Genomic DNA, 230,686 nt, shown 5'->3' on the forward strand with positions numbered 1-230,686 from the left:
CGCTATCGGACTTACTGCCGGCCTCAGTAGTCGGCCAAATATCCAGACCTCCGCCAGATAAAATTCCGGACTGATCTCTTATTCTACTAGCCTCTTCGTGCGTTGTTCCCCAAAGATCGTTTTTACCAAAGTAAAATTGTTGAGATGTAGTAGATACACCAGCGGCTATAACCCCAATATCTCCATTTCCCATCAATTGACCTTTAGTGTAACCTCCACTGCTTACGTCAGTGATTTTGAGTGGCGTAGTAATCGACCCATAATAGTTGGCCAACATTTTCTGAATTTCTGACCAATCATCTTGTTGTAAATGGTTGATTACCGCTTGAGGTGGTTTATAGCTTGTATCACTTTTGGCATTTACATGATAATTTCCCACCGTAAAACCGGTCAGACTTGCGGCAACTATCGTTGTTGATAATACCTTACGCATTCGTTTAAACGATCTGGATTTCATACGCTTCCCCCTAATTCAATTTTGCATTCACTTTACCTGAATATTATGACTATTCACTTTAAAATTTCATTCCTATGTAATCGACTCTCCTTCCAACATGAATTGAAACCGCTTACTAATAAAATTTTAGCATTATCAAAAATGAATAAATATGATATAAATCTATACTGAAAGCGCTCATTTCTATTATCATTTTCCTTTACAAACATTTTGTGATATAGGCCCCATTACGATAGTCTTGTTTTATTGATAGATTTTACCCTTTATAAAAATACAAAATTACAGGAACAAAAAAAACGATCCATCAACATAATTGATAGACCGTTTAAGTGTCGTCAAAACACTCGTATAAGAATTTCTGCACTTTTTATATTTTGGCTCGGTTAAACTAGCCTGTTGATTTCCGCACCAATCAACAGAGTGGCAAAATCAACAATAATCTTTATATTTTTAATGAGACAGACTCATTACTAGTAAACTGTGGCAGCCAATCTCCGTGTACCTCAATTAAGTCATCACATAATGAGATAATGTTATCAATTGATAGTTCTGCAGCTGTATGCGGATCGAGTAATGCTGCCTGATAGATATATTCCTTCTTATGTGTCACTGCTGCCTCAATCGTAAGTAGCTGTGTATTAATATTTGTTCGATTCAGTGCTGCCAGCTGCTCCGGCAGATCACCAACGTATGTTGGTGTAATTCCGCTTCGATCGGCTATACACGGCACCTCTACACAAGCTTTCTCTGGCAGATTACTAATCAGCCTTCCTGTGTTTAATACATTTCCGCCAAATTTGAAGGGGATATTGGTCTCGATCGCTTCGATTATCCGTGATCCATATTCCTTGGAACGCATATGTACCAAAGATTTGTTATTGACCAAGTCCTCCCTCATCGTTTCCCAATCCTTGATTTGCTTCTCACATCTGCGTGGGTATTCATCCAGTGGAATATTATACTTTTCGACCAGCTCAGGATATCTTGATTTAATAAAATAAGGGTGATATTCGGCATTATGTTCTGATGATTCAGTGACGTAATAGCCGAACTTATCCATAAGCTCAAATCGAACCATATCGTTATGTTTATTTTTTTGCACTTCTCTTGCACGTCTTTTTATTTCGGGATAAAGATCTTCACCATTTCTCTTTACTTCTAACAACCATGCCATATGGTTAATACCGGCTATCTTTTCTTGGATGCCTTCTGGATCCATGCCAAGTGCTTTAAATAAATGATTTGTACACACTTGGACACTGTGACATAAGCCGACTGTTTTGATAGGGGTGAAACGGTTCATGACACCTGTTAGAACCGCCATAGGATTTGTATAGTTTAAGAAAAGTGCATCAGGGCAGACTTCTTCCATATCGCGGGCAAAATCAAGCATTACCGGAATGGTTCTAAGATTCCGAAAAATCCCGCCAATGCCTATCGTATCAGCGATGGTTTGTCGTAACCCATATTTTTTAGGAATCTCAAAATCAAGTACAGTGCTCGGCTTATAACCACCGACTTGAATAGCATTAATTACATATTTTGCGTCTCTTAATGCTTCTTTTCTATTTAAATATGCTTTTATCTCAATGTTTTTGTTTAGACTTTCTTTTAAATTGGTGAGCATTCTCTCCGAATCTCTTAATCGTTGTTCATCAATATCAAATAATGCAAATTCGAAGCCCTCCAGTGCGGGGACAAACATGCAGTCACCAAGAACATTTTTTGCAAAAACGGTACTGCCAGCTCCTAAAAAAGTAATTTTGGGCATTGATTTCCTCCTAAATTTAAGAGAAGCAGTCCAGAAGCATAACACATCGGAACTGCCTCACAATAATATTAATCCTTATCTATTAATATCTTATTTCTTAATATTTTCATTATGCGGGATTATTGACAACGTCTGTCCTTTTTCTAGTGCTAAAGAGATTTCACCGTTCGTAATTTCTCTGTTCTTTTCCAATAAAGTTACCCCGTCTAATCCAACTGCATAAATATCAACCTTTTTGACATCTGACCAGTCTGTCGGGAATTTCCACTTTCTGTTTTCATACCCATCTTTACTGAAAGCAATAATTTCGCGATATTTTTCTTTATTCCACAGAGCCGGAACAAATAGGTCATTGCCATCCCTAATCACATTTTCACCTTGTGTAATTTTAGCCTTTCCATTTTCAATCCAGCTTTTTACATCGTTCTCAAAAGTAACGACGCCATTAATATCAGAAATTCGTTTCAATGAATTTAAATACTGCCATGGTAAGGTTTTCGTTGCGAAATCCGTTTGGAAGCCAGTTAAATTAACAGGATCATTCTTGATTATATTTTCCCCGAGCATACTTTGTCCGTAGCGGGCATCTCCGCCGTCACCACCAACATATAAAGAGGCTGGAATCTTTAACTGATTGATTTTTATCCCGTCTATTCCTTTTTTACCAAAATGCCATGCCATCGGCTGCAGTCCCATCAATGGATCTTTTCTGTAACCCGCATCCACTTCTGATGTAACGTCCACCCCATGGTCACGCCAATATCTAAAGATTTTTTTCTGTGTTTCAATATCTTGATCCATGGTGATGCCATGGTACGGACTAATAGGTTCAACTGCTAAAGTAGGGACATATTGATGGAAGGCATCGATATGGATGGTACCTGCTTTTTCTATTGGAAGCATTGCTAACAACCCATCAATTCTTTTTTGGGCAAATCCTGTTTCCCATTCCCTGGTGTAGCTGATTGGATATCCCCAGCGGTATGGTTTCAAGTTACCATTAATATCTCTGGCAAGAAGGTCATTCTTTAGATAAGTATCCCAAAGTGGGCTCGATTCCCTTATATCTAGCATATTAATGTGTAGGCTGACAGTAGTGTTATACTTATAAGCTTCTTCCATTAACCATTTGAGACTATCAACTGCTTTTTCATCCTGATCTCGCTTTAGATTTGGATTAACAACATCCCAAGCAGGATAGCCTGTGTCATGCCCATTGTATTGCCATCCAACCAAATATATAATCTTTGGGATACCCCTCGTTGCCTTATCCATTTTTTTGATTGCTTCAAGCCCTTGTTCAAATGTCGTAAATACCTTTCCATTGTTATCAGCCAAAAACATCTTCATCGTTAAAGTTTCGTGATATTTATGGATGAACGGACGATCTGGTGCCAAGTTAACCTTAATTGGAACACTGGCTGTTTTCGTTGCACCATCTGTTGTTTCGACTGTTGCTGTAACGGTTGCTTCACCATCCGTAATGGTACCAGCTCGTACAACAGCACCATCTTCTGTTTTTTGTACGGATGCAAGTACCTTTGGATCACTGATAGTGTAGTGAATATCATCTGCTTCCAAATTTGCAGTGGTGCCGTCACTCATGACTCCTTTCAACTTTATTTCCGTCGTTCCATCTAAGTTAATAGATGCTTTTCCGGCAGTTAAACTAAGTGTTTCAAGGGTTTTCAATTCATCTGCTTTTACACTATGATGTGCGGGAAATAATAGTGGGAGCACAAGACCTGCCGATAGTAAACTAGATACCATTTTCTTTTTCAAACGATTCCTCCTCGCTTTCAAATGATAATATTTGTAAACATTGATCCTCTGCAAAAAAACACTAGGAAACGCTTACAAATAAAGTCTATCAAAGAGTTATATATTGACGGGATGACACAAATCTACACTTTCAACGCTCATTTCTACAGATAGTATTTTCTACCTAAAAACAAAGTCCCATTGGCGGAAATGTATCACCAATGGGACTACTGACCTTTATTAGTAAAATTCAAATAACACCCTTTTTAAGAATGATATTTGCATAGAGGGACTTTTCACTAGTTGCAATAATCGCGTAAGCCTTTTTAGCGCGTTCATAGAATGATAACCTTTCCATCATTTCAAAGCCTTGAAAATCTCCATTGTGATTTTCGACAATTGTTTGAAATTCATCCCAGATTACGGGGTTTATAGGATCGCCAGGAACAACCTCCATTAAAGCCGTGGGTTTTTCTTGATATTGATCGAGTGGAAAAAGTTGCAAAATTGCATTGAGTAACTCTGGAATGTTGTGTCCATCGGCTCGTATCAGCCTTTTTGCGCAGTTAGCTGCAGGAAAGTTTCCATCTGCAAGGACAATTTCATCTCCATGGCCCATTTCTAAGAGGATCTTCATTAAATCAGGTGAAATGATTGGCGGAATACCTTTTAACATGCAAATCTCCTTTCATAAAACGGGGTTTAACCTTACTGACAAGGCTAAACCCGGTTGCAAAAAATTTTACTTTTCTTCCACAAAACGATTGGTTAATGCACCTAGTTTCTCGATCTCTACCGTTACCACATCACCAGATTTTAAATACACTTGTTCAGCTTCCGGTAATCCTAAAACGACCCCTTCAGGTGTTCCTGTTAAAATAAGGTCGCCCGGAACCAATGTCATGTGTTGAGAAATATAGCTGACGATTTCAGCACAGGTAAAGATCATATCGGATGTATTGGAGTTTTGTCTTACTTCGCCATTAACGATTGTTTTTAATTGTAAATTCTGAGGATCTCCTACTTCATCTGCTGTAACTAAATAAGGACCAACCGGACTGAAATCATCACATGTTTTTCCAAGCAGCCACTGATGGGTACGAAGTTGTAAGTCTCTAGCAGATAGATCATTTACGGTACAATACCCAAAAACATGATCAAGCGCTTCCTCTTTCGTCACGTATTTTGCCGTCTGGCCAATGACAATCCCTAACTCGACTTCATAATCCAGCTTGTCAGTTACTTTCGGAACGGCAATATCTCGGTTATGAGCAGTGATTGTATTATGAAACTTGTTAAATAGGATCGGCACTTCTGGATACGGAGCATTCGTCTCATCAGCATGTCTGCGGTAATTGAGGCCAACACAAATGATTTTCTTAGGTTCTGTCACACAAGGACCCCATTGTACAGCGTTTTCCTCCATAATATAGGAAGGATTAGTTGGGTCTAGCAGATTTAGGTATGACTCTAATTGGGAAATCGCCGTTGGACCAGCTTTAATTACTTCCGTGATTTCGGTTGGAATGTCTGGGGCCGAAATTACTGATAGTGCTACTGCCAAATCCACAATACCATTATCAACTTTTACCCCTAAAGTTGGTTTTTCATTTTTCATTATCGTTACTAACTTCATAGGTTTCAAACACTCCACTTCTTATAAAATAAAAAATATTCTTCCACGTTCGTTTTTAATTTCAATAAAACTTAACAATTTACTTCTCAGAAATTCTTTAATGTCAATATTTATCTATCAGAATTACTTATGCATTCTTCCCAAATACGACCCCGCCGTCAACATATAGAGGCGACCCCATCATAAACCTAGATTCATCTGACGCTAAAAACAAAGCTGCTGAAGCGACATCGTCCGGTGTTCCAAGTTCACCACTAAGCTGACGGGTTTTAATTTTTCCAATCGCTTCTTCAGGGTTATCATAAGAAGATTTTAAATAGTTTTCAACAAACGGAGTCATGATCGTTCCTGGAAGAAGGGCATTTACACGAATATTATACGGTGCGTAATCTACCTGCATTGCTTTTGTTAAAGCTAAAACTGCCCCTTTTGTGGTCGAGTATGCCGCTCTTTGTGCTAGTCCCATTTCAGCTGCACAGGACGACATATTGATAATCGTTCCGCTTTGTCGCTCCATCATAAATGGAAGGGTATATTTACTAGGAAGATAAACGCCCTTGACATTGACACTCATGATCTTATCCCATGCATCGGGTTCAACCTCATGCAATGCTCCGACATTACTAATTCCAGCATTATTAAAAAGAACATCAATTCTGCCATAGGAACTAATGACGTTCGCTACCATCTGCTGAACCGATTCCGGGTCTGTTACATCTGCCATTACAAAAATCGCTTCTCCGCCTTGATTGTTGATTTCTTGAACGGTCTGCTTTCCATTTTCTTCATTTAAATCATTTACAACTACAACGGCCCCTTCTTTTGCAAAACGTAGGGCCGTGCTTTTGCCGATGCCTGAACCAGAGCCTGTTATTAAGGTAATTTTGTTAGATAATCTCATCTTTTCACATCCTATGTTTGTTTTTGTAGTTATAAACTAATTCCAATTCGGTTAATGCTAAATTCTTCATGTCCAAGAATTTCTGCTTTCGTAAGTTCGCCTGAGGCAACTTTTACAATTTCTTCAAAAATATTCTTTCCCGATTCATCTAACGTCTCTTTCCCTTGAAGGACAGCACTGGTATCAATATCAATATTGTCACTCATCCGTTTAGCTGTGATTTCATTTCCGGTAATCTTGATGACTGGAACAATCGGGTTTCCTGTTGGGGTACCACGCCCTGTTGTGAAGCAGACCAATTGAACTCCTGATGCAGCCATACCAGATACACATTCAATATCATTTCCCGGCGAATCCATGAAATAATACCCTCTTCCCGGGATTGATTCAGCATATTCCACTACTCCTTGAAGTGGAGCAGTCCCCGCTTTACTAATACAACCAAGCGACTTTTCTTCGATGCTTGACAGTCCACCTTCAATATTTCCGGGACTTGGATTACCTCCACGCATATCAACGCCCATTCGTTCAATTTCCTTTTCAAAGCGCTCAACACAAAAGTAGAGTTTGTTACGGACCTGCTCAGATACCGCTTTCTCAGCCACAAGATGCTCCGCACCAATGATCTCGGTTGTCTCACCCATGACAATGCTTCCACCTTGTTGAATGATCAAGTCAGAAGCTTTCCCGAGAGCAGGATTACTGCACAGCCCAGAAGTGGCATCCGATCCGCCGCACTTGACACCAACGATGAGTTCAGATAAAGATACTTCTTCCCTTGGTACTTCCTGGACATCTAAAACTAGGGAATGGGCAACCTCAATTCCTCTTTGAATCGTCTTAACCGAGCCGCCTTCATTTTGAATATCGAGCCACGCAACTGGCTTACCAGTCTCTTCACTGATTTCCTTCATTAATTGTTTTGCATTTATTACCTCGCAACCGAGACTAACAATTAATACTGCTCCTACGTTTGGGTTTTTACCCATTCCAACTAATACTTGATGGGTTCTTACTTTATCTTGTCCGACCTGGCTGCAGCCGTGCTGATGTGGAATAGCTACTGTGCCCGGTACCTGCTGTTGGATTCTGCTGACAACCTGATTGGCACATACAACAGTAGGCATCAATAATACATGATTCCGTATCCCGACTTTTCCATTTGGTCTACGATATCCTTTAATCAACGTCATGATTGCTTCCCTCCCTGTTCCAGCTTTCGATCGCCTCGGCCCCGAATTCCTTCAATATTATGTACATGTACATGCTCTCCGATCGAAATGGCCACGGTTGCTGCCCCAATTGATTCTCCATATTTAATTACATGTTCGCCAAAAGAAATCGGTGAAATAGCAATTTTATGTCCAAATTTAATAGGTTGTTGAACAGTTATTGTTTGGTTGTTCCCCATTACCTGAAATGTTAACTCTTCTCCTGGTGCTGCATCATGTAGTAAGGTTGCTACATTATCTCTCGCATCCATAACTAGGCATGCTACTCCAGCTTCTATTGAATTTTCTGCCATTTATTTACCATCCTCCTATTTTTCTATTGTAAGGAAATTATAAAATAAATAATTTTGGGTAAATTGAATTTGTTCTCTTAATACAGCCCCAGCGCTTCCGCTTTTTGTTCTTAAGATACTACTTTATCCCATTCCGGCTTAGGCCCAGCTGCATATCCGAGTGTGGCCCCTCCGTCTGTGACAATGTTTTCGCCTGTTACGAATGAAGCATCATCGCTGGCAAGGAACAAGACAACTTTGGCAATTTCTTCTGATGTCGCAGTGCGACCGAGCATATGTGACCGGTCTTGCGCTAAACTCGCCTTTTCGGGATCCGCCTGCAGTTGAAGCCAAGTTTCAAATAAAGGTGTTCTGACTCCCGCAGGACTGATAGAATTAATTCTGACTTGAAAAGGCGCATAATCAATCGCGAGTGCTTTTGTCAAAGCAATCACCGCACCTTTGGAAGCGGAATAGGCACTGTTAAATTGCTGACCAACGACCCCCGTCATTGAAGCCATATTAATAATCGAACCTTTGGTTTCCTTTAAATGAGGTATAGCATACTTCGTAGTTAAGTAGATGCTTTTCACATTGATTTGAAAGAGACGATCCCATTCATCTCCTTCAATCAATTCAAGGGTTTTAGGTAAAATAATTCCTGCATTATTAAATAAAATATCCATTTTGCCACACTTTTCAATAGAAGTTTTAATTAATCGGCAAACTTGGGATTCCTTGGAGACATCACATTTTACTCCATATGCCCAAAATCCTTTTTCTATTAATTCATCTACAAAACTCTGTATTTTTTCTTCATTAATATCAGCAATAATGACTTTCGCCCCTGCTTTTGCAAACAATAAGGCTGTGGCTGCCCCAATCCCACTTGCTCCGCCTGTAATAATTGCCACTTTGTTTTCTAATCTCAACGAAATTTCCCCCTTGGTGTCAATTTATAGAATCTCATCGCATTTTCACCAAAAATTTTCTTTACGTCAGATTCTGTCAGGTCATCAGGTAATACATCTACTAATGTTTGATACACTTCATTATAGCTCCCGGCTAAAAGGCACACAGGCCAATCACTTCCGAACATAATAGATTCGGTTCCAAAGACCTTTAGAATGTATTGGACAAACGGCTGCACCTCCGATTTGTTTATCGGTTGCTTCATTTCTGTAATCATTCCTGACAGCTTACACATGACATTTTGATAACTTGCTAGTTCCTCTATATTCTCTCTCCAGAAGTCCGTCATACCTGCCGAAATATTTGGTTTTGCAATATGATCAATAACGGCTCGTAATTGCGGGAATTCCCTCAATAATGTGTTAATGTGCGGTAAATGACGCGGGAGAATAAGAATATCAATCGGGAAATCATCTTTAACTAGTAATTCAATATTCTTCAACACACGTGGACGTAGAATCCATTGATCATCCGGTAAATCTTGAAGCATTGGCCTTATTCCGATAAAGCCTTCAACCTGTTTTAGTCTCTGATACTCTTTTTTAAAGAATTCTTCTTCAAGATCAAGCCAGCCGACAACGCCGGCAATATAATCATATTGTTGATATAGCTGTAAAAGGTATTCCGTCTCTGCTACAGTTGGAGCCGCCTGAACTGCGATGGAACCGTCTAGTTTATACTCGTTTAATTGACCAATGAGATGTTCAGGTAAAAAATCACGGTATAATACCCGTAATTCTGGGCTTAGCCAATCGTAATCTCCTCGATCAATCCTCCAGAAATGTTGGTGGGCATCTACTCTCATTGACTTTACTCCTTGGGTAGAATTTAATATAACTGGAATAGGAGTAGATTGACTCCCATTCCATACCAGCACAAAATTATTTTTCAATTACATGAAGCTTAAATATTCTTGACGTAAAATCGCCTCCATGTTTAATGCCTTCCGCTTCAATTCCTGAGAATTCACCTGTAAGCAGGATTCCTGCATGCATTAACGTACTGCCATAATAAGTACCAGCTGTATTTTCGAGTCGATATTCCAATCCTTCATTTATTCCTTTGAGCAAAAGTCTTGAAAACCCTGGATTTGGCCTAGCTAGGACTTGGTAATAACCGGCTATCGCTTCTTTTTGATCCTCAGAGACCACCATCCATGCTGTGACATTTCCATCGCCTTCAAACGGACTTTTTAACCGATAAAAGGTGCCGTTTTGAATAAGTCTTCTATTCTCTTTGTAAAAAGCAATTTGCTCCTTCACACATTGTTTTTCATCTTCGGTCATTTTTGTCACATCTAGTTCATACCCGAGCATTCCAAAGTAGGCCACGCTGGCTCTTGTTTCTAGGCTTGTGATTCTTTTAACTTGATGGTTGGGTACAGCAGAGACATGCGCCCCCATCGAGCTTAATGGATAAACGAATGAGGTCCCATATTGTATTTTTAACCGTTCCATTGCATCGGTATCATCACTTGTCCATGCTTGCGGTGCGTAATAGAGCAAACCTGGATCAAATCTTGCCCCGCCGCTGGCACAGGATTCAAATAGTACATCGGGAAAATTGGTCGTCAAACGATCGTATAAATCATAGACTCCGAGAATATAACGATGGGAAACTTCCTTTTGCCTGTCAGCAGGAAGGGCAACGGAGCCAATTTCCGTCATATAGCGGTTCATATCCCATTTTACGTAGGAGATCGGCGCTTCTTTTAAAACTGCAGCCATCATTTCGTAAATATGGTCCACCACTTCCTTGCGAGAGAAATCCAAAACAAATTGGTTTCTTCCATGTGACCGATGTCGATCAGGAACATGGATAATCCAGTCCGGATGTTTTTGATAGAGTTCACTTATTTTAGAAACCATTTCCGGTTCAAACCACAGTCCAAATTTAAGGCCTAATTCAGTTATTTTCGTCGCTAATCCACTAATTCCATTAGGTAGCTTCCTTTTATCTGTGAACCAATCACCGAGTGATGTTTTATCATTATCTCTTTTTCCAAACCAGCCATCATCGAGGACGAATAATTCCACACCCAAGTCTTTTGCTGTTTGGGCGATTGTGAGTATTTTTTCTTCGTTAAAATCAAAATAGGTTGCTTCCCAGTTATTGATTAAGACAGGCCGTTCTTTATCACGCCATCTTCCCCGGGCTAACCTAGTCCGGTACAATGTTTGATATGTTTGACTCATCCCATTTAATCCTTGATCGGAGTAAACCATGACTGCCTCTGGTGTTTGGAAGCTTTCTCCCGCTTCAAGCAGCCAATTAAAATCAAAGGGATTAATCCCCATCAGCACCCGCGAAACATTATATTGGTCCACTTCCACTTGTGCTAAGAAATTCCCGCTATACACAAAGTTGAAACCGAACACCTCACCTGCATGCTCATTTGTTTCTTTTCGCTTTAAAGCAATAAAAGGATTTTGCTGAGTGCTGCTTGTTCCTCTTGTACTGGAAATACTCTGTGTCCCAGGCTGTAGAGCTCTAGTAAACACATGTCTTTCTCTCGCCCAGGCACCAGAAAGCTGTACCATTTCATAGTCAGAATCAAAAAAGTCAACGCTTGTACTCATCGCACGGGTGAGGTTAAGTTTTTGCGATCCTTTATTTGTAAATCTGCTGCTTCTCGTAAGGACATTTAAATTCTTAAAGACGGTATAAAGCAACACAATTTCGGTTTCAATAAGTTTGTCATAAAGAGTTATCTCCAGCGTTTGGGCCTCATCTTCCTTTTCCACATATGTAGCTGGCAGCCCATTAAGTTTAGGCTTGCCTTGATAAATCACATGATTTTTGTATTCAAAATTGGTAATTCGGCTTCCGTTTTCTTGTTCGATTTGAAAAGCAGGTTCTCGATAATCACTGGTTCCATATGCCGGATATTCCTGCTTCAGAGTATCAAGCGAAAAAGCAATATCACCTTCGAACACACAGGAAGCAGTCGCCTTTGGTTCGGTTGTATAAAGATGTGAAAACGATGCGCCCTGATGAATTCTTTTACCAAAATATAAGTGACCTAATTGATTATTTTTTAAAATGGTGAAAATATAGCTAAAGTCTTTCCCTTGGATATGAAACTCTTTTTCTTGCTCATTAAAATGAATACCTGATTGTTTCACAGCTTCCTTAACAACGTGCACTTGAGATCACCTCATGATAAAAGTCAAATTTGCTTGCATTTCGGAATTCTGATAAAAACTATTAATCTTTAACTGCCCCTGCAGATAATCCCTTAATGAAGTATCGTTGCAAGAATAGATAAAGAATAGTTAGTGGCAGCATTCCTAGTAATGAACCAGCTGCGACCCAGCCGAGATTATTATTGTATTGAGAGAAGAATTGTGATAAAGCCACCGTAATTGTTAACCTGTCGCTGTCTTGAAGGAAGAATACGGAGAACTGATAATCATTCCAAACCGCGACACCTGTTAAGATTATCGTTGTCACTGTCACTGGCTTTAACAGTGGAAGAATTATTTTGAAAAACAATCCAATTCTAGATGCCCCATCAATCATCGCTGCTTCATCTAATTCACGCGGTATGGTTCCGATAAAACCTGTGTATAAGAAGATGGTGATTGGTAAATTAAACGTTACATTTAAGACAATCATTGCCCAATAAGAATTCAAACCGCCAAGGTCAACGATGAACTGGTACAAAGGGACAAGTATTGTTAATGGCGGGACAATTAGTGCAGAAATAAACACAATATAGACAATTTTATTGAGCTTGGTCTGATATCTTGCAAGCGGATAGGAAGCAAGCGCGCCAATAACGATAACTAGAATGACCGTGATGACAGTAATGACAACGTTATTAAAAAACGCATTTCCAAGATTCGCAAATTCCCAAGCATTTTTAAAATTATCCGTGTACAGATAATCTGGAAGCAGCCATTTTGAACTGGTATCACTTTCGTTTTTGAAGGACGTATTAAAAAGCAAATATAAAGGGACGATGTGAAACAGGCTGATGATAATCGATGCAATAATTATTAGCGGTTTCTTGTTTCTCATCGGACAATCTCCCTTCTTCTTAAGTAGACTAATGCTGCTAAACTAATACAGCTAATGATCACAAACATTAAATTTCCTAATGAAGCAGCATACCCTGCGTCTTGACGGGCGAAGTACGTTTGATACATCATTGTTGATAAGGATTGAGAGGCATACCCCGGTCCTCCGTTTGTCATCGCAATAATCACATCAAACAGCTTCAGACCGCCGATAATATTTAAAACAATGTTAATGGTGATGGACGGTGCCAACATTGGCAAGGTAATATGTCTAAATCTAGCAAAGCTTGATGCTCCATCAAGATCGGCAGCCTCATAGTAATCTTGGGGAATCGATTGAAGACCTGCTAGATAGATCGTCATCGCTATTCCTAAAAATTGAAAAGTATTAACAAAAGTAATCAGCCACACATTTACTTTTGGCATCGAAAGCAGGTTAATCGGTTCATCCCTAAAAAGTAGAATAATATCATTGAGTGCTCCTCCGTTAAATTGGAAGATAAAATACCAGATATAACCCATGATTAATGGACTGATGATAACAGGTAAATAAACAATCGTTCTCGTAATACCTCTTGTTTTAATACTTTGATTCAATAAAAGTGCATAGGCAAGACCAATAATATTCTGTAATAAGGTACTACCTACACCATAAATAAGCGTGTTTTTTACCACCGTAACAATATTTGAATCAGTAAACATCCGTTTATAATTTTCAAGACCGATCCAGCTCGATGTTTGTGAGTACCCATCCCAGTTTGTAAAAGAAATGGCGATTCCTTTAATGAATGGATAAAAAATGAATACACAAAATAGTAAAAGCGCAGGTAAATACAATAAATTAATCCAAAAAACCGAATTAATTCTTTTCTTCCGAACCTTATGTGTAGAAATCGAATGACCAGGAACAGTGGAGATTTTGCTATTCTGGCTTAAATCGTTCTGCATACTTCGTTTCTCCCCTATCTTTTAACAATTTCCCAATTGAATGAACTTCCAGGACTAAATGATTTTGTAAAAAAGGGGAGAAAGCTCTCCCCCCCTGTTTCTTATTTCTTATTCAGACGTTCTACTTCAGCCTTCATTTTGTTAGAATATTCTTCCGGAGTAATGTTTCCAGCAATTAATTCTTGTCCAAGAGTACACATAACATCCCACATCCCATTTGGAAGGAAAACACGGTCAAAGTATGGGAGTACTCTTTCTTCTTTGTATTGATCATAGAAAGGTGCAAATTCTCCGCCAGCAGTTACATCCTTAAATGGTGCTGGTGCAAGGGTTGTATCAGAAATTTTCTTAATATTTTCTGGCTTAGAGACGAATTCTAGTAATTGTTTTGCTTCTTTTGCATGCTTCGTGTCTTTCCAAAGGCCTAATGTGAAGCGCTCGCCACCAACAAATGTTGGCGTATCGCCTGCCTCAATTGAAGGGATTGGGAACACACCCATTTTTGCGTTTGGATTAATCTTCTTAACATCAGCGATTGATGCTGGAGCATGAAGGGCAAACGCCAATTTATTTTCTGCAAACAGTCTAGCCTCGTCCACATATTTCGCAGTTAACATATCCTTATTAATGAGCTTTTTATCATAAAACTTTTTAAAGTTTTCTGGCAGGAAAGTCCACTTAGACCAGTCAAATGAACCATTTGTTAATGCTTCTGCTTGATTATTTTGAGGACTGATTAATAATGGATTGGCAAAGTAATCAAAGTATTGACCGATTGTCCATGAATCTAGAGCTGCAAAGTAAAATGGTGTAACTTCACCTTTACTTTCTTTTACTAACTTTTCAGATGCTGCGACTAACTCATCAAAGGTTTTTGGTACTTCGATGTTGTATTTTTCTAATACTTCTACATTATAAAGGACGCCTTCTTTTGCCTCATTTAGAGGTAATACATATAATTTTCCTTTATCATCGGTAATCACTGGTTTGATAGTGTCGGATAAATTCGCCGCCCATTTTTCACCGCTAAGATCTGCTAAATAGTTGCCATAACGTTTGATCGCCCAGCCATGAGTATCAAATAAATCAGGTAGGTCATTTGAAGCCATTTTCATTTTTAAAATATTTTCATAGTTTGAACCTGGAAATTGTAAATCAACTTTGATAGATGGATTTTCTTTTTCAAATGCCTTTACAACTTCTGTTAATGCGGTCTTCATCCCCTGGTCAGCTGTCGAAGACATAACCGTTAATTTCACTTTGTCACCACTAGCATTTGATTTTTCTGATCCGCCGCTAGAACAACCGAACAAACCGAAGCTTAACAGTAAAATCATGGTAATTATGAGTCTCTTTTTCATTCCTTTTCCCCCTATATTTTTTCAATTTTCAGCATTACGAGTGCTGTTGTATAAAGGATAACACCGTGGAAATCGCTTTCATATGTACCAATTCTACACTGAAAGCGCTTATTTTTAATGTTGACACAACATGTTGCTTCTCTTATTCTTTAAATAGTAAAAGGAGATTACATACATGAGAGCAACTTCGCTGCAATCAAAATTAACCATTTTCTACGCCATTACGATTATAGTTCCAATCCTTATTATCTGTTTTATTATGCCGTTTTATTATCAAAATTTAATAGAAAAAGAAACGCAGACATTAACAGAAACTACCTTAACCTCAACTGCCAGAAACATAGAAACGTATTTGGATGATTTAGAAAGACTTACGATTGTCCCTTATTTTAATGATTCGTTAATGAATGCGCTTAAATTAAAAGCTTCACCTAATTACTCAAAAGCTAATCTTTCTACCAAAATGTTCGTTGAAAAAACACTCTCCACATCATTACCCGCTTATTTCCAAAATTTACGAGAGGATATCGTCGGTACGATTTTACTTACAAAAGATAATTCCGTTTATATTGAAAACAAGTCACTCTCTAGCTCTTACCCAAATTTTCCATATAAAAAGCAGGAATGGTTCAGTAAAACCATAAAAGCTGACGGGAAAGCTGCGTTTATTGGTACCCATGAACAGAGCTATATGGTTTCTCCATCTGCAGACAAAGTTTTTTCAGTAGCCCGCTTGATTAAGGATCCGGAAACGCTTAATCCACTTGCGGTAATCATGGCCGATGCTGATACGGTGATATTAAAAGAAATCCTTAATGATCTCAATTTTAATGTTAAATCATATGCGGCGATACTGAATGAGGATAATGAATTGTTTTATTCAAGCTCCCGGTTTACACCCGAGATAATAAAACAAATAAAGAGTGGTAAAACAACGATAAAAGGAAAAAAAGACACATATGTGTTAGTTTCTAAGGGAATAAAACCAGCCAACTGGAAAATTGTTGTATTGCTTTCTAAATCGGAACTAAGCAGTAAAGTGAAATGGATGTATTTCACCGCGATCCTTTTTGCCGTGGGAGGATTAATTCTTACCTTCTTTGTATTTTTTGTCCTATCCCGTTGGATTGTAAATCCATTTCGTATGATGATGAATGTGATGAAAAAGGTTCAGCAGGGAGATTTACAGGTACGAGTTGAAACGAGTGGCAATGATGAAATCACACAACTCGGACACTCATTTAACAGAATGATTGACCAGATTAATGAATTAATAAATCGGGAATATCGAGCCGTATTAAACCAGCGAAATGCTGAGTTTAGGGCATTGCAATCGCAAATCTCCCCTCATTTTTTATTTAATACACTAAATGGGTTAGTTGCCTTAAATAGAATTGGTGATCGAAATACACTTGAAAAATCGATATTATCCTTAAGTAAGATGCTGAGATACAATTTAGTTCAAGAAGATTGGACAACTGTAAGAGCTGCCTTTGAATTTCTACAAAGTTATTGTGGTTTGCAGCAATTACGTTTTCAGGATCGGCTTGAAGTAGAATATTATTTCGATGAAAAAGTGGCTGACTATATGATACCCAAATTAATTATCCAGCCTCTAGTAGAAAATGCTATTATTCATGGGATTGAACCCGCATCCAAAGCCTGTAGATTAGCCATTAGTGCGAAACTCATTCTTGAAAGTGATAGTAACATTTTAGAGATAAAGATTGCGGATGACGGCGTTGGTTTTAATACGGAGAGAATAATAGAAAGTGAGAGTATTGGGGTAGCAAATGTCCGCGAACGCTTGAAAATGCTATACCAAAATTCACAATTCATTATTGAAAGTACGATTGGTCATGGTACAACTGTAATCATTAAAGTTCCTGAGGAGGAAGTGAAAAAATGAAAATCTTATTGGCAGATGACGAAAAGCTCATTCGAACCAGCTTAAGAAGTATGCTAGAAGAAATTGATTTCACTTTTCATACGATTGAAGAGGCAGCAAATGGAACTGAAATAGTTGGAAAATTAAACACCTTTCAACCCGACATTGCCTTCGTTGATATCCAAATGCCCGGTTTAACAGGGCTTGAAGCAATCAAGATTGGCAAAACACTTTCTCCCACAACACAGTGGATTATATTAACAGGTTTCTCTGAGTTCAAATACGCCAAAGAGGCGATTGAATTGGGTGCAGTTGGTTATTTACTAAAACCGGCCAGCACTGATGAACTACTGGAAACACTTAACAAAACTGTCATTCATTTTCGAGAGATACTAAGGAATTTAAATAGTGAATTTGAAAATGAAATGAATTCTTTTTTTCATGGCTTGAAAACGTTTAGCGAAATTACTCCTATGTTTAAACAATCCTCCTATCACAATTCTGTTTTTTTCATAGATAGTAAACTTGATGAAAAGGAAAAGACGAACCGTTTGACATTATTCTGTAATGACCTCCAAAAGATTATTGATCAATACCAGACACGCGCTACTCGAACAGCTATGTTTGCTTTATCTAATAGAGAATTGGCTTTTATTTCAACATGGGGTTTAGATGAAAATGATGAAGGTGAACAGCCGGTAAATTCATTGATGCAAAAGGTAGAAGCCATACTTCCAAAGTACTGTGATAATCACTTTTCGATTTCATTGATTACTAATTGCCCTTCTAAATTAGGCGAGTTTAAAAATAATATCCTAGAAATAAGAGAGGTCTCTTCTCTTCGGATCGTGTCTGGTGTTAAAAGAAAATTAGACTTATCGCAATTGCAACAGTTAAAAAGGCAAAAACAAGTCTATCAACTTTGCGCCATGCTCTCAAAACTTTCTGAAAATTATAATGTAAAGAACTCGTTAAATTATATGAAAGTGCTCGATGACTTAGAAAAAAGACTCACTTCTCTAAATGCATATAAAGAAACTATTAGAGAGTTTTTGAGTTGTGTCCTCCCCTGCGAGCTGGATCCAAATAGCCCATTCGATGAATGGATAGCTAACTTAAAAACATGTGGTGAAAATTTACTTAAGGATCATAATAAAGAAGAGGATCGCAGCCAGTTTCTTGTTGATCAGGTCCTTGTTTATGTGGATGAGCATTATATGGATGACATCGGAATTGGCCAAATTGCTCAAGAACTTCAAGTTACACCCAATTATTTAAGTACTTTATTTCATAAAAAAATAGGGACAACCTTCATAAAATATTTATCAAAGATTAGAATTCTCAAAGCAAAAGAATTACTAGCAGATCCTCGCAATCAAGTTCAAAAAGTGGCCGAAGCTGTCGGTTATTATAGCACCAGACATTTTACAAAGCTATTTACGGAAATCATCGGATGTTATCCATCCGAATATCAAAAGAAATTCAGAAATGAGAAAACTAAAATTTAATCAAATTCGGCAATAGGAAAGGGACTGACAATTGTGTCAGTCCCTTTTACCATTGTAATTATAGAAGGCCAAAATATCTAACTGTTTGTGTGATTATGAGTGGAACAAGAATCGCGATAACCGTCGGAATCAAGAAAGCAAGAAAGGTCCATTTCTTACTCTTCGTTTCTTTATAAATATTAAGCAAGGTCGTACCGCAAGGATAATGTAGCAGTGAAAACAACATCATATTCAATGCTGTAAGCCACGTCCAGCCATGATCTAGGAAGATTTGCTTTAAATCTACTAAATTATCGACTTCTGTCAATGACCCGGTTGATAAATAACCCATCAAAAGGATTGGAAGAACAATTTCGTTTGCAGGTAATCCTAGAATAAATGCCAACATGATGTAACCGTCAAGACCTAGCATTTTACCAAATGGGTCCAAGAATTCAACCATATACATCAAAATACTTGTATCACCAATATAAATATTTGCGATTACCCAAGTTAAAATCGCTGCAGGTGCAGCAACTTTAACGGCGCGAACTAATACAGACCAAGACTTTGTTAAAGATGAGCGAATCACGGTATCAAATATCTTCGGTTTACGGTAAGGCGGTAGTTCTAATGTGTAATGAGTTGGTACTCCTTTTAAGGCCGTTTTCGACAGAACCCAAGAAACAAAAAAGGTAACCACTATACCAAATAAAACAATACCGACAACGACCCCTGTAGTAATAAGTGATGCTGCCCCACCTGTAAAATTGGCAGCCATGAATAACGATGCTAAAACAATTAAAGTTCCCCATCGGCCATTACATGGAACAAAGTTGTTTGTAAGGATGGCCAACATCCGTTCTCTTGGTGATTCAATAATCCTTGTTGAAATAACCGCTGCCGCATTACAGCCAAATCCCATCGCCATTGTTAATGATTGCTTCCCATGGGCACCTACCCTTTTAAAGAGCCGATCCATGTTAAAGGCTACCCTTGGAAGATAACCATAATTCTCTAATAATGCAAATGTTGGAAAAAAGATCGCCATCGGCGGGAGCATAACACTAATCACCCATGTCGTTCCTCGGTATAAACCGAGAACTAGGACTCCGTGTAACCAATCAGGTGCATGCAGGAAGGTAAAAAATGATGTAATATACCCCTCTAAGAATCCAAAAAACTCAGCTAACATGGAGGATGGGATATTTGCTCCAGCGATTGTTAAATAAAATAGAACTCCTAACATAGTAATCATGATAGGAAAACCAAAAATCGGTGAAGTAAAAACCGCATCCAGTTTTTCGGTTCGAGTATCCCTTTTTGATTGTGTATAGGTAATTCCTTCATGACATAATTTATGACTGCGATCGTAAAGGTTTTGAACAATGTCATCTCTCAGCTTTGGTGTCGACAGCTCCTGAACTTCAGCATAAAGCTTTTGAATACTCATTCTCTAAACCACCTCCTGCAACCAATCGGTTACTAATTTCATTCAGTAATGATTCATCTCCATCTAGCAATCTCAAAGAAACCCAACGAGAGGATAATTGATCTCCAACAAATTCACGTACTTTAGGTTCAATTTTTTTAATCATAGCTTCGATCTCCGCAGGATAGGACACCTGAACCGGGTTGCATTCAATCACCCCTGTCACAATGCGATCAATGGTATCTAAGAGCATAGGGAATCCCTTTTTGTTCCTGGCAGAAATCTTGATGACGGGAACCCCCAACCGATTGGTCAACAATCGCTCATTAATCTGAATTCCTTGTTCTTCCGCAACATCAATTAAATTGATACAAATGATAACATTTGTTGTCATCTCTAATACCTGCAACGCTAGATTTAAATTACGTTCTAATGAAGTCGCATCTAATACCACAACCGTCACATCTGGTTTTTCAAAAACGATATAATTTCGAGCCACTTCTTCATCCGTTGAATTCGAGAAAAGTGAGTAGGTGCCAGGAAGGTCAATAAGATTAAACGTTTTATCTTTATGCTGAACAGTCCCGTGTGCAAGTGAAACGGTTTTTCCTGCCCAATTACCTGTATGTTGTCTGAGGCCGGTTAAGGCATTGAACAAGGTGCTTTTCCCAGTATTCGGATTTCCAGCTAAGGCAATTCGATATTCATTACTCATAAGATACCAGCTCCCCCTCTATTTTCGAGCTTTCCTCTCTTCGTAGTGCGATCGTTGTTTGACTAACACGGAAAGCAATCGGATCTCCCAATGGACTTTTCCGGATCACCTCTACGAGCGCTCCATTCACAAAACCTAAATCTAATAATCTTCTTCTCATGACACCCTCTAGATTTATATCAGTTATTTTTATTAAATTTCCTTTTTGACCATTCACAAGTTTGATAATTTTAGGGTTATCCATCTCTCTTTCCCCACCTTCAAAGTTTTTACCTTGTGCAACTTTTCTTTAATTATATGTAAAAATTCTAAAAATGTCTCCTATTTAGCAAAAATAATTATTATTTCTGTGTTGGAAACTGTGCCTTTATCTAAAAAAAGGAAAAAAAACCATTTTTATTCAAGAATGTAATCAATATCACTTGAATTTTTAACAAAATATGTTAATCTAGAGTTAATTTTTCGTAATATTCAGTTTTTTTAAAATATGGATTGAGGTGAATAAAATGTTTGATTCTTCAGGAGGATCCTACGAGGTGATTAACTCCAATATTTGTCAAAGCTGCGGGAGTGTAACCTTCCAACCGGATGTATCTTCTACTAGAAAAAAGAAAGGATTGACTTATGTAATTTTGGGTTGGTTATTCTTCGCCATATCGCTTGTCTTCATGCCGCTCTTGTTTGGAGTTGGGGCTGTATTTATGGGCATCATGACTTTTTGTGAACGCAGTCAAGTCCACGGTGCGATCCTTACTTTTTTTGCAGCCACAGGATTAATCCTTGGGACACTGTTTAGCTTTATGGTATCTGGAACATTTTTCATTTAAAACCACATCAACCCTTATGGACAGATTCCATAAGGGTTTTCTCTTGGGAATTTTTGTATTTAAGGTGACCCAACCGTAAACTGCTGCCATTCCGGCGGCAGGAGTTGTTGGTATTGATGTTTTAAGAACCGATCATCAATCAACACGATTGTTCCAAGGTCTTCTTCTGAACGAATTAACCTTCCCCCAGCTTGTAGTACCTTGTTCATACCAGGATATACATAGGCATAGTCATAACCATTTTTGTTTTGTTGATTAAAATGATCTTTAATGAGATTCCGTTCAAAACATAGTTGCGGCAAGCCTACACCAATAACCACTACCCCATTTAAGCGATCGCCAATCAAATCAACCCCCTCCGAAAATATCCCTCCAAGGACCGCGAATCCCAGTAATGTTTCCGTTTGATTCGGTTTAAAGGCTTCCAAAAAGGCTTCTCTTTCCGGTTCAGTCATCCCAGCTTCTTGAATGATTGTTTTCGTTTCTTCATCCTGTTGCTTGAATTGCTCATAAACAGCTAATAAATACTGATAGGATGGAAAAAAGATAAAATAATTCCCAGGCCGCTTTTTTATCAATGATTGAATTCCTGCTGCGATCGTTTCCTTCGTCCGCTCTCGATCACGGTAGCGTGTGGACAATGGATGAATATAGACATCGACCTGATCACTTGAAAATGGCGAAGGGATGGATAGCACATAATCATCCTCCTGCCCGCCGAGCAGATCTTGATAAAAGTTTAATGGCGAAAGTGTTGCTGAAAAGAAGATCTTCGCTCGATATCCCTTTCCCATTTGATGAAGCAGCTTAGAAGGATCAATGCAAAAAAGCTTTACTATGAGATCATTTTTCACTTTTTCTACGTAAATGACATAATGTTCATCAAGAAACTCATTGATTTTCAAAAAATTATTGACGATAAAGTACGTTTCCAAAAGAGTTGGTGAAGATTCTAAAGGAAGCACTTGTTCGGTAATTTCTACAAATTGAATAAGGGTATCAAGCAATTCTTCATCCAATTGTTCAAGCGAGAACTCATGCTTATCTGGATTTCCTTTTTTCAGTGAAAGAAACCAGGCATTAAGCTTACTTGCTGCTTCAAATAGGGATTTATTTACACCTTTATATTCCTTTTTCAATTGTAGAAATACCTCTTTGTTTAGACTTGATGAAAACATCTCCCGTCCGCGGTCGACAAGATTGTGGGCCTCGTCAACCAATAGGGCAGTAGACTTCTTTTGCTCTTCCAACAACCGCTTTAAGGAGACACGCGGGTCAAATACATAATTGTAATCGCAGATGATGCCATCGACCACATAAGCAAGGTCAAGCGAAAATTCAAACGGGCAAACTGTGTGTTTTTTGGCGTAAATTTCGATTATTTCTCGAGTCATGCCCGTTTCATTAGATAAGATATCAAGTATCGCATCATTGATTCGGTCATAATAACCATTTGCGAATTCACAATAATCCTTTTGACAATTGGTCTCATCCTTAAAACAAACTTTATCTTTAGCTGTTATCGTAACCGTGCTCATACAAAGACCGCAAGATCGCATGTTCTTAAAAGCCTCTTCGGCCGCTGTACGGGTAATCGTTTTAGCCGTAAGATAGAAAACTTTGTCCAAATGCCCTTCTCCAATGGCTTTTACAGATGGAAAAAGTGTCGAGATTGTTTTTCCTATGCCCGTTGGCGCTTTCGCAAACAGATTTTTCTTATCGAAGATCGACTTATAGACCCCCCCAGCTAATTTCCGTTGCCCCTCACGGTATGATTCAAACGGGAAGGTAAGCTCTTTACAGCTCTCATTTCGCTTTTTTCGGTGATTGGCAAGAAGGTTTGCGTAAGGGGAATAGTCCTTCATTACATATTCCAGAAAGGCTTCAAGTTCTGATATGTGGTATCTTTTTTGGAAGAATATCTTCTCTAGCGTATCAACCTGGACATAGGTAAGTTGAACAGTGATCTTCTGTAAATCATTGTCCTTCGCATACATAAAAGCATACAGTTTCCCTTGTGCCCAGTGCACGGGATAGCCGCCCTGTTGGATCTGCTCCGAAGCTAGCGAAAAGGATTTGATTTCATCGATGACCACCTCTTCATCACGAAACAACAGCCCATCACACCTGCCATCTATAATAAAGGAAAGGTCTCCTGCCTTGACTTCTGCACGGAGGTATACTTCTTTCTTATCAAATTCTCCATACGTTTTCTGAATCATTTGATGAATCCTTGTTCCATCTAGCATCGTTGATGGTGACCGGAAACGAGAATCGATACTACCGCATCTATAAACATGTTCCACAAGCGTTCTTACTGATATTTGAATAGCATCTGCCATTAATTCACCAACTTACTTTAAATGAGAATGTATGTTCGCTTTTATTATACCAGTTTTTCTTCCTCTTTGAATAGTTTCCACCCATCAATAAAAAAAGGTAAGGACGAACCGACATCCTTACCTGTTTTCTATGAGAATCATTATGAGCGAATTTGTCCAGTACCACGGACAATCGCTTTCGTAGTTGTTAACGCACGGAGGCCCATTGGTCCACGGGCATGAAGCTTTTGCGTACTAATACCAATTTCTGCCCCATAGCCAAATTGCTCGCCATCGGTAAATCGGGTGGATGCATTATGATATAATACTGCTGCATCAACTGCCTGAAAGAACAAACGAACATTGTCAACATTTTCACTGATGATGGCCTCGGAATGTTTCGTTCCATATAGATCAATATGATCAATCGCTTCCTTCACATCATTCACCAGTCGTATGGCCAGAACTGGTGCTAAAAATTCATTTTTCCAATCCTCTTCCGCGGCCTGCTTTACAAAGGGATAGGCAGCTGTTAGAACTTCATCCCCACGCAGTTCCACTCCCCGGTCATGAAGTGAATGTAATAATTTTTCAGCATATGGCCATTTTTCGTGAATTAGCACGGTTTCCGCTGCATTACATACTGATGGCCGATGTAATTTTGCATTGATCGCGATGTCGATAGCCATATTTTCTTTAGCGGTTTCATCAATGAATACATGACAATTGCCTACGCCTGTCTCCAAAACCGGAACCGTCGCATTTTGAACGACCGATTGAATTAACCCTGCTCCACCGCGAGGAATAAGAACATCGAGATATTCATTCAATTTAAACATTTCAGCGGCTGTTTCACGGCTCGTGTCCTCCAAGAGCTGAACAGCATCAGCAGGAATGGCCGTTTCAGCAAGTGCCCTCTGCATGACATGAACAAGCGCTTTATTGGAATGGATTGCCGAAGTGCTTCCTCTTAAAAGAACAGCGTTTCCAGCTTTTAAGCACAGACTACCTGCATCAACGGTAACATTAGGGCGCGCTTCATACACCATTCCAATGACCCCAAGCGGAACTCGAATCGTTTCGATTTGTAACCCATTCGGACGCTCCCATGATTCAATCGTTTCGCCAATGGGATCCTTCAAATCTACCAACTGTCGTACTCCATCGACAATCTGTTCAATTCTGTCTTCCGTTAAAAGAAGCCGATCCAAAAGTGATTCTGAGAATCCATTTTCTTTTCCTGCTTTAATATCCTTGGCGTTTTCGGCGATTAACCACTCTTTCTCTGTCAATAAATGATCCGCCATCTTTAATAACGCTGCATTTTTGTCTTCAGTTGACAGCATTCCCAATTGTTTAGAAGCATTTTTTAATTTGCTGGCTTTTACTAATAATTCACTCATTCAATTTCACTCCTTTGGCATGGTAACCCAATTATCACGATGGATCACTTCTGCTTTTTTGTTAATCGAATAATCTTTGGATTGTTCACTTGGCAAGCCTTTTACTTTTTGTAGATTCTTAGAAGAATAGTAGCTTTGTCCTTTCCCGACGATTCTCCCTTTTTGATTGCGGACCACGACCACATCTAAGGCATTAAAGTCTCCTATTACATTCGTCACTCCCACAGGAAGTAGACTTTTCCCTTGAAACAACACTGCATTCACTGCCCCATCATCAATCTCGATTACCCCGCCGACCTGTGAGTGGTAGGCGATCCATTGCTTTCTCATTTGCATTTGCGTTTGGAAAGGGCCGCCAATGTACGTCCCATCGCCTTTACCAGCTAAAATATCAACCAGTTTTTCCTTTCCCTTACCTGTGCCAACAAAGACACTGACACCAAGGGAAAGAGCTTTTTTTGAAGCTAGTAATTTTGACTTCATTCCGCCCGTTCCTACTGCAGAGCCGGCTTCTCCGGCAACTCCAAGGAGGTTTTCAGATATTTCAGGAATAAAATGATATTTCTTAGCTTCCTTAGACGTTTTTGGATTGCCATCATATAAACCATTCACATCAGTTAAGATCATCAGTGCATTGGCATGTAAAAAGCCACTTACGAGAGCAGACAACATATCGTTGTCACCGAAAGTTAATTCTTCAATCGCCACCGAATCATTTTCATTAATAATCGGGATCACACCTTTTTGGAGTAACTCCTGAATCGTATTAAAGAGGTTATGAAACCGGACCTGGCTATAAAAGTCTTCACGTGTTAATAGGATTTGGGCCGGTACGATACTAAACTCGTTAAACAACTGAATATACTGTTGCATCAAAAGTCCTTGACCAACAGCAGCCGCTGCCTGTTTCCCTGAAACAGTTTTGGGACGTGCGGGATAACCAAGTGAGCCAAATCCCGCGGCAACAGCTCCAGATGAAATAAGTAGAACATCATGCCCTTGTTCTTTTAAAAAAGCAAGTGCCTCAACATGGTCACGTATTTTTTCTTCAGAAATTGTCCCTGAGGCATTCGTAAGTGAACTGCTCCCAATTTTTACAACCACCAACTGTTTTTTCATTTCCCTCTAACCCTTCTTTTAAAATAGGCTGTGTTAAACTTGTCTGTTGATTTCCGTTTCAGGCACGAGCGGTTCGCGGGCGAGCCGGGGAGCCTCCTCGTCGCTTTGCTCCTGCGGGGTCTCCCCTGCCCCGTTCTCCCGCAGGAGTCTTCGTGCCTGGAACGAAGGTTAACAGAGTGCCAAAATAAACGTTAACTATTAACACAGCCTTAAAATAAAAAAAACGACTCTTCTGTCCTTATAAAAAGGACGGAAAGTCGTTTCCGCGGTACCACCTTTATTGATGCCATGCACCCACTTTGGACCCGTAACGAGGGTGACGGCTTATGTTTGCATAAGCAGTGTATGTGAGGGCAGGTTCAAACTTTTTTCCGTGAGAAACCTTTCAGCCGGTGGGTTTCACTCTCTAACACGTTCCAAAGATTTACTAATCCCAAACTGTTTTTCGATTTATAATTTCTTTGATTATCCTCAGAAAATGATAAAAAGTCAATAGAATAGTTTAAATTTTTAAAATAAAAAGCTAACCGAATGTTATCCGGATAGCTCAAATGTCAATCTTATTTATTGATTTGTTTATACCAGGTGGCTGCAGCTTCGACTTCACTATAGCTTAATTGGTGTCCATTATGCTCCCAGTGAAGATTAACTTTGGCATTTGCATTTTCCAGCATCTTTTCTAAGTCGCCTGATTCCAGAGGCGAACAAATTGGATCATTAGTTCCTGCGCCAATAAAGACGTTTACCCCAGATAAATCTGGCAATTCAATCCCTCTTAATGGAACCATTGGATGATGGAGAATGGCTCCTTTTAAGGCATCCTGGTAATGGAACAGCAAACTCGCAGCGATATTCGCACCATTGGAATATCCAATTGCGATAACATTTTTTCGATCAAATTCATAAGTTTGTGAGGCTTCGTCTAGGAATTCAAACAATTCTTTTGTACGAAATATAAGATCCTCTTCATCAAAAATCCCTTCAGCTAATCTTCGAAAAAAACGCGGCATCCCATTTTCAAGGACATTTCCACGCACACTTAAAAAAGAAGCATCCTCATCAATTTTACCTGCAAGTGGAATTAAATCTAACTCCGTTCCGCCCGTCCCATGCAGCAATAAAAATGTTGGTTTGGTTGCGTCTTTCCCTTTTTGAAAAATATGCTTCATCATATTTGTCTCCTTTCTTCAAACAAAAAAGTCCCTTATAGTATTGTTAGAAACTTGGTCATTTCCTAATCAAAAAAGTTTATTTAATCTCTTCAATTCAATTATCTCGAATATGAGATAATAGTAATACTATATGAGTTTCTCGTCAACCTTTTTGATTCATAGTATAAAAAACAAAAGCACCCACTGGATGCTTTTCTTTCTATAACACCTATGTTAGGACGGTTTTCAACAAAATCCCAAAGGTAATTCCAAGAAACATAGAAGTTAGTGTTCCCAATAAAAAATATTCTGCCCAGTCCCTGTCATCCATTTGTTTAAACCGGGCAATCGATTTGGCCGCGACAATAAATCCAATCGCTGGATAGGCACTATAAAATGTTAACAATAATACTAGTAATCTCTCAATATAGCCAATTAGTTTCCCTCGTGAAAGATCATGCTTACTGAAAATTGTATAATGGTATTCCTCTGTTAATCCTTTTTTACCCCTACGGATAAATTCAGCTTCATTCCGTTCATTTTTAAACGAATATTTCCCCTCGAAGGTCAATAGTTGATTGGGCAGGGAACCGAGGAGGATCTTGATCATATGTCCGCTTACCGTTGTTGCGAGGATAACAATAATGATAAAAAACAGAACAGAATCAATAAAGCTTAATCCTTCTTTCTGTTGAACGAACCCTTCAATATCAAACTGAAAGCAGCATATACATGTTAAAAGAATCACACCTAGATGCAGGACCTGATCTAAAACAAAGTAGCCGAGCCGTTTCATGTTTTCTTCGTTCGCCATTTTCAATTTTTCAAGCAGGATAATCTTTAACCAATCCACAATAAGGTGTGCTGCCACAATACCAATCAAAGGGATGATCAGGTATATAAAGATGTTCTCAAAATTATAGTTGAGAATCCAGAATCCAATTAAAACAAAACCAGACGTCAAAAGATGGTGGCTTACATGTTGCCATAAATTCTTTCTTTTTTCTATGACCATGTCATCTGTTTGTAAATAAAAATCAGCAATGAAGTGGGCAAGAACTAGACTGAAAAATAACATGGTTTCTCCTCTCTCTATAGGCTGAAACTTAAGTATCAATAAGTGTTTTTAAGATTGTCTGCAAATGAGTCCGGATGCTTGTTGTAAGGTTTTCATTTGAAATTGCTGGATGAATAGCACTTTCCGGATACGCTTTTTCTTGTAATGAATGTAGTATACTAATTACTTTTGAAAATGTATCTAGGATTTCTTCACTATTTCCCTTCTTAAAATGGCTCGAAATCGTCGGGGCTGTTCTGCCAAGAATCTTTGCAATCCCTTTTTGCTGTTTTAAAATAAGGAAGAGGGTACAGACGATTTCCTGAATCTCCGTTTGATTCTGAATGAATTTCAACTGCAAATGTATTAATGCATTAATCAGTGTCTCAAATTCATTTCTGAACTGGTGATACGGTAAAGAATCATTTGATTCATTTGGATAGAATTGATCCAATTCGAACTTAAAGAGCATTCTGTTTTTTTCTTGTTTAATTAAATCATTTGCATACCTTGCTTGTTTGACCAATGGATGGATCCATTTTTCCAGATCCACTTCCTTCACTTCTTTGTCAATATCCCCAAAGGCCAAGCCGAAATAAGGCATATGCTTCTTGTATTTCCACACCCTGCTTACAAAAAAGGCAAGCGTATACGCTGTTGAATATCCAGGGCCTACAAAAATAATTTCATCTCCCGCACGATGCTTTATTTGGATCGGTCCAAGTTCCTCTGTCCAACAAGTAATCCAATCCACCACTTCATCCAGGTAAACAGTAAGTTTCTCCCCCATTTCTGGGGTGGAAGAATTACTTACATCAAGAATAAAAATCGATATCGGAACATTCATTCATTATCCCCTTCAAACAAAATAGTTAGATCATATAATCTAATTTTAATTAAGTTAGATTATATTGTCAAACTACTTTTCTATTAGATCATTTAGCGAAACTTTACCTTGTATTCCTACGAAACGATTACTCCAGTGTTTGGAACTGTCCTAGTAAATACTCACATACTCTCTCCGAATGGAGCCTAACCGCAATATAAGGGGGACGGACTCCTCTTGCAGCCTCTAATGGCAAACCAAGCCATAACAACTGCTCATCTACCATAATAAATGGAAACGGCAAGCTAATATTCAATAACTGATTGGGATGCAGATTTTCCCACGATTCCCCCGCCAAAACTGTTAATTTTACAGTCGGGCTCCTTTTTTTCAGTTGTTCCTTCCATTGTTCAGAAAGGACTGTTTGGTCCGGTAAAGAAAGAATAATTGACTTTTTTGCAAATTGGATATCCCTGAATACTTTCTCTAAATTACGTGCATGCATCCACTTTAATCTTGGCTGCTGATTTTTTATCCATTTGCCAATATCCTTGGTTCCGATTGTTTGCTGCTTACGCCCTTGATGTTCCACTAGCTGCCGAAGTGTTTTACCATTATACACATGTTTTCGAATAAATGATTGATCGCTGACATGAATGAACTTTCCTTTTGTTCGGGTAATGGCCACGTTGATCAATCGTTCACTATCCTTACCAGTTAGAAGCATACCTGCCCGTGTTTGCGGTTCACTGTCCACCGTGTCAAAAATCATGACATCACGTTCACTGCCTTGAAATCTGTGCACGGTCGCAGCAATAATATCAGCGGTTGATCGCTCCTTTTCATATAAATCTGCAAGCAGTAACTCCATTAAATTTGCTTGCGCGCGGTATGGTGTTACATAACCAATCGAACGAGCCCCAGCCACGTACGACTCATGAATTAATTGAAAGGACAATAATACATGCCATATATTCATGCGTGAATTCGATGCCTTTTCTGTCATGCCATATACCCCTGAGTGACTTGTATCAAGAAGAACAGAGGCCATTCCTTGAAAGGGTGTAAGTTCGACGATTGGTTTTCTACTTTTTAGAACACTTTCATGGTCCCCGACAAGCGAGTGGTAAATATACTGATTCGTGAAGGAAGAGATATCCGGATGCATTCTCCGTTGCTCTTTTAATAAAAAAAGGTGGGGATGCAGCATTCCATCGCGAACCCAGTCGACCACACCAGCGCGATGGAAGATATCTTCTTTTAACCACAAGGTAACTAATGGATCACGAGAGGAGGCAATCGGTGGTAACTGTTTAAAATCACCACAAATAATCACTCGCTTTCCGAGCGTCGCAGCAAAAGCAGCTTGAGGGACATATGCCATACTGGCTTCATCCAGGATGACAAGGTCAAATTCTTTTTCATAAATAGCTGCATCACCCGCCGCTTTGGCAAGTGTTGACCCCACGATGTACGCATCCTTAATAAATTCAAGCTCTTTTTGGCGGATTTTTTCAAGAACTCTGGCAATTTTAGTTTCTAGTTCAAGCAACTGATTCGTGTCTCTTTTACTAAAAGAATGGGCGATATCTTGCTTTAAATTACGTCTTTCCGTTAGTAACAGTTCCTTCTCTTCTACTAGCCGAGGATCTTCTTTCTGAAGGAGTTGACTAGTGGTCACTGCTTCATGATTGGCAAACTGTTCGCCTGCATTGAAGCCATATCGGAGCACATCTCCCTCACGAAAACGGCCTTTCTTTTGAATAAAGGCTGATATCTCATGAATGAGGACATCAACCGCTTGATTACTATGTGATAAAATTAACACTTTCTTTTCCTGGAAATACTTATTTGCGGCTACTCGGGCCAAAGTATAGGTTTTCCCTGTTCCAGGAGGACCCCAAACGAAGGTAACAGGGTTATACTTGGAACGCAAAACGAGTTCATGGACATTGCTTTTACTTTTTTCAACCGGATGTTTAGCAGGCATGGAGGGGTCCATCAATCTTTTCACTCGGATTCGTTTTTGCTTATTTTTTTTCATTTCGTCCAGCCGTTCAATGAGCTGTTCAAGTAATTCCCATGGATCATGAAAAAGCTGTGCTTCGTGAATTAAATCTCCAAATGATTGTTCCATGGCAAGCATAACTCCCTTCCCTTCAGAAGAAAGTACTCGACCGCTCTGTTTCATACTCCCCCACTCTAGTCGACCCTGAGAACCAATAGGAATTCGGATAGATATTGCCGTATCAAAATAATAAGTATAGGAACCTTCAGTGGAAAGCAGCCTTCCATTGGAAACTAGAAATTTATTGCTGCCATATTTTTTTAAATGGACGATTTCATTCTGTAACGCTTTCTGCCATTCTTTAATAAAATTTATAACCTTCATTAGAATAATCCCTTCTAGATGCATATCCTTAATAAAAAGGGCTGTGTTTAAGATTTATGTTGATTTTAGTGCTCTGTTGATTGGAGGGGAAGGCACGAAGACTCCTGCGGGAGTACGGGGCAGGGGAGACCCCGCAGGAGCATAGCGACGAGGAGGCTCCCCGGCACGCCCGCGGAAAGCAAGTGCCTGGAACGGAAATCAACAGACAAGTTTAACACAGCCAATAAAAAAGGAAAATTTGTGCTGATTCCAAATATTATACATTAATCTGATATGGAGGGATATTTCTAATGAGTAATTTAGATTTCTTAGAAATAAGCCGGAATTTTAAGAGTTATTATCAAGCCTTACGGGATGCCCATTATTTTTTAAGGAATGATCCTGATTTAAGCCAAGAAGAATTACAAGCAGTTACAAAAGTATTGAGTAAATTAATTTATGGATTTATTCGGATTAGAGGGGTTTCTTTCCGAGATATGAACCGCGAGCAATTCAAACAAGAATTTAATCTGTTTCATCAGGATTTTCTAAATGTCATTCAAAACAGCGGAGAAAATAATGTAGAATTCGAGCAATTCGCTGCTCTAATGGATGAAATAATTAGTATTGCAGTAATGAGAACAATTGCTCTTGGAAAAATAGAGAAAGTAAAACAACAATCTTTATTTGAAAATGTTGAAATTGATGAAGTAACTGATGAAATAGAATTAGATGAATTAACTGATGATATTGAATTGGATTTAAGTAGTGAAGATGAAAATAATGATGCTGGTGAGGAAATGGTTGAAGATATGGTTGAAGAAATTGAGGTAATTGATGAAACACAAGAGCCAGTAGCAGAAGTTAGACCAATAAATAATACTTTGAGAACTTTTAGTACTGATTTAGGGGCTCTAAATAATGAATTTCAAGATGAATCTATTACTAATGCAGGTAGAACTTTTAGTACTGATGTTGAAGAAACTCTAAATAATGAATTTCAAGATGAACCTATTACTAATGCAGGTAGAACTTTTAGTACTGATGTTGAAGAAACTCTAAATAATGAAGTTGAAGTTATCTTATATGAAATTGTAAATGCTGAGGAAGATCAACCAGAACCAATTAATGAAGTGATGGTTGCAGAGGCGGTAAATGAGGCTGAGGAAGCCAATGATACCCCCCAAAAAGTGAAATATAGATATATTGATGCTGCTCCAGTTGTGAATAATTATTTTGAACCCGAAAGTAGTGATGAATTCCGTTTTAGACCTCGGAGGAGAAGAAATAGATAACACCCCAAAAAAGACCAAATTGGTCTTTTTTAATTAATAAAAAAATCGCCAAAAGGCGATTTTGAATAGGTATTAGATCGAAACGTCACCAATGGAGAAGGAGCAATTCAAGACATCAGAAATTTTCGCTAACGTGGAAACCTGAACATCGAGTTCGCCTTCTTCTATCGCTGCAATTGTTCCGGCAGTTAATCCTGAAAGCAAAGCTAATTTTTCTATTTCAATTTCACGATTTAATCTCATTTTCTTAAGTTGATGTCCAATATGGTTCATAGTAAGCCTCCTCATTATGTAAGCGATTTCATTTTGCTGATTTGATTATATATTAAACTACTTAAATATTTTCAACACTTTTAATAGTAGAAGAAAAAAAGAAATCTGAGTATTCCAAGAACAATTAAAGCAACTTGAAATACTCGAATTTCAACATAGCCACTGGATAAATATCCTATTAATAACCAGTACCTTGGCCGCCCGTAATAATCGCAATACTAGAACTTGCACCAATTCTTGTTGCGCCGGCTTGGATTAGCTTTCTTGCAGTATCTAAATCTCTCACGCAGGCAGAGGCTTTAACACCCAAGTCTGGACCGACGGCTTCACGCATAAGCTTAATGTCTTCAACTGTTGCACAGCCAGGACCAAATCCTGTCGATGTTTTCACGAAGGCTGCTCCAGCCATTTTTGCGAGAATACAAGCTTTTTTCTTTTCTTCGATTTCAAGTAGGCCTGTTTCAATAATGACTTTTACTGGTGCATGACCATTCGCCGCTAATACAACACCTTCAATGTCTTTTTTCACTGTCTCAAAGTCGCCAGATTTTAGGGCGCCAATATTTATAACCATGTCAATTTCAGTGGCTCCATTTGCAATCGCGTCACGTGTTTCTGCACTCTTAACAAATGTGCTAGTTGCTCCAAGTGGAAATCCGACAACGGTGGTAATTCCAACTCCAGAACCTTTTAACTCTTTGGCAGCTGTTGCAACCCAGTAAGGATTCACACAAACAGTGGCAAATTTATGTTCTTTTGCTTCTTCACAGAGCTTTACAATTTGGTCTTTGGATGCTTCAGGCTTTAAAAGTGTATGGTCAATCATCCGAGCCACAGATGGGCCTGTAATAATATTTGATGATGATCCTTCTTTGTAAGTCACGTTTCCAGAAGCAGCAGGCTTAACTTCTTTCAACGCTTCTTTATTCGTTAATTGCTGCATAATTTGATTCGTAATTTGTTCTACCAATGCTTCAATTTGCATCTTTCTCACCTCACATTATTATAATCGATCAACTATTCCGGCAATGACCGCATCAAAAGAACCGTTTGGGTCTTCTAAGATGTCTCTTGCCGATCCACCTTCTTCAAGGATCAGGACATAATCACCAACCCCTGCTGAAAAACGATCGAAGGCAATCATAGCATCCCCAAATTCCTTACCTGATGCGTCCACAGGGATAACAACCATGAGCTTTTTATTTTGATGGCTCGTTGTTTTAATCGTTGATACGACATTTCCAACCACTTTTGCTAGTTTCATTATTTTGCAACAGGAAGAATTTTCTCGATGTCTGAATGTGGTCTTGGAATCACGTGAACAGATAAGAATTCGCCGACACGCTGTGCTGCGTCCGCACCTGCTTCAGTTGCTGCCTTAACCGCACCAACGTCACCGCGAACCATGACACAAACTAATCCGCCGCCAACATTTACTTTACCAAGTAATGTAACATTTGCTGCTTTTGTCATGGCATCCGCTGCTTCAATTGCCCCTACTAAACCTTTAGTTTCGATCATTCCTAATGCGTTGCTCATTTATATTTCCTCCATTCGATTAGTCACATTATAGTAGTCGATGATCCCTAAGATTCCAGCATCTGATGGAACCAACTCTTTATTAAGCGGTAAGGATGATTCCCTGCTTTTTGCTAAGTAAACAAGATCTCCTTCTCCTGATTGTCCAATCGTATCTATAGCCACAAGTGGTTTGCCTTTATCTTTTAATTGATCATCTACTGGTTGGACAATCAGGAGCTTTAAACCTACTAAATTCTCATTTTTATGTGTACAGACCATATTTCCAATCACTTTGGCTACAAACATTATTCGAACCCGCCTTTTTTTCTATATAACTCTGAGTTAAACACTCCTATTTTTCTCTCTAAACTTTTTATCAGCGATTGTGAATCTTTCGGTACTAATTCCGCACCAAAAAACGACTTTCGATTTCCATAATTTTCGTCACTCGGCGATCATGGCGGCCCCCGGCAAACTCCGTTTCCAACCAAGTCTTTACTAATTGCTTGGCAAGGCCTTCACCAATAAATTGACCGCCGATTGATAAAACGTTCGCATTATTATGCTCCTTACTGTTAATCACAGAGGATAAGTCCCAGCATACAGCACCACGTACTCCTGGTATTTTATTCAATACCATCCCACTGCCAATGCCGACACCATCAATCATAATGCCTACGTAGTTATCATTCGTAGCAACCGTCTCGCCTACAAGAAAGGCGATATCTGGATAGTCAACAGATTCATTTGCCTTACAGCCAAAATCTAAATATTCGTACCCTAATTCCGTTAAATAGGCTTTTAACTTTTCTTTTAGTTCGTATCCACCATGGTCGCAACCGATCGCAACTTTTTTCATGAATTTTGTTCTCCTTTGGCAAATACATTGATAATTGCATCAAAAACGTGAGCGTTTAAGCTCGCACCGCCAACCAGTACACCATCAATATCTGGCATCGCACTGAAATCTGCAGCGTTGCTATCATTCGCAGACCCGCCATATAAAATCGAAATACTTTCTGCCTTGTGACCCAGTATTTGTTTCAAAACAGAACGAATGTACGCGTGTGTTTTTTGAGCTAATTCAGCAGTAGCTGACTGCCCTGTTCTAATCGCCCAAACCGGTTCATATGCAAGAATAAATTGACTTGAATCAATATCCTTCAACGCACCGTAAATCTGCTTGGATAAAACCTGTTCGGTTTGCATGGAGTTCTTTTGTCCTAATGTTTCACCAATACAGATGATCGGGGTAAGTCCAGACTTGATGGCATGCAAAGCTTTTTTGTTCACTAACTCGTCATCTTCAAAAGAATATTGTCTTCTTTCTGAATGGCCAATTATGACATATTCACAGCCCACATCCTTCAGCATATTGCCTGATGTTTCACCTGTGTAAGCCCCTTTATCGGCCCAGTGAACATTTTGCCCGCCCAATCCAATCGGTTTTCCAGATTGTTTGATCAATAAATGAGCCGGGTATAGCAGCTGGGATGGTGGACATATAATGACTGATACGTCATGACTGCTGTTTATTTTTTGAAAAAATTCAGCGGTCTCATTTAGGTTTTTGTTCATCTTCCAATTAGCAATCACATAGGTTTGCCGATCACTTTGGAGCTGCAAGCCGCCTAGATTTTGACCAATGACATCTCTGACAAGATTTTTAATATAACTTTCAATGGATTGTTCCATTTAGATTCACCTTATTCTGCTTTCGGTAAAATACCTTCTACATCACCGTTAGGACGTGGAATCACGTGTACTGATAGAAGAGTTCCTACACGCTGAGCAGCTTCCGCCCCTGCTTCAGTAGCAGCTTTTACTGCGCCTACATCTCCACGGACCATCACAGTCACGATGCCTGCACCTACTAATTCTCTGCCAACTAATGCAACGTTGGCTGCTTTAACCATCGCATCTGCTGCTTCAATGGCACCTACTAAACCTTTTGTTTCAATCATACCTAAAGCTTCTTGACTCATTTTATTTCCTCCTCTAGTAATCTCTAATTTTTGTTTTTCTTGATTTTTCAGTTGCTCTTCTTGTGAAGTGACTGTTTTATCTTCTTTTGCTTTCGCCATATTCTAACACCTCACTATATGATTCTTAATCCATCTACTAAAACGCAGCGGCGCTGACGAGTAAATGTTTTCGCACTAGTTAATCCTTCCCCAGTCGGTCCAGCAATGGTTAGTGTGGTAAAGCCTTCACTTTCAAAGCCTAAACCGGAAACTGATGGTCCATTTTTCACAAAAATCGTTGCTTGAATTTCTTGTGCCATCTTGGTTAGGTTCGTAATATTTTGCGAGTGCATAATCGCTGTATGCCGATTGCCTTTCTCTGCAATAACAGCAAGCTCTATCGCTCGATCCACATCGGGCACTCTGACAATTGGTAAGATCGGCATTAACATTTCAGTCATTACCAATGGGTGATCCTTAGTGGTTTCAGCGATAATTAACTTAACATTTGGGCTTGCCTGAATGCCAGCAGCTTGTAAAATGACAGATGCGTCTTTACCAATGAAGTCTCGGTTTGGATAAAACATATCGTTCTTTTTCACAAGTACTTTCTCAAGCAGTTTTTCAAATTGAAAGCCTTTAAGCTCAATTGCTCCGTTTTTGACCATTTCTGCCTTCAGGGCATTGGCTGCCTTATCAACAACGAACACTTCTTTTTCAGCTGTGCATAATACGTTGTTATCAAAGCTGGCCCCTTTAACAATATCTGCTGCGGCCTTTGAAATAATAGCGGTCTCATCTACGACAACCGGTGGATTTCCTGGACCAGCTGCAATAACCTTTTTACCCACCGCCATCGCAGCCTTAACAACAGGTCCTCCTCCAGTCACCACAAGCGCATTCACCTGCGGATGGTTCATGACTTGTGCCGAGGTTTCAAGATTAGGTGCCGCAACAGATGTAAGCGTGTTTTCAGGTCCACCCGCAGCGACAATTGCTTGGTTTAATAGCTGAAGTGTTTGAATCGAAACACGTTTTGCACTAGGATGTGGATTATAAACAACCGTATTTCCAGCGGCAATTAACGAAATCGAATTATTGATGACTGTCGCTGCCGGATTGGTTGAAGGTGTAATGGATCCAAATACACCAATCGGTGCATACTCAACAAGTGTCAATCCATCATCACCAGAATAAGCAGTGCTGACTAAATCTTCAATTCCAGGCGTTTTATTCGTCGCCAAGAGAATTTTCGCAATCTTATCTTCCACTCTGCCTAAGCCTGTTTCTTCGACAGCAAGATGTGCTAACTCTACGGCATGCTCACGGCTGACGGCTCGTATGTTCTCAATCATTTTTTCTCTGATTGATACTGGGAGTTTGCGAAGCTTTTCCCAGGCCAGTCTAGCTGCTGCTGCTGCTTCATCAACCGTTTCAAACACGCCATCGCCTAACTTAGCATCATTTTGTGATGTGTTTGTTTCAGCAGTGATTTCTGATTGATTCTGACTTAATTGACTGAGGACCTGTTCAACCATTTTTTTGATATCGGTTTCATTTATTTGCAAATTCAATTCCCTCCTTTATTAAAGGTTAAGGTTCCTTGGATTTCAATTTGATCAACAATCCCTACGATTGCTGCGTCAACGGGGACACCGTTTGTTATTTCTGTTTGTCTTGCTGAACTTCCGCTGACAAGTAAAACCACTTCGCCTACACCTGAGCCAACTGTATCAATGGCAACGATCGGTTTTCCGTCCTCTTCGATGCTCTTCATATCCAGCGGCTGGACAATCATCAATTTTTTCCCTTTTAATTTTTCTGCTTTTGTGGTGGAAACTATTGAACCAACCACTTTACAAATGATCATAGCGTCCCTCCTTTCGAGGAATTGATCGTTTTAATTTGAATCTTTAGTTCTCTTGCCAGATCTTTTGCTGAAGGTGTGACCCGGCTTTTTTCAGGAATCTCAATTTCATTAAGCCCATCCTGAAAAGCTCTTTCTATATGTTTTGCTAGAATGAGAGATTGCTTATCTTGGTAGGCTGCATATTGCTCATCGACTGTTTTAACCAATTTACTGAGCGGCACCCACTTGACCTGGTCTTTCTGAATCTTTCTAATGTAGGTCTGGATCCGTTCCTGGACAGTATGCGGGGCATGGATTTGTTGGTAAACATTAGGTTCAACACCGTTATTGGCAATGACAATCGGTTTACCTAGCAATTGACATTGGATAGCCACCCACACTGCTGCCTCATCATCTAAGGTTAAGGCTAGTTTTGAAAGCAATCCGTACGATGCTTGCGGTATGACGAGAACAGAAGATTGATCAATTAGAACTGTCATTTCTTGTTGTGACAAATCTTCTATTAACTTGTAAGAAAGCCCTTTCATTTCTCCTTGAAAAGGGAGCCATTCCTTCGTTATTAGCCACGTTACGTTATATGTATAAACCAGTGGAGTAACCGCTTCCAAAATAGTCTTTGGATTAGAAGAATGATAGCCTAATAGAATCGCAATCGGAGCATTCTTCGTCGGATCCATTTTCTCTTTTAGGTAGGCTTCCACTACCTGCTGGACAAGCAGTTTAACCTGCGTTTTAACATCCACCAGCATTACTCCCCACCCACTTGATTCGGACTTAGGACTGCAATAATTTCACCCAATTGTCCATTTTTGATTCCAGCTGCATTGGCTTCATCCAGGTCAATATGCATTTCAAGCTTGTATTTAGGAGAAATGCGAATTAAAACATTTGAAAAAATGATCCCGCGAACTCCATCCACTTTTACTTGGACAAGGTCCCCGTCATTGACGCCCAATAATTCCCCATCACTTGTGTGCATATGAATATGGCGGGCGGCACAGATCAAGCCTTCACGAATGGTAATTTGTCCCCGCGGTCCTTGTACGGTAATTGATTCTGACCCTTTAATATCCCCAGAATTACGGATCGGCGGCTTCACTCCAAGGGTAAAACCGTCAAATAATGATACTTCTGCCTGTGTACTGCCTCTAGCAGGTCCGAGGACACGAACATTTTGTATTCTTCCTTTCGGACCGATAAGTGTGACCGTTTCCTTTGCTGCAAATTGGTTGGGCTGTGACAATTCTTTTAGCTTAGTTAATTCGTAGCCGCGTCCAAACAATCGTTCAACATGTTCAGGGGATAAATGTATATGCCGGTTAGATGCTGCAATAGGAACCAGCTTATCATTTTTGAGAGAATTCTTAACAATTACTTCGACGATTTCCCTAATTTTATCTTTATTCATTAAAGTGCTCACCCCCAAAATCGAGTAATGCCTTAGCAGTATACTGATCGGTAATGAGGACATTGGCATGACGCCCCTTTAACGCTCCGTAGATGCCTTCGACTTTTGTATTACCGCCTGCAATGAGGATGCCGTATTCTTTTTCCGATAAATGTGAGAGTTCGATTCCAATTGTCCGTTCGTTTAATGTTTGATGACTTATCTGCCCATTGATATCAATAAATCTAGAACAGATATCACCGACCGTATGATTTGCCCTTAGTATTTCAATGTCGTTTTCTAAAAAATATCCCGCATGCATGAGTGTCGATTGTTCCCCAGGATCCCCGACAGTAAAAATGGCAATATTAGCCTGTTTGCCTAGTTCCAATATTCTTTTTACATGTCGGTCTGCTATGATTGCCTGCTTGACAACAATATGGTCTACGACCGCAGGTACCTGCAGGAAATGTGGGATAGTCTGAAATGCATGCGCTAGACCGTTAATGATTTCTGATGCATACGTATTTGATTCTGAGTAACTCACCCCACCATTTAGCTGGACAATTGTTACATCCTTTACATTCTTAGGTTGAATTTGTTTCACAAGTTGATATAAAGTTGTCCCCCAGGTAATCCCAATCGTATCGCCGCTTTTGACTATCTTATATAAATAATCTGCGGAAACTTCCCCCAGCTTCACCTTAATCAGCTCATCCTTATATTCGGGAATGGATGCAACAATGCAATCCTTTAATTGAAACTTTTCCTTTATCTGCATAGCCAATTCCTGAACATCTTCGGCGGGATCGCATATTTTTATATGGACTACTCCTTCTTCCACAGCTTGGACTAGGAGCCTAGAGACGGTGGGGCGGGAAATACCTAACTTTTTCGCAATTTCCTGTTGGCTGTAGTCTAATTGATAATACATTTTAGCCACTTCCACCAGGCGCGAAATCCTTTCATCCGCCATCTTTTATTCACCCTAATTTTCAAAGTTATTAAACTCTTTTTCACAAAAAGTAAACGGTTACAACAATTTGTAAAATAAAAGTTTGCATTTGTTCAAGCGGTATATCCATGTCGTGAAATTATGTAAAAACGAATTGAACATTTGCTAATTTAATTATAACCGACGTAAATCCTCTGTCAATCATTCTATCAAAAGATTTCGACATTTATTTACTAGATTTTCAGAACTATAAAATCGTCTCATTTTTCCACATAAAAAAGAACCCATGTAGTTACAATTGTAGATACATGGGTTCTCTATTTTTTAGTTAAAGTATTTTCTGAAGGGATTCGGAAAGTGTTTTTACAAGGAAGGTTAGATCCACCTGTTTAATTGTTAAGGGCGGGGCAAGTGTTAGCACATTATTGTATCCTGCTACGGTACCTCCATTTTTTCCAATGATAATCCCTTCCTGCTTACAGTTGGCGATGACTTGATTGACAAGATCATTTGCAAGAGGTTCCTTGGTACGCTTATCTTTTACTAATTCTAATCCAATCAGTAACCCTTTCCCACGAACATCGCCAACAAATGGGTGATCTTTCAATAGATTCTTCAAATCATTTAAAAGCTGTGCACCTAAATCACGGGAACGGTCAAATAAATTTTCGGTTTCCATAATCTCAAGATTTTTTAAAGCAAGTGCACAAGCCGCTGGATTCCCGCCAAATGTATTGACATGACGGAAGTAATCATATTCTTCTGAGCCTTTAAATGCTTCGTAAATGTCTTTACGTACAGCAGTGGCTGAAAGCGGCAGATAGGCACTGGTAATTCCTTTTGCCATGGTAATGATGTCGGGTTTCACGCCATAGTTCATATAACCGAACGGCTTACCGGTACGGCCAAACCCGCAAATGACCTCATCAACAATGAGCAGTGCCCCGTGTTTTTCACATACCTCTTTTGCGGCTTTCATATAGCCATCTGGCGGAATGAGGACACCGCCGCCCGTAATAATCGGTTCCATAATCATTGCGGCAATGGTTTCACTTAACTCCCATGTCATCGTCCGATCGATTTCTTTAACCGAGGATAGTTCCTTGGGATCGTTGACATTTATATCATCCCGGTAGGAATCAGGTGGTGAAACATGGATAAAACCTGGTGCAAGCGGTTCGTATTTGTACTTTCGTTGTGCCTGGCCGGTCGCGGCGAGTGCCCCCATCGAATTACCGTGATAGGCACGATAGCGGGAGACGATTTTGTAACGGTTATGTTCACCCTTCTGCTGGTGGTACTGCCTAACGATTTTGAAGGCGGCTTCATTGGCCTCAGAACCGCTGTTAGAGAAAAAAATAACATACTCATCGCCTAACATTTGGTTCAACTTTTCAGCAAGTTTAATGGCTGGAACATGGCTTTGTGATAGAGGAAAATAGGCCATTTCCTTCAACTGTTCATAGGCCGCTTCAGCTAGCTCGGTCCTGCCATAACCAATATTTACACACCAAAGGCCGGCCATCGCATCTAAATACCGTTTTCCATCAGCATCTGTTACCCAAGAGCCTTCTGCCTTTGCTGCAACTAACGTGGAGTTTGGATTATACGGCTTCATCGAGTGCCATACATACTTATCATCCTGTTCTAACAAAGTTTCCTGTGATCGACTTGTTTGAACCATCCTCTTCCCTCCATTACTTATACTTAATAGTGCATCTACCTAATTAGATAACTATCAGCCCAGCACCCAGCGGCTAGTGGCTTCCGCTTTTATTAGTCAAACCGTGAAGTAATCATTTTCTTTCGTGTATAAAAATTTACGCCGTCTTTTCCGTTTACATGCATGTCACCATAGAAGGAATCTTTCCAGCCCGAGAATGGGAAGAATGCCATTGTTGCTGGCACGCCAACATTAATACCGAGCATACCTGCTTCTGCTTCTTCGCGGAATTGACGGATAGCTTTAGCATTGTTGGTATAAATGGTTGCACCATTGCCAAACTTTGATTTTCTTATATAATCCAATCCTTCATCCAAATCATTGGCACGAAGCAGGCTTAATACCGGAGCAAAAAGTTCCTCTTTTGCTATCGTCATTTCTGGGGTGACGTGATCAAAAATTGTCGGCCCAAGGAAATTCCCTTCAGGCAGTTCATCCATCTCCCTGCGGCCATCCCTAATTAAGTCCGCACCTTCTTCAAGTCCTTTCTCAATATATCCAAGAACTTTTTCACGATGTTCCTTGCGAATAATTGGTGTTAACAGCACCTCTTCATCCATACCGTTTCCAATTATTAATTCATCCGCTTTTTTCTTTAGTGCAGCTACGAATGGTTCGTTATCACCGACAACTACGACCGCACTACAAGCCATACAGCGTTGCCCCGCACTTCCAAACGTGGAACTGATAATATTCTGGACGGCCTTATCCATATCAGCATCTGGCATTACGATATGATGATTTTTAGCACCAGAGAGAGCTTGAACTCTCTTACCTTCTGCAGCAGCTCGTTGATAGACATACTTGGCAACTGGCTGTGAGCCTACAAATGAAATCGCCGCAATATCCTTATGATCAAGTAAGCCATTGACGACATCATGGGCACCGTGGACCACATTTAACACGCCCTTAGGAGCTCCGGCTTCTGCAAACAATTCTGCTAAACGATTGGCTAATATTGGCGTACGTTCTGATGGTTTGAGTACAAATGTGTTACCACAGGCAATCGCAAGTGGGAACATCCAAAGCGGGACCATCATAGGGAAGTTGAACGGTGTGATCCCGCCGACAACTCCAACAGGATAACGGAACATCTCAGAATCAATGTCTTCGGCAATTCCGGATAACGATTCCCCCATCAATAGGGTTGGCGCACCAGAAGCAAATTCAACACACTCGATTCCGCGCTGAACTTCCCCGTATGCTTCTTTGTATGCCTTACCATTTTCTAACACAATTAATCTTGCCAATTCTTCATGGTTTTCCGTTAACAGATGATGATACTTAAAAAGAATTCTTGCTCTTTTTGGGACAGGCACGTTTTTCCACTCTTTTAACGCCGCTTTTGCTGCTGAAACTGCAAGATCTACATCCTCTTTCGTTGACATAGGAACCTTTGTTAACAGAGCATTCGTTGCCGGGTTTGGGACAACAAGGGTTTGAATGCAATTCGAGTTGACCCATTCACCATTAATAAAATTTTGTAAAACAGTCGTATCCTTTTTGGATACAGTCATATATATTAACCTCCTAATTATTCTCTGTTTATCAAATTTTTCTAATAATATAGACCTTTTAAACTCATTATCTCGTATCCAAAACACGCTTTCATTAGACACATTGTAAAATAGGGCAGGGCATTTCTTTGACGTTATGAGCGACTATCAACCATTATTCCAGTTTTCGATATTTATTATGGTTTACAATGGAATGGGATGATGTTAAATAGTCTTGGACTAACAGCATAAATTCGATGGCCACTCGTTTTTCATGTTCCATAAAATCTTCACCGAGAATGCTTTCAAGCTTTTGCAAGCGATGATACAACGTTTGCCTGACGATATAAAGCTTACTCGCTGCCTCCTGTTTTGAGCCATTACACTCTAAATAAACTTTTAACGTCTCTAACAACTTGCCATTATATTTCTGATCATAATGAATAACTGGCTGTAAATACTCTGCAGCAAACTCTTGCAAATTGATATGTTTACTCATTTGCGAAATCAACCGATATAAATGCAAATCTTCATAAAAATAATAGTCTGCTTTATTGGACATCTTTTGCTGGATTCGCTGAGTTTCTTTTGCTGTTTGATAACTTTTATGTACTTCATTTAAATTCCCGCTAAAACTTCCAGCGGTAATCATTATTTTCACTGAACATTGTTTTCTAATAAACTCTGATTCAAGTATGGATTCGATTGCTGTTTTCATTCGTTCTTTTACATTCTTTTTCGCCCGGTTGTTTACAAGAATGAATGTTATTTCATTTCTTTTTTCTACAGAAAACACCGTGAAACCATTCTGTTCAAGAACCGAACGAAATAATAGTTTTAAATACGTTACATCTTGCGTGATTTTTTCTTTGAGAGGAATAAGCTTTGTGATTAAGACTGCGGCTTCATTGGCTTTTGTTTTGACCCGATTCTGCGCAAAATATTCACTAATACTTTGGGGGGAATGCTCACCTTCAAGCCAGCCATACAGCCACTCAAACTCTTCGACACGCTTCTTTTCTTCAACATACATATCCCTTAATAAATGCTGTGCTAGCGCAGTTGCAGTCCGATCCAAAATTAATACATCGTATTCACTAATAGGAAGATTTTTAGAGTAGATGAATAACTCCGCGCATTCTTGCCCAAATAAGAAAATAGGTTGAGAGGCAATGTTTTCACATCGGTTGATTTTGAATTCCTTGAGCTGGTGAATGATTGTTTTTTGTTCGAGTAAATTAATGTCTGGCATAAATTCATAATCCTGATTTTTCAAACGGAAAATAATTTGGACATCCAAAGAAGAAAACATACATTTTAGAATATCTTCATAATTTTCAATCGTTAACAGTCGTTTATTAAGGCTTTGGGAGTAATTTTCTAAATCGGATATCATCTGGTATTGCTGGTTGATAATTATCGAGTGAATATCTTGAGTAATTTGTACAAATGGAACTTCCTTTGAAAAAACGATGATGGGGAAATGATGCTCATTTGCAAAATTTATGACTTCCATAGGGATCTCTGTCATGTATGTTCCCATTTCAATACATAAGCCTGCAGCCTGATTATCAAGAAATTCTTTTACCATTGAAACAAATAAGTCCGTATTTTCCCTCCAAGCAACCCCCGTTGAAAGAATCAGTTCATTTCCGTTTAGAAGATTACGAATACTCGTGACCTCGACGACATGAACCCATTTGACAAATCGTTGAATACCTTTTTCTCCGGCAATAACGTGTGCGTGTTCAAAGTTCTTTCGCTTTAAGATATCTGCCACTGTTAAATGGAAATGGTCTTTGATCATTTTGCTCTCCTTGGAAAAATTAAACAGAAATATTGGTTGTAAAAGGATTGGCTTTGCAACCAATCCTTTCATTTATTTCTACTCGATGATCGGGAAGTATACCTTTATTTCTCTAGGCATGGACTAGCTGGTGTGGTTTTGCTTTAATAATAGACTAGTAAAATACTTACGGGCATTTGCTGTTCCAATCTTAAGTATTTCGGTGACATTTCCGTTTGGGTGGGCAAATTCAACAGTTGCCCCGTTTAGATGCTCATTTACACCGCTGATCTGATACCCCTTTTGGATAAGAAAATCAATTTTGTCTCTTTCATCTAAAAATTGCTGATAATCTGACATCTAAGCTCCCCCTTTAATTCAGAAATATCTTTAATAATTATTAGATTGATAGTGTTTCGTTTTGGTTGACAAGCGCATTTTTATTATATTTCGCACGCTTTAAATATTGGCCGGAACCTGGTTTGCCAACAAACTGCTTGTCACGGACAACAAATTCCCCTCGGGACAATACTGATACTGGCTCTCCGGTGATCTTCATTCCTTCAAATGCGTTATAATCCACAGCCATATGGTGGGTTTCAGCCGAAATGACGCGTTCGATATTCGGATCAAAAATCACAAGGTCTGCATCTGCACCAACAGCGATTGTCCCTTTTTTCGGGAATAGACCAAATAGCTTTGCGCTTCTTGTTGAGGTAATATCAACAAATTGATTTAAACTAATCCGACCTTTTTTCACCCCTTCAGAGAATAAAACTGACAAACGATCCTCAATAATTGGGCCTCCATTCGGAATTTTAGTAAAATCATCCCTTCCTAAATCCTTCTGCCCTTTAAAATCAAAGGAGCATTGATCGGAGCCGATGGTTTGAAGTTGACCGCTCTTCAAAGCATTCCATAAAACATCTTGATTCCACTTTTCTCGAAGCGGCGGTGACCAAACGTATTTTGCTCCTTCGAAATTCGGTTTCTCTAAATAGCTTTGATCAAGGACTAAATACTGCGGGCACGTTTCCCCCCAAACATCAAAGCCCTTACTGCGTGCTTTAGCAATTTGTTCTACTGCATCCGCACAGGAGACATGGACCACATATAACTGTGAATTAGCAAGCCCCGTAAAATTTGCCGCACGTCCAGTTGCTTCTCCCTCTAACTCAGGAGGTCTTGTTAATGCATGGTAAATAGGTGCTGTATTTCCTTCGTCGAGGGCTTTTTTTGTTAAGAAATCAATAACATCGCCGTTTTCTGCATGGACCATTACCAAGGCACCATGTTCTTTTGCGGATATTAAGGTCTTAAACAATGTTTCATCATCCGCTTGAAATACATTTTTGTATGCCATAAATACCTTAAAGGAGGTAATACCTTCTTCATTAATAACCTGTGGAAGTTCACCCAGTACATCTTCATTGATTTCTGAGATCATTAAATGGAACCCATAATCAATGACCGCTTTCTCTTTCGATTTTGCATGCCAGGTTTGAATAGAGTTTTTCAAAGGCTCACCCTTGTTGGTTAAGCAAAAATCAATAACCGTTGTCGTCCCGCCGAAGGCAGCCGCAATCGTGCCAGATTCAAAATCATCCTTTGTTACCGTTCCTCCAAAAGGCATGTCAAGGTGAGTGTGTGGATCAATCCCGCCTGGAAAAACAAAACAGCCTTTTGCGTCGATAACTTCCGCACCGATTGCTGATAAATTTGAGCCTATTTGTGTGATCTTACCATCCTCAATTAATATTTCTCCTTGATACGTGTCAGCCGCGGTAACAATCGTGCCATTTTTGATTATTTTTTTCATTATATTCCCTCCTTAGTATTATTTACTTCGTAATATCTGCTTTACACTCAACCACACCGCTTAAGGCAGCTTGTCGTTCATTCCAGGTCATCGGTGCTAATTCCCTCGTGGCTTCCACCATGTCAATGGCTCCATCGACAGGACAAACAATCGAGCATAAGTTACAGCCGACGCAATCTTCTTCACGTACCTTGAGGTAACTCTTCCCATTTTCGTCTTTCAACATATCGATACACTGGTGGGAAGTATCTTCACAGGCAATGTGGCATTTATTACAATTAATACAAACATCCGTATTGATTTGTGCAACAATATTGTAATTTAAATCCAAATTACCCCAATCTGAGTATCTAGGAACAGATTTCCCGATGATATCAGATACCGAAGCAATTCCTTTGCTATCGAGGTAATTGCTAAGACCTTCAATCATGTCCTCGACAATGCGGAAACCATGGTGCATAGCGGCTGTACAAACTTGTACACCAGTTGCACCCATTAACATAAACTCAACAGCATCCTTCCAGTTAGAAATCCCGCCAATCCCTGAAATTGGGACGTTAATACGTGGATGCCTTGCACACTCTGCGACCATATTTAAGGCAATCGGCTTTACTGCAGGTCCACAATATCCGCCGTGTGCTCCTTTTCCGGCAACATGGGGAATGGTATTCCATGAATCAAGGTCGACCCCCATCAAGCTATTAATTGTATTGATCATAGAAATCGCATCAGCACCACCATTGCAGGCAGCTTCCGCCGTAGCGGTTATATCGGTAATATTTGGAGTTAACTTTACAATAACAGGTGTTTTAGCTACTTCCTTCGCCCAATAGGTTTGCCGTTCCACCAAAGCTGGTACCTGTCCTGAAGCAGAACCCATGCCACGTTCAGCCATCCCGTGGGGACATCCGAAATTCAACTCCAGTCCATCCACCCCGACATCTTCGACACGTTTAACAATCTCATGCCACTTCTCTTGCTTCGGTTCCACCATGAGCGAAGCAATGATTGAATGGTTTGGAAAACGCTTCTTAGTTTCATAGATTTCTTTTAAATTAACATCCAATGGTCTGTCAGTTATAAGTTCAATATTATTGAAACCTGCCACTCTTTGCCCGTTAAAGCTTATAGCGGCAAATCTTGAAGATACATTCAGAATCGGATCGCCCAGTGTTTTCCAAACTGCCCCACCCCATCCTGCTTCAAAGGCTCTCTGCACTTGATAGCCAGAATTGGTCGGCGGTGCTGACGCCAGCCAGAACGGGTTAGGAGATTTAATCCCTGCAAGATTGATACGTAAATCAGCCATCTATTTTTCTCCCCTCTATTTTCATTTGAGATATTAGTTTGCCGTCCCGACGAAGGAAGATTGCTTATGGATCGCATATGCCACATCTTTCCCTTGTTGTGCAGCCGTAACGACCATGGCGTCTCCATTTCCTTTTCCAAACACAACATCTCCGCATGCAAATACTTTTGGGTTGGAGGTTTGTAAGGTTTCAGAATCGACCTTTACAACCCCGCCATTATGCTCTATACCGAACTCTTCAATCAGGTTAAGATGTCTGGTTTGACCTATCGCTTTCACCACTGCATCGACCGGAAGGATATGCTCCGACCCTGCAATAGCTGTTGGACGTCGTCGACCATCTTTTTCAGGCTCGCCAAGTTCCATTTTGATACACTCAATGCCAGTCACCTTTCCTGTTTCATCACCAATTATCCGTTTTGGAGCCGTTAACCAGCGGAATTCTACACCGTCCTGTTTGGCAAATTCATATTCAAAGTCATAGGCGGTCATTTCTTCTTCCGTTCTTCGATATAAGATTTTGACGTTTTCTGCTCCTAACCGGACAGAACAGGTCGCCCCATCAATAGCAGTATTTCCGGCCCCAATGACAACCACGCGTTTTCCAACAAAATCTTCAGATAACTGACCACTTTTGGTTGCTTTAACAAATTCAATCGCATCAAAAACACCCTCAAGGTTTTCACCTTCCACACCAAGGTTTGGTACATGTGCCATACCTACTGCCAGGATGATATAATCAAAATTTTCAGTGATTTCTTCGACAGAAATATCCTTACCGACCAACGTGTTAGTTCTAATATCGACATTCAATTTCTCAACCTGTTCAACTTCCCAGAAAGAAATTCTTTGCGGTAACCGGAAAGAAACTATTCCGTACGTATTTAAACCACCCGCTTTCTCGGAACCTTCAAAGATCGTAACCTCGTATCCTAACCTTGCCAGTTCTCTTGCTGCGGATAGTCCAGCCGGGCCCCCGCCGATGACAGCAACTGTTCTTCCATTCGATTGACCTGGTTGAAAGAGTGTCTGATTATTGACCATTGCCCAATCAGTAGCATATCTTTGTAAATTACCAATCATAATTGGTTTAGTAGAGTGATTTAGGACGCAAGCCCCTTCACATAATTCTTCAGTAGGACATACCCGTGAACAACTTGCACCGACAGGATTGGATGACATGATTGTTTTGGCAGATCCTAATAAGTTTCCTGAAGCAATTTTTTTAATAAAAGTAGGAATATCAATACCTGTTGGACATGCTTTAATACACGGAGCGTCATAGCAGTAGAGGCAGCGATTAGATTCTTCAACAGCCTCTCTGTTTGTCAGCCCACTTTCCACTTCTAGAAAGTTCTTTTCAAGATTAGATAGTGAAATGCGCTGCATTTTTTCATTCGCCATAGAGAAACCTCCTTCAATTATTTATCGATTTTTCAAAACTTTTTTGAAGGCAGAAAGTTGTCCTGTTTTTTACTGAAATTAAAATGTAAGCGCTTTAATAATTGAATACTACCAAAAAGGGACCAACTCCTTTTGTACATATATGTATTTTGCAGAAAATTCTGCATCTTATTTTAATTTTACAGACTGTTAATAGGCATTTCACCTAACAATCTGTAAAATGATGCATGCAATAATTTAACCATTATGTAAAATAGTAAGATGTCTCCTAAGAATGTAGAATCAGGGAGGGAACATTGATGTATGTTAGCATTAAAAGGGAATTTTAGATAAAGTTTTTAAAAGAGGGCAAGCCTTATTTGTACTCTTTTCTGAATACTTTTTCAATTTAACATAATGATACCAAAAAAATTGTAATAATCTATCGAATTGTCAATTTTTCTTACATACTTTTTTTCGTGGCTCTGGAAGGTTTAATCATCTGAATTTTACTTGTTTAATCTGACTTCATTTTACTAAAAATAACAAATTCCTTAATACAGCTCGAGTAAAAATTTCTCGACATTTTCTACTATTTTTGCATTTCAGTTCTCCCAAAAAAAAGTGTACCAGCCGAAATGGAGGTACACTTAAAAATCTAAATCAAAAAATATTTAGCTAACTCGACCACCATTGCCCCCATTCTTTCCTTTTCAGGAACCACAATTCTTTCGATTCCCTCATCTTTTAAAGCCGCTTCGGTTACTTTCCCAACCGCTCCAGCAACGACCTTTTTATTGAAAGCGGCCACGATATCTGTATAAATCTTATGTTCTCTTGCATATTCAAAGAGCGAGTGTACCTGAGTGGCAGTGGTAAAGCAAACTGCGTCACATTTATCGAACTGTAATTCATGTATTAACCGATCTACTATCTCATTATCAGGTGCAATATGCTGATATGGTAGGATTTTTTTTACAGTTGCCCCACGCTCTTCTAAGAATGTTGTTAATGCAGGTGCTGTTTCGCCATGGAGTTGAACCATAACTCTTGTTCCTGAGAAATCAACGTTTTCGAGTGCAAGTGCTAATCCTTTCGTTGTTCCATCCACATCAACTACATGTGGTTTTAGATCATATTTTTTCAGAGCAGAGAGTGTTTTATATCCTCTAGAGGCGATCTTGGCTTCACGAATATTCTTAAAAAATAAATCACTTAATCCAAGTTTTGCTGCTAAATCCACAAGTGTCTCAAAGCCAATCCCAGTGGTAAAAATGACCCAATCAGCCCCATTTTCCACGAATTCACGTACATCTGGTTCTACCTCTTTCTCGGCTAAAAACACTGTCCCTTGAAGAGGTCGAACGAGAGGAACCCCTCCCTGTTTTTCAATTAGTATACTTATTTCTTCTATCTTTCGCGAACCACAGATAACAACTTGTTTTCCAGTCAAACCCTTTTCCATCGTACTTACCTCTCAGACTAAATAATAATATTTTTTTTTTTTTCGATTTGATCGATCTTATGCGAAGGATAAATATTCATCCCACTTTTACCAAATTTCGCTACTACTGCCATTGCCGTTGCAACGGTTTTAGCTTCAATGGCTTTATAAGGTCGTAATGGACCAACCATTAGTACATTGATAATAGCACTTGTTTTTGCGGCAATTTTTTCGCCGAAACGAAATTCTTTTCTTTCCCCTAATAAAAGTGATGGCCTAAAAATATGTACAGATGGTAAACTTAAATTACCTAAAGATTCTTCCACTTCACCCTTAACTCGATTATAAAAAATACTTGATTTAGCATTTGATCCCATTGCGGTAATAATAAGAAATTTCTCTACCTCACTTTTTTTCGCTATTTTAGCTGCCTCGACTGGATATTCATAATCTACTTTTCGAAAAGCTTCTTTGCTTTTTGCTTTTTTAATTGTCGTTCCTAAACAGCAAAAAACGTCCGTTACTTTAAATAATTCTAAGTATGTATGAAGTTGCTCAAAATCAACTACATGCACTTCACATGAAGAATCAGGACTTACAATTGGTCTTCGCACTAACAAATGGATTTTTTCATAATTTTTTTGTTGGATGAGGATTTTTACCAATTCATTTCCTACTAGTCCGGTAGCACCTAGTATTAGAGCTGTTTTTCTTTTGTTTTCCATATCTACTCTCCTTATAATCCAACCAACTTCTTTATTAAGATTATTACACAATCTCTAGGAATAATGAAGAATATTAGTCCTCATAAGTAAATTCATTGGAGCTTATTGCTTTAGATTGAGAAATAAAATTACACCATAAAGTCAGAAAAACTATTATTCGTTTTTGAAATAATAGATGGTTTTTTGTTCAATTATTTTCAGATTGGACATACTTATGAATGTGAATTTTTATTAAAGGAGGAACATATATGCCAAACGATTTTCAATTTAGTAATTTTATCAATGAGGTTTCCCTGCAAACAAAAATGGAAAATGTGTGGAGTAATACATGTGGATCATGGCAGAATTGTAATGAAGAAACCATCCAATCTTTCTTAGCTCAGTGCCTTGATTATAATATTGATCCACAATACTGTATGAGTTGGGTTGAGCAGCATAAGGAAATAATTCCTGATTGGACGAATGTATCGGAAACCTCGCTAGGATGGATAAACGCACATACTTCAACCGGTTCGGCGATCTCGATTTCCGAGCAGGATTTTAGTTGAATTTTTTGGGAGGGCTACAAAACCCTCCCTTTTCATTTACCCTAATCATTACAATGTACTCAGTGAACCCTATGGATTAACTCTACTAATCTTTCTAAACCAACAATGAGCCGTGGCGAGGGTCTGCAGTAAAGCTCTTCCTCAAGAATTAGAATTCGATCATCACTTTCATATCCTAGTTTTTCAAATCCATCCCGCTTCTTTACAATGCTTTTGTGGATTTTTTCTTTTCTCACTCCTACCCAAGCAAGACAAATGAAATCGGGTTTACGTCTTAATACATCCTCCCATTCCGTTTGAACACTTGCCAAATCCACATCCTGAAAGATATTCACTGCCCCAGCAGCCTCAGAAATCTCCGTGAGCCAGTTTATTTTTCCTGGAGTAAAAATTGGCTTTGGCCACCATTCCCAGTACAAATTTGGCTTGTAATCGTAATTTGCACCTCTCTGTTTAACTTTTTCAAGGCGAAAACGAAATTGCTTGACCGCCTCTACTCCGCGTTTATGCTCTCCGAGTGCTTCAGCCGTTATCATTAAATCATTTTCAATGTCTGTAAGTGATTGCGGATTTAACACTAGGTGTGGAATTCCTCTTATCTGTAAAGCTTCCACATTTTTCTCCATCCCTGGAACACTTAAAGATGCAAGGACCAAATCTGGCTGTAATTCTTCAACCAAATCCATATTAATTGACAAATCGGGACCTAATTTAGGCAGACTCTCAATTGAAGAGGGCCAATCGGAAAAATCATCGACTCCGACCAATAAGTGTGTTAAACCGAGATATTCAATAATTTCGGTATTACTTGGGCATAAGGAAATGACTCGCATCTTTTAACATCTCTCCTCCCTATTTAGCGAATAATCATAAAACGCATGGATATCGATTACTATCCATGCGTCTTTAATTAAATTTATTTCCGGTCCCCTTCCACTGCTTCCACCAACTGAAATAAAAAACGATATATGAGCTGGAACGCCTCACCTATAGTTAACTCTTCCTTGAAACCTTCAACATAATTTAAGGCAAAATTCAAATTCCATAAACCATCCTCTTGACTAAACATTAAATCAAATTTTGCTTCTTCCCCGTGTAAAAAGCTATTTAAATGTTGCTTTAACGATTTATCAAATTTCTTTTGCAGCTTTAGGCCTAACATGACATCATAGGTCCCAAAAACATCATCCGCTTCTAAAGAAACAGCTTCGACACTAATTACATCAAACCAATTCGATTCCATATAGATAAATTCATTTTTATGCTTTTTTAAGTAATCCAAGGGTTGATTTAAAAAGGATGATGATTCATTCTTCAGCATGTTTTCTGTTTCTTTATCACAACGTTCAATGTAAGCGTCAGCGAAACGAACACTCTCATCCAGCTCTAAAAATTGAATTTCATGCACCAACTGATTTTTTTCAACATATTCCTTTTCTTCTTTAAAAATAGTAATCCCTTTTCCGTTTGGGCTATTTTGCTGTTCAGTTATGTACTGTTTGATTTGGTCTTTTAACATCAGAATATCCTCCTAATGAATATATGTTTCTAATTTTGATTGTTTATGACTAAAAAAGCAAATGTAACCATATCTTTTTAGACAAAAAAAGAGGTGACTATGTACGTCACCCCTCAGTTTGGAAATTAATTCTCCGCTAACTTTGCTTTCACCTTATGAGTAGAAGGCTTTACATCCCCTGGATCTTCCGCTTGCTTCGCGCGTTTAATAAATAACGCAAGAACCAATGCAAGACCGGCGATAAAGACGGTAACAAAGAATGCATCATTAATACCTTCTAACATAGCTTTCATTTGAATATCATGCTGCATTTTTAATTGCATCGCCTCCGTTATTTTTACAGACGGATTTGCTGGTACAGCCTTTTTAGCTGCTGCAATCAATTCAGTTGCATGTGTTTTCGCACGGTTTGTCATCACTGTTACTAACAATGCCGTACCAATCGCACCTGATACCTGCGACATCGTATTGTTCATCGCTGTACCGTGTGGGTAAAAGCGTGCTGGTAATTGGTTCAAGCCGTTAGTCGTAACAGGCATATTCACCATGGACATCCCGAACATGCGGATTGTATATAAAATAATTAAATGAGTATAAGTTGTTTCAAGTGTTAATTTACTAAACAAATAACTAGTTACCACTGTAATCCCTAAACCAATAATGGCTAACGTACGTCCACCAAATTTATCGAATAATTTCCCTGTTATCGGCATCATAATTGCCATTGAAATGGCACCTGGCAGTAACAATAAGCCAGCATCCAAAGGAGAAATCCCTCGAATCGTTTGGACATAAATTGGCAAGAGGATCATACCTGAAAACATCGCCATCGTAACAATCATAGAAATAGCAGATGATAAAGCAAACATTGGGTATTTATAAATCCGGAAGTTAAGCAGTGGCAGTTCTTGGCTTAATTGACGAAGGATAAATATTACCAAACAAATAACCCCGATTGCGAGGGTACCGTAGACTTCAGGACTATCCCATCCTTTTGTACCTGCTTTACTAAAACCATAAAGAATTCCACCGAATCCGATACTTGATAACACCACAGATAGAAAGTCCAGGCGGATATTGACTTTTTCCTTTTTATCTTTAAGTAAGAAAACACCAAGTAAAACAACGACAATTGCGATTGGTGTGACAAAATGGAAAAGCATTCTCCAGTCATAGTGCTCGATAATCCAGCCTGACAAAGTCGGTCCAATGGCTGGGGCAAACATTAACACTAAACCAAAAACCCCCATCGCCATTCCACGTTTCTCGACTGGAAAACTAGTTAGCATAACATTCATTAACAACGGCATCATGATCGCTGACCCTGAAGCCTGAACCATCCGACCCGTTAATAACAATGGAAAGGCATGTGCAAATCCTGCTAAAATGGTTCCTAATGTAAACAAAATCATCGCAGCTAAGAATAACTGACGAACAGAAAATTTTTGAATTAAATAGGCTGATAATGGAATGAGAATTCCGTTCACTAACATAAAACCAGTTGTCAGCCATTGAACCGTAGCTGCTTCAATCTCTAAATCCTTCATGATTGACGGTAATGCTATATTAAGTAAAGTGTTATTTAAGAAAGCAATAAAAGCTCCAACCATTAATACGGCAAGTATTCCGTATGGTGGTTTGCTAGTCTTTTTTATCGTTTGATCCATTAAATTTCCCCCTATAATATTTGTTCAACTTTTTATACCCCTATTTCACACTTAGATAATAATATACGCTCAGTTCAATTTTTGCAATTAAAAAAACCTGAAAAATTATGGGTTTGTATTCATGCTTTAAATAATGTACTATATTTTTATACTATTAGTACAAATTGAAATAAGTGGTGATTTTATGAATGACCGAAAACTGCATGTTGTAAATATGGCTCATCAATTATTCATCGAAAAAGGGTTTCAAGCAACGTCTATCCAGGATATTTTAGACTATAGCGGGATTTCTAAAGGAACATTTTATAATTATTTTTCATCTAAAAGTGAATTATTAATCGCTATTTATAAAACAATTTATAAGAAACTAGAAAAAGACCGAAACGATTTATTAATCGGTCAAAACCCTTCTAGTATTGAAATTTTCATTAAACAAGTGGAATTACAAATGATTTCTAATAGGAAAAATAAATTACTTGCCTTATATGAGGAAGTATTAGCATCTAATGACGCAGACCTCAAACAATATATCCAACGGGCTCGTTTAAATTCACTTCGTTGGTATTACAATCGGTTTATCGACATCTTCGGAGAAGACAAAAAACCATTCCTTTTAGACTGTGCCATTATGTTTCAAGGGATCATTCAATATAATATTCAATACAATCGGATGGCCCATGAATCGGGTGAAAAAGTAAGCAGTGTGGTCCGCTACTGTGTAGCGCGAATGGTTAAAATGGTTGATGAAGTTGCTGAATCAGGGGAGCAATTAATCGAACCTAAAACTTTAGAAAAATGGGTCCCTGGCTGCCAACAGAACAATCATGAGATATTGACCCAGTTGGTGAAAGTAGCCCTAACATTAAGGGCGTTAATAACGAAGAACATTCAGGATGTAGAAGAACAAAACAAATACAATGAACTTTTGGATTTTATACAAGAAGAAATCATCCATACAAGATCCCCAAGAAAGTTTCTTATTCAAAGTGCCCTTACATCTTTAAAGCAAAACCCTGCTTCACTTTGGAAAAAGGAACTCGGGCAGCTTGATGAACTAATTGAAGCTTTTTATAGTTCTATGGAGGCGGAAGACACAAACCCCTAATCTAAGGATTAGGGGTTTGTGTATGTAAAGCTTTTATCATTTGAAAAGCGTTGTTGAATTTCCCAAATAAAATAATTCCTTGAATATTGTTTTACCACTACGATTGCATCTTCACCATTTTTTGTAAATATAAGCCCTGAACCCATCTGTTCTTGAAACTTCCAACCTTTTGATTTCATATATTTTTTTACCACATTATAATTGCTATTTCCATTACTTTCCGATAAATATTTACTTCGTTTCTCTGTTTTGGAGAAAAGTTCAAATTCAGAATCAGAAAAGTGAAGCTTTAAAGCAGAAATCATTAATGGTATGGGATTCCCCTCCTGAAAAAGTGCAGAACCAAAACTGCTGACAACTAGACCATATCCTATGACCGAAACGATCACTAAGGTAACGGCCATTTTTCTAATCCCCTCCACCTGTTCGCCTCCTTATATATCTCTATATATAATTTGACGAAGGATGGGTAATTTTGGTTTCGGATAGAAATATTACATTTTCATTAAAATGGTTTTTAGTAAGGACGGTTTTGAACTATAAATTTGGATTAAAAGTTAATTTTTCAAAAGGAAAATTGTAAAAATAGGGGTATCATAACAGACATAATCACCGCGGAGGTAATCATCGCAATACTCCCCATGGCCCCTTCTAATTCTCCCCATTCAAATGCACGGTTGGCACCAATTGCTTGAGCAGATGTGCCTAACGCTAACCCCTTAGCAATCCTACTTCTAATCCGAGTTATATTTAAAAGAAACGGTCCAATTATTAAAGAAAAAACCGCAGATATACAGACAAATAAAATCGTCAGTGACGGTATCCCCCCTAATGACTGGGAAACTGATAAGGCAATTGGAGCAGTAACCGATTTTGGAATAAGTGACAACATTATTTCCTTATTCATGTGCAAAGACTTCGTCAACAAGATAATTGATATTACACCTGTTAATGTGCCTGGCATTACCGCCCAGAATATAATTAGGAAATTTTTCTTAATCATTCTCACATGTTTATATAAGGGAACAGCGAGAGACACGGTAGCAGTTCCTAGTAAAAGTGAGAATAATCCTGTTCCAGATGAATATTGGGTCACTCGGACATGAGACAGCGCCAATAAACACATGATGAACACCGTTACCGTATATAACGGATTTAACCATGCCTTGTTATACGTTTTAAACACCTTATTCCCTGCTGCATAACTTATTACAGTTATACTGGTACATAGTAATATATTAGAGATTATTGTTCCCATTTTGATTACTCCTTTTCCTTTTAGTTTCTAAATACTCAGCCATAAAAGCTGTCACAAGAAGAACAACCAGGCTGCTTGCTGCAAGGATGATGGCTAATTTGATTCCTTCTACTCTAAAAATCCCTGCAAAATGCCAAACACCTACTATAAATGGAATAAATAAAAGTGTTATATGTTTAATATGCAGCTGGGCTGCTGCTTCGACCCATTGGAGCTTACATACACCTGATACCAATGCAAAGAATAAAAGTGCCATACCGACAATACTTCCTGGGACAGGTAGTTCAAGCCAAGTAACGAGCCTTGTTCCAGTTAAATATATAACTAATATTGTGAGAAACTGAGCAATAGCGCGAACCATTCGGCTCACCCCCTGGTTTTAAATTTAACCACCATTTAATTTATTAATGGGGTCACAATTAATTTCTCTAACGTCAGTATTGCACACCTTTTTAAGTTTTTCTGTAAATGTGGAATGATTTCTAACATAAATTTTTTAAAAGCGGTTTAATAGATGTTAGAAAATCTTCTTTTATTTCGGGTTTTCTATGATAAATCAAAAAACCGATTCCCAGTAGTAGGAATCGGCTAAAAACTAAATATTTTTATACTTATTTAAGGAAGGATTTAGGCATGACAACAGCGACGACCTCGCCCCGAGCACAGAGAATATCGTTCGCATAAACTTCTGTCTCAACCTTAAACTTTTTAGGGTGTATTTCATGTACGCGACCAATTGCTTTTAAAGGTAGCCCATGTGGAGTGGGCTTGAGAAAGTTCACATTCAAGGAAGCCGTTACGAACCTTGGGGGCTCCGTACCATCACCCGCTTCATGTCCATTTTTTCGATGCAGCGCCAATGCAGCAGACCCAGTTCCATGACAATCTATTAACGAGGCAACAATCCCGCCATAAACAAAACCAGGAAGTGCTAAATGTTCTGCTTCTGGTGTAAAAATTGTTACTGTCTGCTCCCCCTGCCAGCCAGTCCGAAAATGATGACCCTCTTCGTTCAATCGACCACAGCCATAACACCAGGCAAAATCATCCGGATATTCATCTTGAATTGCATTTACAACCTTATCTTCCATTAAACTTCTCCCCCTTAACCGAAAACGCTTTCATTAACATAATATCACTGAAAAAATTCTCAGGTCAATCAATTAACTAAATATTTGAAATATGAACTTCTTTCACATGGTGCCTGACACCAACATTCATTTGACATAATTTTCAAATATTATAAGATTATATTCAGTATTACGAAATACTTTGGAGGCGATATTTGATGGGAAAAACGGTAGAGAGACGGCTGACTCGTGCAGAAGTTCCAGAGGATTTAACGTGGAACCTAGATGATTTATTTGTTTCAGAAGAAGCTTGGGAAGCTGAATTGATAGAGATTGAAAGACAAATTGCACAGTTTCATAGATTTAAAGGTACATTACATAGTAGTTCTAAAGCTTTATTGGATTGCTTATGTGCAAAAGAACAATTATCGATGCGAATCATTAAAGCGTGGACGTTTGCCAGTTTAAAGCAATCGGCGGATGGATCTGATCCCATAAATCAAGCCAATATGGCTAAGTTTTCTTCATTACGGACAAAAAGTATTGCTGCGTTATCTTTTATTAACTCTGAAATTCTTGCGTTTGAAGAAGGAACAGTTGAACAATATCTCAAAGAAGAACCAAGGCTTGCAGCATTTAAGAAAAACTTAGTTGACCTCCTTCAAACAAAAAAGCATACGTTGTCACCAGAAACAGAAGAAGCATTGGCAGCACTTGGAGAACTACAAGGCTCCCCATATCAAATTTATCAAATGACAAAGTTAGCTGATATGCAGTTCGCACCAATTATAAACGGCGAGGGAAACGAATTACCTGTATCGTTTGCATTGTTTGAAAGTCGTTATGAATTCTCACCTGATACAGACGTTCGCAGGAAAGCCTATCACTCTTTCGTCGCAACGCTAAAACAATATAACAATACCATGGCAGCAACCTATGCCACCGAGGTCACTAAACAAGTTACCCTCGCACGTTTACGAAAGTATGATTCTGTGACCCATATGCTCCTTGAACCGCATCAGGTTACACCTGAAATGTACAACAATCAGATCGATATTATCTATAAAGAGCTAGCACCGCATATGCGTAAATTCGCACAGTTAAAGAAACGGATTTTAGGTCTGGATAAAATGTTATTTTGTGACTTAAAGGCACCGTTGGACCCTGAGTTTAATCCGGAAACAACCTTTGAAGAAGCAAGCAAAATCATTATGGATTCTCTTAAAGTCATGGGACCTGAGTACACTAACATAATTGAAAGAGGCTTTAAAGAGCGCTGGGTTGACCTAGCTGATAATGTGGGAAAATCAACGGGCGCCTTTTGCTCAAGCCCTTATGGGGCACACCCCTACATTCTTATCACCTGGCAGAATAATATGCGCGGCTGTTTCACTTTAGCTCACGAATTTGGCCATGCAGGACATTTCTTTTTGGCAAATAAAAATCAGCGGATCATGAATGTGCGACCATCGATGTATTTTATCGAAGCCCCGTCTACCATGAATGAAATGCTATTAGGTCAGCATTTACTATCCACAACGGTGGATAAACAAATGCGCCGCTGGGTTGTCCTGCAGCTGCTCGGTACCTATTATCATAACTTTGTCACACACTTGCTGGAAGCAGAATATCAACGCAGAGTTTATGCTCTCGCCGAGAATGGGATTGCATTAACTGCCAAAACATTAACAGAAGTAACTGGGGCAGTTCTATCCGAATTCTGGGGAGACACTGTTGAAATCGATGATGGGGCCAGTTTAACGTGGATGCGTCAACCGCACTATTATATGGGCTTATATCCATACACCTATTCAGCAGGATTGACGGCATCGACCGCGATTGCGCAGTTGATTCAGGAGGAAGGTCAGCCCGCGGTTGACCGATGGCTCGAGGTTCTTCGTGCCGGTGGAACATTGAAACCGCTCGAATTATTGAAACATGCAGGCATTGATATGTCGAAGCCCGACCCAATCCGGAAAGCTGTAAAGTATGTAGGAACTTTAATTGAAGAATTAGAAAAATCATATCAATAAATATAGAAAAAACCCTTGTGCCACAAGGGTTTTTAAAATTCACTTTAACACCGTAATCAACCAACTTAATTTACTATCTTATAGTTTGTCTCTGGTTTAACCGATCCCTGAAAACACTAACAAACTTAAGACACCGATCAATGTCATACATTTGTAAGTTTACCTCAATCTTCAGTGTGGCAATTAATTTTGTGTGAACGTACAGCATATCTCTAAATTCATCAACAGCGCCGCAAAACTTCGGATAACCACTATCTCCTGTGCCTACGACTCCTGTCAAGATCCTCTTCACATTCAATGTTTCGAATGCACGATATAATTCCATCATTTCTTGAGGAATTTCCCCATTTCCCCAAGTATAGGTTCCAATCACAACAGCCTCGTAATTGATTAGGTCCTTAATTTGTAATTCTGCTATCCGATAAAGAGTGACATCAATCCTTTCTTTTAAAAATAACTTACGAATCAAATGAACAACTTCTTCTGTATTTCCAGTTTTAGAAGAATACACGATTGCAACTTTCATAATTCATCGAAACCGTTGGATTGCGTTACCTTAGCATAGGTCCTCGACTTCTGTTCAAAGAAATCGGATTTTGTTTCATTCATCATTTCATCACTGAAAATATGAATCCAAGGCATCGGGTTGACTCTCTCTTTAAATAAGTTCTGTAATCCAAGCTGGCGCAGCCGCTTATTAGCAAGGTATTCCGTGTATTCTTCGTACTCGCTCAATTCAATCCCTTCTATATCTTTCAAAATCACATGAGCCCATTCTTTTTCAAGTTGAACAGCTTGACCAACCGATGTGTATAAATATTCAATATTCGCTTCTGTATTCAATTCCGGATTTTCTGTTAAGAGAATCCGGAGAAACTGTGCCATAAAATAAGCATGCTGCATTTCATCTCGTTGGATATAACTAATCATTGTACTTGTCTTCAGCATTTTTTGCTGGCGGGCAAGATGATAGAAAAAAGCAAAACCAGCATAAAAATATATACCCTCAAGATTTATAGAGTTCACACCAAGTTGAAACAAGTTTTGAGGTGATGGATTCTCTCGGAAACTCTCATAAGCATCTAAGATCAGTTCGTTTCTTTTTCGGACGATGGGATCATTTTTTGCTTGATTGAACCGTTCTTTTTGTTCATTTATTGGTACTAGAGAACTTAATATGTAGGAATAGGATTCATTGTGTACCGCTTCCTGCTGAGCAATCACCGCAAATATTGCTTTAAAACTAGAATCTGTTACGTAGTCCATCACTTGACACATGGTAGGTGTTTGCAGGCTATCTAATGAAGCAAGTTGTGTATTAATCCGCAAGAAAACATCTTGTTCTGTCGCACTGAGAAGATCCCACTGCTTAATATCATCTTGCATATTAATTTCTTGTGCTTTCCAAAAATTTGATAACAAAGTTTGATATAAATCGTACATTTGCGGGTAGGCAATATCATTCCAGTTGAGCAATCCAGATGATAGTCCGTTAATAATCCCAGTGGATTTATTAGGAAAATCAGGGTTTAGCAATTTAATTCTAGGCAGTGGTATGTGAATATCCATAAAAATTTTTCCTCCGATCGATTTTAAAAAGGTGTTAGCTGTGGCATGCCTCACATTCGTCAATTTCAGTTTGCGATGTGCTTCTGACATAATAAGTGGTCTTTAAACCTTGCTTCCAAGCTTCCATATGAAGGTTTAGCAAGTCTTTGGCCTTAATATCGTGCCTAACATAGAGGTTAAAGCTAATCCCCTGATCAATATGGCGCCCTCGTGCGGAATTCTGTTTAATACTCCAAATTTGATCTAATTCATGTCTCGAACGACGATAATATTCGTATGTTCTATGATTTAAATCAGGTGCGGTCACTTTAAATTTAAAGTTCTTCTTTTCCTCTGCATATTCAACCGAATAGATGGGATCGATTCCATCTGTGGAACCTCCGATCTTCGCCGTTGAGGAGTTGGGTGCAATCGCCATTAACCAACCATTCCGGATCCCATGATTTGATACATCCCTCATCAGCTGATTCCACCTTTCTGATTGGTAACCTTTCCGTTCAAAATACTCCCCAGTATGCCATTCAGAACCACTAAACTGGCTATAAGCCCCCTTCTCCTTTGCCAGCTCCATTGACGAACAGATGGTATGGAACGCAATCTCCTCATACAAATGATCTGCATACTTAACCGCCTCTTCGGATTCCCAGTACATCCCTTTTAGCGCTAATAAGTGGTGCCAGCCAAACGTACCTAGCCCAACGGCTCTGTACTTTTTATTTGTAACCTGAGCCTGTCCAACCGTTATGGTATTTAAATCTATCACGTTATCAAGCATTCTCACCTGTATACGAATGAGACGTTCTAAGACATTCGCCGGTACTGCTTTTGCTAGATTAATAGAAGATAAATTACAAACTACGAAATCACCTGGTTTCCGGACAATCACGATATGGCCTTCATCATTTTGGTACTCCTTAACAATCGTCGTTGCAGACATATTTTGAGCAATTTCTGTACAAAGGTTACTGCAGAAAATGGATGTACGCCCTTTGCCCAATACATGCTTATTTGGATTTTGTCTGTTTACTTCATCACGATAAAACATGTACGGGGTGCCTGTCTCTAATTGAGCAACCATGATCCGTGTCATAATATCCATGGCACGATAGGTTTTGCGGGGAAGAAGCGGGTTACCTACTGCCTCTTCATATTTCTCGGTAAAATATTTAACATCTGTCTCATCATAAAAGTCCTCAAGTCCAAGCAGGTTCCCCTGTTCATCCTTCCAGCCCATCATTTGTTTTACTTGATGGGGACAAAATGTATGCCACTGTCCAATGCTTCTTCCATGCTCATCTTTCTCTTCCAACTTTTTCATAAAGAGGTCTGGTATGGTGACACCTGTGAAAATATCATGGGCTTTACGGCGTTCATCCCCATTATTTGTTTTCAAATCAAGGAACCCGTTCATGATATCTTTATGGAACAAATCAAGGTATACAGCAATGGCACCTTGACGTTGACCTAACTGATCAACACTGACAGCTGTATCATTTACTAATTTTATCCATGGAACCACACCGGATGAGTTTCCTTTAAATCTCTTAATATCCGAACCAAGGGCTCGAACTTTACCATAATAGATTCCAATTCCTCCGCCATCTTTACTTAACCGAGCAATATCCCAATTATTTAAATAGATGCTATCAAGTGAGTCATCAACCGTATCAATAAAGCAGGAAGAAAGCTGCCCAAAGCTTTTCCCCGCATTCGCTAGAGTCGGTGTGGCAACCGTCATATATAAATGACTTAATGCCCAATATGCCTCCTTCACAAGGTGCAGGCGATCTGACTGCTTTTCATCCTTCATAATAGTCATCGCAATAATCATGAACCGTTCCTGAGGTAGTTCATAAACATTTCGATTATAATCTTGAGCAAGATAGCGATCCGCCAGTAAAAATAACCCTATGTAATTAAATAATAAATCTTGTTCTGGTCTTATCTCTTTTGCTAGCTGGTCGATTTCATCCTTACTATATAAGTTTAAAAGTTCATTAGCATAGATTCCTATATCTGTTAATTCTTTTATTAAGCTATAAAAGTCTCCATATTCTAGAGAACGTTCATATCCGCGACTTTTAGCAGCCTTTCCATATAGTTCATTCAAATAAAGACGGGCAGCGACAAATGTCCAATCTGGCTGGTCCATTGCGATTTGATTCACTGCATAAACCAAAGCTTGTTGGTTTGCTTCTAGCTCTGTTACATCAAGTTGGCTTAATCGTTCTCTAAGTTCCATTGTATTAATCTGATATTTCCCTGAAACTTGTTCTAAAGATTCTAAAACGTAATTTAGTTCTGATTGCAGTTCCTCAATCATCATTTCATTTCCCCCTATAATAAAAAAATCCGCTCAACGGTAATTGAGCGGATGAAACGATAACATTACAAAAGGAAAAAATAAAATATCCAATGCCTCCTGTCGCCACCGTTCATCTTCCCAATCCCCGAAGAAGTTGAAACATCTTAAGAAAGACAGGTCTCCTGACTCATGCTTCTACCTACTTTGAACCCTTCCCATATAAGTACCTAATAGATTAGACAATCTTATACAGTGGTTTGTTCATTTCGTCAGCATTTACAGTTGCGGGGGCAGTTCTGGAATTACACCAGATTCCCTATTAAGCCACAATGGGCATCTCCTCTTAAGGCTAACACAATATATAGTTTAATTTGCAAAATTCAAAACAATATGTAGTGAATCAATGTAATTAATAATAGTATAGTCTCTATTATATTTCAAGTCTATTATTTTTAAAAAATGAAACTAATTTGATTGAGTATCCGTATATGAAGAAAGACCAAATTGAAAAGAGGCATTTTTATGGGGAACATTTTTCTATTTACATTGATTATTGGGATAGCTGCTGCGCTTGTTCTAATACCAATTTTTAAACATGAAAAGGAAAGGAAAAAAGAGGGAAAAACACTCAATAACGGCTTCTTCCTTGCACTTGTTTTGATACTCATGATAGCAGTGTTTGTATTCTATTATTTTACTAATTTCGATAGAAATTTCACCTCGGTATGGCCCTTAGCTATCATTCTAACAGCTGCTGGCGCCGTTCTTGCCAAAGGCACAGAAAGAATAGTCAAAGGAATTCTCTTCCTTGCAAGTCTAGGCCTTGGAATTTATTTCTTATCCGCTTTTATATTTAATGCTGATCAAAAGTATGAAGTTGCCAAGATGGATGAAAAGGTAGAGATTCAAACTTTTGATGAGAAAGAGACACCTGCCAGTGTTCCACCGCAGTTTGCACGTAATAAAATGAAAAAAGCGTTCGGACAAGTTCCGAACACAAGCTACTATGAACTTGGGAACCTGCAAATTCAAAAGCTGAACGATGACTATGTGTATATTGCCCCTGTAGAGTTTTCCGGGTTTTTTAAATGGTGGAAAGGAAAAAGTACACCTGGTTACTTTACCTTAAGTGCAACGGATTCTAGTGCTAATCCTAAATTTATCAAGTCAGAAATGATATTTACCCCTTCCTCATTTTTTAATAAAAATATTGAGCGGCATATTCGCATGAAATATCCGAAGAAAATTTTCTTTGGGGATGTTCAATTAGAAATTGACGAGAATGGAAAACCCTTTTACATCCGTACTTATGGAGGATTTATTTCCGCACGAAATGGATTTACAGCGAAGGGGCTAGTCGTCGTCGATTCAAAGAATGGAGCAATGAAAGATTATCCACTAGCAGATGTCCCGGAATTTATCGATGGCGCTGTTTCGCCTGAAGCGGTTAGTTTGCAAAACAGCTATTACGGGAACCTTGTTCATGGATTTTGGAATAGTGTCTTCGGTAAATCTGACGTGAAACTCCCATCGGATGAAGGCACTGAGTCAAATGTAAGCCCCATCTTTGATGAAAATGGACAGATGTACTATTTTACAGATTTCACAAGCCCTAAAGAAGGCGTCGATTCCATGCTCGGGTACTCACTGACCAATTCAAGGACAGGAAAAGCAACCTTCTATACCGGAAATCCAGAGCAATCTTATATGGATTCACAAGGGGCCTTGCAGATCATTGAAAAGAAATTTATTGAAAAGAAATGGCTTGGTCAAATGCCGATTCTTTATAATTTTTATGGTGAAGCCAGTTGGTTAACACCTGTATTAGACTCAAATGGTTTTCTGCAAAATTACTTTATTGTGTCTGCAGCGAACCCAGAAATTTCAGTATACGCCAGCACTCCAAATGAGGCACTTAAACAATATAAAACCGCCTTACAAAGGGGCAAAGGCACTGTAGACGGAAGCTCGAAAGCACAAGAAAAACAAATCGGCGGTACAGTGATGAGAGTCTATAAGGAGAAAAACGGAGATTTCACCATTGTCTCATTCTTATTAAACAACCGCCAAAACTTTATCATTTCTTCAGAAAAAGCTCCACTCGCTATCTACCTAAAAGAAGGAGATAAAGTAAACATTCAATACTTCGACACCGGAGAAGACTTCCTTCCCGCCAAAGAGTTAGCAATCGAAGCCTTACAATAAGGAAACAAAAATAGGGTGTCAGGCACCAATTGGTGCCTGACACCCTATTTCTCTTTACTGAACCTTTTGAATACGATTTTGAATTTGATAAGTGAATGGTTTAGGCTGTGCTGAGATAAAGTTCACTAACGCATCCAGGTCATTAGGGCCGATTTCTTTGTTTTGAGCTTGGGTGAATACGGTAAATCCGTCGCCGCCGCCAGAAAGGAATATATTCGCTGTCACTGAATAGGATTTATTTGGATCTAATTCTGTGCCATCAGGCAGCTTCATACTCACTATCCGTTGTCCAATTGGTTTATTCGCATCCCAAGTATACGTTAGTCCAGAAATTTGCAGCATGTTCGTCTTGGTTGCACTCCATTGCTGGTTAAACAAGTCACGAATCTGCTGTCCGGTCATCGTCATTTTGACAAGGTCATTATTAAAAGGCTGAACGGTGTAAACTTCTCCCCAAGTTATTTCGCCAGGATCAATGTCAGCACGAATTCCGCCAGGATTCATAAAAGCAAATTCCGTTTTTAGCGCATTTCGTTGTGCGTCTGCAATGAAATCCCCAAGAACGGACTCTCCGTTCTCATTCTGTTTTGCTGTCAGACTTTGAGCTGTAGAGCCGACCACCCGGTTAACAATGGGTTCCACTTTTGCTTCATAGCCCTCAATCATTTGTTTAATCTCGGGATCTGGCTTCATTCCTTCCTGGAAGGTGGTTACAATCTCTGCCGTTTTTGAGACGATCTCCTTTGTTTTTGGATCAATCTCAATATCCACATCCGAAAATGCGGTCCCATAGGAATAGGATTGAACCACTAACTTATTATCGATCATTGCGTTCATATGTGCGTGATTATGACCGCCAAAAATGATATCCACTTCATCATCGACCCGATTGGCAATATCCACCAGCTGCCCAGTTGGATTTTCTCCATTTGGACCTGATGTCCCTGGGTTATGAGCTAAAACAACGATCGATTTTACTCCTTGTTTTTTCAACTCCGCTACATTCCGGTTGATTGCTTCTACCTCATCGGTGAACTTTAATCCGGCTACCCCGCTTGGGACAACTACCGTCGGCGTCTCGGTTGTCACAACACCTATAAAGCCAATCGGCATTCCATTTACTTTGATAACTTGATAAGGAGGCAGGATCGTTTTGCCGGTTTTTTCATCGATTACATTCGCTACAATCCATGGAAAATTTGAACCTGCAAAATTGCCGGTTTTCGGATGTGACCCACCCTTAATTAGGCGGAGCAATTCGTTTACCCCTTCATCAAATTCATGATTACCAACAGTTCCGATATCAAATCCAAGTTTGTTCAAGATTTCAATCGTCGGTTCATCCTGTAATAGGGCAGACACTGGCGGGCTGGCTCCAACCATGTCTCCATTTTGAATCAACAGCGTATTTTTGTTTTCTGCTTCACGCTGTTTTAAATAAGCAGCTAGATAATCTACCCTGCCCGCTGGTTTTCCGTTAACATTCCGGGTTACATTTAATTGCCCGTGCAAGTCATTAATTCCTAATAATTGAATCGGAATAAAACGATTATTCGTTGCAGGAGCTTTTTTCTTTTTAGGATTTTTCGTTTCCGGACGATTGGATTTGTGACCATGATAGCTTTCCGATAAGCCTTGACCTTTTGTTTCCGTTGGTTTTTGTCTGCTTGCCTCTACAGACTGGGTTTGACGCATCGTTTGATCTGGATATTCTGACTCTTTAAGGTCCCTAGCTGCAACACTTAGATTTTCTAACCCTCCGAATAATATAACGAGAGTTAATGATATAAATGCTTTCTTAAACCAATCCATGCAAATCCTCCTACTATTTTATAAATGGACCATGGTATTTTTTGTTTTCAATGGAAGCAATATGCATATCTCCATATAATAAATGGAAAAAACCCGCTACTTTTCTTCAACTTCAAGGTTGAAGACAAAATAGCGGGCTTTTTAAAATATACTTTTAATCGTTAAACCACCAATATTTCAGATTGTTTATTTGCGTAATCGATAACAAACTTTTCAATTTTCTTTGTATCGTCTGGGTGAAACATATGCCCCGAATTCTCATACCAAACCAATTCTTTCCCAAGCGGAGCATCGAGTTCGTTAAAATATTGCTCAACAGATCTTCCGTCTACATGAACATCTTTTGCCCCGTGTAAAAAGGCCAGAGGTACTTCTAACCTTTTTGTTTTTTTAAAATCAACCTGTGCAAAATCCTCCACTAATGCTTGGGTATAGGTTAATTTGTAGGAACTATAGAGTGTATGGAAGATATCTTTCATGGAGTATTCTGGGCTATTTAAGAAAAGCTTTAAACTGCCAAGCATGCCTGGATGCTTCACTGTTTCACTTTCATAAACCATCGAATTATATTTTATTAGGGGCCTGCGGAAATCGGTCCATTGTTTCAATAACAGATATGGCGGGCGGCCTAGTTGTTCTAATTTCTTAAGTGTTTTCCGATCATTGGCTTTCTCGGCCTGAGCAAATAACCAATCAAAACAAATCTGATCGTTTTCCTGCCAATTGATAATTTGCGATATGCCGAAATAAGCGTGAAGTTTTTCTGGGTATCTGGATGCGATCGATAAACCGATAATCGTTCCCCAAGAGTGACCAGCTAAATAAACCTTTTCTTTCATAAAACGACCTCTTAAGATATCGATTAAGTCAAGACAATCACGAATATATTGCTCGACTCGAAAGGACTCTTTGGGGGTATTTTTATGATAGGTTTTCCCTGCTCCTCGTTGGTCCCAAAACACTACCACGAAATGTTTAACAAGCTCGTTTGTTGAAATGGAAACAGCATGATCCTGACCTCTTGAAACAACGCCCGGAACCGGCATACAGGGCCCGCCATGAATAAATAACAACAAAGGCTTTGTTGCATCATTACCCTGGATCAGAACAGAATGCTCCACTCCACCCAAGTTTATCTTGTCAACCAAATCAATACCTTCATCAGCAATCGTAAACTCCCGCTTCGAAAACAACCCCAAAATCCAAGCCCCTCCTCTTTACTTGTAGTAAACCGCAGATGGTGTCAGGCACCATGTTAATGTTTCACAATCAGACCTTGGAAAGCTGCTGATGTTCTTATTTCGATGGTTAATGAGCCTTTTTTGTAAATGGATTTGATGAGAAATGGTGCCCCAGTCGTATTTTGAAATTTGAAGTCTGGCCCGCCATAGGAGACGGTGGCATCTCTGCCCGCAGGGACATAACCAACTGACAAGGAATGGTGATGCTTTTCAAGATAACTAACACCTAATTGGTCCACTGAATTATATAAAGTGGAGGAAGTCTGGCAAATCCCACCGCCAATTCCGTCGACTAGTTGTTTATTCACGATTTCCTTTGCTTTTTGATATCCATGCGCGGCATCACTTGGCCCAACTGTCGTGTTAAAGGAGAAAGTATCGCCTGCACCAACAATGACATTATTGATCGCCTCTGCTGACAGTTCAATATTTTTGGACCGGCCCACTACCCCACTATTAAATCTGGTGGTATAGGTTGCAACCACCACTTCTCCTAAATGGGTCACATCTTCCGGCTTATACCCGCTCTCGGTCACATAAAGAGGCAGTTCCACATCGCCTCCCGCTGCTGATGCAGTTAATACCTTTTCAACCAACTCGGATTCTTCTAAAATAATTCTTGGTTTCCCTTTAATGATTTGACCTTTTGAGTCAATCTTATCGAGCACCATTCGTTGGTCATAGCCAGGTGTAGTTTTCGTTCCTCTTGCCAAGTCCTTTGCCCACTTCTCTAGTTCCTTTTTATATGCATCGTTATTAGATCCAAATCCCAGGTCAACTGGAAGAAAGCTTTTGATAATCGATTTCGTATTGGGGTCAATCACATTGACCATAATCGGTTTGGGTTCTTCTTCCTTTTGAGATTCTTCTTGCGGTGTTTGGACCGGATTTTGCTTTGGTGCTGTAACTTTTTCTTCCACCGCCTTTTCTTTCACGGATGTTTCTGTACAACCGGCCAATCCTAAAAAACTACAACTAACTAAAACTGTAATTAACCAAGAACGTTTTTTCATTTGCCCAACCTCTTATCCTATATTTTCATGCATGATCTTGGACTTCCGAATGAAGTCCATTCATTCTCCGATTTTATTCGCAATAACATGTCAATATGATTGATAAGTGTTTTTAAATGTAAAAAAAGCCCCTAATTAGGAGCTTAATAGCTAAATAAAATATTTTTTCTGCATATTGGCGGTTATCTTATATTGCTTTTCACTATAGGATGAATCACTTTTGGTTCAGTTAAAGTAAGTTCATTTTTCTTATAAGCATGCCAATAGGCCGTAGCAATAAATACCGATCCGCCCACCGCATTTCCAAGAAAAACAGGGATAAAATTCTCTATATAGGCTAACCAAGTAAAATGGCCTGCAAATATGGCCGCAGGAATCACAAACATATTAGCTACCACGTGTTGAAAACCAATCGCGACAAAAGCCATCGTTGGAAACCAAATACCGGTAATTTTTCCAACCATATCATTTGCTCCATACGAAAGCCATACAGCCGCTGCCACGAGCCAATTACAGCCTATCCCCGAAATGAAGGCTTGGAGGAAAGTAGCTTCTAATTTATGATCAGCGATACTAATGGTTCTTTCCAAAAATGGTCCTGTTTCCGTGAGTCCAACCAAATGTCCAAAAAAGTAAGCCACAAATAAAGCCCCGACAAAGTTACTAACCGTTACAAGGAACCAATTATAAATCACCTGCCTGGTGCTAATCTTATTTGCCATCTTAGCTATCGGAACTGCCATCATATTCCCGGTTAATAGTTCTCCGCCAGCTAGCAAGGTAAGGACAAGACCGATTGGAAAAACAGAGGCACCAATCAAGCTGCTTAACCCTTCTATATTTCCTGTGAGAGTTGCAGTCACACGGATGTAAAGTAAATAACCTAACGAAATGAAGGCACCTGCTTCAAAACCCAATATCAAAGTTTGTATTAGAGGGTAATTTGACTTTTTCACTCCATTCTCAATGGTAATTTCCATAATTTTTTCGGGTTTACTGTATCCCATCAGAAGGACTCCTTTTTAAATAAACTAGACTCTTTGATATTGTGAAATATTTAACATATTTATTTTATAACAAATTCTTCTAAAATCCTGTGAATATTTCTTTAACTATTTTATAGCGCTTACATTTATCTTTGTATTCTTGCTTTTATATTCAAAATTACTTACTTCCCTCTTTTAATAGAGGTATACTGATTATCAAAGTGTTAAAGTGAAAGTCAAACATCTAAGGAGGTTTGCACGGATATGAACAGTCTGACAGAAGAAAGATGGCAGGCCATTATTAATAATGATTCTTCATATGATAATCAATTTTTTTACGGGGTTAAAACTACAAGGATTTTCTGTCGTCCATCCTGCAAATCAAGAACTCCAAAATTCGACAATGTCCAGATTTTTTTAAAAGCAGAACATGCTTTGGCAGAACAATTCCGTCCTTGTAAACGGTGCAAGCCAAATGGACTTCGCCTGCCCAATGAAGAATGGGCAGCTCAAATTGCTAGGTACATCGACATGCATATTAAAGAACCACTAACATTGGAAAGCTTAGCAGATATTTGTCACGGAAGTCCCTATCATTTGCAACGGACATTTAAGCTTATTAAAGGGATAACTCCAATTCAATATATCCAGAAGACTCGCATAACTAAGGCTCAACAGTTGCTTAAAGAAACAGACACATCCATAAACGAGATCAGTATGGAGGTAGGAATATCAAATCCAGCTCATTTCGCCACACTATTTAAAAAAATAACAACCTTTACACCATCAGAATATCGTCATATGAACAGAAATGAATAAAGAATGGAGATTTTATTATGGATAGAAAAATCATTTATTGGAGTTTGTTTGTTCATGGTCCATGGGAAATGTATCTTGCAGCAACAACCCAAGGACTTTGTTATGTTGGGTCAGACCACAAGGGCTTTGAGGAATTAAGGAACTGGGTGCAGAAAAAGTTCCCTCAGCACCAATTGGAACAAGATGATCAACGGATGCATATATATGCTGACCAATTCGCCGAATATTTTCAAGGAATACGAACATCGTTTACCTTTCCAATGGACTTTTACGGAACTCCTTTTCAACAATCTGTTTGGAACGCATTACATGAAATTCCTTACGGGTGTACACATACATACTCGGAGATTGCTGAATTCCTTCAAAAACCTAAATCTGTTCGGGCCGTGGCCTCTGCCATCGGAGCCAATCCAATCTTAATCACTGTTCCTTGTCATCGGGTGATTGGAAAGAATGGTAAACTCACTGGTTTTCGTGGCGGTTTGGAGATGAAAGCAAAGCTATTGGATTTGGAAAAAGTGCCTTCCAACACGAAGGGATTGAACACCCATGCCAAATAATATCTCTGACAGGATTGAATCACTGGACTGGGACGATTTGCATCACTTGCTAGATATACAGGGCTTTGCAAAGTTGCCTCCCGTATTAGACCCGCACCAATGCCAGGAAATGATTCATACATATAATAATCCATCCAATTTTCGGAGCACCATAAATATGAAACGATACAGATTCGGGGAAGGAGAATACAAATATTATCAAGCTCCTCTCCCACCGTTACTGCAACAACTAAGGACGAATTTCTACCCTGAACTTGCCAAAGCAGCGAACCGCTGGTTACTGCAACTTCGAAAAGAGCCCATGTATCCGAGTAGACTGTCCGAATTTCTCGACCATTGCAATGCCCAGGGGCAAGTACGGTCCACTCCGCTAATTCTTAAGTATGAAACCGGCGGCTACAACTGTTTGCACCAGGATTTGTATGGTGATGTTTACTTTCCATTTCAAGTGCTATTTGTTCTAAATCAACGGGAGAAAGACTATAATGGCGGTGAATCGATCCTGGTCGAACAAAGGCCTCGGGCCCAAAGCCGAGGACATGTGATTACACTTGAACAAGGTGAAGGCCTCATCTTTCCAACAAATTATCGTCCGATTGAAGGAACACGTGGCTATTATCGGGCTTCTGTAAGACATGGGGTAAGCACCGTGTCTTCTGGTACGCGCTATGGCTTGGGGATTATTTTTCATGATGCAAAATAAAAGCGAAAACCAACAATATTCCAGATCGGGGAAAGAGTGTCCATTATACGTAAAAAAGGCAGAAGACTCTGCCTTATTATTTTATATAAGATTTTGAAACATACCCTGTCGTTTTACCATATTTGATTTTATACCATGACCCGGTTGTAGAAACAATCGTTACCGTTTGATTTTTCTTTAGCGACCCAATCACTCTGCCTTTGGTTGAAGCTGAAGTACGGACATTCAGCCGAGACACAGTCACTTTACCCGTTTTTGTTTTGACAACTTTATTAACTACAAAACTAGTTGTCACGGTCGAACGGTTTTTACTTGTATCCGTCGCTGACATTACAACCGAATATTTCCCATTTCCAAGTGAATTGGTATTGTAATCCTGATTAATGGTTCCTGCTTTTGTTAGGATATCTTTTTTCAAATAACTTAGGATTTTACCTGAGCTGTTTTTAATATAAACAGTCACCTTAGCGGTTTCGTTCGTTTTAAAAGTAATGTGGGCTTTATTTTTTTTGTTATCAATGCTGGCCTTAACACTGCTAAATTTAGGAGCAGTCTTGTCTTTGTTTACTTCAAAAGATGGCAATGTCGACGACCTGTTATTACTTAAATCAACGGTAATAATTCCTGCATAATATTTTCCGTTAGCTAAAGAATAACTGTTATATTCTTTGGAAATTGATCCTGCTTCAGTAAGGGCATCTTTTAATAAATAAGTGAAAATATTGCCTTTACTGTCTTTAAGATAAACGGTTACTTTTGCTTTTTCGTTTGTCCTAAAACTAACAAGTGTTTTATTTTTTAAATAATCAAAATTTACTTTGACTTCACTTATCGTGGGAGCTATTTCGTCTGTAATTGGTCTCAATGGTGTTTCGACTATCGGTTCTACTTCTGCTTGTTCATCAGTTCCTCCTGCAGTAGACTGTTCCGTTGAATCTGATTCTTGTTGCACATCCTCAATTCCACCAGTGGTTGTCTGCTCCTTTGAATCTGGTTGTACTTGTTCATTTGTAATTGGCGTTGTTTGTTCTGTTTGTTCAATAGGAACTTCAATAACAGGCACAGGTCTGTCACTATATTCTTTTACAAGTGCTGTACCAACATAATAAAAGCCTAGAATCTCATTGTATTTTTGCCCAGCATTGGCTCGGTTCTGTGCACCCCATTGACTTAGACCAACCCCATGACCATCACCAAATCCTGAAACTGTAATGGTTTCAGCTGTTTCTACGATGGTTGAAACAAGATAACTCAACATCATCCGATTGCCGACCATTGCACGAATTTGTGAAGCTGCGACATTTTTGTATTCTAATTTTTGAGGAATATATGCGCCATTTTCGTCAATGCTATCTTTTGTTAAGAATTCAACCGATATATTCCCTTTAGAAACACGACCGCCTGATGTTGGAGTGTGTAAGCTTAATTCTGGAATGGCCGTTATTTTAATTTCTTTTCCAGCATAGCCGTGAGTGGACATCCATGCTTTTATTGTATTGATAATCGTTATATCTTTTTCCTTCATTTGACTCCATGTCAAACCAGTAGGATTAAATTGTTGTTTACTAACAGAAAATTTCCAAGCAGTTTTTGCATCAAACTGATCCTCTTTAATGGGTAAATATGAGAGAGGCGATGAGCCCCAGACATTCGCGTTCGATTCTGTTTTCCCGCCATTACTTGCAGAGAAAACGGCACTAATGAGCCGGCCATTTACCTTTAAGACTTCCCCTTTTGTCTCATCCACTGCAGCTGTACTATTGGGATTCCAAGTAAAACCACCATATACTTGAAAATTAATCGTATCATCAATCGTCACCGATTTATAGGAGAGTGCATAGGTTCTAGCAGCCACCGCCTGAGTTTTTAGGGCTTCACGGTTCCAACTTGCATACATTTCAGAAGGGACAACACCTTTTAAATAATCTTCCATATAAATCTCGTTAATTGGCCGAACATACTTTGAATTTTCAGGGACAAATTGAAATGAACCTAAATAATTCCGATTATTGATAGATAAATAATCGGTCTCGCTTGATGGCAATAAATTGACTATTTCTGCGCTATATAAAGATGTGGTTCCGTCGATTAATGTTATTTTATTATTATCATACTTTACGAGATACGACTTTCCTGAGGTTAACCTGACAGTTGAATCCTCAATAAAATAATCACCTGCTGGTTTTATTGTAATCTCTGATTTATTCCCGAGATAATTAACCAATTTCACTTTAATCTTTGGTTCTATACTTTCGGCTGACATCTTTATATTTAGTAAGTTAAATAATAGTAAAAAAGCTAGAAAACCTGCAGTCAATCTTATCACTAACATTCTCCATTCATATGAGCATAATCACTATTTATCATAATCATACTTTATGAATCTATTAATCAACAACATGATAATATTGGTAAGTATTAAGTCCTATTAACGTAAAATAATAGAAAAAAAGCTCACCTAAAATAGGTGAGCTTAGCGAGCAGTAATTTGAATCCATTTAGCACCCGAACTGGTTGAAATTTGATACCAGCCATCGCCTCGGTCAACGAATACCTTCACTTTTCGAGGAGTGATTTTCCCACTTGACTTGACGGAAGCAGACGGCTTGTTATATAGGTTTACCACCTTAGGTACTTGGAGATATTTCAATGGTCTGGGATTAATATAAACCCATTTCGCCCCTAATGTGGTATTAATGAGGTACCATCCATTTTCGCTTTTTTTCATAACCTTTACTGTTTGCGGAACGATTGATCTTGTTTGCTTCTTTGAAATTGTTGGCTGATCATACAAATTAACATCATAGTTAATCTTTAGACTTGATATGATCGGCATATAAGGAAGCAGGGTGAGGTTTTTAGTTCCTCTTTTAATCCATCCATACCCTTTTCCATACTTTATTTTATACCAATCACCAGATTTTGCGGCAATTTCAACATTCTCTTTTAATAGTACTTTTCCTATTTTAGGGGCCGCATTATATGGGAAGTTTTTCACATCAAGTCCAGTTTTGTAAGTTATCTTCCCTTTTACTAGATATGTAGTTTGTACAGGAGACGGACCCTTCTCTGTAACTTTTGGCACGGTCGTAGTAATCAGTTCATGATGGACACCATCCCTGCTTGTACTAATAAATTTTAGACCAGCTTGCTTTGCTATTTTTTTGAGAGAAGCACTTACGAAGTGTAACCCATTTAACGGCTTTCCTCTTTTATCAAAGATTATGGCATCAAATGCGATTCCTCTTATATGCGGTGCTTTTGTGCTAGGCTTAGCAACCAATGTCCCCAGTTCATGCTTGCTGCGTTCCGACCGTATACACTTTGATGAAACACCATTTACAATTTCATAAAAGTGCTTTTGATATTGATAAGGACGATAGACCGATTTATATTGGATCTTCCAGCCTTTGGCTTTCAGCAATTTTTCATATTTTATTTTTGCCGAAAGCAGATTGGGATGAATATTCTCCCAAATTACCATTTCACCCTGATCCATTCTAAGTGCAACAGGATCTGTTAAAGGCGTCAAGCCTTTACATGTAGCAGCAAGAACTTTTTCATTAGGAATAATCAATGGGAAAACTAGTGCTAATATCATAGTATAAATAAAAATTTTAACAAAAAATCTCATTTTTCCTCCTATTACATTATTTTTCTGATTAAATATGACTATGTTATTATATCAAAATTTGCAAAATAATCTATAATTTTACAAGGAAAAAATACCCTTCACATCCTTTTTTCTTATATTTTCCGACAAACATCTACATATTTCGAGTAAAGTCAGCAAACTCCCGAAAAATATGGTACAATTAAGATGATACTGATATTTCAGTTGACCGTTTTGGAAAAACAGAAAGGGTGTTATCATGGAAGATTTTATCGAAACAGTTTATTTCTTAGAAAATCCTGAGAAGAATATTACTAAATTCGCAACTGGCACCCAGCTGCGCTATGAGGACGTAATAAAAGAGGTATTTGGCGTAGCGTGTATTAATGATTTGCATATGATGCTTCAATACAATAAAAGCTTTCAAACAAGTATTTGTAACTCCCATGGGATTAGTGAAAAGAAGTTAACTCTTGATAAAATCCTTCGTGTTGCTTCAAAACTAGACATGCTTCGTCTAAAGAAGCAGCTGCTCGATCAACAATATGATAAAATGATTGATGAAACACTCCAAGAAGGTGATTTACCGATTGACCGCCCATTCGATGCAACAATTAAACTCCAAGAAGGAATTTTCCAATGGGATGACAGCAATTTTTCATATAACGCAGTTAAGCCAGGTGCCTGACACCTTTGTAGTTAATAATATAACTAACAAAGGCTAGGTGCCTTTTTTCTTTGGATTCAATGGTCCTAACTAAAATTAATGCACCATCCAGAATATGGACGGTGCATTTTACGTTTTTATAAATACTTTAGAAATTGCGTTTAATTAATCGGTCCGACACAATCTAAGTATTTGTTACTCTATTCAAAAAGGTCAACGTCCTTGCAAATGCGTCCCTTGCATACTTAGGATGATAAGTCGGATTTGTATCATTGTAAAAAGCGTGATGCGCATTAGGATATACTATGGCTTCAAATGATTTCTCATGTTTCCTCATTTCTTCTTCAAAATCAGGAATTAAGTTAGTAATATTCTTGTCTTCCCCACCATAGAATCCGAGCACTGGGCATTCGATATTGGCAATATTCTGATGTGGTGGACGTCCGTAAAATACTATCGATCCCGCATGGTTAGGATCCTGTGTTGCTAGAGCAGCTGAAAGAGCTCCACCTAAGCAGAAGCCAACAGAAGTAACAGGCATACCTTTTGTCTTTTGCATTAAATTTCGTGCATAGTCAGCTGAATCTTTTAAGATGCGGATGAAAGTCTCAGATTTACTTTGATCTAACTTCCCAAAGAGAGTATTTAACGTGGTGCGCAGTGTCTCTTGTTTTTCTGATGGCTGTTGTAAGATAGCATTCTCACGTTCAGAAGGATTAAACCATGATGTATGTGGAATGGAATGTAAAAAGTTTTTCGCTTCAGCGATCATTTCCTCACTTAGTTCCTCTGGTCGAACGCCTTGATCAGCAAATAAATCTGGTGCGATGGCAACGTATCCAGCAGTTGCAAACCGCTCGGCAACATTTTGAATGTGAGCATCTACTCCCCATATTTCTTGGATTACGAGTACGGTTGGCTGGGGTTCATTTACAGGCTCAATTGAAGAAATATAGGCGCTTATCTTCCCATTTGTTCCGTTTAAAGATTGCCATTCCGATTGTATCGACATGTTACACCTCACTGTTTTGATTTTTTCTATATAGATAAAACATAACACTTCCTACATAATTTACCATACTCAGTATACAAATATAAATAAATATAGAATATAAAAAACAGCTGTTATAAGAGAGTTGCCTACTATAAAACAAACCTCCCATTCGGTTAGATGGAAGGTTTGGGGTTTCTTATAAAATTTTGTAGGCGCTTTAAAATATTAGCGACGTTTTTTCTTATCAGCCTTAGTCAATCTTCCTAATAAAAATGCCCCTGCAGCAACACCAAGCACGGTATTCGTTTTTTTGTTAAAGACTTGCTTCGCGACAAGATTTAAGTTTTGAGGCCGTTCGGCAAGACGTCTCATGAAATATCCATACCAATCATTACCGAAAGGAACGTACGTACAGAAGTTATAACCTTCACTAGCCAGCTCCAGCTGCATGTCTTTTCGGAACCCATAAAGCATTTGGAATTCAAATTTGTCATTCGGAATATCATGCTTCTTTACAAATTCCTTCACATGATTAATAATTCGATGGTCATGTGTAGCGATAGATGTGAATTTCCCATTTAACAGATGCCATTCGGCAATCTTAATAAAGTTCGCATCAATATCTTTTTTATCTTGATAAGCGATTTCTGCTGACTCTTTATAAGCACCTTTTACTAGACGAATGCGGAAATTTTGATATCTTTCAAGGTATTCTTGCGCCTTGTGGAAGTAGGATTGAATCACTGTACCGACATTATTGTATTCCAACGATAAGTCGTCCAATAGATTAAAGGTTGGTTGTAAGTGCTTGAAGTCTTCCATATCAATATTGACAAAAATATCATATTGATTTGCTTTATCAACGATTTCTCTTACATTATTTAAACAGAATTGGTAATCAATATCTAAGCCTACTTGCGTTGGTTTTAACGAGATATGTGCATCCACTTTATGCTCCTGAATAGCATCGATGACGTTTAGAATTTGTTCTTTTGCTTGAGTTGCCTCTTCTTCTTTAAAAACAAATTCCCCTAAGTTATCAACCGTACATGAAATTCCATGTGCATTCAGCTCTTTAATACTTTGAATTACTTCAGGTATATTGGTACCAGCTACGACACTTTGTGCCCCTAGTTTTAAGCCATATTTTTTAGCTGTACTATTTAAAAATTGATTTTGTGATAAGCCCATAAAAATGTCTTTCAACATAGCGATTACCCCTTGCTGTTGTTTTTACCATCATTATAGCATACGCTTTCATTAATATTTATTTTGCGAATTTTCCAACTTAAACACCATTTCTGATGCTGGACTTTCGCCCATTTTCACCCTCATTTCCTGTTTTACCTATAATTTCCAAACTTATTATCCTCCATCGACCAGAAGTTTATTCATTTCATCATCATTATGGATTTGATCTATAATGACCAGACTATCTATTAATGAATCATCTGTTGGTTTGGTTCATCTTTCTGTAAATGATTTTTCAAATTATCTACAATCCTCCGCATGAGGTCATGATTACGGGTTAATTGGATCACTGTGGTCACCATACATTAGTAGAATACTAAAAATGAAAATAATTATAATATTTTCCATATAACCTATCTATAAACTAAAAAAGAGTGTGTAACAAAAAAAGGTGTCAGGCACTTGATGAAAGAATTGATATTATCCCTATATATTTGTTATAATGAGGTGGTTGTAACATTATTGAGGAGGAACATTTTTTTATGTCAATCGAGGTAGGTAGTAAGGTACAAGGTAAAGTAACAGGCATCACTAGTTTTGGGGCATTCGTTGAATTGCCTGGTGGCACAACAGGGTTAGTTCATATCAGTGAGGTAGCCGACAGCTATGTAAAAGACGTTAATGACCATTTAAAAGTTGGCGACCAAATTGAAGTTAAAGTAATTAGTGAGAAGGACGGAAAGACTGCCTTGTCCATCAAAAAAGCAATAGATAAGCCCGAAGGACAAACCTCATCTTATTCCCAACGCCCACCACGCCAGGGAAGAGTAGATAACCGTTCTAAAGATTTCCGTTCAAAGAGCAATTTTAAACCAAAGGAAAATTTCGAAGATAAAATTGCGAAATTCTTAAAGGCTAGTGAAGAGAATTTATCTACCTTAAAACGAAGCACTGAAACAAAACGTGGCGGTAGAGGCGGAAGACGCGGATAACTTTATCGTTTATTAATACATCTATATATAGTGAAAGGCAAACATGTTAAGACATGTTTGCCTTTTTTAATTGCTTCATTCCTTAATTGAAGCAAAAAAAAGACAGGGCTTACCTGTCTTTTTTTCATTTGATTATTCGTGAAAATTGGTACCATCTGTCGTAGCTTTGATGATGCCAGCGCGAATTACATAATCACCGAAGTGCTCGCCATCTTCTCGTTCAGTCGCATAGCGAGAAAGTAAAATTCGAAGTTCACTTAAAATTTCTTCTTCGCCGATGTTCTCTCTGAACATTTTGCTTAAGCGGCTGCCATCATGAGCTGCACCAAGATACATATTGTATTTACCTGGTGCTTTCCCGATAAACCCAATTTCCCCAAGCGCATGTCGGGCACAGCCATTCGGACAACCCGTCATTCGGATGGTAATTTCCTTGTCGCGAAGACCATTTTCATCGACAATGTTTTCAATTTTATTAATTAACGTTGGTAAATAGCGCTCTGCCTCTGCCATTGCTAAACCGCATGTAGGAAGAGCTACACATGCCATTGAGCTACGGCGCAATGCTGAATAATGCTCACCATCAGTTAAACCATATTGCTCAATAAGTTCGTTAATTTTTTTCTTATTTTGCGTGGAGACATTAGCGATAATTACGTTCTGATTTCCCGTTAGGTGGAAATCACCGGTATGGATTTTGGCAATTTCACGCAACCCTGTCTTAAGCTTGTAATCATTAAAGTCAGCGACACGACCATTCTCAATAAACAGAGTAAAATGCCATTTTCCCTTAACGCCCTTAACCCATCCATAACGGTCGCCGTTATGGTCAAACTGGTATGGCTTTGCTTCATCTAAACTCCAACCAAGACGATGTTCCAATTCAGCTTTAACATTTTCTAGACCAAGTCGATCGACTGTGTACTTGAAACGAGCATTTTTTCGGACGGAACGGTTACCGTAGTCCCTTTGAATGGTAATTGTTTTTTCAGCAATATCATATAATTGATCAGGTTTACAGAAACCAATAACCTTTGCAAGTTGAGGATAAGTTGCTGTGTCTCCGTGCGACATTCCCATTCCGCCGCCAATCGCCACGTTAAACCCAATTAATTTTCCATCCTCAACAATCGCAATAAAACCAAGGTCCTGTGAAAAAACATCAATATCATTACCAGGTGGCACAGCAATTCCGATTTTAAACTTTCGAGGTAAGTAAAGTGGACCATACATTGGTTCAACTTCTTCAATTTCAGGTGTTCCGGCTACTTTTTCTTCGTCCAGCCAAATTTCGTGATACGCTCTTGTGCGTGGCAGTAAATCGTTGCTCAATTTTTTCGACCATTCATATATTTCGGCATGGATCTCAGATTGGTACGGATTCGAAGAACACATAACGTTTCGGTTCACGTCACCGCAAGCCGCAATCGTATCCATAAGTGCATTATGAATTCCCTGAATCGTACTTTTCATATTCCATTTTAATATCCCATGCATTTGGAACGTTTCACGGGTAGTCAGTTTCAAAGTTCCATTACCATATTTATCAGCCAGGTCATCCATTACGAGCCATTGATCAGGTGAAGCAACCCCACCAGGAAGTCTAACACGAAGCATAAACTGGTATGCTGGTTCAAGTTTTTGTTTGGCCCGTTCATTGCGGAGGTCCCGGTCATCCTGCAAATAACTGCCATGATGTTTCATTAAACGGTTATCATCATCAGGAATCCCTGCACTTATCCGGTCTAGCATTACTTCTTTTAGTGTCCCGCGTAAATAATTACTTCTTTCTTTAATACCTTCCACATCACTTGGAGGGCCTTCAGGCGCTTTTAAAATTTGATTAACCATGGTGAAACTCCTTTCCATCCCAAATCAGTATACGTCACGCTGATAACGTTTTTGCTGCTGCATTTCGGCTACATATTCTTCTGCTTTTTCACGGCTCAAGCAGCCTTCTTTTTCAATAATGTCAATTAACGTATTATGAACATCATGGGCCATATGTTTTTCATCCCCACAAATGTACAGATGAGCACCTTCTTCAAGCCATTCAAATAATTCTTTACTGTTTTCAAGCATACGATGTTGTACATACACTTTTTCAGCTGTATCACGTGAAAAGGCTACATCCAATTTCGACAATACGCCGTCTTTCAGCCATTTTTGCCATTCTGTTTGATAAAGGAAATCCGTCACAAAATGCTGATCACCGAAAAACAACCATGATTTTCCTTCAGCACCGATTTCTTCACGCTCTTGCATAAAGGAACGAAATGGTGCTGCACCAGTCCCTGGTCCAACCATGATGATTGGGGCATCTGGGTTATTTGGCAGCTTGAAGTTTTCATTATGTTGGATATACACTGGCACGGTATCGCCTGGCTGCAGACGCTCCGCTGTCTGGATAGAACAAACCCCATTTCGTTTCCGGCCGTGTGCCTCATAACGAACCGCTCCGATTGTCAAATGAACCTCATCCGGGTTTGCCGCTAAGCTGCTTGATATCGAATACAGTCGGGACGGCATTTTTCGAAGAATGGAAACAAACTCTTGTGCCGAGCCAACCCAAGGAGTAAAATCACGGACTAAATCAAGCAAATCGCGTCCATCCAAATAAGTCTTTAATTTCTCTTCATTACCTGGTGAGAGCAGTTCCTGTAAATTTTCATTTGCAGTAAGGCGGGCTGCCTTCTCAATCAACGGTTTCGTTAACGTCGTAATTTCAAAATGTGTGATAAGTGCTTCTTTAAGCGGGAGAATTTCTCCTTTTTTATTCACAGTCACCTGTTGTTCTGGATCCCAGTTCATTTCCTCCAATAGTGAGGTAACAAGTGCGGGATCATTTTCTGGATAAATACCAAGACTATCTCCTGGTTCAAAGGTGAGCCCAGACCCTTCAAGCGACAACTCAAGGTGGTGTGTTTCTTTATTTGAGCCGCGCCCGTTTAGATTGATATTTTCTAGTACTTCGGCTTTAAACGGATTTGATCTTGAATACGTTGATTCTACTGCTTGAGTTACCAGTTCCTGAACTGGAACTTGGCTGCTGGCGTCTGCCTCTTTTAAATTACTAAGCACACCTGCAAGCCATTCAGATGCTGGTTCATCGTAATCAAGGTCGCAGTCAAAGCGTGGGTAAAGCCTTGTACCGCCAAGTTCTTCCAAGCGTGCATCAAAGTCTTTTCCTGTTTGACAGAAAAATTCATACGAACTGTCACCCAGTGCCAAAACTGAGAAGCGAAGATGATCCAGTTTCGGGGCCCGTTTTCCATGCAGAAACTCATGAAAGGCAATGGCATTATCTGGCGGAGTGCCCTCTCCATGGGTACTAGCAACAATCAGCAGATTTTCAACCTTTTTCAAATTGTTAGGTTTAAAATCGCTCATTGATATAACAGTTACTTTGAAACCTGCTGCTTCAAGCGTCTTGCCCGCTTTCTTAGCAAGCCCCTGAGCGTTACCCGATTGTGAACCAAAAAGGATGGTTACATCTTTTGAAATGGCCGGAGCTGTGATTGCTCCCGGTTGTTCAGATACCTGGACATTTCCAGTCCCCGAAATCGAAGAAAATTGGGCTGCTGCCAAAAAACCGCTCAACCAGACTTTTTGTGATTCAGTCAACGTAGGCAGTATTCGGTTTAGTAGCTCTGCTTGTTCCTGATTAAAAGGACTATTCAATACTTGAAGTTGCACTTAAATCCACCTCACAAAGGATTATTAACTTATCGTGATCATTTATTTATCATGACTTGTTATAACAATTCTTACAGTACACAATTTTCAGTCAAAAAATGATTAATATAATAATAGTTTTACTATTCCTATAAGTCAAGTCGGTTTTAACGATTTAAACCATTAAAATCTGCTAAAATTCAGATTTTTTTAAAGTGGATGTAGGTTAACTACAACATTTTAATAATTAAATGACGCAATGTTACAGCGTTCCGCGACACTCTTCCAATGCTTTGGCCTTTTGTCACGTTACACTGTCCTCATTGCGCCAGAATTTTAGGAAATGTTATCTATTTCTTCTGTTTCGGTTACGCAAAAACGTCGGAATGTCAAGAGAATCATCTGTATCCTGTCCATAACTTCCATAATCATGCGAAGGCTCTTCATGATTCGCTTGTTCTTGTTTTGGCTGTGATTGGACCTGACTTCTAGATGGTCCTTCTTTTTGAATAGGCGAAGAAGGCCTAGTGGTTCGTGCCAATTTATCAACAAAACCAGTAGCAATAACTGTAATCATAATTTCATTTTTAAAATTTTCGTTAATAATCGAACCAAAAATCATATTTAAATCTTTATCTGCTGCTGAAGCGACAAGGTCCGCTGCCTCTTGCACTTCATACAGACTTAAGTCTTTTCCGCCAGTTATATTCATAAGAATCCCTTGTGCTCCGTCAATCGACGTTTCTAATAATGGACTAGAAATAGCCTTTTTGGCTGCCTCTACCGCGCGTCCATCACCTTTTGCAACGCCAATGCCCATTAAAGCTGTCCCTTGGTTACTCATAATGGTCTTTACGTCAGCAAAATCCAGATTAATTAATCCAGGAACGGCTATTAAGTCAGAAATCCCTTGAACACCTTGACGAAGAACATTATCCGCTTCTCGGAACGCTTCAATCATCGGCGTTCTTTTATCAACAATTTGCAATAGGCGATCATTTGGAACTATGATTAATGTATCAACTGCCTGACTCATTAACTCAATTCCACTTGCTGCATTTGTGGCACGTTTACGGCCCTCAAATCCAAACGGACGGGTCACAACACCAATTGTCAAAGCGCCAAGTGCGCGAGAAATTTCTGCAATCGCAGGTGCAGCACCAGTTCCAGTGCCTCCACCCATCCCAGCTGTGACGAAAACCATGTCGGCTCCTTTTAAAACGTCCTCCAGCTGCCTTCTGCTTTCTTCAACCGCTTTTCTACCGACTTCTGGATTAGCGCCAGCGCCTAATCCTCTTGTCAATTGTGCCCCAATTTGCATTTTAATTTCTGCTTTTGATAGATTTAGAGCTTGGGCATCTGTATTTACAGCTATAAATTCAACACCTTGAACTCCGCCTTCAATCATCCGATTGACAGCATTATTCCCGCCGCCGCCAACACCAATTACTTTTATTCTAGCTACTTGATCTATATCCATGTCAAAATCCCACATATTATTCCTCCTACTTATCATCCATTTAATTATTTGCCTCGCTATTTAAAAAAATTCATAGATTTTTATAATCTAGCAATCGATTAGTTACAAATAATATATGTCGTATGTATATTTATTTTCTTATTCGTATTTTACCAAAATAATAGCAGATTTAATATAGTAAGCTAACGCTCAATTCAGATAAATTTGATGAATTTTGTAGAAAATACTAGCAAATTTGTTAAATTTATTAAACCATGTTGATTAGTAGTTCTTTTGAAATACATCCATCGATAGATATTTTGCCAATGATAGGATGCAGTTAACAACCACCTATCATCTTGCTAGCATAATGATAGGGTGTCGCTAGCCTGATTCTAGTAAGAAAAATACCGTTAATGCAGCAGCATTAACGGTATTTTTAATGATTAACGTCTAAACTTGTGATTGAGCGGAACGGTATGTACTTTTATAAAGCGGGTGCTTCCATCCCCATTTGACTCCATTCTTCCCGTGCTGGTCCATATACTCCAGGTACATTTAATCCAGCTTGGCGCATTAAGACAGTCATTTGGCCGCGATGATGAATGATGTGTTTTATTAAAAGTGAAAGTGTCACTCCTTTTGGCATTTCCATACCAAACACGTTTTTCATTTCAGTTAATGATGCATCCGTCCATTGCTGCTGTACGGCTTCGATTGTGTCAGAAGTAACTTTTCGAAAAGTGTCAGCGATTGTTTTCGCAGAGGTCGGTACCGCATCTCCATTCTCTACATTTTCAACAGTGATGCCAAACTCGGTAAGCATTCCAGGTGTGCTCGCAACCACATGCCATGCAATTCTCCCTAGCGTTCGGTCTTCTGGAGAAACTTCTTGTTGAAGTGATTGGTCAGTTAAACCATCTAACACCTTTTGCGTAGAGGATGCCTCTTGATTCCATTCTTGGATAAATTCAGCTATAGAAGTATACATGATTTTTGCCTCCATCTTTGATAAGCTTAACAGTAAAAGTATATCATTCTTGCCAATAACGGCAAATTTTCCGCATAAAAATATGTCTAATACTCCTCTACAGTTGAAATATATGGTAAGTTTCGGTACATTTGCGCGTAATCAATCCCATAGCCGACAATGAATTCATCAGGAATGACAAAGCCTACATAATCAACGGGCAGGTCTACCTTCCTTCTTTCAGGCTTGTCTAAAAGCGTACAAATTTTAATTTGTTTCGGCTTATGTGCTTTTAAATGTCCGCGCAAGAAATGTAAAGTCAGACCGCTGTCGATAATATCCTCAACGACCAGAACATTCTGATTAGTAATATTGGCATCAAGGTCCTTCAGTAATCTTACTTTTCCTGATGACTCTGTTTCGTCCCCATAGCTAGAAACGGAAATGAAATCAATATTAATATTACCCTTCATCTCACGAATCAAATCCGCAGCGAAGATAAACGATCCTTTTAAGACGACGATTAGAATAATGTCCTCATTATTGAAGTCTTTTTCAATTTGTTCCGCTAACAGCTTCACTCTGTCTTTAATTTCTGTTTCAGAAATCATCACATCTTTAATTCTATAACCCACAAATTCCACCCCGTTCTAAAATTAGGCTGTGTTAAATTAGTCTGTTGATTTCCGCTCCAGGCACTTCGCTTTCTGCGGGCGTGCCGGGGAGCCTCCTCGTCGCTTTGCTCCTGCGGGGTCTCCCCTGCCCCGTACTCCCGCAGGAGTCTTCGTGCCTTCCACTCCAATCAACAGAGTGTCAAAATCAATTATCCTTTAACACAGCCAATAATTAAAAAGCCAATGCGAAAAATCATCTAGTTTGATTTTTCGCATTGGCTTCGATTGTTATACTCCTTTATATGCTTGTCGGTAAATTTCTGCTAATTCGGTTACTAATGGAAGCTTAGGATTCGCTGTGGTGCATTGGTCTTCGAAAGCCCGATCTGCTAAATAGTCAATTTTGCTTTCAAATTCAGCTTTATTAATATGATTTGCTTTAAGGCTCATTGGCACTTCCAGTTCCTGTGTCAATTTAATAATGGCTTGAACGAGGCTCTCTACACCTTCCTCGGTGGTACTTGCAGGTAATCCTAGAATTCTAGCGATTTCAGCATAACGTTTGTCAGCTTTGTAATGATTGTACTTCGGAAAAGCTGTAAATTTCTTTGGCTTGGTGGCATTATAGCGTATAACATGTGGCATAAGTACAGCATTTGCCCGACCATGTGCAATATGGAACTCTGCTCCCAATTTATGGGCAAGACTATGGTTTATTCCTAAAAATGCGTTAGCGAACGCCATACCGGCAATAGTTGATGCATTATGAACCTTTTCACGAGCTTCTTCATCCTGGCCGTTTTTGTAGGCTCTTGGCAGGTACTCAAATACGAGTTGGATGGCTTTAATTGCGAGGCCATCAGTAAAATCATTTGCCATACAGGACACATATGCTTCAATGGCGTGTGTCAAGACGTCCAATCCTGTATCGGCGGTAATGTGTTTTGGCACCGTCATCACAAATTGCGGATCGATAATGGCTACGTCAGGTGTTAATTCATAATCAGCAAGCGGATATTTAATATTTGCTTCTTTATCAGTAATGACTGAGAAAGACGTTACTTCCGAGCCTGTTCCAGAAGTGGTAGGAATGGCCACAAATTGTGCTCTTTGGCCAAGATTAGGATATTTTACAATCCGTTTTCGAATATCTAAGAATTTTTGTTTTAAGCCAAAGAATTCGGTATCTGGATGCTCATAGAACAACCACATTCCTTTGGCAGCATCCATGGCAGAACCGCCGCCAAGTGCAATGATTACGTCAGGCTGGAAATTAGCCATCATTTCTGCACCCTTCATCACCGTTTCAATGGACGGATCTGGTTCTACTTCTGAAAAGATTTCACAATGCACATAATCAGGACGTTTTCTTAAATAATATAGGACTTTATCAACATAACCTAATTTCACCATTCCAGGGTCTGTGACAATAAAGGCTTTTGAAATTTTCGGCATTTTAGCTAGGTACTGTGTCGAGTTTTTTTCGAAATATATTTTAGAAGGTACTTTAAACCACTGCATATTAATGTTCCTTTTCGCTACTTTTTTGATATTAATTAAGTGAATAGTACCCACGTTTGTAGAGACAGAGTTTCCGCCATACGTTCCGCAGCCGAGAGTCAATGACGGCATGTAGGCATTGTAAATATCACCAATCGCACCTTGTGAGGATGGGGCGTTGACAATAATACGTCCTGCTCTCATCCGTAAGCCGAACTTCTTAATCACCGATTGGTCAGTGGTATGAATAACAGCGGAGTGCCCTAAACCGCCAAACTCCAGCATTTCCTCGGCCCGTTTCAATCCTTCTTCAAGACTACTAACCTTATAACATGCAAGGACTGGGCTTAATTTTTCCCGAGAAAGCGGGAATTCAGGTCCGACTCCAGTTAATTCTGCGACAAGAATCTTTGTTTCGTCAGGAACCTTCACTCCAGCCATTTTAGCAATTTTAGCCGCAGCCATCCCAACAATATCAGGGTTAACAGCACAAGAATGTTCATTAATTACTAATTTTTCGACCTTCGCTTTTTCTTCTTCGGTTAAAAAATAACAATTATTCGCTATCATTTCTTGTTTTACACCATCGTAAATTTCTTTATCAATAATAACCGCTTGTTCAGAGGCACAAATCATCCCATTGTCAAAGGTCTTTGATAAAATTAAGTCGTTCACTGCTTGTTGGAGATTCGCTGTTTTTTCAATATAGCAAGGGACATTTCCTGGTCCAACACCCAGTGCAGGCTTACCTGAACTATATGCAGATTTCACCATCCCTGCTCCGCCAGTGGCAAGAATTAATGAAATTTTCGAATGGTTCATTAAGGCTTGAGTAGCTTCGAGCGACGGTGTATCAATCCATTGAATACAATTTTCTGGTGCTCCTGCCTTAATGGCCGCATCTCTTAGGACTCTTGCCGCTTCACTGCTGCATTTTTGTGCGGATGGATGGAAGGCAAAAATAATTGGATTTCTCGTTTTTATCGAAATAAGTGCTTTAAACATCGTGGTTGAAGTTGGGTTAGTTACAGGAGTTACTCCGGCTATAACCCCTACTGGTTCCGCGATTTCTATCATACCTTCATGTTCATTTTCGTTAATAATTCCAACAGTTTTATCGTATTTGATATTATGATAGACATATTCGGTAGCAAACATATTTTTAATAATTTTATCTTCGTAAACGCCTCTCCCAGTTTCTTCCACCGCTAATTTCGCAAGCGGCATATGCTGGTCAAGACCTGCCAAAGCCATTTCTTTGACAATTTCATTGATCATTTCTTGGTTAAAGCTGCGAAACTCAGCCAATGCTTTTAGACCATTCTCGACCAGAACGTCCACCATCTTTGTTACATTTTGTTTTTCTTTAACTGTCTTTTCTACAATTGCCATGGTAATACCTCCGTTTAATAATTATTTGTGAAACTTTTCACAAATTATATTAAAAATATAATCTAATAAGCGGGTATTTTCTGGATGTTTTTTTTGTGAATAATTTCACATAATTGGTTAAAAAAAATGTTTTTACACCTTAGTTCTTCAGTTGGTTATTCACACACGGGATTCCGGGGAATCTTTTCAAATAAAATGTCTGTTAGAACCTTTGAGTATTTTTTTACAATAATGACATAATTTACAGTCCAAATATAAGCGGGGATTTCTTCATTTTCTTTGAAATACATTGCCTCAAATTCGTCTCCGATTGTTTCTTCGAATAATTCCAATGTATAGGTTTCAGAATCTGTAGCGAAGGTTTTCCATTCACAAACCATCATGTCTTATCACTCCTTGTTTGTTTATGGATTTATCATAACATAGATTTATGACAAGAAATTGTGAAGTATTGAACAAAGTGTGAATCATTTTTAAATTATAGATTTAACACTTTTTAAATAGGGGTTACGGTCATTCCGCTTTTAACCGTAACCGTTTTCAAACCTGTTTCGAGTATTAACCGCCTTCTAAATTAACACAATTCCTTCTGGTAGTTTAATAGAAGTCAGAATGTCCGTCTCCCTCACACGATCCTCTGCATAAGAGGAACCACTCAAAATCTCGTGATCCAGATAACCCGGGTGACACATTACTTCGACCGTTTGCCCGTCATGACCTCGCGTGACCAGTTTCTCAAAGTAATCGTATGTCGCTCCCTCTCCATAAAAGTCATGTAAAAACACATCCGAAAATGCAGCAACTCCTTCTACTGCATCCATTGAAAAACGTCTTGCACTTAAATCATATTTTTTTGCCAGCATTTGCACCACCGGTAAAAATTCTGGAATCGTATGGACATGATGATGGCTGTCAAAATGAGTCGGTGTAAGCCCTGTATCTAGAAACTTGTCAATTTGCGCACTCCACTCTCTTGCCAGTTCATCAAGGGATATCTCCCGTTGCTCTTTGAATTCAGAAATTCGTTTAAAACTGCCACTCTCATTAACTAATGAAGGAACGTCTGTTAAAAGCGGCTTCCCACACGTGAGGACCAGATGAATCCCGACTTGAAGTTTTGGACTAGCTTTCGTAAGCTCCACAGCATGCGTCACACCAGGCATATTCATCATCATCGTGGTGGAATTAACAATGCCATTTTTATGTGCATCAATAATTCCATAATTAATCCCTCTTGAATACCCAAAATCATCTGCATTTACAATTAACTTAATCAAATGGTTATAACCTCCTCGTTGAGCAGTGAAAAGGCAGCAGATCCGCTGCCTTTTCGATAATTTTTGGCTGTGTTAACCTGTCTGTTGATTTCCGTTCCAGGCACTTCGCTTTCCGCGGACGTTGCGGGGAGCCTCCTCGGCGCTTTTAGCGCCTGCGGGGTCTCCCCTGCCCCGTACTCCCGCAGGAGTCTTCGCGCCTTCCACTCCTATCAACAGAGTGTCAAAATCAGAATTAACTTTTAATACAGCCTAATTTTAGAAAAACTGAGGTAAATACTTCTTATGCGCTTCTAACATTTCGTCGACGATTTGTTTCGCAATGGTATCAGAAGCAACCAAAGGATTAATGGTTAACGCGAGAATTGCTAGATTATAATCACCCGTAACAGCGGCTTCTGCTGCCACCCGTTCAAATGATTTAATTTGTTGAACAAGGCCTCGGACCGGAACTGGGAGATCACCCATCACAAGTGGCTTTGGCCCCTCTTTTGTTATGATGCAGCTAACCTCAACAGCAGAATCATTAGGAATGCTTGCAATAGAACCATTATTTAACGTATTAACCGGTTGAATATCCCCTGTGTCATTATAAATAGAAGAAATCAACCGGACCGCGGCATCACTGTAATAAGCTCCCCCCCGTTTTTCAAGTTGTGGAGGTTTAATGGACAAGTTGGGATCTTTATAAAGTTCAAAGAGATCCTCCTCTAACTTTTTCACTACTTCCGCACGTGTCCCAACCGTTTCCGCATTTTTGATGTCTTTTTCCACCATTTCACGACTTTTGTAATAATAATTGTGATACGGACATGGAAGGACCCCTAAAGCCCGGATAAATTCAGGCTCCCAGCGTTGACCCTGTATATTTTTCACAAAGCTTGAATTTTCAGGATTTGTTAAAAATTCGATGACTCGATCTTTTACACTTACCCCATCCACGTATACATCTAAGCCGTACACCATGTGATTTAAACCGGCAAAGTCAATGCGGACGCGGGAATGTTCAACATTTAGTAGTTTTGCAATTCCCATTTCCATCCCAATCGGTACATTACAGAGTCCGACGACCTTCCGATGATCACTATAGCGAAGAACCGCTTCCGTCACCATCCCTGCTGGATTGGTAAAGTTAACGAGCCAGGCTTCTGGACAAAGTTCCTTCATATCTTTAACAATATCCAAAATAACCGGGATTGTACGAAGACCTTTAAAAAGTCCGCCTGGTCCGTTAGTTTCTTGGCCAAGAACCCCATACTTTAATGGGATTCTTTCATCTTTTGCCCTGGCGTCAAGGAGACCCACCCGAAATTGTGTGGTCACAAAATCGGCATCCTTTAAAGCTTCTCTTCGATCGAGTGTTAAGTGCACTTCGACAGGAAGTCCTGCTTTTTGAAACATCCGTTTTGCTAAGTTCCCAACAATCTCTAATTTCTCTTTTCCTTCCTCGACGTCCACAAGCCAAAGTTCGCGTAATGGTAGTTCGTTGTATCGTTTGATCAATCCTTCGACCAGCTCGGGTGTATAACTCGAACCGCCGCCAATGGTGGTAATTTTAATTGATTTAGTCAATTTCTATGAACCTCCCACTTTATTGAGTATTCATTTCTTGGCGAATCTCAACAATCTCTCTTGCTAAATCTATTAATGTGATAGCCGTCATTAAATGATCCTGTGCATGGACTAGGATAATGGGGATGTCGAAATCCTTACCCTCCGCTTCCGCTTGGATCAATTGTGTTTGAAAGCGATGGGCATGGATAATTTCACCATCAGCCTCTGAAAGTTTTTCCAGTGCAGATGTGAAGTCTTTTTCTTTGGCTGTAAAAATTGCTTCCATGGCGAGACTTCTGGCATTTCCACTGTGCAAAATTAATTGAAATGAGAGCTGGTACAATTCTTCCTTCGTCATCTTTGTCCCCCCCGCCTAGATACATGCCAAGAGCTTGCCAGATGGCAAGCCCTAGTATTCTATTGTTCTTTACTAGATCCTTTTTCAACATTAAAGTTTTGTTTATCCCACATTCTAAAAAATGGATAGTAAATCGCAAAGGCTACGACTAGATTTATCACTTGCATTAACGCCCCTCTGATATTTCCGCCCGTTGCTAGATATCCGCCGATAATTGGAGGAGTCGTCCAAGGAACGGCTACACCAGCTGTTTTCGGAGCAAAACCAGTGCTCATCCCGATATAAGTCGTAATGGTGAGTGCCAACGGTGTTAAAATAAATGGAATAATGAGCAGTGGATTCAATACAATCGGCGCCCCGAAAGTAATCGGTTCATTAATATTGAATATTCCTGGTCCGATCGCCAGACGGCCTAATTGCTTGGATTGCTGACTCTTCGCCATAAATAACATCATGATAGCAAAAACAAATGTTGCACCAGAACCGCCCATATAAATGAAAATATCAAAGAATTGTTGGGAAATGATATTTGGAATTTCATCTCCAGCTTGAAGCGCCAAGCGGTTCGCGTCCGTTTGGGCTAACCAAATTGGTGCCATAACACCGCCCACAATACTTGCACCATGCAATCCAGTGGACCATAAGAGTTGAACAAAGAAGACGGCAATTAGTGCACCAATCAGTGTCCCTCCAAGCGCACCAAGTGGTTCTTGCAACAGTTGCCCAACAACATTATGCAAGCTTTCAAATGATGTGTTTTCGATGAGCAAACGAATAATCCAAACGCAAAGAATAACTAAAAATCCTGGGAATAAAGCGACAAATGATTTACTTACACTTGGCGGTACACCATCGGGCATTTTTATAACAATATTTTTTTGGATAATATATCGATAAATTTCAGTTGAAAACATTGCTAGAATCATTGCAACAAACAAACCTTTACTGCCTAAAAGAGCCATTGGCAATACACCGCCTACTTGTACAGCCTCCGTTGCTCCTTCTGGGGTAAACATCGTGAAATAAGGAGTGGCAAGAATAAAAGCAGCGACAGAAATGGCACCAGCACTCAATGGATCGACCTTGTATTGTTCAGCCAGACGGTAGGCTATACCGAACGCTGCAATCAGCGCCATAATATCAAAGGTTGCGCTTACAGGATATAGAAGTTTAGTCAACCAGGCATCTCCGAATGTCCGGGTCATAAATTCCGGATATCCATCAATAGGTAAAAATCCCAAAATTAAAAAAATGGATCCAATGATGAGTAGAGGCATGGTTAAAATGATTCCATCACGCAATGCTTGTAAGTGTCTTTGACCCGCAATCCTGCCTGCGACTGGCATAACCTTCTCTTCTAACATCTGATTAAATTTGCTCATATCTTTTCACCCCTATGTGAAGTTATGAATCTAGTAGATTTTTGGCAAATTTTAATACTTCAGCCCCATTACACATCCCATAATGAACGGTATTAATTAAATCAACGGGTATCCCTTTTTCTAATCCTGCTTTTTTTAATTTAGGGAGCAGGTATCGAACCTGTGGACCTACCAATAACACATCAGCTTGATCAAGATGGTTATTCACTTCGTTCGCACTTACTGCCCATATTTTCGCTGAAATTCCTTCAGCTTTTGCTGCAGCTTCCATTTTCGTTACCAATAAGCTGGTCGACATGCCTGCAGCACAGCATAATAAGATGTTCATTGCAAACCTCCTTCCTTTTACTATTTTGTAACCGCTTACAAACATGGTGAAAAATTTTTCCATTGTGATTAACTTTGGATGTACTAATAAGCTTCCTCCATGTCAAGAATTTTGTCCCGCCCTAATATATATTTCATCACCAAAAAAATTAGGACAAAAAGTTCTATTTACAAGGTGATAAAAACGTCCCGATTCTTAAATTAGCAAAAAGATAAAAAGAAGCCCGGGATATCCCAGGCTTCCTGCTATGGAGCGTGTTACCTTCTCCTTCTCACTTATAGACATCCAATCGATTTTTACAAATTCTTTCTTAATCCATCAATTTAGTTCTTCAAACTCTCTGGCAATTCTTTCAAACGCTTCCTGTATGAGTGGCCTTGGTGACGGGATACAAATTCTTTGCCACTGTAATCCTTCCTCACCAAACATCTTCCCATCCTCAAGCAGTACATTCGCTTTATTATAAATGCGATCATGGATTTCTTCAGGTGTGAGACCATACTCGCTAAAATCCATCCACATAATATAAGTACCTTCTGGAATCCTCACCTTCACTTTCGGCATTTTCTCCGCTAAAAACGTAACAGCCCATTCCATTGTCCCATCAATGTAGTCCTTCAACTGTTCTAACCAGTCTTCTCCTTCATTGTATACAGCAATCAAGGCTGAAACCGTAAAAGGTGATGGTAAGTGCATGCCCATAACCTTATTGAAAGTGGTTCTAAGTTCTGGATTGGAGATAATTACATTTGTACAATGAAGCCCAGCGACATTGAACGTTTTATTGATTGCTGTAAAAGTAATAATACGATCACGCTGTTCAGTAGCCTTGGCAATTGGAATAAAGGTCTGATTTCGGCGAACTAAGTCGCCATGTATTTCATCGGCAACGATGAGGACATCATGCTCCGCACAAATATCGGCTAATTTCCTTAATTCATCCTGAGTAAACACTCTTCCAGTTGGATTATGCGGGTTGCATAAGATGAACATTTTCGTCGTTTCTTCTTTGGCTTTCGCTTCAAAATCGGCAAAATCAATTTCAAAGTACCCTTCACTATTTGCTTTAAGAGCGTTATTCACAACTTTGCGACCATTGGCTTCAATTGCCGAAGTAAACGGTGGATACACTGGCCTTTGGATAATGATGCCGTCTCCTGGGTTGGTTAAGGCTTTGACAGCCACATTTAAGGCATGGACCGTTCCCGGACTAAAACTGATTTCCTCCTGCGGAATCTCCCAATCATGTCTCTTTTTAAACCAATGTTGAATGGCCTCAAAATACTCTTTTGGAAAGATAGTATAGCCGAAAATTCGGTGGTCGACGGTCTTATGTAAGGCATCAACTAAGGGCTGAGGGACGGGTAAATCCATATCGGCTGTAAATAATGGAATCGTCTCTTCATCGTATCGTTCTGTCAGCCCAATCTGCTTAAGGAGCTCACCACCATCCCATTTAATTGAATAGGTTCCTCTTCGGTTTACTATTTCATCAAAGTTATATTTCATTTATATCCACCCTTCTTTTTTTCATTTCATCAAATGTTTCATTTGTAAAAATTTTCATTGATTACTCTAATTATAGCGATTAAACGAGATGATTAAAAATTTAGAAGGATAAATTTTTTATCAAAATGTCTGCGATGACACTAAAAAGAGCAGGCCTCAGGTAGCACTGCTCAATACTGCAAGTTACACATGTTATTTTATTGGCCCGTTTCGATTAAAATGGGAATTGATTTGACCAATGATCATCTTACGCTTTTCCTTTTTGGAGAAATCTCTGCGAATTTCCATCGTTTGGACTCCCTCTTCAATTTTCTCAGCAATTTCTATTAGTCTTTCAATATCCGCAAATGAGTATTTTCGTGTCCCATTTGGGGTCCTGTCTGGAAAAATAAGCTTTCGTGTTTCATAATAATGGATTTGTCTGCTGGTTAGTCCCGTCAATTCTGCCACAATTCCTATGGTTATAACCTTTTGTTCACGATAAGATGGGGTTTCGTTTCCCAAAATACCACCTGCCCAGTTTGTTTATTTTTAAAAATGTGAATTGTTTAACAATTCTAATGTTACATATTCTAACACAGGATGTTATAAACTGAAACAATAATTTCCTCTCTTACAAAAATTTCACTTTAATTATGAAAATATCAGCTTAATTAGGGATCAATTATAGTTGACTCTTTAAAAATTCTATGTCACCTTAGAAATATATTCTTATGTAAAGAAGGGAAGGACGTAGTCCCTTATGAAAAGAAAAATACTTGCCTATAACTTTGAATTCTCTGAAACGCTAGACCGTTTACGAGATCGTTTCGATGTGGAAATTTTTGAACGGATCAATCCCAAAACAGACCCAGCATTTTTGCATGCTCTTGAGATGGCTGAAGGAATTGTCGGTCTTGCGCTCCCAGTTGATAAAGAATTATTGGACCGAGCTCCAAATTTAAAAATAATTTCCAATAACTCGACAGGTTTTAATAACCTATCCCTTGATGAGATGACCAAGCGTGGTATCATGGGCACAAACACACCAGGCGTACTTGAGGACACTACGGCTGATGCGATTTTCGGTATTCTTCTGGCAGCAGCAAGACGCATCCCCGAATTAGACCAATTCGTAAAGACTGGAAAGTGGAAGCAACATCTAACTAGGAAAGAATATGCCGTTGATGTTCATCATAAAACATTAGGTATTATTGGAATGGGGAAGATTGGTTCATTAATCGCTAAACGCGGACATTTTGGCTTTGATATGAATGTTCTTTACTACAACCGTACCCGTAACCTTGAAGCCGAAGAAAAATACAACGCTGTTTACTCTTCATTAGATACCTTACTAAGTGAATCCGATTTTGTTTGTTTAATGACTCCGCTTACTCCTGAAACGGAAAATATAATGGGAAAACGCGAATTTAAATTGATGAAAAATTCAGCCATTTTTGTAAATGGTTCGCGCGGAAAAACAGTGGATGAAAAGGCATTAATCGAAGCGTTACGAACCAACGAAATCCATGGAGCAGCATTAGATGTATTCCAAATTGAACCAGTCAGAGCGGATCATCCTTTGCTCCAGTTTCCCAATGTAGTGACGACGCCGCATGTTGGATCATCCACCCACGAAACGGAACTAAAAATGGCCAAACTTGCAGTCGAGAATTTAGAAGCAGGGCTAACGGGGAAACGCCCGAAAAAACTTATTAATCCTGAGGTATTGGATTAATTTTACAAAGGAGATAGACCTTTGAACTCACCTAAAACTATTGTTGAAAAACTAAATTTAAGTAAGTATGATCGAAAACTGGTTCTTAATAAACCTGAAGATTTAGATGAATTGAATGGATTAAATTATGATTCAACACCAAATAAAGAAAAATATGATCTAATATTTTGTTTCGTTTTTAGTTTGGAGGAATTTTCACAGCAGCTTAAGTCAGTGATTGACAATCAATTACTCGAAAAAAATGGATACATATTCTTTGCCTATCCAAAAAAGAATAATCCAAAATATCAAGAATACATTGAACGCGACAGTTTATTTGAGGCAGTTGCGATGGATGAAGAGGGCTACACATTTGGAAGTGACATTAAGTTTTCTAGAATGGTTAGTTTAAATGATGTGTTTACCGTGGTTGGGTTGAAATCAACTCCCAAAAAAGTGAAAAAGATTGCTAACAGTAAATCTAGTCAATGTGTGGACGACTATATTATACATGTCGACGATATTAAACAGTATTTAAACCGAAATGAAGAGTTACTGGCGTCCTTTAATCAATTAACCTTTGGCTATCAAAAGGATTGGGCCCGTTATGTATATAGTGCAAAACGGAAAGAAACCCAAGAAAAACGGTTGCTCGAAATGGAAACAGTGCTGGGCGAAGGTTATAAAACAATGGATTTATATCGAAGGAAACAGAAATAAATGTGCCCCCTTCTACCTAGAAGGGGGTTTTGATTTGTAAATGAAGGAAAGCGGGGTCACGACAGTAAATGGTGAGGAACCGCCAGTAAACACAGCATATCTGCCAGTAAATTCCCCTTATCCGCTAGTAAAAGCTGCCTATCCGCCAGTAAACCTCTAAATAAAACCAATATCATTCCCCTCAAGCATATTACTTATACATTTTCTTTAAATTGGCTACAATTCTAATAGAAATGGAGGAAACGAAAATGGTACGATTTCTGGCAATCATCTCATTTATCCTTTTATTTAAATTTTCACTCCCTGTCATAGACGAACACTTGGAAAAAGGCGATATCGAAAAAACGGTTGATTCCATTCAGTCTGTAATAAATGTCAAAGACAACACAGCACTAGCAGAGACACTTGATAGTTTTTCCGAAAAAGTTCAACAAATAGGGAAACAGCTAGGCATACAATTGAAGGATGGTCCAACTACTAAACAACAACCACAACAGCAAAAAGAAAAAGTAGAGTTGACCACGCCTGCTGAACAAGTTTTTGCAATTCATAATGTTGAAATTGGCAATCCAAAAGCAGATATAGAACATGATTTAGGAAGTGCAAACCGTGCGTCTCTTAATGAATATGGGACAGATTGGTATAGCTATCATCAAGATTATCATGATTTCTTTATGGTCATGTACGATGAAAACAACAAAGCTGCCGGATTATACACAAATCAAGATCTAATCTCATCAACCAATGGAATTAAACTCGGAAGTTCGAAAAAATCCGTCCGTGAAAAGCTTGGGGAACCTTTAACGAAAATTCAAAAAGGGTTCACGGTATACCAACTACAGGAAAATAGCGATAATGATTTGTTTTTAGTCGAGGGAACCTATGTTACCGTCTTTTATGATAAACATGAAAATAATACAGTTACCGCCATTCAATTGATCAATAAAGACTTTGAAGAGGAAAAAATGGATTTTTACACAAAAGGGAATTCAGCTTTAAAAGAGGGCTTTGAATATCAATTATTTGATTTAACCAATGCCGCACGAGTTAATCACCAACTGCCTATCCTTACTTGGGATGAGCACGTTCGAGAAACGGCCCGTAAGCATAGCACCGATATGGCTGTCCATCAGTATTTTGATCACACCAACCTTAAAGGACAATCTCCCTTTGACCGGATGAAAGAAGACGATATCACCTTTCATTTGGCGGGCGAAAACCTGGCCTATGGCCAATTTAGCAGCATTTTCGCTCATGAAGGCTTAATGAATTCACTTGGGCATCGGGAAAACATTTTGCGTGAGGGATATGAGTATTTAGGGGTGGGTGTAGCATTTAATAATGAATCACAACCATACTATACGGAAAACTTCTTTGCAAAGTAATGATAAACACAAACCTTCCTTTTACTAAGGAAGGTTTTGTTCGTTTGATAGCTATTAAGATTCCGTGTCTGCAATAACCCTTGCTAATTCATCATCAGTATAGAAACCCGTAATGCCAGGTTTATTTTGAAGATAATAAAAGATTTCTTCCTTCGTATAGTCTGTTTTTAACCCTTTAATAATAGTGGCTAAATAATTATGGGATGGCTTTTTCATTTCTACTTCAGCTTGTTCCCAAGGTGCTGTAAAGGTAAAAATTGGATACCCCTGGTCATCACCTAGATAAATAATATTGCCATACCAAGCACGGTGGCGAAATATTTTTGACCCTTTCTCTTTTACCTCGTTTAAATCTATTTCAAAGATTTTTCCACTATTCTCTTGTTTCACCACATCTAAAAACTGTTCAATGGTGATTAAATATTTTTTACTATAGGTGAGAAACTCCTCTCCGTGCTTTAATCCTATAAAGGCTACACCTTGCGATTGCCACCCAGCTGCCTCTTCTGCAAAATAAAGCGGATAATTGAATATAAAAGAAGACTCTGCAATCGGCAGTGATTGATCTTTACAGCCTGTCTCCACTCTTGTGGACCCCGCTGGACTCCCGCCCTTGATATAGCATAAGAACCGATCCTTATTAAGATTTGAACCATAACTTGCATACCACACATACGGCTTACTTTCACTCACCATTCCCACCATCTTTTTTTTGTAAAATTTTTTATTCAGATGCTTAGTTGTTCATCCAATAGTGACAAGGACTTCCCAATCGACTCAGGAATGACGAATGTATTTCGATCAGTGTCATATGGAGTATCACCGATATTAATTATAATTAATGGAGTGCTATTCCTTCTATATTGAGGGAATGTTGAAAATGGAGTGACCTTAAGACTCGTTCCTAACACCAATAGACAATCTGCCTCCTCAATCGTATGTAAAATCTTATTAAACCCTTCAACCGTAAACCATTTACCTGTATCACCAAATAAAACAACATCCGGTTTTATGAAACGTTCTCTCTTTTGAGGAGTATCGCAATAGTCACAAATATAAAATTCATTAATGGTCTGAAAACGATTTAGCATTTCTTCGGTAGTGTAACTTTTATCGCAATGTAAGCAAGACGCTGTTTTCATTGTTCCATGAAATTCAATTACGCTTTTACTTCCTGCTTTTTGATGAAGTCCATCAATATTTTGGGTAATAATATGAGAAACTTTCCCTTCTCTTTCCCACTTTGACAAGATTTCATGTCCTGCATTTGGCAAAGCTTCCGGATGATAAAGATTGTCGAGTGCAAATTGATAGAACTCTTTTGGATTTTGATAAAAATAATCAAGCGAAAGAATATATTCAGGTGCCAATTGATAAACTCCAGTCCTTGAACGAAAATCCTTTATGCCTGATTCGGTACTTACTCCGGCACCAGTAAGTACAACAATGTTCTTCGCATTTTTGATTAGGGTCACACATATATCAAACTGATTATTTTCCATCAGGTCACCTCTCCTTTTTTAAGCGTTTCTCAAGCATGTAAATGAATCTAATTTATATTATTTTACTACATAGAAAAACGATGAGTAAAAAACTCATCGTTTTTGTTTTCGTGCCTGCCTCCCACTACCTTACAAAATTTTAAAGTACTGGGGGGCAGGCATTATAGATGTTACGCAAACGCACGTAATTTTTCATTCTTTTTTAGTTGCAATGGTTTATGTGTGTAATAGATTTTTGCAAGTGCGTGATTATCGCATAGAGAACATTTAATTTTATAGGAAGCTTTGCTAATATGGGGAGTATCTAAGAAGTTTAAAATTTCTTTCATATGTCTGTCACAGGCCCACATGATTTCACCCCGAATTCGTATTATTTTAATTCACTAATTAAATAGTTGTGACTTCTTTCTGAATTTTATCTGGCTTTCTCTTTTTGACGACTTCTGTAAAATCATCATCCCAAGAAATTGAAATGTCTCCGTTAGTAACGAAAGTTTGACACCCAAGACGGTAACCTTCTTTTAACCATTCTTCCCCTAATTTTCTTCTTTCCTGCACTTTGACTTTATCTAAAAATTCTTCGCCTTCTTCTGTTTTAAAAACGCAGCTGCCGCAAATTCCTCCGCCACATCGGTTTGGGAGTTCTCCATCATAACGAAGGGACATCCTTAAAATATTTGAATCCTCTGGTACCTCTAATTGTTTATTGCTGTTAATGAAATTTATTTTTGGCATGCTTCGTTTCCTCCCTTTTATTTATCTTCTTGGTATACAATATACCACATTTAAAATTATCAGACAATACAAATATTTTAAATCTTTCCATTTTTAAAAAAAGGTAAATTTTAGACCACATCGAGTAGACGGTGTGGTCATGGCCATTGTTGAAAGCTCACTCCAAGATCTTTTCTAGAATAGATCAAGTGGACATCAATTTTTCTTTTTTATTTAGCTTTTCTTTTATATTTCCAATATAAGTGATATAAGCTTTTTTTGAGTTTTCAATATGAATCCTCATTAAGTATTCAGCCATTTCCGCTTCTTTATCACGTAAGGCTTTCATGATATCGATGTGTTCTTTTAATGATTCTTTTCTACGGCCTGGTGTCTCATATCCCATATTTGCAGCCATATGTATATAGTCAATCAGACCAGAGAGAATCTCAAATAATTTAGGGCTTTTCGATGCTTTATTAATGAGACGATTCATCTCAATATGCTCAAGATTAAAATTTTCTTCCGCTTGATCTGTTAACTCCATCAGTTCTTTGATCTTTTGATCCAATTCTAGTTGTGTTTCTTTATCCATCCGCCCCGCAGCCAATTTAACGGCAAGTACTTCTAATGAGGCAAGGATTGTAAATACCTCGATGACTTCATTCTCGGATATATTCGAGACAACGACACCTTTTCTGGGAACTGTTTTCACAAAACCTTGGGATTCCAAGCGGAACAAGGCTTCTCGAATCGGTGTCCGGCTGATACCTAATTTTCCAGCCAGTTCTCGTTCAATTAACCGGTCGCCCGCTTTTAATTCGCCCTCAAGAATCATTTCCTTTAAATAGTTATACGCATGCTCACGAATCGATAAAAGATTGTTTTCCTCCCATCTTAAATCCATAGTTTTCACCCGCTCATTTTATTTATTTTTTACCTTTCCGTCTTATGAAAGAAAAACACCACCATAAACTAAGCAGCAAACAATTAATAGGGATGGGTGCATTTTTATTTTGATTAAGGCAAAATAACTAACCACAGCTAATAAGACTAAGTGAAAAAGACCACTTTTTTCATATGCTGTTAAAAAGAATTGATAGGCCATCACAGCAAGTAAAATGAAAATAATCGGCTGAACAGACTTTGTCATAAGCGCCACTTTTGGAGAGCCTTTAAATAGATTGATAAACTTAAAAAGTAAAATAACAGCCAGTGCAGAAGGCAGGATGGTGGCGATTAGAGCAATCGTTGCACCGGGAACTCCCCCTAGTTGATAACCAATATAGCCCCCCATTTTGGTGGCAATCGGTCCAGGCAGGGCATTTGCGATCGCTAAGACATCCCCAAACTCGGAGAGGCTCATCCAATGGTAATGGTTGACCACTTCATTTTGAATTAATGGTATCGTTGCTGGACCACCGCCGTATCCCAATAAATTAGCAATAAAAAAAGACCAAAAGATATGCAAATAAATCATGAACTTTTTTCCTTTCTCTGAAGAAGCATCTCAGCTGAAGCTTTTGCCGCTTTTTCCTTTCGATCGGCAATGATAAAGGCAACGATGAGAAATACCGCAATTAGGATACCGGGATGTACTCCAAGAAACTGAACGATAATCAAGGTAACGATCGAAAGCGTGAGCATGATCGGAAAACCTAAGCCTTTACGGCCATTTTGAAAAAATCGGTAAGCCATCTCCAATAACATAAATCCGATCACCGGTGTAACCCCTTGAACCATTCCGCTGACAATCGGTGATTCCTTAAAGGAATAAAGCACACCCAATAAGGCAATCATTGCGACAATCGAAGGCAGAATGTGGGTTAGAATGGCCACGGTAGCCCCTAAATACCCCTTTACCTTGTAACCTATATACGCAGCCATTTTTGTGGCAATCGGCCCCGGCAAAGTATTAGCTAATGCGAGGATTTCTACAAATTCTTGTTCGTCCATCCACTTGTATTTTTTTACAGCCTCAAATTCAATCAACGGTATAGTCGAGGGTCCGCCCCCATAACCAGTGACACCGGTGCGGGCAAATCCAATTGCTAACTCAAGATATGTTTTCAGTTGATTCTCCCCCTTTTTATACCAATATAACATTTTTATAGCATTTTTAATAGGAGCATAGATTAAGAGAGACCTCATTCTGCGAAAACATACAAGAATGAGGTCCGGTTTTTCTTATTTTTTTATATCGGCTGCAGTAATTACTTCCAGACCATCGCCTTCTAAATAGGTTTGCAATGCTTGAAGTGCTGCGGTACCCACGGCAGTATCTTGCTCGCCGTTTCCGCCACTTACTCCAATTCCACCTACCACTTCACCATTGACGACAATTGGGAACCCGCCAACAAAAATGGCGAACTTCCCTGGAAGCATTTGTTGAATTCCAAAAGCTTCATTTCCAGGAAGCGCAGGTCCATTAGGTTCCTTGTTAAACAAATGGGTAGAACGTTTGTGACCAGCAGCTGTGTAAGCTTTCGCGATCGAGATTTCTGGTCCTGTAATGCGTGCTCCATTCATGCGTTCAAGCGCAATTAGGTTTCCTCCGTCATCAACTATTGCGATTGTCTCAAATACATTGATCTCTTCTGATTTTTTCTTTGCAGCCTCAATCATTAACTTTGCTTCCTCTAGTTCAATTTTTAAAACAGATTTCATACCGGTTCTCCTTTATATATCATATTGTTATTAATAGCCCATATAGACCGTTTTTACTTGCGTAAAGAACTCTAAGCCTACTCTTCCAGATTCACGGAAGGTAGAGGTACTTGACTTTTTCAAGCCTCCAAATGGTGCATTCATTAAGTTTCCAGTCGTGGTACGGTTAACCTTTACTGTCCCCGCTTGGATATCTTTGGTAAATTGGTTAGCAATTTTAAGATTATTGGTCACAATCGAAGCAGATAAACCATACTCGACATCATTCGCAACAGCGATGGCTTCTTCATATGTATCTACTTCAATCACAGCCACCACTGGACCAAAGATTTCTTCTTTTGCAATCCGCGAATTCGCTTTTACATTCGTAAAAATAGCCGGCTGGACATAGTATCCTTTTTCGAATTCTCCAGATAATATTTGCTCTCCGCCATAGACCAATTCAGCGCCATCTTCCTTACCGAACTCAATATACTTTAAAACATTTTTCAATTGCTTTTCGTTGGCAAGCGGACCAATTTTCACACCAGTTTCAAAACCATTCCCAACTTTTAGTGCACTTGTTTTTTCAACGAGTTTTTGAACAAATGCCTCTTTTACATTTTTCAAGACGATAACACGACTTGTTCCTGTACAAGCCTGCCCTGTTAACGAAAAGCCCCCGTTTACCGTCAATGTAGCGGCAAGATCGAGATCAGCATCTTCCATAACAATAAGCGGATTCTTCCCGCCCAGTTCCATTTGCGTCCGGGTCGTAAAGCCTGCCTTTTTATGAATGTCTTCACCTGCTGCAGTTGAACCTGTAAATGTGACAGCCCTAACAGCTGGATGAGTGACTAATAAATCGCCCACATCTGATGCTTTTCCAGTAACAAAGTTAATTACACCTTTAGGAATTCCCGCTTTATCTAGCGCTTCGACTAGACGAAAAGCGATCAATGGAGTATCAGAGGAAGGTTTAAAAACTACCGTATTCCCCGTGATTAATGCGGGAGCGATTTTTCGGGCTGGAATAGAAAGCGGAAAGTTCCATGGAGTAATGACACTGACAACTCCGAGTGGTTCTCTTTCCGTTGAAACTTTCATGTTTGCATCATCATTGGGAAAGGTTTCCCCTGTGAAACTTTGACCTTCTACTGCATAATAACGGAGGGTTTGCGCAGAACGTAATACCTCATTCTTAGCATCATCGACATGCTTGCCTTCTTCCCTTGTTAACTCCTCTGCCAAAGATGCTACATTTTGCTCAAGAATACTGGCAGCTTGATTTAAGATCGCTGCACGTTTGGAAGGAGCTGTTTGGGTCCAGCTAGGAAAAGCATTCTTGGCCGCTTCAATCGCTAGTTGTACATCTTTTTCATTTGAAGCTTGGAATTCACCAACAAGATCTTCGGTATTTGCTGGGTTCACACTAAAAAATGTTTTCTTGCTAACCGATTCCTGCCATTCTCCATTGATATAATTATTGAATGTCTCTACTTTTGTAGTTATCACTACTATCACCTTTTTTCATTTATTAAGTTCCTAATTATTAGTAGAAAATATGATCCTATAAAAATGGCCGTCAATTAAACCTTATATTACAAGATTAATATGACGGCCGATAATAGCGCTTCCAGTTATCTATTTACTTTGTTTCTACAAGAGCACCTAAATCTTTTTCAATATACTCTTTCCAAAGTCCATCCATGTACATACGGCGCATTTTTGCTCCTGTACGAACAACTTCTAAGCAGCGTTGTTGTAATTCAGGTGTGTCAGCGTGGTCAAGAACAATTTTGTATCCGCGCTCACCATGGATTTCATCTGAAACGATGTGTAAGTCAAAGAATTCAATTTCTTCATCTGTAAATCCGTATTTTTCACGTAAAGCAGGAGTTTGCTTCCGGTAAATATCAGGAACTTGTGATTCTAATCCAACAACAAGTGCTGCAGTTGCTACAACAAAATTCTCACGTGCTGCCACCGCAAAACACCAGCTTTGAAGACCTAAAGTTGTTGGAGCCATATTGTTAGGATCAATAATTCTTTCTGCAGTCGTACCGCAAGCTTCCGCAAATCGAATCAATAAGTCAGTGTGACGATCTGCTGCGATTTCTTCTTCATACATATTTTGTAGAGTGAAATCTTTTGCAGCTGCAAATTTCGGATCTTGTGGAGTATTGTGGTAAATATACGCTAAGTAATCAGCGAATGGTCCTACATAATGGTAGTGATTTTCAGCCCAACTAGCAAAGTGTTTTCTTTCAAGTTTGCCTTCTGCCCAAGCTACTGTAAATGCAGCCTTCTGGCTATGGTTCCCTTTAATTGCTTCCTCTAATTGTCTGCGAAATTCATCTTTAGATAATAATTCTGTCAACTGAAACTCCTCCTCTAATTTTATGTAGGTACCCAACCTTAGATTGGCATTTGATATTTTGTATACCAAATTAGTTTAAAAATTAAAAGATTGTGGATATTTTCCCTTTCCAGCAGTCTCTTTTTTTATAAAACTATTGATTTGGTATACCTTACGTTTATACTACCAAGATATTTTTTATTTGTAAATATAATTTTTAGAATTTTTTAAAGATTATTTTTATTTTTTAAGAACTACGATTATTGCTGGACATTCACTTTCAAATCTAACAATGTATATAGTTCTTTTGATAGATTATCTAATGCTTCTTCTACGATCTGCTGGCCAATTTCCCAGCTAGCTTTTGTGCCATCGCCAATACAGCCATTATTCGTCATTTCTTCATAATAATAAAATCCTTGAATCGCTTTACCAGGGCGAAGCTGTTTCCATCTACCCTCTTCTTGTATATCACCTTTCTCTAGTTTTTCGAGACGGACAAGTTCAGGAGCTAAATAAAGCGCTTCCGAAACTTCGCGTTCACAACTATGACCAAATAAGGTAGAAGTAACATTTTCCTTAATTGCCTTTTTAGCAGAGGCAGTCGTTTTGGCATAATAGATTTCTACATTCAGTTCATTTGATAACATCATCGAGGCCACATTTAGCGTCGACTGATTGCCGCCATGTGAATTTAAAAATAAAAACTTTTCAATCTCGTGATGCTTCAATGATGAAACTATATCCTTTAACACCGCAATTAATGTGGTCGGCTGCAAGGAGATTGTTCCCGGAAAATTCAAATGATGCTGAGAAACTCCCATATTTACAGTTGGTGTCACCAATGCATATGGAAACATTCTTTGACCTAGTTTCTTGGCCATCCTCTCAGCTAAAACAGCATCACAGCTTTCAACCATATGTGGGCCGTGCTGTTCATGGGCACCGATTGGAATTATGGCTAATTGAACTGTCTTCAATGATTCTTCTACTTCTTTCCATGTCATACTGGTTAGATCATAACAATCCATGAGTACTCACCTACTTGAGTTTATTGTATTTTGTATACCAATTTTAAAAATAAATACATTCTCTATTAAGATTGGATCATTGATTGCTTCTTCGGGGGCTGAACGGAAATATTTTCTTGCGATATTTCAATATCCTCTTTAATTGTCATTTGGCACGTTAATCGGTACCCCTCGTTCACCTTATCTCCAAGCATTTTTTCTTCTTTCCAATTCGGTGGTGCCAGCCCTTCAGATCCATTCAATACGATACATGTACATTTCGTACAGCGTCCCATTCCGCAGCCATACTTTAGTTTAGGAAGTTGGCGGGTACCTGCCAAAACAACTAAATTGGCATTGTCTTTAACCTCTTGTTCGATTGTCGTTCCATCCACATGAAGGATTACTTTTGGCATATTGTTACCCCTTTCTGTTTTTTCTAAAAATTTTGATACTTTTCTGAAGTATACAATCTTTTGGATAGAGAATCAAACTAGAATTTTAAAAAAGATTAAATTTTTTTGAAGTCAGGCTCTTATTCTAGCACTACCCAAGGAATTATTTAAATATTTAGAATATGTTCTTGAACATTTTAACTGCATACGATAAAATACACATAAGAGTTTGGTATACAATATTCCTTGGGGGTGAGTAACGAAAAAATCTTCATCTAATAGGTTTCGATACTTATAGCAACAAATACCCATACTTACCTGATTATTTTTTAAATAGGACTAATAAATTACTTTAAGGAGTGTTCTAGATGGGGAAATATATTGTACTAACAAATAAGGATACCTTCCAAACGATTCTTGAAAACGATGGTTTAAAACCGGTTGAAACCTACCATTTCTATTTCTTTGATAGTTTAAAGGCGAAATACACAATTGCTGAAGTACTTGACGAATCGATTAAAATCCAATTATTCGAGAAATATGAAGGAAAGGAATATGTTAATCAGATTGCTGTTAAGTTTTTTGAAAAGTTTGAGACACTTGAAGCTGCTCGTGAGGAATTAAATGAGATCGTAAAAGCTTCTGGAAACAGTCAAGATTCTGTAAACTCCAAACTAGTTAAATCAACTGAGGTTGCGGTTTAAGCTTTATTATCATCATGGTTAAATGATTGCTTCTAAATAGGTAAAATCCGGAGAGACACTGCTTTCTTTCCGGATTTTATTCTTTAAAAAACAAAAAGCGCAAGCGCCCGTTTAGCGGCGTATGGACTGGAGCGCTCCAACCGAGATTAAGGAAACACGGAGAGCGCTAGCGCATTCGTGCTTGACTTATCGTAGGGCGGAGAGCGAAGTACACTAGCCGCTGGGCGCTGGAGCTGGATTCAGAGATCTATTTGAATACATTCACGATAGATTATTTTATTATTTCCTACTAACAAAAAACCGCTACATGATTGTAGCGGTTGAATGTGTAAGTTTAAAATTTAAGCGTTTTTCTTAGTGAAGCTAATTTTCTCTCAGCTTTTTCTGCTGCACTTTTAGAACTAAATAGAAACTTAAACATATATAAGCCCCCTATTAATGAGTTATTTGATACTGTAATTTTATAACGAAAAGAAAAAGAAAACAAGTATTTTGTATACCATATACCAAATTAAAACTTCATTCATGGCGGATTTGTGACATTTTTAAGTTTTTAAGATATGTTTGGTATACCATATTAAAGAGATAGGGTGTTGATATGCTGAGATATATGTTTTTTATCGTTATTTTAATGTATTTATTCTCTGTACTTTTACCTGGGCTCCATCTTGGTGTAATGATTTCCTCGCTAAGTCTTTTAATTGTTCTTGTTACCATATTTCAAGCGAAGCGATTTGTTCAAGTATTAGGAGGTACCTTTTTACTATTTGGAGTGGTCTTACTATCGACAAGCGGAGCCTCGTGGCAGCAATACATTCTCTCTTTTGGCCCCATGCTGGACTTGCTTACCATGTTTACGTTAATTCCGATATTAGGGATTCCCATAAAATTAGGCGGGTATAGCGGCGGCATACAAAGTGTGATTACAAAGAGGGTAAAGTCCTCAGGACAACTGTATATGATCACTTCTGGCATTTCGTATTTTTTTAGTATTTTTATGAATCTGGCCACCTTGCCAATGACTTATTACTCGATTCGGCCCGCATTAGATGTCATACCCGTTGAGAATAAAGAGCGATTCATGAGCAGAGCGATTTCACGCGGATTTGCGATGCCTTTACTTTGGGCACCTGTTACCCCAATTGTCGGAATTGTGATCACGATGACAGGAGTCAGTTGGGTATCGATTCTTCCATATGTTATTCCTTTAAGCATCGTGGGAGTAGGTGTGGATTGGTATATTGGCTCACGTAGAGCAAATATTATGATCCATAACAAACAGGACCTATCCGTCCACGAAACTGCTGCTACGATAGAAACCACAGATCCAGCTAATCGTTCGAGGAGAGTCTTACAAATACTACTAGCCATCGTCATTTTTAATGTTGTTATTTCTTTAGTAGAATCAAAGTTTCCTTATCCATTTTTAATATTAGTATCATTAATGGTTATCCCATTTTCGTTCGCCTGGTCCCTCTTCTTAAAAAAGGGTAAAGAGTTCGGTGACCATTTGCTCAATCATTTAAAAACCTTTTCTGTCAGTATGAAGGATCAATTCTTCATTTACTTATCAGCAGGTTTTTTCATCTCAACTATTAACATATCACATGCAAATGTCATGCTGGATGCCTGGGTCAATAAGTTTATCAATTTTGCTGGTGTGGAGATCTTTTTGATTTTACTACCGCTAATCCCGCTGGCTTTAGCATTTTTAGGCCTGCATCCTGCTGTATCCTTAGCATTAATGACTGAAGGGTTGAATCCAGAAGTTGTTGGAATTTCCCCACATATCTTGACAGTGGCGATGTTAGCAGGGGCTGTCTCTGCTTTTCTAGTTGGTCCATATAATGCCACTTTAGGGCTTATGTCAAGTATTGTTAAGGAAAGCTCCTATAAGGTGTCGAACTGGAATCTTTCTTTCGCAAGTATATATATCGGCTGTGTTATGTTGTATTTATTTATTTTACAATTGTTTTTATCTTAATAATTGTGCAGAAGAAAAGGTGTCAATCGAATGATTGACACCTTTAGCCATTTAAGTGGCATTACGTTCAGAAATATCACTAGATTTTTCTGCTTTAACTTCCTTGACTATTTCTTTCGCAAAGTGGCCAAGACTCCCCTCACTATACGATCGGATCACTTCAGGCGCTAACGATGTTAATGCTCTTTTTAGGTATGCTGGCGATAACCCTCTGTTCACAAATTCCGTCTCGATCGTTATCGCTGTCTTTATGGCAATATACGTCGCTAATTTATTTACTTCCGTTAGACAATTTTCACTATCGACCATTACCTTACCAAGTTCGTGAAAGAGTTCTCCAACAGTTCTGGGCAACGCTGATTCAGTAATAAATAATCCATTACCATGTTCAAGTAAATCTTTAGAATGTCCCATATACTTGACCCCATGAACCTGTAAGTCGGGAAACTGGACCATTATTTGCTTGGTAAGGAGGTTCGTTGCCATATTAATGATAATAGGTGTATGTGAAGTATAGCTTTCCAGTTTTAACGAGGTGATAAATGGAATAACCTCCGTCGCAGGTAATGCTAAGATTAAGATATCGACATCCTTCAATTCACTTTCTGTTAAAATGTATCCACATTGAAACGTTTTCAGAAAGTTTTCTGCTTTCGTTTGCACCGGATGATAAACTCCAAGCTCAATCCGTTTTTTATCCCAATGGGTCATCATGGCTGTCCCTAATTTACCGAGCCCTACTAAACCAATTCTTTGTTGTTTCATTTTCTATCCCCTCTCCCTCTCATCCTATGTCGGCAGGCATTTTAAGATAACGATTAATAAACGAAAAAGAAAAGCGCAAGCGCCCTGGTCAGCGGCGTATGGTCTGGAGCGCTCCAACCGAGATAAAGGAAACACGAAGAGCCGGAGGCGATTCGATGTTGACTTATCGTAGGGCGGAGAGCGAAGGACACTAGCCGCTAGGGCGCTGGAGCTAGACAGTAATCTAAGTTCAAAGACCTATACTTTCTTATCATAAAAATAATAAGGCTATCTTAAAAAATCAGTTTGCTGCTGACTTTTAAGATAGCCCTTTATTTATTAGCGACCCCTAATTTCAATCTAGTCTAATGTAACGGTAAGTTGGAGAAAACAGTTTATTTACCAGATTATAACCGCCAAGATTGTTGCAAGGAAAAGGCCGGTAATAACTGGGAAGAAATTCTTCCTCGCCAGCTCTAACGGTGAAACTTGTAAGAAGCCTGCAACGGCGACAAGTGATGACCAGGCAATCAATGTACCTCCACCGCTCCACACTGCACCCATTTGTCCAATAGCTGCAAGTACGGAAGGATCGATGTTACTTCCAGGTCCAATAGCACCAGACAAAGCACCAGTTAACGGAAGTCCAGCAAACCCTGAACCATCTAATCCGGTAATGATACCAATGATTAAGATACTAAATGCTGCAATAATCGGGCTGTGAGGAATATAATTTTGACCTGCTTGAATCAAATCAAAAAGAAATCCTGGTTTAGCTGCATCTTCACCTAAGGAAAGGATTTGCGCAGAAAAATCTCCACTTCCCATAAAGAAGTAACCGGCAATCGGAATAACAGGAGCCATGGCTCTAAAAGCAAATACAAAACCTTCGGTAATATGTTCACTGATTTTATCAAGTGCATGAATACGGTTAAAAGCAATCGTCGCTAAAACTAAGAGAATCGTGGCAACCCCACCGATAAAGGCAGCACCATCGCCTCCCTCGAATCCAGCTCCACCGCCAATTTTGGATTGGACCATAAAAATCATGACACCTAGCATCGCTAAAGGTACAATGATTGCAAAGATTTTTCCCCATTTTTGTTTTACTCTAATAACTTCAGCAGTTTCTTCTACTGTAGCAGCAAGCTCCTCGGTAACTTGGAAGAATGCTTTTTCATTATTATTTTCATTAACAGATTTTTTGGTAATCGCTTTTCGATGTGTGGCGTACACAATTGCAAGAGCGCTAAAACCTGTAATGAGAGAAAGAATGAAGGCTTTATCTGAAACTAAAGCTTTATCAATCCCAGCAGCTTTCGCACTTAACATTGGGGCTACTTGCATAATATAATCCGATGAAAGGGCCATACCCTGTCCGGCAATAACAATAACCATTGCTGATGTCATGACTGGTAATCCGGCACTTACTGCAGCAGGTACTAATAATGCACAAATTAATGGAACAGCCGGAGTTGGCCAGAAAAAGAGTGAAATCACAAACGTCGTAACCATTAACACTAAATAAGAAACGTGTCCATTTACCATTATTTTTTGAATCGGCACGACCATCCTTTTATCTGCACCTAAATCCTTTAGGGAATTAAGAAGACCGATCATGATGGAAATGATTAGGAAAATACTAAATAGTTCCTTAGCGGCAACGAGATTGGCATTAAAAACAGCTTGAAATCCGCCAATCAAGCTCCCTTTATACACGGCTGCTACGATAAAGGTTCCAACTATAAGTGGTAAAACAACACCTTTTCTAAGAAGCATGATAATAATAACGGCTACAGTGACAACTAGATAGACCCAATGGGCTGCTGTTAATTCCATATTTACCCTCCGTTGTTTTAAATAGTTTAAAACCGTGTCGCGAAAGATTTCCTTTAAATATGGGAAAAGATCGTAGGAGAGGAGTAAACGTTAAAATAGGATTTTTATCATGGTGTATATCCTCTACTTTTGGTGTTCTTTTCTTAATCCCTAAAAAGATAAAAAATGGCATGATTCATAAAAAAATTTTCGAGAGATTATGTTTTGCATACTGTAGATTGTATACCATGATTTTATAAAGAATGACTGATTACAACTGGATACTAAATTAAAGAACTCTCCATTAACATCGTCTTTTCTATTTCCTAAAAAACAATCAATCTACTAGATATTCTGAATGCGCTTACATGTTTTTTTGGTGATTTCTAGTAGAATATTATTTTAGGAATAATAAATCAACCCCTTTTCACTATGTACACCTTGTTTATTATAAGGTTGAAAATAATATACCATTATTCTTTACTTATTGCAAACTATTTTGAAAATTTAGAAGTTTATTTATATTCATAAGATTACTATTGATTTTATTGGTTTAATCGGCTAAAATATATTAAATTATCGGTATACGGTATACAATAGAAATTTTATACATAGTTTGATAGCTTTCTATTTGAATAGCTGCTAATAACTAATCACGAGGTGAATAAATATGCTTAGAGTTGGAATCATTGGATATGGAGTACTTGGAAAAGGTATTAGCGAATTAATTGACTTAGGACAAGCTGGTGATGTCGTCCTTCAATCCATTTTAGTTAGAACCCCGCTAGGTTCTTCGGACAAATCACCAGATCAGTGTACAGTCACTACGAGTGAAGATGTATTTTTTAACCAAGATTTAGATATTATCATTGAAGCAGCCGGACACCATGCCCTTCAACTATATGGAGAAAAGGCCATTTCCTCGGGAAGTCATTTAGTTATCCTTTCCGTCGGTGCTTTAGCAGATAAAGATTTTTATGAGTCCCTACAGGAGGCAGCTAGAAAATACAAAAAACAACTGATTATCCCCTCAGGGGCCATCGCAGGTTTGGATCGTATTGCCGCTGGGGTGTTAGGTGAAATTGATGAAATTACACTGATTACGAGAAAGCCGCCAAAAAGTTGGTATGGGACAATTGCGGAGGAAAAAGTTGATTTAGAGACGATTGCAGATCCATTTTGTATCTTTGAGGGGACCGCCAGAAATGCAGCAAAATTATTTCCTCAAAATGTAAATGTATCCGCTGCGCTAAGCCTTGCAGGTGTCGGCTTTGATAAAACGAAGGTTCAAGTGTATGTAGACCCGACCATTCAAATGAACACACATACCATAGTGGCCAAAGGCTATTTCGGGCAAATGGAAACCACTATTCAAAACAATCCATATACGGAAAATCCTAAATCGAGCCCGATCGTCGCTATGAGTGTGGCAAAAGTATTGCAAAACCTAACGACATCTGTGGTAATCGGTGTTTAATACCGTGTCGACAGAAAGAGAAACTCTACCCTGCGAGGGATAGAGTTTCTCTTTTTATTTCTTCTCTTTTCCTTGATTGACTGCCTCAATATATGCTTTTCGGGAATTTTCAATATGAATTTTCGTCAAATACTCGGCCATTTCCACTTCTTGATTAATAATAGCCTCCATGATTCGTAAGTGCTCTTCCATCGACTGTACCGGCCGGCCCGGATTTTTATACCCTGTCTTAGCAAACGCACGAATATAATCCGATAAGCCGCTTAATATTTCATAGAGTTTAGCATTTTTTGCCGAGCTATATAAGAGATGATTCAATTCACCATGTAAATTAGAGAAATCATGATCATTTTTATGCTGTAAACAATCTTCCACCCTTTTACTGTACTCGACGAATTTACTTTTGGTTTCATCGTCCAACTTCTGAACAGCTAATTTGGCTGCCAAAACTTCAAGCGATGAAAGAATCGTAAATACTTCAATAATTTCCTTTTCAGAAATATCCGCGACAATAACACCTTTTCTTGGAACAGTTTTGACAAACCCTTGAGATTCTAATCTAAATAACGCTTCACGGATAGGTGTCCTGCTAATATTTAATCGTTCAGCTAATTCCCGTTCCACTAAACGATCACCTGTTTTAAATTCCCCCTCTAAAATAAGGTCCTTAATATGAATAAAGACCCTTTCGCGTAAGGATATTAAATCTTCCTCGGCCCAATTATTCCCCACAGTTTCTCCCTCTTTCTAGGTATACATTGTACCAATTATAACTCACTCTATTTATAAACATCAAATTCTTTGGACGGAATTTCCAATATAAAAATAGTTAGTAAGTAACTTTACTATCTAGGGAGATTTTCAACTGGTTTATTACTAATTACACCCTCACCTAAGACAGCATGTGTAATAATCTTTGTCATCACTTCAGCGATCGTCATCACAGTAAATAATCTGGTATTATTCAAAGATTGTACGGGCGATAATGGATCTAAGTAATTAACCACTGCCTTCATATGGTATTTACCCACATGTGGCAGTTTTTTATTGACAGCCATGCCAGGAATTAATGAGCCTTCTTTTAAAAAAATAAACCCAATTTGCCTTTCATCTCCCAAACAAGCATCGATCCCCAAAATAAACGGATCATTGTGTGTTTGATTAATTTCTTTCAGGATCTTTTTAATATTTAAGGCATGAACTGGTTTTTCTAATGTGCCATATACAGGGAATGGAAGGTCCGTTTCTTTTAGCATCGTTCCCACTAAGGGACCTAGTGAGTCTCCTGTTGACCGGTCGGAACCCACACATAAGAAAATGACTTCTCTGGAGGTATTGCTAAGGACTTCTTTCAGTTTATTAACAAATTCCTTAAACTCATTTCCCTCATGTGTCTCTTTAACGGAAAAATAGCATGACCCTGCTGCCTTATCCATCGTCTTTTTCTTGCTGTCAAAAGGCCACATTAGCATCAACCCTCTTCTCAAGTTGTAGTTCCCTAAATCTGTCCATCTACCCACCGTCATGATCCCTACACTTCTCTCGAGAATTTTTACACATCTACATATATTTTATGATAGCAAGACTAAAACCTTCTATACCCTCGCTTATAAAAATTACAAAAAAATTCAGATAAGTTCACATTTCTGTAACAAATTAAGTGCCTGACACCATTATTTTTGAGAAATAGGTGTCAGGCACCATTTTAATCGTATTGGCTTTCTATGGTACGAATCTGGTCATACAGTTGCTGATTTATGGGTGTTGATAGCCCGTATTGATGGGCTAGGTGCAGGACTGTACCGGCAAACAATTCTACTTCGCTGTAGCGTTTGACCTCGATATCTTGAGCCATTGACGGTTTACCGTCTGGACTTAAGGTGGCCAATACACTTAACCAATAGTCTAAGTCAGCTTCTGATAAATCAATTCCTTCTTTTTCGGAAAGCGCGATGACCTCTCTCATCGCTCCAATCATTATCTTTCGTGCTTCTCCATCACGTTGAATCTCTCCATAATTACTCTGATAGACAGCCACCGTTTGATTGACCCCTACATTTAACATAAACTTACCCCATTGACGTTTCACCATATTCGTTTCAATCTCATAAGGTAGTTCTACCTTATCAAAAAATGCCGCAACACGCTTGACCTTATCAGAAATTTCGCCTGGTTGTCGTTCTCCAAAACAAAGGATGCCCATATGGTCATAGGTGAGCTGATTTCCTACTTTAACGGCATCCATTCCTTGGGCGACACAATATAAAATATGTTCATCCCCATAGATCTCTCCAATCAAAGCCTCACTGGAAATTCCATTTAATGCAGATAAAATAATCGTCTGATCACCCACATGATGCATTACTGACTGAATCGCATCTTTTAAACCATCAAATTTTACCGTGAAAATCAGCAAATCTGCCGGCTCGCATGGTTCATCGGGTGTCAAGTAAGTGAAATTGCAGCGCTCCCCATTACAATAAACGTGTTCATTTTCATATCGATAAATCCGCTCCCGATTTGCGATGATACGAATATCTGCTTTTGGCATTTTCTTCGATAAATGATGTCCATATAGAATTCCTAATGCCCCTAGACCAATGATTGAAACCTTCTTAATCTCCATCACGAATTTCATTCCTTTCCCCATATTGCCTACTGTATGTAAGAAAATTTTCTAAATGTTCAGGACGTTTACACAAACTATTTTACTACTAGTATTTTATCTCAACTTATTTATTAAAAAAATAAAAAACTCTGTTGAATGATTAACAACAGAGTTTTCTAAAAATCGATCATTTATATACCACCACCATCATCATGAATGGTACTATTCTCCTTGCGAATGTTGGCTGAAAGACTGAACGCTCCCACAGTTGCGATCAATGTACTTAAAATGATAATAATATTATAAATATTAATCTCCACTAACAAATTCACAAGTATATATGATATTACAAGCGAAGCAAGTGGGGAAATAAGCCAGACTTTAAGAATTCTCTGAATAATAGATTTTTGCCAAATGCCAAATCCCTTTTGGGCAGCTCCAACACCCAAAATTCCGCAAGTCGTTACTTGTGTCAGCGGTATCGGGAGTCCAAATAAGGATGATACAATAACCAAGGTTCCTCCTGTAAAGGAAACTGCACTTCCTTCCAGTAAAGACAGTCTGGTAATTTTCTTCCCATTCGTTTCAAGAACCCTGTTCCCTAGTAAAATAGCTCCGATTGAAACGAAGAGCCCGCCAATCCAGATTCCTTTAGTGGTGGAAATCATCCCGGCCCCAACCAATGGACCAACAGCATTAGCGACATTATTCATCCCAGCAGAAAATGCCTCTAAACAGCCCCCCGCGACAAGTAAAACTGCAAGCCATTTTTTCCATTTACCGTTTCCCGTTAGACCAACCCAGCGTTTCTCAGCAGCGGAAATGATTTTTCCAAGGAAAAACGTAATGAGAAAAGAAACAATCGGAACGACCACCCAAAATAAAACAATCACCAACAGGTTATTTATGTACAAACTTTTAAAAGCCACCCCAGCTCCTACAATCGAACCAACAGTAACCTCACTTGTCGATAGGGGAATTCCAATAATATTTGCAATAAATAATGTCAATGTAGCTCCAGCAAGGATTAGAACGACTAATTTAATCGTTAGGAGATGGGAAGGAATAATTCCCTCGCCAATTGTTTTCACAACCTCTCCACCGCCCAGCACTGCCCCTAGGAAAGCGGATATCGCCACTAACACCATTGCTAGTCGCTTACTCTTTATGGCGTCTGCACCATAGGCTGACCCCATCGAGGCTGCCGTCCCGCTTGCTCCAATATTCATAGCAAAGAAAAAAGCAATTATAAAAGCAATAGACGTCCAAACCATGTAGAATCTCCCCTTATGTCCACAATCTATAAAACTGGTAAACTACATTCTCGTTCCAGTTTCAATTCGCACTATTCAGGTAGGAATAATTTAATATGTTGACTATTATACCGCTCTCACCCCCAATAATCAATAAATTATTTCTGATGTCTTTGAATTTTCAAAAAAAGTGGAATAACGTTCATTAAATTGACTGACCCACTTTTTTGAACAAAAAAAAGAGTCCGAGGACTCTTTTTCCAAAGATAATTAGTAACCGGCTAAGCCAGATCAACAGTCTGGGATGAGGACAATAATGAAAAACCCTCATATCCCTTCGCTGCAATCTCATCACATTTTTGTCGGTATACCCCGACACCGCCTAAATAAATCAGGAATCCACGCGGCTTACCAGGAATATTTGCACCAGTGTACCATGAGTCAGTTTTCGTAAAGAGCGTGGATTCAGCCACTTCCCGGCAATGTTTACTCCATGCTTCCTCTGCGTCGACATTCGCCTCAATTGTTTCCACACCATGTTTTTGCATATACTCAATACAATCAGCAATCCATTCGACATGCTGCTCGATCGAGACAGGCATGTTACTTAGAACCGAAGGACTTTCCGGTCCAGTAATCATGAACATATTTGGAAACCCAGCATTGGCGATTCCAAGATAGGTCCTTGTCTGTGCTCCCCCTGCCCATTTCTCCTTCAGTGTTACTCCGTCTTTACCTCGGATATCCATTTTCAACAATGGCCCTGTCATTCCATCGTATCCTGTCGCAAAAACAAGTGTGTCAAATTCATACTCCCCGTCTGTTGTCCGGAGCCCATTAGGAGTAATTTCCTCAATAGGCGCTTTCTTTACGTCTACTAATGTGACGTTATCACGGTTATACGTTTCATAATAATTCGTGTCAATTATTGGCCGCTTCGTCCCATAAAAATAACTTGGAAGAAGTTTTTCTGCTACATTAGGGTCTTCTACGATTTGACAGATTTTAGTCCGAATAAATTCGGCCACAGTTTCGTTGGCTGCTTCATTAATTGTAATATCATAATACGCGCTAAACAGCCCTAATCCACCTTTCTCCCATGCCTCTTCGTAGACCCGCTCCCGCTCCTCAGGTGTCACTTCCAATGCTGACTTAGTAGGGATTGGCACTGGCTGGCCCCCCTGAGATTCACGCATTTGACGTTTGATTTCGCTGAAATTTTCCTTCGTTTTCCGGATGTACTCTGGGTCATAAGGATGATTTCGCGCAGGAGCGCAGTACTGTGGTGTCCGCTGGAACACAGTAAGGTGCTCGGCCTCTGCTGCGATGACTGGGATGGCCTGAACACCAGTCGACCCCGTTCCAATAATTCCTACCCGCTTCCCCTTGAAATCCACCTTTTCATGCGGCCAATGCCCGGTGTGGTACCAGTCGCCCTTAAAATTTTGAACTCCTTTAAAATTTGGAATATTGGCGGCTGATAGACAACCCACACCTGTGATAAAGAACTTGGCTGATACGCTTGTCCCATTATTTAAATAGATCTGCCATCTATTCGTCTCTTCGTTATAATGTGCTGCGTTTATCCTTGTCTTAAATTGGATGTCACGACGGAGCTCAAACTTGTCTGCGACAAAGTTTAAGTAACGCAGGATTTCTGGCTGCTCAGGATATCTAGAGGTCCATGTCCATTCTTTATAGAGTTCTTCTGAAAAAGTATAGTTATAATAGATGCTTTCCGAGTCACAGCGTGCTCCAGGATAACGGTTCCAATACCATGTACCGCCAACACCATCGCCCGCCTCATAAACATGGGTAGAGAAACCAGCCTCACGTAAGCGATGAAGCGTATATAACCCCGAAAAACCTGCCCCAACAACAACAGCGTCGTAATTAGCAACATGATTCGATTGTTTCATAGATTCCATCATACTCCTCCTCCAGCATCTATATTAATCGTTAAACCCTGCCAACCTTTTGGTCAATTTCACTTAAGAATTTGGCGAATTTAGAAATCGATCCTTTAATCCGTTCCGGAAATACCGCCATATTTGTAAAATAACCATGCACTAACCCTTCTTCAATGATTGATTCAACCTTGACCCCTGCCTGTTTTAGGCGTTCAGCATAGGCTAAACCTTCATCTCTTAGGACATCATTTTCTGCAGTAATAACATACGCCGGCGGAAGATTACTTAAATCATCAGCCAATAATGGCGCGATGTATTTATTTTTTGTATCTTCTTCATTGTTAATATAGTAATTGCCAAACCATTTCATTAAATCTCGATCCAGCCCAAACCCTTGTTGAAACTCTTCATATGATTTGGTGTCATACCCTAATGCTGTTACTGGGTAAATAAGAACTTGGGCCGCTATTTCTGGACCATTTTGTTCCTTGGAGATTAACGAAACGACGGCAGATAGATTCCCACCAGCACTATCACCGCCAACCACTAGATTGGAAGCGTTTCCATTTAATACCGCAGCATTTTCACTTACCCACTTTAATGCAGTATAAGAGTCTTCTACAGGGATAGGGAATTTATATTCAGGTGCAAGCCTATAATCCACTGAAACTACTACTCTTCCTGTTTGATTGGCAATCATTCGGCAACTAGGATCGGCCGTCTCAAGATCACCAATTACCCAGCCGCCGCCATGGTAATAGACAAACAGTGGAAATGGTCCTTGGCCTTCCGGTGTGTAGATCCTGACTTTTATTTCTGCATCATCTGCAACAGGTATCATTCGGTCCTCAACCTTCGCAAGCGGTGCCAACTCTACCTCAACAGGAGGAGCTAAAGCAAACATTTCTCTAACGGTTTGTGCATCTAATGTCTGGATCAATGGCATCTGACTGAACATTTCTAAATAAGCTTTTGCTTGCGGATCTAAATTGGCCAAAGAACATCTTCCTTTCCTAATGAGGATTTTTTTAACTTTCATAGAAAAGATTTCTTAAAAGTCTATCTAAAGATTACAATTTTTTGTATAATTTGAATATTCCTAATTTTAGACGTGCTATATCCCCTAAAAGGAGATGATAATTTGACATCTCAGTATACCTTTCAGCAACAAATTCAAAAATTAGAGGAAGCAACATGCCATGAGGAACGACTTTTTAAAATTCTTGATGTTTACATGGAGCTTTATCCCGTCAGGAATGCCTATTTATTTAGATTTTCCCCGTTAGGCTTTCTTGGAGAAGGTATTATCTTATTAACAGCTGATGGAATGGTACATATTGGGGATATTCGGGATGATGTCCGTTCCCTGCCGATTATTTACTCAGCGATTCATGAAAAGAAAGCGAAGTATTGTTCAGGAATTGAGTATTTGAAGCAAACAAGCAGTAAATACATAACATCATCGAGTATACATTCGGTTGTGGTTGTCCCAATCTGTTTTCGTTCAGTAATTATCGGCTATATTTGCACGAATGAGTTTATAAAAGGAGCTAGGATTGATGAAATTCTTCTTTCCTCCTTAACTCGTTATGGAAAAGAAGTTGGAAAGTTTCTGGAGAAATCCGACAATGTGGAGGACCCGCAATTTCTAAGTAAGAGGGAACTTGAAGTGATGCGCAGAATTGCTTGGGGAGAAAGCACAAAGGAAATGGCAGATTTAATGAAAATTAGCGAATTAACAGTCAAGCAGTATGTAAAAACAGCGATTAAAAAACTAGGTGTTCAGAATCGTTCCCATGCGATTGGCGAATTATTCCGCAGAGGAATTATCACGTAGTTTTTTGAAAGCGCTTTATTCACAAAGGTCCCAGCAGATTCGATTAAAAGTTTAGCACCCAAATGGGTGCTTTTGATTTTTTATTTAGCTGGTGCAAGTGCTCCATCCACATCATAGTTTTGGGGATCAATTTCTGTTTGTTTACCTACCACTAGTTTGGCTAGTTCTGCACCAAGATACGGCCCACTCGTTAACCCTGAAGCCCCAAGGCCATTGGCTAAATAGATTCCTTCAAATTGTGGCAATGCCCCAATCACAGGCAAAAAACCTGGGGTGAACGGCCGAAATCCAACTCTTGTTTCAAGATATGTGCATGCAGCTAGACCAGGTGCTGTTTCTAGCGCTTTGCTTAAAATCTCATGAATTCCACCAGCTGTTACACGCGTGTCAAATCCAGCTTCGTTTTCATGGGTCGAGCCGACAACAACTCGGCCATTTTCAAACGTAAGAATGTAATGATTTTTAGGCGGCATAATCACAGGCCATTGACTTGTATCCGTCTGGGGTAATTCTAGATGAATGATTTGCGCTTTTTGAGGTTTGACCAAAAACTCTACACCTAATGGCTGCAAAAGCTCGTTAGACCATGCACCTGCAGTCAGAATTACTTGATCTGCAGGATACATTTTATCTTCAATCTTAATCCCGACTACTTGATTCCCCTGCACCTCGAGGGACGCATTCCCGTGGTGAAATGTAACTCCATATTTTGTGGCGCCGCGTATTAATGCCTCACGCAATGCCCTTCCATTAACCCGTGCTCCCCCACTCACATGAACAGCCCCATATTCTTCAGATAATGGTGGGAATAGACTCTTTGTTTTTGACGGTGATAGAATAGTAATCTCACCGATTTCTGGTGCATCATCGCGACGTTTTCTCGCTCGTTCCGCCATTTGTTCCAGTTTATCCAGTTCCGTATGAAGACTGATTGCCCCAACTCGTTGGTATCCCGTGTCTCTCTCTCCGTCTGCTTCTAGTTGAGCAATTAATTCTGGATAGTAACGAGCTCCACCTTTGGCTAACTGATACCATGCTTTGTTACGCCGCTGTGAAAGCCAAGGGCAAACAATACCCGCTGCGGCATCAGTCGCCTGTCCGGAATCCATTCGATCAACTACTGTAACCTTTGCACCTAATTTCGCCAGATGATAGGCTGTCGATGCACCCAGAATTCCTGCTCCAACCACGATTATTTTCTGCATAAAACACCTGTTTCATTATTTTTAAAAAAAGGATTTAATAATTTCTTGTTCATTGTTACATTCGGAACAAATATATTCAATCTCTAGAGCATCTTCGCGTACCATATGCTCTGTTTCCTTGCCGCATTTTTCACAATAAAGATTCTTAGGGAATTCAATCATATCAAACACCACTCACTTTTCAAATATTGTTTTAACATCTTTTCATGAATAATATCCCCCAAGTTAATGAAATGAACCAAAGATGGTTAAATTATAGACGAGCAATTTCTCATTGCTCAAAAAACTTCGTCGGGAGTGATGTATCATGGCTAGAAACAAACTATTGGTTCCTGGAGCTGACAATGCTTTAGATCAAATGAAAGAAGAGATTGCCAACGAGTTTGGAGTTCAACTTGGTGCTGATACGACCGCGCGAGCAAACGGTTCAGTCGGCGGCGAAATGACAAAACGTCTTGTCGCATATGCTGAACAAACCCTCAGAAATCATCAAAATCAATAACAGATGATTTCAATCGAAGGCTGTCCCATAGAATTTGGGACAGCCTTTTTCAATTTTGGGTATACAAACTTCGCCATTTTACGTTTAAATAAAAGAAAAAGAAGTTAAGGAGGAAATCATGAAACAACGAACAGCGATTGTTACGGGGGCATCAAGCGGCTTCGGGATGCTAACCGGGATTGAATTGGCAGTAAAAGGCTTTACAGTGATTGCAACTATGAGGAATATCAACAAATCAGAGCCTTTATTAACTCTTGCTAAAGAAAATAATGTCGAGGATCTCATTCATGTTCAACCGCTTGATGTTACTTCCAGTGATTCCATTCAACATTTTCATGATATTCTCCGTGAGTATCCCGTTGTTGAGGTATTAGTAAACAACGCAGGGTTTGCCCTAGGCGGTTTTAGCGAGGAGCTTTCCATTGAAGAGTATAGGAGTCAATTCGAAACCAATCTGTTCGGAGTAATTGCTGTCACCCAGGCAGTTCTGCCATCGATGCGGACAAGAAAGCAAGGCAGAATTATCAATATCAGCAGCATTAGTGGAAGACTAGGATTCCCAGGATTATCAGCTTATGTCGCTTCTAAACACGCTCTTGAAGGTTATAGCGAAAGCCTGCGCCTCGAGTTGAAGCCATTTGGGATCGACGTTTCCCTCATTGAGCCTGGTTCCTATCAAACCAATATTTGGGCAAGTGTGGACGGGATGGAAGTCAATCCTGAGTCCCCGTACCTATCCTATATGGAAAGTTTACTACATGAAATTGAGGGCGGAAAGACAAAGCATGGTAATCCCATCGAGGTTGCTAAATTGGCAGCAAATATTGCCTCGCAGCGGCAATCTCCTGACCTAAGGTATCCGATCGGGGCCGGTGTAAAGACGATGCTTAGGCTTAAAAATTTGCTGCCATGGAAGCTTTTAGAAGCCATTATACTCAAGCGACTTAAGCCTTAATTATTTGTCGCATCAATTATGACAAGGTTATTTTTACGAAGGGCTTGCTTGTCGCGAATTCTTATCAGCCTTTTCTTTTTTTCTTTTTCATAAAAATAATGGACCAGGAAGTATGAAATAATACCAAGGATGATTCCAAAGATTGTCATGCCTATTAGAACATGGACACCTCCGTGAAGTAAGCTGACCACACTGTGTAAATCTCCATGCATTAATTGTTCGAACGAAAAATGGGTTTTATGCCCGATTCTCCCGTTATTTGGATAAATCAGTTTACCGATAGGTTTGGCTAACGGCAGGAGCAAAACTGGTAAAAAGGATATTTTCCCAATGACATTTCCGATAATCGCAGCTGGCAAAGAACCTTTTGCCATTCGAACCAATGGTAAAAATACGATATAAACAAGGGAAGCAGTTGAAAGAACAATCATTTCTAAGCCAAAACCAATTGCAAATCCCAAAGATACTTTTTTGGCACCACCTGGAGAACGAAGCAATTTAATAAAATTCAACTTAAACGCCCGTCCAATTCGTTGAAAAATGTGATGCTTTTTCTTTTTTTTGTTCATATGCATTCTTCCTTTTTACATCAGATTTTCGTGACTAGATAGCTTAGTTTTAGGACGATATAACTAATACCATTATCATAACACTAAAATAAGAAAAATTAAGATAATTGTAAGCGAACTCATTAATTACCAAGGATAATTTTTCCTCATCCCGACTCTTTCTTTATAAAAAAGGAATGATTCTTATTATTCCTTTCTTGAAAAAAAATAAGCCGTGATAAGTGATAAAATATCACTATCCACGGCTTTATTGGTTTCCTTTAAAATTGGAAGATCCGATCAATATCTTGAATCTCTTCCGCTGTTAATTGTACCTGTAAGGTTTTTAAATTATGAAGAACTTGATCTGCTCGTTTGGCACCAGGAATGATCACATCGATGCATGGACGGGACAGATACCATGCAAGAATCACTTGGGCAACTTCCGCCCCCTTATCAAATGCAATAGTACGAACCTGCTCAATCTTTTCCAAGTTTTGTTCAAAAACTCCTTCTTTAAATTGCGGTCTTTTACGGTTCTTTTCATTTATTTTCGTTTCACGAGAATACTTACCAGTTAATAATCCAGATGCTAATGGGTAAAATGGAACAAAAGAAATCTGCTGTTCAGTAACATATGGAAATAATTCCCTCTCAGCACTGCGGCTAAGTAGGTTATATTCCCCTTGATAAACATCAACATAACCATCTTTATTGGCTTCTTTTAGTTGATCAATTGAAAAATTAGACACCCCGATTGCTCTAATTTTTCCTTCATCCTTTAATTGCTTTAATGCCCCAACCGCTTCGTCCTTCGGTGTATCTTGGTCGGGAAAATGGATATAAAATAAATCGATGTAATCCGTTTGAAGCTTTTTTAAACTCTCTTCGACTGCTTGTTTTAAAAAAGCCGGTGAATTATCAAGAACCATTTCATTCCCAATCAATTTGTGTGCTGCTTTAGAGGCGATGACTATTTCTGAACGATTCCCACTCTCCTTCACGACTTCCCCGATGATTTCTTCCGATCTTCCTAAGCCATAGACAAAGGCTGTGTCAAGGAAATTAATCCCATGAGCCAAGCCGGTTCGAACTAACTCCCTTCCTGCTTCTTCATCCAAATTTGGAAAAAGATTATGGCCTCCAACCGCATTGGTACCAAGACCAATTGGATTGACAAATAAATCTGTTCTCCCAATTCGAGTATGTTTGGTCATAAGCGTTCAACTCCCTTAATTTACTAATTTGATGATAACAAACGGTTGGAAGTGAAAACAAAGGTAATGCTTAAATTTTTTATGTATAAGAAAAAGACCATCTAGAAGGATGGTCTTTAAACGCGTTTTGTTCCAACGTATCTTGAATGCCAATATGGGTTGTTTGTGCTTGTAATCATGACTCCTTTTGATGAAGAAGCCATAATCATTTTACCATTTCCGATATACATCGCTACATGTGTTGGTTTACTTGCCTTAGTTGGAGCATAAAACATTAAATCACCTGGTTGTATATAAGAATAAATACGATATCCGTTTCCATAGAACATTTGTGCTGCTGTACGATTTAGGTTTTTTCCAGCTCTAGAATAGGAATACTTAATAAGACCTGAACAATCAAATCCTCCGGGTGACATTCCGCCCCACTGATAGGGTACTCCAATATTAGACTTTGCAACCGAAATTGCTTTTGTATGATAATATGCTGCTTCCGCTTTATCACCCATGTTAGCAAACAAAGAGCCACAAGAAACGATAATGATAAACGCTACGATGAATTTCTTAAGCATAATTGTTACCTCCTAGTGTGATTTGATAGTTCAAATATACTAGAAAGGTGTAACAGAGACATCTCATAAATATTACAATCTCATTACAATGTTATTTTGAAATAATTTTGAATTTATCGCTTTTAGGGCAAAGTAAACATATGTTACTAATTTGACGAGGAGGACATAATGAAGGTAACAGACGTAGTTGTCCATTGTTTGGAGAATGAAGGGGTGGAATATGTGTTTGGCATCGTCGGCACGGAGGTGCTGGACGTCGCTGATTCCCTTTCAAAATCAACTCAAATTCAATACGTAAATGTTAGGCATGAGCAAGGAGCGGCATTTATGGCCGATGTATATGGAAGATTGTCAAACAAAGTAGGTGTATGTTTGTCAACACTTGGTCCTGGAGCCACCAATTTAATAACGGGAATGGCCAGCGCCCAGCTTGACCATTCACCTGTAGTGGCCATCATTGGTCAAGCCGGTGTAGAACGCCACCATAAGGAATCCCATCAATACATGGACCTTGTGAAGATGTTCGAACCCGCAACAAAATGGAGCACACAAATCAATGAATCCCAAACTGTTCCAGAGAAAATTCGAAAAGCATTCAGGATGGCAAAAATGGAGAAACCGGGTTCGGTTGCAATTACTTTACCAGAAAATTTTTCAAGTCAAATGATTGCCGGTAGTCCCTTACCCGTTACATCCCTGCCTGAATGTGTTCCGGTTCAAGAGTCAATCGAAGCGGCATGTAGCTTTATCAAAAAACATCTAAAACCATTTGTCATCGTCGGAAATGGGGTAAACAGGCAAGCGGCAGTCCCCGAACTACTGACTTTTGTCGAAACCCTTCAATGCCCTGTTACCCATAGTTTTATGGCAAAAGGAGTGCTCTCTAAAGAACATCCTCTTAACTACTACACCTTTGGTTTTAAGGAAAATGACGAAGTGTTAACTGGATTAAAAGAGGCAGATCTCCTGATTGTCATTGGCTTTGACTTTGTCGAAAAACTGCCAAAGGACTGGAATGGGAAGAAACTTCCTGTCTTACATATCGATTCATTACCAGCAGAAATCAACGACTACTATCCTGTAGGGATTGAGCTGGTCGGAAACATGAAGAAAACATTACAACTCCTTAACCAATCAGGCCTCCCAAACAAATCATGGTCTCCTTCAGACGGACTGAAGGACCAAATAAAGGCAGCTTATCAAATCAATCAACTGGTGTCAGGCACTCTTCATTTGACGATTGAGAATGTTCTCCGCTGTGTTGAATCTCATACAACAGAAGATACGATCGTGATATCCGATGTAGGGGCACATAAGGTTTCCATAGCGCGAACATATCAGCCGAAAAAGCCGAATCGGCTAATCATTTCAAATGGGCTTGCTGCCATGGGAATAGCTATTCCCGGAGCGATTGGGGCGAAGCTTGCTTGTCCAAATGACCCAGTTATTTGCATTACCGGCGATGGTGGTGCTTTAATGAATTTTGCGGAAATAGAGACGGCCAAAAGGCTCGGACTTTCGTTCATTATTATTGTATTAAATGACTCAATGTTAAAGCTTGAAGTGTCGCAAATGAACAAACAGTTCGGAGAGAGCTACGGAGTAACATTCCAAAACCCGGACTTTCTCCAATTGGCCGCCAGCTTCGGAATTAATGGTATGCGGGCGAGTACACTTGATGACTTTGAAAACATCTTTAATGAGGCATGGCAGTCTGGTAGGGAAATCTTCTTAATCGAAGTTGCGTTAGAAAATTGACCGCCTGTCTGGAAAATGGACAGACTGCTTATGCTTGCTTCTTAAAGCCTAAAAGGCTATTATACAAAACACCGGGGAATTTACTACCCGGTGTTAATTAACAAAGAGATCTTTGCAGGTGAATTATTTCACTTGTAATACTAGAAAAACCTTTGATATCAGGGACACTTTTTAAACTAAGTGCACATTGTCGATCGCTGGCATTGGCCATTGTTTCAAAAGCTAAAAGCATTTGGGACAGTGCTTCATCTGAAAGAAACGGACGCCCTTCAGATTTGGAGCATTTTTCTAGTAAAAACCCCAAATGCTCAATCGCAAAAATAACGGACCAATAATGATCCAATGCCTTTTGATTTACCGGAATCTCCCCCGCTGCTGTATTATATAGAGTTATTAAATTAATGATATTCGTGCGCATTTTTTTCAATTCTCTACTCGTTGAAGCAATAAAACCTTCTCCTTGATCAGAAAAGAGAATAAACAAAAATTGTGCCTGACTTCGAATTGTTTTAGTGGTTAAATGCGGCAGTCGACAAGAGGCTGACCGCCTTCCCACGAAACCTCCCCCGATAAGACCAATGAAAATTCCAATCGCAACATCGATTATTCTAGCAGAAGCAAAGTATGCAAAGCTAAAGCTTTCTTGACTAGTGCTTTCTGCCATAAGTAATGCATTCGGTGTAAAAAATAGTGCAGCTAATCCATAATTTTTTACAATAAACAGCTCAGTAATAAACGTCAACATTAAAATAAATAAAGCAATTAGGTATCCATTAGGATGTGTAGCTAGAATAAAACTGGCTATTAAGATACCTAGGATGGTGCCAAATCCCCTTTGAATCGCACGATGATAAGTCGCGACAATTGTAGAACCTGACAAAACAGCTACACAGGATAAAGGAACCCAATATGAGCGTATAAATCCAAACTGAAAGGCAATAATTGCAGCAATAATTGTGATCACGCCAAACCGTATCGACGTTATAAATACAATTGATTGTTTATCAAAAGCACCCATAAAAAGAGTTTTAAGTGATGGTTTAAAGATTTGAATGGTTTGATTTATTTTAGAAGTTGGTTCATTCATGATAGCATCGGCATCATAAATTAACGTAAATAGGTGGACTACTTTTTCATCCATCTCAACTGGCTGAAGAATTTTTTTGGACACACGTTTACTCTTATCCTTATGACCTAATGAATGGGCTATTTCCCGCACTGTCTGTCCCAATTCAGGTGAGATGTTTGAGTGACCTTTAGAAAAATTGTCAAGTACAAACAGGAATATTTTATTTGCATGATTATTTAATACGTATAAACGATTAAATAGGTCTGTTGTTCGCCAAGGGATATACCCCGCTGCTAGTGTCTCCTCTGCTTCTTTTAAAACTGACATAACGCGATGTCTTGCCTCACTAAAATTCTTTGCACCAACGGAATCTAGAAACGCAGCCAATTCCAAATAGACTCTTTGGACTACCCCTGTTTCCGGGCCATGGGGATTGTAGAACCAACCAAACATGGCAATAATCCACGAGAGGGCACCACTAAGAAAAACAAGGCCGGCCCGCAACGGGGCAAGCTCTGGTTGAATCGGCATCCCTGTTGTCATCGCAAAAACCAACACAAAAAAGATAGCAGAGGGTCCCGTAATTCGTAAAGCACCAAAAATAAAAATAGCAGTGGCACCAATGATTCCCATTAAAATGGCGATGGCTAGCGGATAAGGAGCAGCAAGTGTACCTAATACTGATACCAAGCACATGCCAAGGATGACAAAAAATATCTTTTTTGCCCTCTGGGCATATGGAATATTAAATACATAAAGATAGGTAAAGCTCCCCATACCTGCCAACAATCCATATTCAATGTTATCAAAGAGCAGTCCAATTGTAATAGGCAGAGCAGCAGCAACACCCGCACAAAATGCCTTTAGCCATGGAAATGGCTTCTTATTAACAGCCATTGCTTGCTTCATAATAGTTAAGACTTTTGAGGAAGATGCTCCTGATTTATGGTTTTCACCCATGAAATCGCTACTTTCTAAAAATTAATTCAGCACTGTTGGTTCAAGCCAACCCCAGAGCAATTTCCATCATATTCGTAAAAGCTAATTGTCTTTCCTCCGGTGTCGTTTGTTCATTTCTAATAATATGGTCACTTACCGTCAAAATGGTTAACGCATTAACACCAGCATACGCAGCATTCATGTAAAGGCCTGCTGTTTCCATTTCTACACAAAGAATCCCCATTTTCCGCCATTTTTCGATCGCAGTAGGGTCAGCATTGTAAAAAATATCGCTAGTAAGTACATTTCCGACATGAACTGGAAGACCCTTTGAATCTGCACCTTGCTTTGCTTTTTCCAACAATGAGAAGGAAGCAATATTGGAAAACTCGCCTGGAAGGTTGTATTGATGGACATAACGAGAATCCGTCGATGCCCCCATTGCCAAAACAATATCATACAAATTCATCTGGTCTTGGATGGCACCACATGTACCAATCCGAATCAAATTTTTTACACCAAAAACATGAATCAGTTCCCACGAATAAAGACTCATACTAGGCATCCCCATGCCCGTTCCCATGACGGATACTTTTTTACCTTGGTAGGACCCTGTAAATCCGAACATATTTCGGACGGAATTAAATTGAACCGGATTCTCTAAATAGGTTTCAGCAATAAATTTTGCACGTAAAGGATCCCCAGGTAAAAGGATTGTCTCAGCAATTTCTACTCCATTTGGTTTAATATGTGGAGTTTCCTTTTGTTCGGTGTTATTACTCATGCTTTTCACTCCTTATATAAGAAAGTATCAAAGGTATTTTCCCATAAGTTTACCGTTTCATTCATCAAAAAAAGCAACTACATCTGTTACTTGTAGTTGCTCGTGCTCTTAATCGTGGTGCCTGACACCCCATTTGGCTTTTGCTTCGATGCGGCGCTGATGTAAGATTGGCTCGGTGTAGCCGTTTGGCTGGTCGTAACCCTTAAATACTAAGTCGCAAGCTGCTTGAAAGGCGACAGATTGTTCAAAATCTAGAGCCATTGGACGATACGCCGGATCTCCTGAGTTTTGCTGGTCGACCACCTTGGCCATTCTCATTAAGGTTTCCCATACCTGCTCCTTCGAACAAATTCCATGATGGAGCCAGTTGGCGATATGCTGGCTCGAAATCCGGAGTGTCGCACGGTCTTCCATCAACCCAACATGATTAATATCCGGTACCTTCGAACAGCCAACCCCCATTTCTACCCAGCGAACAACATAACCCAGGATTCCTTGTGCATTATTATCAAGTTCTTGTTGAATTTCCTCAGTTGTCCAGTTAGTATTTTCAGCAACAGGAATGGCTAAAATCTGATCTCTTAGATCCTGAATATTCGTTGCTAACTCAGCTTGCACCTTTGAAACATCTATTTGATGATAATGCAGCGCATGCAGGGTTGCGGCGGTTGGTGAAGGCACCCAAGCTGTCGTCCCGCCTGCTTGAAGATGGCCGATTTTTTGCTTGAGCATTTCGGCCATAAGGTCCGGCATTGCCCACATTCCTTTCCCAATCTGGGCCCGGCCCTTTAATCCAGCTGCCAGCCCTACAAATACATTCGATTTTTCATAGCTTTGCAGCCATGTAGAAAATTTCATTTCGTTTTTCCGAATAACTGCCCCGATTTCCATCGATGTATGGATTTCATCTCCGGTCCGGTCCAAGAACCCCGTATTAATGAAGACAATTCGATCCCTTACTTCACCAATGCAATTTTTCAAGTTCAAAGACGTTCGGCGCTCTTCATCCATGACCCCAATCTTTAGCGTATTCCGCTCAAGTCCAAGCATATCTTCCACGCGATTAAATGTCTCGTTGGCGAAAGCCACCTCTTTAGAGCCATGCATTTTTGGCTTAACAATATAAATCGATCCCTTTGCAGAGTTCTGATATGGACCGTTTGCCAAAAGTGAATGCTTGGCAATTAAACTAGTAACGACAGTATCCATTAAGCCTTCTGGTACCTCGTTTCCATCCTTATCTAAAATCGCTGGACTCTTCATGAGATGTCCGACAATGCGGACAAACATGAGGGAACGCCCTTTTAAGGCAAATTCCTCACCAGTAGGAGTGAAATAATATCGGTCAGGACTCAGCGATCGAGTAATCGTCTTATTATTTTTAGAAAAAGCAGCAGTTAAGTCACCTTTCATCAATCCGAGCCAATTGGAATAAACGAGGACCTTATCTTCTGCATCCACTGCGGCAACGGAATCCTCACAATCCATAATTGTAGTAAGAGCTGACTCTATGAAAATATCTTTAACGCCAGCTTGGTCGGTTTTTCCTATTGGATGGCCTGGATCGATTTGGATTTCAAAATAGAGACCATTATTTTTCAGCAAAATGGCGGAAGGTTCTCCAGGATTCCCTTGGTAGCCACAGAGTTGAGCTTCATCTTGAAGCCCAACCAATGCGCCGCTGCCAAGTAAAACCGTTAATCGTCCATTAACGATCGAATATTTGATTACGTCCTTATGTGAAAACTGCTTCAGCGGGATGGCTTGATCAAGGAACTCTCTTGCAAAAGCAATAACTTTTTCTCCGCGAATCGAATTGTAAGCCCCTGCACGCATAGCGCCCTCATCTTCACTAATCGCATCCGTACCATATAAGGCGTCATAAAGACTTCCCCAACGGGCATTAGCTGCATTTAACGCATAACGGGCATTATCGACTGGAACGACGAGCTGCGGCCCAGCTTTTAAGGCTACTTCTTCATCCACATTTTCCGTGCCTATCTGAAAATCAGCCGTCTCCGGTTCTAAATAGCCAATTTCTTGCAAAAATAATTTATAATTTTCAAAATGGAAGGTTTTATTGATCCTGTGCCAAGTATTGATTTTATGCTGTAGGTCATCTCGTCGAGCAAGTAGTTGGTTGTTGAGGGGTGTCAAATCAGCAAGGAGTGCTTCAAAATCACTCCAGAACTGCTCACGGTCCAAACCCGTTCCTGGTAATGCGCTGTCGTTAATAAAATGATAAAGTACATCCGCTACTTGAAGATTACCTATTTTTACATAGTTTGACATCTTTCCATTTCCCCCTTATGTAGCTTAAACTTTTACATCGGTTTACAACTTATGAATCTGCGAATCTCTTTGCTGTTTAACACCTGCCCTCCCTTCTAGTGCTGACCAAGGACACAGTTACCTACAATAAAAAAAATGAAACGCTTCCTTTATTATACAATACTTAAAACGAGAAAAAACCTTACAGTGAGCAAGGTTTTTTAAAATTTTATAAATTTAGCATTATGGCAGAAACAGCTGTTATTTGAATATATCCTACAGAAAAAAATTACTTCACTGAGAGAATTCTGATTTCATTTTCTGCCTCAACCAGCCGGCCGAATCTGTAGCCTTCAATGAGAACATGCCTCTCATGATCACTTAGTCGACGCTTCCATTTCGTTTCTAAAAAATAGATGACTTCGTTATAGTACATTTCCGGGTATTCAAAAGGTTTATTCATACATATGTCTCCTTCCTTATCTTAATCACCCTCTGCTTATCATTCTTGACAATTTACAGAGAAATTAAAAATAAGATTTTTATCAACAAATTTAGCAATCAACTCAAAAAACAATATCAAAGGACAGGAACCCTGCCAGCCTCCTGTTTATGGTTTAATCATTTAGGGTAAATTGAAAGGCAGAAGAATTCGTTTCTTAAAGGAGAAGAAAATGGCGGAGAATAATAACATGACAAATTACCCTAAAAATCTCTGGTCCGGCTTTCTTTTTGGGATAGGACTTGTCGCTTTTATCGATGAAGCAGTTTTTCATCAACTACTGCATTGGCATCATTTTTACGATAAATCCACGACAGGGGTCGGGCTTGTTTCCGATGGATTTTTTCATGCCTTTAGTTGGTTTGCTACAGTAGGATCCTTATTCATGCTTTCCGACCTTCGCCGCCAAGGTGGTTGGCTGCCGATGAGGTGGTTTGGAGGGTTATTACTTGGTGCAGGTGGATTTCAATTATACGATGGTACCATCCAGCATAAATTAATGGGGCTGCACCAAATTCGCTACGATGTTAATATCGTCCCTTACGACATAGTTTGGTACATAACCTCAGTTTTGATGATCATAATTGGCATTGCTCTCCTCGTTCGCTCAAAAAGGAAATCAAGTAAAACAGGAGTTTCAACCAACCATGCAAATAATTAATCATCTTCAGCATAGGGCTGGGATGGAAACCCATGGACTAAGCCTCCAACTGATTTTATCAGTGCCGTTTATCATTGCATTAGTCATTTATCTTTACGCAGCCATCCGATCTAAGCGGCGAAAAAAATCATGGCGGTCTTACAGAATTGTCATGTGGATTACAGGTATTTTCTGTGCATTAGCGGCTATTATTGGGCCACTTGCTAGTAGTTCTCATCTAGATTTCACGGCTCATATGCTCGCCCATCTCCTTCTCGGAATGTTAGCGCCACTATTACTGGTCTTGGCATGCCCAATGACACTGATTCTTCGAACACTAGACGTGAAGCACGCACGGTCCTTATCCCATATTTTAAAAAGTAATCCCATTCGACTAATCAGTCATCCGATAACGGCCTCTCTCCTGAATGTTGGAGGCCTTTGGATACTATATACGACTAGACTTTATCAGACAATGGAACATAACGGGCTGGTTCAAATTGCGGTTCACCTGCACGTTTTTCTAGCAGGCTATCTTTTCACAGGTGCCTTTATTAAAGCGGATCTGCACCCACACCGGACGAGTTATCTCTACCGTTCATGTGTATTGATAATCGCCATGTCAGGTCACGGCATCCTTTCAAAATATATTTATGCTCATCCTCCTCTGGGAGTTCCGATTGACCAAGCCAAAACGGGCGGATTAGTCATGTATTATGGCGGCGATCTCATTGATTTGATTCTGATTACCATTCTTTGTTACCAATGGTTTAAAGAAACCCGACCCAGAATGAATGAGGCTTTTAATGTATTAAATAAGTAAAAAGACTGTCCCAAGAAATCTTGGGGCAGCCTTTCATTTACCGACGCAGCACTTTTTTCCCTTTTGCAGGCAATCGAGCGCTCTTCATTTACCGGCGCGGCACTTTTTTTCCTTTTGCGGGCAATGGAGTGCTCTTTCATTTTCCGGCGCGGTGATTTTTTCGCTTTTGCGGGCAATCGAGCGCTCTTCATTTACCGGCGCGGCACTTTTTTCCCTTTTGCGGGCAATCGAGAGCTCTTTCATTTTCCGGCGCGGTGATTTTTTCGCTTTTGCGGGCAATGGAGTGCTCTTTCATTTACCGGCGCAGCACTTTTTTCCCTTTTGCGGGCAATGGAGGAACTTCATTTACCGGCGCGGCACTTTTTTCCCTTTTGCGGGCAATGGAGTGCTCTTTCATTTACCGGCGCGGCACTTTTTTCCCTTTTGCGGGCAATCGAGAGCTCTTTCATTTACCGGCGCAGCACTTTTTTCCCTTTTGCGGGCAATGGGGCAGCCTAATGTCTTATGTAACTTCCTCATCACTTTGTTTAGTTAAATAATAATTTACTAACTCCGGATATTCTTTTATTTCTGCTATCCCCTTTTCCGTTATCACATAGGTTCCTCGTTTAATTCTTTCAAACCAGCCATAATAGTTCTTCGTCAAAATGGATGAGGTATTTTTCCCCGTTCCTAATTGAATTAACCTCCTAGGTGACAATGGACCCAAACATTCAAGATTACAAGCAATTTGGATACAATTTTCTTTATATGCAGTCATAATCTTGGTCCGATTACTGCCTCCTACATTATAGTCTGCACTGCGGCCATTAATTTCCTTTATAATAGACTCACGCTTTAGTTTGTTTTTTCTATGCTTAAATGGCGCAGGATTAAATATTATTTCTGCTTTTCCGCGTTTTCCAGGGCTTGAAACAACGATTAATCCCAGCTCCAGCCTGCGAATTAAATGGCATTTCTCTGTCCACTTCTTGGAATTCATCCGATGTTTCGGCTTCGGGATCGCCACATAAACTTTATCTGTAATCCGCTGCCTTTTGGCTGCTTGGATTAGTAAGTCCACACTTAAAGTGAGCTTTAATTCGACAACAACTAACTCTTCATCCTTGACTGCAACAATATCACAGTCTTTCACCTCACCGTAAACCTCATAACCTTCACGGACAAAATAGGTCTGAATGGGTTTATACAAATCTATTTCTTGCAGCTTCTTTGTTTCCTTCATGCTGTATCACCATCCCAATGCAAACCTTAAGCATCTTGTTTTTCCCAATATTCATAGATTAATTTTTGAAACATTTCATTCAAACTTTTCTTTTTATGTTTTTTAATCCATTCGACCTGGTCGATTGGTAAATTTAGTTTAATACTAACGTCCTCATTGGGCATTTCGACTTTTCTTATTTCTTCTATTGTAATGCCATCTTCTATATTCGGAAACCAAGAATCATTTTCGCCAACACGAGTAAATCCTTCGTAATCATGAATATCATCGAGTTCACAGAATAAATTTATTTGTGGTAATCCGCCAGTCAATATTTTCACGTGCATGATGGAATTGATAATTCTACCATCCTTTAATTCTATCTCGACAATGACGTTTTCGACGGTCTTATATTTTTTTACAACAACCTCACTCACAATCAGGTCCAATTCTAAGGTAAAGCCGGAGCTCGATTCAAAGATATAGATTCCGTTTCTAAAAACATGGATACTTTCACCATCGATTGTCACTGATTTTACAACTACCATAAACCTATCCTCCATACATTTGTTTAAATCATTCTATACCGAAAATTCACTCTTTAAATTTACCATAGTAATGTGGTCAGTTGTATTTTTCCTATAAACTTTTAATAAACAATAATTTCTATGCCAATGGGGAATATTAAAAGTGGAAATTCATTGGAAAGAGGTGCATGTGTATATGAATCAAAATTATTCCATTGATCCTAACCAAATACCTAAATTCACTAGTCATGAGGAAGCAAGAGCGTGGTTTAAAGGGCAATATGGGGATCGATTTTTACTGAGGATGACAGATTTGAAAGATGGAAGAAGAGTGAATTTCTATCATCTCGTCAAAGATCCTGAAGTGTACAAGCCATACATGGAGAGCTTTGCAAGCGTCGTTCCGCATGAAATCACCAATATTAACACCTTTAAAAGCTATACAACCATCGAAATTGATGAAAATGGTCAGGTGGATATCAAGGATTAAAAATAGGATGTAAACACCAGTGCTTTAATAGTAAAAGGTTGCTCCTACAGTTAGTTAATTAACCATGTAGCAGCAGCCTTTATTTAAATCCCTATTTCCTATTTACGGCTTCTGCAAAAATAAATAAATCACGAAAATATTGTTGCATTTGAATAATAGATATATCGTTACTCCTTAGTAACCCTAAGGTGTCCCTATTTAAACAACAGCCATCACAGATTTTCTTCCACGCTGGTGTTAGCCAGTTCTGAAGTGAGGATAGGAACCGATGTTGCATTTTTACATGCTCAAATAGAAGAATTTTTCCACCTGGCTTACAAACTCGTTTCATTTCTATAATGGCTTTTTCAGGATTGGGAATGGTACAAAATACTAGTGTTGCCACAACTGTGTCAAAAGTATCCGCTTCAAATGGCAATTCTTCAGCACTTGCCTGTACTATTTCGATAGGGACAACTGCTTGTCTATGCTTAGATAATGAACGCTCAATCATGTACTGACTTGGTTCAATCGCAGTTACTTTTACAGGTTCCTCATATAAAGGAAAATTAATCCCCGTACCAGACCCTAATTCAAGAACGCTTCCCGTTGTCTTCGCAAGGAGTTCCTTACGAATTCTCTTAAACTTCTTTTTCTCCAACGGCTTCATAAAAAAATCATACCAATTGGCAAACAAACGGCTCAAAATTCTTCACTCCAAATATGTAATTAAAGTTTACATAATAAATTTATAGGTAACTGAGTTGATATAACAAATTAACATTTCCTTTGACAAAATATCGTTTGACGGCCTTCGTGTTCACTTTCTTCAAAAAAGAGAACATTCCAATCTCCAAATTCAGCCAGCAGCTCATTAGGCTGGAGTTTATATTGATTAGATACACCTGGACTATTGGTCCCCGGTGATTGATAAAAGGTTTCCATAAAAAAATATCCACCGTCTTTAATCAAGCTCTTCACGATTGGAAAAAGTTTACGATCGAGGTAATAGGAAATGACAACTACGTCGTAATGATGGCTGGCCCAGATAGGATTATTCAAATCGGTTAGATCACAAACTTGGGCTTGAATCTTGAGATGATTCTGTGCAGCACCTTCCCTAATAAAGTTAATAGCAACATCCGAAATATCAACGGCCTGAACTTGATAGTTCATTCGCGCAAGGAAGAAGCTGTTCCCTCCAAGTCCACTAGCTAGATCAAGCGCAGTTCCACCCTGAAGGTAATCAGACAGGTATTTTAATCTTGTGTTGGGTACAGGCTCCTTCAAGTCATTCATGCGTTCTTTATATTTTAAATTCCATTTCGTCTTACTGTCCATTTGATAATACTCCTCAACTTCGTAATTCTTAACTCTGATTTAAACCTAACATCATCAAAGATGAGATGTCCACTGCAGGTTGGTAGTAATTTTAATAATTAAAATTTTTATTTTGTTACATTCCAATATTAGTTAATTGTGTCTGATATAATAAAGGTATCTAAAATAGACTGAAAAATCAAAAAAAGGAGGACATAATGAGAAATTATATTATTAATCGCTTATTAAAACCCAAATATATAAAAATCATTAAGGCTGAAGGATATCCTTTTACCTTGCAGATTAAAAATATAAATATACTTTATGAACAAATGAACACATATAAAGACACTAAAAATATCCTTTGTCCGTCCAAACCGATTTTAATAGACCATCATGCGCTCGAACGATGGAACGAAAGAGTTGGCCCGATCGTCAGTCTAGACTCCTTGCAAAAATCATTGGAAATAATTTTTCGAAATTGTTCTTTTAGGATAGATCAACTCGCCCATGGCATTGGCTCCATTGATAATGATATAGTCTTTACTTATGAAAACACTGATAAAGCATTTAAAATCACCACATTTTATGGACGGAAGAACTTACATCCTAGTCTAAATCAGGTCAAGAACCTAAGAAGATATAACTTGCATCGCAATGAATATATTAATTTAGCTCTTACCATAGAAGAATTAAATAGGCAGAACTTGCCGCTAATCCCCAAAGAAATGATTCATTTCCAAGGTAGAATTACTTCCTACATTCTAGAAAAGTATATGATTTCTGATAGGAAACAACCCTGTTTTCTTTGTTATAGTAAAGAGAATAAAAGTAATGACTATTTTTCATTTGTGATTGACTTAGAAAATCCAGAAGAAATGATGATCCCTAATAATGTTTTATATCTTATAAACAAACTTGGCTACGGTGATTTCATCTTAAAATACTTTTCATATCACAACCCTGAAAAATTGGATAGGGCAAGAAGCAAGGCCCTCGACTATTATTTAACTTCAATGCACAACGGGGTGTTTTTTAATTAGGCTGTGTTAAGCTTGGCTGTTGATTTCCGTTCCAGGCACGAGCGGTTCGCGGGCGTGCCGGGAAGCCTCCTCGTCGCTTTGCTCCTGCGGGGTCTCCCCTGCCCCGTACTCCCGCAGGAGTCTTCGTGCCTGAAACGAAGGTCAACAGAATCACAAAATCAACATTAACTTTTAACACAGCCATTAATTAAAACAGGTCGCCAAAAAGAATTGGCGACCAAATTTATTATTGATTATTTAACTGGCTGCATCAATGTTGCTTCATACTCCGTTAATGCTTCATCAAACATCCGGAGACCATCATCAATTTGTTCCTTGGTGACGACAAGTGGTGGAATCATTCGAATGACTTCTCCATGATTTCCGCAAAGATAGAATAGTACACCCTTTTCAAGAGCAAGATCAAGAATTTTTAACAATCCGTCTCCATTCGGTCCACCTGTGACTGGATCAATGATTTCAATTCCAATCATTAAACCCACTGCGCGGATGCTTCCTATTACTGGGTGTCGTTCCTTGATTTTTTCTAGCTCTTGAACAGCATAACTCCCCATATTTCTAGTGTTTTCAAGAAGGTTTTCTTCTTTCATCACTTCCAAAGTAGCCAGTGCAACAGAACAAGCAATCGGATTACCCCCAAAAGTCGTTCCGTGGCTTCCAAGCGGCCATTGTTTCATTAATTCAGCGGAAGCAACTGTTGCGCTAAGCGGCAGGCCATTGGCAATTCCTTTAGCGATTGCCATAATATCAGGGGTAACATCAAAGGTTTGAGCTGCGAACCATTGACCTGTACGGCCAAATCCGGTTTGAACTTCATCAAATATTAGTAAAATATTATGTCGATCACAAATTTCACGGACTTTTTTTAACCAGCCCTTCGGAGGAACAACATAACCGCCTTCACCGAGTACCGGTTCTAAAATAACACAGGCCACCTCTTCCGGTGTTACTTGATGACTAAATAATGAAGCGAAATCTTTTTCTAATTTCTCAATCACATAGGTCTCTGGGTCCATACCTTCTGGACACTCTTTAACATTCGCATAGGGTACTTGATAGGTAAGACCAGATGGCTGGATGAATTTCCGATATTTGCTTTTAGATGTAGTCACACTTAATGCACCTAACGAACGGCCATGAAAACAACCGGTAAAGGAAATAACATATGGACGTTTGGTTACATATTTTGCTAGTTTTAGAGCTCCCTCGATTGCTTCCGTCCCACTATTGGCAAAGAAAAAGCAATCAAGGTCTCCAGGTAAAATTTCGGCCAGTTCATCGGCCAATCGTAAAATGGACTCATACATAATTACGCCAGAAGGACCGTGCATCAATCCATCGGCAGCATCTTTAATCGCTTGGACCACCTTAGGATGACGGTGTCCGACATTTGTTACTGCAATCCCGGAGGTAAAATCAAGATATTTCTTTCCATCCACGCCAAAATAATAACAGCCTTCCTCTTTCACCACGGGTAAATTTGGATGATCCTTTGCCATGCTAGGTGCCAGTCGATTTGGCATATTTTTCACCAAGTGATCCCATTTGTTCTCCATACATTAACCTCCGTATTCGTATTACTTATCACTAAAAATTGCTGTTTTACTTAATCGCTTTTAATGTTTCATCTCGAATGAGTGACAATAATTCTTCTTTATACTCGGCAAACTGGGCGGAAGCTTTCACACTGAAATCCCTTGGCCGCTCCAATGCAATAGGGATCCTTTTCTTTAAACGCCCTGGTCTTGCGGTCATAACATATACCGAATCGGCTAAAAAGATCGACTCATCGACATCGTGAGTAATGAATAGAATGGTCTTTTTCGACTCTTCCCATGCTTTCAAGAGCACTTCCTGCATAATGTTACGTGTTTGGGCATCCAAAGCCCCAAACGGTTCATCCATTAATAGAATTTTTGGATCGTTGGCCAACGCTCGAGCAATCGCTACACGTTGCTTCATCCCGCCAGATAACTGAATCGGAAAATGATTCTCAAATCCTTCTAAACCGATTAATTGCAAGTAGTGTCTAGCGATATCGTCTCTCTCTTTTTGAGATACGCCCTTTAGCTTTAACCCAAAGGTAATATTGTCTTTCACTGATAACCATGGAAATAACGTGTATGATTGAAATACCATTCCACGATCAGGTCCAGGACCATGGATTTCCTGCCCATCAAGGAGCACATGGCCGGAAGTAGCTTCTTCTAACCCTGCGACAATCCTTAAAACGGTTGACTTCCCACAGCCAGAAGGTCCTAAAATCGTGACGAATTCCCCCTCCTCAATTGAAAAGGAGGTTTTTTCCAATGCGGTCGTTTCACCTTTTTTCGTTTTAAAAACTTTTCCAACCTCTTTTATTTCTAGTTTTGGGGTTCCAGTTATATTTAAAATAGATTCTCTCTGTTTTGGTACAACTATTTTTTCCTTTTCTTTAACATTCAATTGAGGTGTTACCATTAAAAACCATCCTTTCTCATCCAAGAAAACGAAGCCTTGTATATGGCTTTAAAGAGAATATCTGTAATCAGCCCCAGAATACCAATAATTAAGATTCCAACGATGATTTTATCTGGCTGTAGAAAACGAGAAGCCTGCATGATCATATACCCTAAACCGCTAGATGCACCAACAATTTCAGCAACAACTAAGTAAGTCCAAGCCCAGCCAAACGTAATCCGGAGGGTATCAACAATTCCTGGTAAAGAAGCAGGTAGGATAACTTTGGTAAACACTTGTGCCTTCTTTGCCCCTAATGTATAGGAAACATCGACTAAATCATTTTGAACATTCTTGGTGACGTCCATAATCATCAAAGTCAGCTGAAAAAATGTTCCAAGGAAAATTACGCTCATTTTTTCTGTCTCACCAAGACCAATCCAAAGAATCAGTAAGGGAATGAAAGCAGATGCAGGCATATAACGAATGAAACCAATAATTGGTTCAAAAGCTCCCTCCATAATCCTTAGTGAGCCCATTAAGATTCCAAGCGGTATGCCAATAATGGCTGCAGCAAGAAATCCAAACAGGACCCTAGTAAAACTGATCCCTATATCAGAAAGAATTTGACCATTTACGAACATATCCACTGCGGTAGACAATACTGCAGTAGGAGTAGGTAGGAATAAAGGATTGACGAACTGTCCATAACTAAGTACAGACCAAACTAATAGAAAAATAATAAATGTGATAAAGCCCGCTGACGTATAAAACACTTTGGGTATTTCCTTATTAGGAGTAAACAATTTTGCGATCAATTTTTTCACCTATTTTCTTATGCGTCTATTTTGTAAAAAAGCCTAACTGATGAGGTCAAAATACATCTCATAAGTCAGGCTGCTTAAAGTGAATCCTTAAACTAACTTAAACCTTATCATTATTGGAAACTTGGGTTGATAACATCTTCTGCTTTTGGCTCGGTTTTAAGAAGTTTTTGATCCTTATAGAACGAAATCGCATTTTCAGTTGATTGATAGATGGAACCCTTTGCACTTTCTGTTCCAAATAACTTTTCATTATCCTCTTTCGAGAAGAATTTCAAACCAGTAACTGTTCCTTCAAATTCCTTGACATCAATATTTAAACCTTTAGCCATAATTTCATTGGCTTCTTTTTCATGTTCTTTCCAATATGTCATAGCTTCGCCCATCGCCTTAACAAAAGCTTTCACATCTTTCGGACGGTTCTTGATCACATCTTCTTTAAAGCTGACCGTATCGACGATGATTCCAGATAAATCTTTGGTTGTTAACAATACTTTACCGTTTGCTTGTGCCCCTTTTGATAACCATGGCTCCCATGTAACAGCTGCATCCACTTTACCCGCGGCAAAGGCAGCACCTGCATCACCGGCAGACATTTGCACCACTTGTACATCTTTTTCTGTTAATCCGCCTTGTTTTAATGCTTGTAATGCTAACATATGGCTAGTTGAACCAACTTCAAATGCAACTTGTTTGCCCTTTAAATCTTTCACACTATTAATTCCTTTTTTTACGAGAATTCCATCCCCGCCGTATGAATCATCCAATAACCAAACCACTTGTACTGGAATTTCAGATGCTGCTAAGGACACTTGTACATCCAGTGCCGTCGCCATCCCATCAATTTTCCCACTGGCTAATGCTTGTTTACGTTCTCCTAATCCTTCTACAATGGAAAGTTCAACATCAATCCCATTCTTTTCGAAAAAGCCCTTTTCTTTCGCTAAAAATAACGGACCGTACCCTGTCCAGGTTGGCAGTGTCACTTTCAATGGCTCAGACGACTTGCCATCCTTTGCACCACTTGCTACATCCTTTTTACCACACGCTGCTAGTGCAAATAGCAACACCAGTGAACAAATAACCAATAACCACTTTTTCACTTCATATTCCCCCTTGTTTTTAAAAATATAACGATTTTTATCTGTTATTCTATTAAACAGAGTTAAGAATGAATGACACCGGATAACATTTCATTCCCTATTTGGTCAGCGTGGCGAACAGCATCAATTACCATTTCAGGTGAGACTTCAAATGGCATATTTGCCATATCCTCGATGGTAACGGTAATTTCACCAAACTTCTTCCACTGACTTTCTGTTAAGTTCGTTATTCCCATTTGCTTTAAAGTAAATGGAAGTCCTACTTCCTGGTAATAACTGATTAACTTTTTCAGTTCGTCCTCGCTGGTATTCTCCATACACAACTGTGCAAGGATTCCAAAGGCAACAATTTCCCCGTGATAGGTATGATGTACTTCAGGAAAAATCGTTAACCCAGAATAAATCGCATGGGCTCCTGCTGTTCGGCAGTCATCCCCGCCATACCCACTGACACTGCCACTGACTAAAATAATGGTGTCAATGACATCTTCTAACTCTTTTGTCACTGTTTGGGTTCGAACAGATGTAACAGCTTTTTTCCCAATTTGAAGCAGCGTTTGATAAACCTGTCCAGCTATCGCAACAGCTGTCTGATTTAATATGTTAGGCGTCGCTTTTTTCACAGAGGATTTGGTCTCAAACCATTTTGCCAATGTATCTCCAATACCTGCGATTAAAAAGCGAACAGGTGCGTTCAAGATGATTTCCGAATCGACTAAGACTAATTCAGGTGCCTTCGACTTTCTCTCAATCCCAATAAATTCACCATCATTACTATATAGGATGGTAATAGGCGTAGCTGCTGCACAGGTTGCTGCGATGGTTGGGATAGCTACTAACGGTTTGTTAAGCTGATAGGCAACAGCTTTAACTGTATCAATGGCTTTGCCTCCACCCGTCGTAATAAGAACATCAATCTGTTCATCCTTTAAGTCAGCTACTAATCGATCAATATTCGCCTGAGATGATTCTCCACCATACCAAAGCGAATGTTTTAATAAAATCTCGTGTTCTGACAAACTCTTTCTTAATGAATCTTCTATTAGTCCTCTACTAATCTGGCCTCCAATAAGAGCGGCTGTTTTTCCAAAGTTTTTTATGTACCTACCCGTATCTTCTAGTAAACCACTATTTCTAATATATTGAGCTGGACCCACCGTTACTTTCATATTACACCTCGAATCCCTTATAAATTATTTAAAAATGAATAATATTCTTTAAATATAAATACTTGTCTACTTTATGTCAATATATTTTCTTAATATTCTATTATCAAGTAAAAATACAAATATCACTATAAAAATACATAAAATATACTATTTAGAAATATTACCTTTTATTATTGTTGTATAAATATAATCAACCGCTTTCTTTTTCGCTTTGAAATGACCCCCTTTTGATAAGGATTTCGATGCTTGTGTGGTCGCTTTTTTGTGTCTTACACCTAAATAATTATGCAAGTTTTATGCCAGTTTTAATCTATTCCGTACTTTTTGAGCTTTCTAAACACAGAAGGCTGACTTATCCCTAATGCTTTTGCCATGTCTATTGTTGTTTTGTATTGTTTCCTAGCTTTAAGTAACACTTGCTTTTCCACACTATCCAGAATCTCATTTAATGAACGATTATTGTCATCAACAGATGTCTCAGGAGGATAAGATCTTCGAAAATGAGGCGGCAGGTTTTCGATTTCTATCAGTTGTTTCGGAGAAGTAACTACCAGTCTTTCAATTAAATTGATTAATTCTCGGACATTTCCCCTCCACTCTTGTGTAAATAACAGATGCAAAACACCTTCATCAAGGCTTCGTTCACGGTGATACTTTTTAGAAAAATACGTTAAAAAGTATTCCATTAACGGGATTATATCGGTTGATCGCTTTCTTAATGGCGGGATGGTAATGGGTACAACATTTAAACGAAAGTAGAGGTCATGTCTAAAGATTTTTTCTTCCACTGCTTTCTCTAAGTCTCTATTTGTTGCGGCAAGAATACGAAAGTCAACGGTTCGCAGCTTCGTTCCACCAACACGGTAAAATTGCTTTTCTTGAATGAATTTGAGGATTTTCACTTGATTGGCTAACGATAACTCACCAATTTCATCTAAAAATAAGGTCCCGCCTTCTGCAAGCTCAGCTAGACCCATCTTGCCCTTTGAATGAGCCCCAGTAAATGCCCCTGACTCATACCCGAAAAACTCTGCCTCAAACAGCGCTTCGGGGATCGCACCGCAGTTTACCTCGATAAAAGGGCCGTCTTTACGAGAACTTTTTTTATGAATGAATTTAGCAATATGTGTTTTCCCTACACCGGTTTCGCCGAGCAGCAACACATTGACATCAATTTCAGCCACTTGCATGGCGAGTTGAAGTACTTTTTTCATTTCCGTACTCGTTGCAATCATTCCGTCTGAATCAAATTGAAGATTTCTTAGCATTTCCAGTTCACTTTTCACTCGTTCCATTTCGTCTTCGATGTCCGTTAAGTATTTTTTCATGTTAAGTAACTCGGTAACATCATGTGAATAACTGACAATCCGTACTAAACGATCGTTTTGATCGAAGACAGGAATCCCGGTTACAAGTAACTTATCCCCGTTATTAGTTGTTTGAACCAGGGTTATTTTCTTTTTTTCTTTAATCACCAACGGCGTCAAAATCGGTGTAAAAACCCCTTCTTTTTCAAGTTCATAAACGGACCGACCGACCATTTCATTGGACTTCATATTATAGATTCCTTCAGTTGCTTCACTTACCTTCAAAATAATCCCATCTGTGTCGGTAACTAAAATATCGTCCTGTAATGAATGAAGAATGGCTTCACTTTCATTCCAAACTTTTTTTTCATCACTCACAAATTCCCCTCCCTTCTCGAACTTAACCAAGCAATATTTTATTCATTTTTGAATAGAAAATGAGGCAATCCTCTTGATAGTACAGTTATATCAGATAATTGATAAAATTTATACTTTTTTGAATAAATTATTCGAATTTGTATAATTAAAATCCTTCATCTGAAATTCAAGAGGCACTAATAGTGAATGAATGGGATGTAGTGGTTTCACATTCATAGTGATAACTTTAAAAGAGACATGCTATTACGCTATGATTACCAAAAATACCGATAAATTGATATAACGGACATCTTACGAGCTCTATGGTTACCACTAAGACTGAAAATTCGGTGCAATGGGCATCATACCCTCTCTATGATTACCGCTAAGACCGAAAATTCGGTGTAGCAGGCATCATACCCTCTCTTTGCTTTTTTGGATGAGACCGTTTGGGCTCAGCTACTTTTTTTATGATAAAATAGCAATATGACAATCGATGAAAAAATCTTATATGAGGTGAATAAATCTTGAATAGTAGAATTGCTTTATCGTGGAGTGGTGGGAAAGATTGTTGTATGGCCCTGGATACTCTACTATCCCAGGGATTTGAAGTGGTCTGCTTGGTTACAACTGTTCCCAAAGAACTTGGACGGACATTTGGACATGGCGAGCGAACGGAACTGATTAAACTACAAGGTGAATCTCTAAACATACCAGTTCATTTTATCGAATGTACATACGAAAGCTATACAAGTCAATTTGTCAAAGCAGTACAATACCTAAAAAATCAGTTTAATGTTAAGGGGATTGCCTACGGAGATCTATATTTAGACGAACATCGGGAATGGGGGGAAAAAGTAGCAGCCGCTGCAGATGTCGAAGCCCTGTATCCATTATGGATGAATAAAGCTGAAGCTTTACAATCTCTAGGTAGGTTTGTCCAATCTGGTTATGAAGCAATTGTGATTCGAGTACGGGAGAATGTTCTAGATGACTCCTGGCTTGGCAGAATGGTAAATGAGAACTTCCTGCGAGATGTACAAAAGACTACTATTTGTCCCATGGGAGAAGCTGGTGAATATCATACCTTTGTTTATGATGGACCATTATTTTCAAAAAGAATTCAATTAGAACAGGGAGAATTCATCCAGCTTGAAACGACAAAGAAACTAGAATTTAAGAGTTATAGCTTAATGGAGCGTTAAGACCACGATATGGGTTGAAAATAACAAAAAGGGGGGTCCCCCCTTTGTTATTTCAACCACTATTAATACGGATCGGAAGGTTCTCCCATTTCCTGCGCTTGTTTCACAGCATCTTCCATTTTTGATTCTGCAGTTTTCCCAGCCTCTTTTATCCCTTCTGCAATCCTTTTTCCATAATCAGGATCACATTGTGTTAACATATCCACCATTCGGTCTTGGATTTCTTTTCGACAAGAAGCAAGTGCTCCCGATAAGTTTGAAATTAATTCATTCTTCTCCCAGTCGTTAAATCGCCGGTATGTTTCACCAGCTTGACCAAAGTTATTTTCCCTAGAGATTCTTTCTCTTACAAGGTTTCCTTCTACAAATGGCTGATGTTCTTTACCAGGATTTTTGACTTCTTTTAATCCGCCAATAAGGGATGGTTCATAATTAACATGAGGATTTTTTAACTTCCCGAAATCCTGTCTATAATCCATTTGGCCCCCGTCTTGGTTTGTCGCAACATGAGTTTTCGGTCGATTGATAGGCAGCTGTAAGTAATTGGTTCCGACCCGGTACCGCTGAGTATCAGAATAAGAGTAGGTACGTCCCTGTAATAATTTGTCATCGGAGAAATCAAGGCCATCTACGAGCACACCAGTGCCAAAAGCAACTTGTTCCACTTCGGCAAAGTAATTTTCCGGATTTTTATTTAAGACCATTCTTCCAACTTTATGCCATGGAAAATCTTCTTTATACCATAGCTTGGTTGGATCGAGTGGATCGAAATCCAGTTCCGGATGCTCCCCATCTTCCATGATTTGAACATAAAGTTCCCATTCTGGATAATCACCTTTTTCAATCGCTTCATACAAATCTTGAGTCGCATGACTATAATTCTTGCTTTGAATTTCATCTGCTTCTTGTTGACTAAGATTTTTTATTCCTTGTTTTGGCTCCCAATGATATTTAACAAGAACTGCTTTACCTTCTTCATTCACCCACTTATACGCATGCACACCTGAGCCTTGCATTTGCCGGTAGTTGGCAGGAATACCCCACGGAGAAAATACAAAGGTGACCATATGCATGGATTCTGGTGTTTGACATAAGAAATCAAACATCCTCTCCGGATCTGACAGGTTCGTGACCGGACTTGGCTTAAATGAATGGACCATATCAGGGAATTTTAATGGATCTCTGATAAAAAATATCTTTAAGTTATTCCCTACTAAATCCCAGTTTCCATCCTCTGTATAAAATTTAATGGCAAATCCTCTCGGATCGCGTAATGTTTCTGGTGAATGCCCGCCATGAACGACGGACGAAAAACGCACAAATACAGGTGTTTGTTTTTCGGTATTCGTAAACACTTTTGCCCTAGTATATTTCGAAATCGGTTCACCATTTATCGTTCCGAATGACTCAAAATATCCATGAGCACCGGCACCACGCGCATGAACGATTCTCTCTGGAATTTTTTCTCGGTCAAAATGACTGATTTTTTCTATAAAATCATAATTCTCTAACGTCATAGGTCCGCGGTTTCCAACAGTACGAACATTTTGGTTATCTGTAACAGGGTGTCCTTGTCGGTTGGTTAGTATTTCTTCAGAATTGTCATTCTCTCCATTTACTTGATTGACCATTTATAACCCTCCTTTTTTACCTTTGTAAGTATTTCCAAAAGCTGATGAACTATGCAAAAGTTTCCAGCCCTCACAAGAAACTTGATATCTTTAAACTTTTAATTACATTGTGTGCTTTGATATGATAAACGGGAAGTTATAGGAGACCTAGATTTTATTTCAAAATACAAACGTAAGGGTGCCATCCATGAAAAAATATACACAAGTATTCCAAGGGACTGCTTTTTCCAGCAAGTCACCAAAAGAAATTCAACTATTAAAAGATCATCTTTTCTGTATTAATGAGAATGGTATGATTGAAAAAGTCGTTTCCCCAGAAGAGGTTGACTACCAGCCTTTATTAGACGCCTATCAAGAGGAAGAAAACTTTCATCGCTTAGCTGATGGTCAATATTTCTTACCTGGATTTGTCGATTTACATGTACATGCTCCCCAATGGGCTCAGTCTGGAACGGCATTAGATATTCCACTCTATGATTGGTTAAATACCTATACCTTCCCTCTTGAGTCGAAATTTTCGGATTTAGATTTCGCGAAAGATGTCTACCAAGATGTAGTTAGCACCCTACTCGCAAACGGAACAACTACTGCACTTTATTTCGCTACTGTACATAAAGAAGCAAGTTTATTACTAGCAGAAATTTGCGCTGAAAAAGGACAACGCGGACTAGTCGGAAAAGTTGTAATGGATAACCCTGAACAAAATCCAGATTATTATCGTGACGCAGATACACAAACTGCCTTAGCTGACACAGAGGAATTTATTTTAGCAGTAAATAAATTAGCAAAGAACACGAAACAGGGTGTTTATCCTGTTGTAACCCCACGCTTTATTCCAAGTTGTACGGATGATGCGTTAAAAGGTTTGGGAGAATTAGCTAAAAAATACGAAACGTATGTCCAATCGCACTGTAGTGAAAGTGATTGGGAGCATAGTTATGTTAAGAATCGCTTCGGAAAGAATGATGCGTTTGCTTTACATCAATTTGGTTTATTAACCGAAAAGTCGGTTATGGCTCATTGTAATTTCTTAGATGATGAAGACGCCGATTTATTTGCTGCCACAGGTACTGCTGTTTGCCATTGTCCCATCTCTAATGCTTATTTTGCCAATAGTGTCATACCCATCGCACATTTGCTTTCCAAAGGAGTTGAAATTGGTTTAGGAACCGACATTTCTGGCGGTTTCTCACCCAGCCTTTTTGATAATGTTAGACAAGCAGTGATTGTCTCTAGAATGTTAGAAGATGGTGTGAACGGCACCCTTTCTGCCGAGGAACGCGGTGTAGCTAATTCACGCATCACAATAAATGAAGCGTTTTATTTCGCAACCGCTGGTGGCGGAGATAGTTTAAATTTGCCGATTGGCCGCTTGGAGGAGAACTATTCTTGGGATGTACAAATCATTGATACATCAGTTGGATACGCAAAACTTCCTATTTATCATGCAAATGAAGATTTACATGATATCTTTCAAAAAATTATGTATCTAGTCAACCCAGAAAACATTCGTGAAGTTTGGGTACAAGGAGTCAAAGTTCATTCCCGTTAATAATATAAAAAAGTGACAGGCATCAACCATTTATTGGATTGCCTGTCACTTTATATTTAAACTCTCACTCTTTTATTGAAGCATGATATTTGAAAAAGATTTCTTCAATTTATTTATTGCTCGGCATATTTTTTAAAGTTATCTAAAATCGCCTGCCAGCCGGCTTGCTGCATTTCAATTGGATTGGTTGTTTCCGCATCAAAAGTTTCGATTACCTGGGTTTCGTTTCCTTGCCCATTAAATTTTATAGTAACCTTTCTTTCATCTCCTAAGGTATAAGAAATAACCTCATTTACTTTCACTTCATCATATATCCCACCAAAATCAAAACCAAAACTGCCATCTTTTGCTTCCATTCTTGTAAGGAATTTTCCGCCAACCGTTAAATCATTTTCAGCAACTGGCGTATGCCAGTCTTCTGAAGCATTGTTCCATTGGGTGATGTGTTTTGGCTCTGTCCAATATTCCCATACTTTTTCTACTGGCGCATGAACAGTTGTTTGTACAGTGATTTTTTCAAAATTGCTTTTTGTCATTTGAATTTCCACCTCTCATCATATACTGAGTTTAATATGTAGATTGATTCCTTCATGCTGTCACATACCTGTTAATATCTTATCAACTCCTTCCCGTAAGCGCAATCACTAGAAACACAATAAAACGAAAAAGCCAGATTGGGGTTGCCCATCCTGGCTAAATCACTTGGTGCCTGACACCTTATTCGGAGGTCCGTGGACTGCTTTCAAATCCTCCCTTTTTATGTGAACCATCACAGAACGGCTTTTTGTTGGAAAGGCCGCAACGGCAGAGATACACTTTTGCCTTCTTTGGATATTCCTTGCCCTCTGCATCGAATATCTGAAAATCACCACTTACCTGCAATGGACCATTATCATTAATCTTAATTTGATTTTCCATTCTTATCACATCTCCTCAGTTTTTTATTAATGAAAAAAATTCTGATCGAAACTCTCCTTCTGTACCAAATAGCCCATGCATGCTCGAGGTTGTGGTAGACGCGGTGGATTTTTTCGTTCCCCTGCTGCACATACACATATGCTTAGCTTCAACGACGACGATTGTTCCTTCTGGCTCCAAAACCTCTTCCATCGCAGCGGCGATCTGCGATGTAAGCCGTTCTTGCACTTGAAATCTTTTTGCATACCCATCTACCATTCGACCAATTTTTGATAAGCCAGTGATTTTCTCATTTGGGATATAACCTACATGGGCCACGCCAAAAAACGGAGCGAAATGATGTTCACACATCGAAAAGAACTCAATATCCTTTACTAAAATCAGTCCCTTATGTTGAATATCAAACGTCTTTTCGAGATGGAGTTTGGGGTCCTCATGATAACCTTCGGTGTATTCGAGGAATGCTTTAAGTACCCTAAATGGGGTGTCTTGTAGTCCATCTCGATCAGGATCATCCCCACACAGTTGAATTAATTGTCTAATCGCCGAGGTAAAAAAATTTACATCCATTAAATTTCGATGGTTTTCCTGTTGATGGGGTTTAAACAAGCTTGGGAACTTCTCAGATAATAAAAGATATTGATCACTTGTCATTACACATCATTCCTTTGACATGGTATTGGAGGGTTCATCCTCGATGATTAAACAAGGGGTGGTATGATTCACTTGCTCATTTAGTTGAATACGAAAGGCGCAGCAGCCATCACCATTCTGTAGACGCTGTTCTCTTTGCACCTTGCATCCAAGCAACCGGGTAAGTACAGAAACAGTCACACTGCACAAGATTGGACGTTCGAGTGCAACATTATGAAAGGGACAATTCCGCTCAATTAAGTAATCATCCTTACCCTTTTTGACTAATTCCATATATGAGTCATCTTTTGCATAAAAATCCTTAAGCAGCTTTATTCTTTCGTTGGTACTAAGTCCCAACAATTTCGGTTCCCATTCACGAACCCTTTCTTCAACCATCGCGGCAAGTACGTTTTTCAGGGCACTCATTCCAAGATGTTTGACCATCGTGTCAAGAACTTCAATTGTTAAGTGATCATAATTCTTATCAAAGAGATGTTCACCAGCAGAGGTTAATCGGTATCGGATGTGAGGCCGGCCAATGCCATTTTGCTTTTCGGAAATCCTGACAATCCAGCCATCTCTTTCTAAATGGAGAAGATGCTGACGGACTGCCTCACCGGAAGTTTCTAACAATGAGGCAAGTTCGCTCATGGATGAAGCACCACTTGTTTTAATCGCATGAACGATTCTTCTTCTTGGTTCCGACAAATGTTCGGCTTGAAAACTCAGGTCTCTCCCCTCCCTGCTCTTTCTTAAATGTATATTCACCTACCTTTGGAATAGTTCAAGATTTTTATTGAATAAATGGAAAAACCATTTCTCAAAGGCAAAAAAAAAATCCCTTTCAGAGGGATTCACTAGAAAACAATTGTTTTATTTTGATGGACAATAATTCGGTCTTCAATATGCCATTTCACTGCTCGAGCTAAGACACTTCTTTCAATTCTACGACCGATCTTTTTTAGACTATCGACATTATCATGGTGATCGACCCGGCTGATATCTTGTTCGATAATAGGTCCTTCATCGAGGTCGTTGGTCACATAATGAGATGTGGCACCAATCAATTTTACACCGCGGCCAAAAGCTCGTTCATAAGGTCTCGCACCAACAAAGGCTGGTAAAAAGGAATGGTGAATATTAATAATTTTATTCGGATTTTCTTGGACAAATGTTGGAGACAAGATTTGCATGTAGCGGGCCAATACCACGAAATCAATTTCATACTCTTTTAGAAGTTTAAGTTGGGTGGCTTCGGCTTGTCCACGAATATCTTTATTGGCCGGAACGTAATAAAACGGAATGTTCAGCCCTTCGACAACCTCTCTAGCGGTTTCATGATTACTGATAACAAGGGCAATATCGGTCATTAAATCGCCACTTTGCCATTCCCATAAGAGTTCAAGCAAACAATGAAGCTCTTTCGATACAAAGATTGCCGCTTTTTTCACATGATAAGCGTGGGTGAAATTCCACTCCATTGAAAACTGTTCAACAATCTCAGCAAACTTATTTTCCATATCATCCGCTTTTTCCTTTAAACCTGGGCATTCAAATTCAATCCTGATGAAAAAAGTACCGCCCTCTGGATTTGTGGAATATTGACTAGATTCGATGATATTTGCATTATAGGAATACAAAAATTTTGAAATCGCTGCAACAATTCCTGGCTGGTCAGGGCAACTTACTAATAGACACCCCCGGTTCTTATTCTTTTCCTGAAATAATTCAATCTGATCTTTTATATAGGCGTTCATGTCACAAAACCTCTCAAAATGTTGTTTTAGACATTATACATTAGTTTGTCACATTAGTTAATCATTATTTTGAAAATTCCTACAACGAACCCCTGACCGTTGTCGCGGCAGCGCCAACTTTATTTGCTAATTGAAGGTACTCTTCTAATTGGATTAGACTTTCCGGCTGCCCTTTTTCATGAAAGCTATACAGAAGGGCTGACATAAATGCATCACCTGCACCGGTAGTATCGATCGCTTCCACGATCGGAGCAGGAACAAAAACTTTGGTCCCGTTAAAAATTGCACATGCCCCCTTGCTTCCCATCGTGATAAACAGGTAGGGAATCTGCCATTTAGATAATTGATCGATTCCAGCATCTAATGAATCTGTTTCGGTTAAAAATTGCAACTCATCTTCAGCGAGCTTCACGATATGAGCATATTTAAGAAAGGAAGAAACGGTTTGGCGACAATACTCCTCACTTTCCCAACGCTTGAGACGAAGGTTGGCGTCAAAGGCGATGATGTTGCCAGCGTCCTTAGCATAGATCAGTGCCCTTTCAGTTGTCTTCCTAGCTTTTTCATGAAAAAGTGTTCCTGAACCAAAGTAAAAGATCTTTGCCTTTGCAAAAACTTCCCTTTGCAATTCATCTTCAAATAATACCTCATCTGGCGTAAGATTGACGTATGAATGAAAATAGCGCTCACCATTTTCATTTAAATGAACATATACACCACAGATGCTTTTACTCGAAGTGCGGACAGAAAATGAAGTATCAATTTGTTCCTTCTTGAATTCTTGTTCCACAAATTGACTAATTTCATCGGTCCCTAGTTTACATAAATAATAAGCAGGAAGCCCGAGTCTCTTGGTCCCTGCTGCCACATTTACGGTAGCCCCGCCCAACAGTTGCTGGTATTTGGTATTCGATTGATCAATTGAAATAAAATCTATAAATGCTTCACCCAGTGAAATAACTCCTTTTTGTACCAAGATGGTCCTCCTTCAATGATGGTTCTATGATAATTATATGAAAAAACCTCCTCAATTGAAAATAGTTGAGGAGGATCGTTTACGATATTAAACTAGTTTATGTGCATACCACTTTTTCCCTTTGAACCGTAAGCCAAAGATGAGTCCGCGAGTGCCCCATTCTACAATCATGGCGACCCAGACACCGACAATCCCAAATCCTAAGGTAATTCCTAAAACATAACCTAAAATAACCCGTAACAACCACATGGACAGCAAAGAGGCGATCGAAGTAAAGTTCGAATCCCCCGCTGCCCGTAATGCTGATGGCATAATAAAGCTTGGTGACCACAGTAGTGGTTGGGCAATGGCACCTATTAACACAAGAGTATAGATTGTGGGAACAATTTCTTCTGGTGGATTGAACATTTTTATTAACACCGGAAACAATGGTAATAACAATAATGCGGCAATGACAAAAATAAGTGAGGAAAGAGCAATTAACGAAAAGATAAATTTCCTCGCGTCCGCAATATTCCTTCGTCCAATACACTGCCCCACAATGGTGACAATGGCAATGCTGATGGAATTAGGTCCGATTTGATACACCATCATTAACACATTGGCAATTGCAAAAACAGTAAGTGAAAGGGTTCCTAACTGAACAATAAATGTTTGCGTAAGCAGCTTTCCGCCATTGAAAAAGATTTGTTCCGCAGCGAAAGGCAGTCCAATAAACATGACCTTTTTTAAAATAGAAAGGTCGATTCTAACCGCATTTTTTATCTTAAAGCGGATGGTCTCATTGTATTTTAAGACATACACCAAAGCAGCTGCCATTCCTAAAAATCTTGCCAAAAGCGTGGAAATGACGAGCCCTTCCACACCCATGTGAAAAAATGTAATCAATAGTAGATTTAGAATCGTATTGGTTAAATTCATTACTAACGATAAATTTAAACAGGGTTTCGTTTCCCCCACACCTCTTAACGCACCAGTCACCGCTTGAAAGATCGCGATGAAGGGATATGAAAGACAGCTGCCGATGAGGTAAATCCGAGCGTTTTGAAATACATCCGCTTCCGCTTTACCAAATAATAGGTTTAAAGTTGGCGTATGAAAAATGATGACTAGGGTGCTGATTAGGACTGAAAAAAGGGTAACGGCAGTTATTGCTTGTGTCGCCGTTTTGGACACCATCTCCCCATTCCCGCTCCCTTTATATTGGGCTACAATCACAGTCCCGCCTGTAGCGACCGCTATAAATACATTGACTAGGAAAATATTCAAAGAATCTACCATACTTACAGCACTAACCGCAGCCACTCCAGCCGAACTTATCATCGCTGTGTTTAATAAGCTCATGATAATTAAAAAGGCTTGGTCTACGAAAATCGGCAGGATAATAGCAAATATTTTCTTGTAATCTATGGATTCTCCAGAAAAATACTTATCTAACAAAGAAACCGTTCTGTGCCTAATATTCAATTCTAATTTATTCAATACACAACACTTCTTTAATGGAATTTTTTGAAAGGTACCGACCATATTTTAATACGGCTTATTATACCACGAATTGGAAGTGCGTGAAGGTTTTTATCTTCTATTAGAAATGTCCATTAATCGTTGCGTTCGCAGTTCTACACGACGAATTTTCCCCGAGTCCGTTTTAGGAAGTGCCTCGATATATTCGATCACCCTTGGATACTTATAAGGAGCCGTTAATTTCTTAACAAATCCCTGTAACTCCGTGGTTAACTCAGCTGTTCCAAAAATCCCATCTTTCAACACAACAAATGCTTTAACAACATTTCCTCTGATTGGGTCCGGTAAAGCGACTACCGCACACTCCTTAACCGATTTATGTTTCATTAATGCATCTTCTACTTCAAATGGTCCAATCGTATATCCAGAACTGATAATGACATCATCTTTGCGGCCTTGGAACCAATAATAATTATCCTCGTCTTTCAATGCACGGTCACCTGTCAGAAAATATTGACCCTGATAAGATGAAGCGGTGGTCACCGGATTTTTATAATATTGTTTAAATAATGCCGGGAAATCACTTCGAATCGCAATTGTACCGACTTGGTTGATTGGTGCCGGATGGCCGTCTTCATCGATAACATCAATAAATTCTTCTAGCAGCGGCTGTCCCATGGATCCCAATTTTTTCTCATTAACATTTAAATTCGCTATCAATAACGTACTTTCTGTCTGGCCATAACCATCGCGAATCAGGATCTTAAATTCTTCTTTAAACACATCGATGACTTCCCGATTTAGTGCTTCACCGGCAGAAACAGCTGTATGCAAATGGGAAAGATCGAAGGTGGAAAGATCATCTAATTTAGCCATCATCCGGTATTCGGTAGGTGTGCAGCATAAAACATTTACTTGTTGATCTTGAAGAAGATGTAAATATTTGTGCGGATTAAACCTGCCATGATAGATAAAACCTGTAGCACCCGAACCAAGAATCGATAGGAATGGACTCCAGACCCATTTTTGCCACCCTGGGGAAGCTGTAGCCCAAACCAGATCGTCCTCACTAATATTCAGCCATTTTGATGCCGCAATTCTTAAATGTGCATACCCCCAGCCATGGCTGTGAACAACTCCTTTAGGCTGACCGGTTGTCCCTGATGTATAAGCTAAAAAGGCAAAATCCTCACTCAACGTATCGACATCACTGAAAATTTCTGATTCCTCCGCGGCTAACGCTTCTAAGGAAAGCCAATTTGGTACGTCCTGACCAAAAGCAATCTTAAATTGTAAAAAAGGAGTTTCCTCTTTAATATTTTCAAATTCTTCAATTAACTCAGAATAAGAAATGACGGCTTTAGCTTCCGAATGATTTAAGCGATATAGTATATCTTTTGCTCGTAAAAGTTCTGAAGTAGGGCTAATGACTAATCCTGCTTTTAAACAAGCTAAATAAATAACATAGGATTCAATGAGACGAGTGCTCATTACAACAACTCGGTCACCTTTCTCTAGTCCTAGTTTCGTTAACCCATTTGCTAGTTTATTGGCTTTTGTGATTAACTGAGCATAAGAGATCGTTTTCGTTTCTCCAAGTTCATTTAGCCATCGTAAAGCTATTTTTTCGGAATGATGCTTAGAAATTTCACTTGCTAAATTAAAGCGCTCTGGTGCGATCAATGATTTCAAATCCACAATTGTCAATCTCCATTCTTGGTAGTTTAGATTTGGGGTTCCCAGTGTAATTCGTTTGAATCTTTATGGTTAGTACCTGGTAATAACACTAGATACTCAGTAATATTTACTCTTATAATAATATCACTTTATAAAACTATGTAAATTATTTCGCCTCGACTACTACTAAGAACTATTATCTGGTCTTAAATAAAATCCAAAAAACCAACTATAAAAAATAGTTGGCTTCGTAAGAACTCTTATTCAAATAAAGGACTAACTGCTTTTTCATTATGAATCCGGTCGATTGCCTCAACAAGAAGAGGTGCAACAGAAATCGTTTTAATTTTACTACTGATTTTATCTCCTGACAATTCAATAGTATTTGTCACGACTAATTCTTTAATTGGTGACGATTCTATTTTTTCAATCGCTTGGTCTGTAAAAACAGGATGCGTACAGCCAGCATAAATTGCTTTTGCCCCATTTTCTTCTAGAGCCTTAGCTGCTAAAGAAATGGTTGCACCGGTATCAATCATATCATCAATAATTATGGCATTTTTTCCATCGACATTACCAATCACATTTATGGTTTGCGGACCATTTTCTTCAAATCTTCTTTTATCGATCAGGGCAAGTGGAACGTGTAATAGGTTGGCTACCTTTCTAGCTCGACCAATGCTGCCATTATGAGGCGCGACAATAACGATATCTTCTAAACCCTGTTCCTTAAAATACTGTCCAAGAATTGGAACACCATATAGATGTTCTACAGGGATATCAAAGAAACCTTGAATTTGAGAAGTATGGAGGTCCATTGTAAGAATCCGACTTGCTCCAGTCTTTTCCAAGAGGTTCGCAACTAATTTTGCTGTAATTGGCTCCCGTGACCGTGCCTTTCTGTCTTGTCGTCCATATCCATAGTACGGAATGACCACATTTATGATACTTGCTGAAGCTCTTTTTAGAGCATCAATCATGATGAGGAGTTCCAAAATATTATCATTGACAGGGTACGAAGTGGATTGAATAACATAGACCTCACTGCCACGAACACTTTCTTCAATATGAATTTGAATCTCTCCATCACTGAAATGAGATACTGAACTTCTTCCTAACTCGCATCCCAAAAGCTCTGCCATCTCTGTTGCTAGCTTTTGATTGGAATTCAATGAAAACAGTTTAAATCGTTTATTTTGTTGATATGTCACCTTAGATCCTCCACACGTTAGAATTTCTACTTGTTAAAGAAAATTATCGATTCATCTTATTTTACTATATTAATCACCATAGTGGTAGGAAATACACCGGAGTGGTAACTTTTAATAGAGAATCCTTGAGCTTTTCTAAAATCACACATTTTGGTTAGTTAATTTGGACATTAAATCAGCTGTTGTCATAATGGTCGCAAATTCTTGATGCAAAGTGGCAAGTTAATTGTTTGTACATCGTCGGCTGATCGCTTTATACCTTTATGGTCTGTAAGTTCAAATGCAGCGATCGCGTCTTCGATTAGGAATGTATCGAAACCAAAATTTCCACTCATCCGAGTGGTAGTAGATACGCAATGCTGGGTCGATAGGCCAGTAATGATAACCGATTTGATTTGCTGATCACGTAAATAAGTTTCTAATTCCGTACCGATAAACGCGCTATTTACATTTTTTTGAAAGACCTTTTCATCTGCTTTAGGACGAATCATCGCTTTAAATTTTGTCCCGTTTTTATTTTTATAATAGAGCGGTGATTGAGGCAAAAGGGATAAATGTTGAGAATAGATAACCGGCCATTTTCGTCTGCGCCATTCCGTAAGCAATTGTAAAATATTTTCCTCCGCCTCGAGATTGTTCCGCTTCCCCCAGTATGGATCATCAAAACCTTCTTGAACATCTAAAACCAAAAGAGCTGGTGGATTTACAACGGGATTCATTCTGTTTTTCTCCTAACTTATATTTTCCAAGTATCCTAAAATGACTAGGTTAATTTTTTGTAAAAAGGATTCATCGTATTCATGGAACATCAAAAAAAGCGCGCAAATGGTTTCGCGCACTCATTCCTATCAGTACTATTTCGGGAATTATTATTGATCATTCATAGGTTTAATAGAAGATAGTAACTGTTCTGCCCCTGTCACTACATCATGAACAATTTTACTTGCTGGTATTTCGAATTGCAGAAGCCTTGTCGCCTGTCCTGCCCAAAGTGACATATAGTCAGGATTATTTTGAAGGGCTGCCTGTCTACGGATATCATTCGTCATGGTATTTTGTGTTGGGAAATCAGCTGGGGAAATCTTGGCATGATCGTAAGCTTGAATAAATGCATTTTTAATTCCCCTTGCTGGACGACCAGAAAAAACTTTCGTAATCACTGTACTTTCTTCTGTGCTATTGATGAGTGCCTCCTTATATACACGGTGAGCCCCTGACTCAATCGTTGTTAAAAAAGCGGTGCCCATTTGGACTCCTTGTGCACCTAGAGCTAAGGCAGCAACTAGGCCGCGGCTATCCATGATGCCTCCCGCAGCTACAACAGGCACTGAAACTGCATCAACGACCTGTGGGACAAGTGAAAAAGTTCCGACTGTTGCACCATGGGTGTTTTTTTCTATTTCAAATGTGCCTCGATGACCTCCAGCGTCACTCCCCTGGGCAATAATAATATCTGCTCCCTTTTCCTCTGCGAGCAGTGCTTCTTCAACGGTTGTTACCATGGTAGTAATGGTGATATTTTGTTGCTTGGCGATTCCCATTTTATCCTCCGGAAGGACCCCGAATGCTGTGGAAATGACAGGAACTTTTTCTTCTATTAATACTTCAAATTGTTCCTCAAAAAAATTGTTTGTTTTCACTTGGTGTATTGCCGGCTCAATACCGAACTTTTTCCTTATTTCATTAAGGACTCTCTGTGACTCTTCTACTCCTTCATAATGATCGGTCAAATTTGTACAAAACAAATTTACGGCAAATGGTTTGGTTGTCCGTTTCTTAATTTCTTTGATAGCCAATCTAATTTCTTCTGGATTCATATAGGCAGCGCCCAAAGTCCCTAAAGCACCAGCATTCGATACATTGGCAACAAGATCCACGGTCGTAGGGCCTCCCGCCATACCCGCTTGAATAATCGGGTAATCAATTTCTAAAATTCCACATAGTTTTGTGTTTAATTTCATAGAAATCCTCTTTTCTACTATTATTACTATTCGATATATTTGAAGAGATATTTGAACATAATGACTTATTACAATACTAACAAATAATGGTTTTCTTCTAAACATAAATGCATTGCATTAATAAAATAGGCTTTGTTAAAGGTTAATGTTGAATTTGGAACCCTGTTGATTGGAGTGGAAGGTGCGAAGACTCCTGCGGGAGTACGGGGCTGGGGAGACCCCGCAGGCGCTAAAAGCGCCGAGGAGGCTCCCCGCAACGCCCGCGGAAAGCGAAGCACCTGGAACGGAAATCAACAGACAAGTTTAAAACAGCCATAATATAAAAAACGATACCTCCAATGAAGTACCGCTTTAATATTTTTTTATATTCAATTATGCAAAACGATAATAAATCAATAAAAACGTTGCTAGCACAAAAATGAAATTTAAGAACACAAAGATAAATTGATCTGTTTTTGTTTTATGCATTTTAATAGGCGGGTTATAGAATGAAACACCTTCAATAATAAAGATAATCAACACAATGTGAATCATGAAATGTCCGATGACTTCTGTCATTCCAAAAAGCATCGTAGTTGAGATGAAAATAGCAGTGACAACAAAACCTAACACCCGATTTAAAACACCGACTACTAATAAATACCCAACGACAAATTCAATAAATGCTGCCATAACAACAAATAAACTCGGTTCAAAGCCAAATGTTGGCACATGATGGTTGGCAACAATATCTAAAGCCATACTTGGATAAACCCATTTTTCAACTGCTACCCAGCTTAGCGATAATCCTGTCCCTAAATACAGAAATGGAAATCCAGCTTGCTCTAGTTTCGTATTTCCTACCAATAATACACCGATAATGGCTACGTAAAATCCGTAATCTAACATATAGAAAATTCCATGGTGAATCGTCACATAAATAAATAATCCTAATAAAATCGAAGCACCAATTTTTGTAGAAATATGATGCGGAATCAATAAGAACCCGATCGTCATCCATGTTAATACTGTAACAATCGTACTACTAACATGGAACTCAGGAGCAAAAAGAGTTCCATTGACCATTTGTATCATCAGCGCAACGGCGGTTCCGTACTTTAACAAATATCTAGAATACTTTCTTAAACTGGAGAGACGATCCTCCATTTTTTTCAATGGCCCCCATTGGGCCATTTTTGGAATGATTAATGTTAATGACGCTAATACAACTGCTGCCACAAGAGCTAAGAGTAAAAACATTGGTGATAATATATTTTCAATAGTCTCCTTATGTGGCACCACGTTTGTGAACCATTTCACATGTGCTTGCGCAAAAATTGGTGTCATAATAAGTCCTAATGTTAATAGTATCTGAAATATCTTTTTCATCAGTAATCCCCCTCGTAAATATAAACAACATGAATATAGTGATAATATACAACACACTTGCCTCCTCTAACCATCTTAAAATTGAACAATTTGTGAAACATATCACAAATATTTCATTCTTTTCATCTGAAGACCGGTGCAAAGTCACTGGTCTATTAACACTATTTAATTCATGGCAATACAATCTAGTAGAATTGTATGCTATCATATTCAAGTAAATTATTAATAGGAGGCGTTTCACCCCTTGTCCCGATTTGAACGAGCAATAATTATTGGCGGAGGCATCTCAGGGAAATTAGCAGCACGTGTTGTGTCTGATTTTTTCAAAGAGGTACTGATTATCGAACGTGATCACGAACCTCAAGGCCCATTCCCAAGAAAAGGTGCCCCACAAGGTGAACATTTACATGCGCTCCTCCAAGCTGGTGAGCATGGTCTCGAGGCGATGTTTCCAGGTATAACAAAGAAATTTCACTCAAGTGGCGCAGTGAAAATAAACTCTACGCAGGGTCTAGCATGGTTCCACCATGGTGTCTGGAAATTACGTTTTAATGGAGAATACACGACAACTCTGCAAACACGCCCACATTTAGAGTGGCATATTGACCAATACATAAAAGCTATACCGAACGTAACCTTTCTATATAATCACACGGTCGAAAACTATATTTATCAAGAAGAAAAGAATAGAATTGCAGGAGTCGATGTTATCGATAGCAGTGGCTCTGAAAAAAATCTAACAGCAAACCTTGTTATAGATGCAAGTGGTGTGAGCAGTCTTTCTAGTAGTTGGCTAAACAAACGTGGCATTTCTATTCCTGAACAAAAGGTGAAAATTGGGTTAAGTTACATTAGTAAATCTTTTCAACTGCCTGAGAACGATGAAAGGGATTGGGAAATTAAAATCGTTTATCCTAACCCGCCACATGAAAAAATAGGTGGGACCATCTCAAAGGTAGAGGGAAATCGTTATATTGTCACACTCAATGGCTATCATAATGAGGTAAACGAAAAAGAGGTAGTAAAAAGTAATAATGGCTTTATAGACTTAACAAAAAAATTACCTAAATTAGATATCTACCATGAAATAAAGGATGCATTCCCTCTTTCCGGCACCTCGGTCTATCGTGTACCACATATCGTCTGGAGACAATTTAATAGGGTTAAGAATCTTCCCGACGGACTGTTATTGATCGGTGATACGGTTTGCAGAATTGATCCCGTTTTTGGTCAAGGCATGAGTATTGCTGTTTTAGCGGCACTAAAGCTGAAAGAACTCCTTCAGAATGAAAGTCATGATCTTCTAAAACTTACTACTAATTTCCATAAACAAGAAGCAAAAATCATCGCCCCTATTTGGAATATGGTGATTACAGAAGATTTTCGCTATCCCGAGACCAATGGTAAAAAGCCTACAGGTCTTTTCATTCAGCAATGGTACGCCAAAAAGATTTTCCTCTTATCATCGGAAAATCAAGAAATATATAATTCGTTCATCAAAGTCATGAACCTAATTCGTCCGATGACCATCCTAATGAGCCCTCGAATAATCAAACAGGTATTGAAAAAGACCTTTTCAAAATGATTTTATTATGGGCCATCATCCCTCAAATAGGGTGTCAGGCACCAGTAGTTAATAATAGCAGGTCCATTTAAATTAGTTAGGACCTGGTTCTATATGAAAGAACCAGGTCCCTTTATCCTTTTAATCAGCTGCTCTTCAAATTATCCATTTTATTTAGCACTGGAGTTTCATTCAAAGCCCGTAATTTTTTTATATCTACTCTTATCAAAAGTGAAATCGCTAATGCAATGATAAACATCCCCGAAAATACAAGAAGGGTTCCTTGGTAGCTTCCTGTTGTTTCACGAATCCATGAAACGAATATCGGACCGACTAAACCGGCTGCTGCCCAGGCTGTCAAAATGTAGCCGTGAATGGCGCCCAACTGCTTCGTTCCAAATAGATCACCTATATAGGCTGGTATCGAAGAAAATCCTCCGCCATAACAGGTCATGATCATATAAACAATAATTGAAAACAGAATACCCACTGTAAGGTTTGGTAAAAGAAAGAAGGCAACAATTTGGAAAGCAAAAAATAGAGTATACACATTTGGTCGGCCAATGTAATCAGAAATAGTCGCCCAAAGAATACGTCCGGAACCATTAAATAACCCCATAATTCCAACCATCGCCGCAGCCGATGCGGCTGTCATACCTACTAACTCTTGTGCCATTGGTGATGCAACGGAAAGAATGGCAATCCCACAGGTTATGTTGATAAAAAGCATAATCCATAAAGCCCAAAATTGTCTTGTTTTTACCGCTTCATTTGCCGTTAATTGTCTAAGATCCTGTTTTAGCTTTTTATTCCCTGAAGTTTCAACGGTTGAATCAAAACCTTTAGGTACCCAACCCGCTTTTGGCGGAGCAAGGTATTGAGCGGAACAAAAAATGACTAAAAAATATGTGCCGCCAAGAATATAAAAGGTGTTGGAAATGCCGTATGTTTGGATTAAGTGATTCATTAACGGACTGCTGATCATTGCTGCAAAGCCAAACCCCATAATTGCAAGTCCCGTTGCCAATCCTCTTCGATCAGGGAACCATTTGACCAATGTTGACACTGGTGTAATATAGCCAACCCCCAAGCCGATACCAGCAATGACACCATAAAATAAATAGAGTAATAGTAACGATTCAAAGTGTACAGCTGCCCCAGCCCCAGCTACTCCGACTCCAAAAAATAAAGAACTAAGTGTACCAGACACTCTTGGTCCAAACTTCTCTACAAAATGACCTAGAAAAGCCGCGGATAATCCTAAAAATAATATTGCTAAACTAAATGTAAATGAAATCTGTTTTAATCCCCAGCCCATTTGCTGCTGTAATGGGTTCGTAAATACACTCCATGCATAGACAGATCCTATCGAAATATGAATCCCAACTGCCGAAAGAGCAATAAGCCATCTATTTTTCATCTGACCAATTCATCCCCATTCACATAATATTTTTTATAAATATCTTAATACAAATTAATCTTTTAAACAATTCCACCCCTCATGTATTGTTTGTTATTTGACTATATTAACCTACAAATCTATGTAATTCAAGCGAAAAAATTAACTAAAATACGAATTATAAATAATATTTTTAATTTAATGTTCGTGTTTTTGTTAAAAAACATATTTAGGTCTTTCGCCTTTTTTTCTATTTTCATAAAACATATTCTAAAGAAACCGCATACAATGTTGGTGAACAAATAAGGACAGGAGGTGAAAATAGATGGGTTCTAACCACCATTGTTCCTGTGGCATTTTTGGAATTTTTCTTGGATTTTTAACAGGTGCCATTTGGTTATTGTTTGGATTATTGTGGGTGACTTCATTGCTTGGAGTAATCGGCCTAGTTGGTTTAATTGTTACCGTTCTAAAATTCCTTATCATTTTAATTGGCTTCCTTGCATTCCTTATCTTTGGATTATGCGTATTTAAGAAGGCATGGCATCACTGTAAGTGAAATAGCATGAAGGATTAAGCCAGCTTGGATTTATATATTTTGAGGACAGCCTCAATTAGAGGCTGTCCTTTTCAGTACTCCTAAACAAAAAAAGCGGGCAACTAGGGCTGTTTATCGCCCTGTTGTCCCGCTTTTTAAATTAGAATTTAGAATGATAGTTATCGATTTCCCATGCATGAACAGCTGTACGGTAGCTGTCCCATTCTGCTTTCTTCATCGAAACATACTCGTTGTATACGTGCTCACCTAGTGTATTCGCTGCAATATCTCCTGATTCTAATTCTTTTATTGAATCCGCTAAACTTCCAGGCAGGTTATCGATGCCACGGAAGGCTCTTTCTTCTTCTGACATATGGAAGATATCTTCATTAATTGGAGCTGGTGCTTCTAGTCCTTTTTCGATTCCTTCTAGACCTGCAGAGGCTATCACCGCAAACGTTAAGTAAGGGTTAGCCGATGGATCTGGGCAACGTAATTCAACACGTGTCGCAAGGCCTTTTTTGGCTGGAATACGAATTAACGCTGAACGGTTAGACGCAGACCAAGCAATATAACAAGGAGCTTCATATCCTGGCACTAATCGCTTATAAGAGTTAACTAGCGGATTTGTTACTGCCGTAAAGCTCTTCACATTTTCTAAAACACCTGCAATGAATTGATAGGCTTTTTCAGATAATTGTAACTCATCGGATGGATCAAAGAAGGCATTTTCGCTACCTTCAAAGAATGACATGTTGACATGCATACCAGAACCATTGATTCCGAATACTGGCTTCGGCATAAATGTAGCATGCATTCCGAATTTCTTCGCTACTGTCTTCACGACCCATTTATATGTAGTGGAAAGGTCAGCAGCCGTTAATACATCTGCATATTTAAAGTTAATTTCATGTTGCCCTTCAGCTACTTCATGGTGAGAAGCCTCAATTGTGAAGCCCATTGCTTTTAAGGCACGGTAAATTTCTAAACGAACGCGTTCGCCAAGGTCATGTGGAGATGGCTCGAAATAACCGGCTTTATCACCAAGTTCTTGTGTGGCATAACCATTTTCATCTGTTTTAAAAAGGAAAAATTCTAACTCAGGACCTACTGAAATCGTGTATCCATGTTTCTCGGCACGATCAACTGTTTTCTTAAGAACATTTCTTGTATCTCCTTCAAACAAGGATCCGTCTGGGTTCTTTACAGAACATAGGAATCTAGCTTCCGAATATCCGTTTTCAACTGTCCAAGGAAGAACAGCAAATGTAGCTAAATCTGGTTGTAAATAAAGATCTGACTTATTGATAGGTGAGAAACCTTTAATTGAAGAACCATCAAACATCATCTTACCTTCTACCACATCTTCCAATTGCTCAATTGTTACTGTAACGTGCTTTAGGATCCCTTCGATATCGACAAATTGCAAGTGTAATAGTTCAACACTTTTTTCGTTGATTATTTCTTTAATTTGTTCAAGAGTAGTGGCAGCTCCTGGAGCGTTTGAAATTAATGTTTTTGTCATGTCACTTTACCTCGCAATTTCATGTTATATTTTATTACATCACTTAATATAAAATGATTATAATAAAAAAAGAATAGTTTGACAATGATTTTTAATAAATTTTTTGAATATTTATTCTGAAATTTAAGTAAGCGTTTTCATAAAATGTCTGATTAAACCTTATATTCTCGATAAATTTCGAAGATTTCTTGTTAATATTTATGCAAAAATATGTATATATTTATCATTACTAACCAAAACGAATCATCACTTTTTAGCTATAAGAAAAAAACAGCTGATAGAGAGATCCCTAACAACTGTTTTGAATTCAACCTATTAATCTATTTTTTATGATGCTATTTGAATTGTAATGCTTTTTCCTTGTTTACGCTTTTCATTAAATTCAGCCGCTGCCGTGAATCTTAACGATTGCCATGCTCTGGGATATCATTATGTCTGAAGAAAAAATTAGAGGAGAAAAATCGATGGACCAAATCAGCCAGGACTCCTTTTTCTCTAGCTTGGGGTCGTGACTTGGACCGTGGTGCAAGTGGTATACGCAAAAACAGCAAATGGCGCCGCCGTTCTGGAATGGGAACCCATACTGCTATTTGGATTTCTAATAGTCGGTATCCCTTGGGTGCTTTATCTTATTTTAAGAGAAATAAAGACTAAACTTGTGGAAATGGAGACTAAAAAGATTGACTCTGTAAATAAATAGAGAAAAATCTAAATAAAAAGATTGACTTCGTAAATAATGTGGTTATAAATAAATGAGCAGTAAGAGACGACTAATGCCATTTGAGGGTGAAAATGAAACCCAACGGGCACTAGTGGAAGCGACTACTGCTCGTTGAAGCTGAAATAGGAATTCAACAGGCAGTAGTGGAAGTGACTAATGACCGTTGATGCTGAAAAAAGGGCTCAACGGGCACTAGTGGAAGCGACTACTGACCGTCGAAGCTGAAAAAGGAGTTCAACGGGCACTAGTGGAAGCGACTACTGACCGTTGATGCTGAAAAAGGAGTTCAACGGGCACTAGTGGAAGCGACTACTTCCCGTTGAAGCTGAAATATGAGCTCAACGGGAACTAGTCAGATCACAAAAATGAAATTTTGTAAAAAATTACACCTAAAATATTGACCATTCATGATTTTTTAAACGAGTCACCCCTTCCCTGAGCATATCTCGTGTTTCTATGAGCGTATTTTAAGAAGCAACAATCTTTTACAAAAGAGCGCAATAAACAGGGCGTGTTTCAGGTGCCTGACACCGATGGAACACTCCTTTTTTAATCCAACATCTATCTCCTAAAAATAATATAATCTAAAATAACTGGCTCGATATCATTGGCCCTTAAAAGTTGATTAATCTGTCCTCGGTGATATTGACCATGTAGGGCAACATGGGTCAAGATGTCCCTGATCGAGTTATTAAACTCAACGCCTTTACTATTTCTATAAGACACGATTTGTTCGAGAGCAGGATCAATTAATCTCGATAGGAAATTTTTATAGTTTTGATTATTTTGGTTAGCCAATTCTACACAAGATTCTAAACTAACATCTGCCCAAATAGGTAAATTGGAACTGTCTGATCCTTTTAACCTAGTCAACCACACTTGTTCGGCGAGAAGGATATGTGAGAATAACCTGTTTATTTGTTCATTCTCACTTTCCATATTTTGCAAGGTTTCAAGAATTCTTGTATTAGACCAATGTAAATGCTCATACATATTTCGAATTGTTTCCATGTGTGGACCTCCATGTATAAACTCAATATTCAACTAATGCAAATAGCTCATCCTACTCTCAAAAAAAGATAGATCTAATCTTTATAAACTTTATGTGCATGATATTTAAATCCAAGATATTGATAGTTTTGTTTCCTATACATTTCTCTTGGCGTGTCTTCACCATCGGCTACTAAGATGATGGTCTTATCTAAAAATTTCTCCATAACAAATTTTTGCAGCCTGCTGCCAATTCCTTTTTTCTGAAAGTTATCATCTACCACTAAACCATCAATTTCGGCTGTATCTTTCGTAATTATTACATCTACTGAACCAGCGGGTACACCTTTATAATAGGCAAGCAGTTGTTGAATATTCTTATCTTGATAATTTCGTTTAGCCAATTCTCTTTTTTGATTTGCAAATTCAGAACCCAGCTCCAAATCGTGTTTATACTGCAATTCAAGAAAAGTTTCAAGGTTTTGATCCATCACAACATGTACCTCTATATCTGGATTGTCTTTCACCAAAGGAAATTGTTTAGGCTGGATGGCGTACAATTCGAGAAAACCGATAGTATAACCTGCTTCATTCATGTAAGCCACTAATTCCTCTGCTAGTTTTTGGTTTGGAGGAAAATAAAACTTAACATGCTTTTGACCCTTTTTTAAATGATAGTTTCGTAAATAAATTCCAGCGCCCTTAAATTCTGACAAAGATGGAGATCTTTTAAACTCTATAAAATTACTATCATATCTAAGTAACATTTCTGGATAATGAATGTGTTTGTATTGAACATTTTCAAATACCACATTTCCTACAACATAAATATTTTCAAAAGTTATATGTCTCATTGATCTTATCCCCTTTTCCATAAATGCCCGACCACATGAATCGTCCAAATTCATTATATACTTTTTCTACAATCGTTGGAATAATTGACATTTTTTAGAATGGGGACCATATGGAGCTTCTTAAGGGTATTTTATTAGAACCTATGCAAAAAGAGGAGTATGATGAGGTAGAGATAATTAATAAAACCAACAACTAAAGGAGTATTCTTCAATAATGAACTATATTCAGCGAGGGACACACACATTTAAAATGGTAAACATCGCTTTATTTGCCGGTGGTTTTAATACATTTGCGATCCTTTGGGGGACACAGCCATTACTACCTGAGATTGTGAAAGAATTTCATATTTCACCAGCTGTCTCTAGTTTAAGCTTGTCCTCTACTACCATCGCTTTAGCCGTGAGTCTTTTGATTGCTGGTTCTTTATCAGAAGTATTTGGCCGGAAACCAGTCATGACTATTTCTTTAATTGCTTCATCGATTCTTTCCATTTTAACTGCGTTTAGTCCAAATTTTCATTTATTAATCTTATGTAGAATCTTACAAGGGATTTCATTAGCTGGTTTGCCTGCTGTTGCGATGGCCTACTTAGGTGAGGAAATTGACCCTAGAAGTTTAGGGATGGCAATGGGATTATACATTAGTGGGAACTCTATTGGCGGTATGGGCGGTCGAATATTTAGTGGAATTTTAACAGATTATTTTAGTTGGCATGTTGCATTGGCCTTTATTGGAATTATTAGTTTACTTGCTAGTCTTATTTTCTGGTCTATTTTACCGAAATCTACACATTTTAAACCACGAAAATTTGAAATAAAAAAATTAGCAACCTCTTTGTTTGTACAATTTAAAGAACCAGGACTCCTTTATCTATTTTTAACTGGATTTCTATTAATGGGATGCTTTGTATCCTTGTATAACTACATTGGTTTTGAGCTAATGGCTCCACCTTATTCATTAAGTCAAACCTTAGTGGGCTCTATATTCATTGTGTACATCGTTGGAACATTTAGCTCTACCTGGATGGGTATGCTAGCTGATCAATATGGGAAAAGAAAACTATTAATGGTGTCACTGTTCATTGTATTGGTAGGAACATGTATAACACTAAATTCGTCTTTATGGTTTAAAATTATTGGAATAGCCATTTTTACGTATGGTTTTTTTGCTGGACATTCAATTGCGAGTGGTTGGGTAGGACAGATTGCTACTCATGACAAAGCACAAGCATCATCCCTATATTTATTTTTCTATTATGCGGGATCTAGTATCGGAGGAACGGCGAGTGGTGCATTTTATAGTAGTTTTGGCTGGCATGGTGTTGTTTCCATGATTGTAGTCCTTGCGATAATTTCTATCATTCTAGCACTTCGATTAGGAATACTTTCTACAAGAAGATTACGGCATTCGCCACATAGAATATAGTAAAAAGAAGAAAGACTCGTAAAATGGTCAAAAACTCCGATTTTTTTTAGTACCTGTATTTGAATACAAAAAATAAAAGCCCTAGGACCAACCTAAATAGATGATGATTGGGCCTAGGGTATTTCCTTACTATTATTATCTTAAATCATTAGCAATCTTGCTTAATAACACCCTATTAGGATCTTGGCTCAGTTCCCACATCATGGCTCCGCCCAGCCCCATCGACTTAATATAAGATGTTTTATATCCAATTGATTCGGTATCATCATAACTAATAAATTGAGAACCATTATACAGCCACGGCACTTTGGAATCAGGCTCCCAAAACCGAGTAAATGCGTTTTTGTTAATATAACTTGCCTCTAATTGTCCATAACTGAGAGCAGAACCTCCGCCCGTAAACGACTGATATAAACCATTATTCGTATTGGTTACTTGGTTGTAGACTCTTCCGTAGAAGGGAATACCCATAACGAGTTTATTTGCAGGCACCCCACTATTGATATAAGTCTGTACAGCATCTTGGACACTAAACTCTGAAAATCTAGACTCCGGATCTCGATATAAAGGAGCATTCATTCCTGTCAAGGTGTCCCAAGATCCATGAAAATCATATGTCATAAGCTGGATGTAATCCAGATATTGTTGAAGCAAGTTTAATTCCGTATTGGCAACATAGCCTTTATTTGCCCCTCCGGCTATCGTTAATAAATACGTTTTTCCATCCTTAATACTTTGAGCATTTAACGTTTCTCTGATTTTCTTGATTAAAAGTGTAAAATTTTGCTTATCCTCAGGCCGGTTACTATTCCCTGCTTCTCCTCCCGCTACTGGATATTCCCAATCCAAATCGATTCCATCAAATCCATATTTTAAGATAAATTGCAGACAGCTTTCTGCAAAGATGGTTCGTGATTGTTCTGTTAGAGCGACATCTGAAAATTTGTCCGACCATGACCAGCCGCCGACTGAGATTAAGGTTTTCAAATGTGGAAATAGTTGTTTCAGTTTTGTTAATTGATAAAAATTCCCTTTATAGGGCTGATCTGCTGTATCACCGGGAAATGATTGCTCAATATCGGCCCATGGGTCTCCCACTTCTATTTTTCCATCTGCGGAAATATTAGCAAATGCATAGTTTAAATGGGTAAGCTTACTTGCATCAATATCTGTCACTTGATAATTCGAATAGGTAGCCCAGCCTGCAAAATATCCCACTGTTTTAAATTGGTCCAATGATGCCTTTGGATTCGTTGTAACCTGAATAGAATTACTAGCATTCGAAAGATTTCCTCGTGCATCCCTCGCTTTGATAAAAAAACGATAGGACGAATTCGGAGTTAAATTCTTTGCCACGTATTGAGTGGAAGTAACATTTCCTATGTATCTATTATCTTGGTAAATGTCATAACCAGTTACGCCAATATTATCAGTAGATTGATTCCAAGCTAACGAAATGGATGTGTCTGTAATATTTGTTGCATGGAGATTTGTTGGTGTAGTTGGGGCTATTCGATCTGGTTTTGCAGCCTCAACGCTCTTGTCATTTGCAAAACAACCAAGGAATACAAAAAACACTAATAAAACTAATAATAATTTTCTAGATAGAAGCTTCGGTTTCTGTAGCAGCATTCATTCTCTCTCCCCATTCATCTTTTATTTTCATTTTAATATAAAGAATAATCTGAAAAATAGAGACGATAGTAGTGATATACGAATGTACCGCTAGTCGTTTATATTTAGATTTTTTCAACTTCCCCCTAATTCTCTAAAAAATCCTTCTTTCGTACACGAAAAGCATCGTGTCCTTAATTGTCCGACCCCGCACCAAATAAAAAGAAGTAGTTAACGGTGCCTGACACCAATTAACAACTTCCTTTTATCTAGCTTCACTTTTGCTTACATAAATGGCAGGACTAGGATTCCACCATCTATCTCCAAATTGCAATATAGACTACATTAACCAGTTCGAAATCCCATCAAAGGGGGATCAATAACTAACTTAACAACGCTACATTCTAATCTACAAAAACGCCCCAACCATCAGAATAACCGCCATGTGGTTTACTTAAGTCATTTAATTTATTCTGTATTTTAATTAATTCACTATAATTTAATAGCATTCTTTTCGAGCAAGAACATGCCCACTCATCCGTTTCGTCGTCTTGCTCAAGGAAACAATTGAATCCTTCTTCTTTTAACACTTGCGATAATTTTTCACCTGTCACTTGATCAGGCACGGCCACAAAAAATTCGACTGATTGTGGTTTTTTAAAATTCACTCCGTCTTTATAAAGACTTCGTAAAGCCTCTCCATCCGCATCATTTGGGAATTTCATTTGTTTTTCCTCCATATTCTAATCATTTCATTGTTTATTATAATTCACTTATTTCTATTCCACTAACCAAAATTATAAATTCAACAACTTGAATTAACATATTATTAACATCTTCTACATAGTCTCTTAAAATAGGAATTTTATAATGTGTATTGTACAATCCAATACCAATTAAAGGAGAATTTGAATGTTCTTAAAAAAACTAACTCAAAATGGCCTAATTACAATTGTTTACTATAAAAATGGAGCTTTGCAAACCTTAAAAGGGCGCGTTTATCGCCTAAATCTAAAAGACCAATTGCTTTCTTTAAAAGATGAAAAACAAATGTTATTCTCCATCCGTTTATCAGCTGTTAGACATATTTATTAACAGTTTTATTTCACCAAATGAAAACTGAATAAGGAATACCCACCCCTAAACCTGGAAAAGGTTATTTTTTTGTCTAAATTTTTCCTTCGAAAAAAAGAAGATGCCTTGGTCAAGTTCTACCAAGGCACCTAATATTTAGGAAAGTGCTTTCTCAAAAATACGATTTAGCTATGCTTGATACTTATTTTTGAGGCGGCTAGTTCGGCCTGGTTCCTTGCCTCTTCGACAGAATCTCCCGAACTGAGCACTACTGCCATCCGACGACCCACTTTTGTTTCAGGCTTTCCAAAGATTCTTACCTGGGTATTTGGGAAAGACAGGCTGTCTGCAACTCCATCAATGTGATATTCCTTGCTCTCTTTCTCTGCTTTAATCGTCCGACTTGCACCAGGTGTTAACAGCTGAACCCCTGGAATTGGATAACCCAAAATGGCTCTTATGTGCAAGGCAAACTCCGATAGATCTTGCGTAGCCATCGTTACCATCCCGGTATCATGTGGCCGTGGAGAAACTTCACTAAAATAAACACCTTTTGCCGAAAGAAATAATTCAACGCCAAAAAGCCCGTATCCACCGAGGGCATCGGTGATCTTTTTAGCAATGTCCTGTGCTTCTACTATTTGTTCCTCTGACATGTCATGTGGCTGCCAGGATTCAATATAATCCCCATCTTTTTGGACATGACCAATCGGAGCACAATAGGTTGTACCGGAGACAGAACGAACCGTTAAGAGAGTGATTTCGGAATCAAAATGAATAAATTCTTCCACAATCACTCTAGTTTTTTTGCCCCTGCCACCTGAAATGGCCTCCTCCCACGACGATTCTACATCCTCAAATGAACGGCAGATGGTTTGCCCTTTTCCTGATGAACTCATTATCGGTTTTATTACACAAGGGATGCCAATTTCTTTCACAGCACTTCTTAATTCCTCCAGAGAGTCTGCAAATGCGTATTTCGCCGTAGGGATTCCCAGTTCTTCGCTTGCCAATCTGCGAATTCCTTCCCTATCCATTGTCAAATTAGTTGCTTTGGCGGTTGGTACAATACAGAAACCGTCGTTCTCAAGATCGATTAACGTTTCCGTTGCAATTGCCTCAATTTCAGGAACAACCAAGTCCGGCTTTTCGAGTTCGATCACTTTTCGCAGTTCTACTCCATCAAGCATGTCAACAACATAAGAATGATCAGCTACTTGCATAGCTGGGGCATTTTCATAACGGTCAACAGCAATCGTCACCAATCCCAGTCGCTGAGCCTCAATAATTGTCTCTTTTCCGAGCTCTCCAGAACCTAGTAACATCACTTTTTTGGGTTTGCTAGAATTTGAGGAACTAAACATCTTATCCACTCCTAATTGTTTGCTTTTTGACTATAATATCGTATAATCATTAGGAATATCAATAGATAAATTAAATAAAAACGAACATTAATTAGTTTTTGACTTTTATTATTCGTCAATCGAGAAGTGTTACCGGTAAAACTTAGCCTCCTGGATTCATCAATCATAAGAAATTTAATCGTTTTTGCATCCCATGGATATAAATATAAAGGAAATAAAAGATTCGTAAATTAATGGATTTGAGAAGAGATGGTAAGAAAAACACTATTTTATTTAGATTAAAAGAGATAAAATAAAAAGTAATTTAAAAATGACGATAGAGGTGCCAAAGTGAAAGAGATTCTTTTGATTTTACTGTTACAATTGATTTATGTACCTATTTACACGCTGCGAACAATCTTTTTGGTTAAAAATATAACCGTGTTAGCATCGATTCTAGGTATTGCAGAAATGTTAATTTATGTTTTTGGCCTTTCACTCGTATTTGGTGGAGATCAAAGTATAATATCAATGATTGTTTATGCAGTTGGATTCGGGTTAGGAATTATACTTGGGACGAAATTGGAACAAAAAATAGCGATTGGTTATATAAATGTAACGGTTAATACACAAGAAAAAAATGGTAGTTTGATAGACACATTACGAAAAAATGGCTTTGGCGTTACTTTATATACAGGAGAAGGCCGAGACAGTGAACGTTATCGAATGGAAATATTAACGAAGAGAAATAGAGAAGATGAACTAATAGCTACTGTCGAAAAATTCGAGCCTAATGCGTTTATTATTTCATATGAGCCAAGAAGATTTAAAGGCGGTTTCTTATTGGACCGACTTCGATAGTAGGATTGAAACACAACAAAATGTTGTGTTTCTTATTTTATTTACGCAATTTTTTGCACGCGAAATGACGTGTGTCAATCCACACGTCATTGCATATGTCATATATAATGATAGAACTTGAAAACGGAACCAGATAATTTCCAAACCAGGCCTTTTTAATCTACTAGATTATTATTTAGGTAGAAGGGATTTTCCCATCAAATAGCGGTCCACTTCATAAGCAACCTGACGTCCCTCATTGATGGCCCAAACGATTAGGCTTTGCCCTCTTCTTGCATCACCTGCAGCAAATACACCCTCAACATTTGTTCGGTATTCACCGTAAGCTGCTTCAATCTTTTGATTGGATGCATTTACACCAAATTGACTCAACAGCGGTTGCTCTGTTCCTTCAAATCCAATTGCAATAAACACAAATTGTGCAGGCCATACTTTTTCGGTTCCTGGGATTTCTTTAAAATAGAATCGACCCTCATCGTCTCTTAATTTTTCCATTTGAATCGTGTGAAGTTCCTTTAAGTTGCCGTTTTCATCCGCAACCATTTTCTTCGTTTGGATCGAATACTGACGCGGATCTTCACCAAACTTAGCTTCAGCCTCTTTATAGGCATAATCCATGGTAAACACATTTGGATAGGCTGGCCACAAATTTCCTGAAGGACGCGTCTCAGGTAATTGTGGATGTTTGCCAAACTGAACCACACTTCGGCAATTTTGACGAAGGGCTGTTGCTACACAGTCTGCTCCCGTATCACCGCCGCCAATCACGAGGACATCCTTGCCTTCCGTATTAATAAATTCACCATCTTCAAAATTCGTATCCAAATAGCTCTTCGTCGTCTTGGTCAAGTATTCCATGGCAAAATGAATCCCTTTCGCCTCGCGCCCTTCAATGACTAGATCACGCTGTTTTTGAGCACCAGTACAAAGAATCACGGCATCGAATTCTGCGTTCAGTTCTTCAGCCGTAATATCTTTGCCCACCTCTGTATTCGTAACAAACTTGATTCCTTCTTTAATTAATAAGCTGACTCGACGTTCTACCACTTCTTTATCAAGCTTCATATTTGGAATGCCATACATAAGTAAACCACCAGGACGGTCTGCACGTTCAAAAACTGTTACCGAGTGACCTGCCTGGTTTAATTGATCAGCACTGGCCAATCCAGCAGGACCCGAACCGATAATCGCAACCTTTTTCCCCGTTCTACTTACTGGAATTCGAGGAGCAATCCAGCCATTTTCAAACCCTTTATCGATTATCGCTTGTTCAATGTTTTTAATTGTTACCGCAGGGTCAGTGATTGCTAATGTACATGAACCTTCACAAGGAGCGGGACAAACCCGACCCGTGAACTCTGGGAAATTATTTGTTTTAAGCAACCGATCAAGGGCTTCCTTCCATCGGCCGCGATAGACCAAGTCATTCCATTCGGGAATTAGATTATGAATCGGACAGCCTGATGTTGCTCCTTGAATTTCCATTCCCATATGGCAGAAAGGAGTGGCGCAATCCATGCACCGCGCTCCTTGTCTACTTAAAGTTTCGTCTGAAAAAGGCAGGGAATACTCTTTCCAGTCGCCTACTCGCGTAAGGGGATTTCGTTCTTTACCTTTTTCTCGATAGTAATCCATAAATCCTGTTGTTTTTCCCATCTTCCTCTCCCCTTTCTTAGCGTAGTACAGCTTCTGGCTGTTTAGGTGTATTTTTCGGTTTGGAAGAATTAGCTAAAAATGCATTCATAACCGCGTCTTCTTCTGTTAAACCTGCATCCTTTTGCTTCTGAATTTGTTCCAGCATCCGTTTATAGTCCTTCGGAATGACCTTGGTAAATTTCCTGACATGATTTTCCCAGTTTTCTAGAACAAAGCTTGCTTTCACACTATTCGTATAATAGAAATGAGTTTGAATCATTTGCATTAGCTCATCCTCATCGTTTTTCGTCAATGACTCTATTTCAATCATCTCTTGATTACATAACTTCTTGAACGCCTCTTGATCATCAGCTAATACGTACGCAATTCCACCGGACATCCCGGCAGCAAAGTTTTTACCTACATCCCCTAAAATAACGACGCGTCCACCTGTCATATATTCACAACCATGATCGCCAATACCTTCGACAACCACATTCACACCGCTATTACGGACTGCAAATCGTTCGCCGGCACGGCCATTTATATACGCTTTACCACTCGTCGCACCGTATAAAGCAACATTCCCAGCGATTACATTTTCACCTGATGATAGTTTAGAAGATTCGTCTGCCTTAACAATCAATTTTCCACCTGATAAGCCTTTTCCTAGAAAATCGTTGACGTCGCCCGTAATCTCTAATGTCACTCCGTTCGGAACAAAAGCTCCAAAGCTTTGCCCTGCAGAACCTGTAAACCTCATAGTAATGGTATCTTCAGGCAGACCCGCTTCACCATAACGCTTCGATACTTCACTTCCGACAATCGTTCCAACGACACGGTTCACATTCGTTATTGGGAAACTCACATCGACTGGAATTTGATCTTGTAAGGCTGTTTGAACGGCGGGCAAGATTTTTTGGATATCAAGCGACTCGTCAATTTTGTGATTTTGTGGTGTTGTAAATGTACGAACACCCTCTGGCTGATGAAGCAATGGAGTTAAGTCTAAATCCTTCGCTTTCCAGTGTGCTTTTGCACGGTCACTCATTTTCAATACGTCCGTCCGGCCGACCATTTCGTCTAATGTTCTAAAGCCAAGCTCCGCCATTAGTTCTCGAACTTCTTGAGCAATAAAACGCATATAGTTGACAATATAATCCGCTTCTCCTGTGAACTTTTGACGAAGCTGCGGATTTTGGGTCGCAATTCCAACTGGGCACGTATCTAAATGACAAACGCGCATCATCACACATCCAAGTACGACGAGCGGTGCAGTCGCAAAAGCAAACTCTTCTGCCCCAAATAATGCAGCCATTACCACATCTTTTCCGGTCATTAATTTACCATCTGTCTCAAGGACAACACGATCACGCAAACCATTCAACATTAATGTTTGGTGCGCTTCAGCAAGACCAAGCTCCCATGGTAGTCCTGTATGCTGGATACTTGTTTTTGGAGATGCTCCGGTTCCACCATCATAACCACTGATGACAATGACATCGGCGGCACCTTTGGCCACACCGGCCGCAATCGTTCCAACTCCGCCTTTGGAAACAAGCTTTACGCTGATTCGTGCCTCTCGATTGGCGTTTTTCAAATCGTGAATCAGCTGAGCCAAATCTTCAATCGAGTAGATATCATGGTGCGGCGGTGGTGAAATCAGCCCTACACCTGGTGTGGAACCACGAACATCAGCAACCCATGGATACACCTTGTTGCCCGGAAGCTGTCCGCCTTCACCTGGTTTTGCTCCTTGTGCCATCTTAATTTGAAGCTCATCTGCATGGACCAGATAATGACTCTTTACACCGAAACGTCCCGAAGCAATTTGCTTCACTGCACTACGGCGGTTATCACCATTTTCATCTAAGGTAAAGCGGCTTGAATCTTCCCCGCCTTCACCCGAGTTGCTTTTTCCACCTAAGCGATTCATCGCGATTGCTAATGTTTCATGCGCTTCCTTACTAATCGAACCAAACGACATCGCCCCTGTTTTGAAACGGCGGACAATGGAATCAACAGATTCAACCTCGTCTAAGGATAAGGACTTTCTAGTTTCATCAAATGAGAACAAATTCCGTAAGAATCCAATTCTCTCTTCATTTGCAAGATTGGAATACTTTTTAAATAATTCGTAATCACCTTTTCGGCAAGCCCATTGCAGTGTATGAATCGTTCCAGGGTTAAAGGCGTGATGTTCCCCTGTTTTTCTCCACTGGAAGTTACTTCCTGAATCTAATGTTTGATCATACGAATCTGCATATGCCATTGTATGGAGCATTTTTGCTTCTTCAGCAATCGTATCTAAACCAATCCCGCCGAGCTGCGAAACGGTTCCTGTAAAATAACGTTCAATGACTTCTCCGCTAATGCCAACCGCTTCAAAAATTTGTGCACCGCGATAACTTTGGACGGTTGAAATCCCCATTTTGGACATCACTTTTACAACGCCTTCGGTCATTGCTTTTACATACTTACTTACCGCTACTTCATAGGTGAACGGTAAACTTCCATCTAAGATAGCCTGCTTATAAGTTGCGAATGCAAGATACGGATTGATGGCATCAACACCATATCCAATTAGAGCAGCCAAATGATGGACCTCACGTACTTCACCCGATTCAATAATGATGCTTACCTTCGTTCTACTGCCTTCACGAATTAAATGCTGGTGAAGTGCACTTACTGCCAATAACGACGGAATCGCTGCTTCTTTGTTATTCATTTGACGGTCAGATAAGATTAGTAGACTTACTCCATCCGTGATAGCGGAATCTGCCTCTTTACAAATCCTCTCAAGACTGCCTTCCAGATTTTCATCGAATAGAATGTCAATGACCTTACTCTTAAAACCGGATGAAGCCAATGATTTCAACTGTTCTAGTTGACTATTTGTAATAACGGGTGTATCTAACTGAATTCGGCGACAGTTGAATGCAGTAGGATTCAAAATATTTCCTTCTGCCCCTAATAACGTCATCGTTGAAGTAACAATTTCTTCACGAAGTGAGTCAATGGGCGGATTGGTTACTTGGGCAAATAATTGCTTGAAATAGTTAAACAATGATTGCGCACGCTCAGATAAAACAGCTAATGGCATGTCATTCCCCATTGCCCCAATTGGATCTTTTCCTTCATTTACTACTGGAACCAAGTATTTTGAAATATCTTCGTAGGTATAGCCAAATGCTTTCTGGCGGACAAGTAAATCCGATAGTACCTCTTCTTCGTTAGATTTATCTTCATTTAATCGAACAAGCTGTTCATCAAGCCATTGTTGATAAGGAAGTGCTTCAGCCATCTCCGTTTTTACTTCTTCATCGGAAATAATCCGTCCTTCTTCTAAATCAATTAACAGCATTTTCCCTGGGCTTAAACGGTCCTTATATAATACTTTTTCCGGTTCAACATCAATGACGCCAACCTCTGATGAAAAAATAATATAATCATCATCCGTAACGTAATAACGAGCTGGGCGAAGGCCGTTCCGATCTAAAATCGCTCCGATTTGTTTTCCATCCGTAAAGGAAATAGCCGTTGGACCATCCCAAGGTTCCATTAAGCAGCTATGATATTCGTAGAAAGCTCTCTTTTCTTTTGTCATATGCGGGTTTTCTGACCACGGTTCAGGAATCAGCATCATGGCAGCATGAGCAGGCTTCCGACCCGCAAGTACCATAAACTCAAGGGCATTATCTAAAATTGACGAGTCACTTCCATCGGTATCAAGGATTGGAAGCACCTTTTGTAGGTCATCACCAAATGCTTCCGAGACGAATTGCTTTTCTCGCGCATTCATCCATTGAACATTGCCGCGAAGCGTATTAATTTCTCCATTATGAATTAGGTAGCGGTTAGGATGTGCCCGTTCCCAACTAGGAAACGTATTTGTACTAAAGCGGGAATGCACTAAAGCAAAAGCCGATACAAAACTCTCATCCTGTAAGTCTAGGTAAAATCTGTCTACCTGTTCTGGTGTTAATAATCCTTTATACACAATCGTTCTGCTAGAAAGGCTGGCAAAGTAAAAACGTAAATCAGATTCCTTGGCCCAATGTTCTGATTGTTTTCTAATAATATATAATTTTCGCTCAAACGATAATTCATCCAAAAGCCCTTCCTTGGCTCCGATAAAAACTTGGCGAATGAATGGACGGCTTTGCTTGGCTGTTTCTCCAATGGCTTCAGCATTGACAGGCACTGTTCTCCATCCAAGAACGGTCTGCCCTTCTTCTTCAACCACTTTATTGATATAGGACTCTATTTTTTCTCTTTCTGAATGATTGTTTGAGAAAAAAAGCATCCCTACGCCGTATCGACCTTTTACAGGTAATTGGATGTTTTTAAGGGTATTACGGAAAAACGCATCCGGAATCTGGACCATGAGTCCAGCGCCGTCTCCTGTTAATGGATCACTTCCTTGTCCGCCGCGGTGATCTAGTTTACAAAGCATGCTGAGACCTTTTTTTACAATCTCGTGAGATGCGATCCCTTTAATATGGGCATATAATCCAATTCCACATGCATCATGTTCATATTCTGGGCGGTAGAGACCTTGTGATTTTGGTAGTTGATGAAATGTCATTACTATCTCCCCCGTTCTTAATTTTCCGATAAATCAGTATGATAGTAATTTTATGTTTTATTATACATATAAACAATATATAATTTAGATTAAATCAATCTCATTTTTATATGAATGGAGGGTGTAAGGTGGAACTACGTCAATTACGTTATTTTATGGAGGTTGCTGAGCGCGAACATGTAACAGAGGCGGCAGATAATCTCAATGTCGCACAGTCGGCTGTAAGTTTTCAGATTGCTAAATTAGAAGATGAACTTGGTGTACGTTTATTTGAACGCACCGGAAGGAACATTAAGTTAACGCAGATTGGAATGATCTTTTTAAGCCATATAAAAAAAGCGGTAAAATTGATCGATGAGGCAAAAGAAAAAGTGGATGAGTATTTGGATCCTCAATCAGGTACCATTAAAATTGGTTATCCAACAAGTCTAGCAAGCTACTGGCTGCCAACCGTTATCTCCGCCTTTCGAACAAAACAACCAAACGTTGTTTTCCATTTGAGACAAGGCTCTTATCAATATTTAATCGATGCCGTTAAGAATGGTGAAATTGATCTAGCGTTTATTGGGCCTGTCCCAACTAAAGATCCTGATATTGAAGCAAAGATACTATTTACAGAGAACATCTCTGCTTTGCTTCCTTCCAACCATGCACTTGCCGACCGAAAAAGGATAGAACTTAAAGAGTTACGAAACGATTCCTTCGTTTCATTCCCACAGGGATATGTTCTTCAAAAAATTGCCATAGAGGCGTGCAAAGAAACTGGCTTTGTACCAAATATCACCTCAGAGGGAGAGGATTTGGATGCCTTAAAGGGACTAGTTTCAGCAGGAATTGGTGTATGCCTCTTACCTGAAAGTACCGTATACGACTCCATTCCAAGGTTTACCGTAAAAATACCGATAAGTTCCCCTCAAGTAAAGCGAACAGTCGGCCTCATCACACCAAAATACAGAGACCTGGCACCATCTGAAAACCTCTTCTACCAATTTGCAATTGACTTCTTCCGTGTATTAGAGCAGTTTCAATAGGTGTCAGGCACTGTTAAAAGACACTTTATTTATTTGTCCATTTAGGATAGACAATATAAATAACAGATAGGAAAGCCTGCTTTTAAGCAGGCTTTCCTATTTGGGCTCATCTTCCTTGATGAACCTCTTTAAAATCAGAAATGAATAGTCAACGAAATGCCTTTGATCCTATATCTGTTCGGCAATGAGCACCTATAAAAGTTACCTTCTCTACGGATTGGTAGGCCAAATCTCTCGCTTCCTTCAAATCGTCGCCAATGGCAGTGATCCCCAGGACTCGGCCGCCATTTGTTAGAATTTCTCCATCCTTTACGGTGGTGCCAGCATGGAATGCAATAGTCGGATAAGTTATATGTTCCAATCCTTTGATCACTTGGCCTTTTTCGAATGGTCCCGGATAGCCGGCAGAAGACATAATCACGCAAACAGCAGACTTGTCTTTCCATTTCACTTCTACATTTTCTAATTCTCCGGTGAGACTTGCCAGCAAAATATCAAGTAAATCTGTTTCTAACAGAGGAAGAACTACCTGTGTTTCCGGATCGCCAAAGCGTGCATTATATTCAATGACCTTTGGACCAGACTTTGTCAGCATCAAACCTGTATAGAGAATTCCCTCATATGGGCAGCCTTCCTCTACCATAGCTTTTGCGGTTGGTTCGACGATTTCATGAATAATCTGCTCAACGATTGATGGATCAATATGTGGTAACGGTGCATAGGTTCCCATTCCACCGGTGTTAGGTCCCTTGTCGCCATCATATACCGGCTTATGGTCCTGCGCTGGTACCATTGCCTTTACCGTAGTCCGATTCACAAAAGCGAGCAAGGTCAATTCTTCTCCTTCTAAAAATTCCTCAACAACCACCCTCGCTCCCGCCGAGCCAAAGGAAACTTCTTTCATCATACTTTGAAGTGCTTCTTCCGCTTCTTCCAGTGTTTTTGCCACAACGACACCTTTTCCTGCAGCTAAGCCATCTGCTTTTATTACGATTGGTGCGCCTTCGCAGTTGACATAGGCGAGTGCTTCCTCATAGTTCGTAAAAGAAGCATATTTAGCAGTCGGAATCTGATACTTCATCATTAATTCTTTAGCGAAGGCCTTACTTCCCTCTATCGATGCCGCTTCCTTTGAAGGTCCATATACCGCTAAACCCTGTTCTTTAAAAAAATTGACAATACCCAATGAGAGCGGCTCTTCTGGTCCTACAAAAGTAAGATCGATTTGTTCTTTTTGTGCAAAATCCGCTAATTTCTTAATGTCTGAAACAGCAATGGAAACACATTCCGCTAACTCTGCAATCCCAGGATTGCCCGGCGCACAATAAATTTGAGTAACTTTAGGACTTTGAGACAGTTTCCAAACAATCGCATGCTCACGGCCGCCTCCCCCTATGACTAACACCTTCATTATGTCTTACCTCCTAGTGTTTAAAAATCAATGCTCTTGTCATTCCGCAGCCTCCATATTCGCCAATCTTTGAATCACTTCTGGTAATAATTTGTGCTCCTGCTCCTGAATCTTTTTTATCAATGTTTCCCTGGTCTCTTCCGAATCAATTGTGATGGCACGCTGGTCGATAATCGGTCCTGTATCCATTCCTTCGTCCACAAAATGGACCGTGACTCCGGTTACCTTTACCCCATAATCGAGGGCTTGACCAATAGCATCTTTTCCTGCGAAAGCTGGTAATAAAGACGGGTGGACATTGATTATTTTCCGATCGTATGCTTGCAGTAATACATGACCTAATAGTCTCATATATCCAGCCAGCACGATAAACTCCACCTCCAGTAGAGTTAACTTTTCAAGGATCTCTTCTTCATAGGCTTGCTTATTGGGATAATCTTTTGCAGTAAAAGAAAAAACTGGGATTGATTCATTAATAGCCGTGCGGACTGCAAGAGCTTCAGGACGGTCACTGACCAGTAAAACCACGTCAACGTTATTGATTTTTTTTGAATTTATGGAGTCTAGAATCGCAGCAAAATTTGAACCTGTACCAGAAGCAAAAACAGCAATCTTCATACTTACTCCTTCTTGAATACGACGTCTTCAGTACCTTTTTGCACTGTACCAATTACGTAGGCTTCCTCACCCAACGTTTGCAGGTGATCAATAACTTCCGTGGTGTCTGCAGCATCTATAACTAAAATCATTCCAATTCCCATATTAAAGGTTCGGAACATATCATAATCTGAAATTTTGCCTACTTGTTGGATAAAAGAAAAAATCTTCGGGATTTTCCATGAACCCTCTTTAATTTCAGCCTGTAATCCATTGGGAAGAACTCGTGGAATGTTATCATAAAAACCCCCGCCTGTTACATGGACCATTCCAGTGACATTAAATTTCCGTATCGTTGAAAGGACCGAATTCACATAAATTTTTGTGGGTTCAAGCAGCACTTTTCCCAAATCAGTCCCCAATTCCTCCACATAATCACCTAATGAGAGCTTAGCATCCTCCAATAGAACCTTGCGGACAAGTGAAAACCCATTGCTATGCACTCCACTTGAAGCTAACCCAATAAGTGCCTGGCCTTCTTGTACTTTTGATCCATCAATGACATGTTTTTGATCCACCATACCAACCGTAAAGCCTGCAATATCATATTCCTCGTCCTGGTACATTCCCGGCATCTCGGCAGTTTCCCCGCCAATTAGGGAACATCCTGCCTGAACACAGCCATCTGCAATCCCTTTAACAATCGCTTCAATTTTTTCCGGGATGATCTTACCGCAGGCTAAATAGTCTAGGAAAAAAAGCGGTTCGGCCCCCTGGACGATGACGTCATTCACACACATGGCAACAGCATCGATTCCAATGGTATCATGCTTGTTCATGGCAAAAGCAATTTTCAATTTGGTCCCTACTCCATCCGTACCAGAAACAAAAACAGGCTCTTCCATCTTCGACAAATTTGGCTTAAAAAGGGCCCCAAAGCCGCCTAATCCCGTTAAAACCTCTGACCGGAAGGTTTTTTTTACATGTTTTTTCATTCGCTCAACGGCTTCATTTCCAGCATCGATATTGACTCCAGCATGGCGATAAGCATCACTCACATCGTTTCTCTCCTTTACGGTAAACTTGCAGAGATTTCCTGCATGTTGAGCTTTTTTAATAATCCCGAACACATAATCTTAGGTATAGCATTTCGCCAGGTCTCTGCCAATTTAGAAATCGGTTGAGAAATAACGGTATTATCATTATGCCTAATTGAAAGTTCTTGACCTTTCACATGACCGATTTCTTTTAGTGGCACCTCCTGCTGTTGCGCCATTTTCTTAATCTTCTCAACATTTTCCGGAGAAACGGAAAGAATGATTCGAGATTGAGATTCACTAAAAAGGCTAAAATCTGTTCGAAGTTCTTCGGTTACTTGAATTTCGGCACCTTTCTTCCCACTTATACAACTTTCAGCTAAAGCAACTGCTAAACCGCCTTCCGCTGTATCATGAGCTGATTGCACCAATCCTTCTTGAATCATTTTAAGGGTAAAAGCTTGTATCCTCTTTTCCAAATCAAGATTTAACTGCGGCGGGCGCCCTTCGATCTTTCCTGTCATTATTTTTTGGTATTCCGACCCGCCTATTTCTGCTTTTGTTTCTCCAATTAAAAAAATGAAATCTCCATCTTTTTTAAATTCTTGAGTTGTAATATGTTGGATATCCTTAATTAACCCAACCATGCCAATGGTTGGTGTTGGAAAAATAGCTTCTCCTTTTGTCTCGTTATATAAGCTGACATTCCCACCAATAACAGGAGTATTGAGTTGACGGCATGCTTCACTAATTCCATCCGCTGCCTTTTCAAACTGCCAGAAGATTTCTGGCTTTTCCGGACTTCCAAAGTTCAAGTTATCAGTAATAGCTAAAGGCTCGGCCCCGGAACAAACCACATTACGGGCTGCTTCAGCTACCGCTATAGCTCCTCCAACAAACGGATCAAGATAAACATACCTTCCGTTGCAATCCGTTGTCATCGCCAGGGCTTTCCGTGTTCCACGAATAGCAACAACAGCCGCATCCGATCCAGGCATGACAGCGGTATTTGTTCTAACCATATAGTCATACTGTTGATATACCCACTCTTTGCTGGCAATCGTAGGTGATGCTAGCAGTTGCTGCAGTACAGAATTATAATCTTTTGGCTCTTCGATGGATGCAGTAATGTCTAATGATGAAGATTGTTCGTAATACGGCGCCACTTTCGATGGCTTACAATACACTGGCGCATCTTCTGCAAGCTTGTCCGCGGGTATTTCCGCCACAATCTCTCCCTTGTGAAGTAAACGGAGTTGGTTATCATCAGTCACTTTGCCAATCACAGAAGAGTAGAGTCCCCATTTATCAAATATCTTTTTTACTTCCCCTTCTTTTCCTTTTTTCGCTACGACCAGCATTCTTTCTTGTGATTCGGAGAGCATCATTTCATAGGCGCTCATTCCTTTTTCGCGTTGTGGAACGAGATCAAGATCCAATTCAACTCCATTTCCCGCTTTACTGGCCATTTCAGAGCTTGAACTGGTTAACCCCGCTGCTCCCATATCTTGTATCCCGACCACATGACCAGAGGCGATCAATTCAAGAGTGGCCTCAAGTAGCAATTTTTCCATAAAAGGATCGCCCACTTGGACGGCTGGACGTTTCGCTTCGGAATTTTCACTCAACTCTTCTGAAGCGAAGGTAGCTCCATGAATTCCATCCCTGCCGGTAGCCGCTCCAACATAAATGACAGGATTATCAATCCCTTTAGCGACGCCTTTTTGAATTTCATCATGGTTAATTAAACCCACACACATGGCATTCACAAGGGGATTCCCTTCATAGGAAGCATCAAAGTAAATCTCCCCGCCAACCGTTGGAATGCCCATACAGTTACCATATCCGGCAATACCCGCGACCACATTTTCAAAGATATATTTCGTTTTTGGGTTATCAAGTTCGCCAAAACGCAGCGAGTTCAATAGAGCGATTGGGCGCGCTCCCATAGAAAAAACATCACGAATAATCCCGCCCACCCCTGTTGCAGCACCTTGATACGGCTCAATGGCGGAAGGATGATTGTGGCTTTCAATTTTAAACACCACTGCTTGATTATCACCTATATCAACAATACCTGCTCCTTCTCCAGGGCCTTGCAAGACGTGAGGGCCGGATGTCGGAAAACGTTTGAGAACTACCTTCGAATTTTTATAGCTGCAATGCTCGGACCACATGACACTAAATATGCCGGTTTCCGTATAATTGGGTTTCCGCCCAAGGATTTCAATTACTTTATCAAATTCATCATCAGTTAATCCCATTTCCCGATAGACCTTCTGCTGAGCGATTTGCTCAGGAGTTGGTTCTTTATGCTGTACCATATTGTTTCCTCCAGTAACTTAAAATAGATGAAAACATACGTTTTCCGTCATCTGTTCCCAGCCATTTATGAACCGCACGTTCCGGGTGGGGCATTAATCCTAAAACATTTCCTCTCTCATTGATGACCCCTGCAATCTCAGAAATCGACCCATTTGGATTCGTCCCTTTATATCTGAATACGATTTGATTGTTCTTTTCTAATTCATCCAACGTCTCTTGATCACAGTAATAATTACCATCGCCATGGGCAATCGGAATGCGTATCGTCTCACCTTCCTGATAGTCTAATGTGAACGGAGTTTGGTTGTTTTCCACTATTAAATCTATGAAGTCACAATGAAATTTTAAACGTTGATTTCTTCGTAAAGCACCTGGCAAAAGATTAGCTTCGGTTAGAATTTGAAACCCATTACAGACACCAAGAATCAATTTCCCTTCTTCAGCGGCTATTTTCACCTGCTCCATAACAGGAGACAAGCTCGCAACAGCCCCTGGACGCAAATAATCCCCGTAGGAGAACCCTCCTGGAACAAGAATTGCATCATATTTTGATAGGTCCGTTTCAAGATGCCATACATATTCGACAGACTGTTCAATCGTGTCTAACACTGCTTTATACATGTCTACATCACAATTTGAACCAGGAAAAACCAGTACAGCAAAGTTCATCTTATTCCCCTCCTATCCTTCCTGCTTGGTAAGATCAAACCGAAAGTCTTCAATAACGGTATTGGCTAACAGTTTCTCACACATATCCTTTACTCGTTCTTCTGCCGCCTTTTGATCATCGCTATTAATTTCAAGTTCCATGTATTTCCCTATTCGTACATCTCCAACTTCATCATATCCAAGAGAATGCAACGACTCATGAACGGCATTCCCTTGTGGATCTAGTACACTTTCTCTTAAGGTTACATATACTGTTGCTTTAAACATTGACATTACCCCCAATTCTCCGTTGTATTTCTTGATAGGCTTCCTCAACGTTCCCTAAATCCCGCCTAAACCGGTCTTTATCTAACTTTTCCTTTGAATGGGCATCCCAAAAGCGACACGTATCCGGAGAGACTTCATCCGCTAAGATAATATTGCCTGCTGGGGTTTTTCCAAACTCTAATTTAAAATCAACTAAGATAATATCTTTGTTTAAAAGATACTCTTTTAAAATCTTATTGATTTTTAGGGCTTGTTTTCGAAGTTCAACCAATTCTGGCTCTGAAGCGAGTCCAAGAATGGAAATATGATCATGGTTAATCAAAGGGTCCCCCAATTCATCATTCTTATAGTAAAATTCCACAATGGGTCCCGGTAGTTCCTTCCCTTCCTCCCATCCAAGCCTTTTTGCAAGGGAGCCCGCCGCTATATTTCGGACGACAACCTCAATCGGGATAATCTCTACTTGATGTACAATCTGCTCTGTTAATGAAATCTTTTTAATAAAATGATTTTCCACGCCTTTCTCTTTTAACAAACTTAGGAAGATCGCACTAATTTCATTATTTAGAGTTCCTTTTCCTGCAATTTTACCTTTTTTCTCACCATTGAAGGCGGTAGCATCATCTTTATATTCAATCCAATACTTTCCTGGTTCTGATGTTTTGTACACTTTTTTTGCTTTTCCTTCATAAAGCTTTTCTAATTTTTCCATTATTTTTTCACTCGTTTCACTCGTTGGTTATGAATTTAGCAGGTCGACTCTAAACCACGTTCCCTTATGACCAAATTCCAAGATCCTTAATTTGCTTGTCTATTTGCTCGAGATTTGAACCTAAAAAATTAATGTGACCCATTTTCCTATTTTCTGCGCTTTCCTTTTTGCCGTATAAATGTAGTTTGGCTGTTGGTGGTAACTGCTCTATATTATCTAGCACTTTATTTAAATGCTGACCTAAAATATTAACCATGATAATCGGACTTAAAAGAGTAGTATCTCCTAAAGGCAGTCCGCATATTGCCCGAATATGCTGTTCAAATTGAGAAGTAATACATGCATCCATGGAATAATGCCCGGAATTATGAGGTCTTGGTGCTAACTCATTCACGATAATTTCACCATCATCTGAAATGAACATTTCTATTGCAATTAGTCCAACTACTTGTAAGGAGTCAGCTATTTTCAATGCGGTAGTTTCCGCTTGAATCCTTTGCTCATCGGTAATTCTTGCAGGTACGAAGGACTGATGCAGGATACTATTAATATGGACATTTTCAGCTACTGGGAAAGTCTTTGTTTGACCTTGTGTATTTCGAGCCACGATTACCGATATTTCTTTGCTAAACGGGATAAATTGTTCGATGATCATGTCCATCCCTGCCTTATTCCAAGCCTCAATAGCAATTGGAATTTCATCTCTGCTCTTTATAACCCATTGCCCTTTCCCATCGTAGCCCCCTGTAGCTGTTTTCATTATGAATGGCAATCCCAATTGAACGATTGCCGTTTCAATGTCATTTTCAGTTTGTATGACCAAGAACGGAGCTACTGGCACATTGAAGGACTTTAACGTGGATTTCTCTCGGATGCGATTTTGGGTTATTTTGAGCAGTTCGCTTCCTTGAGGTACAAAGGAGGTCGTTTCTAAAATAGAGGTTACATTAGAATCAACATTTTCAAATTCATAAGTAATCACATCCGAGGAAGCGGCGAGATCCTTAACAGCTTTAAGCTCATAATAGGGAGCTGTGATTTGAAGATCTGCCACTTGTCCACAAGGTGAGTTAGGTGTAGGATCCAAAGTAATGAAGCGATATCCCATATTTCTACCAGCAATTGAAATCATTCTTCCTAGCTGGCCTCCCCCTAAGATACCAATCGTTGAGCAGGGTTTAATGACTCTCAAAGCATTTTTCCTCCTTCATCCTTTTTTAAGCTTTTCATAATTTTAGGTTTTCCTGAAATGCACTTAATTACTTTTTTAATCAAAAATACTTTTATAGTTTTCAAGCTAATACAATTCAACTAGACAATTTTGGTAAAGGATAAAAATTCTGCTTTCGCCAAAAATAATGAAATAAAATCAAGGGGAGGAGTACACATATGGATTCAGAAATGCAAGAGAAATGCGGTGTATTTGGAGTTTTTAATCACCCCCAAGCAGCCCATTTAACATATTATGGACTTCATGCACTTCAACACCGCGGACAGGAGAGTGCAGGAATTGTCGCTAGTGATGGAAAATCATTCAGGCATCACAGGGGAATGGGATTAGTTACCCAAGTATTTTCACGTGAGATCCTTGATGGACTAAGCGGAAATATGGCCATCGGTCATGTACGATATTCTACTTCTGGTGCAAGTTTACTACAAAACGCACAACCACTTGTTTTTAAGTACAGTGAGGGCGATTTGGCCGTTGCCCATAACGGAAACCTAGTGAATGCCAATATCGAACGTAAGGTTCTCCAGGAACAGGGTGCCATCTTTCAGACAACTACTGATACAGAAATTATTGCTCACCTAATAGCCCGTTCCAGTAAAAAATATTTTAATGAAACTGGACCTGAAGTTCTTAAGCGGATTGACGGTTCCTTTGCTTTGCTGATCATGACAGATAAACAAATGCTGATTGCCCTAGATCGTCATGGCTTACGGCCTCTTAGTCTCGGAAAAATTGGTGAATCCATTGTCGCGTCGTCAGAAACATGTGGACTTAATGCGGTTGATGCTAAGTTTTGGAGGGATGTTGAACCGGGAGAATGGCTTCTTGTTGACGAGACGGGAATAAAAACCGGCAGATTTGCTGCAAAAGGTGACGTTTCCCTTTGCTCCTTTGAATTTGTTTACTTTGCTCGTCCAGATAGTGTGATTCATGGAAGAAGTGTTTTATCCATCCGAAAAGAATTAGGCCAAATTTTAGCAAAAGAACATCCGACACCTGCTGATGTTGTCGTTGCTGTTCCTGAATCAAGTGTCCCTGCAGCAATGGGTTTTGCCCAACAATCAGGAATTCCATATGAAATGGGAATCATCAAAAATCCCTATGCCGGTCGTTCATTTATTGAACCAACCCAAGAATTACGGGACTTGGCCGTTCGTCTAAAATTAAGTGCTGTTCGTGAAATTCTCGAGGATAAGCGGGTCGTGCTTGTGGATGATTCAATTGTACGTGGAACGACAAGCAAGCGAATTGTTCAATTGATTCGTCAAGCAGGTGCAAAAGAGGTCCATGTACGAATTAGTTCCCCTATGGTAAGAAATCCTTGTTTTTATGGAGTGGATATGCCAACAAAAGAAGAACTTTTTGCAAACAAACATGAACATGAACGAGCAATGGGAAGTGTGATTGGAGCAGACTCATTAGCCTTTTTAAGTACCGATGGATTATTAGAGGCTGTAGATGTAGATCTGGCAGATACTAGCAACCGTTGTATCGCCTGTTTTAGTGGTGCATATCCAACTGATTTGTATTTGAAGTGATAACCTTAATTACACTAGGACCTCTATAATGGAAGTCCTAGTCTTTATACCTAACTAATTATTATCATTTTCATACGCGATAACCACTACTTTTTTTTGTGCTTGCTCACTTATTTTTTCTTCTAGTGATTGAATTTCATTTATCAAATTAGGTGATAGTGAAGCGGCAACATACTGATTTTCTTTATCCATCATAAAAAATCCCTCCAAATAAATAATTATCAAACAGGTTTTAGTATCTCTATCAAAACTCTTACTATTCCTAATTTTAGGTGATAAACCAATATTGTTGTGTTTTTCACTATTTTCTTAAATTTTTTAACCAAGTTTCAGTGGTTATAGTTTTACTTAAAATTGTTTTGGATTTAAATAAACCTTATGAGTCTTTAAAAACCAAAAAGGGCTACTCCATTTTGAAGTAAGCCCTTTAATGCTGTATTCTATAAATGTTTTTATCTGAATCACTTCACAACCTTGACAGGGTTGAGGTCACAGGTTCGATCCCTGTACAGGTCATCATGTTGGTAGAGACGTTGATATAACGGAGTTTCTACCTTTTTTATTTCCGTTGACGTATGCCTTGCTTTAATCGCAGGGTAGCGCTCGGTTTATGCGCTTTTTGTTCGGTTAATTTAACCGACAGGAGGGGTTTTTATTTTGGCTGAGAAACGAACAGGAAAGCATATGAAAAAGGAAAGAACAGTTCAAAAATCTGCAGACAATCTAGATTCATTATTTCAGACGTTTAAGGGGATTAAACGTGCGGAAGGCAAAGCGAAAGGAACGCTAGCATTATATATTTCTTAGTTCCGTTCTCCCTAATTGTGAAATATATTAAAATGGCCGTAATCAACCACTTTGATTTTACCTTCTTCGTTTATACCGATATTTTTCCATTTCGGCTTATTCTCTTCGTCCACTATATCACCGGCATGTATTCCGTATTTTTTGAACTTTTCTTTCATGCGGAGTACCTTCTCCCTATTTTCCTCGGTATCAGGAACATTTTTCATCTTCTCCATGATAATCCACCCATATCCATGCTCTTTGACTTCAGCAAGGTACTTTTTCAGGGAAGGGGGGGCAAAATTGTATATTACGTCCTCTACTTTATTGCAATTAATTCCTTCTGCATTAGTGGCAACCTTTAAAGCAAAACCATTGTTTAAATCAAATACGACTCGGGACATTCCAAAGCCTATTATATTGTAAGAAAGTCCTATATAATGGTTGTAATTCCACATTGCCATTCTTGCCCTTCTTTTAAATGTTTGACTTCCTATTCCTTCTATCCACAATTTAATTAACTTTATATCACTACTAGTCAAAAACATCGCTTTTTCTCCCAAATTCATTCCACCTCACTTTTGAATTAACTATAAAGAATAGCCTGATTCCTTGTAGCACAAGGGGCCTTAGTTTTTTTATATAGCACCCCCTCGTTCGGAATAACCTGTTTTGGGATTAATAAATCCTGGTAAACTAATAGCAACACCACTTAAATCATTATTTTTTTTGTACAGTTTAATGGTCTCTACCATATCTTTTAAAAATATATCTAGATCATTGTTCATGGTTTTGTAGCTATCTTTGGAAAGAATAGTTCCATTCTCTAATAAGAGTCCATGCTTTATTTTTGACCCACCTATATCAAAAGAAAGATATTTTTTCATTTAACTCCCCCTTGTAACGCGTTGCTTTTTTTAGTAAAAACTTAATTTCATACTTTCTTTAATTGAAATCCATTAATCGTAATAAGGGACATGATTTTAATGGTACCGTTTTGATAAAAATGTATGGTCCATTTATTGATTCTATCCCTATCTTGGATAGTTTTATGGCTAACGTACCATAATAATGGTTCCTTCATCAGAAGTCGGTTTCTCGAATTCTTTGTATATTTGCTTTAGATAATTTTTAGATAGCCGATTTTGCGCTTTGTTACGTTCTTTATAAGTTTCATAGTCAGTGTCAACATAGTAAATTTCCAAAGTATGCCCGAATTCTTTAGCGACCTGTAGCCATCTTTTACGACGTTCTTTGGTTCTGTTTGTCGTATCAACAATCACTTTATGACCACTTTTAAGTAATGACCTGACCATAAGTTCAGCGGTTCCCCAAACGACTGGTTCAGCCTCTACTTTATAATTTTGCTCATGTAAAGCAAGCCTGATATCATCAAGAGATACACGTACCCATCCTTGCTTCTGTAACAATTTAGCGTATGTTGATTTTCCGCTTAGTGGCATCCCGCACATAATCCCCAGTTTCACTTACATCTCTCCCCAAAAAATTTGCACCTGCATGCTGTATATCGCCAATAAAACCCCAGTAGTTTAGTATGAAGTGCTTGTACTTCATGTAATGCGAAAGAATGTTGTTTTGAAAGGGACAAATTAACTGTAAAGAATATACAATAAAATATTTTGGTATGATCATATAAAGTTAAAGATCACAATATCGTCTATCAAACCCATACCTATCTGAATTTAAAAGGGGGACGCTTCGTTGAGGATGTTGACAAATGCAGCGATCCCTTTTTCTTGTTGCGCAAACTGAACGTTAGTTATACTTCTTGGGATTTTAATAAAGGCGTGTTCTAGCCATTCATTTTATTCAACTTAACTTTTGCGTAAAAAGATAGCAGCTATACTCTTTGACAATGTTTCTCTATCTCCTCCCAATTTAACAGAAGCCGATCAATGTCTTCCTCAATGAGCTCGCTTCCTCTTTGAACCTCAATTAATTCAACATCAGTAATGGCCTTAATGGCATGCTTCGCGCCCATCGGTATCTTTAAAACATCACCGGCTTTTATTTGGATAATATCTCCATCCAAGGCGAATTCTCCTACTCCTGAAATAATCGTCCATACTTCACTTCTCTTTTTGTGGGTTTGATAACTTAAATTTTTACCTGAATGGATCCTAATTTTTTTGGTAAGTACGCTATCTTCCTTTTTATAAGAAGTGTAATCCAATACCTTGTACCAGCCCCAACGCCTTTCTTCTTACATGGGTCTTTCATTGTTGTTTTCTGTGAATTGTTTGATTCTTGGACTTGCTTGTTTCTCGGACACAAGGATACCATCAGGGCTTGCGGCCACCACTACATTTGATAGGCCTAAAATCGTAATTGGAAGATTCAATTCATTTATTAAATGAGTGTTTTTTGAGTCTTGACTAATGAATCCCTTTCCTAAAACGTTTGTATCGAGCTGTTCCGTTAATGAGTTCCAAGTGCCTAAATCCTTCCATTTGCCGGTATAAGGAACAACGATCAAACTCCCTGTCTTCTCAACTACTTTATAATCAAAGCTGGTCTTTGGTAATTTCTCGAATATGTCAATCATTTTATGGTACTCTAACGGCCATTTTTCATTCGAGATGACAGAAATCATATGCTTTAGCTTAAAAGCAAACACTCCACAGTTCCACAAGGCATTTTGTTCGATCAATTCTTCCGCCAGTTTCAGATTGGGCTTTTCTATAAAACGATCTACATGCAGATAGTTTACTTCTGCCCTCCCTTGATTTTTCGGTATGATATATCCGAATCTTTCATCCGGTTGTGTCGGGCGTACACCCAGTAAGGCTAAGTACGTGCCAGTTTCATTGATTATTGACTCAAGTTCTTTAATGCGGTGGAAGAACTCCTCTTCCACGAATTGATCCACGGTATCACACAGGATTGCTTCTTCTAAATCGACCTTTACTTTGGAATACAAATAACTGCAGGCTAAAGCAATGGCAGGAAATGTATCGCGGCGGCTGGGTTCGGTAATTAAGGGAATATTGGGGCCTAATTGATTTTGAATAATATCCACTTGTGCTCTGCTGGCTGCAATAAAACACAAATCCGCTAATTTAACAGACTTTAATTGTGTCCACATCCTTTGGGCCATAGATTGCAGCTCATTTTTAGGGTTGCGAAGTATTTTCAGGAACTGTTTGGACCTTGAATCATTTGATAACGGCCATAATCTTTTTCCCGATCCCCCTGATAATACAATAATCTTCATCTATTAAGAATCATCCTTTACATTAGTAGTTTTACAAAGATGTTCAAGATAATTACTCGATGTGTATGTCCATCCCTTAAATATTCATATGCAGATCATAAAGATAACGCATGGATGGGTATCTATTTCTATTAAAAAACTTCTGTATACCCAAAGCACAATTTTATTTTATAGGCTTTTAGATTATATCCTCTCTACAGGTTTTGTCATACTATATCCAAGCATGAACCTAACACTGCGGGCACTTCCGTGAGAAAACAAACATTGTCCTCTTCCAGTAAAGGTTCGTCGATCAATTAATTCTTAGGAGGAATTCTTTACATGGGATTTAATTCACTTGAAAATATAAGGGTGTTGGTCATAGATGATTGTATTCCGGCACCTGAATTAGGATGGGGTTATCCTAGAAGCAATCTTGTCTTGGATTGCCTTGTCGACATGGGTTGTGAGGTATCTCTATTACCCTTGCAAAATCCCAAGAAAATACAACCACATACTGATCTTTTACAACAGAAGGGAATAAAAATTAAAACTCCTGACAGGAGCAACTTAAAGCAATTTTTTCTCAAAAAAAAGGATCGTTATGACGTGATTTGGATCAGCCGTCCCCTCAATATGAGTCAAACCATTGATATGATAAGGAAAGTCAATCCTTCACAAAAAGTGATCTATGATTCAGAAACCTTTTCTCCGGCCCGGGAAATCCTTCGGAGGAAATTGTATGGAAAAAACCTAAGCGAGGATAAGATAAAGTCCATCATTCAATGGGAACTGGATCTAATGAGCAAAGCCGATATGGTTGTGGCTGTATCCGATCGGGAAAGAAAAACGATCAAAAATTTTGGGATTAAGCCCGTAAAAACGCTCAGTTTTTCGATGGATACCAATCCAACTTCAAGTCCCTTTAAAGAGCGAGAGGATATTCTTTTTGTTGGGGCGTTTCTTGATTCACCATCACCAAATGAAGATTCAATCCTCTATTTTGTAAACGAGATTTATCCTAAAGTTTATGAAGCACTTGGCGCAAAGTTATGGATTGTGGGGACTGGTTCAGATAATATTCATTCGATCAAGAAATTGGCTTCCGACAATATCGTAGTTGGCGGGAAAATGGATGACCTGTGGGATGTATACAACCGCTCTAAAGTATTTGTTGTTCCAACAAGATACGCATCGGGAATCCCCCTGAAATTGATTGGAAGTCTCGCCCATGGCCTGCCTAGCGTGGTGACTCCCTTAATAGCCGATCAGCTTGAACTAAATGAAAATACTTTGTTGATTGGTGCAGATCCGGAGGATTTTGCCCAAAAAGTTATTCAATGTTATACCGATGAGAAAACGTGGATGGGACTAAGAGAAAATGGCTTGCAATATATCAAAAATGAGTTTCAACTGCAAAAGTTTAAACAAGATTTAATCAAAATCATGCAAGGGATTAGAGAAACCTAGAATAGCGTCTCTAATGCCCAGCTAGGAGGTTTTTTATGAAGGTTGTCATATTGGCTGGGGGCTTCGGCACAAGGATAAGCGAAGAAACCATACTAAAACCAAAGCCAATGATTGAAATTGGTGATAAACCAATATTATGGCATATCATGAACCTATATTCATCCTATGGTTTTCATGATTTTATCATCTGTTTGGGATATAAAGGGGATCAAATCAAGAAATACTTCTCCGATTATTTTTTGTCCCATGCGGATGTTACGTTTCATCTTCAAGAACAAAAAATATCGATTCATCAGCAAAACGTAGAGCCTTGGAATGTTACGCTTGTAGATACCGGCCTCCATACGATGACAGGCGGCAGGATCAAGAGGATACAGAAATATATCGGAAATAATCCATTTATGGTGACATACGGGGACGGTCTCTCTGATATTAATATCCAGCAATTAGTGGACACTCATCGCACCCATGGAAAAATAGCAACGGTAACCGCCGTTCAGCCAGTTGGCCGTTTTGGCAATTTAAATATCTCGGAGGATGGTTCGGTCTCGGAATTTGTGGAAAAACCGAAAGGTGACGGGCAATGGGTTAATGGAGGTTTTTTCGTGATGCAGCCAGAATTTTTTGATTATTTAGCCGGTGACGATGTGGTATTGGAGAAAGAACCGCTTGAAACCCTATCCGAGAATGGGCAGCTTGTGGCGTACAAGCATTCTGGCTTTTGGCAACCCATGGATACTCTTCGGGATAAGAATCATTTATCTGAATTATGGAATTCCAATCAAGCGCCTTGGAAAAAGGAGATCGATCAAAGTGAATAAAAGTTTCTGGTGCAATAAAAAAGTGCTTATCACAGGACATACGGGCTTCAAAGGCTCTTGGTTATGCTTATGGTTGCATCAGCTGGGTGCAAAAGTTACCGGTTTCGCTTTAAATCCGCCAACGGAACCTAATTTGTATCATTTATGCTCGATTGAAAACTTAGTTCATTCCGTGCATGGCGATATTCGCAATTTTGATCAATTGTATGAAACTATTTTACAAACTGAACCCGATATTATCTTTCATATGGCTGCTCAGCCGCTTGTGGGGCATTCCTATGAAGATCCTAAGGAAACCTATGAAATCAACGTGATGGGAACGATCTATCTTCTGGAGGCAGTCAGAAAGGCCGTCAACAACGGAAAAAGGATCAAAGCACTGGTTAACGTAACGACGGACAAATGTTACGAGAATAAGGAATGGCATTGGGGCTACAGGGAAAATGATCGGCTCGGCGGTTACGATCCATATTCCAATAGCAAGGCGTGCAGCGAACTGATTACAGATTCCTACCGAAAGGCTTTTTTCAACCCGAACACTTATCACCAACATGGAGTAGGTATAGCTACTGCTAGAGCTGGCAATGTAATAGGCGGTGGTGACTGGGCGGCGGGGCGATTGATCCCTGATTGTACACAGGCGCTTTTAAATGGAAAAAAGATCGTGATTCGCAATCCAAAGTCTATCCGCCCTTGGCAGCATGTCTTGGAACCGCTCCATGGTTACCTGCTATTGGCTGAAAGACTTTACCTCAAAGGACCTGCATATGCGGAATCATGGAATTTTGGTCCGAGGGACGACGATGCGAAACCTGTTGAATGGATCGTGAAGCGAATTTGCGAAAAATGGGGAAATCAAGCTTATTACGAAGTAGCCAGCAGGAATCATCCCCACGAAGCTCGTTACTTGAAACTGGATTATTCGAAAGCAAAGGAAAAATTAGGATGGCACCCGAAATGGACCATTGATCAAGCGATTGAAAAAGTAATGGATTGGGTACGAGCGTACCATGAAAAAAACGACATCAGAGAAGTTTGTTTTAAGCAAATAGAAGAATTCTCTGAGTTAATATAAGGGGGGAGACTCCATGCGTATTGAGAAAACATGCATCGAGGGTTGTTATGAAATCATTCCGGCATACACTAAAGATGAGCGAGGTAGTTTCATCAAAACAGTGATTCCCTCTTGTTTTAAAGCACATCAACTTGAATTCAACTTAAAAGAACAATATTACTCGATTTCTTCCAAAAGAGTATTGAGAGGATTGCATTTTCAGCTACCGCCCAAAGAACACACAAAATTAGTTTGCTGTGTATCGGGGACGGTTATGGACGTCGTAGTTGATGTGAGGAAAGGGTCCCCTACTTACGGCCAATATAGTACCTTCATACTGGAATCCGATAAAGCCAATATGGTCTACATTCCACACGGTTTAGCCCATGGTTTTTATGTATTAAGTGAACAAGCAATCGTTCTTTGCCATATGACCACCGTTTTCTCCCCTGCTCACGACAGCGGGATTCGCTGGAATTCTCTTTCCATCCCGTGGCCAGATGACAATCCCATTCTCTCGAAAAAGGATCGTGAACTGCCAGCACTGTCAGATTTCGTAAGCCCTTTTACCTCCCGCCAACCTTAATAAATATATCTTATGAAGATGAGGTGTTTTGATGCAGGTACAGAAAACAAGCATTCCTGGCTGTTATCAGTTAATTCCATTGCATTTCACGGACAACCGTGGCAGTTTCATCAAGACTTTCCATCAGCAGGAATTTGCACAAAACGGTTTAGAAACGAACTTCGTTGAAAGTTACTATTCAATATCGAACCAGCGTGTTTTACGGGGCTTACATTTTCAAGTTCCGCCATGGGACAATATCAAATTAATTTATTGCCTCCAGGGTAAAGTGATGGATGTTGTGGTGGATCTTAGAACCGGATCCCCTACCTACGGTAAATATGAAATATTTCAGTTGGACTCTGAAAAACCCGGGATTATATACATTCCGTCAGGAGTAGCTCATGGGTTTTATGTAGAAACCGGCACGGCAATTATGGTTTATATGTCAACACGTGTGCACTCTCCTCAACATGATGCCGGAATACATTGGAAATCCCTTACGATTCCATGGTCAGATCCAAACCCTATAATTTCAAAAAGAGATCAGCAGTTACCGTTATTTGACCATATCTCAAGTCCGTTTCGTTTTAGCGACACAATCGATCATAATTGAGGTGCAACCAACATGCGAGCGATCATCTCCGGAAGCAATGGTTATTTTGGTAGTATTGCCTGCCAATATTTTCAATCTAAAAACTGGGATATAGTAACAGCGAGTCGTCAAACGGATGCACATTTGCACTTGGATCTCGATCGTCCGGGAGATTTTGCAAACCTTTTGATCAACAAACAAGTTGACCTATTTATTCATGCAGCAGCAGCCCATGAGGTAGCTTGTCAATCAAATCCATATCAAAGTATATTCCAAAACGTGGCTGGAACAAAGGCCGCACTGGACTTCTGCGTGAAAAACGGCATTAAAAATTTCGTTTACTTATCCACCTTTCATGTTTTTGGAACACCTGAAGGAACTATCAATGAACAATCGTCCCCCTGCCCGATGAACGATTACGGATTAAGCCATTTGCAAGCGGAAGATTATGTTCGGATGTACACCCGTTTAAATAAAATTAATGGTTTAGTCATCCGGCCAAGCAATTTCTTTGGCATACCCGCTGATCTCGCTCATTGCAAGCGTTGGACGTTAGTTCCGTTGGCATTTTGCAAAGAGGCGGTTACCACCGGAAAAATCGTTTTGCGTTCGCCTGGTTACCAATCAAGGAATTTTATATCCGTACTGGATATTTGTAAGGTAATCGAACACGGCTATTCTAAATGCCACGAAGTACCTTTACTCCATATTCCCGGTCCGGATACCATGAGCATTCGATCTTTTGCAAAACTAATTCAAAGGGTAACAAAGAAACAGCTAAAAAAATCAGTTGAGCTCGTCATCCCTGATGGTCCATCGCTTCATGATGAATTCACCTATAGCAGCCTCTATCTGAAAGATATCTATCAACCCGGCGACAAGATTGAACCGTTTGTTGCTGAATTTTGCAAGGTACTTACAGCTTCCAATGAGGAATGATTGGCACGAATGGTAGCGACTGCGAAAGCAACTTTTTACAAACAAAGGAGGGATCACATGATAATATGTACTGTCACAACCACACGGTACTTGCCCGAAGCGATTGTAATGGCAAAATACGTGAAAGCACACATGTCGAATTCAAAAGTGGTGGTCTGTTTAGTGGAAGAAAACATTCACCCTTTGGCAAGCAGCTGCCCGTATTTCGATCGTGTGATTTTAGCAAAAAATATAGGATTCACACACTTTTATAAACAAATTTTTAAATATAAGGCCCTCGAGGCAGTGACTTCTGTGAAAGCAAAGCTTTTTCTTCATTTATTTGATCAATTTCCTGAAGAGGAAAAATTCATCTTTCTCGATTCAGATATAAAAATCTTTGGACCGTTTGATGAGGCAATGCGTGCACTAGACAAATACCCTATCCTTATAACCCCTCATATTACGGAAGACGACGGCATCATAGACAATGAACTAACCACTCTTATTTATGGTATTTGCAATACCGGCTTTCTTGCGATCAGAAGATCGGACGAAGCAGAGCGCTTTCTTCGCTGGTGGGCGTATCGAACTAAAAAATATTGTTATGAAAAAACCTATGAAGGCATGTTTGTGGATCAAAAATGGGTGGACCTATCACTCTGCCTTTTTGATGTTCACTTATTTAAACACCCTGGTTATAATGTTGCCTGCTGGAATTTACCACAAAGAAGATTCGCATATGATTCCAATAGAAACTTTACTGTAAACGGACAGCCTTTAAGGTTCTTCCATTTTTCCGGTCTTGACAGCAATCGATTGGACTCTGTCTTAAAATGGTATCTACCAGATAAAACGCACCCTGCTTATCAAATAAAAGATACTTATCTGGAAGAAGTGCAGCAAGCCGGGCGTGATGTAGTATCGAATGAACCATGGAGTTATGACTATTTTGTAAATGGCGAGAAAATTAAAAGCAAGGCACGCAATAAATACGGAAGCAGCACAAAGCTGCAGAACAAGTACATTAATCCCTTTAAACAGTCAAATTCAACATTCCTGGATAAATAAGCAAATGAGTTTTTTTTACAATTTATCTATCTGATCATATAAATGACCATCTCATTAAGAGATGGTCATTGCAGATTGTAGACAAAAGGCATCCGAATTAACTCATTCGGATGCTTTCCCATTCAATAGAAAAACATAGGAACTTAGCCAATCTTGTTGTAAATGGAGAAGGAATTCAATCAATTATGAATTTTATCCATAAAACAATTGGACAGCATATGTTTCTCTTTAATGAGATAGGAGAACTTAAGGCTTCTGCCTGCCATTCCTCATTTTCTGTTGAGATGACCGAGTATATTACACAATATACCAAACAAATTATCCTAACACTTGAAAATTCACATACCGTTTCTGAAATAAAATTAAATGATGAAACTTATCAAATAGTTGTATTATCACTTGGGTCTAAACTAAAGTCTCTAGGCGGGCTAATAATCCTTTCTAAACAAAAAATGAGTGAAGTGGATATCGCTGCTCTTGAACATGCATGTACGATCATTTCACTTGAACTGGTAAAAGAACAAGCCATTTTTGAAACACAGCAGCGTTTAAGAGGGGAATTCGTGACGAAGCTTTTTTCTGGACAGATGGATGAAGCACTCATTCAGAAAGCAAAAAATTTAAATTTTGACCCTAACCGGACCTATGTTGCCATGATTATTAATTTTGAAGATAAATTAAACGAGCAAAAGGTTTTAGGCGAACACGTTTTAAGGAATTTACTCCATATGTCCAATAAGACATTACTGGGGAGGAACTCTCAAGTAATGGCAGTAAGGGTTGAAAATCAAATTGTTGCTCTTCTATCCTTTCATTCAAGAGTTTCTTCGTCCAATATTGTTACAGAAACAAAAGAACTTGCAAAGAATTTACAACATGAGATGGTAAATAAATATAGAGAGTTAGACGTATCGATTGGCATTGGAAGAATTAAGCAAGGGCTTACTTTTGTCCATGAGTCATTTGTAGAAGCCACAAAGTGCATTAAGTTTCTCAAAAACTATCTTTTTGATTATAGAGTACTTTGTTATACAGACCTTGGCGTTCAAAGGTTTATTTTACAAAACTCAAAGGAAGAATTGAACGATTTTATTCAAGAAGTATTAGGTCCCCTTATTCAATATGAACAATCTAGAAAAGGCGCATTGTTAAGTACTCTGATTGTTTATTTAGACCAAAATCAAAACATAAAGAAAACGGCTGATTCTTTACATATTCACACCAATACTTTAAGCTACCGTTTAAAGCGAATTGAGAAAATTCTATTAATTGACTTGAATGATAGTCAACCATTATTTAATATTCATTTAGCAATCAATATTTATCAATGTATAAAAGCTAAAGATACATTAAAGAAAAACAAAAGCTAAAGTTTTATTATAAAGGGAAGGATGTGGGAGCATTGAACAGATACTCAATGGAAGAATTTATTAAACAACCGGAGCAGGTTGATAAGGGGCAGGGATTTTTTGAATTAGAGACCCCTCGGATATTGGAGGTAAACTTAGACGGGCAAGTATGGGCAAAAGCTGGATCGATGGTTTCTTACCAAGGGGAAATTAAATTTGTTCGTGAAGGAATGTTAGAACACGGTCTAAGGACCGCGTTCAAAAAGGCCTTGACTGGAGAAGGTGCTTCATTAATGAAAGCCAATGAAAAAGGAAAATTATATCTCGCTGATAATGGTAAGAAGATTATCATTCTAAATTTACAAAAAACGAATCCATCTACATTAACGGAAATGATTTACTTGCATTTGAACCAAGTATTAAATGGGAAATTAAATTAATGAAGAAAATTGCAGGGATGATGGCAGGAGGCTTATTTAATGTTCGATGCGAAGGAAGCGGATTGATTGACTGCCCATTACGAACCACTCACTTTAAGGGTATCACCTGGAAATCCTGTGATTACCGATCCAAACGCAACGGTTGCGTGGTCTGGCAATCTTCAGCCTAAATTCCAAACCGATATTAGTTTGAAAACTTTCTTTGGAAGAGCTAGCGGCGAGTCTATTCAAATGAAGTTCGAAGGTGAAGGCTTTGTAGTAATCCAGCCTTACGATGAGGTTTACATGAAGGCAAAGCAAAATTAATGGGTTTGAATAAAAAATAGTAATAACTAGAAAGTGCCTGACACCATTCAACTTTGATGGTGTCAGGCACTTTTTGGGTTCATTACTTTGGCATTTCTTATTTCCAACCACAAATGGGCATGGTAGAATCATATAGTTGTGAAATTCTATCATCTACCGGTGGTGTCCTGTGAAACAATCTGTATTAATTCAAGAAAACAAAAGACTTAAACTGAAGTTTGGTTTCCTAAAAAAAGACATTGTCTTTACCGTCTCACTTATATTAGCAGTAACCAGCTGTTTAATTTATCCGCCAAAACTGGAGTATATCAATTTTCAAGTGCTATTTATTTTATTTAGCCTGATGCTGACCATTAAGGCGTTCGAAGAACTAAGATTCCTAGACAAATTCGCGATTGCCATCATAAATAAATGTAATAATAGCCGCTCCGTTTCAGCGATACTGATTTTGTTATGTTTCTTCAGCTCTATGTTTGTCACGAACGATGTGGCGCTGCTTACTTTTGTACCTTTGACTCTTGTTGTCTGTAAGAAAACCCAAATGCCCATGATGGAGACAATTATCTTTCAAACCATTGCAGCCAATATTGGTAGTAGTTTAACTCCAATGGGAAATCCGCAAAATTTGTTCATCTATTCGCATTATGGAATCAAGCCAGTTCCCTTTTTTTCGTCGGTCCTATTCATGGCTGCCCTTGGGATTAGTTCTCTTTATTTCCTTATAAAAAGAATGAAAAATAGAGAATTGAAAGTAGTTCTGACTCCAGTGCCATTAAACGATTGGAAAAAACCAGTTATTTGGGGATTGGTACTAGCAATTATCATTGCATCAATTTTTGGAGTGGTCAGTTACCAGGTCGCATTCGTGGTTACATTAATAACCGTGATCATATTACATGTAAAATTATTGATAAAGGTTGATTATCTACTACTGTTAACCTTTATCTGTTTTTTTATCTTTATTGGAAATATATCCAGTTCGAGTACATTACAAGCATTTGCCAATACAAGCATGAAAGACACTACATCTGTCTATTTTAGCTCAATTTTTTTAAGCCAATTTATCAGTAATGTTCCTGCCTCCATTCTATTGGCAGAATTCACAACTGATTGGAAACCTTTATTATTAGGAGTGAATATTGGCGGACTCGGGACCATTGTTGCCTCATTGGCCAGTGTAATTTCTTACAAACTATTTATTCAGGCAAATCCAACCGAGAGTAAAAAATATTTAATCAAATTCAGTATTTATAATTTTTCCTTTTTAGCGTTTTTAACTTTGATTCAGTACTTTATCCTAAAAATATTTTAATAAATTCTAACAAGAATCAAAAAAACAGGCACCATCCAACCAGAAAAATTGGATGGTGCCTGCTTTTCATTAAGACCCCGAACTACTAGCACTAATTTTCTTTTGACCGGTCAAAGAAAAATAACTTCCCTTCTCTATGTGGAAAAAGATTTAACTCCTGGACCTTATCTGCATGATTTGTCATGATTTCTTTAAAAAGTTCGTTTGCTGACTTATTTTTTGTTTCTATCCCCAATTTCTCTGCTACTTGGAAAATTCGTTTTTCTCGGACAGCATGGGCTACTTCACGAAGATCCTTATTATCAGTGGAAATGCCTAGTTCTTTCGCTTCTTTTTTAATCTGAGTTTCACGGATTTCATGGACTACATCCCTTAAATCTTTTCCTTCAGTCGAAATTCCCAACTCTTTCGCTTCTGTTTTGATTTCTGTTTCTCGGACTTCTTTCGCTAATGAATCTAGGTCCTTTCCTTTTGTGTCAATCCTAAGCTCCTCTGCCCTCTTTTTAATCATCGCTTCTCGAACTTCTTTGACAATGGTCTCAGTATCTTTGCCTTCTGTTTTAATACCCAGCGATTCTGCCTGCTTTTTAATAAATTCTGGATTGTGTCTAAAATGTCCTCGACCATGTACCTCATTTACCTTTACTTGTTCTTTTTCCTGGGTTGCCGCAAAAACCTGTACTGAACTTAGAAATCCAAACAAGAAAGCCATGGCACAAATACAAGTCATCTTCATCTTTCTCATCATGTAACTTCCTCCTAGAAAATATTTTGGGTCTACAGATGATAGGATGTCCATGAGATGTTACCAATTTATGAACGATATGTTAAATTTTATATTTTATTTTTTCTTACAAAAATGGAAGGACTCAATGTCTAAGATGAGTAGTCGATTTTTCGAATTGGGGATTTTATTTTGAAGTTGATTTTTCCTGATTTTGCATAAAGATTATTCTTTCTATTTGCAGCATAACGGAAACTACGTGGAAAAATGCCTCTTTCATTGATGAAGTTTTTAAATGTTTTTCATAATGATGGTGTATACAGCTGGCCATTGCTTCTCTTGCCTCATAATCGAAATGATAAAAATCAATAATCGGGAAAAATAGGCCGCCGCCTAACGGGATTAGTGTCCCCATGGCGATTTCCCCTTGTTTTGGAGGAATAGCAATTGGATCATACACAATAACATCCAGAGATTCATGGGTTAGAATATCAACAGCAACAAAGGTACGATCATTGTATTTATGGCCAATAAAATAGAATTTTGGAACTACATTCTTACACTCCCTTAGCCAAGATTTAATAAAAGGTTTGTTCCTGAGTGTATAATGATTATCGGAATTATAATCATCAAATCAACTATTAACTGGATTTGGGCCGGAATCATACAATAGTCGCCACCAAAACAAATTATCGAGTAATCCTTGCTGTTTCTCTGCCTTCGGGTTATGTTCCTCCACAAATTCCTTAAGTAACGACAGATTTTCATTATCATAATATAGGTCAAAGGCATAAATCATAAAATCCCTAAATACTTCACTTACCATTACCTGCCTTAAATCCTCAGACACAGGATAGTCAGGCCGAAATTTTTTTGTTTTGTTCACCGTCTGTTCTAACTCTACTATGTTTTCAACGGTTTCTGGTTTTCCCATCATACATCAATCCCTTCTACTTATTGGATTGCTCAAGTTTATTCACTTTTCGCTTCACGCTTGCAACTTCATTAAAAAACAATTCAATATCTGCATTTACATCTGATTGAAAGGTCCTCAAATCTTTACGAACATAAGTGACATTTTCTGTTATTAATGTAGTAGAATGTTTTATGATATCTATTATTTCTGCTTGACCCGTCTCTAAGTTTTCCATACGATAAGTTAATTCTCTTTGGCCATTTGTTAATTCTGCATGACCCTTTATTAGTGCTTCTTGACCAGCTTCCAGATTTTCCATACGAGTTGTCACTTCTTTTTGACCCTTTATTAATGCTTCTTGGCCGGTCTCGAGACTTTCCATTCGGGAAGTCATTTCCTTTTGGCTCGTCTTCATATTACTTATAATCTCTTTTGTATTCTGCAGTTCTGAAAGAATTTTATCTAATTTTTCTTCCATAAACAAAACCTCCGTTCTTAGATTACATTCACTTTAAACGATTGGCACTTGATTGTAAAACAGCTTATTTTTAATGTCAAAACAATACTAATCCACCTTCCTTTAATCTATAAAAAAGGCTGTATTAAACTTGTCTGTTGATTTCCGTTCCAGGCACAAGCGGTTCGCGGGCGTACCGGTGAGCCTTCGTGCCTTCCACTCCAACAATCAAAGTGCCTAAATCAACATTAATCTTTAACACAGCCATAAAAAAATAAACATATATCAAATAGACAAAGGTACCAAATGAGAAAAATAAGTTTATTGCCAATTTAAGGGGATTTTCTAGGTAACAAAATGTAGAAAGGATAAATTAGAATAATAATTATAGTATCTATATTAGTAGAATCAATCGTCGAGAAAGAGGGCAATCAAAACAGGAGTGGTTGTTGACATTCAAATTATATCATTCCTATTCATTTAAGCTAGGTTCGAATAATAGTTTTCATAAAATTGTAATATCTTTGAGTTGCTCAAAGGAAATCTCGCCTTTGACTATATAAGAAAAAGCCCAGGCAGCATTTAATGAAAAGGAGCTTTCTCACCATTTTTTCAGTTACATTCTTTCCTTCAATTCGATAATCCCAACAAATTTTCTAATCTCTTCCTAAAAGACCTTTTGCTATTCGTGGTCTCATCTTGCTGTTGTTTTTGAGAGCTATTAACATACATCCATGCAGACTCGGCATTTTTTTCCACTTCCTGTTGTTTAAGTCCCATCATAGTTTGGTAATCATACATTCTCATTATTTATCTCATCCTCCCATAAGATTAATACTTTTAACAAAAAACATAAAAGACGACCGTTCGGTTTATTTCATTGCTCGATCGATTCCTAAATTTGTTCCTGATATTTTAGCTGCAATTCATTTGTGCAAAAAAACAAGCCGAATAAATGGGCTTGCCTTATTGCACCAACACTCTTTGGATAAACATCTTTTTTATTTCTTTTAATACCTCATGGTATGGATAATCTTCATATACAATTGTCTGCGAGACCACTCCATCGACCATGGACCAAAAAAGATCTGCAAATAATTCGGGATTCACATCTTGATTTATTTCACCAGATTTCTGCCCATCTTTAAGAATATCAGTGATCTGAGAAATAAAATATTTTTGCCTCCGACTACGTAATCGTTCTGTTAATTCTTTGTTTCTTGAAGAATGAAGTTTGAACTCTAAGTGAACAGAAAAACGAGCTTTATTTTCTTCGATAAAAGGATTTAGGTCTAAGTATATATCGAACAAGTAGTTTAATTTTTCTATGGCTGATGTCTTTTTAGATATTTCCTGATTCAGTTCATCATAGGTTTGACTCGTTTCTGTACTCATTAATTCTAGATAAATATCATCTTTACTTTGAAAGTAATTATAAATCGCACCTTTACTGATACCAGAATGTTCTACAATATCATTGATCGTGGCTACTTCGAAACCTTTTTTCGCAAAACAAACAAAAGCACTCGATAAGATTTCTTTTTTCTTCTTCTCTTTATAATCATCAGATACAATCGGTGGCATTATTATCTCCGCCTTTAAAATTAATAATTGATAATATATTATATGTGAAATATTCAAAAACGACCATCCGGTTTATTTAAATTTTAGCTTAATCCTACCATAAAAAGCAACCAAAATTTTACTGAATTTCTCACACGAAACAAATATTAAATGGTGTCAGGCACCACACTATTTTCTAACATCCAATCTAAAAAAGCCCTTGTTAATTTAACAAGGACTTAAACATAAATTAATAACGACTAATTAATTGGTACTTATTTTGTAATCTTACTCAGCAAAAAATCTACTTTCTCAGTCAGATGCTTCTTTACACTAACATCCATTTCCATTTCATCCATTGTCTCTTTCAATTTACCGAACCAGATTTCGGCCCTATCTGGAGCAATATGAAAGGGGTGCCTTTCTTTCACTTGTGAGACTTGCTTCCCTTGTCCCTGATCAGATTCACCGGAAACCAGACGGTTGATAAATACTCTTTGCCGAGCTTTCAATAATTCGATATCCGTGTTTCTTTCATTAAACATATTAATATAGTAGGGATCTTTTAGCAGCTTATCATAAAATTGGTCAACTAACTCATTCACTTTTTCCTGATCCAGTACAATCGTCATCATCCATACCCTCTTTTTCTTAAATAAAGTAATTAATACTCCCATTATAGTGTAAACTACAATCTAAATTTGTGATTTACATCACGAAAAAGACTTTGTGGAAGAAAAAAGATTGAAAGCGTGTTAGGCGCCAAGTAATGGCTGATCAAAAGCAAATAAGGCCTCATTGATTTCATGTATATTGTAATTTGCATGCTGAATAAAGTAATCAATAATTACATCAAATTTATTGCTCCGTGACAAGGTATAGCCGGCAGCAGCTAGCAGGTCCCTCGTTTCCTCCACGTTTAACTTTAAAGCAACGGCAAACGCGATCGTGGTTTTCTTTTTCGGTGTATAATCGGTTTCATTCCGGATTTTGGAGAATAATCGCCGGTCAATATTTGCCCGTTTATACGTTTCCACATCCGACATCCCCTTTTCATCAATGAAACGAAGCAGTCGTTCAGAAAAAGATTCATCAAGTTCGTCCAACAGGTTGACTAAGGAATACTCAGCTTCTTTAAACACATCCTGCTGAACAATTTCGATATCTTGCTGGCTTTCCCAAATGTATGGTTCCTCTCTATTACGTGCAAACTTGCTTTCTAGTTCTTCCACATAATGCTCATCAATATATTGACGAATCGATGTAAATAATTTCTTGCTTAAACCGAAAGAACTTTTATCAAAAACAACTAGATAAACAAGTATGTCATGCTGTAATAAAAATGAACCAATTATCGAAACCGCAATTTGTAATGCTTCCTCCTTGGGATAACCATAAATACCTGTCGATATCAACGGAAACGCAATGGATTCACACTGATGGGTCATGGCCAGCTCCAAGGAGTTATAGTAAGATTCCTTTAACAGTAAAGCTTCTTGTTTGGAACCACCTTGCCAAATCGGTCCAGGTGTATGTATGATATATTTCGCCTCTAAGTTAAAGCCGTCAGTCAATACAGCTTCTCCAACCTTGCATTCCCCCATTTGATCGCAAGCCCTTTGCAGCTCATTGACACCAGCTGCACGAAAGATAGCACCACAAACGCCACCACCCATCCTCAGTGATGTATTCGCAGCATTGACAATCGCATCCACCTTCATCTTAGTAATATCATGGCGAACAATTTCTAGCGGCATCCGTTTATCCCCCTCCCAAACAATTATTTATAAGACTCTTATCTCCACAATGTCCAAGTTGAGATTCTTATTCCTTAGGGAGATTATACCATTTATTTAATAGGAGGTTAGTTATGAACAAGGAAGATTAGACAAAATAAAACTCCTGCATAATCAGGAGTTTTATTGGAAGGTATTATTTCGATTTGTTTAACGAACTTTTTCTAAATGACGAAGAATTTGCTCGTAATGACCCGTTACGTGCTTAACGATTAAATGGTCGATTAAAAATGATAACGGTTTTCCGTCAAAGTTTGGATTATAACTTGGAGCTGTTTTTACTAAATCCTCTTCTTCAACTTTAGCAAGTGCTGTGTCTACTTTTGGTACTAAGTTTAATAGTGTAGAGATGGCAACACCTTTGTTTATACGAGATACAATGTTTTCATCTACTGCAGCTAAACGACGAACATGTTCATGATTACGTCCCCATTTGGCACCTGGAACCACTAGCAAGGCTTCCAAATCTGTCACCCAAAAATCAACCGCTTCTATAATATGAGAGACAATTTGCATGGCAGACCATTCTTCTTCAGAAGGTTTCATGTAAAGCGCAGCCTCTTCTGTATTCTTCACTACCGTAACGATCTCATCAATACACTTTTTAAAAGTTTCCAATTTTTCATTCAGTACTGCTGTAGTCATAGTCATACATCCTCCCAATTCTCACCTAAATGATCAATAGTTTTATAGGAATTCGAATAAAAATGCGCTAGAGTTATCTCTAACGCGTTTTTATTCAAGTTGTTAATTAGCAATCGACACGCTCATAATTTTTTTTGAGATAGCCATATAAGAAATCAACAGTTTTGTAATCTGTTGGTTTGTGTTGTTCGAAAATAAAGTTACGAAGTGAAATGGTTGTTGGATCTTCAGCGTGAATAATTTCCCCCCATTTACGTGCTGTTGTTTGTACCATCGCAGAACGCGGAATCCGCAGGTCTTGGTATGCTTTAAATGCTGCTTCATAAGATTTATGTTCTTTTAATTTCTCACCTAATACAAACGCATCTTCGAAAGCTTGAACGCCGCCTTGAGCTAAATATTGAAGCATGGCATGACCAGAATCCCCTAATAATGTAATGTTACCTTTAGTCCAATTATCGATTGGTTCACGATCATACATTTGCCAACGGAATTGACGGTTAATGTAGGATAAAGCGTTTTGTACTTTTGGATGAGTATTTTCAAAACGACGTGTCATTTCTTCTGGATTTCCCCAGTCCTCTACAGTTGCATCATATGATTTAAAAACAACTACTTGGTTGTAAAGCTCTCCACGACGAACTGGATATTGTACTAAGTGCAGGTTTGGCCCAATCCACATGATCACATCATCTAAGTCTAAGTTTGAGTTATTGGACACTTCTTCAATTGGAATCGTTCCACGGTAAGCTACATACGCAGAGTTTACTGGTTCATCTTCAATAAATAGCTTACGCATATTTGATTTTACCCCGTCCGCACCAATCACTGCTTCAGCAGTGAACGTTTCACCATGTTGGTTGACTATTGTTACTGTATCACCATTTTGTTCTGCTGTTTGGATCGTTTGGTTGGTAAAAAATTTGACATTATTACGTTTTTGACATGCCTCATAAAGAACTCGGTGTAAGTCCGAGCGATGCAATACGATATATGGCTGACCGAATTCTTTTTGGAACCCTTCACCTAAGTCAAGAGTTGCTAACTCATTTGCAGTATAAACATCTTTTAGTACAAGTCGTTTAGGTAATACCGCATGCTTTAAAATTTCTTCCTTTACCCCTAAACGATCTAAAACCTCAATTGCGTTTGGTGCTAACTGAATCCCTGCACCTACTTCCCCAAATTCAGGTGCTTGCTCAAAAATTGCCACTGATTTACCAGTTTCTTGGATTGATAGAGCTACAGCTAAACCACCAATTCCTCCGCCTACAATAATGATGTCGCTTACATTAGTCATTGTAAATTCCTCCCAAATGTTTTATAATCTTCTACAAATAGTGAACTATGTTCCCAATAAGAAAACTTTATCTCATTTTTTACTATTACGTCAACAAAAAAATTATAAAATTTAGAAAGTTCGACAAATCATTCTTTCTGCTATACAAACAAAAATTAATTGAAACTAGGGTGATCATGATGACAACTGAAACGAAAACTGCGGGTGTTCAGTCATTACAAATGGGGTTAAACATTTTAGAAATTTTAGCAATGGAAAAAGAGCCTCTAAAGTTCACAGATATTCAAAACCGAGCTTCGATGACAAAAAGTAATTTATATAAATATTTGTCCACACTAAGTCAATTTGGGTTAATCAATCGAAATCCTCATACAAACATGTATACTCTTGGACATAAATTAGTTCAGCTAGGAAATGTTGCTCTAGGACAAACTTCTTTAATAGAAGTGGTTATTCCCTATTTTAAAAAGATCACAGAGTTCACAAACCTAACCGTACTACTTGCTGTCCCTACTTTAAAAGGACCGTTCATTTCATATATTTTAAGTGCCGATTATAGAATTAATATCGGTGCACAAATGGGGACACACTTGCCGCTCTCCTCCTCTACTGGCGTCGTTTTTTCTGCTTTTGAAAAAGATGTCCATCGGAAGGATTGGGAAGTTGAAGAATTATCGAAGTTCAATGAAAACGAATTACGGCATTTTCAAAATGAAAAAGTAAAAACAAGACAGCTGCATTTTGCATCAAAGACGGAGCCACTTATCATGCATGTCTCTTCTTTTAGTGTTCCTCTATTAAATTTCAACTATGAACTGCTCGGTGCTATTACCATTGTTGGTATTACCGAGACCGTACCAAATTCGGCCGACCATTCAATTGGACAATACGTTCTCAATGTCGCAAAGGAAATTTCAGAATATTACGGCTTTGTGAGATGAATTTTTTCTGAAAACAAATAATATTGACAATGTTTTCAAAATCTATTAAGATTTTTATAAATAGTGAACTAGTTTCATAATTAGTGAATTCAAGGAGGACAAAACATTGAAACTTATTAATTTTACAGTCGCTGGACATACACGTGCAGGGGCAATCGTTGATCACCAAGTAATTGACTTAAACTATGCCTGCCAAGCACAGCTAAAAGCAGAAGGAAAATACAGATACGAGGCCATCGCTAAAGCATATGTACCAGATAATACAGATGAGTTATACCAAGGTGGTAAAGAATCACTACAACTAGCGCAAAATGCAATCGATTTCATCTTAGCGAATCCTGAAAGCTTTGATAAAAAAGTGATTTACACTCTCGAGGAAGTCAAGGTAGAAGCACCTGTCGTGCGACCAGGCAAAATTATTTGTGTCGGTCACAACTACCGCGAACACATTTTAGAAATGGGTCGGGAACTCCCATCAAACCCAGTTATTTTCGCAAAATTTGCAAATACCATTTTAGGGCCAGAAGACGATATTCCACACTATCCAATTTCTGATCAACTTGACTATGAAGCAGAGTTTACTTTCGTTGTTGGCAAGCAAGCTCGCAATGTGACAGAAGAAGAGGCATTAGATTATGTAGCAGGCTATACCATTACAAATGACGTAACCTATCGTGATATTCAAAGACGCACCATTCAATGGTTACAAGGAAAAACAGTGGATGGAAGTGCACCAATGGGACCATACCTAGTTACTTCCGATGAATTACAAAATCCATCTGGATTAGATGTTGTTCTAAAAGTAAATGGAGAAGTACGTCAAAAAACGAATACTGCCAATCTAGTATTCTCCGTTCAAAAATTAGTATCATTCTTATCAAATTTAATGACGTTAGAGCCAGGAGATGTTGTCTTAACAGGAACTCCAGGGGGCGTAGGAGTTGCCATGAACCCTCAGCAATTCTTAAAAGATGGAGACGTCGTTCGTATTGAAATCGACCAGATTGGTGTCCTTGAAAATAAAGTAAAAACAACGGTGGTGCCAGCTACAGTTTAATGAGGAGATGCACGGGGTCGAGTAGCAAAAATGCTGCTCACCCTTTCTCTCTAAAATTTAATTAGTAAAGGGGAATGTGAAATGGCTGAAGTAAATCCAGAAGTTCAAGAGTTTATGAAAAGCTCGATTGTAACCGATTACACAAAAGATATTCAACAATACAACTTGGGACCTCTTTGGGAAGCAATTCCTGCAATTATGCACAAAACACCAACACCTCAAGCAGAAGCTTATCTCTGGAGCGATGAATTAATCAAAAAGAAAATGGCCGAAGCCGCTCAAATCTTCACACCAGAGCGTGGTGGTGAACGTCGTGCGATTTATTTCCAAAATCCTGGCTTAACTTATCGTAAACCTTGGGGCTGGGGATCTACTACGCAAACCATTTATGCTGCTGTTCAAATGTTATTGCCTGGTGAAAAAGCACCATCTCACCGCCACTCACAAAGTGCATTGCGCTTCATTTCTGAAGGTTCAGGTGCCTATACGATTGTACAGGGTGAGCGCATTTTTATGGAAGAAGGCGACTTTTTAATTACACCAAAGGGCTTATGGCATGGCCATGCACATTTAGGCACTGAGCCTATGTATTGGATGGATGCTTTAGATATTCCTACTCTTTACGCAATTGGCGGTACATTCTTTGAACCTTATGAGGATGGATTACAGCAGCCAGATATTCCGGATAACTTTACAGAAAGACGTTATCGCGGCGGTATGGTTCGTCCTGTCGGTGATGATAAATTCACAGTGGCTCCGCTTGCTAACTATAAATGGGATCGCACGGTAGAAGGAATTAAAGGATTGATGAAATTCGATCCAAATCCACAACATGGATATGCAGTCGAATACATTAATCCATCTACAGGTCAATCGGCGAACCCGACACTCGGCACAAGAATGCAGCATTTACCACACGGTTTCCAAACAAAGGCATTACGCCATACTCACTCTAAAGTTTACCAAGTACACCAAGGTTCCGGTCACACGGTCATTAATGGCATTCGATTCGATTGGAAAAAAGGCGATTATTTCGTTGTTCCAAACTGGGCTTGGTATGAACACTTTGCATCAGAAGACTCTTACCTCTTCTCCGTAAACGATTTACCAATTATGAACCGTTTCGACTTAGAACAAGAGCAATTCTTTGAAGAAAACAACGGCCACCAAAAAATTACTGGTGAATTTAAAGCAGACTTCCGTTAATCGATTAGAGAAACGCTTGGTCCATTCCAAGCGTTTTTTTGATGTCGTGGGGATAGTTGTAGTCAGAACTTACATCAAAAAAGCCATCAAATACTAGATGTATAATACTAGTACTTGATGGCTTGTATATTTTCCTACTCAATAGAAGCTAACGAATTGTTTAGAGCACTTTACTTAAGAACGCCTTGGTACGTTCATGTTGAGGATTACTGAATAACTCATTCGGTTCATTTTCTTCTACTATATAGCCGCCGTCCATGAATATAACTCGATCGCCCACTTCACGAGCAAAGCCCATTTCATGGGTAACAACTACCATTGTCATCCCTTCTTTAGCCAGCTGTTTCATTACTTCTAATACATCTCCGACCATTTCAGGGTCAAGTGCAGATGTCGGCTCATCAAAAAGCATGATTTTAGGATTCATTGCGAGTGCCCTTGCGATAGCAACACGTTGTTTTTGTCCACCGGAAAGTTCGCCAGGATAACTATTAGCCTTCTCTCTTAACCCTACTTTATCGAGTAGCTCAAGTGCTAATTTATCCGCCGCAGATTTTTCGGTAGCGCGAATTTTAATAGGACCCATCGTGATGTTTTCTAAGACGGTTTTATGAGGGAATAGATTGAATTGCTGGAAAACCATTCCCACTTCTTGTCTAACCTTGTTGATATTAATCTTGTTGTCTGTGATATCCTGTCCGTTAATGACTACTTCCCCACCTGAAATTTCCTCAAGGCGATTTAAGCAGCGAAGGAACGTACTCTTTCCTGAACCCGATGGGCCAATCACACAAACTACCTCTTTTTCTTGTACCTCTGCATTAATATCCTTTAAAACCTCTACCTTACCAAACGATTTTTGCAGATTTTTAACCTTAATTATACTCATCGAACCTGAATCCTCCTTTCGATGAAATTAGCTAAGATAGTTAATAAATATATAATGATAAAATAAATAACACCCACAGCCAGCCAAATCTTGAATGCTTCGAAGGTTGCCGAAGCTTGAATTTGCCCTTGCTGTGTTAAGTCGGCTATCCCAATAACCGATAAAAGTGAAGTATCTTTTAAACTAATAATAGACTGATTCGTAATAGTAGGAAGCATTCTTCTAAATGCTTGTGGGAGGACCACATACCGCATAGTTTGTGCACCCGTAAAACCAATCGATCTTGCTGCTTCTGTTTGTCCCTTATCAATCGATTGAATTCCCGCTCTGATAATCTCAGCAAAGTATGCCCCCGCATTAATAGCAACAGTGACGATCCCAGCGGTTGTGCTGTTTAAGGAGATCAATTGTAAAGAGTTCACGCCGAAATAGATGAAAAACAATTGTACAATAAATGGCGTACCTCGAATCGCATCCACATAAACTTTTGCAATCCAATTTAAGATCTTATTCGGTGCCAATCTCAATAAAGCGACCAGTAAACCAATTAAAAAACCTAGAATAATAGCTATCACAAATATATATAGGGTTACTTGAAGTCCTTTTAATAACATGGGTATAGCCGCAGAAATAATATCCATCCTGTTCATCCCCTTTTAACAAGAAGACGCGCATTAAGCGCGCCTTATCTTCACGTATTTATTTTTCACCTAGATACGTTTTAATAATTTTATCATAGGTTCCGTCTTTCTTTAACTCAGCAAGACCGTCGTTGATTTTTTTCAAAAGATCCGTGTTTTTTCCTTTTAGGACAGCAATTCCATATTGATCTCCGTTCAAACGATCACCCACGATTTTTAAGCCAAGATCTTTTTGGGCAATTGCATACGAGATTACAGGGTAATCTTCAATTAGTGCATCTGCATTTCCGTTCGATACTTCTTGGAACATAGCAGGACTATCATTAAATTGAACAACAGTAATGCCTAACTTTGCAGCATTATCTTGTGCATATTTTGCACCAGATGTACCTTTTTTAACTGCAACTTTTTTGCCTTTAAGGTCATTGATTGATTTAATAGTTGAATTATCATCTTTCACAATTAATGTTAACCCTGCATCAAAATATGGTGATGAGAAATCTACTATTTTTTTTCTTTCTTCTGTAATACTCATTCCTGCAATAGCGACATCTAGTTGATTAGCTTGCATGGCTGGGATGATTCCACCAAAATCCATTGGAGAAAGTTCAATTTTGAATCCTTGATTTTTTGCGATAGCATTGATTAATTCAATATCGATACCCTTATATTCGTTTCCTTCTTTAAATTCAAATGGAGGATACGTCGTATCTACACCAACTTTATACACCTTACCTGCTTCCTCTTTCCCGCTTTTTGTGTCACTACTTCCACAAGCAGCGATAAAGATGGTAAGGATTAAAAACAAACTAAATAAACCAAACTTTTTCATTTTAATCTCCCCTTTTTTGTCAGATTATTCTCATATGCAGAATTGATAGAATTCACCTAGTTAATATAACACATATGATAAACATAAAAAAGATAAAATTATTGGAATATAGATTATTTTTTTACAAAATTAATATAATAAGATAATTTCAACAGCGGACCATATTAATAGAAAAACAGGGACATGAGAACTTTTATTTCGATAACAATCAAACCAACTCATGTTAGGTTATGGCAACACTTGCATAAAAAATTTTATTAATACGGGCTCCAATTTCATCTCAATGTATATGATATAGGGTAATCGCCTAGTTACTGTCCTTACCATCGAAAGGAAGTGTTTAAGTGTATACTAACGCAATCCCAACAATAAGTGGATGCTCTAATGCTATTCCCCAGCCTCAGATGTCTTATGGATATGCGACTCCTGTTCAAGGTCATTGTGTTAATGTTCGTGGGTGTGAAAATTTTATCATAATAATAGTGTTGTTTGTTTTATTAATCATAATTGGTGCAATTGCTTTCTGCTTTTAAAAGGGAAGATCTAAAAAGCATAAGGATTCTAGCGAGTTAGATATAACAAAATCAGGGACATGGTACGAACCCATGTCTCTTAGCACTTCCACCAAAATCGACGAAGAATATAAGCGCATGTTTCCAACGATATCCCATAAAAAGATATACATAAAAAGATATACATAAAATGAATTTTAAATATAATTTGTCCACACCTTCCTTTTACTTCTTCATTTAATGTAGTAAGGGAGGTGAAATTATATGAGTATAGAAGACGTTATTTCAATTGGTGCAAATTGTATTGTACAAATCAGAAATCGCTTTTTTCTTTTAGTGGAAATTGAAGTGGAAGCAGGTAATGTTGCATTCGAGGAATTCGTGTTTATTCGTATATCACGACAAGAGGCTATGACATTGTTGAATGCAGGAGTCAAGCCTTGTGAAATTAAAACTCGCGTTCCAAGATCCAATGATGTAGAAGTAGAGTTTATTTGTATTTTGATTGTAGACGGAGAGGCATTTGCTGTGTTTGATGTAGAAAACGACACAGACGAAGCAGTTCTAGTCGAAATTCCATTAGCAGCTGCACGTAATTTAATCCGCAGAGGTGCAAGGGAATGTACTGTCATTGACAGATTGCGACATTAATTTTAAAAAATTTTATAGATTCCACAAGAGGGCTATTTAAATAAATGGTCCTTTTGTTTTTAAAACCCCTTTCAAATATTATTTTCATAGGAAAAAGGGGTCTGTCCCCAGGTGCGTTAAAGCTTTAGTTCACTTGGGAACTGCCCCCGACTGACTGAATGTTTGTTTTTTGTAATGGTCTGTCCCTCCTTTTGCATAGAGATATACAAAGGGGGGATTTTTATTTTAAATACTCATAAATTTATTAGAATTACAGTTGCCTATGTTTTTATTACCTCAGCACTTATGAAATTAATGGGTACCGAAGTAACGAATCATTTTCTTGAATTAGGACTGCCCTATCCCCACATGATGTTAAAGCTTGTTATTTTATTTGAAATGGTTTGCGGAATCCTATTATTGGTTAATAAAGCTGTTAAAAATGCAGTGGTACCTTTAATTGGTATTATGATCGCAGCCATTCTATTAACAAAGGTTCCCCTTCTGCACACTGGCCTGCTGCCATTCGCTTTTGGTGCTCGTTTAGACATAGTAATGTTGGTTTTGCTAGTTTATCTATACAAGCAATATCCCCGCTGATCATTTCATTATTAATTATGTGAATCTCCTTTTGCCACAGCTAATAAACTTAAAAATTCAAAGACTATGCTAGCTGCTGTTAATGCCGTAACTTCTGAAGGATCTAGAGCCGGAAGCACTTCTACCAGGTCAAAACCGATAAAGTTTAATCCGGTGAGTTGGCGAAGCATGTGCTGTGCTTCAGCACTCGTGAACCCTGCAATTTCTGGAGTGCCAGTTCCAGGTGCATATACTGGATCGAGAAAATCAATATCAAACGTGAGAAACACCTTATCGTTTCCAACTCTTTCACGAGCGCGGCGAATCGTTTCATTTAACCCAATAATCCGCATTTCGTCTGAGGTTATGACTTCAAAACCCAGTTCTCGTGCATCATTGATATCATTTGGATCATAGACAGTACCGCGCATCCCTAACTGAATCGAGCGGGAAGGATTTATGATACCTTCTTCCAAAGCACGGCGAAATGGGGTACCATGTGTATACTTTTCACCCCAATACTCATCCCATGTATCTCCATGAGCATCAAAATGGATAAGTGATAATGGGCCGTGTACACTGGCAAGGGCCCTTAATTCAGGCAATGAAATGGAGTGATCGCCTCCAAGTACAACGGGAACAGCCCCTTTTTTTGCCCATTCTTTCACATGTTCAGTAATGTATTGATGGCTTTGCAATGTGTTGCCGGGAATAACCATTACATCCCCACCGTCTACACCTTCCAAAAAATCAAAGGGACGAATTTTATGGTAAACATTAGCTGGCCTCAAGAGGACAGAACTACGGCGAATGGCCTCAGGGCCAAATCGCGCTCCAGAACGATAGCTCGCCGAAGTATCAAACGGGGCACCCAGAATGACAAAATCTTTTTGGTCTATTTCCTGCTGGTAAGGTAATCTCATAAAACTGCGGATTCCCGAAAATCTGGGCATCGAATTGGGGTTAGGAATTTCAAATTTTTTACTCATCGTAATTCCTCTTTTCTCATAAAAAATATTTTCCAATTAAGATTTCCCCTTTTCTTGGGGTGCAGATCCAAAGATTTAATTAAGGTAATTTCGGTAATTCTGAACTCTAGTGAAAAAGAGATAGGAAAGGACATGTAGTCCCCCTCCCTACCCCTTTAAAAAAAATCTATTTTCTACTTCCTTACTAAACTAATTTTACTCTCTTCATACGGGATTGGTACCTGGTCCGCATCCCGCAATTTTCTTTTCATCATTACATAATAGAGTACGGATGGAACCACCAATCCTAATATCCAGGCTATATCGGCGCCCTCCATTGCTTTCGCACCAGCTCCTACATAGAAAGAGGTGTTCATAAATGGCACCTCGGCGATAATAGAAACGAGAAACGATATTGCAGTGATTTTGTTTACTTTTCCGTACTTTCCATTTAAATCAAAAATATCTTTAATACTATACTCCCCGTGACGCAGGACGTAAAAATCAATGAGGTTAATGGCTGTCCATGGAATTAAAAAGTAACTAATAAATAAGATAAAGTTGACAAAATTGGACAAGAAATTTCCCTGACCCAAAATAGCCAGAAAAGTTCCAACTGTTCCAATTCCTAAGATAAAAGACATCCTTACTTTTGGGGTTACTTTTATTTTTGAAAAAGGCTCAACAGTAGATATGGTTGACATAAAGGCGCCATATAAATTAAAAACATTGATAGAGAACTGACCTAGGATGATAACAGCGATTAAAAGAAACGAAAAACTTCCAAACTGATTAGCGAGATTCGTGCCGGCATTACTTAGGAAATTCGGAATGGCAGTAGTCAATAAGACTCCTAAAACCATCATCCAAACCGTGCCTAAAACAGTCCCTGCATACGTATACCAATAGGTTTTTGAGTAATTGGTATCAATGGGCAAATACCTTGAATAGTCAGCGACATATGGTGCATATGAGATCTGCCAAGTTGCTACTACACTAACACTTAACATAAAGACTGGTAAATTGAACTCAGCTGGAGACCAGCTTCCTGGTGGAACGGGTAATTGGAAGACAATAAACGTAGCAGCTATGAAAACAAGAAAGAACACCCATGTCAAATACTTTTGCATTTTATGAATAAGATCATGGCCGATGATTGTCACGATAAAGGTGATGATATTAAGGACAATGATACTTAAAGTTAAATTAAGGTCTAAGGCACTGCTCAATACTTGTGCCCCTAACAAACCACTGCTTGCAAAAAAACCCAAGTACATGAAAATAACTAGAATTAAGGGAATCACGGCACCAATAACACCGAATTGTGCACGGCTTTGAATCATTTGGGGGATACCGAGTTTAGGTCCTTGAGCAGAATGTGAAGCCATAAAAATAGCTCCTATTAAATTACCAAGGATAATAGCTACAACACTCCAAAAAAGATTTAAGCCAAAAGTGACACATAGGGAACCTGTCACAAGTGTGGTAATATGCATATTTGCAGCAAACCAAACTGAAAACAATCCTCTTGGCTTTCCATGACGTTCATTGGCTGGAATGTACTCAATACTTCTCGTCTCAATTTTCATAGATCTGCCCCCTGAAATATATTATTTTGGTGACTTATCTTAGGAGTGAACTTCTTCCTTATTCAACTTGCGATCATCTATGTTCTCTTTTTCCTTTAAAACAAAGCTGAGTAAATCCAATGCAAGTCGTGCACCTACTTGACCGGTCATTCCAGCTGAATCATATGGCGGTGCTACTTCGACCAAATCAAAGCCAATCACTTTTCCTCTTTTAGCTATTCCTTCAAGTAATTCATTTACTTCATCGTAAATAAATCCTCCTGGTGAAGGGGTACCTGTTCCAGGTGCTACGGAAGGATCCAAACCATCAATATCTAGGGTAATATAGTATTTTTCTCCTTCCGGAAGTAGTTCTATCACACTTTCAATTCCCATTTTCCTAATTTGGCGTGGTGATAGGATAACGCTTCCATATTCTCGTGCTGCATCCACATCTTCCTTCAAACTGCTGGAAATTCCTCGAATTCCAAATTGGAAAATTTTCTGTACATGGTCCATTTCAGATAAACGACGGATACAGCTTCCATGCCCATACCTTTGCCCGGAACGATGATCCGCCCAATCCAAATGTGCATCGATTTGAATAACATGAAAAGGTCCTAACTCCTCTAAAGCTTTACCGACTGGAATGGTAATGGAGTGATCTCCGCCTAATACAACCGGCATTGCTCCTTTTGAAACAATCTTTCTAATGGCTTCTTCTGTGTTTTCATGACATTGCATCATATCTCCATGAACCATGTCTACATCGCCGCAATCGACTACTTTCCATCTTGGCCCCAAATACGTAATATCTTTTTCAATATCGTAAGCACCATTTAATCCAAAACTGTATAGTGTAGATCCTTCGCGGATCCCCCTTGGACCCATCCTTGCTCCAGATTTCCATTGAGTACCCATATCATTTGGAACTCCAATAACAGCTACATCCGCATCTAGTTGATTCATATCTGAACAAACCGGATATTTACCAAAAGTACAGATACCAGTAAAAGGTAAATTTAAAAATTGCTTTTCATCCTGATTTGACATAAAATTGCCTCCTTTAGTTTTCTATTATTAAAGATTGCAATTTTCATGCCAACTAATAAAGACAGCGTTTAAGAGAGCGTTATAGTCAAAAACGACTACCTTTGCTCCACATATTTTAGTATTTTCCGATT

At 38.9% G+C, this 230,686-nt stretch carries 218 protein-coding genes, 2 pseudogenes and 1 riboswitch (2 of these 221 running past the window's edge); of the genes and pseudogenes, 52 read left to right on the forward strand and 168 right to left on the reverse strand.

Going from position 1 to position 230,686, the window contains the following annotated elements; all coding sequences use genetic code 11:
- The 14 genes from QNH17_RS16820 to QNH17_RS16885 form a co-directional block, all read right to left on the reverse strand.
- Window positions 1-457 carry the start of a glycosyl hydrolase family 95 catalytic domain-containing protein gene (locus tag QNH17_RS16820; RefSeq protein ID WP_283873664.1) on the reverse strand. Its footprint begins 3,143 nt before the window's first position, so 457 of the gene's 3,600 nt are visible here — the first part of the coding sequence; its start codon is at window positions 455-457; the stop codon falls past the left edge of the window.
- Between the two features lie 442 nt (window positions 458-899).
- Window positions 900-2,228 (reverse strand): alpha-glucosidase/alpha-galactosidase, encoded by a 1,329-nt coding sequence (gene melA / locus QNH17_RS16825; protein WP_283873666.1) that lies wholly within the window; start codon window positions 2,226-2,228, stop codon window positions 900-902.
- A 90-nt stretch (window positions 2,229-2,318) separates the two neighbouring features.
- On the reverse strand, window positions 2,319-4,010 hold the full coding sequence (locus tag QNH17_RS16830; RefSeq protein ID WP_283873668.1) for an endo-alpha-N-acetylgalactosaminidase family protein: 1,692 nt from the start codon (window positions 4,008-4,010) through the stop codon (window positions 2,319-2,321).
- Between the two features lie 229 nt (window positions 4,011-4,239).
- A complete protein-coding gene (locus QNH17_RS16835) occupies window positions 4,240-4,665 on the reverse strand; it encodes an RbsD/FucU family protein (RefSeq protein ID WP_283873670.1) in 426 nt (141 codons plus the stop codon).
- A gap of 66 nt (window positions 4,666-4,731) precedes the next feature.
- Window positions 4,732-5,625, reverse strand: a complete 894-nt coding sequence (locus QNH17_RS16840; protein WP_283873672.1) for a fumarylacetoacetate hydrolase family protein — start codon at window positions 5,623-5,625, stop codon at window positions 4,732-4,734.
- Window positions 5,626-5,752: 127 nt separating this feature from the next.
- Window positions 5,753-6,526: an SDR family NAD(P)-dependent oxidoreductase gene (locus QNH17_RS16845; protein ID WP_283873674.1), complete on the reverse strand. Its 774-nt coding sequence runs from the start codon at window positions 6,524-6,526 to the stop codon at window positions 5,753-5,755.
- A gap of 29 nt (window positions 6,527-6,555) precedes the next feature.
- A complete protein-coding gene (locus QNH17_RS16850) occupies window positions 6,556-7,719 on the reverse strand; it encodes a UxaA family hydrolase (protein ID WP_283873676.1) in 1,164 nt (387 codons plus the stop codon).
- On the reverse strand, window positions 7,716-8,051 hold the full coding sequence (locus tag QNH17_RS16855) for a UxaA family hydrolase (RefSeq protein WP_283873678.1): 336 nt from the start codon (window positions 8,049-8,051) through the stop codon (window positions 7,716-7,718). Before QNH17_RS16855 ends, QNH17_RS16850 begins: the two co-directional genes overlap by 4 nt.
- A gap of 110 nt (window positions 8,052-8,161) precedes the next feature.
- Window positions 8,162-8,962, reverse strand: a complete 801-nt coding sequence (locus QNH17_RS16860; RefSeq protein WP_283873680.1) for an SDR family NAD(P)-dependent oxidoreductase — start codon at window positions 8,960-8,962, stop codon at window positions 8,162-8,164.
- Window positions 8,959-9,807 (reverse strand): amidohydrolase family protein, encoded by an 849-nt coding sequence (locus QNH17_RS16865; RefSeq protein ID WP_283873682.1) that lies wholly within the window; start codon window positions 9,805-9,807, stop codon window positions 8,959-8,961. The genes QNH17_RS16860 and QNH17_RS16865 overlap by 4 nt, the downstream gene beginning before the upstream one ends.
- Before the next feature lie 76 nt (window positions 9,808-9,883).
- The gene (locus tag QNH17_RS16870) at window positions 9,884-12,148 is read right to left on the reverse strand and encodes an alpha-galactosidase (protein ID WP_283873683.1); all 2,265 of its coding nucleotides are present in this window, start codon (window positions 12,146-12,148) and stop codon (window positions 9,884-9,886) included.
- Between the two features lie 61 nt (window positions 12,149-12,209).
- Entirely contained in the window at window positions 12,210-13,025 is an 816-nt protein-coding gene (locus tag QNH17_RS16875; protein WP_283873684.1) for a carbohydrate ABC transporter permease, read from the reverse strand.
- The gene (locus QNH17_RS16880) at window positions 13,022-13,972 is read right to left on the reverse strand and encodes a carbohydrate ABC transporter permease (RefSeq protein WP_283873686.1); all 951 of its coding nucleotides are present in this window, start codon (window positions 13,970-13,972) and stop codon (window positions 13,022-13,024) included. Before QNH17_RS16880 ends, QNH17_RS16875 begins: the two co-directional genes overlap by 4 nt.
- Before the next feature lie 101 nt (window positions 13,973-14,073).
- Window positions 14,074-15,333 carry an ABC transporter substrate-binding protein gene (locus QNH17_RS16885; RefSeq protein WP_283873687.1) on the reverse strand — a complete coding sequence of 420 codons (1,260 nt, stop codon included), beginning with the start codon at window positions 15,331-15,333 and terminating at the stop codon, window positions 14,074-14,076.
- Window positions 15,334-15,508: 175 nt separating this feature from the next.
- Here QNH17_RS16885 and QNH17_RS16890 point away from each other — a divergent pair, with 175 nt between their 5' ends.
- The gene (locus tag QNH17_RS16890) at window positions 15,509-17,242 is read left to right on the forward strand and encodes a cache domain-containing sensor histidine kinase (RefSeq protein ID WP_283873689.1); all 1,734 of its coding nucleotides are present in this window, start codon (window positions 15,509-15,511) and stop codon (window positions 17,240-17,242) included.
- A complete protein-coding gene (locus tag QNH17_RS16895; protein WP_283873690.1) occupies window positions 17,239-18,729 on the forward strand; it encodes a response regulator transcription factor in 1,491 nt (496 codons plus the stop codon). The genes QNH17_RS16890 and QNH17_RS16895 overlap by 4 nt, the downstream gene beginning before the upstream one ends.
- A 58-nt stretch (window positions 18,730-18,787) precedes the next feature.
- Here QNH17_RS16895 and QNH17_RS16900 read toward each other — a convergent pair whose 3' ends face one another.
- The 3 genes from QNH17_RS16900 to QNH17_RS16910 are packed head-to-tail and all read right to left on the reverse strand — an operon-like array spanning window position 18,788 to window position 21,099.
- A complete protein-coding gene (locus QNH17_RS16900) occupies window positions 18,788-20,161 on the reverse strand; it encodes a nucleoside recognition domain-containing protein (RefSeq protein WP_283873691.1) in 1,374 nt (457 codons plus the stop codon).
- Entirely contained in the window at window positions 20,136-20,855 is a 720-nt protein-coding gene (locus tag QNH17_RS16905) for a FeoB small GTPase domain-containing protein (RefSeq protein ID WP_283873692.1), read from the reverse strand. The genes QNH17_RS16900 and QNH17_RS16905 overlap by 26 nt, the downstream gene beginning before the upstream one ends.
- Window positions 20,848-21,099 carry a FeoA family protein gene (locus QNH17_RS16910; protein ID WP_283873693.1) on the reverse strand — a complete coding sequence of 84 codons (252 nt, stop codon included), beginning with the start codon at window positions 21,097-21,099 and terminating at the stop codon, window positions 20,848-20,850. The genes QNH17_RS16905 and QNH17_RS16910 overlap by 8 nt, the downstream gene beginning before the upstream one ends.
- Window positions 21,100-21,391: 292 nt before the next feature.
- Between QNH17_RS16910 and QNH17_RS16915 the strand changes: the two genes are divergently transcribed.
- A complete protein-coding gene (locus tag QNH17_RS16915) occupies window positions 21,392-21,682 on the forward strand; it encodes a hypothetical protein (RefSeq protein ID WP_283873695.1) in 291 nt (96 codons plus the stop codon).
- A gap of 59 nt (window positions 21,683-21,741) precedes the next feature.
- On the opposite strand, the gene QNH17_RS16920 is transcribed toward QNH17_RS16915, so the two are convergent.
- The 7 genes from QNH17_RS16920 to QNH17_RS16950 all read right to left on the reverse strand — a co-directional run bounded on the left by QNH17_RS16920 (window position 21,742) and on the right by QNH17_RS16950 (window position 31,951).
- Window positions 21,742-24,024, reverse strand: a complete 2,283-nt coding sequence (locus QNH17_RS16920) for an ATP-dependent DNA helicase (protein WP_283873697.1) — start codon at window positions 24,022-24,024, stop codon at window positions 21,742-21,744.
- Between the two features lie 140 nt (window positions 24,025-24,164).
- Window positions 24,165-25,406 carry a glutamate-5-semialdehyde dehydrogenase gene (locus tag QNH17_RS16925; RefSeq protein WP_283873699.1) on the reverse strand — a complete coding sequence of 414 codons (1,242 nt, stop codon included), beginning with the start codon at window positions 25,404-25,406 and terminating at the stop codon, window positions 24,165-24,167.
- 6 nt (window positions 25,407-25,412) lie between these two features.
- Window positions 25,413-26,525, reverse strand: coding sequence for a glutamate 5-kinase (proB, locus tag QNH17_RS16930; protein WP_283873700.1), 1,113 nt, complete (start codon window positions 26,523-26,525; stop codon window positions 25,413-25,415).
- A 560-nt stretch (window positions 26,526-27,085) separates the two neighbouring features.
- Window positions 27,086-27,697 (reverse strand): alpha/beta hydrolase, encoded by a 612-nt coding sequence (locus tag QNH17_RS16935; protein WP_283873701.1) that lies wholly within the window; start codon window positions 27,695-27,697, stop codon window positions 27,086-27,088.
- 208 nt (window positions 27,698-27,905) lie between these two features.
- A complete protein-coding gene (locus QNH17_RS16940; protein WP_283873702.1) occupies window positions 27,906-28,754 on the reverse strand; it encodes a DUF3307 domain-containing protein in 849 nt (282 codons plus the stop codon).
- 28 nt (window positions 28,755-28,782) lie between these two features.
- Window positions 28,783-29,580 carry a hypothetical protein gene (locus tag QNH17_RS16945; RefSeq protein WP_283873704.1) on the reverse strand — a complete coding sequence of 266 codons (798 nt, stop codon included), beginning with the start codon at window positions 29,578-29,580 and terminating at the stop codon, window positions 28,783-28,785.
- Between the two features lie 127 nt (window positions 29,581-29,707).
- Window positions 29,708-31,951 (reverse strand): AAA domain-containing protein, encoded by a 2,244-nt coding sequence (locus tag QNH17_RS16950; RefSeq protein WP_283873705.1) that lies wholly within the window; start codon window positions 31,949-31,951, stop codon window positions 29,708-29,710.
- Between the two features lie 290 nt (window positions 31,952-32,241).
- Between QNH17_RS16950 and QNH17_RS16955 the strand changes: the two genes are divergently transcribed.
- Window positions 32,242-33,225, forward strand: coding sequence for a hypothetical protein (locus tag QNH17_RS16955; protein ID WP_283873706.1), 984 nt, complete (start codon window positions 32,242-32,244; stop codon window positions 33,223-33,225).
- Window positions 33,226-33,297: 72 nt separating this feature from the next.
- Here QNH17_RS16955 and QNH17_RS16960 read toward each other — a convergent pair whose 3' ends face one another.
- The 22 genes from QNH17_RS16960 to QNH17_RS17065 form a co-directional block, all read right to left on the reverse strand.
- Window positions 33,298-33,498, reverse strand: coding sequence for a helix-turn-helix domain-containing protein (locus QNH17_RS16960; protein ID WP_283873707.1), 201 nt, complete (start codon window positions 33,496-33,498; stop codon window positions 33,298-33,300).
- A 178-nt stretch (window positions 33,499-33,676) separates the two neighbouring features.
- Window positions 33,677-34,324, reverse strand: coding sequence for a deoxyribose-phosphate aldolase (deoC, locus tag QNH17_RS16965; RefSeq protein ID WP_283879528.1), 648 nt, complete (start codon window positions 34,322-34,324; stop codon window positions 33,677-33,679).
- Between the two features lie 177 nt (window positions 34,325-34,501).
- Window positions 34,502-34,762 carry a EutN/CcmL family microcompartment protein gene (locus tag QNH17_RS16970; protein ID WP_283873708.1) on the reverse strand — a complete coding sequence of 87 codons (261 nt, stop codon included), beginning with the start codon at window positions 34,760-34,762 and terminating at the stop codon, window positions 34,502-34,504.
- Window positions 34,762-35,037 carry a BMC domain-containing protein gene (locus QNH17_RS16975; protein ID WP_026567441.1) on the reverse strand — a complete coding sequence of 92 codons (276 nt, stop codon included), beginning with the start codon at window positions 35,035-35,037 and terminating at the stop codon, window positions 34,762-34,764. Before QNH17_RS16975 ends, QNH17_RS16970 begins: the two co-directional genes overlap by 1 nt.
- Window positions 35,038-35,325, reverse strand: a complete 288-nt coding sequence (locus tag QNH17_RS16980; protein ID WP_283873709.1) for a EutN/CcmL family microcompartment protein — start codon at window positions 35,323-35,325, stop codon at window positions 35,038-35,040.
- 94 nt (window positions 35,326-35,419) lie between these two features.
- Window positions 35,420-35,878 carry a ribose 5-phosphate isomerase B gene (rpiB, locus tag QNH17_RS16985; RefSeq protein WP_283873710.1) on the reverse strand — a complete coding sequence of 153 codons (459 nt, stop codon included), beginning with the start codon at window positions 35,876-35,878 and terminating at the stop codon, window positions 35,420-35,422.
- Window positions 35,875-36,714, reverse strand: coding sequence for a triose-phosphate isomerase (gene tpiA / locus QNH17_RS16990; RefSeq protein ID WP_283873711.1), 840 nt, complete (start codon window positions 36,712-36,714; stop codon window positions 35,875-35,877). The genes rpiB and tpiA overlap by 4 nt, the downstream gene beginning before the upstream one ends.
- Before the next feature lie 11 nt (window positions 36,715-36,725).
- Window positions 36,726-37,004 carry a BMC domain-containing protein gene (locus QNH17_RS16995; RefSeq protein WP_283879529.1) on the reverse strand — a complete coding sequence of 93 codons (279 nt, stop codon included), beginning with the start codon at window positions 37,002-37,004 and terminating at the stop codon, window positions 36,726-36,728.
- A gap of 113 nt (window positions 37,005-37,117) precedes the next feature.
- A complete protein-coding gene (locus QNH17_RS17000; protein ID WP_283873713.1) occupies window positions 37,118-38,551 on the reverse strand; it encodes an aldehyde dehydrogenase family protein in 1,434 nt (477 codons plus the stop codon).
- 2 nt (window positions 38,552-38,553) lie between these two features.
- Entirely contained in the window at window positions 38,554-38,853 is a 300-nt protein-coding gene (locus QNH17_RS17005) for a EutN/CcmL family microcompartment protein (RefSeq protein WP_144548169.1), read from the reverse strand.
- Complete coding sequence (locus QNH17_RS17010; RefSeq protein ID WP_283873715.1) at window positions 38,850-39,596, reverse strand: hypothetical protein; 747 nt, start codon at window positions 39,594-39,596, stop codon at window positions 38,850-38,852. The genes QNH17_RS17005 and QNH17_RS17010 overlap by 4 nt, the downstream gene beginning before the upstream one ends.
- Before the next feature lie 5 nt (window positions 39,597-39,601).
- Complete coding sequence (gene pduL, locus QNH17_RS17015; protein ID WP_283873716.1) at window positions 39,602-40,261, reverse strand: phosphate propanoyltransferase; 660 nt, start codon at window positions 40,259-40,261, stop codon at window positions 39,602-39,604.
- Window positions 40,254-41,216 carry a DNA-binding transcriptional repressor DeoR gene (locus tag QNH17_RS17020; protein ID WP_283873717.1) on the reverse strand — a complete coding sequence of 321 codons (963 nt, stop codon included), beginning with the start codon at window positions 41,214-41,216 and terminating at the stop codon, window positions 40,254-40,256. Before QNH17_RS17020 ends, pduL begins: the two co-directional genes overlap by 8 nt.
- Before the next feature lie 307 nt (window positions 41,217-41,523).
- Entirely contained in the window at window positions 41,524-42,879 is a 1,356-nt protein-coding gene (locus tag QNH17_RS17025) for an aspartate aminotransferase family protein (protein WP_283873718.1), read from the reverse strand.
- 92 nt (window positions 42,880-42,971) lie between these two features.
- A complete protein-coding gene (locus QNH17_RS17030) occupies window positions 42,972-44,435 on the reverse strand; it encodes a CoA-acylating methylmalonate-semialdehyde dehydrogenase (protein WP_283873719.1) in 1,464 nt (487 codons plus the stop codon).
- A 154-nt stretch (window positions 44,436-44,589) separates the two neighbouring features.
- Window positions 44,590-46,221, reverse strand: a complete 1,632-nt coding sequence (locus tag QNH17_RS17035) for a PucR family transcriptional regulator (RefSeq protein WP_283873720.1) — start codon at window positions 46,219-46,221, stop codon at window positions 44,590-44,592.
- 123 nt (window positions 46,222-46,344) lie between these two features.
- On the reverse strand, window positions 46,345-46,560 hold the full coding sequence (locus tag QNH17_RS17040) for a hypothetical protein (RefSeq protein ID WP_283873722.1): 216 nt from the start codon (window positions 46,558-46,560) through the stop codon (window positions 46,345-46,347).
- 40 nt (window positions 46,561-46,600) lie between these two features.
- Window positions 46,601-48,019 carry a dihydropyrimidinase gene (hydA, locus tag QNH17_RS17045; RefSeq protein ID WP_283873723.1) on the reverse strand — a complete coding sequence of 473 codons (1,419 nt, stop codon included), beginning with the start codon at window positions 48,017-48,019 and terminating at the stop codon, window positions 46,601-46,603.
- 22 nt (window positions 48,020-48,041) lie between these two features.
- Complete coding sequence (gene preA / locus QNH17_RS17050) at window positions 48,042-49,328, reverse strand: NAD-dependent dihydropyrimidine dehydrogenase subunit PreA (RefSeq protein WP_283873724.1); 1,287 nt, start codon at window positions 49,326-49,328, stop codon at window positions 48,042-48,044.
- A gap of 33 nt (window positions 49,329-49,361) precedes the next feature.
- A complete protein-coding gene (locus tag QNH17_RS17055; RefSeq protein WP_481858528.1) occupies window positions 49,362-50,732 on the reverse strand; it encodes an NAD(P)-dependent oxidoreductase in 1,371 nt (456 codons plus the stop codon).
- A 637-nt stretch (window positions 50,733-51,369) separates the two neighbouring features.
- Window positions 51,370-52,176 (reverse strand): uroporphyrinogen-III synthase, encoded by an 807-nt coding sequence (locus tag QNH17_RS17060; RefSeq protein WP_283873725.1) that lies wholly within the window; start codon window positions 52,174-52,176, stop codon window positions 51,370-51,372.
- Window positions 52,177-52,193: 17 nt separating this feature from the next.
- Window positions 52,194-52,880, reverse strand: coding sequence for an oxidoreductase (locus tag QNH17_RS17065; RefSeq protein WP_283873726.1), 687 nt, complete (start codon window positions 52,878-52,880; stop codon window positions 52,194-52,196).
- 248 nt (window positions 52,881-53,128) lie between these two features.
- On the opposite strand from QNH17_RS17065, the gene QNH17_RS17070 reads away from it, so the two are divergent.
- On the forward strand, window positions 53,129-53,428 hold the full coding sequence (locus QNH17_RS17070; RefSeq protein ID WP_283873728.1) for a hypothetical protein: 300 nt from the start codon (window positions 53,129-53,131) through the stop codon (window positions 53,426-53,428).
- A 59-nt stretch (window positions 53,429-53,487) separates the two neighbouring features.
- Here the strand turns inward: QNH17_RS17070 and QNH17_RS17075 are convergent, their stop codons facing one another.
- The 3 genes from QNH17_RS17075 to QNH17_RS17085 all read right to left on the reverse strand — a co-directional run bounded on the left by QNH17_RS17075 (window position 53,488) and on the right by QNH17_RS17085 (window position 56,614).
- Window positions 53,488-54,261, reverse strand: a complete 774-nt coding sequence (locus QNH17_RS17075) for a cobalamin-binding protein (RefSeq protein ID WP_283873730.1) — start codon at window positions 54,259-54,261, stop codon at window positions 53,488-53,490.
- Window positions 54,262-54,344: 83 nt separating this feature from the next.
- Window positions 54,345-54,947, reverse strand: a complete 603-nt coding sequence (locus QNH17_RS17080; protein ID WP_283873732.1) for a branched-chain amino acid aminotransferase — start codon at window positions 54,945-54,947, stop codon at window positions 54,345-54,347.
- A gap of 125 nt (window positions 54,948-55,072) precedes the next feature.
- A complete protein-coding gene (locus QNH17_RS17085) occupies window positions 55,073-56,614 on the reverse strand; it encodes a DHA2 family efflux MFS transporter permease subunit (protein WP_283873733.1) in 1,542 nt (513 codons plus the stop codon).
- 184 nt (window positions 56,615-56,798) lie between these two features.
- Between QNH17_RS17085 and QNH17_RS17090 the strand changes: the two genes are divergently transcribed.
- On the forward strand, window positions 56,799-57,719 hold the full coding sequence (locus QNH17_RS17090; RefSeq protein WP_283873734.1) for a TetR/AcrR family transcriptional regulator: 921 nt from the start codon (window positions 56,799-56,801) through the stop codon (window positions 57,717-57,719).
- An 8-nt stretch (window positions 57,720-57,727) separates the two neighbouring features.
- Here QNH17_RS17090 and QNH17_RS17095 read toward each other — a convergent pair whose 3' ends face one another.
- The 4 genes from QNH17_RS17095 to QNH17_RS17110 all read right to left on the reverse strand — a co-directional run bounded on the left by QNH17_RS17095 (window position 57,728) and on the right by QNH17_RS17110 (window position 60,068).
- Window positions 57,728-58,123 (reverse strand): hypothetical protein, encoded by a 396-nt coding sequence (locus QNH17_RS17095; RefSeq protein ID WP_283873735.1) that lies wholly within the window; start codon window positions 58,121-58,123, stop codon window positions 57,728-57,730.
- 161 nt (window positions 58,124-58,284) lie between these two features.
- A complete protein-coding gene (locus QNH17_RS17100; RefSeq protein ID WP_283873736.1) occupies window positions 58,285-58,977 on the reverse strand; it encodes an LrgB family protein in 693 nt (230 codons plus the stop codon).
- Window positions 58,958-59,338, reverse strand: coding sequence for a CidA/LrgA family protein (locus tag QNH17_RS17105; protein WP_283873738.1), 381 nt, complete (start codon window positions 59,336-59,338; stop codon window positions 58,958-58,960). The genes QNH17_RS17100 and QNH17_RS17105 overlap by 20 nt, the downstream gene beginning before the upstream one ends.
- 250 nt (window positions 59,339-59,588) lie before the next feature.
- The gene (locus tag QNH17_RS17110; protein WP_283873739.1) at window positions 59,589-60,068 is read right to left on the reverse strand and encodes a PaaI family thioesterase; all 480 of its coding nucleotides are present in this window, start codon (window positions 60,066-60,068) and stop codon (window positions 59,589-59,591) included.
- Window positions 60,069-60,265: 197 nt separating this feature from the next.
- Between QNH17_RS17110 and pepF the strand changes: the two genes are divergently transcribed.
- On the forward strand, window positions 60,266-62,080 hold the full coding sequence (pepF, locus tag QNH17_RS17115) for an oligoendopeptidase F (protein WP_283873740.1): 1,815 nt from the start codon (window positions 60,266-60,268) through the stop codon (window positions 62,078-62,080).
- Between the two features lie 73 nt (window positions 62,081-62,153).
- Here pepF and QNH17_RS17120 read toward each other — a convergent pair whose 3' ends face one another.
- From QNH17_RS17120 to QNH17_RS17130, 3 genes are read right to left on the reverse strand one after another with little or no spacing between them, the layout of a single operon-like run.
- Window positions 62,154-62,606, reverse strand: a complete 453-nt coding sequence (locus QNH17_RS17120) for a flavodoxin domain-containing protein (protein ID WP_283873741.1) — start codon at window positions 62,604-62,606, stop codon at window positions 62,154-62,156.
- A complete protein-coding gene (locus QNH17_RS17125; protein ID WP_283873742.1) occupies window positions 62,603-63,649 on the reverse strand; it encodes a ribonucleotide-diphosphate reductase subunit beta in 1,047 nt (348 codons plus the stop codon). The genes QNH17_RS17120 and QNH17_RS17125 overlap by 4 nt, the downstream gene beginning before the upstream one ends.
- 34 nt (window positions 63,650-63,683) lie before the next feature.
- Complete coding sequence (locus tag QNH17_RS17130) at window positions 63,684-65,972, reverse strand: ribonucleoside-diphosphate reductase subunit alpha (RefSeq protein ID WP_283879531.1); 2,289 nt, start codon at window positions 65,970-65,972, stop codon at window positions 63,684-63,686.
- A gap of 138 nt (window positions 65,973-66,110) precedes the next feature.
- Window positions 66,111-66,310, reverse strand: a riboswitch (cobalamin riboswitch).
- A 166-nt stretch (window positions 66,311-66,476) separates the two neighbouring features.
- Here QNH17_RS17130 and QNH17_RS17135 point away from each other — a divergent pair.
- Window positions 66,477-68,159 carry an MFS transporter gene (locus QNH17_RS17135; RefSeq protein WP_283873744.1) on the forward strand — a complete coding sequence of 561 codons (1,683 nt, stop codon included), beginning with the start codon at window positions 66,477-66,479 and terminating at the stop codon, window positions 68,157-68,159.
- Window positions 68,160-68,213: 54 nt separating this feature from the next.
- On the opposite strand, the gene QNH17_RS17140 is transcribed toward QNH17_RS17135, so the two are convergent.
- From QNH17_RS17140 to QNH17_RS17155, 4 genes are all read right to left on the reverse strand, one after another.
- Complete coding sequence (locus QNH17_RS17140) at window positions 68,214-69,971, reverse strand: bifunctional metallophosphatase/5'-nucleotidase (RefSeq protein WP_283873745.1); 1,758 nt, start codon at window positions 69,969-69,971, stop codon at window positions 68,214-68,216.
- Between the two features lie 161 nt (window positions 69,972-70,132).
- Window positions 70,133-71,170 (reverse strand): alpha/beta fold hydrolase, encoded by a 1,038-nt coding sequence (locus tag QNH17_RS17145; RefSeq protein WP_283873746.1) that lies wholly within the window; start codon window positions 71,168-71,170, stop codon window positions 70,133-70,135.
- 56 nt (window positions 71,171-71,226) lie between these two features.
- Window positions 71,227-72,225 carry a VanW family protein gene (locus tag QNH17_RS17150; RefSeq protein ID WP_283873747.1) on the reverse strand — a complete coding sequence of 333 codons (999 nt, stop codon included), beginning with the start codon at window positions 72,223-72,225 and terminating at the stop codon, window positions 71,227-71,229.
- A gap of 182 nt (window positions 72,226-72,407) precedes the next feature.
- Window positions 72,408-73,232, reverse strand: coding sequence for a formate/nitrite transporter family protein (locus QNH17_RS17155; RefSeq protein WP_283873748.1), 825 nt, complete (start codon window positions 73,230-73,232; stop codon window positions 72,408-72,410).
- Window positions 73,233-73,475: 243 nt separating this feature from the next.
- On the opposite strand from QNH17_RS17155, the gene QNH17_RS17160 reads away from it, so the two are divergent.
- Genes QNH17_RS17160 through QNH17_RS17170 form a run of 3 tightly spaced genes read left to right on the forward strand, consistent with a single transcriptional unit; the run spans window position 73,476 to window position 75,293 of the window.
- A complete protein-coding gene (locus QNH17_RS17160) occupies window positions 73,476-74,030 on the forward strand; it encodes a bifunctional transcriptional activator/DNA repair enzyme AdaA (RefSeq protein WP_283873749.1) in 555 nt (184 codons plus the stop codon).
- 17 nt (window positions 74,031-74,047) lie between these two features.
- Window positions 74,048-74,590, forward strand: a complete 543-nt coding sequence (locus QNH17_RS17165) for a methylated-DNA--[protein]-cysteine S-methyltransferase (RefSeq protein WP_283873750.1) — start codon at window positions 74,048-74,050, stop codon at window positions 74,588-74,590.
- A complete protein-coding gene (locus tag QNH17_RS17170; RefSeq protein WP_283873751.1) occupies window positions 74,580-75,293 on the forward strand; it encodes a 2OG-Fe(II) oxygenase in 714 nt (237 codons plus the stop codon). The genes QNH17_RS17165 and QNH17_RS17170 overlap by 11 nt, the downstream gene beginning before the upstream one ends.
- Window positions 75,294-75,369: 76 nt before the next feature.
- Here the strand turns inward: QNH17_RS17170 and QNH17_RS17175 are convergent, their stop codons facing one another.
- Together QNH17_RS17175 and QNH17_RS17180 are read right to left on the reverse strand one after the other, a co-directional pair.
- Window positions 75,370-77,619: a SpoIID/LytB domain-containing protein gene (locus QNH17_RS17175; RefSeq protein ID WP_283873752.1), complete on the reverse strand. Its 2,250-nt coding sequence runs from the start codon at window positions 77,617-77,619 to the stop codon at window positions 75,370-75,372.
- Window positions 77,620-77,766: 147 nt separating this feature from the next.
- Window positions 77,767-78,927, reverse strand: coding sequence for a M15 family metallopeptidase domain-containing protein (locus QNH17_RS17180; RefSeq protein ID WP_283873753.1), 1,161 nt, complete (start codon window positions 78,925-78,927; stop codon window positions 77,767-77,769).
- Window positions 78,928-79,165: 238 nt separating this feature from the next.
- On the opposite strand from QNH17_RS17180, the gene QNH17_RS17185 reads away from it, so the two are divergent.
- Entirely contained in the window at window positions 79,166-79,594 is a 429-nt protein-coding gene (locus QNH17_RS17185) for a hypothetical protein (RefSeq protein WP_283873754.1), read from the forward strand.
- A 163-nt stretch (window positions 79,595-79,757) separates the two neighbouring features.
- Here QNH17_RS17185 and QNH17_RS17190 read toward each other — a convergent pair whose 3' ends face one another.
- Window positions 79,758-80,585, reverse strand: coding sequence for a dienelactone hydrolase family protein (locus tag QNH17_RS17190; protein ID WP_283873755.1), 828 nt, complete (start codon window positions 80,583-80,585; stop codon window positions 79,758-79,760).
- 207 nt (window positions 80,586-80,792) lie between these two features.
- On the reverse strand, window positions 80,793-81,776 hold the full coding sequence (locus QNH17_RS17195) for a proline dehydrogenase family protein (RefSeq protein WP_283873756.1): 984 nt from the start codon (window positions 81,774-81,776) through the stop codon (window positions 80,793-80,795).
- Between the two features lie 524 nt (window positions 81,777-82,300).
- On the opposite strand from QNH17_RS17195, the gene QNH17_RS17200 reads away from it, so the two are divergent.
- A complete protein-coding gene (locus QNH17_RS17200) occupies window positions 82,301-82,750 on the forward strand; it encodes a S1 domain-containing RNA-binding protein (protein ID WP_283873757.1) in 450 nt (149 codons plus the stop codon).
- Between the two features lie 132 nt (window positions 82,751-82,882).
- On the opposite strand, the gene cysI is transcribed toward QNH17_RS17200, so the two are convergent.
- The 14 genes from cysI to QNH17_RS17270 all read right to left on the reverse strand — a co-directional run bounded on the left by cysI (window position 82,883) and on the right by QNH17_RS17270 (window position 99,269).
- Window positions 82,883-84,601 (reverse strand): assimilatory sulfite reductase (NADPH) hemoprotein subunit, encoded by a 1,719-nt coding sequence (cysI, locus tag QNH17_RS17205; RefSeq protein ID WP_283873758.1) that lies wholly within the window; start codon window positions 84,599-84,601, stop codon window positions 82,883-82,885.
- A gap of 24 nt (window positions 84,602-84,625) precedes the next feature.
- Window positions 84,626-86,446: an assimilatory sulfite reductase (NADPH) flavoprotein subunit gene (locus QNH17_RS17210; protein ID WP_283873760.1), complete on the reverse strand. Its 1,821-nt coding sequence runs from the start codon at window positions 86,444-86,446 to the stop codon at window positions 84,626-84,628.
- Between the two features lie 325 nt (window positions 86,447-86,771).
- Complete coding sequence (ftsZ, locus tag QNH17_RS17215) at window positions 86,772-87,920, reverse strand: cell division protein FtsZ (RefSeq protein WP_283873761.1); 1,149 nt, start codon at window positions 87,918-87,920, stop codon at window positions 86,772-86,774.
- Window positions 87,921-88,371: 451 nt separating this feature from the next.
- Window positions 88,372-88,875, reverse strand: coding sequence for a DinB family protein (locus QNH17_RS17220; RefSeq protein ID WP_283873763.1), 504 nt, complete (start codon window positions 88,873-88,875; stop codon window positions 88,372-88,374).
- A gap of 86 nt (window positions 88,876-88,961) precedes the next feature.
- Window positions 88,962-89,489: a hypoxanthine phosphoribosyltransferase gene (hpt, locus tag QNH17_RS17225; RefSeq protein WP_283873764.1), complete on the reverse strand. Its 528-nt coding sequence runs from the start codon at window positions 89,487-89,489 to the stop codon at window positions 88,962-88,964.
- Between the two features lie 267 nt (window positions 89,490-89,756).
- Window positions 89,757-92,360, reverse strand: a complete 2,604-nt coding sequence (adhE, locus tag QNH17_RS17230) for a bifunctional acetaldehyde-CoA/alcohol dehydrogenase (protein ID WP_283873766.1) — start codon at window positions 92,358-92,360, stop codon at window positions 89,757-89,759.
- A gap of 155 nt (window positions 92,361-92,515) precedes the next feature.
- Complete coding sequence (locus QNH17_RS17235) at window positions 92,516-92,743, reverse strand: hypothetical protein (RefSeq protein ID WP_283873768.1); 228 nt, start codon at window positions 92,741-92,743, stop codon at window positions 92,516-92,518.
- A gap of 186 nt (window positions 92,744-92,929) precedes the next feature.
- Window positions 92,930-93,637 carry a chitin disaccharide deacetylase gene (chbG, locus tag QNH17_RS17240; protein WP_283873769.1) on the reverse strand — a complete coding sequence of 236 codons (708 nt, stop codon included), beginning with the start codon at window positions 93,635-93,637 and terminating at the stop codon, window positions 92,930-92,932.
- 255 nt (window positions 93,638-93,892) lie between these two features.
- Complete coding sequence (locus tag QNH17_RS17245; RefSeq protein WP_283873770.1) at window positions 93,893-95,206, reverse strand: 6-phospho-beta-glucosidase; 1,314 nt, start codon at window positions 95,204-95,206, stop codon at window positions 93,893-93,895.
- 19 nt (window positions 95,207-95,225) lie between these two features.
- The gene (locus QNH17_RS17250; protein ID WP_283873772.1) at window positions 95,226-95,546 is read right to left on the reverse strand and encodes a PTS sugar transporter subunit IIA; all 321 of its coding nucleotides are present in this window, start codon (window positions 95,544-95,546) and stop codon (window positions 95,226-95,228) included.
- 59 nt (window positions 95,547-95,605) lie between these two features.
- Entirely contained in the window at window positions 95,606-96,928 is a 1,323-nt protein-coding gene (gene celB, locus QNH17_RS17255) for a PTS cellobiose transporter subunit IIC (RefSeq protein WP_283873774.1), read from the reverse strand.
- Window positions 96,929-96,950: 22 nt separating this feature from the next.
- On the reverse strand, window positions 96,951-97,256 hold the full coding sequence (locus tag QNH17_RS17260) for a PTS sugar transporter subunit IIB (protein ID WP_144548212.1): 306 nt from the start codon (window positions 97,254-97,256) through the stop codon (window positions 96,951-96,953).
- Between the two features lie 318 nt (window positions 97,257-97,574).
- Window positions 97,575-98,765 (reverse strand): MalY/PatB family protein, encoded by a 1,191-nt coding sequence (locus QNH17_RS17265; RefSeq protein ID WP_283873777.1) that lies wholly within the window; start codon window positions 98,763-98,765, stop codon window positions 97,575-97,577.
- A gap of 192 nt (window positions 98,766-98,957) precedes the next feature.
- Entirely contained in the window at window positions 98,958-99,269 is a 312-nt protein-coding gene (locus tag QNH17_RS17270; protein WP_283873779.1) for a MerR family transcriptional regulator, read from the reverse strand.
- A 238-nt stretch (window positions 99,270-99,507) separates the two neighbouring features.
- Between QNH17_RS17270 and QNH17_RS17275 the strand changes: the two genes are divergently transcribed.
- The 3 genes from QNH17_RS17275 (at window position 99,508) to QNH17_RS17285 (ending at window position 102,566) form a co-directional block, all read left to right on the forward strand.
- Window positions 99,508-100,482, forward strand: coding sequence for a 2-hydroxyacid dehydrogenase (locus QNH17_RS17275; RefSeq protein WP_283873781.1), 975 nt, complete (start codon window positions 99,508-99,510; stop codon window positions 100,480-100,482).
- A 21-nt stretch (window positions 100,483-100,503) separates the two neighbouring features.
- A complete protein-coding gene (locus tag QNH17_RS17280) occupies window positions 100,504-101,181 on the forward strand; it encodes a YdeI/OmpD-associated family protein (protein WP_283873783.1) in 678 nt (225 codons plus the stop codon).
- Between the two features lie 248 nt (window positions 101,182-101,429).
- The gene (locus QNH17_RS17285; protein ID WP_283873785.1) at window positions 101,430-102,566 is read left to right on the forward strand and encodes a CAP domain-containing protein; all 1,137 of its coding nucleotides are present in this window, start codon (window positions 101,430-101,432) and stop codon (window positions 102,564-102,566) included.
- Between the two features lie 54 nt (window positions 102,567-102,620).
- Here the strand turns inward: QNH17_RS17285 and QNH17_RS17290 are convergent, their stop codons facing one another.
- From QNH17_RS17290 to QNH17_RS17340, 11 genes are all read right to left on the reverse strand, one after another.
- Window positions 102,621-103,259 (reverse strand): hypothetical protein, encoded by a 639-nt coding sequence (locus QNH17_RS17290; RefSeq protein ID WP_283873786.1) that lies wholly within the window; start codon window positions 103,257-103,259, stop codon window positions 102,621-102,623.
- 35 nt (window positions 103,260-103,294) lie between these two features.
- Entirely contained in the window at window positions 103,295-104,068 is a 774-nt protein-coding gene (locus QNH17_RS17295; RefSeq protein WP_283873788.1) for an NAD-dependent protein deacylase, read from the reverse strand.
- A gap of 387 nt (window positions 104,069-104,455) precedes the next feature.
- Complete coding sequence (locus QNH17_RS17300) at window positions 104,456-104,803, reverse strand: 2Fe-2S iron-sulfur cluster-binding protein (RefSeq protein WP_283873790.1); 348 nt, start codon at window positions 104,801-104,803, stop codon at window positions 104,456-104,458.
- 184 nt (window positions 104,804-104,987) lie between these two features.
- Window positions 104,988-105,689: a GntR family transcriptional regulator gene (locus QNH17_RS17305; RefSeq protein ID WP_283873792.1), complete on the reverse strand. Its 702-nt coding sequence runs from the start codon at window positions 105,687-105,689 to the stop codon at window positions 104,988-104,990.
- 42 nt (window positions 105,690-105,731) lie between these two features.
- On the reverse strand, window positions 105,732-106,262 hold the full coding sequence (locus tag QNH17_RS17310) for a chromate transporter (RefSeq protein WP_283873794.1): 531 nt from the start codon (window positions 106,260-106,262) through the stop codon (window positions 105,732-105,734).
- Complete coding sequence (locus QNH17_RS17315) at window positions 106,259-106,888, reverse strand: chromate transporter (RefSeq protein ID WP_283873796.1); 630 nt, start codon at window positions 106,886-106,888, stop codon at window positions 106,259-106,261. The genes QNH17_RS17310 and QNH17_RS17315 overlap by 4 nt, the downstream gene beginning before the upstream one ends.
- An 81-nt stretch (window positions 106,889-106,969) precedes the next feature.
- Window positions 106,970-107,449: a GlcG/HbpS family heme-binding protein gene (locus QNH17_RS17320; RefSeq protein WP_283873798.1), complete on the reverse strand. Its 480-nt coding sequence runs from the start codon at window positions 107,447-107,449 to the stop codon at window positions 106,970-106,972.
- Window positions 107,450-107,479: 30 nt separating this feature from the next.
- Window positions 107,480-108,943 (reverse strand): aldehyde dehydrogenase family protein, encoded by a 1,464-nt coding sequence (locus tag QNH17_RS17325; RefSeq protein ID WP_283873800.1) that lies wholly within the window; start codon window positions 108,941-108,943, stop codon window positions 107,480-107,482.
- 133 nt (window positions 108,944-109,076) lie between these two features.
- Complete coding sequence (locus QNH17_RS17330) at window positions 109,077-109,808, reverse strand: iron-containing redox enzyme family protein (protein ID WP_026567517.1); 732 nt, start codon at window positions 109,806-109,808, stop codon at window positions 109,077-109,079.
- Between the two features lie 239 nt (window positions 109,809-110,047).
- Window positions 110,048-110,818: a creatininase family protein gene (locus QNH17_RS17335; protein ID WP_283873804.1), complete on the reverse strand. Its 771-nt coding sequence runs from the start codon at window positions 110,816-110,818 to the stop codon at window positions 110,048-110,050.
- 65 nt (window positions 110,819-110,883) lie between these two features.
- Entirely contained in the window at window positions 110,884-111,213 is a 330-nt protein-coding gene (locus QNH17_RS17340) for a 2Fe-2S iron-sulfur cluster-binding protein (protein WP_283873806.1), read from the reverse strand.
- 347 nt (window positions 111,214-111,560) lie between these two features.
- Here QNH17_RS17340 and QNH17_RS17345 point away from each other — a divergent pair, with 347 nt between their 5' ends.
- On the forward strand, window positions 111,561-111,896 hold the full coding sequence (locus QNH17_RS17345; RefSeq protein WP_283873807.1) for a hypothetical protein: 336 nt from the start codon (window positions 111,561-111,563) through the stop codon (window positions 111,894-111,896).
- Between the two features lie 598 nt (window positions 111,897-112,494).
- A complete protein-coding gene (locus QNH17_RS17350; protein ID WP_283873809.1) occupies window positions 112,495-113,880 on the forward strand; it encodes a hypothetical protein in 1,386 nt (461 codons plus the stop codon).
- Window positions 113,881-113,931: 51 nt separating this feature from the next.
- On the opposite strand, the gene QNH17_RS17355 is transcribed toward QNH17_RS17350, so the two are convergent.
- Complete coding sequence (locus tag QNH17_RS17355) at window positions 113,932-114,645, reverse strand: NAD(P)-binding domain-containing protein (protein WP_283873810.1); 714 nt, start codon at window positions 114,643-114,645, stop codon at window positions 113,932-113,934.
- 378 nt (window positions 114,646-115,023) lie between these two features.
- Window positions 115,024-116,463 carry a hypothetical protein gene (locus tag QNH17_RS17360; RefSeq protein WP_283873812.1) on the reverse strand — a complete coding sequence of 480 codons (1,440 nt, stop codon included), beginning with the start codon at window positions 116,461-116,463 and terminating at the stop codon, window positions 115,024-115,026.
- 649 nt (window positions 116,464-117,112) lie between these two features.
- On the opposite strand from QNH17_RS17360, the gene nadX reads away from it, so the two are divergent.
- On the forward strand, window positions 117,113-117,919 hold the full coding sequence (gene nadX, locus QNH17_RS17365; protein ID WP_283873814.1) for an aspartate dehydrogenase: 807 nt from the start codon (window positions 117,113-117,115) through the stop codon (window positions 117,917-117,919).
- 54 nt (window positions 117,920-117,973) lie between these two features.
- On the opposite strand, the gene QNH17_RS17370 is transcribed toward nadX, so the two are convergent.
- From QNH17_RS17370 to QNH17_RS17395, 6 genes are all read right to left on the reverse strand, one after another.
- Entirely contained in the window at window positions 117,974-118,651 is a 678-nt protein-coding gene (locus tag QNH17_RS17370) for a GntR family transcriptional regulator (RefSeq protein WP_283873815.1), read from the reverse strand.
- A 113-nt stretch (window positions 118,652-118,764) separates the two neighbouring features.
- A complete protein-coding gene (gene yyaC, locus QNH17_RS17375) occupies window positions 118,765-119,445 on the reverse strand; it encodes a spore protease YyaC (protein WP_283873816.1) in 681 nt (226 codons plus the stop codon).
- Between the two features lie 179 nt (window positions 119,446-119,624).
- Window positions 119,625-120,545, reverse strand: a complete 921-nt coding sequence (locus tag QNH17_RS17380; protein ID WP_283879532.1) for a ketopantoate reductase family protein — start codon at window positions 120,543-120,545, stop codon at window positions 119,625-119,627.
- Between the two features lie 173 nt (window positions 120,546-120,718).
- Window positions 120,719-121,801 (reverse strand): sulfate permease, encoded by a 1,083-nt coding sequence (locus tag QNH17_RS17385; RefSeq protein WP_283873818.1) that lies wholly within the window; start codon window positions 121,799-121,801, stop codon window positions 120,719-120,721.
- A gap of 260 nt (window positions 121,802-122,061) precedes the next feature.
- The gene (locus QNH17_RS17390; protein ID WP_283873820.1) at window positions 122,062-123,711 is read right to left on the reverse strand and encodes a flavin-containing monooxygenase; all 1,650 of its coding nucleotides are present in this window, start codon (window positions 123,709-123,711) and stop codon (window positions 122,062-122,064) included.
- Between the two features lie 28 nt (window positions 123,712-123,739).
- A complete protein-coding gene (locus tag QNH17_RS17395) occupies window positions 123,740-124,687 on the reverse strand; it encodes an alpha/beta hydrolase (RefSeq protein ID WP_283873822.1) in 948 nt (315 codons plus the stop codon).
- A 144-nt stretch (window positions 124,688-124,831) separates the two neighbouring features.
- Between QNH17_RS17395 and QNH17_RS17400 the strand changes: the two genes are divergently transcribed.
- On the forward strand, window positions 124,832-125,527 hold the full coding sequence (locus QNH17_RS17400; protein ID WP_283873823.1) for a response regulator transcription factor: 696 nt from the start codon (window positions 124,832-124,834) through the stop codon (window positions 125,525-125,527).
- Between the two features lie 80 nt (window positions 125,528-125,607).
- Here the strand turns inward: QNH17_RS17400 and QNH17_RS17405 are convergent, their stop codons facing one another.
- Window positions 125,608-126,732, reverse strand: coding sequence for an NAD(P)/FAD-dependent oxidoreductase (locus QNH17_RS17405; protein ID WP_283873825.1), 1,125 nt, complete (start codon window positions 126,730-126,732; stop codon window positions 125,608-125,610).
- A 307-nt stretch (window positions 126,733-127,039) separates the two neighbouring features.
- Here QNH17_RS17405 and QNH17_RS17410 point away from each other — a divergent pair, with 307 nt between their 5' ends.
- Entirely contained in the window at window positions 127,040-127,234 is a 195-nt protein-coding gene (locus tag QNH17_RS17410; RefSeq protein WP_026567533.1) for an alpha/beta-type small acid-soluble spore protein, read from the forward strand.
- Between the two features lie 118 nt (window positions 127,235-127,352).
- The gene (locus QNH17_RS17415; RefSeq protein WP_283873828.1) at window positions 127,353-128,189 is read left to right on the forward strand and encodes an SDR family oxidoreductase; all 837 of its coding nucleotides are present in this window, start codon (window positions 127,353-127,355) and stop codon (window positions 128,187-128,189) included.
- Here QNH17_RS17415 and QNH17_RS17420 read toward each other — a convergent pair.
- The 3 genes from QNH17_RS17420 to QNH17_RS17430 form a co-directional block, all read right to left on the reverse strand.
- Window positions 128,186-128,758, reverse strand: coding sequence for a DUF2062 domain-containing protein (locus QNH17_RS17420; RefSeq protein ID WP_283873830.1), 573 nt, complete (start codon window positions 128,756-128,758; stop codon window positions 128,186-128,188). The genes QNH17_RS17415 and QNH17_RS17420 overlap by 4 nt on opposite strands.
- 260 nt (window positions 128,759-129,018) lie before the next feature.
- Window positions 129,019-129,954, reverse strand: a complete 936-nt coding sequence (locus QNH17_RS17425) for an aldo/keto reductase (RefSeq protein ID WP_283873832.1) — start codon at window positions 129,952-129,954, stop codon at window positions 129,019-129,021.
- Window positions 129,955-130,070: 116 nt separating this feature from the next.
- Complete coding sequence (locus QNH17_RS17430; protein ID WP_283873833.1) at window positions 130,071-130,523, reverse strand: C40 family peptidase; 453 nt, start codon at window positions 130,521-130,523, stop codon at window positions 130,071-130,073.
- 168 nt (window positions 130,524-130,691) lie between these two features.
- Here QNH17_RS17430 and QNH17_RS17435 point away from each other — a divergent pair, with 168 nt between their 5' ends.
- Window positions 130,692-132,281 (forward strand): acetolactate synthase large subunit, encoded by a 1,590-nt coding sequence (locus QNH17_RS17435; protein ID WP_283873834.1) that lies wholly within the window; start codon window positions 130,692-130,694, stop codon window positions 132,279-132,281.
- A gap of 97 nt (window positions 132,282-132,378) precedes the next feature.
- Here QNH17_RS17435 and QNH17_RS17440 read toward each other — a convergent pair whose 3' ends face one another.
- The 4 genes from QNH17_RS17440 to QNH17_RS17455 all read right to left on the reverse strand — a co-directional run bounded on the left by QNH17_RS17440 (window position 132,379) and on the right by QNH17_RS17455 (window position 137,807).
- On the reverse strand, window positions 132,379-134,310 hold the full coding sequence (locus tag QNH17_RS17440; protein WP_283873835.1) for an FUSC family protein: 1,932 nt from the start codon (window positions 134,308-134,310) through the stop codon (window positions 132,379-132,381).
- Window positions 134,311-134,350: 40 nt separating this feature from the next.
- Complete coding sequence (deoD, locus tag QNH17_RS17445; RefSeq protein WP_283873837.1) at window positions 134,351-135,073, reverse strand: purine-nucleoside phosphorylase; 723 nt, start codon at window positions 135,071-135,073, stop codon at window positions 134,351-134,353.
- A 108-nt stretch (window positions 135,074-135,181) separates the two neighbouring features.
- Entirely contained in the window at window positions 135,182-137,365 is a 2,184-nt protein-coding gene (locus QNH17_RS17450; RefSeq protein WP_283873839.1) for a malate synthase G, read from the reverse strand.
- Between the two features lie 268 nt (window positions 137,366-137,633).
- Complete coding sequence (locus tag QNH17_RS17455) at window positions 137,634-137,807, reverse strand: hypothetical protein (RefSeq protein WP_180229986.1); 174 nt, start codon at window positions 137,805-137,807, stop codon at window positions 137,634-137,636.
- A 229-nt stretch (window positions 137,808-138,036) separates the two neighbouring features.
- Here QNH17_RS17455 and QNH17_RS17460 point away from each other — a divergent pair, with 229 nt between their 5' ends.
- The gene (locus QNH17_RS17460; protein ID WP_283873844.1) at window positions 138,037-138,507 is read left to right on the forward strand and encodes a DUF2243 domain-containing protein; all 471 of its coding nucleotides are present in this window, start codon (window positions 138,037-138,039) and stop codon (window positions 138,505-138,507) included.
- Window positions 138,494-139,309: a cytochrome c oxidase assembly protein gene (locus QNH17_RS17465; RefSeq protein ID WP_283873846.1), complete on the forward strand. Its 816-nt coding sequence runs from the start codon at window positions 138,494-138,496 to the stop codon at window positions 139,307-139,309. The genes QNH17_RS17460 and QNH17_RS17465 overlap by 14 nt, the downstream gene beginning before the upstream one ends.
- A gap of 84 nt (window positions 139,310-139,393) precedes the next feature.
- Here QNH17_RS17465 and QNH17_RS17470 read toward each other — a convergent pair whose 3' ends face one another.
- The 3 genes from QNH17_RS17470 to QNH17_RS17480 form a co-directional block, all read right to left on the reverse strand.
- Window positions 139,394-139,588 carry a hypothetical protein gene (locus QNH17_RS17470; RefSeq protein WP_283873848.1) on the reverse strand — a complete coding sequence of 65 codons (195 nt, stop codon included), beginning with the start codon at window positions 139,586-139,588 and terminating at the stop codon, window positions 139,394-139,396.
- Window positions 139,589-139,811: 223 nt separating this feature from the next.
- On the reverse strand, window positions 139,812-140,534 hold the full coding sequence (locus QNH17_RS17475; protein ID WP_283873850.1) for a DUF2161 domain-containing phosphodiesterase: 723 nt from the start codon (window positions 140,532-140,534) through the stop codon (window positions 139,812-139,814).
- 26 nt (window positions 140,535-140,560) lie between these two features.
- Window positions 140,561-141,061 carry a hypothetical protein gene (locus QNH17_RS17480; protein WP_283873852.1) on the reverse strand — a complete coding sequence of 167 codons (501 nt, stop codon included), beginning with the start codon at window positions 141,059-141,061 and terminating at the stop codon, window positions 140,561-140,563.
- A 142-nt stretch (window positions 141,062-141,203) separates the two neighbouring features.
- On the opposite strand from QNH17_RS17480, the gene QNH17_RS17485 reads away from it, so the two are divergent.
- A complete protein-coding gene (locus tag QNH17_RS17485) occupies window positions 141,204-141,530 on the forward strand; it encodes a hypothetical protein (protein ID WP_283873854.1) in 327 nt (108 codons plus the stop codon).
- A 91-nt stretch (window positions 141,531-141,621) separates the two neighbouring features.
- On the opposite strand, the gene QNH17_RS17490 is transcribed toward QNH17_RS17485, so the two are convergent.
- Both QNH17_RS17490 and QNH17_RS17495 read right to left on the reverse strand, forming a co-directional pair.
- Entirely contained in the window at window positions 141,622-142,215 is a 594-nt protein-coding gene (locus QNH17_RS17490) for a class I SAM-dependent methyltransferase (protein ID WP_283873855.1), read from the reverse strand.
- A gap of 71 nt (window positions 142,216-142,286) precedes the next feature.
- Window positions 142,287-142,850 (reverse strand): class I SAM-dependent methyltransferase, encoded by a 564-nt coding sequence (locus QNH17_RS17495; protein WP_283873857.1) that lies wholly within the window; start codon window positions 142,848-142,850, stop codon window positions 142,287-142,289.
- A 197-nt stretch (window positions 142,851-143,047) separates the two neighbouring features.
- Here QNH17_RS17495 and QNH17_RS17500 point away from each other — a divergent pair, with 197 nt between their 5' ends.
- On the forward strand, window positions 143,048-143,872 hold the full coding sequence (locus QNH17_RS17500) for a hypothetical protein (RefSeq protein ID WP_283873859.1): 825 nt from the start codon (window positions 143,048-143,050) through the stop codon (window positions 143,870-143,872).
- A 233-nt stretch (window positions 143,873-144,105) separates the two neighbouring features.
- Here QNH17_RS17500 and QNH17_RS17505 read toward each other — a convergent pair whose 3' ends face one another.
- The 6 genes from QNH17_RS17505 to QNH17_RS17530 form a co-directional block, all read right to left on the reverse strand.
- Window positions 144,106-145,428 carry an aspartate aminotransferase family protein gene (locus QNH17_RS17505; RefSeq protein WP_283873861.1) on the reverse strand — a complete coding sequence of 441 codons (1,323 nt, stop codon included), beginning with the start codon at window positions 145,426-145,428 and terminating at the stop codon, window positions 144,106-144,108.
- Window positions 145,429-145,474: 46 nt separating this feature from the next.
- Window positions 145,475-146,332, reverse strand: a complete 858-nt coding sequence (locus QNH17_RS17510; protein ID WP_283873862.1) for an ABC transporter ATP-binding protein — start codon at window positions 146,330-146,332, stop codon at window positions 145,475-145,477.
- A complete protein-coding gene (locus tag QNH17_RS17515; protein WP_026567547.1) occupies window positions 146,332-147,129 on the reverse strand; it encodes an ABC transporter permease in 798 nt (265 codons plus the stop codon). Before QNH17_RS17515 ends, QNH17_RS17510 begins: the two co-directional genes overlap by 1 nt.
- A gap of 119 nt (window positions 147,130-147,248) precedes the next feature.
- A complete protein-coding gene (locus QNH17_RS17520) occupies window positions 147,249-148,238 on the reverse strand; it encodes an ABC transporter substrate-binding protein (protein WP_283873865.1) in 990 nt (329 codons plus the stop codon).
- 62 nt (window positions 148,239-148,300) lie between these two features.
- A complete protein-coding gene (locus QNH17_RS17525; RefSeq protein ID WP_283873867.1) occupies window positions 148,301-149,407 on the reverse strand; it encodes an iron-containing alcohol dehydrogenase family protein in 1,107 nt (368 codons plus the stop codon).
- A gap of 305 nt (window positions 149,408-149,712) precedes the next feature.
- Window positions 149,713-151,092, reverse strand: a complete 1,380-nt coding sequence (locus tag QNH17_RS17530) for a sigma-54 interaction domain-containing protein (protein ID WP_283873869.1) — start codon at window positions 151,090-151,092, stop codon at window positions 149,713-149,715.
- A 506-nt stretch (window positions 151,093-151,598) separates the two neighbouring features.
- Between QNH17_RS17530 and QNH17_RS17535 the strand changes: the two genes are divergently transcribed.
- Window positions 151,599-152,276, forward strand: coding sequence for a Dph6-related ATP pyrophosphatase (locus QNH17_RS17535; protein WP_283873871.1), 678 nt, complete (start codon window positions 151,599-151,601; stop codon window positions 152,274-152,276).
- A gap of 62 nt (window positions 152,277-152,338) precedes the next feature.
- Here the strand turns inward: QNH17_RS17535 and QNH17_RS17540 are convergent, their stop codons facing one another.
- Entirely contained in the window at window positions 152,339-153,907 is a 1,569-nt protein-coding gene (locus tag QNH17_RS17540) for a catalase (protein ID WP_283873873.1), read from the reverse strand.
- A 187-nt stretch (window positions 153,908-154,094) separates the two neighbouring features.
- Between QNH17_RS17540 and guaD the strand changes: the two genes are divergently transcribed.
- The gene (guaD, locus tag QNH17_RS17545; RefSeq protein WP_283873874.1) at window positions 154,095-155,459 is read left to right on the forward strand and encodes a guanine deaminase; all 1,365 of its coding nucleotides are present in this window, start codon (window positions 154,095-154,097) and stop codon (window positions 155,457-155,459) included.
- 113 nt (window positions 155,460-155,572) lie between these two features.
- Here guaD and QNH17_RS17550 read toward each other — a convergent pair whose 3' ends face one another.
- The 12 genes from QNH17_RS17550 to QNH17_RS17605 form a co-directional block, all read right to left on the reverse strand.
- The gene (locus tag QNH17_RS17550; RefSeq protein ID WP_283873875.1) at window positions 155,573-155,995 is read right to left on the reverse strand and encodes an SRPBCC family protein; all 423 of its coding nucleotides are present in this window, start codon (window positions 155,993-155,995) and stop codon (window positions 155,573-155,575) included.
- Window positions 155,996-156,176: 181 nt separating this feature from the next.
- Window positions 156,177-156,377: a CDGSH iron-sulfur domain-containing protein gene (locus tag QNH17_RS17555; protein ID WP_283873877.1), complete on the reverse strand. Its 201-nt coding sequence runs from the start codon at window positions 156,375-156,377 to the stop codon at window positions 156,177-156,179.
- Between the two features lie 15 nt (window positions 156,378-156,392).
- Window positions 156,393-156,947 (reverse strand): GTP cyclohydrolase I FolE, encoded by a 555-nt coding sequence (gene folE / locus QNH17_RS17560; RefSeq protein WP_349632590.1) that lies wholly within the window; start codon window positions 156,945-156,947, stop codon window positions 156,393-156,395.
- Window positions 156,948-157,037: 90 nt separating this feature from the next.
- Window positions 157,038-157,664, reverse strand: a complete 627-nt coding sequence (locus QNH17_RS17565; protein ID WP_283873880.1) for a helix-turn-helix transcriptional regulator — start codon at window positions 157,662-157,664, stop codon at window positions 157,038-157,040.
- 206 nt (window positions 157,665-157,870) lie between these two features.
- A complete protein-coding gene (purU, locus tag QNH17_RS17570) occupies window positions 157,871-158,770 on the reverse strand; it encodes a formyltetrahydrofolate deformylase (RefSeq protein WP_283873882.1) in 900 nt (299 codons plus the stop codon).
- Between the two features lie 79 nt (window positions 158,771-158,849).
- A complete protein-coding gene (locus QNH17_RS17575) occupies window positions 158,850-159,746 on the reverse strand; it encodes a carbohydrate kinase family protein (RefSeq protein ID WP_283873884.1) in 897 nt (298 codons plus the stop codon).
- Between the two features lie 87 nt (window positions 159,747-159,833).
- On the reverse strand, window positions 159,834-161,273 hold the full coding sequence (locus QNH17_RS17580; RefSeq protein WP_481858529.1) for an MATE family efflux transporter: 1,440 nt from the start codon (window positions 161,271-161,273) through the stop codon (window positions 159,834-159,836).
- Window positions 161,274-161,321: 48 nt separating this feature from the next.
- Entirely contained in the window at window positions 161,322-162,908 is a 1,587-nt protein-coding gene (locus tag QNH17_RS17585) for an acetate--CoA ligase (protein ID WP_283873888.1), read from the reverse strand.
- 239 nt (window positions 162,909-163,147) lie between these two features.
- Window positions 163,148-164,098 (reverse strand): ribose-phosphate diphosphokinase, encoded by a 951-nt coding sequence (locus tag QNH17_RS17590; protein WP_283873890.1) that lies wholly within the window; start codon window positions 164,096-164,098, stop codon window positions 163,148-163,150.
- A 185-nt stretch (window positions 164,099-164,283) separates the two neighbouring features.
- Window positions 164,284-164,817, reverse strand: a complete 534-nt coding sequence (locus QNH17_RS17595; RefSeq protein WP_349632545.1) for a cysteine hydrolase family protein — start codon at window positions 164,815-164,817, stop codon at window positions 164,284-164,286.
- Between the two features lie 150 nt (window positions 164,818-164,967).
- Window positions 164,968-166,059 (reverse strand): NAD(P)H-dependent flavin oxidoreductase, encoded by a 1,092-nt coding sequence (locus tag QNH17_RS17600; protein ID WP_283873892.1) that lies wholly within the window; start codon window positions 166,057-166,059, stop codon window positions 164,968-164,970.
- Window positions 166,060-166,431: 372 nt separating this feature from the next.
- Window positions 166,432-167,427, reverse strand: a complete 996-nt coding sequence (locus QNH17_RS17605; protein ID WP_283873894.1) for a hypothetical protein — start codon at window positions 167,425-167,427, stop codon at window positions 166,432-166,434.
- 244 nt (window positions 167,428-167,671) lie between these two features.
- On the opposite strand from QNH17_RS17605, the gene QNH17_RS17610 reads away from it, so the two are divergent.
- Window positions 167,672-169,012: an NAD(P)/FAD-dependent oxidoreductase gene (locus QNH17_RS17610; protein WP_283873896.1), complete on the forward strand. Its 1,341-nt coding sequence runs from the start codon at window positions 167,672-167,674 to the stop codon at window positions 169,010-169,012.
- 124 nt (window positions 169,013-169,136) lie between these two features.
- Here QNH17_RS17610 and QNH17_RS17615 read toward each other — a convergent pair whose 3' ends face one another.
- Window positions 169,137-170,411 carry an L-lactate MFS transporter gene (locus QNH17_RS17615; RefSeq protein WP_481858530.1) on the reverse strand — a complete coding sequence of 425 codons (1,275 nt, stop codon included), beginning with the start codon at window positions 170,409-170,411 and terminating at the stop codon, window positions 169,137-169,139.
- Between the two features lie 304 nt (window positions 170,412-170,715).
- Here QNH17_RS17615 and QNH17_RS17620 point away from each other — a divergent pair, with 304 nt between their 5' ends.
- Complete coding sequence (locus QNH17_RS17620; RefSeq protein ID WP_283873898.1) at window positions 170,716-170,949, forward strand: ABC transporter; 234 nt, start codon at window positions 170,716-170,718, stop codon at window positions 170,947-170,949.
- Window positions 170,950-171,088: 139 nt separating this feature from the next.
- On the opposite strand, the gene glnA is transcribed toward QNH17_RS17620, so the two are convergent.
- The 3 genes from glnA to QNH17_RS17635 all read right to left on the reverse strand — a co-directional run bounded on the left by glnA (window position 171,089) and on the right by QNH17_RS17635 (window position 175,018).
- Window positions 171,089-172,453 carry a type I glutamate--ammonia ligase gene (glnA, locus tag QNH17_RS17625; protein ID WP_283873900.1) on the reverse strand — a complete coding sequence of 455 codons (1,365 nt, stop codon included), beginning with the start codon at window positions 172,451-172,453 and terminating at the stop codon, window positions 171,089-171,091.
- 1,282 nt (window positions 172,454-173,735) lie between these two features.
- Window positions 173,736-174,185: a DinB family protein gene (locus QNH17_RS17630; RefSeq protein ID WP_283873902.1), complete on the reverse strand. Its 450-nt coding sequence runs from the start codon at window positions 174,183-174,185 to the stop codon at window positions 173,736-173,738.
- Window positions 174,186-174,259: 74 nt separating this feature from the next.
- Window positions 174,260-175,018: a GNAT family N-acetyltransferase gene (locus QNH17_RS17635; protein ID WP_283873904.1), complete on the reverse strand. Its 759-nt coding sequence runs from the start codon at window positions 175,016-175,018 to the stop codon at window positions 174,260-174,262.
- A 214-nt stretch (window positions 175,019-175,232) separates the two neighbouring features.
- On the opposite strand from QNH17_RS17635, the gene QNH17_RS17640 reads away from it, so the two are divergent.
- Window positions 175,233-176,444: an MFS transporter gene (locus QNH17_RS17640; protein ID WP_283873906.1), complete on the forward strand. Its 1,212-nt coding sequence runs from the start codon at window positions 175,233-175,235 to the stop codon at window positions 176,442-176,444.
- 135 nt (window positions 176,445-176,579) lie between these two features.
- Here QNH17_RS17640 and QNH17_RS17645 read toward each other — a convergent pair whose 3' ends face one another.
- On the reverse strand, window positions 176,580-178,076 hold the full coding sequence (locus QNH17_RS17645) for a glycoside hydrolase family 18 protein (protein WP_283873908.1): 1,497 nt from the start codon (window positions 178,074-178,076) through the stop codon (window positions 176,580-176,582).
- A 386-nt stretch (window positions 178,077-178,462) separates the two neighbouring features.
- Window positions 178,463-178,783, reverse strand: coding sequence for a ribonuclease E inhibitor RraB (locus tag QNH17_RS17650; protein WP_283873910.1), 321 nt, complete (start codon window positions 178,781-178,783; stop codon window positions 178,463-178,465).
- A gap of 187 nt (window positions 178,784-178,970) precedes the next feature.
- Between QNH17_RS17650 and QNH17_RS17655 the strand changes: the two genes are divergently transcribed.
- Window positions 178,971-179,153, forward strand: coding sequence for a YolD-like family protein (locus QNH17_RS17655; protein WP_283873912.1), 183 nt, complete (start codon window positions 178,971-178,973; stop codon window positions 179,151-179,153).
- A gap of 164 nt (window positions 179,154-179,317) precedes the next feature.
- Here the strand turns inward: QNH17_RS17655 and purT are convergent, their stop codons facing one another.
- Entirely contained in the window at window positions 179,318-180,496 is a 1,179-nt protein-coding gene (gene purT / locus QNH17_RS17660) for a formate-dependent phosphoribosylglycinamide formyltransferase (protein WP_283873914.1), read from the reverse strand.
- Between the two features lie 330 nt (window positions 180,497-180,826).
- On the opposite strand from purT, the gene QNH17_RS17665 reads away from it, so the two are divergent.
- The gene (locus QNH17_RS17665) at window positions 180,827-181,336 is read left to right on the forward strand and encodes a DUF2179 domain-containing protein (RefSeq protein ID WP_283873916.1); all 510 of its coding nucleotides are present in this window, start codon (window positions 180,827-180,829) and stop codon (window positions 181,334-181,336) included.
- A 171-nt stretch (window positions 181,337-181,507) separates the two neighbouring features.
- On the opposite strand, the gene gltD is transcribed toward QNH17_RS17665, so the two are convergent.
- Both gltD and gltB read right to left on the reverse strand, forming a co-directional pair.
- The gene (gene gltD, locus QNH17_RS17670) at window positions 181,508-182,992 is read right to left on the reverse strand and encodes a glutamate synthase small subunit (protein WP_283873918.1); all 1,485 of its coding nucleotides are present in this window, start codon (window positions 182,990-182,992) and stop codon (window positions 181,508-181,510) included.
- A gap of 16 nt (window positions 182,993-183,008) precedes the next feature.
- Window positions 183,009-187,559, reverse strand: coding sequence for a glutamate synthase large subunit (gene gltB / locus QNH17_RS17675; protein ID WP_283873920.1), 4,551 nt, complete (start codon window positions 187,557-187,559; stop codon window positions 183,009-183,011).
- A gap of 128 nt (window positions 187,560-187,687) precedes the next feature.
- On the opposite strand from gltB, the gene gltC reads away from it, so the two are divergent.
- Window positions 187,688-188,590 carry a glutamate biosynthesis transcriptional regulator GltC gene (gene gltC / locus QNH17_RS17680; protein WP_283873922.1) on the forward strand — a complete coding sequence of 301 codons (903 nt, stop codon included), beginning with the start codon at window positions 187,688-187,690 and terminating at the stop codon, window positions 188,588-188,590.
- A 148-nt stretch (window positions 188,591-188,738) separates the two neighbouring features.
- Here gltC and purD read toward each other — a convergent pair whose 3' ends face one another.
- The 8 genes from purD to purK all read right to left on the reverse strand — a co-directional run bounded on the left by purD (window position 188,739) and on the right by purK (window position 196,800).
- Complete coding sequence (purD, locus tag QNH17_RS17685) at window positions 188,739-190,001, reverse strand: phosphoribosylamine--glycine ligase (RefSeq protein ID WP_283873924.1); 1,263 nt, start codon at window positions 189,999-190,001, stop codon at window positions 188,739-188,741.
- A gap of 39 nt (window positions 190,002-190,040) precedes the next feature.
- Window positions 190,041-190,619 (reverse strand): phosphoribosylglycinamide formyltransferase, encoded by a 579-nt coding sequence (purN, locus tag QNH17_RS17690; protein WP_283873926.1) that lies wholly within the window; start codon window positions 190,617-190,619, stop codon window positions 190,041-190,043.
- Window positions 190,620-190,621: 2 nt separating this feature from the next.
- Window positions 190,622-191,656 (reverse strand): phosphoribosylformylglycinamidine cyclo-ligase, encoded by a 1,035-nt coding sequence (gene purM, locus QNH17_RS17695; RefSeq protein ID WP_283873928.1) that lies wholly within the window; start codon window positions 191,654-191,656, stop codon window positions 190,622-190,624.
- 14 nt (window positions 191,657-191,670) lie between these two features.
- Window positions 191,671-193,959, reverse strand: a complete 2,289-nt coding sequence (purL, locus tag QNH17_RS17700) for a phosphoribosylformylglycinamidine synthase subunit PurL (protein WP_283873930.1) — start codon at window positions 193,957-193,959, stop codon at window positions 191,671-191,673.
- Complete coding sequence (gene purQ, locus QNH17_RS17705) at window positions 193,946-194,629, reverse strand: phosphoribosylformylglycinamidine synthase subunit PurQ (protein ID WP_026567597.1); 684 nt, start codon at window positions 194,627-194,629, stop codon at window positions 193,946-193,948. Before purQ ends, purL begins: the two co-directional genes overlap by 14 nt.
- A gap of 12 nt (window positions 194,630-194,641) precedes the next feature.
- A complete protein-coding gene (gene purS, locus QNH17_RS17710) occupies window positions 194,642-194,896 on the reverse strand; it encodes a phosphoribosylformylglycinamidine synthase subunit PurS (protein ID WP_098571856.1) in 255 nt (84 codons plus the stop codon).
- Complete coding sequence (gene purC / locus QNH17_RS17715) at window positions 194,889-195,608, reverse strand: phosphoribosylaminoimidazolesuccinocarboxamide synthase (protein WP_283873937.1); 720 nt, start codon at window positions 195,606-195,608, stop codon at window positions 194,889-194,891. The genes purS and purC overlap by 8 nt, the downstream gene beginning before the upstream one ends.
- Window positions 195,609-195,672: 64 nt before the next feature.
- Window positions 195,673-196,800, reverse strand: coding sequence for a 5-(carboxyamino)imidazole ribonucleotide synthase (gene purK, locus QNH17_RS17720; RefSeq protein WP_283873939.1), 1,128 nt, complete (start codon window positions 196,798-196,800; stop codon window positions 195,673-195,675).
- A 197-nt stretch (window positions 196,801-196,997) separates the two neighbouring features.
- Between purK and purF the strand changes: the two genes are divergently transcribed.
- Window positions 196,998-198,377: an amidophosphoribosyltransferase gene (gene purF, locus QNH17_RS17725; RefSeq protein WP_283873941.1), complete on the forward strand. Its 1,380-nt coding sequence runs from the start codon at window positions 196,998-197,000 to the stop codon at window positions 198,375-198,377.
- Between the two features lie 54 nt (window positions 198,378-198,431).
- Here purF and QNH17_RS17730 read toward each other — a convergent pair whose 3' ends face one another.
- Window positions 198,432-198,572, reverse strand: a complete 141-nt coding sequence (locus QNH17_RS17730) for a hypothetical protein (protein ID WP_155928844.1) — start codon at window positions 198,570-198,572, stop codon at window positions 198,432-198,434.
- Between the two features lie 462 nt (window positions 198,573-199,034).
- On the opposite strand from QNH17_RS17730, the gene QNH17_RS17735 reads away from it, so the two are divergent.
- Entirely contained in the window at window positions 199,035-199,184 is a 150-nt protein-coding gene (locus QNH17_RS17735; protein WP_283873944.1) for a hypothetical protein, read from the forward strand.
- 11 nt (window positions 199,185-199,195) lie between these two features.
- Here the strand turns inward: QNH17_RS17735 and QNH17_RS17740 are convergent, their stop codons facing one another.
- The 4 genes and pseudogenes from QNH17_RS17740 to QNH17_RS17755 all read right to left on the reverse strand — a co-directional run bounded on the left by QNH17_RS17740 (window position 199,196) and on the right by QNH17_RS17755 (window position 202,398).
- The gene (locus QNH17_RS17740; protein ID WP_283873946.1) at window positions 199,196-199,726 is read right to left on the reverse strand and encodes a hypothetical protein; all 531 of its coding nucleotides are present in this window, start codon (window positions 199,724-199,726) and stop codon (window positions 199,196-199,198) included.
- A gap of 75 nt (window positions 199,727-199,801) precedes the next feature.
- The gene (locus tag QNH17_RS17745; RefSeq protein ID WP_283873947.1) at window positions 199,802-200,050 is read right to left on the reverse strand and encodes an ROK family protein; all 249 of its coding nucleotides are present in this window, start codon (window positions 200,048-200,050) and stop codon (window positions 199,802-199,804) included.
- Between the two features lie 168 nt (window positions 200,051-200,218).
- Window positions 200,219-200,650 carry an ATP-binding protein gene (locus QNH17_RS17750; RefSeq protein WP_283873949.1) on the reverse strand — a complete coding sequence of 144 codons (432 nt, stop codon included), beginning with the start codon at window positions 200,648-200,650 and terminating at the stop codon, window positions 200,219-200,221.
- Window positions 200,651-201,024: 374 nt separating this feature from the next.
- Window positions 201,025-202,398: pseudogene (locus QNH17_RS17755) on the reverse strand (sugar phosphate nucleotidyltransferase).
- 321 nt (window positions 202,399-202,719) lie between these two features.
- On the opposite strand from QNH17_RS17755, the gene QNH17_RS17760 reads away from it, so the two are divergent.
- From QNH17_RS17760 to QNH17_RS17805, 10 genes and pseudogenes are all read left to right on the forward strand, one after another.
- Entirely contained in the window at window positions 202,720-203,847 is a 1,128-nt protein-coding gene (locus QNH17_RS17760; RefSeq protein ID WP_283873951.1) for a glycosyltransferase, read from the forward strand.
- A gap of 35 nt (window positions 203,848-203,882) precedes the next feature.
- Window positions 203,883-204,668 carry a glucose-1-phosphate cytidylyltransferase gene (rfbF, locus tag QNH17_RS17765; protein WP_283873953.1) on the forward strand — a complete coding sequence of 262 codons (786 nt, stop codon included), beginning with the start codon at window positions 203,883-203,885 and terminating at the stop codon, window positions 204,666-204,668.
- Window positions 204,661-205,743, forward strand: a complete 1,083-nt coding sequence (gene rfbG, locus QNH17_RS17770; RefSeq protein WP_283873954.1) for a CDP-glucose 4,6-dehydratase — start codon at window positions 204,661-204,663, stop codon at window positions 205,741-205,743. The genes rfbF and rfbG overlap by 8 nt, the downstream gene beginning before the upstream one ends.
- Before the next feature lie 13 nt (window positions 205,744-205,756).
- Window positions 205,757-206,308 carry a dTDP-4-dehydrorhamnose 3,5-epimerase family protein gene (locus tag QNH17_RS17775; protein ID WP_283873955.1) on the forward strand — a complete coding sequence of 184 codons (552 nt, stop codon included), beginning with the start codon at window positions 205,757-205,759 and terminating at the stop codon, window positions 206,306-206,308.
- A gap of 31 nt (window positions 206,309-206,339) precedes the next feature.
- Window positions 206,340-206,903, forward strand: coding sequence for a dTDP-4-dehydrorhamnose 3,5-epimerase family protein (locus QNH17_RS17780; protein WP_283873957.1), 564 nt, complete (start codon window positions 206,340-206,342; stop codon window positions 206,901-206,903).
- A 12-nt stretch (window positions 206,904-206,915) separates the two neighbouring features.
- The gene (locus QNH17_RS17785; RefSeq protein ID WP_283873958.1) at window positions 206,916-207,821 is read left to right on the forward strand and encodes an NAD-dependent epimerase/dehydratase family protein; all 906 of its coding nucleotides are present in this window, start codon (window positions 206,916-206,918) and stop codon (window positions 207,819-207,821) included.
- A gap of 57 nt (window positions 207,822-207,878) precedes the next feature.
- Window positions 207,879-208,871 carry a glycosyltransferase family protein gene (locus QNH17_RS17790; RefSeq protein WP_283873959.1) on the forward strand — a complete coding sequence of 331 codons (993 nt, stop codon included), beginning with the start codon at window positions 207,879-207,881 and terminating at the stop codon, window positions 208,869-208,871.
- A gap of 185 nt (window positions 208,872-209,056) precedes the next feature.
- Window positions 209,057-210,241 (forward strand): PucR family transcriptional regulator, encoded by a 1,185-nt coding sequence (locus QNH17_RS17795; RefSeq protein WP_283873960.1) that lies wholly within the window; start codon window positions 209,057-209,059, stop codon window positions 210,239-210,241.
- A 32-nt stretch (window positions 210,242-210,273) separates the two neighbouring features.
- A pseudogene (locus QNH17_RS17800) lies at window positions 210,274-210,966 on the forward strand (AIM24 family protein).
- A gap of 169 nt (window positions 210,967-211,135) precedes the next feature.
- A complete protein-coding gene (locus QNH17_RS17805) occupies window positions 211,136-212,278 on the forward strand; it encodes an SLC13 family permease (RefSeq protein WP_283873961.1) in 1,143 nt (380 codons plus the stop codon).
- Between the two features lie 91 nt (window positions 212,279-212,369).
- On the opposite strand, the gene QNH17_RS17810 is transcribed toward QNH17_RS17805, so the two are convergent.
- The 10 genes from QNH17_RS17810 to QNH17_RS17855 all read right to left on the reverse strand — a co-directional run bounded on the left by QNH17_RS17810 (window position 212,370) and on the right by QNH17_RS17855 (window position 219,679).
- Window positions 212,370-213,026, reverse strand: a complete 657-nt coding sequence (locus QNH17_RS17810) for a hypothetical protein (RefSeq protein WP_283873963.1) — start codon at window positions 213,024-213,026, stop codon at window positions 212,370-212,372.
- Between the two features lie 163 nt (window positions 213,027-213,189).
- On the reverse strand, window positions 213,190-213,462 hold the full coding sequence (locus tag QNH17_RS17815; protein WP_283873966.1) for a hypothetical protein: 273 nt from the start codon (window positions 213,460-213,462) through the stop codon (window positions 213,190-213,192).
- 174 nt (window positions 213,463-213,636) lie between these two features.
- Window positions 213,637-213,939 (reverse strand): hypothetical protein, encoded by a 303-nt coding sequence (locus QNH17_RS17820; RefSeq protein ID WP_283873969.1) that lies wholly within the window; start codon window positions 213,937-213,939, stop codon window positions 213,637-213,639.
- 13 nt (window positions 213,940-213,952) lie between these two features.
- Window positions 213,953-214,396 (reverse strand): hypothetical protein, encoded by a 444-nt coding sequence (locus QNH17_RS17825; RefSeq protein ID WP_283873972.1) that lies wholly within the window; start codon window positions 214,394-214,396, stop codon window positions 213,953-213,955.
- Between the two features lie 609 nt (window positions 214,397-215,005).
- Window positions 215,006-215,182, reverse strand: a complete 177-nt coding sequence (locus QNH17_RS17830; RefSeq protein ID WP_283873974.1) for a hypothetical protein — start codon at window positions 215,180-215,182, stop codon at window positions 215,006-215,008.
- A gap of 159 nt (window positions 215,183-215,341) precedes the next feature.
- On the reverse strand, window positions 215,342-215,959 hold the full coding sequence (locus QNH17_RS17835; RefSeq protein ID WP_283873976.1) for a TetR/AcrR family transcriptional regulator: 618 nt from the start codon (window positions 215,957-215,959) through the stop codon (window positions 215,342-215,344).
- Window positions 215,960-216,213: 254 nt separating this feature from the next.
- Window positions 216,214-216,573, reverse strand: a complete 360-nt coding sequence (locus QNH17_RS17840; RefSeq protein ID WP_283873978.1) for a protoglobin domain-containing protein — start codon at window positions 216,571-216,573, stop codon at window positions 216,214-216,216.
- A gap of 120 nt (window positions 216,574-216,693) precedes the next feature.
- On the reverse strand, window positions 216,694-217,695 hold the full coding sequence (locus QNH17_RS17845; protein ID WP_283873980.1) for a macro domain-containing protein: 1,002 nt from the start codon (window positions 217,693-217,695) through the stop codon (window positions 216,694-216,696).
- A gap of 189 nt (window positions 217,696-217,884) precedes the next feature.
- Window positions 217,885-218,379, reverse strand: coding sequence for a DinB family protein (locus tag QNH17_RS17850; RefSeq protein WP_283873983.1), 495 nt, complete (start codon window positions 218,377-218,379; stop codon window positions 217,885-217,887).
- A gap of 106 nt (window positions 218,380-218,485) precedes the next feature.
- Entirely contained in the window at window positions 218,486-219,679 is a 1,194-nt protein-coding gene (locus QNH17_RS17855; protein WP_283873985.1) for an FAD-dependent monooxygenase, read from the reverse strand.
- Between the two features lie 179 nt (window positions 219,680-219,858).
- Here QNH17_RS17855 and QNH17_RS17860 point away from each other — a divergent pair, with 179 nt between their 5' ends.
- The 3 genes from QNH17_RS17860 to QNH17_RS17870 all read left to right on the forward strand — a co-directional run bounded on the left by QNH17_RS17860 (window position 219,859) and on the right by QNH17_RS17870 (window position 222,883).
- Window positions 219,859-220,620 (forward strand): IclR family transcriptional regulator, encoded by a 762-nt coding sequence (locus tag QNH17_RS17860; RefSeq protein WP_283873988.1) that lies wholly within the window; start codon window positions 219,859-219,861, stop codon window positions 220,618-220,620.
- 106 nt (window positions 220,621-220,726) lie between these two features.
- Complete coding sequence (locus QNH17_RS17865; protein ID WP_283873991.1) at window positions 220,727-221,677, forward strand: fumarylacetoacetate hydrolase family protein; 951 nt, start codon at window positions 220,727-220,729, stop codon at window positions 221,675-221,677.
- An 81-nt stretch (window positions 221,678-221,758) separates the two neighbouring features.
- Complete coding sequence (locus tag QNH17_RS17870) at window positions 221,759-222,883, forward strand: cupin domain-containing protein (protein ID WP_283873993.1); 1,125 nt, start codon at window positions 221,759-221,761, stop codon at window positions 222,881-222,883.
- A 160-nt stretch (window positions 222,884-223,043) separates the two neighbouring features.
- Here the strand turns inward: QNH17_RS17870 and QNH17_RS17875 are convergent, their stop codons facing one another.
- The 3 genes from QNH17_RS17875 to QNH17_RS17885 are packed head-to-tail and all read right to left on the reverse strand — an operon-like array spanning window position 223,044 to window position 225,245.
- Complete coding sequence (locus QNH17_RS17875) at window positions 223,044-223,772, reverse strand: amino acid ABC transporter ATP-binding protein (RefSeq protein WP_283873994.1); 729 nt, start codon at window positions 223,770-223,772, stop codon at window positions 223,044-223,046.
- A complete protein-coding gene (locus QNH17_RS17880; protein WP_144548320.1) occupies window positions 223,769-224,413 on the reverse strand; it encodes an amino acid ABC transporter permease in 645 nt (214 codons plus the stop codon). Before QNH17_RS17880 ends, QNH17_RS17875 begins: the two co-directional genes overlap by 4 nt.
- A gap of 58 nt (window positions 224,414-224,471) precedes the next feature.
- Window positions 224,472-225,245 carry a transporter substrate-binding domain-containing protein gene (locus tag QNH17_RS17885; RefSeq protein WP_283874001.1) on the reverse strand — a complete coding sequence of 258 codons (774 nt, stop codon included), beginning with the start codon at window positions 225,243-225,245 and terminating at the stop codon, window positions 224,472-224,474.
- A gap of 776 nt (window positions 225,246-226,021) precedes the next feature.
- Here QNH17_RS17885 and QNH17_RS17890 point away from each other — a divergent pair.
- Both QNH17_RS17890 and QNH17_RS17895 read left to right on the forward strand, forming a co-directional pair.
- The gene (locus QNH17_RS17890) at window positions 226,022-226,408 is read left to right on the forward strand and encodes a hypothetical protein (RefSeq protein WP_283874003.1); all 387 of its coding nucleotides are present in this window, start codon (window positions 226,022-226,024) and stop codon (window positions 226,406-226,408) included.
- A gap of 249 nt (window positions 226,409-226,657) precedes the next feature.
- Window positions 226,658-226,987, forward strand: coding sequence for a DoxX family protein (locus tag QNH17_RS17895; protein WP_283879534.1), 330 nt, complete (start codon window positions 226,658-226,660; stop codon window positions 226,985-226,987).
- A gap of 11 nt (window positions 226,988-226,998) precedes the next feature.
- On the opposite strand, the gene speB (QNH17_RS17900) is transcribed toward QNH17_RS17895, so the two are convergent.
- The 4 genes from speB (QNH17_RS17900) to QNH17_RS17915 all read right to left on the reverse strand — a co-directional run.
- The gene (gene speB, locus QNH17_RS17900; RefSeq protein WP_283874005.1) at window positions 226,999-227,955 is read right to left on the reverse strand and encodes an agmatinase; all 957 of its coding nucleotides are present in this window, start codon (window positions 227,953-227,955) and stop codon (window positions 226,999-227,001) included.
- Window positions 227,956-228,128: 173 nt separating this feature from the next.
- On the reverse strand, window positions 228,129-229,523 hold the full coding sequence (locus QNH17_RS17905) for a purine-cytosine permease family protein (RefSeq protein WP_283874006.1): 1,395 nt from the start codon (window positions 229,521-229,523) through the stop codon (window positions 228,129-228,131).
- A gap of 39 nt (window positions 229,524-229,562) precedes the next feature.
- Entirely contained in the window at window positions 229,563-230,555 is a 993-nt protein-coding gene (speB, locus tag QNH17_RS17910) for an agmatinase (RefSeq protein WP_283874007.1), read from the reverse strand.
- Window positions 230,556-230,650: 95 nt separating this feature from the next.
- Window positions 230,651-230,686 carry the final stretch of a sigma-54 interaction domain-containing protein gene (locus tag QNH17_RS17915; protein WP_283874008.1) on the reverse strand. Its footprint extends 1,332 nt past the window's final position, so only the last 36 of its 1,368 coding nucleotides appear in the window; its start codon lies off the right edge, out of view; the stop codon is at window positions 230,651-230,653.

It is taken from the genome of Neobacillus sp. SuZ13, from assembly GCF_030123365.1.
Taxonomy (GTDB): Bacteria; Bacillota; Bacilli; order Bacillales; family Cytobacillaceae; genus Neobacillus.

Bases quoted from the DNA above. Each gene is read 5' to 3' on its own strand.
- QNH17_RS17160 (WP_283873749.1), top strand. From the start codon at position 73,476: ATGAACAGTCTGACAGAAGAAAGATGGCAGGCCATTATTAATAATGAT.
- QNH17_RS17085 (WP_283873733.1), bottom strand. From the start codon at position 56,614: ATGGATCAAACGATAAAAAAGACTAGCAAACCACCATACGGAATACTT.
- QNH17_RS17320 (WP_283873798.1), bottom strand. From the start codon at position 107,449: ATGAAATCTGTTTTAAAAATTGAACTAGAGGAAGCAAAGTTAATGATT.
- adhE (WP_283873766.1), bottom strand. From the start codon at position 92,360: ATGGCAATTGTAGAAAAGACAGTTAAAGAAAAACAAAATGTAACAAAG.
- QNH17_RS17635 (WP_283873904.1), bottom strand. From the start codon at position 175,018: ATGAGACATATAACTTTTGAAAATATTTATGTTGTAGGAAATGTGGTA.
- purL (WP_283873930.1), bottom strand. From the start codon at position 193,959: ATGGTACAGCATAAAGAACCAACTCCTGAGCAAATCGCTCAGCAGAAG.
- QNH17_RS17125 (WP_283873742.1), bottom strand. From the start codon at position 63,649: ATGGATATTCACATACCACTGCCTAGAATTAAATTGCTAAACCCTGAT.
- QNH17_RS17525 (WP_283873867.1), bottom strand. From the start codon at position 149,407: ATGAAAGTAACGGTGGGTCCAGCTCAATATATTAGAAATAGTGGTTTA.
- QNH17_RS17465 (WP_283873846.1), top strand. From the start codon at position 138,494: ATGCAAATAATTAATCATCTTCAGCATAGGGCTGGGATGGAAACCCAT.
- QNH17_RS17880 (WP_144548320.1), bottom strand. From the start codon at position 224,413: ATGGATATTATTTCTGCGGCTATACCCATGTTATTAAAAGGACTTCAA.
- deoC (WP_283879528.1), bottom strand. From the start codon at position 34,324: ATGATTGACCATACACTTTTAAAGCCTGAAGCATCCAAAGACCAAATT.
- QNH17_RS17455 (WP_180229986.1), bottom strand. From the start codon at position 137,807: ATGAATAAACCTTTTGAATACCCGGAAATGTACTATAACGAAGTCATC.
- QNH17_RS17130 (WP_283879531.1), bottom strand. From the start codon at position 65,972: ATGATTGAGGAACTGCAATCAGAACTAAATTACGTTTTAGAATCTTTA.
- QNH17_RS17500 (WP_283873859.1), top strand. From the start codon at position 143,048: ATGAGAAATTATATTATTAATCGCTTATTAAAACCCAAATATATAAAA.
- QNH17_RS17055 (WP_481858528.1), bottom strand. From the start codon at position 50,732: ATGGCGAATGAAAAAATGCAGCGCATTTCACTATCTAATCTTGAAAAG.
- rpiB (WP_283873710.1), bottom strand. From the start codon at position 35,878: ATGAAAAAAGTTGCGATCGGTTGCGACCATGGTGGATACGAACTAAAA.
- QNH17_RS17555 (WP_283873877.1), bottom strand. From the start codon at position 156,377: ATGGAAAATCAAATTAAGATTAATGATAATGGTCCATTGCAGGTAAGT.
- QNH17_RS17105 (WP_283873738.1), bottom strand. From the start codon at position 59,338: ATGGTTCGCGCTATTGCTCAGTTTCTCACAATATTAGTTATATATTTA.
- QNH17_RS17550 (WP_283873875.1), bottom strand. From the start codon at position 155,995: ATGACAAAAAGCAATTTTGAAAAAATCACTGTACAAACAACTGTTCAT.
- QNH17_RS16960 (WP_283873707.1), bottom strand. From the start codon at position 33,498: ATGAACCATATTGGACATCAACTTAAGAAAATGAGATTAAATCGTGAA.
- QNH17_RS17140 (WP_283873745.1), bottom strand. From the start codon at position 69,971: ATGGATTGGTTTAAGAAAGCATTTATATCATTAACTCTCGTTATATTA.
- QNH17_RS17040 (WP_283873722.1), bottom strand. From the start codon at position 46,560: ATGTCAGATTATCAGCAATTTTTAGATGAAAGAGACAAAATTGATTTT.
- QNH17_RS17890 (WP_283874003.1), top strand. From the start codon at position 226,022: ATGAGTATAGAAGACGTTATTTCAATTGGTGCAAATTGTATTGTACAA.
- QNH17_RS17020 (WP_283873717.1), bottom strand. From the start codon at position 41,216: ATGGCGGATGAAAGGATTTCGCGCCTGGTGGAAGTGGCTAAAATGTAT.
- QNH17_RS17390 (WP_283873820.1), bottom strand. From the start codon at position 123,711: ATGATGGAATCTATGAAACAATCGAATCATGTTGCTAATTACGACGCT.
- QNH17_RS17440 (WP_283873835.1), bottom strand. From the start codon at position 134,310: ATGGGTGAAAACCATAAATCAGGAGCATCTTCCTCAAAAGTCTTAACT.
- QNH17_RS17505 (WP_283873861.1), bottom strand. From the start codon at position 145,428: ATGGAGAACAAATGGGATCACTTGGTGAAAAATATGCCAAATCGACTG.
- gltD (WP_283873918.1), bottom strand. From the start codon at position 182,992: ATGGGAAAAACAACAGGATTTATGGATTACTATCGAGAAAAAGGTAAA.
- QNH17_RS17195 (WP_283873756.1), bottom strand. From the start codon at position 81,776: ATGTTGAAAGACATTTTTATGGGCTTATCACAAAATCAATTTTTAAAT.
- guaD (WP_283873874.1), top strand. From the start codon at position 154,095: ATGAAAAAATATACACAAGTATTCCAAGGGACTGCTTTTTCCAGCAAG.
- QNH17_RS17410 (WP_026567533.1), top strand. From the start codon at position 127,040: ATGGCTAGAAACAAACTATTGGTTCCTGGAGCTGACAATGCTTTAGAT.
- QNH17_RS17600 (WP_283873892.1), bottom strand. From the start codon at position 166,059: ATGAAATTAAACACAAAACTATGTGGAATTTTAGAAATTGATTACCCG.
- QNH17_RS17035 (WP_283873720.1), bottom strand. From the start codon at position 46,221: ATGATCAAAGACCATTTCCATTTAACAGTGGCAGATATCTTAAAGCGA.
- QNH17_RS17110 (WP_283873739.1), bottom strand. From the start codon at position 60,068: ATGGAAGATAAGGTTGTAAATGCAATTCAAGATGAATATCCGGATGAT.
- purF (WP_283873941.1), top strand. From the start codon at position 196,998: ATGGATTCAGAAATGCAAGAGAAATGCGGTGTATTTGGAGTTTTTAAT.
- QNH17_RS17095 (WP_283873735.1), bottom strand. From the start codon at position 58,123: ATGGCCGTTACCTTAGTGATCGTTTCGGTCATAGGATATGGTCTAGTT.
- QNH17_RS17435 (WP_283873834.1), top strand. From the start codon at position 130,692: ATGAAGGTAACAGACGTAGTTGTCCATTGTTTGGAGAATGAAGGGGTG.
- QNH17_RS16890 (WP_283873689.1), top strand. From the start codon at position 15,509: ATGAGAGCAACTTCGCTGCAATCAAAATTAACCATTTTCTACGCCATT.
- QNH17_RS16980 (WP_283873709.1), bottom strand. From the start codon at position 35,325: ATGTTTGTAGCCAAAGTGATTGGAAATATGGTCTGTACACATAAAAAT.
- QNH17_RS17540 (WP_283873873.1), bottom strand. From the start codon at position 153,907: ATGGTCAATCAAGTAAATGGAGAGAATGACAATTCTGAAGAAATACTA.
- QNH17_RS17420 (WP_283873830.1), bottom strand. From the start codon at position 128,758: ATGAACAAAAAAAAGAAAAAGCATCACATTTTTCAACGAATTGGACGG.
- QNH17_RS17460 (WP_283873844.1), top strand. From the start codon at position 138,037: ATGACAAATTACCCTAAAAATCTCTGGTCCGGCTTTCTTTTTGGGATA.
- QNH17_RS17135 (WP_283873744.1), top strand. From the start codon at position 66,477: ATGGGGAACATTTTTCTATTTACATTGATTATTGGGATAGCTGCTGCG.
- QNH17_RS16950 (WP_283873705.1), bottom strand. From the start codon at position 31,951: ATGAAGGTTATAAATTTTATTAAAGAATGGCAGAAAGCGTTACAGAAT.
- QNH17_RS16840 (WP_283873672.1), bottom strand. From the start codon at position 5,625: ATGAAGTTAGTAACGATAATGAAAAATGAAAAACCAACTTTAGGGGTA.
- QNH17_RS17405 (WP_283873825.1), bottom strand. From the start codon at position 126,732: ATGCAGAAAATAATCGTGGTTGGAGCAGGAATTCTGGGTGCATCGACA.
- QNH17_RS17730 (WP_155928844.1), bottom strand. From the start codon at position 198,572: ATGATGGATAAAGAAAATCAGTATGTTGCCGCTTCACTATCACCTAAT.
- QNH17_RS17830 (WP_283873974.1), bottom strand. From the start codon at position 215,182: ATGAGAATGTATGATTACCAAACTATGATGGGACTTAAACAACAGGAA.
- QNH17_RS17835 (WP_283873976.1), bottom strand. From the start codon at position 215,959: ATGCCACCGATTGTATCTGATGATTATAAAGAGAAGAAGAAAAAAGAA.
- purS (WP_098571856.1), bottom strand. From the start codon at position 194,896: ATGTTTAAAGCAACAGTATATGTAACCTTAAGAGAAAGTGTACTAGAT.
- QNH17_RS16835 (WP_283873670.1), bottom strand. From the start codon at position 4,665: ATGTTAAAAGGTATTCCGCCAATCATTTCACCTGATTTAATGAAGATC.
- purU (WP_283873882.1), bottom strand. From the start codon at position 158,770: ATGAACGCCTATATAAAAGATCAGATTGAATTATTTCAGGAAAAGAAT.
- nadX (WP_283873814.1), top strand. From the start codon at position 117,113: ATGCTTAGAGTTGGAATCATTGGATATGGAGTACTTGGAAAAGGTATT.
- tpiA (WP_283873711.1), bottom strand. From the start codon at position 36,714: ATGGAACAATCCATTGAAAGTTATATTAAAAATCTTGTCAGAGATGTC.
- QNH17_RS17265 (WP_283873777.1), bottom strand. From the start codon at position 98,765: ATGAAATATAACTTTGATGAAATAGTAAACCGAAGAGGAACCTATTCA.
- QNH17_RS17150 (WP_283873747.1), bottom strand. From the start codon at position 72,225: ATGAAAAAACGTTCTTGGTTAATTACAGTTTTAGTTAGTTGTAGTTTT.
- QNH17_RS17845 (WP_283873980.1), bottom strand. From the start codon at position 217,695: ATGCCGCTAGAAATTGTTCGCCATGATATTACTAAGATGAAGGTGGAT.
- deoD (WP_283873837.1), bottom strand. From the start codon at position 135,073: ATGAGTAATAACACCGAACAAAAGGAAACTCCACATATTAAACCAAAT.
- QNH17_RS17905 (WP_283874006.1), bottom strand. From the start codon at position 229,523: ATGAAAATTGAGACGAGAAGTATTGAGTACATTCCAGCCAATGAACGT.
- QNH17_RS17565 (WP_283873880.1), bottom strand. From the start codon at position 157,664: ATGAGCGAACTTGCCTCATTGTTAGAAACTTCCGGTGAGGCAGTCCGT.
- purN (WP_283873926.1), bottom strand. From the start codon at position 190,619: ATGAAGATTGCTGTTTTTGCTTCTGGTACAGGTTCAAATTTTGCTGCG.
- QNH17_RS16900 (WP_283873691.1), bottom strand. From the start codon at position 20,161: ATGAGTATTCAAAAGCTTTATGCTGAAGTTCAGGAGCTGTCGACACCA.
- QNH17_RS17005 (WP_144548169.1), bottom strand. From the start codon at position 38,853: ATGATCATTTGTAAAGTGGTTGGTTCAATAGTTTCCACCACAAAAGCA.
- QNH17_RS17100 (WP_283873736.1), bottom strand. From the start codon at position 58,977: ATGGGAACAATAATCTCTAATATATTACTATGTACCAGTATAACTGTA.
- QNH17_RS17820 (WP_283873969.1), bottom strand. From the start codon at position 213,939: ATGATGGGAAAACCAGAAACCGTTGAAAACATAGTAGAGTTAGAACAG.
- QNH17_RS16975 (WP_026567441.1), bottom strand. From the start codon at position 35,037: ATGAGCAACGCATTAGGAATGATCGAAACTAAAGGTTTAGTAGGGGCA.
- QNH17_RS17790 (WP_283873959.1), top strand. From the start codon at position 207,879: ATGATAATATGTACTGTCACAACCACACGGTACTTGCCCGAAGCGATT.
- QNH17_RS16895 (WP_283873690.1), top strand. From the start codon at position 17,239: ATGAAAATCTTATTGGCAGATGACGAAAAGCTCATTCGAACCAGCTTA.
- QNH17_RS17875 (WP_283873994.1), bottom strand. From the start codon at position 223,772: ATGAGTATAATTAAGGTTAAAAATCTGCAAAAATCGTTTGGTAAGGTA.
- QNH17_RS16880 (WP_283873686.1), bottom strand. From the start codon at position 13,972: ATGCAGAACGATTTAAGCCAGAATAGCAAAATCTCCACTGTTCCTGGT.
- QNH17_RS17650 (WP_283873910.1), bottom strand. From the start codon at position 178,783: ATGAAATTCCCAAATGATGCGGATGGAGAGGCTTTACGAAGTCTTTAT.
- QNH17_RS17415 (WP_283873828.1), top strand. From the start codon at position 127,353: ATGAAACAACGAACAGCGATTGTTACGGGGGCATCAAGCGGCTTCGGG.
- QNH17_RS17855 (WP_283873985.1), bottom strand. From the start codon at position 219,679: ATGACTAATGTAAGCGACATCATTATTGTAGGCGGAGGAATTGGTGGT.
- QNH17_RS16850 (WP_283873676.1), bottom strand. From the start codon at position 7,719: ATGACGTTGATTAAAGGATATCGTAGACCAAATGGAAAAGTCGGGATA.
- QNH17_RS16920 (WP_283873697.1), bottom strand. From the start codon at position 24,024: ATGGCAGATGCTATTCAAATATCAGTAAGAACGCTTGTGGAACATGTT.
- purD (WP_283873924.1), bottom strand. From the start codon at position 190,001: ATGAAGGTGTTAGTCATAGGGGGAGGCGGCCGTGAGCATGCGATTGTT.
- QNH17_RS17250 (WP_283873772.1), bottom strand. From the start codon at position 95,546: ATGACGAAGGAAGAATTGTACCAGCTCTCATTTCAATTAATTTTGCAC.
- QNH17_RS17430 (WP_283873833.1), bottom strand. From the start codon at position 130,523: ATGCTTAAGAAATTCATCGTAGCGTTTATCATTATCGTTTCTTGTGGC.
- QNH17_RS17475 (WP_283873850.1), bottom strand. From the start codon at position 140,534: ATGAAGGAAACAAAGAAGCTGCAAGAAATAGATTTGTATAAACCCATT.
- QNH17_RS17745 (WP_283873947.1), bottom strand. From the start codon at position 200,050: ATGAAAAAATATCTTTCTTTTGATATAGGTGGGTCAAAAATAAAGCAT.
- QNH17_RS17795 (WP_283873960.1), top strand. From the start codon at position 209,057: ATGAATTTTATCCATAAAACAATTGGACAGCATATGTTTCTCTTTAAT.
- QNH17_RS17885 (WP_283874001.1), bottom strand. From the start codon at position 225,245: ATGAAAAAGTTTGGTTTATTTAGTTTGTTTTTAATCCTTACCATCTTT.
- glnA (WP_283873900.1), bottom strand. From the start codon at position 172,453: ATGACAAAAACATTAATTTCAAACGCTCCAGGAGCTGCCACTACTCTT.
- QNH17_RS17655 (WP_283873912.1), top strand. From the start codon at position 178,971: ATGTTCTTAAAAAAACTAACTCAAAATGGCCTAATTACAATTGTTTAC.
- preA (WP_283873724.1), bottom strand. From the start codon at position 49,328: ATGGCTGATTTACGTATCAATCTTGCAGGGATTAAATCTCCTAACCCG.
- QNH17_RS17775 (WP_283873955.1), top strand. From the start codon at position 205,757: ATGCGTATTGAGAAAACATGCATCGAGGGTTGTTATGAAATCATTCCG.
- QNH17_RS17070 (WP_283873728.1), top strand. From the start codon at position 53,129: ATGCCAAACGATTTTCAATTTAGTAATTTTATCAATGAGGTTTCCCTG.
- QNH17_RS17310 (WP_283873794.1), bottom strand. From the start codon at position 106,262: ATGATTTATTTGCATATCTTTTGGTCTTTTTTTATTGCTAATTTATTG.
- QNH17_RS17260 (WP_144548212.1), bottom strand. From the start codon at position 97,256: ATGAACATCTTATTATGCTGTGCTGCAGGCATGTCGACCAGCTTATTG.
- QNH17_RS17060 (WP_283873725.1), bottom strand. From the start codon at position 52,176: ATGGAAAAGGGTTTGACTGGAAAACAAGTTGTTATCTGTGGTTCGCGA.
- QNH17_RS17360 (WP_283873812.1), bottom strand. From the start codon at position 116,463: ATGGAATTAACAGCAGCCCATTGGGTCTATCTAGTTGTCACTGTAGCC.
- ftsZ (WP_283873761.1), bottom strand. From the start codon at position 87,920: ATGTGGGATTTTGACATGGATATAGATCAAGTAGCTAGAATAAAAGTA.
- QNH17_RS17080 (WP_283873732.1), bottom strand. From the start codon at position 54,947: ATGTTAAAAGACCAAATCAAACAGTACATAACTGAACAGCAAAATAGC.
- QNH17_RS17155 (WP_283873748.1), bottom strand. From the start codon at position 73,232: ATGGGATACAGTAAACCCGAAAAAATTATGGAAATTACCATTGAGAAT.
- QNH17_RS17345 (WP_283873807.1), top strand. From the start codon at position 111,561: ATGGGGAAATATATTGTACTAACAAATAAGGATACCTTCCAAACGATT.
- QNH17_RS17190 (WP_283873755.1), bottom strand. From the start codon at position 80,585: ATGTCGATACAATCGGAATGGCAATCTTTAAACGGAACAAATGGGAAG.
- QNH17_RS16905 (WP_283873692.1), bottom strand. From the start codon at position 20,855: ATGAGTAATGAATATCGAATTGCCTTAGCTGGAAATCCGAATACTGGG.
- QNH17_RS17170 (WP_283873751.1), top strand. From the start codon at position 74,580: ATGCCAAATAATATCTCTGACAGGATTGAATCACTGGACTGGGACGAT.
- QNH17_RS17605 (WP_283873894.1), bottom strand. From the start codon at position 167,427: ATGAAAAAGATATTTCAGATACTATTAACATTAGGACTTATTATGACA.
- QNH17_RS17385 (WP_283873818.1), bottom strand. From the start codon at position 121,801: ATGGTTTGGACGTCTATTGCTTTTATAATTGCTTTTTTCTTTGCTATG.
- purT (WP_283873914.1), bottom strand. From the start codon at position 180,496: ATGTTTAGTTCCTCAAATTCTAGCAAACCCAAAAAAGTGATGTTACTA.
- QNH17_RS17780 (WP_283873957.1), top strand. From the start codon at position 206,340: ATGCAGGTACAGAAAACAAGCATTCCTGGCTGTTATCAGTTAATTCCA.
- QNH17_RS17850 (WP_283873983.1), bottom strand. From the start codon at position 218,379: ATGACTACAGCAGTACTGAATGAAAAATTGGAAACTTTTAAAAAGTGT.
- speB (WP_283874007.1), bottom strand. From the start codon at position 230,555: ATGTCAAATCAGGATGAAAAGCAATTTTTAAATTTACCTTTTACTGGT.
- yyaC (WP_283873816.1), bottom strand. From the start codon at position 119,445: ATGACGGTGGGTAGATGGACAGATTTAGGGAACTACAACTTGAGAAGA.
- folE (WP_349632590.1), bottom strand. From the start codon at position 156,947: ATGGATGTAAATTTTTTTACCTCGGCGATTAGACAATTAATTCAACTG.
- QNH17_RS17595 (WP_349632545.1), bottom strand. From the start codon at position 164,817: ATGAATCCCGTTGTAAATCCACCAGCTCTTTTGGTTTTAGATGTTCAA.
- QNH17_RS16910 (WP_283873693.1), bottom strand. From the start codon at position 21,099: ATGGATAACCCTAAAATTATCAAACTTGTGAATGGTCAAAAAGGAAAT.
- QNH17_RS17340 (WP_283873806.1), bottom strand. From the start codon at position 111,213: ATGCCAAAAGTAATCCTTCATGTGGATGGAACGACAATCGAACAAGAG.
- QNH17_RS17450 (WP_283873839.1), bottom strand. From the start codon at position 137,365: ATGTCAAACTATGTAAAAATAGGTAATCTTCAAGTAGCGGATGTACTT.
- QNH17_RS16940 (WP_283873702.1), bottom strand. From the start codon at position 28,754: ATGTTATTTTTCAGTCTAGTTCTTGCCCACTTCATTGCTGATTTTTAT.
- QNH17_RS16945 (WP_283873704.1), bottom strand. From the start codon at position 29,580: ATGAATGTTCCGATATCGATTTTTATTCTTGATGTAAGTAATTCTTCC.
- QNH17_RS17335 (WP_283873804.1), bottom strand. From the start codon at position 110,818: ATGGATTGTTATGATCTAACCAGTATGACATGGAAAGAAGTAGAAGAA.
- QNH17_RS16845 (WP_283873674.1), bottom strand. From the start codon at position 6,526: ATGAGATTATCTAACAAAATTACCTTAATAACAGGCTCTGGTTCAGGC.
- QNH17_RS17075 (WP_283873730.1), bottom strand. From the start codon at position 54,261: ATGCGAGTCATTTCCTTATGCCCAAGTAATACCGAAATTATTGAATAT.
- rfbF (WP_283873953.1), top strand. From the start codon at position 203,883: ATGAAGGTTGTCATATTGGCTGGGGGCTTCGGCACAAGGATAAGCGAA.
- QNH17_RS17615 (WP_481858530.1), bottom strand. From the start codon at position 170,411: ATGAAAAATAGATGGCTTATTGCTCTTTCGGCAGTTGGGATTCATATT.
- QNH17_RS16955 (WP_283873706.1), top strand. From the start codon at position 32,242: ATGAGTAATTTAGATTTCTTAGAAATAAGCCGGAATTTTAAGAGTTAT.
- QNH17_RS17510 (WP_283873862.1), bottom strand. From the start codon at position 146,332: ATGGTAACACCTCAATTGAATGTTAAAGAAAAGGAAAAAATAGTTGTA.
- celB (WP_283873774.1), bottom strand. From the start codon at position 96,928: ATGAGCAAATTTAATCAGATGTTAGAAGAGAAGGTTATGCCAGTCGCA.
- QNH17_RS17185 (WP_283873754.1), top strand. From the start codon at position 79,166: ATGGAAGATTTTATCGAAACAGTTTATTTCTTAGAAAATCCTGAGAAG.
- QNH17_RS17825 (WP_283873972.1), bottom strand. From the start codon at position 214,396: ATGGAAGAAAAATTAGATAAAATTCTTTCAGAACTGCAGAATACAAAA.
- QNH17_RS17630 (WP_283873902.1), bottom strand. From the start codon at position 174,185: ATGGAAACAATTCGAAATATGTATGAGCATTTACATTGGTCTAATACA.
- QNH17_RS17640 (WP_283873906.1), top strand. From the start codon at position 175,233: ATGAACTATATTCAGCGAGGGACACACACATTTAAAATGGTAAACATC.
- QNH17_RS17785 (WP_283873958.1), top strand. From the start codon at position 206,916: ATGCGAGCGATCATCTCCGGAAGCAATGGTTATTTTGGTAGTATTGCC.
- QNH17_RS17350 (WP_283873809.1), top strand. From the start codon at position 112,495: ATGCTGAGATATATGTTTTTTATCGTTATTTTAATGTATTTATTCTCT.
- cysI (WP_283873758.1), bottom strand. From the start codon at position 84,601: ATGGTTAATCAAATTTTAAAAGCGCCTGAAGGCCCTCCAAGTGATGTG.
- QNH17_RS17315 (WP_283873796.1), bottom strand. From the start codon at position 106,888: ATGTTATATTGGTATAAAAAGGGGGAGAATCAACTGAAAACATATCTT.
- QNH17_RS17300 (WP_283873790.1), bottom strand. From the start codon at position 104,803: ATGCCAAAAATAAATTTCATTAACAGCAATAAACAATTAGAGGTACCA.
- QNH17_RS17165 (WP_283873750.1), top strand. From the start codon at position 74,048: ATGGATAGAAAAATCATTTATTGGAGTTTGTTTGTTCATGGTCCATGG.
- QNH17_RS16995 (WP_283879529.1), bottom strand. From the start codon at position 37,004: ATGAGTCAAGAAGCTTTAGGTATGATTGAAACAAAAGGTTTAGTAGGT.
- gltB (WP_283873920.1), bottom strand. From the start codon at position 187,559: ATGACATTTCATCAACTACCAAAATCACAAGGTCTCTACCGCCCAGAA.
- QNH17_RS17860 (WP_283873988.1), top strand. From the start codon at position 219,859: ATGACAACTGAAACGAAAACTGCGGGTGTTCAGTCATTACAAATGGGG.
- QNH17_RS17355 (WP_283873810.1), bottom strand. From the start codon at position 114,645: ATGAAACAACAAAGAATTGGTTTAGTAGGGCTCGGTAAATTAGGGACA.
- QNH17_RS16885 (WP_283873687.1), bottom strand. From the start codon at position 15,333: ATGAAAAAGAGACTCATAATTACCATGATTTTACTGTTAAGCTTCGGT.
- QNH17_RS17580 (WP_481858529.1), bottom strand. From the start codon at position 161,273: ATGGTCGGTACCTTTCAAAAAATTCCATTAAAGAAGTGTTGTGTATTG.
- purQ (WP_026567597.1), bottom strand. From the start codon at position 194,629: ATGAACTTTGCTGTACTGGTTTTTCCTGGTTCAAATTGTGATGTAGAC.
- QNH17_RS16925 (WP_283873699.1), bottom strand. From the start codon at position 25,406: ATGAGTGAATTATTAGTAAAAGCCAGCAAATTAAAAAATGCTTCTAAA.
- QNH17_RS16970 (WP_283873708.1), bottom strand. From the start codon at position 34,762: ATGAAACTAGCAAAAGTGGTTGGAAATGTCGTATCAACGATTAAAACA.
- QNH17_RS17495 (WP_283873857.1), bottom strand. From the start codon at position 142,850: ATGGACAGTAAGACGAAATGGAATTTAAAATATAAAGAACGCATGAAT.
- QNH17_RS17065 (WP_283873726.1), bottom strand. From the start codon at position 52,880: ATGGAAAACAAAAGAAAAACAGCTCTAATACTAGGTGCTACCGGACTA.
- proB (WP_283873700.1), bottom strand. From the start codon at position 26,525: ATGAAAAAACAGTTGGTGGTTGTAAAAATTGGGAGCAGTTCACTTACG.
- QNH17_RS17090 (WP_283873734.1), top strand. From the start codon at position 56,799: ATGAATGACCGAAAACTGCATGTTGTAAATATGGCTCATCAATTATTC.
- QNH17_RS17285 (WP_283873785.1), top strand. From the start codon at position 101,430: ATGGTACGATTTCTGGCAATCATCTCATTTATCCTTTTATTTAAATTT.
- QNH17_RS17030 (WP_283873719.1), bottom strand. From the start codon at position 44,435: ATGACTGTATCCAAAAAGGATACGACTGTTTTACAAAATTTTATTAAT.
- QNH17_RS17810 (WP_283873963.1), bottom strand. From the start codon at position 213,026: ATGATGAGAAAGATGAAGATGACTTGTATTTGTGCCATGGCTTTCTTG.
- QNH17_RS17275 (WP_283873781.1), top strand. From the start codon at position 99,508: ATGAAAAGAAAAATACTTGCCTATAACTTTGAATTCTCTGAAACGCTA.
- QNH17_RS17425 (WP_283873832.1), bottom strand. From the start codon at position 129,954: ATGACCAAACATACTCGAATTGGGAGAACAGATTTATTTGTCAATCCA.
- QNH17_RS17760 (WP_283873951.1), top strand. From the start codon at position 202,720: ATGGGATTTAATTCACTTGAAAATATAAGGGTGTTGGTCATAGATGAT.
- QNH17_RS17120 (WP_283873741.1), bottom strand. From the start codon at position 62,606: ATGAAAGTTGCAATCGTGTATTCTTCTAAAACTGGAAATACAGAAGAA.
- QNH17_RS17620 (WP_283873898.1), top strand. From the start codon at position 170,716: ATGGGTTCTAACCACCATTGTTCCTGTGGCATTTTTGGAATTTTTCTT.
- QNH17_RS16855 (WP_283873678.1), bottom strand. From the start codon at position 8,051: ATGGCAGAAAATTCAATAGAAGCTGGAGTAGCATGCCTAGTTATGGAT.
- QNH17_RS17840 (WP_283873978.1), bottom strand. From the start codon at position 216,573: ATGATGACGATTGTACTGGATCAGGAAAAAGTGAATGAGTTAGTTGAC.
- speB (WP_283874005.1), bottom strand. From the start codon at position 227,955: ATGAGTAAAAAATTTGAAATTCCTAACCCCAATTCGATGCCCAGATTT.
- QNH17_RS17645 (WP_283873908.1), bottom strand. From the start codon at position 178,076: ATGCTGCTACAGAAACCGAAGCTTCTATCTAGAAAATTATTATTAGTT.
- purC (WP_283873937.1), bottom strand. From the start codon at position 195,608: ATGGAAAAATTAGAAAAGCTTTATGAAGGAAAAGCAAAAAAAGTGTAC.
- QNH17_RS17235 (WP_283873768.1), bottom strand. From the start codon at position 92,743: ATGATGGTTTGTGAATGGAAAACCTTCGCTACAGATTCTGAAACCTAT.
- QNH17_RS17380 (WP_283879532.1), bottom strand. From the start codon at position 120,545: ATGGAGATTAAGAAGGTTTCAATCATTGGTCTAGGGGCATTAGGAATT.
- melA (WP_283873666.1), bottom strand. From the start codon at position 2,228: ATGCCCAAAATTACTTTTTTAGGAGCTGGCAGTACCGTTTTTGCAAAA.
- QNH17_RS16935 (WP_283873701.1), bottom strand. From the start codon at position 27,697: ATGATGAAGCATATTTTTCAAAAAGGGAAAGACGCAACCAAACCAACA.
- QNH17_RS17480 (WP_283873852.1), bottom strand. From the start codon at position 141,061: ATGGTAGTTGTAAAATCAGTGACAATCGATGGTGAAAGTATCCATGTT.
- pepF (WP_283873740.1), top strand. From the start codon at position 60,266: ATGGGAAAAACGGTAGAGAGACGGCTGACTCGTGCAGAAGTTCCAGAG.
- QNH17_RS17025 (WP_283873718.1), bottom strand. From the start codon at position 42,879: ATGGTTCAAACAAGTCGATCACAGGAAACTTTGTTAGAACAGGATGAT.
- QNH17_RS16865 (WP_283873682.1), bottom strand. From the start codon at position 9,807: ATGAGAGTAGATGCCCACCAACATTTCTGGAGGATTGATCGAGGAGAT.
- QNH17_RS17220 (WP_283873763.1), bottom strand. From the start codon at position 88,875: ATGTATACTTCTATAGCTGAATTTATCCAAGAATGGAATCAAGAGGCA.
- QNH17_RS17200 (WP_283873757.1), top strand. From the start codon at position 82,301: ATGTCAATCGAGGTAGGTAGTAAGGTACAAGGTAAAGTAACAGGCATC.
- QNH17_RS17180 (WP_283873753.1), bottom strand. From the start codon at position 78,927: ATGAGATTTTTTGTTAAAATTTTTATTTATACTATGATATTAGCACTA.
- hydA (WP_283873723.1), bottom strand. From the start codon at position 48,019: ATGAAAAAAATAATCAAAAATGGCACGATTGTTACCGCGGCTGACACG.
- QNH17_RS17305 (WP_283873792.1), bottom strand. From the start codon at position 105,689: ATGGATTTAAGATGGGAGGAAAACAATCTTTTATCGATTCGTGAGCAT.
- QNH17_RS17870 (WP_283873993.1), top strand. From the start codon at position 221,759: ATGGCTGAAGTAAATCCAGAAGTTCAAGAGTTTATGAAAAGCTCGATT.
- QNH17_RS16875 (WP_283873684.1), bottom strand. From the start codon at position 13,025: ATGAGAAACAAGAAACCGCTAATAATTATTGCATCGATTATCATCAGC.
- pduL (WP_283873716.1), bottom strand. From the start codon at position 40,261: ATGAATAAAGATAAAATTAGGGAAATCGTCGAAGTAATTGTTAAGAAT.
- QNH17_RS17295 (WP_283873788.1), bottom strand. From the start codon at position 104,068: ATGGAAAATAATCAGTTTGATATATGTGTGACCCTAATCAAAAATGCG.